Genomic DNA, 230686 nt, shown 5'->3' on the forward strand with positions numbered 1-230686 from the left:
ACTTCGATAATGCAGACCCGCTGGCCGACAACATCGAGCAAAAACCCAATCCCGACGTGCAGGAACCCTCCTATCAGGAAACCGCCCCGACGGTGGACAACCTGGAGGAAGGCGACTGGAACGAACGCATTCCCAACGAGCTTCCCGTGGATACCGCGTGGGAAGACGTCTACCAGACCAGCGCCAGCAGCCTGCCGAGCAACGATGATGACGAGTGGGACTTCACCACCCGTACGTCGGTGGGCGAGAGCCTGCAGAGCCACCTGTTGTGGCAACTGAACCTGGCGCCGATGTCCGATACCGATCGCCTGATCGCGGTCACCCTGATCGACTGCATCAACAACCAGGGCTACCTGGACGAAACCCTCGAGGAGATCCTTGAGGCCTTCGACCCGGAACTGGATATCGAACTGGACGAAATCGAAGCCGTCCTGCACCGCATCCAGCAATTCGAGCCCGCCGGCATTGGTGCCCGCACACTCAGCGAGTGCCTGTTGCTGCAACTGCGCCAATTGCCGGCCAAGACCCCATGGCTCACCGAAGCGCAACGCCTGGTCAGTGACTACATCGACCTGCTGGGCAGTCGCGACTACAGCCAACTGATGCGCCGTATGAAGCTCAAGGAAGATGACTTGCGCCAGGTCATCGAGCTGGTGCAAAGCCTCAACCCGCGCCCAGGCTCGCAGATCGAATCCAGCGAAGCCGAATACGTAGTGCCCGACGTCATCGTGCGCAAGGACAACGAACGTTGGCTGGTGGAGCTGAACCAGGAGTCGGTACCGCGCCTGCGGGTCAACCCGCAATACGCAGGTTTTGTGCGCCGCGCCGACACCAGCGCCGATAACACCTTCATGCGCAACCAGTTGCAGGAAGCGCGGTGGTTCATCAAGAGCCTGCAAAGCCGCAACGAAACCCTGATGAAAGTCGCAACCCAGATCGTCGAACACCAGCGCGGTTTCCTGGAGTACGGCGACGAGGCCATGAAGCCTCTGGTGCTGCACGACATCGCCGAAGCCGTCGGCATGCATGAATCGACGATTTCCCGGGTTACCACGCAGAAATTCATGCACACCCCACGGGGTATTTATGAGCTGAAATACTTTTTCTCCAGCCACGTCAGCACCTCTGAAGGCGGTGAATGCTCGTCCACGGCGATCCGCGCGATCATCAAAAAACTGGTTGCCGCTGAAAATCAGAAAAAGCCGTTGAGTGACAGCAAGATCGCTGGTTTACTGGAGGCACAAGGCATTCAGGTCGCCCGTCGAACCGTCGCCAAGTACCGCGAGTCCCTAGGGATCGCGCCATCCAGCGAGCGTAAGCGTTTGATGTGACGGGCGGGCCACAGCGTTCCAGTGGTGGGTATTCCTGCCCACCGCTTTATGCACTGGCAACGAAGGAGAAGCTGTATGCAAGTCAACATCAGTGGACACCAGCTGGAAGTCACCAAGCCCCTGCGTGAATACACCGAGAGCAAACTGAACAAGCTTGCGGGACATTTTGACAAGATCACCAACGTGCAGGTCATCATGGAGGTCGATAAGCTCAAGCAGAAAATCGAGGCCACCCTGCACGTACCGAATGCCAAGCTCGTCGCCAATGCGGAACATGAAGACATGTACGCGGCAATTGACTCCCTCTACGACAAGCTCGACCGCCAACTCATAAAGCATAAGGAAAAGAATCTGCACCTGATGCAAGGTACAGGTCGTTAACTCTCCCCCCATGATCCGACTTGAAACCATCCTGACCCCCGGCCGTTCCCTCGTGAACGTGCCGGGCGGCAGCAAGAAAAAAGCCCTCGAACAAATTGCGAACCTGATCGCACGCGAAGTGCCGGATCTGGAGATGCAAGATGTCTTCGAAGCGTTGATTGCCCGTGAAAAACTCGGTTCCACCGGTTTTGGCAACGGCATCGCCATTCCGCACTGCCGCCTCAAAGGCTGTGAAACACCTGTGAGCGCCTTGCTGCACTTGGATCACCCCATTGATTTCGACGCCATCGACGGCGCCCCGGTCGACCTGCTCTTCGTGCTGCTGGTCCCGGAAGCCGCCACCGATGCGCACCTGGAACTGCTCCGGCAGATCGCCAGCATGCTGGACCGCAAGGATGTACGCGACAAACTGCGCAGCGCCTCCAGCAATGAAGCGTTGTACCAAGTTGTCCTGGATGAACAAAACGGGCAGTAATCATGCGTTTGATCATCGTCAGCGGTCGCTCCGGCTCGGGTAAGAGCACCGCCCTCAATGTGCTTGAGGACAACGGCTTCTATTGCATCGACAACCTGCCCGCCGGCCTGCTGCCAGAGCTGGCGGAACGCGCACTGATCCATACCGAATTGGCGCAGCCGCTGGTGGCGGTCTCGATTGATGCGCGCAACCTGCCTAGCCACCTCTCGCGGTTCCCGGAACTGTTGGAAGAAGTGCGTGCCAAGCACATTCATTGCGATGTGCTGTACCTGGATGCCGACGAAGAGACCTTGCTCAAGCGGTTCTCCGAAACCCGTCGACGCCACCCCCTCAGCAGCGCCAACCGCTCCCTGGCCGAAGCCATCGAGGACGAGACCAAGCTGCTCGGGCCGATCATTGACCTGGCCGACCTGAAGATCAACACCACCAATCTGAACCTGTATCAGTTGCGCGACGCGATCAAGCTGCGCCTGCTGAACCAGCCTGAGCCGGGGACGGCGTTTCTGGTCGAGTCATTTGGCTTCAAGCGCGGCATGCCGGTAGATGCCGACCTAGTGTTCGATGTGCGCTGCCTGCCCAACCCTTACTGGAAGCCGGAGTTGCGCGATCAGTCCGGGCTGGATCAGCCTGTGATCGACTACCTGGCCGCACAACCGGATGTGGAAGAGATGTTCCAGGACATCTCCAGCTACCTGCTCAAATGGTTGCCGCGCTTTGCCGCCAGCAATCGAGCCTATGTCACCATTGCCATTGGCTGCACCGGCGGCCACCACCGCTCGGTCTATTTGACTGAACGGCTGGGCCAGGTGCTGCAACAAACCCTCAAGAACGTCCAGGTTCGCCACCGCGACCTGAGTTGAAAGGAACACCTGCGCGATGCCTGCTCTGGAAATTGAAATCATCAACAAGCTGGGCTTGCACGCCCGGGCGTCGGCTAAATTCGTCGGCGTGGCCGGGCAGTTCCCCTGCCAGATCCGTGCTGGGCGTACGCCAGAGTCCATGGTCGATGGCAAAAGCATCATGGCGATGATGATGTTGGCGGCCGGCAAAGGCACCAAAATCCATCTGCGCACCGAAGGCGAGCAAGAAGACGAAGCAATGGCCGCACTGGTCGCGTTGATCAACAACTACTTCGACGAAGGCGAATAACCCTACTGTAGGAGCTTGCTCGCGAAAAACGTCAACGATAACGCGGGCATCCTGGTTAACGCAGTGCTCTCAGTTTTTTTTGCGAGCAGGCTCCCTCCTACAGGGAACCACCCTCAGCCTAACGCCGTATCCATCACCATCATCAGGCAAAACCCGAGGCACAGCCCAAGGCTGGCGAGATTTTCATGGCCATTGCGGCGCGACTCGGGGATGACTTCATGAGTCACGACCAGCAACATTGCCCCGGCGGCCAACGCCAAACCCAGCGGCAACAACACTTCGGCAAGGCTCACCAGCCATGCACAGAGCACCGCAAATACCGGCTCAACCAAGCCTGATGCAGCGCCAATCAAAAAGGCTTTGATCCGCGACATTCCCGCCCCAGCCAATACCAGCGCAATCACCAGCCCTTCAGGCACATCCTGCAGGGCAATGCCCATGGCGAGGCTGTCGGCATCCGCCATGCCTCCGCCCGCAGAAACCCCCACAGCCATGCCTTCCGGAATGTTGTGCGCAATGATGGCAAACACGAACAACCAAATACGCGGCGGGATAACCGGTTTATCCGGTGTACCCACCAGCATTTCCGGGCTGGCGCCAGAAACCTTGCGGTCTACGAGGTACAGGCCGAACGCCCCGAGCATGATGCCGAAGCTGATCAAGCCACTGGCGCCCCAAGGTGAAAGTCCCAGGCTTTCGGCGGCGGCGATGCCCGGTACCACCAGAGAAAACGCAGTCGCCGCCAGCATCACACCGGCACCAAAGCCCAGCAGGGTGTCGCTAAGCGCCATCGGCATGCGCCGAATCACCAACACCGGCACCGCGCCCAGCGCCGTGCCAAGCGCGCAGATCGCCCCACCCTGCAAAGCACGCAGTATGCGCGGTTCCAGGTTCAACCAGGCCAGCCCATGGGCCACCAATAATGCAGTACCTGCCAATAGCAGCAGCGTGCCAAACGCATAACGAAACATTCGCACGCTACCGATCGCCAGTGTTTGAGTGCCCATAGTCGGCCTTAGATCTTGTTATGGAGTGAATGTCAGGCCAAAGCGGCCTGATAGCGCGCGGCAACCTCCGGCCAGTTGATGACGCTATAGAATGCATTGATGTACTCCGGTCGTCGGTTTTGATATTGCAGGTAGTAAGCGTGCTCCCAGACGTCCAGGCCCAGCACCGGCGTATTGCCGCTCATCAGCGGGCTGTCCTGGTTGCCGCTGCTTTCCACCACCAGCGTTTTTTGTGGCGTAACGCTCAGCCAGGCCCAACCGCTGCCGAATCGCGTCAAGGCCGCCTTGGTGAACGCCTCCTTGAAGCTGTCGAAACCACCCAATTGCTCGTCGATAGCCTTGCCCAGCGCGCCCTCGGGTTTGCCGCCCCCTGTCGGTGACATGACTGCCCAGAACAACGAGTGGTTCGCATGCCCGCCTCCTTGGTTGACCACAGCAGCGCGTAATTTCTCCGGCAATGTTTGGACGCTGGACACCAGCTTCTCCACCGGCCAGCCGGCGAACTCAGTCCCCTCGACCGCAGCATTGAGGTTATTGATGTAGGTCTGGTGGTGCTTGGTGTAGTGAATTTCCATGGTTTGCGCGTCGATATGCGGCTCGAGGGCGTCGTAGGCGTAAGGCAAGGCCGGCAAGGTATAGGTCATATCAATGTGCTCCATAGTGGGACGTGGACGTTGGCGTCGCAGCACTGCCCAGCAGCCGATGAGTGCGTGGGTATTCGCCGTGATCGCTGATGAAATTCAGCAGCTCGACGTAGGTCTTGCTGCTTTGGCGCAGCGCGGCCTCGCGCAGTGACGGGCTGAGTCGCGGGTTCTGCATGGTCTGTAAGAGGCGCTGATGGATAGCGCAGAGGTATTCCGCGCTTTCCTCAGGCTGGTTCAGGCGCAAGTGCAGGTCCGCCAGGTTGTGATGGGAAATGACGCAAGCCGCCACTGCTTCGTCAGCATCCGCCCAGCGTTCGAACAACACTTGGGCCAGGGCCAGGGCTTGCAGATAGGCCTCGCGAGCGTCAACCAACTCGCCTGCCATAAAGCAGCGATTGGCCCGTTCGATCGTGCGTTTCCAGTGCTCCATGGTGAGCCTCCAAAGCGGGGTCGTTGATTACACGCCGCCGGCGGTGAGCTTTTCCGGGTCCAGCAGGACTTCCAGTTGGCTGCGAGGCAGGTCGGTGTGTTCGAGGGCGACATCGATCACCGGGCGGCCTTGCTGATACGCCTTCTTGGCGATTTCAGCGGCTTTCTGGTAGCCGATGATCGGGTTAAGTGCGGTGACCAGGATCGGATTGCGTGACAGCGCTTCCTTGAGCTTGGGTTCGTTGACCTTGAAGCTGGCAATGGCCTTGTCCGCCAGCAACCGGCTGGCATTGGCCAGCAACTCCAGGCTGCTGAGCAGGTTTTGGGCAATGATCGGCAGCATCACATTCAGCTCGAAATTGCCCGACTGACCGGCCACCGTGATCACTGTGTCATTGCCGATAACCTGGGCGGCCACCATGGCGGTCGCTTCCGGGATGACCGGGTTGACCTTGCCCGGCATGATCGACGAGCCCGGCTGCAGCGCCTCCAGTTCGATTTCACCCAGGCCGGCCAATGGCCCGGAGTTCATCCAGCGCAGGTCATTGGCGATCTTCATCAGCGACACCGCCGTGGCTTTCAACTGACCAGAGACCGCAACGGCGGTGTCCTGGGAGCCAATCAGCGCAAACAGGTTCTTGCCGGGTGTGAACTTCACTCCGGTCAACAGGCTCAGTTGCTGGCTGAAACGCCCGGCAAACTCGGGGTGCGCATTGATCCCGGTACCGACCGCCGTGCCGCCCTGAGCCAATGCTTGCAGCGCCGGAAGCAGGTCCTGCAAGTGACCGATATTGGCCTTGAGCTGCTGCGCCCAGCCGTTCAACACCTGGCTCATGCGCACCGGCATGGCGTCCATCAAATGCGTGCGGCCGGTCTTGATGAACGGGTGAACCGCCTCGGCTTTTTGCTCGATGACCTGCACCAGATGCAGCAGGGCCGGCAACGTTTGCTCGTGCAGCACCAACGCAGCACTGACGTGAATGGTGGTGGGGATGATGTCGTTGCTGCTCTGGCCGCAATTCACATGATCGTTGGGGTTGACCGCCTCGCCCAGCAAACGGCTGGCAAGGGTCGCGATCACTTCATTGGCGTTCATGTTGGAGCTGGTGCCGGAGCCGGTCTGGAAGATATCCACCGGGAAGTGCTGCATGTAGTCGCCTTCCAGCAATCCTTGGGCAGCATCGACAATAGCCTTGCCCTGCCCTTCGCTGATTTGCTTGAGGTCGACGTTGACCTTGGCCGCGGCTGTCTTGGCCAGGATCAGCGCGCGGATGAATTGCGCCGGCATGGGTTGATGACTGATCGGAAAGTTGTTCACCGCACGCTGTGTTTGTGCGCCATACAAAGCTTCTTGCGGCACATGCAGTTCGCCCATGCTGTCGCGTTCGATACGGGTGTTACTCATCATTAGATCCTTGCACCAAGTCAGAAACGGAAATCGAAGGCAGTAATTCGCAGCTCGCCAATTGCCAGGCAAAGGTCTGCCAGCGCTTGAGGCGGCAGGCACAGTGGGAGAGTTTTTCCAGGTCGCGCAGTGGTCGCCAGGCCTGGTCCAGGCACAGAGAGCGCCAATGCCAGGGCAAGGCGACATCAGCGGCGGTGTCGATCAACAAACGAAATGAGGTTTCAGCGATGGTCCACGGATGGGTTGCGGTGCAACACGCCAGGTACCGACCTTCGTTCAGGTAATGCTCAATCAGGCGGGGTTCATTGGGATCCAGGCCACAGCGAATCTGGCGGCTCATCCAACGCCAGCTTTCCAGATAGGGATCCTCATGCAAGACAGAACTCATGAGACACACTCATTCAGTAATGATATTTATTATTAAATGATATTGAGAATCAAAACAAGAGTGGCCCATTAATCCTGTCAAAAGAGGCGCAATAAAAAAGGCGCGCCATCTTTGCGATGGCGCGCCTTTCAGAACGTGCGGGAGGGATTAGCTGCCAGCGACCGTCATGCGTTCAATAAGCACCGAACCCGTGCGGATATTGCTGCGCAGTTCAAGGTCGTTACCCACGGCAACGATCTGCTTGAACATATCGCGCATATTGCCCGCGATGGTCACTTCCTGGACGGCGAACTGAATCTCGCCATTCTCCACCCAGAAGCCCGCCGCACCACGCGAGTAGTCACCGGTGACCATGTTCAGGCCATGGCCCATCAATTCAGTCACCAGCAACCCACGCCCCATCCGCCGCAACAACGCCGCCTGGTCTTCATCACCGTGGGTCACGAACAGGTTATGCACGCCGCCTGCGTTAGCGGTGCTTGGCAGGCCCAGCTTGCGACCGGCATAAGTGCCCAGCACATAGGACACCAGCTCACCTTGCTCGACAAACGGCTTGGCATAGGTCGCCAGGCCATCGCCGTCGAACGACGAACTGCCCATCGCGCGCATCAGATGCGGGCGCTCGTCGATGGTCAGCCACTCAGGGAACAGCTTCTGGCCGATGGCGCCTTCCAGGAACGAAGACTTGCGATACAGGTTGCCACCGGAAATCGCGCCGAGGAAGCTGCCGAATAAACCACCGGCCAGCTCTGCGGAAAACAGCACAGGCACTTCGCAGGTCGGCACCGGGCGCGCGCCCAGGCGGCTCGCAGCCCGTTGCGCCGCACGCAGGCCAATGCTTGCAGGGTCTGCCAGTAAATCGCCTTGGCGGTTTACGTCATACCAGTAATCACGCTGCATCTGCCCGTTGGCTTCGGCGATCATCACGCAACTGAGGCTGTGACGCGTGGACGCATAGCCACCGATAAAGCCATGGCTGTTGCCATAGACGCGGCAGCCCTGATGGGTGCTCAAGGTGGTGCCGTCCGCATTCTTGATGCGGGCATCGGCATCGAAGGCTGCCGCTTCGCAGGTCAGCGCCAGCTCGATGGCTTGCTCAGGCGTGATATCCCAGGCGTGGAACAGGTCAAAATCCTGCACATCCTTGGCCATCAACGCCTTGTCGGCCAGGCCCGAGCTTTCATCCTCGGAGGTGTGCTTGGCAATCGCCAGTGCTGCGGCGACGGTCTCGCGAATCGCCTCAGGGCCACTGGCGGAAGTGCTGGCCGAGCCTTTGCGCTGGCCCGCATACAAGGTAATGCCAAACCCTTGGTCGCGATTGAATTCAACCGTTTCCACTTCCCGCTGGCGCACCGAAGTCGACAACCCTTGCTCCAGCGACACCGCCACTTCACAGGCGCTGGCCCCCTGGCGCTTGGCCTCGGCAAGGATCTGCTCGACTTGTTCCTGCAGGGCCGGTAACGCTTGTGGACCGACGCTTTGGGCTGCACTCATGGTTTTCTCCACTCAAATTCTGCTTTCGGTAATGGCCATCGAGCGACCGGGCCGGACAAGCGGCCCCCGACTGGTTATCATGGCGGCGTTTCTTTGCGGACTGCCACCATGGTTGATTCTTACGACGACTCCCTCGATGGGGAGAAAAGCAAAACCCAGGTCAAACGTGAGCTGCATGCTCTGGTTGACCTTGGCGAGCGCCTTACAACGCTCAAAAAGGATTTGGTCGCCAAACTGCCACTGACCGACGAAATGCGTCGGGCCCTGGCGGATGCGCCCAAGCACACCGCGAATATCGCGCGTAAACGGCACATCTCGTTTATCGGCAAACTGATGCGCGACCAAGACATTGACGCCATTCTGACTTTGCTCGATCAAACCGATGCCTCCACTCGCCAGTACAACGAACGCTTCCACAACCTGGAACGTTGGCGTGACCGCCTGATCTCGGGCGATGACGCGGTGCTGGAGAAATTCGTACTGGACTACCCGGACGCGGACCGCCAGCAATTGCGCTCCCTGATCCGTCAGGCCCAGCACGAGCTGGCGCATAACAAGGCGCCGGCCACCAGCCGTAAAATCTTCAAATACATCCGTGAGCTGGACGAGACTCAACGCGGCCTGCGCTGATCCTCTTCCCCGGGTGGCGGTCTTCGCCACCCGAAGCTTGCGTTCCTACGATCCCGTACCACCCACGGTGATCGCATCAATTTTCAAGGTTGGCTGGCCGACACCTACCGGCACCGACTGCCCATCCTTGCCGCACGTGCCCACCCCGCTGTCCAGCGACAGGTCGTTACCGACCATCGACACCTTGCTCATGGCTTCCGGGCCGTTACCAATCAGCGTCGCCCCTTTGACCGGCGCGGTAATCTTGCCGTCTTCGATCAGGTACGCCTCGCTGGTGGAGAACACGAACTTGCCGCTGGTGATGTCCACCTGGCCGCCGCCGAGGTTGGCGCAGTAGATACCGCGTTTTACCGAGGCAATGATTTCTGCCGGATCGCTTTGGCCACCGAGCATGTAGGTGTTGGTCATGCGCGGCATTGGTAGATGCGCATAGGATTCACGACGACCATTACCGGTGCGCGCCACGCCCATCAGGCGCGCGTTGAGCTTGTCTTGCATGTAGCCCTTGAGCACGCCGTTTTCGATCAGGGTGGTGCATTCGGTCGGCGTGCCTTCGTCATCGACACTCAGCGAACCACGGCGGCCGGCCAGGGTGCCGTCATCGACAATGGTGCACAGCTTGGACGCAACCATTTCGCCCATGCGCCCACTGTAGGCGGAACTGCCCTTGCGGTTGAAATCGCCTTCCAGGCCATGGCCCACGGCTTCGTGGAGCAACACGCCAGACCAACCCGAGCCCAGCACCACCGGCAAGGTGCCGGCGGGTGCCGGAATCGCTTCCAGGTTGACCAATGCCTGGCGCAGCGCCTCACGGGCATAGCCCATGGCACGGTCGTCAGCGAGGAAATAACGGTAGTCGGTGCGCCCGCCGCCGCCATGCCCACCGCGCTCGCGGCGCCCGTTCTGTTCGACGATCACACTCACATTGAAACGCACCAGCGGCCGTACATCCGCCGCCAGCCCACCGTCTGTGGACGCCACGAGGATGCGCTCCCACACGCCCGCCATGCTCACGGTCACTTGCTGGATACGCGGGTCCAAGGCGCGGGTGGCTGCGTCGATTCGCTTGAGCAGCTCGACCTTTTCCGCACGGCTGATCACTTCCAAGGGGTTATCCGGCGCATACAACTGCGCCACGTCCTGGGTACTGAACGCCTGCACCGTGCCATTCTGCCCGGCACGGGAAATCGAACGGGCGGCACGCGCCGCCAGGCCCAGGGCCTCCAGGGTGATCGCATTGCTGTAGGCAAAGCCGGTTTTCTCACCCGATTGCGCGCGAACGCCTACGCCCTGGTCAAGGTTGAAACTGCCTTCCTTGACGATCCCATCTTCCAGCGCCCAGGACTCGGAAATCTGCCCCTGGAAATACAGGTCAGCCGCATCGATACCCGGCCCGGCCAGATCGCCGAGCACGGTTTGCAGGCTTTCGATGGTCACGCCACCGGGTGCCAGGAGGTGATCACTGACTGAGGACAACAACTCGCTCATAGGTTTGGCCTTAAATTCATCGTTCTGAAGCAGGCCGCTGCGCGCCCTGCGAGAAAAAGCGCCGGTGATTGGCCACCGGCATGCGCGCCCGTATCGACGCCTGTTCACTGCTATCGCGTTCGGCCAGTAACACCGCCTCGCCTTGATCCTGTTGCGCCAGCACTCGGCCCCAAGGGTCGACAATCGCCGCGTGGCCAAAGGTTTCCCGTGGGCCTGGGTGCACACCGCCCTGGGCAGCTGCCAGCAGGTAGCACTGGGTTTCGATGGCACGTGCGCGAATCAGCACATCCCAATGCGCAGCCCCGGTCACTGCCGTGAAGGCCGAGGGCGCGGTAATCAGTTCAGCTCCCGCCGCACGTAACTCGCTGTACAGTTCGGGGAAACGCAGGTCGTAACACACCGTCAACCCCACACGGCCCACCGGCGTATCCGCCACCACCACCTGGTTACCGAAAGCATAGTCGTCAGATTCGCGATAACGACCGCGAGCATCCGCTACGTCCACATCAAACAGGTGGAGTTTGTCGTAGCGAGCGACTATTTCACCCTGATCGTTGATCAGCAGCGAGCAAGCATTGGGTTTGGCATGGGGCTGGTCCTTGGGCGGCAACGGCAATGTGCCGGCCACTATCCATAAGGTGAGGTCGCGGGCGGCCTGTTTCAACCAGGGCAGCACAGGGCCTTGCCCCAACGCCTCGGCGCGGCCAATGTCGGCCACATCGCGGCGCCCCATGGCGGCGAAATTCTCTGGTAGCACCGCGAGTTTCGCGCCATCGGCCGCCGCCTGCTCCAGCAGGCGACGCGCCTGGGCGAGGTTGGCCAGCACGTCACTCTGGCTGACCATTTGAATTACCGCAAAGGACATGGGCCGACACTCCATACAGGGCATGGGGCCATGCTACTCCACAGGCTCTCAGTTTGGCTTTTCAAATGGCTTGTCGAAGGTGATTTTTGGATCCTTCCAGGGGCCTTGCACCTTGTATTGCACACTGGCGAAGCGCGAAACCCGGTCACCGATCAGCTTGTCGATCAAAAACAGCGCACCACCAATGGCCGGCGCACCGACAATCAGCGCCGCAATCGGCAGGTTGTTGGTCACAGGCAAGGTGACCAGCAATTTGGCGTCGACGCGATCGGCAACCAGATCCAGGGTGCCGTTAAGCTCCAGATTGGTGGAAGGCCCGGTCATGGTGATGGGCTCGCGGGTCACGAACACGCCATTACTGGCGGCCAACAAGCCTTTGACCCTGTCGTAGCTCAAGCCCTTGCCGAACAAGTCGGAAAAGTCCAAACGCAAACGCCGGCCAATGGAGTTGAAGTTAAGCAGGCCAAACACTCGCAATGCCTGGGCCCCGCCCTCCACTTCAACGAACTGACCTTTACGGAACGCGGCATCCAGGCTGCCGGAAAACCGCTTGGGCCCGACCCAGGCCGGCGACCCCGGCCAGCGGCCATCCACGTCCAGATGGAAGTCTTCGCTGGTCACCGTAGGCGCAAAACCCCAGCCCTTGAGCACGTCGGCAATGTTGCGCCCATCGAGGCGGCCCTTGTACCAACTGCTGCTGGCGCCTGGCGCACCTTCCCAACCCCCAGCGCCCTTGAGCAGCATGCCCTTGAGGCCAAGGTCGAGGTTATTGAAGGCCAGGCCCTTGGCGGTCGGGCGGATTCTCAGCGACCAGGCCCCGATCAGGTCCGAGCCCTGGAACAGCTGGTCGACGGCAATATCCAGTGCCGGAATGCTTTTTGGGTCGATATCGGCCAGCGGGTCCGGCGCGTTTTCGTCCGCCTGCGCGGTCGGGTCTGGCGCAGGCAATTTCACATACTTGAGGTTGACCGCAATCGGCGCGCCTTTGGCGTCCGGCAGGTTCACCGCGCCCTTGGCTTGCTGGCTATCGAGTTGCAGGCCCCAGGCCGCTGGTTTGCGATCGAGCTGCAAGCTGACCTGGTCAAACTGGGTACCAAACCCGGTCAGCTTGCCCACTTTGAAGTCCGCACCGCTGAGCAGTTGCTTGGCGTTGCCACCTGGATCATTGCCCGCGTAGCGATCCACGAGTTTCTTCCAGGGATCGATATCCAGTTCCGACAGCACGCCACGAATGCGCAGGCCTTTGGCACCGGGCAACACGGCATCACCATCGCCGAGGAACAATTCGCCGCGGCCATCATTGAACTTGTCCGGCGGCGCAGCAAAGGTGAAGTTAGCCAGCTCGCCGTAATCAAACCAGTAACGGCGTTCAGCGCCCTGCAAAGTCATGCGGAAGGTGCTGTCACGTCCTTGGCTGGCCGGCATGCCGAACGGTGCCGGCAGGTCCACCGCGACACCCTTGAGGTTGGAATTGACCATCAACTGGCTGTCCGCGCCGTCGAGGATCACTTGCAACTGGTAGGGAATATCGCCGGAGACCGGCAACGGCTGGCTGATTTTCAACCAGTCCGTAAGGCGCTTGACGGTGACCTGGCCATTGGCAGTCACCCGCGTGCTGATATTGCCCGGTTTGCCTTCGGCAAAGATCTGCGCCGTGATGGGGCGGTCGAACGCCTGGGCCGAGATCTTCTGCCCGCTCAGGCCCTTGGCGCTGTCGAAGCGAAAATCACCCTTGAGCTGGGTCAGGTCCAGCGGCGGTTCCGCCAATTGCAGGCGCGCTTTGTCGGTCTTGAAGTCCACCACGATCTTGGGCTCAGTGCCTTTGGCCAGCGGTACGTCCAGGTCCAGGCTACCTTGCAGGTCGCCCTCGCCTTTCCAGCCAGCGAACGTAGACGCCGTGCCAATCGGCGCTTCTTGAAGGATCTTCAGGCCGTCGCCCAAACCGCCGGAAAACCCGCCTGTGAGCAGCAGATGGCTGTCGCCGCCCGCTGGGGCGTGGGGGATATTGACGTAGACATCCTTGACCTGGGTGTCGAGCAATTGGCCCTTGCTCGCCAGAATGCGTACGCCGCTCTCCTCGACAAACACTTCGCCATTGGCCTTGTTCACGTGCGGCCAGCCCGGCTGGAAGGCCAGTTCGGCATCATGCACCTTGAAGAACAGGCTGATATTGCGCGACGCGGGCAGTGCATTGTGGCTGAGCGAACCCTGGTACTGGAAGAAGCCTTCGTCCACCGCGCCCTTGAGGATCGCCGTGCGCAACCACTCATCCAGCGCCGGGCTCAACACGGCGGGCAGGTACTTGGGGGTGAAACGGCCATCGCCATCGACCATGCCGACCCGCAGGTCCATGTAGTCTTCCTGGCTGTGGTCGAAATGCAGGCGAATCAGGAAGTCCGCCGCCACCTTGCCTTCCTCGCCCAGTACCTTGATATATGGGGCGATCAGGGTGAAGCCTTGCTTGTCCAGCTTCCAGGTCAGGCGTGCATTGGCCTGGATGTACTGCCACGGCTTGGCGAAGATCGGATACAGATGCAAGGAAAAGTCCTTGCTGTCCATGCGCAACTCGCCCTGGCCCAGGTCGCCACTGATGCTGCCGGACACATTGCGTGCGGCTGGCGCGCCAAAGTAGGCATCGAAGCCGACACGTTCCAGGTTGGCGGCAAAACTGAGTTTTCGGTCGGTGGTGTCTTGCGGTCGGAAGTCCACCAGCACATTGCGTAACAGGCCAGTGGCTTTGAGGTGTTCGACGGCCTTGGCGAAACCGTCCGGCAGCGGCGCCAAGGCGTTGAGCAGCGGGGTAATGGGGGCCAGGTCGAGACGGTCGGCCTGCAATTTCCACACCTCCTGTTCTTTGTCGGTCGCCAGGTTTTGCTGCAATTGCAGGCGCGATTCCCAGCGGGTTTCGCCAATGTTCATCGCCAGGGAATCAAACAGCACCTTGAGGCCAGTGTCACTGCGTTGCAGGTAGGCGGTCAGGGCCAGGTTTTCAAGGTGCACCGGCTTACGGTCGGCGTAGCTGCCCTTCACTTGGGGCGAATTGAGGCGTACCGCCGCGCTTTGCACCGTGCCTTTGGCCCAACTGAGCCAAAACTCACCGCCGGCCTTCAATTGCGTCAGCTTCCATTGCTGGGTCAGCCTGGCGGGAATCCACTTGGCCCAGTCGCTTTGCGGCAGGCTCAGGTAGGCATCGACCTCAGCGTCTTTCCACTGACTGGCGCGAATGCGGCTGCGCAGGCTGACCGCCAACGGTTGGCCATCGGGCAATGTCAGGCGAGCATCCAGACGCTGCTGGCTCATGCCGGTATGCAGGCTCAGGCCCACATAGGTCACGGTCACTGGCGCCTGGTCGAAGGGTTGCAGGGTCACCTGGCTGTCCAGCACCGACACGCGCTTGACCATTTGCATGCGCGTCAGCAGTTGTTGCGGGTCCAACGGCTGGTCGTCCTGCACCGGCAAGCCTTGCAGGGTCCAGCGGCCGTCCTGGTTCTCCTTGACACTCAGTTGCAAGCCACTGACTTGCAGATGGGCGATACGCACTTCGCGGGCCATCAGGCTGGCCCACATATCCGGCACCACTTCCACCTGGTCCAGGCGCAAGGCACTGCTGCCCTCGCCGACCATGACGTCGTGGGCCAGCAATACCGGGGCAAACCCGCTCCAACGGCCTTCAAGACTACCGATGTGCAGCGGCGTATCCAGCGCAGCCTGGGCCTTGGCCTCGACTTCGGCGCGGTATTCAGCCACCAGCGGGGTGAGTTCGCGCCCCAGGCTCACATACACCGCCGCCAATACCAGCGACAACGCACACAGGCCCAGGCCCCAACGGGTCAAAGCGGCAAAAAAGCGTATCAGACGCTCCATGTCAGGCGACCCTCAAAAAACAGTTAGCGGACGGCAGATCAAGGTCTGCCGGTCTCGAAGAAAGTGCACAGTTGGGGATCAGAGCAACACCACGTCGTATTGTTCCTGGGAATACATGGTTTCGACCTGGAAGCGAATCGTGCGACCGATAAAACTTTCCAGTTCGGCGACGTTACCGGACTCTTCGTCCAGCAGGCGATCCACCACTTTCTGATTGGCAAGTACTCTATAACCTTCGGCCTGATAGGCGCGTGCCTCCCGCAGGATCTCGCGGAAAATCTCGTAGCAAACCGTTTCCGGGGTCTTCAGTTTGCCGCGCCCTTGGCAACTGCTGCACGGCTCGCACAGGACCTGTTCCAGGCTTTCACGCGTGCGCTTGCGAGTCATCTGCACCAGGCCCAACTCGGTGATGCCGATGATGTTGGTCTTGGCGTGATCGCGCTCCAGTTGCTTCTCAAGCGTACGCAGCACCTGGCGCTGGTGCTCTTCATCTTCCATGTCGATGAAGTCGATGATGATGATGCCGCCCAGGTTGCGCAGGCGCAGTTGGCGGGCAATAGCGGTAGCCGCTTCGAGATTGGTCTTGAAGATCGTCTCTTCAAGGTTGCGATGGCCCACGAATGCGCCGGTATTGACGTCGATGGTGGTCATGGCTTCTGCCGGGTCTACCACCAGGTAGCCGCCGGACTTGAGTGGCACCTTGCGCTCCAGGGCTTTCTGGATTTCGTCTTCGACGCCATACAGGTCGAATATCGGCCGCTCGCCGGGGTAGTGTTCCAGGCGATCGGCGATTTCTGGCATCAACTCAGCGACAAATTGCGTGGTGCGCTGGAAGGTTTCCCGCGAGTCGATGCGAATTTTCTCGATCTTCGGGCTGACCAGGTCGCGCAGCGTGCGCAGCGCCAAGCCAAGGTCTTCATAAATGACGCTGGGCGCGCCGATGGTCTTGATCTGCGCGTCGATCTGATCCCACAGGCGCCGCAGGTAGCGAATATCCATGAGGATCTCGTCAGCGCCAGCGCCTTCTGCGGCGGTGCGCAGGATAAACCCGCCCGCTTCCTTGATGCCCTCGGCGGCGACGCAGTCGCTGACCACCTTCTTCAGGCGCTCGCGCTCGGCTTCATCTTCGATCTTCAGGGAAATGCCCACATGGGCAGTGCGCGGCATGTACACCAGGTAGCGCGAGGGAATCGACAACTGGGTGGTCAAGCGGGCGCCCTTGGAACCGATAGGGTCCTTGGTGACTTGCACCACCAGGCTCTGGCCCTCGTGCACCAGAGCGCTGATGCTTTCCACCGCAGGGCCCTCGCGCAGGGAAATTTCCGAGGCATGGATAAACGCTGCACGGTCCAGGCCGATGTCGACGAAGGCCGCCTGCATGCCCGGCAATACACGCACCACCTTGCCTTTGTAGATATTGCCGACGATCCCGCGCTTTTGGGTGCGTTCGACATGCACTTCTTGCAGAACACCGTTCTCTACCACCGCCACGCGCGATTCCATCGGCGTGATATTGATCAGAATCTCTTCACTCATGGCTGGGTCTCGTTCAGGCGTTTTCACAATAGTGACCGGTCGCTTAAGGCTTGGCGCTGGAATACGGCGTTCAGCACACGGTAAGGTTTTGCCAACAGGGTATGCCGAATTGCGCCAGGAGTTGCGCGGTTTCGCACACAGGCAGGCCCACCACCGCGGAATAACTGCCATTGAGCCCGGCAACGAACACCGAACCCAACCCCTGGATAGCATAGCCGCCGGCCTTGTCCTGCGGTTCGCCACTGTGCCAGTAGGCGGTAGCCTCCTGAACAGACACCTCGCGAAAACGTACACGACTGCTTACACATCGGGTTTCGCAACGCTGGCCGTCAGTCAGGGCAATGGCGGTGAGCACTTCATGTTCTCGACCGGAAAGCGCCATCAGCATCGCCAGCGCATCGGCCTGGTCAACGGGCTTGCCCAGGATCTGGCCATCCACGATCACAGCCGTATCGGCGCCCAATACACAGGCGCCCAAGGTTTGGCCAAGCGCAATAAAAACCGCCGTCGCCTTGCCGCGCGCAAGGCGCTCGACATAGGCAACGGCAGGCTCGTTGACAAGAGGGGTTTCATCAATAGCGGCGCTGACCACGGTGAAGGGCACACCGATCTGGGTCAACAGCTCACGTCGCCGCGGGGAGCCCGAGGCCAGGTAAAGCGAATTCATTGCAGCCTCTCCCTGTTGAGTTCGATAACCAGGCAGAGCCTCGCAACCATTCAATTGATTTTATAGCGCCGACGCAGCCCGCGCAGGCCAAAACTGATCCAGGGCCACAACAATGCACTGACCAGCGCCGGCAAGACCAACGCCAGCGTAGGCTGACGGTTGCCGGTCAAGGCGCTCAGCCACAGTTGCACCAACTGCGCCAGGCCGAAGATCACCAGGATCACCAGGCACTGCTGCCACATCGGGAACATGCGCAGGCGCTGTTGCAACGACAGCACCAGGAAGGTAATCAGTGTCAGGATCAACGCGTTCTGGCCCAGCAAGGTGCCATACAGCACATCTTCGGCCAACCCCAGGCACATGGCCGTGACCATGCCCACCTTGTGCGGCAGGTTCAATGACCAGAACGCCAGCAACAAGGCCAGCCAGAGCGGGCGCAGGATTTCCATGAACTGCGGCAGCGGCGAAACGCTGAGCAGCAAGCCGATGGCGAAGGTCAGCCAGACGATCCAGCCATTGCGTGAATGAGTACCCGCCATTAGTCCCCCCTCTGCGGTGTGGTGGCCGGAGCGGCGGTCGGTTTAGCCGGGCGCGCGTTATGCGCGGCAGGTTTGGCCGGCGTTGTCACAGGTGCTGCCGGTGCAGGTGACGTGGCTGGCGCGGGTGCAGGCGGACCAACAAAAGCAGGTTTTGGCACCGTGGCCGGCACGATAGGCGCGGTGCCATTCTGCTGGTCCTCCGCTTCCTGGGCCTGGGCAGCGTCGTTAGCGCGCTCTTCCGGGGTGCGGTTGTCGCTGAACACCAGCAGCAGGTAACGGCTGCGGTTCAGCGCGGCAGTCGGTACCGCCCGAACGATAGCGAACGGCTGGCCGGAATCGTGGATCACCTCTTTGACCGTCGCCACCGGATAACCCGCCGGGAAGCGCTGGCCCAGGCCAGAGCTGACCAACAGGTCGCCTTCCTTGATGTCAGCGGTGTCGGCCACATGGCGCAGTTCCAGGCGTTCCGGGTTACCGGTGCCGCTGGCAATCGCGCGCAAACCGTTACGGTTGACCTGTACCGGAATGCTATGGGTCGTGTCCGTCAGCAACAGCACCCGCGAGGTGTAGGGCATCAACTCCACCACCTGGCCCATCAGGCCACGGGCGTCGAGCACCGGCTGACCAAGCACCACACCGTCGCGCTCACCCTTGTTGATGATGATGCGGTGGGTAAAGGGGTTGGGGTCCATGCCGATCAGTTCGGCCACCTCGACCTTTTCGTTGACCAGTGCGGAAGAATTGAGCAACTCGCGCAGCCGAACGTTCTGCTCGGTGAGGGCCGCCAGCTTTTGCATGCGCCCCTGCAACAGCAGGTTTTCAGTCTTGAGTTTTTCGTTCTCGGCGACCAGTTCGGTGCGGCTGCCAAATTGGCTGGACACGCCCTGGAAGAGACGTTGCGGCAGGTCGGTGATCCAGTAGGTCTGCATCAACACCAGCGACATCTGGCTGCGCACCGGCTTGAGCAGTGCAAAGCGGGCATCGACCACCATCAGCGCGACCGAAAGCACGGTCAGCACCAATAAGCGCACACCCAATGAGGGGCCTTTGGCGAAAAGCGGTTTAATAAGCCGCTCCTCCCAGGCAAATGTTCTCTTTATTCATACGGCATCAAACCGGCCTGGATGCAGATTGAAGAAGATAAACGCCAACAGGCAGCACTGCAAAGTGCTGCCTGCCGACGAAGCATGAACCATCCAGGCAATCTTATTCGCTGGAGAGCAGGTCCATGGTGTGTTTATCCATCATTTCCAGCGCACGACCACCGCCACGGGCAACGCAGGTCAGCGGGTCTTCGGCGACGATCACTGGCAGGCCGGTTTCCTGGGCCAGCAACTTGTCGAGGTCGCGCAGCAAGGCGCCACCACCGGTCAGTACCAGGCCACGCTCGGCAATATCGGAAGCCAGCTCCGGCGGCGATTGCTCCAGGGCACTTTTCACCGCCTGAACGATGGTGGCCAGGGACTCTTGCAGAGCCTCCAGCACTTCATTGGAGTTCAGGGTGAAGGCACGTGGAACGCCTTCGGCCAGGTTGCGACCGCGCACATCGACTTCGCGCACTTCGCCGCCTGGGTAAGCGGTGCCGATTTCCTGCTTGATGCGCTCGGCGGTGGATTCGCCGATCAGGCTGCCGTAGTTACGACGCACATAAGTGATGATCGCTTCGTCGAAGCGGTCGCCGCCCACGCGCACGGATTCGGCATACACCACACCGTTCAGGGAAATCAGGGCGATTTCGGTAGTACCACCACCGATATCCACCACCATCGAACCGCGCGCTTCTTCCACCGGCAGGCCGGCACCGATCGCAGCCGCCATCGGCTCTTCGATCAGGAATACTTCACGGGCACCGGCGCCAAGGGCCGATTCACGGATGGCGCGACGCTCCACCTGGGTGGACTTGCACGGAACGCAGATCAGCACGCGAGGGCTGGGCTGCAGGAAACTGTTTTCATGAACTTTGTTGATGAAGTACTGCAGCATCTTTTCGCAGACGCTGAAATCGGCGATCACGCCATCCTTCATCGGACGAATGGCAGCAATATTGCCTGGTGTACGGCCGAGCATGCGCTTGGCCTCGGTGCCAACGGCAACGACACTTTTCTGATTACCATGGGTCCGAATGGCCACAACCGATGGCTCATTCAGAACGATACCGCGCTCGCGCACGTAAATAAGGGTGTTGGCAGTGCCCAGGTCAATGGAGAGATCGCTGGAAAACATGCCACGCAGTTTCTTGAACATGGGGAAAGGACCCTAGGCAACGCGTGGGTAAAAAAGTGCGGCAAACTCTAACAACGACAGGGATTTTGGGCAAGGCGCCAATGTGCTAAATTGGCCGACTTTCTGTGCACCAACCCCCACAATCGCGGCCTTATGACCGTAGAAATGCGGTAGTGTTCCGACAATCTAACACACGGACGCCCTCCGTTCTGTTTTCCACTGGAGAATCCCATGGCGCTTGAACGCTCCGACGTGGAAAAAATCGCACATTTGGCCTCGCTTGGCCTTAATGATGCCGATCTTCCACAGACCACCGCAGCCCTGAACAGCATTCTCGGGCTGGTCGACCAAATGCAGGCCGTGAATACCGACGGCATCGAGCCCCTGGCTCACCCACTGGAAGCCAGCCAGCGCCTGCGCGCAGACGTCGTGACCGAACGCAATAATCGCGAGGCCTACCAGTCCATCGCGCCAGCGGTCGAAAACGGCCTGTACCTGGTTCCGAAAGTCATCGACTAAAGGGAAAGAGCCTTTCATGCATCACATGACTCTGGCCGAGATCGCCCGCGGTCTCGCCGACAAATCGTTTTCTTCCGAAGAGCTGACCCAGACCTTGCTGGCGCGTATCGCCGCGCTCGATCCGAAGGTCAACAGCTTCATCAGCCTCACCGAGGAGCTGGCCCTGAGCCAGGCCAAGGCCGCCGACGCCCGTCGCGCCAACGGTGAGAATGGTGCGCTGCTCGGCGCACCGATCGCCCACAAGGACCTGTTCTGCACCCAGGGCATTCGCACCAGCTGCGGCTCGAAGATGCTCGACAACTTCAAGGCGCCCTACGACGCCACTGTGGTCGCCAAGCTGGCCGCCGCCGGCGCCGTGACCCTTGGCAAGACCAACATGGACGAATTCGCCATGGGTTCGGCCAACGAGTCCAGCTACTACGGCGCGGTGAAAAACCCGTGGAACCTGGAACACGTCCCGGGTGGTTCGTCCGGTGGTTCGGCGGCGGCAGTGGCCGCGCGCTTCCTGCCGGCCGCTACCGCCACCGATACCGGCGGTTCGATCCGCCAGCCAGCCGCCTTCACCAACCTCACCGGCCTGAAGCCGACCTACGGTCGCGTTTCCCGCTGGGGCATGATCGCCTACGCCTCAAGTCTCGATCAGGGCGGCCCTCTGGCACGCACGGCTGAAGACTGCGCAATATTGTTACAAGGCATGGCAGGCTTCGATAAACAGGACTCCACCAGCATCGACGAGCCAGTGCCGGACTACAGCGCCAGCCTGAACACCTCGATCAAGGGCCTGCGCATCGGCGTGCCGAAGGAATACTTCAGCGCCGGCCTCGACCCGCGTATCGCCGAACTGGTGCAAAACAGCATCAAAGAGCTCGAAAAGCTTGGCGCCGTGATCAAGGAAATCAGCCTGCCGAACAACCAGCACGCGATTCCCGCCTACTACGTGATCGCGCCAGCAGAGGCCTCTTCCAACCTGTCGCGTTTCGACGGCGTGCGCTTCGGCTATCGCTGCGAGAACCCGAAAGACCTCACCGACCTGTACAAACGCTCCCGCGGCGAAGGCTTCGGCAGTGAAGTGCAGCGCCGGATCATGGTCGGTGCTTATGCCCTGTCCGCCGGCTACTACGACGCGTACTACCTCAAGGCGCAAAAGATCCGTCGCCTGATCAAGAACGACTTCATGGCCGCCTTTGAAGAAGTCGATGTGATCCTCGGCCCGACCGCGCCAAACCTGGCGTGGAAGATCGGCGCCAAGACCGGCGACCCGATCGCCGAGTACCTGGAAGACCTCTACACCATCACCGCCAACCTCGCGGGCTTGCCGGGCTTGTCCATGCCCGCAGGTTTCGTCGATGGCCTGCCGGTGGGCGTGCAATTGCTCGCCCCGTATTTCCAGGAAGGCCGCCTGCTCAATGTGGCGCACCAGTACCAGTTGCATACCGACTGGCACACCCGCACCCCTACCGGCTTCTGAGGAGAACACTATGCAATGGGAAGTTGTGATCGGGCTGGAGATTCATACCCAGCTCGCCACCCAATCGAAGATTTTCTCCGGTAGCGCCACCACGTTCGGCTCCGAACCCAATACCCAGGCCAGCCTGGTCGACTTGGGCATGCCCGGCGTGCTGCCGGTGCTGAACCAGGAAGCGGTGCGCATGGCCGTGATGTTCGGCTTGGCGATTGACGCCGAGATCGGCCAGCACAACGTGTTTGCGCGCAAGAACTACTTCTACCCGGACCTGCCCAAGGGCTACCAGATCAGCCAGATGGAACTGCCGATTGTCGGCAAGGGCCACCTGGACATTCCCCTGGAAGACGGCACCATCAAGCGCGTCGGCGTCACCCGTGCGCACCTGGAAGAAGACGCCGGCAAAAGCCTGCACGAAGAATTCCCGGGCGCTACCGGTATCGACCTGAACCGTGCTGGCACGCCGCTGCTGGAGATCGTGTCCGAGCCGGACATGCGCAGCGCCAAGGAAGCCGTGGCCTACGTCAAGACCATCCACGCGCTGGTGCGCTACCTGGGCATCTGCGACGGCAACATGGCCGAAGGCTCGCTGCGTTGCGACTGCAACGTGTCGATCCGCCCAAAGGGCCAGGTCGAGTTCGGCACCCGCTGCGAGATCAAGAACGTCAACTCGTTCCGCTTCATCGAGAAGGCGATCAACAGCGAAGTACGTCGCCAGATCGAGCTGATCGAAGACGGCGGCAAGGTGATCCAGCAAACGCGCCTGTACGATCCGAACAAAGACGAAACCCGCGCCATGCGCAGCAAAGAGGAAGCCAACGACTACCGTTACTTCCCCGACCCGGACCTGTTGCCGGTGGTGCTGGAGGATTCCTTCCTCAATGACATCCGCGCCACCCTGCCGGAACTGCCGCAGCAAAAACGCGAGCGCTTCCAGGAGCAGTTCGGCCTGTCGGTCTACGATGCCAGCGTCCTGGCCTCCAGCCGTGAACAAGCCAACTACTTCGAAAAAGTCGTGAGCATTGCCGGCGACGCCAAGCTGGCGGCCAACTGGGTGATGGTCGAGCTGGGCAGCCTGTTGAACAAACAAGGCCTGGAAATCGACGAAGCGCCGGTCACCGCCGAACAACTGGGTGGCATGCTGCTGCGCATCAAGGACAACACCATCTCCGGCAAAATTGCCAAGACCGTGTTCGAAGCGATGGCTGCCGGTGAAGGCAATGCCGACGAGATCATCGAGAAGCGTGGCCTCAAGCAAGTCACCGACAGCGGCGCCATCTCGGCCGTGCTCGATGAGATGCTCGCGGCCAATGCCGAGCAGGTCGAGCAATACCGTGCGGCAGACGAAGCCAAGCGCGGCAAGATGTTCGGCTTCTTTGTCGGCCAGGCGATGAAAGCCTCCAAGGGCAAAGCCAACCCGCAACAGGTGAACGAACTGCTCAAAAGCAAGCTCGAAGGCTGATTGCAGTGAAATGGTCGGAGTGGAGTTTCACCTACACCCCGACCTTTTGTGGGAGCTGGCTTGCCTGCGATTCAGGCACCTCGGTGTTTCAGTTACACCGAGCCGATGCTATCGCAGGCAAGCCAGCTCCCACATTTACATCTGGGACTTCCTGACAATGAAGCGTCTACTCGGCCTCCTGGCCCTGTCCTCCCTGCTGGCCGGTTGCGCCAGCGGCCTCATCGACCCCAACGGCTACGACGAAACCGGCACCGCGTCTTATTACGGCGCCAAGCACCATGGCAAGAAAACCGCCAGCGGCGAACCTTTCAACCAGAACGCCTTGACCGCCGCCCATCGGCGCCTGCCCTTCGGCACCCAGGTCAAGGTGACCAACCTCGACAACAACCGTTCTGTCGTGGTGCGTATCACTGATCGCGGCCCGCATACCCGTGGGCGCCTGATCGACCTTTCACGCAAGGCTGCCGAGCAGTTGCGCATGCTGCGCAGCGGTACCGCACGGGTACGCGTGCAAGCCCTGAACAACTGATCGAGGCAGCCTTGAGCATTTTCGGATTGAACGCCCTCTCACCCTGGAGCCTGCTCGAACTGGTGGGCGGCCTGATCTTGCTGATCATCGGCGCTGAAATCCTGGTACGCGCCGCGGTACGCCTGGCGGCGAGCCTCAAGGTGCGGCCACTGATCATCGGCTTGAGCATCGTCGCCTTCGGCAGCAGTGCGCCACAGATGACCGTCAGTCTTCAGGCCACGCTGGCCGGCAACACGGACATTGCCGTAGGCAGCGTCATCGGCAGCAGCATCTTCAATATCCTTGTGACCCTGGGTTTGTCCGCACTGATCATTCCGCTGCGGGTCTCGCGGCAGCTGGTGCGCGTGGATATCCCGGTGATGATCGTCGCCGGCCTGCTGGTGTTTATCCTCGCCGCCAATGAAATGCTGACGCCCTTCGATGGCGCCGTGCTGCTGGTGGCGCTGGTGGCCTACCTAGGCGTATTGCACTACCAGACACGTCATTCCCGGCGCCCGCGCACTCTGGACACCGTGGCGAAGGCGCCATGGCTGAGCAGTGTGCTGCTGATGCTCGGCGGTTTGCTGGTGCTGGTGCTGGCCGGGCATTTGTTGCTCGGCGCAGCGGTGGAGGTGGCGGGCGATCTCGGATTGTCGGAGCGCGTCATCGGCCTCACGTTGATCGGCGTCGGCACCTCGCTGCCGTGCCTTGCCACGTCGCTGATCGCCGCGTTGCGTGGCGAACGGGAGATTGCCGTAGGCAACGTGATCGGCAGCAACCTGTTCAACCTGCTCGGCGTGCTGGGTTTTACCGCACTGGTGGCGCCGACACCGCTTTCGGTATCACCCAACGCCCTGGACTTCGATTTACCGGTGATGCTCGGCGCCATCATCCTGTGCCTGCCGGTGTTCTATACCGGCTATCGGGTAACACGTATCGAAGGGCTGGTGCTGCTGGGGCTGTACCTGGCGTACGGGCTGCATGTCATGGCCTTCACCACGGGCATGCCGCTGGCCAACAAGCTTGAACAATTGATGCTGTATTACGTCCTGCCAGCGTTAGTGGTTTTGCTGTTGTTCACCTCACTGCGCGCCTGGCACCGCCAACACAAGAGGGAATCGCAATGACCGATCAGAAAAAACCCGGGGTTGAAGTACGTCGCCAGGTCATGGGCGATGCGTTCGTCGACCGCGCCCTGGGCAATGCCACGGCGTTCACCCAGCCGCTGCAGGACTTCGTCAACGAGCACGCGTGGGGCAGCGTCTGGAACCGCGAGGGTTTGCCGCTCAAGACCCGCAGCCTGATCACCCTCGCCGCCCTCACCGCCCTCAAGTGCCCGCAGGAACTCAAGGGCCATGTGCGCGGTGCACTGAATAATGGCTGTACGGTGGAGGAGATCCGCGAAGCGCTGCTGCATTGCGCGGTGTATGCCGGGGTGCCGGCGGCGATTGATGCGTTTCGGGCGGCGCAGGAAGTGATTGAGGCGTATCAGGCGGATCAGCAGTGACTGCCAGATAGTTATCGCAGGCAAGCCAGCTCCCACACTTGAGAGTATTCACACATCCACATGTGGGAGCTGGCTTGTCGGGTCGCCGCATCGCTGCGATGGGGCCTCAAGCTGCCCGCCTATTTCAGATCCAACCACCCGCCTGCAACACAAAAATCCCGATATTCGTGGTCACCGCCGCCATCAACGTGGTGATCACGATAATCGCGGCCGCCAACTCATGATTACCCTCCGCCGCCCTGGCCATTACAAAGCTCGCGGCGGCCGTGGGCGCGCCGAAATACAGAAACAGAATCCCCAACTCCGGCCCCCGGAACCCCAGCAACCAAGCGCCCAATGTGGCGATCACTGGTAGCCAGATCATCTTCATCAGGCTCGCGCTCAACGCCATGTTGCCGCTCTTGCGCAGCGCGGCCATGGACAAGGTGCCGCCGATGCAAATCAACGCCAACGGCAGCGTGGTGTCCGACAGGTACTGCAAGGACTTCTCCAACCAGCCGGGCACGCCGATCTGGAAGTACGCGAACGGCGTGGCGACGATCACGCTGATAATCAGCGGGTTGGCCAATACGCTTTTGAAGATGCTCCACGGGTCGGACTTGATCACTGGGCTATAGACCGCCAGCACAATGGTCGACAGCGTGTTGTAAAAGAGGATCACCAGCGCGGCGAGGATCGCGCCCAGGGATATGCCGTAGTCGCCGTACATACTGGCCGCCAGCGCCAGGCCGATGACCCCGTTATTGCCACGAAACGCGCCTTGGGCGTAGATGCCTCGGTCTTCGCGCTTGCAACGAAAGATTGCCCAGCCCCAGGCCATGGCAAAGCTCACCAGGGTGGCGACGCAAAAGTAGATCAGCAACCCCGGCTTGAGCGCCGAGTGCAGGTCGGCATGCAGAATGCCAAGGAACAGCAGCGCCGGCATGGCGACGTTGAACACCAGGGACGATGCGGTGTGGATAAAGTTGTCATTGATCCAGTTGATGCGCTTTAGAAACACGCCCAGGAACAGCATGGCAAACACCGGCGCGGTGATGGTGAGGGTGGTGAGGAAGATTGCCAGCATGCCGGGGAGAACCTTGGTGGGCGTCGTTAGTTGGCTAATGATAAGCCAGTCCGAGCGGGTTCGTGTGGGCAACGCCATTCAAATGTGGGAGCTGGCTTGCCTGCGATGGCAATATGTCAGCCGATGCACTCATAATTGATGCACCGCTATCGCAGGCAAGCCAGCTCCCACAGGTTAGCGCCTGGTCTCAGGTAATCGGCGCCGGGTTGAACAGCGTGATGTCGTTATGCAGCTTGTGCCGCTCTGCCCAGGTCTGCTTCTTGCCGCTGGCCACATCCAGATAGAAGTGGAACAGCTCCCAGCCCAACTCCTCGATACTCGCCCGCCCCGTGGCAATGCGCCCGGCGTCGATATCGATCAGGTCCGGCCAACGCTGGGCCAGCTCGGTGCGGGTGGAGACCTTCACCACCGGCGCCATCGCCAGCCCGTACGGCGTGCCGCGCCCGGTGGTGAACACGTGCAGGTTCATCCCCGCCGCCAGTTGCAAGGTGCCGCAGACAAAATCACTGGCCGGTGTGGCGCAAAAGATCAGGCCCTTTTCCTTGAAGCGCTCACCAGGGCCAAGCACGCCGTTGATGGCACTGCTGCCGGATTTGACGATGGAGCCCAACGACTTTTCGACAATATTCGACAGCCCGCCCTTCTTGTTACCCGGCGTGGTATTGGCGCTGCGGTCTGCCTCGCCCTTGGCCAGGTAACGGTCATACCAGTCCATTTCCCGGACCAGCTCGCGGGCAACGTCCTGGTTCTGCGCGCGTGAGGTCAGCAGGTAAATCGCATCGCGCACTTCAGTCACTTCGGAAAACATCACCGTCGCGCCGGCACGCAGTAACAGATCCGAGGCATACCCCAGCGCCGGGTTGGCGGTGATGCCGGAAAACGCATCGCTGCCGCCGCACTGCATGCCCAGGATCAACTCGGAGGCCGGCACGGTTTCGCGGCGACGCTGGTTGAGTTTTTTCAAGCGCACGTCGGCCAGGGCCATGATCTGCTCGATCATTTCAGTAAAGCCGTGGCTGGAATCCTGCAAGCGATACAGCCATGGCTCGCTCAGGTCCACGGAGCTGTCGTTATCGTGCATCACCTGCCCTGCCTGAAGCTTTTCGCAGCCCAGGCTGATCACCAAGGCCTCGCCGCCCAGGTTGGGGTTGCGCGCCAGGTTGCGCACGGTGCGGATGGGGATATAGGCATCCGTCGCCGTAATCGCCACGCCGCAGCCGTAGCTGTGGGTCAGCGCCACCACATCATCGACATGCGGGTACTGGGGCAGCAACTCGTCCTTGATGCGCTTGACCGCATGGTCCAGCACGCCGGTCACGCATTGCACGGTGGTGGTAATGCCGAGGATATTGCGCGTGCCCACGGTGCCGTCTGCATTGCGATAGCCCTCGAAGGTAAACCCCTCCAGGGGCGCCTGGGTTTCAGGCACCTCGGTGGACAGCGGCAAGCTGTCCAGCGGCGGTGCGGTGGGCATGCGCAACTGGTCCTCCTGCACCCAACTGCCGCGCGGAATCGGCGCCAGGGCATAACCGATGGTCTGGCCGTAGCGAATAATCTGGCCGCCCTCGGGGATGTCTTCCAGGGTCACCTTGTGGCTCTGCGGGATGAAATCCACGGTGACCAGGCCGTCGGGAAACTCGGTACCGGCGGGTACCCCTTGATCGTTCACCACGATCACCACATTGTCGCGCTCGTGCAAACGTATCGAGCGCGGCGAGTCAGCATGTTCAATCAACTGCATCACACGAACCTCAGGAATGCGCTTGGGAAAGGTTGGTCAACTCCGGGCCTTTGGTGGGCGGCTCCTTGAGCACCACGCGCTTGATCGGGCCGACAATCACCAGGTAGCTGAATACCGCCACCAGCGCGTTGGCGCCGACGAACACCAGCGCCCATTTGAACGAGCCAGTGGTGCTGATGATGTAGCCAATCACAATCGGTGTGGTGATCGACGCCAGGTTACCGAAGGTGTTGAACAAGCCGCCACTGAGCCCGGCGATTTGTTTCGGCGAAGTGTCGGACACCACTGCCCAACCCAATGCGCCAACGCCTTTGCCGAAGAAGGCCAAGGCCATGAAGCCCACCACCATCCATTCGATGTCCACGTAATTGCACGCCACGATGCTGCTGGAAATCAGCAGGCCACCGATGATCGGCGCCTTGCGTGCGAAGGTCAGCGAATGGCCTTTGCGCAGCAGGTAGTCGGAAATCACCCCGCCGAGCACCCCGCCGATAAAGCCGCAGATCGCCGGTAACGAGGCAATGAAGCCGGCTTTGAGGATGGTCATGCCACGCTCCTGCACCAGGTACACCGGAAACCAGGTCAGGAAGAAGTAGGTGATACCGTTGATGCAATACTGGCCCAGGTAGACGCCAAGCATCATGCGGTTGGTCAGAAGCTGGCGGATGTAATCCCACTTGGGCCCGTCGGTTTTCTTACCCTTGCCCTTGTCCTGATCCATATCGACCATCGCGCCATTGGCGGCGATGTGATTGAACTCGGCCTCGTTGATCATCGGATGCTGGCGCGGGCTGTGGATAACTTTCAGCCAGATCAGCGAGAAAACAATGCCGATCACGCCCATCACGATAAACACGTGCTGCCAGCCAAAGCGATAGACGATCCAGCCCATCAACGGCGCGAACAACACCGTGGCGAAATACTGGGCCGAGTTGAAGATCGCCGACGCAGTGCCGCGTTCCGCCGTAGGAAACCACGCCGCAACAATACGGGCATTTCCCGGAAACGACGGCGCCTCGGCCAAGCCCACCATAAAGCGCAGCATGAACAGCGCGACCACCGCAGTGGAGACGCCAAACTCACCGACATAGCCTTGCAGCACGGTGAACAGCGACCAGGTGAAGATGCTCAGGGCATAGACTTTTTTCGAGCCGAAACGGTCGAGCAGCCAGCCACCGGGAATTTGCCCGGCCACGTAGGCCCAACCGAATGCAGAGAAGATATAACCGAGGGTGACCGCGTCGATGCCGAGGTCTTTTTGCAGGCTGGAGCCGGCGATAGCGATGGTGGCCCGGTCGGCGTAGTTGATCGTGGTCACCAGGAACAGCATGAGCAGGATCAAATAGCGGACATGGGTCGGCTTGGTCGCTTGCATGTAGAAGTACTCCCACTAATTATTTTTTTTGCGGGTAATCATTTTTTTTGCCGTGGAAACCGCACTATGTGGGAGCCGGGCTTGCCCGCGATGCAGGCACCTCGGTGTGTCAGCGAGACCGAGGTGAGGCTATCGCAGGCAAGCCAGCTCCCACCTGGAGCCGGTGCCACGGGGTGCTGCGTGTTACGAACCGATGTAGCTGGTTTTCACCACGGTGTAGAACTCTTGCGCATAGCGACCTTGCTCACGCGAACCGTAGGATGAGCCCTTACGGCCACCAAATGGAACGTGGTAGTCCACCCCCGCCGTCGGCAGGTTGACCATCACCATTCCAGCCTGGGAGTGGCGCTTGAAGTGGTTGGCATATTTGAGCGAGGTGGTGGCGATGCCGGCCGACAAGCCGAACTCGGTGTCATTGGCCATGGCCAGCGCCGCCTCGTAGTCCGCCACGCGCACCACGTTGGCCACCGGGCCGAAGATCTCTTCACGGCTGATGCGCATCGCCGCTTCACTGTCGGCAAACAGTGTGGGCGCCAGGTAATAGCCTTCGGTGTCGCAGGTGACCAGGCCGCCACCGCTCACCAGCCGGGCGCCTTCGCTCTGGCCGATGTCGATGTATTTCATGTCCTGATCCAACTGGGCCTGGGACACCACCGGGCCAATGTCGGTACCACTATGCAAAGCGTGGCCGACCTTGATCGACTTCATGCGCTCGGCCATGGCGGCGACAAACTGGTCGTGGATCCCCGCGGTGACAATCAAGCGGCTCGAGGCGGTGCAACGCTGGCCGGTGGAGTAGAACGCACTCTGTACCGACAGCTCGACAGCCTGCTTGAGGTCGGCATCGTCGAGAATGATCTGCGGGTTCTTGCCGCCCATTTCCAACTGCACCTTGGCCTGGCGCGATACACAGCTGACGGCGATCTGACGCCCAACACCCACAGACCCGGTGAAACTGATGCCATCGACTTTCGGGCTGTTGACCAGCACGTCGCCGACCACACGGCCACTGCCCATCACCAGGTTGAACACACCGGCAGGGAAGCCGGCGCGGGAGATGATTTCGGCCAAGGCCCAGGCACAGCCCGGCACCAGTTCGGCAGGCTTGATCACCACGCAGTTGCCGTAGGCCAGGGCCGGAGCGATTTTCCACGCGGGGATGGCGATCGGGAAATTCCACGGGGTGATCAGGCCCACCACACCGAGGGCTTCGCGGGTCACTTCAACGTTGACGCCCGGGCGCACCGAAGGCACGTAATCGCCCGACAGGCGCAGGCACTCACCGGCGAAGAATTTGAAAATATTGCCGGCGCGGGTCACTTCACCAATGGCTTCGGGCAGGGTCTTGCCCTCTTCGCGGGCCAGCAGGGTGCCGAGTTCTTCACGACGGGCGAGAATCTCGCTGCCGACTTTATCCAGCGCATCGTGACGCGCCTGGATACCGGAGGTGGACCACGCCGGGAACGCGGCGCGGGCAGCGTCGATGGCCGCGTTGACTTGGGCCACGTCGGCTTTGGCATATTCGCCAATGGCGTCGGACACATCCGAGGGGTTGATGTTGGTGCAGTAGTCGGCGCCGGTTACCCATTGGCCATTGATGTAGTTCTCAAAACGCTTTGCTTGGGACACGAATCTTCTCCTGACGCAAAAGGCCGCTGATTGCTCAGCGGCCTTGTGGATAATTTATTGCGCGCCTTGCTTGTCGATCAGCGCGGCGAGGGCTTCGTACTCTTCCGGCAGCAGGTCGGTCAGTGGCGTGCGCACGGGGCCGGCGTCATAACCGACGATTTTCGCACCGGCCTTGACGATGCTCACCGCGTAACCGGCCTTGCGATTACGGATATCCAGGTACGGCAGGAAGAAGTCGTCGATGATCTTGCCGACGGTGGCGTGATCTTCGCGGGCAATGGCGTGATAGAAATCCATCGCCGTCTTGGGGATGAAGTTGAACACCGCCGAGGAGTACACCGGCACGCCCAGGGCCTTGTAGGCTGCGGCGTAAACCTCTGCGGTCGGCAAGCCACCGAGGTAGCTGAAACGGTCGCCCAGGCGACGGCGGATCGACACCATCAATTCGATATCGCCCAGGCCATCCTTGTAGCCGATCAGGTTCGGGCAGCGCTCGGCCAGGCGCTCCAGCAGCGGTGCGGTCAGGCGGCAGACATTGCGGTTGTACACCACCACGCCGATCTTGACCGACTTGCACACGGCTTCAACGTGGGCGGCAACCCCGTCCTGGCTGGCTTCGGTGAGGTAGTGCGGCAGCAGCAGCAACCCTTTGGCGCCGAGGCGTTCGGCCTCTTGGGCGTACTCGATGGCTTGGCGGGTAGCACCGCCCACACCGGCCAGGATCGGCACGCTGGACGCGCAGGTATCCACGGCGGTTTTCACCACCTGGGAATATTCGCTGGCCGCCAGGGAGAAAAACTCACCTGTGCCGCCTGCGGCGAACAAGGCGCTGGCGCCATAAGGGGCCAGCCATTCCAGGCGCTTGATGTAACCCGCCTGGTGGAAATCACCCTGGGCGTTGAAATCGGTCACCGGGAAAGACAGCAGACCGTGGGAGAGGATGGACTTCAGTTCTTGTGGATTCATTATTCGAACACCCTGGGCGAAGACTTTCTAACGAAAGGTTGTTGTTGGTTTTGATGATGTCGTACGTCATCGTACAACTATAAATAAATTCGTCAACTGCAATTCATCCGGCGTACTCCTGCGAAGGCTTAAGACGCGGCTCTTGACGTAGGAAATTTCTCACCTATGATCCATATAACTGTATATGTATACAGTTATCAAGGAAGATTCCTACGACATAGCAAGGAGCTAACATGTCAGGTCTTGAACTCGCAGCACCCGAAAAAAACCCGCCAACCCTGCGCTTCGAAGGCGGTGAACACACCGCCATCGGCGATGACACCCTGCTTCGCTTCAGCAAGGACGCCCCGGCCATCCCTGCGCGCCAAGTCGAACTGCACCTGCCCAACGGGCTCGCGCTGACCTATGGTCAAGTAATCGCCCTGGGCGGCGACTTCTATGGCATCCCCGGCCAACCGATCAGCGATGGCAACTCGCCGTCCGAGCGCGTGCAACGCTTTACCGCGGCCTTCAATTCTCTTGCCGTGTTGCCCGCTTCACGGGAAGAAGCGCAGAAGATCCTGGCGGTGATGCAAAAGGAGATCAACGCCGTCAACCAGGCGATCAAGGACGGCAAACAGCCGCACGAAGCCTACGACGCCCTGGGTGATACGTTGTCCGAGGAGTGGAACCGCATCACCGGCGGCGGCAGCGCTGTTTCGGCCCTCGTGCCACTGGGCCGCTACTTGAAACTGGCAGCGGACAACGCCGACCACTTCGGTGAGTGGGCCTTGTCGGCCTACATGGCCGGCCATACGGCAGCACTGCAACAGGCAGTGGTGGCCCATCAGACCGGCACCGACCAGGCCCTGGAATTGGCTTACGCCATGAACAGCTTTGCCGATCACTTTTTGACCGATCTGTTTTCCGCCGGCCACCTGCGGGTACCGCGCAAACAACTGGCGGCAGTGGTGACGCCAGGAGAACTCGGCTCGCTGATCAGCCGCTTCATGCACGATGAAGACAGTAAATTCGGGCTCAAGGTGCGCAATGCCATGGGCGCTCAGTGGCATGCCTACGGCGACAAGCGCTACTTCGACAGCATTGACGCCGACAATCGCGTGCAGGTCAAACGGGCGGTACAGGCCTCGGCAGATGAAATCTTCGAAACCTTCATCAGCGGCATCGCGCCCTCCCCGGCTGAGTTCAAGGCACCGCTGTATGTGCCCGACCTGAACGCCGCGCAGAACCCGGCGAATAACTTCTCGCCGCTGTTCAAGATGGAGGGGGACAAGGTGCTGCGGCGCAAGGACGTCAACGATTTGAACGACAAGCACTGGACCAATGATTGGTGGGGATGGAGTACGTACTTGTTGCTTAAGGACTACAAGCCAAACCAACCCGCCAACTAACGGCTGGCATGATCGTTCCCACGCTCTGCGTGGGAATACAGCCTATGACGCTCCGCGTCACCCTGCGAGGGCTTGAGAAATTCACGCGCATCGGGACGCGGAGCGTCCATAGAGGCGTTACCACGCAGAGCGTGGGAACGATCAGCCCCGCTGCGCCTCTGCCTCTTCATGGGCATGGCGCAGTCGCTCGCGACTGTTGGTCAAATGCAAGCGCATCGCCGCCCGTGCCGCATCCGAATCCTGGCGGGCAATCGCCTCGTAGATCTCTTCGTGTTCGCGGCTCAAGCGGCTCATGTAGTGCTGTTGGTCATCATGGGCCAGGCGCGCCGAATTCAGGCGGGTACGCGGAATGATGCTGGTGCCCAGGTGGGTCATGATGTCGGTGAAGTAGCGGTTGCCGGTAGACAGCGCAATTTCCAGGTGGAAGGCAAAGTCCGACGCCACCGCATCGCCGGCGTGGGCCGCACTTTCATTCAAGGCATCGAGGGCCGCACGCATGGCCGCCAGTTGCTCATCGCTGCGACGCAGCGCCGCGAGGCCCGCAGACTCCACTTCCAGGCTGATACGCAACTCCAGAATCGCCAGCACATCACGCAAGGTCACCACCGTGGCCGGGTCTATGCGAAAACCGCTGGGGCTTGGCGTGTCCAGCACGAAGGTGCCGATACCATGGCGAGTCTCGACCTGCCCCGCCGCCTGCAGGCGCGAGATGGCTTCACGCACCACCGTCCGGCTGACGCCATGGGCGTCCATGATCGCCGACTCGGTGGGCAACTTGTCGCCGCGTTTGAGCTGGCCATCGCGGATCTGCTCGGACAACACCGTGACCAATTCCTGGGCAAGGCTGCGGCGCTTGCGGGGAAGACGTGGGGCGGCGCTGGCGTTTTCCATGATGAACCATCTTTCTCGACGAACTAAAGACCGCATCATAGCCCATGGTGGTTGTACGATCACCGTTCTGGCGCGACTTTCATCCATATCCTTCACGCAAAAAAAATGCCCCGACAGACGTCGGGGCATTTTTCAGATGGGTCTGTAAGCGAAATCCGCCTACTTCACCACTTTCAAGCTTGGCCGACCGCTAGGGCGCGGCGGCTCGGTATCCGGTGGCGGTACATCATCACCGTCTTCGCCTTCGATCGTTTCGTCATCCTCTAAAGGCGACTCCAGATCGAACACCATGCCCTGGCCATTTTCCCGGGCGTAGATCCCGAGGATGGCGCCGATGGGCACGAACAGCGTATGGGGCACACCGCCGAAACGCCCTTCGAAGCTCACCGCTTCGTTGTCCATGTGAAGGTGGCGCACGGCACTGGGCGATACGTTCAGCACAATTTGCCCGTCACTGGCAAAACCCTGGGGTACCTGAACCGCAGGAAATTCGGAATTGACCAGCATGTGCGGGGTGCAATCGTTGTCCACAATCCACTCATAGAGCGCGCGGACCAGGTAAGGTCGACTGGAGTTCATCAACGGCTCCTTAAGCCTTAGCGCATATCGCGTTCGGCACCAGACAGACTTGCCTGGAAAGCCTCACGCGCAAACTGGCGCTCCATGTAATCAAGCAACGGCTTGGCCGGCCGTGGCAGTTCAATGCCCAGAATCGGCAAGCGCCAGAGTATGGGTAATAGGCAGCAATCCACCAAGCTTTGTTCCTCACTGAGGAAAAAAGGTTTATCGGCGAACAACGGCGAAACGCCGGTGAGGCTCTCGCGCAATTCCTTGCGCGCCTGCACACGAGCGGCTTCTTTGGAACGCGAATCCAGGATCACATCCACCAACCCGCACCAGTCACGCTGGATCCGATGGATCAGCAGGCGGCTGTTGGCACGCGCCACCGGGTACACCGGCAGCAAAGGCGGATGAGGGTAACGCTCATCCAAGTATTCCATCACCACGGTCGACTCCCACAACGCCAGGTCACGATCGACCAGGGTGGGCAAGCTGCCGTAAGGGTTCACTTCGATCAGCTTCGGCGGCTGACGGCCCGCCTCCACACTGATGATCTCGGCGCTGACACCCTTCTCTGCGAGCACGATGCGTACTCGGTGGGAATAGTGGTCGGCGGGGTCGGAGTAACAGGCCAACCGGTTGGTCACGCCCATGGCGGTCCTCCTCGCTTGTTGAAATTATCGAAAGCTCAAAAACGAGCGCGCCCAGAAAGCATCCCTGTAACGACCGGTTCAAACCGGCGCTACGTGTTCAGAGATGCCGCTGGGCGCGCAAGATTAACAGCAATTGCTTACGGTTGGATCAATGCACATCCTTCCAGTATTCACGCTTGAGCAAATAAGCGAATACGAAGAAGAAAGCCAGGTACAGCAAGACGTAGGTACCGATGCGCTGATGCTGCAGTTTGACCGGGTTGGCCGAGTAGGCCAGGAAGGTCACCAGGTTCTTGACCTTCTCGTCGAACTGCTCTTCGTTCAGCGTACCGGTCTTGGGCACGATGGTCAGTTGATCGCACGCTTCATGGGTCAGCGGCGTGCCGGTCAACGGATCATATTGCTTCTTGCCGTCTTCAACGACCTGAACCTGCTTGCATCCTACCACTTGGCGCCCCTGCAGGCCGACCAGAACGTTCGGCATGCCGACGTTCGGGAAGACTTTGTTGTTCACGCCATAGGGGCGTGCAGGGTCTTCGTAGAAGGACTTGAGGTAACCGTAGAGCCAGTCGGTACCGCGTACACGGGCCACCAGGGTAAGGTCGGGCGGTGCGGCGCCGAACCAGGTCTTGGCGTCGGCCGGTTGCATGCCGATGTTCATGTGGTCGCCGATCTTGGCACCCGTGAACACCGCGTGGCTGAGCATCACTTCATGGGGAATGCCCAGGTCATCGGCAACGCGCTCGTACCGTTGGAACTTGGCGCTGTGGCACCCCATGCAGTAGTTGGTGAATGTACGCAGCCCGTCCTGCATGGCGGCTTTGTCAGACACATCGATATCGACTTTTTCCAGCTGCGCACCATGTTCGGCAGCGAAGGACAGTAGCGGCAGTGCCGCAAGCACGAATGCAACGAGTAATTTTTTCATCAGCCAGTCACCCTTTCCGGAACCGGTTTGGTCTTCTCGAGCCGGGTATAGAACGGCATCAGAATAAAGTAGGCGAAGTACAGGAAGGTGCAGACCTGCGACAGCAACGTCCGCTCAGGGGTGGGCGCCAATACACCCAACACACCCAGGATCACAAACGAAATGCAGAACACCCACAGCCAGATCTTGCTCAGCCAGCCTTTGTAGCGCATTGACTTGACCGGGCTACGGTCGAGCCACGGCAGCACGAACAGCACCGCGATGGCCGCGCCCATGGCGATCACGCCCATGAGTTTGTCGGGGATCGCGCGCAAGATCGCGTAGAACGGCGTGAAGTACCAGACCGGGGCAATGTGCTCAGGTGTCTTGAAGGCGTTGGCCTGTTCGAAGTTAGGCTTCTCCAGGAAATAACCGCCCATCTCCGGGAAAAAGAACACGATCGAGCAGAACACAAACAGGAACACGACCACGCCGACAATGTCTTTCACGGTGTAGTACGGGTGGAACGGAATGCCATCCAGCGGGATGCCGTTCTCGTCCTTGTGCTTCTTGATGTCCACGCCATCCGGGTTGTTGGAACCCACTTCGTGCAGCGCCAGGATATGCAAGACCACCAGGCCCAGGATCACGATCGGCAAGGCCACCACGTGCAAGGCGAAGAAGCGGTTCAAGGTGATGCCGGAGATCAGGTAGTCACCACGAATCCACTGGGTCAGGTCGTTGCCGATCACCGGGATTGCGCCGAACAGCGAGATGATCACCTGGGCGCCCCAGTACGACATCTGGCCCCAAGGTAGCAGGTAGCCCATAAAGGCTTCGGCCATCAGTGCCAGATAGATCAACATGCCGAAGACCCACACCAGCTCACGGGGCTTCTGGTACGAGCCGTAGAGCAGGCCGCGGAACATGTGCAGGTAGACGACGATAAAGAACGCCGACGCACCGGTGGAGTGCAACAGGCGCAGGATCGAGCCGTACTCGACATCACGCATGATGTATTCGACAGAGGCAAACGCCTCTTCCGCCGACGGCGTGTAGCTCATCGTCAACCACACGCCAGTGACGATCTGGTTGACCAGCACCAACAGCGCCAGGGAGCCGAAGAAGTAGAAGAAGTTGAAGTTTTTCGGCGCGTAATATTTGCTGAGATGGTCTTCCCACATTTTAGTGGCGGGGAAGCGCGCATCCACCCAATCCATGAACTTGCTCATCACGCGTTCTCCTTGTCGAGGCCAATGACAATGATGTCGTCAGATTCGTAATTGTGAGGAGGAACCGGCAGGTTCAGGGGCGCAGGCTGGGATTTGTAGACGCGGCCGGCGAGGTCATAGTGGGAACCGTGGCACGGGCAGAAATAACCGCCGACCCAGTCTTTGCCCAAGTCGACAGGCGCCACTTCCGGGCGGAAGGTAGGTGAACAACCCAAGTGGGTACACAGACCAACCAGCAGCAGAATTTCTGGCTTGATCGAACGCGCTTCGTTCTTGGCGTAGGCGGGCTGGTCGGACTTTTCGGACGTCGGGTCAGACAGCTGGCCTTCGATCTTCTTCAGATTCCCCAGGATTTCCTCGGTACGACGAACAATGAAAACCGGCTGGCCGCGCCACTCAGCAATCATCTGCTGGCCTGGCTCGATCTTGCTGACATTCACCTTCACCGGTGCACCTGCGGCTTTCGCCTTGGCACTGGGAAACCATGACCCCACGAACGGGACCGCAGCCCCCACCGCTCCTGCAGCACCCACCACGGATGTGGCTGCTACCAAGAAGCGACGCCGGCCTGCATTCACGCCGTCATTGCTCATTCAGTCCTCTCCCATCAGCTTTTTGGCCTGTTAAATCAGGCGTCTACTAAGTGTTGAATCTTTACTTATAAAAATTTTGACGGATGGTAATGAAAAGCCCCACGTATGACAAGGGAATTGCCCGGGGCTCCGCCTCCAGGCCTTGTAGTATAGGGGGTCTACGGATGTGGCAAGTTGTCACGGCGAAAAATGTGCATAAATCGCAGGCAATAAAAAACGCCCAGCTCCGTGAGGAGGCTGGGCGTTTTTGTGGAACGTAAAGCGAATTAACGCTTCGAGTACTGCGGACGCTTACGCGCTTTACGCAGACCGACTTTCTTACGTTCAACTTCACGAGCATCGCGAGTCACGAAGCCAGCTTTGCGCAGAGCGCCACGCAGGGTTTCGTCGTACTGCATCAGAGCGCGAGTGATACCGTGGCGGATTGCGCCAGCTTGACCACTTACACCGCCACCGATAACGGTGACGTAGATGTCGAACTTTTCAACGGTCTCGGTCAATTCCAGCGGCTGACGAACTACCATGCGGGCAGTTTCGCGACCGAAGAAGTTGTCCAGGGAGCGGTTGTTGATCGAGATGTTACCAGTGCCCGGACGCAGGAAAACGCGTGCGGTTGCGGTTTTGCGACGGCCAGTGCCGTAATTTTGAGTCGCCGACATAATGAACTATTCCGTTAAAACTTCAGTTCTTGGGGCTGCTGAGCAGCATGAGGGTGTACAGCGCCCGCATAGACTTTCAGCTTGCGAAACATATCGCGACCCAGTGGGCCCTTAGGCAGCATGCCTTTGACCGCGATTTCGATCGGGGCTTCAGGCTTCTTGGCAATCAGGCCTTCGAAGTTGGAAGACTTGATACCGCCTGGGAAACCGGAGTGACGGTAGTACATTTTGTCGCTTGCTTTGTTGCCGGTTACACGAACCTGCTCAGCGTTGATGATGACGATGTAGTCGCCGGTATCAACGTGCGGGGTGTATTCAGGCTTGTGCTTGCCACGCAGACGGCTGGCGACTTCAGTGGCCAGACGACCCAGGGTCTGACCAGCGGCGTCGACGACAAACCAGTCGCGCTGAACTGTTTCCGGTTTTGCAGTAAAAGTTGTCATTCTTTAATAGCCTCAGGGGCCGCCTGTAAATTTAGACGGCGGATCTTACTGAATAGTGCGTACTTTGACAAGGTCAAAGGCAGCCGGATACAGACGCTATCGGGGGCTCGGGTCGGCGCGTCCGTTCAACGGCAAGATTCTTCGGCAGGCGGCGCATCACTTCCACTGCAGAAAGAGGTGGGCAATTATGCAGATTGCGAAAAAAAATTCAACCTGCTTTTATGATTGTTTTACCCCGAAGGAGTACCCGATGGATTACCGACAGCTGGGCCGCACCGATCTGAATGTCAGCGCGATCGCGTTGGGCACCATGACCTGGGGCGAGCAGAACAGCGAGGCAGAGGCCTTCGCGCAGATCGAAAGGGCCAAGGCCGCGGGGATCAACTTCCTCGACACCGCAGAAATGTACCCGGTGCCGCCCAAGGCCGACACCTACGCCACCACCGAGCGCTACATCGGCAACTACTTCAAAAGCCGTGGCGACCGCGCCGACTGGATTCTCGCCAGCAAGATCGCCGGCCCCGGCAACACCATCGACTATATCCGCGATGGCCACCTGCGCCACAACCGCAAGCACATCGCCGCAGCCCTGGACGCCAGCCTCAAGCGCCTGCAGACCGAGTGGATCGACCTCTACCAACTGCATTGGCCGGAGCGCAGCACCAACTTCTTCGGCCAGTTGAGCTACAAGCACAAGGACGAAGACGACCTCACCCCACTGGAGGAAACGCTCGAAGCCCTGGATGAACAGGTAAAGGCCGGCAAGATCCGCCACATTGGCCTGTCCAACGAAACGCCGTGGGGCGCCATGAAGTTCCTCGCCCTGGCCGAAGCCCGCGGCTGGCCACGTGCAGTGTCAATCCAGAACCCCTACAACCTGCTTAACCGCAGCTTTGAAGTGGGCCTGGCGGAGGTTGCCATTCGTGAACAGTGCGGCTTGTTGGCCTATTCGCCTTTGGCGTTCGGCATGCTCAGTGGCAAGTACGAAAATGGCGCTCGCCCGGCCAAGGCGCGCCTGACCGAGTACAGCCGCTTCAGCCGCTACTTCAACCCGCAATCGGAAGCGGCGTGCAGCCGGTATGTGGCTCTTGCGCGGGAACATGGCCTGGACCCGGCGCAGATGGCGCTGGCGTTTGTGACGCAGCAACCGTTTGTGACCAGCAATATTATTGGGGCCACATCGCTGGAACAACTGGACAGCAACATCGCCAGTGCCGACATGAAATTATCGAAAGAAGTGTTGGAAGGGATTGAGGCGATTCAGAAGGATCATCCCAACCCAGCACCTTGATTGATCCGCACTGATCGTTCCCACGCTCTGCGTGGGAATGCCGCCTTGGACGCTCTGCGTCCGCTTTCAGAGTCGTGACGCGGAGCGTCACATGAGGCGTTCCCACGCGGAGCGTGGGAACGATCAATCAAGAGCACCTAACAATCAAAGTGCCCGCGCAATGATCTCCTTCATGATCTCATTGGTCCCCGCATAAATGCGCTGCACCCGCGCATCCGCCCAGGCCCGGGCAATCGGGTATTCCCACATGAAGCCGTAGCCGCCATGCAACTGCACGCACTCATCGAGCACCTTGCACTGCAGGTCGGTGGCCCAGTACTTGGCCATCGCCGCCGTGGGCACGTCCAGCTTGCCTTCCAGATGCAAGGCCATGCACTGGTCGACAAACACACGGCCAATCTGAATCTCGGTGGCCATCTCCGCCAGCTTGAACCGGGTGTTCTGGAAGTCGGCGATCGCCTTGCCGAACGCCTTGCGCTCACGGGTGTAGTCCATGGTCCACTGCAACGCCGCTTCGGCTGAGGACAGCGCGCCAATCGCCACGGTCAGGCGTTCTTGCGGCAACTCTTGCATCAGGTAGGCAAAGCCCATGCCCGCCTGGCCCAGCAGATTTTCCTTGGGCACGCGCACATCCTGGAAGAACAGCTCCGAGGTGTCCTGGGCCTTCATGCCAACTTTCTCCAGGCGCTTACCTTTGTCGAAGCCCGGCGTGTCGGCTTCCACCAGGAACAGACTGGTACCCTTGGCGCCAGCCTTGGGGTCGGTCTTGGCGACGACAATCACCAGATCGGCCAGGTAACCGTTGGTGATAAAGGTCTTGGAGCCGTTGATCACATACTCGTCACCGTCCAGCACTGCGCTGGTCTTGACCCCTTGCAGGTCGGAACCGGCGCCCGGCTCGGTCATGGCAATGGCTGTGACCCTCTCTCCGGAGATCAACTGGGGCAGGTACTTGTGCTTCAGCGCTTCACTGCCGTAATGCAGGATGTAGGGCGCGACGATATCCGAATGCAGGGAAAAACCGATGCCGGTCAAACCCAGGCGGCTGACTTCTTCGATCACCACCGCGCTATAGAGAAAGTCCGCGCCCAGCCCGCCATACTCCTCTGGCAGGTGGGAACACAACATGCCCGCCTCCCCCGCCTGGTTCCACAAGTTACGGTCGATATAGCCCTGCTTTTCCCATTGCCCATGGAAGGGCACGGCATGCTTTTCGAGGAAAGTGCGTACGCTCTCACGGAAGAGTTCGTGCTCCGAGCTGAACAAGGTTCTGGGGATCATGGGTCACCTGCGTGGATTGTCGGACAAGGACGAGCCCACAGAGCCTATGCCCCGAAGGCGTCACGGGACACTGGACACATGCGACAAAAAATAAGACGATCCAGCCGTCTGGTGACCACTTTCCCCTATAAGAATAAATGAAATTATGTCTAACCAAATCTCCACGCCGTTGCGGCGCGTCAGCATTTTGGCCATTGATCGGGTATTCGCTTCAACCCTCATGCAAGCCAAGGATTTCTTCCATCTCGCCAGCCTGCGCCATGGCAAACAGCAAGGGCTGGGCCTGACCCCAGGGTTCGAAACGCGCCTGGTCAGCCCCGACGGCCAGTCCGTGCGCAGCTTCAGCGATGTGATCATGCCAGTGGACGGCGGCCTCGAAGACGCCGACATCATTGTGCTGCCGGCCTTCTGGGACGACTTCGATGCCCTGTGCTCCCGCTACCCGCAAGTGCTGCCGTGGCTGCGCGAACAGCACGCCCGCGGCGCCGTACTCTGCGGCGAGGCCACCGGGGTGTTCTGGCTGGCCGAAGCCGGGCTGCTCGATGGCAAGGAGGCGACCACCTACTGGCGCTTCTTCAATGCCTTCAGCGAGCGCTTCCCCAAGGTGCAACTCAACCAGGACAAGCACCTCACGGATGCCGATAACCTGTACTGCGCCGGCGGCACCACGTCGGCCTGCGACCTTTATATCTACCTGATCGAACGCTTCTGCGGCGCCAACATCGCCCAGGCGGTGGCCCGCGATATTCTCTATGAGGTGCAGCGCAACTATTCACCGGGGCGGATCGGGTTTGGCGGGCAGAAGCTGCATCAGGACGTGATCATCCTGCAGATCCAGCATTGGCTTGAAGAGCACTTTGCCGACAAATTCCGCTTTGAAGACGTCGCCCGGGAACACGGCATGAGCATCCGCAACTTCATGCGCCGATTCCAGACCGCCACCGGTGACAAGCCGCTGCATTACCTGCAGCGCCTACGCATCGAAACGGCCAAGGGCTTGCTCTCGGGCAGCCGCAAGAGCATCAAGACCATCAGCTACGAGGTGGGTTACGACGATGCGAGTTTCTTTGCGCGGTTGTTCAGGCAGCACACGGAGTTGTCGCCCAACCAGTACAGGCAGCAATTCCAGCAAGCCGCCTGAGCTCAGACCAACACAAACCATTGTGGGAGCTGGCTTGCCTGCGATGACGGTGTATCAGCCAGCCTATAGTTGGCTGATACACCCCCATCGCGGGCAAGCCCGGCTCCCACATTAGCTCTCCATTGAGCTGGAGATTGCTTAAGGCTTGTGGCCGCGCGACAGGAACTCGTGGGACTGCATTTCCAGCAGGCGACTCAAGGTGCGCTGGAATTCGAAGTTCAAGCGGCCGCCGGTATAGAGGTCCTTGAGTTCGACTTCCGCCGAGATGATCAGCTTGACGTTACGGTCGTAGAACTCATCGACCATGTTGATGAACCGTCGGGCGATATCGTCGGTAGTCACGCCCATCTGTTCCACACCACTCAAGATCACGGCGTGAAAGATCTTGCCCAGCTCGATGTAATCGTTCTGGCTGCGTGGCCCATCGCACAGTTGGCGGAACTCGAACCAGGCCACGTCATCGCAGGTGCGCAGCGCGATGATTTCGCGGTTCTCGATCATCAGCTTGTCGTTTTCCACCGCCTGGGTGCACTCCGGCGTCAGCGCACGGAAGCTTTTCTTCAGGCTTTCGTGTGCTGCTTCGTTGAGCGGGAAGTGGAACAGCTCGGCTTGCTCCAGATGACGCAAGCGGTAGTCGACGCCGCTGTCGACGTTGACGATATCGGTGTTCTGCTTGATCAGCGCAATGGCCGGCAGGAAGCGTGCACGTTGCAGGCCGTCCTTGTACAGGCCATCGGGCACGATGTTCGACGTGGCCACCAGGGTCACACCGTTCTTGAACAGTTCTTCCATCAGGGTGCCAAGGATCATGGCGTCGGTGATGTCGGAGACGAAGAATTCATCGAAGCAGATCACCCGGGCCTCTTGGGCGAAACGCTTGGCGATGATGGTCAGCGGGTTTTTCTCGCCCGGCAGGGTCTTCATCTCTTCGTGCACGCGCTTCATGAAGCGGTGGAAGTGCGTACGCACCTTTTCCTTGAACGGCAGCGCTTCAAAGAAGGTGTCTACCAGGTAAGTCTTGCCACGGCCCACGCCGCCCCAGAAATACAGGCCCTTGACCGGCGTGTGGTCTTTCTTGCCAAACAGCTTGCTGAACATCCCTGGCTTGCTTTGCGACGCGGCCACAAGGTCCTCGTACAGGCGCTGCAAATGACGCACGGCATTTTCCTGGGCCGCGTCGTGGAAGAACTCGGGGCGTTTCAGATCAGCTTGATATCGTTCTAGGGGCGTCATAATTTCGTTAGCAAGGCAACAAAAACGGGCCGACACTGTAACGACGGCCCTGGATAATGGCAATCAACCCTTGGTCGGGTTAATCCTCGATTGGGGTCAACGCAGCGCGCAAGGCTTCGATGGCCGCGTCACGCGATGCTTGATCGGCGTACTCGGCGCTGTCAGCGACTGCGGCGCCGTCCAGCCATACGCTGAAGCCCAGGGCCTCGGCGCGCACGTCCAGCGCATCACCACTTTGCAGTTGCTTGGTCACCGCGCCGGCTGCTTTGCCATCGGCAAAGTTGCGCGACAGCAGCAGTTGCTCGCCATCAGCGGCCAGCAGGCGGAAGCGGAAGCTGCCGTCAGTTTCACGGAAGCTCACAAACCGCGCAGCCTTCGCGGCTTTTTTCTTGGTGGCGACCGGCGCCGCCGCCTGGTTGACGAACGAACGCAGGCCCACCGCTTCACGCAGCTCGGCCAGAAACGGTGCCGCCACGGCACGGGCTTTTTTCGCGCCGACCTGCAGCAGGTCTTCCATGTCCGATGGGCGCGACATCAGTTGGTGGTAACGCTCGCGCGCTTCGCCGAGCTGGCCGTCGAGCAGTTGGAACAGACGGTTCTTTGCCTCGCCCCAGCCCAGGCCGTCTAGCAACTGACCGCGGAATTCGGCTTCCTGGGCCTTGGTCGCGAACGCCTGGTAAAGGGTGAACAGGTGCGAATTGTCCGGATCCTTGGGTTCGCCTGGCGCGCGGGAGTCGGTGACGATCCGCGAGATCGCGTCCTTCATGTCCTTGGCGCTGGTGAACAACGGGATGGTGTTGTCGTAGCTCTTGGACATCTTGCGACCATCCAGGCCCGGCAAGGTGGCAACGCTCTCTTCGATCAGCGCCTCGGGCATGGTGAAGAATTCTTTACCGTTGCCGAACAGGTGGTTGAAGCGCTGGCCGATGTCGCGGGCCATTTCCACGTGCTGGATCTGGTCGCGGCCCACCGGCACCTTGTGCGCGTTGAACATCAGGATGTCCGCTGCCATCAGCACCGGGTAGCTGTACAGGCCCATGCTGATGCCCGCATCCGGGTCTTCGCCGTTCTCCACGTTCTTGTCCACCGAGGCCTTGTAGGCATGGGCGCGGTTGAGCAGGCCCTTGGCGGCAACGCAGGTCAGCAGCCAGGTCAGCTCGGGGATTTCCGGGATGTCCGACTGGCGGTAGAAAGTCACCCGGTTCACATCCAGGCCACCGGCCAGCCAGGTCGCGGCGATTTCCATACGCGAGCGCTGGATGCGCTGCGGGTCATCGCATTTGATCAGGGCGTGGTAGTCGGCCAGGAAATAGAAGGAATCGGCATTCGCGTCTTCGCTGGCGAGGATCGCCGGGCGAATCGCACCGGCGTAGTTGCCCAGGTGCGGCGTGCCGGTGGTGGTGATGCCGGTGAGGATACGGGTACGGGTCGTCATGGGTGATCGCTTGTCATCAATTCGAAAGGCGTGGCAGCACCAGATCCTTGAGATCGGTCAGCTTGCCATGAAAAAAGTGTCCGCATTCTGCCACTTTCAGCAGCTCATGGGGGCGTTTCAGGGCGGCGGACCAGGCATAGACCACTTGCGGGTCGACCACTTCGTCGCTTTCCGGCTGGATCAGGGTCAATGGGCAGCCTTGGGGCAGCACGTCCGACTCGCCCAGGCGCATCACCGCCGCAGCCACCATGAACAGGTGCGCGAGCTTTTCGCCCTTGGCCTCCAAACGCCCGCCGAGACTGGCAGCCACGTAACCGCCGAAGGAAAAACCGAGCAAGGTGATTGGCAGGTCCGGGTGCTTTTCCCGCAGCCAGGTGGCGGCCGCTTCAGCGTCGTCGACCTCACCGGTGGCCATATCGTGAGTACCGGCACTGGCACCCACGCCCCGGTAATTGAAACGCAAAGTAATCAAACCCGCATCGCGGGCAGTGCGTTGCAGGGTCGAGACGACTTTATTGAGCATGGTGCCACCCTGCACCGGGTTAGGGTGGCAAACCAGCGCCAGGCCACGTGGTTCGGGGTGATCCAGGTACAGGGCTTCCAATTGGCCCGCCGGGCCATCGATCAAAACGGGGGTTTCACGCATGAGCAAGGATGAACTCCGTGACCTCTCAAGGGGTCGACTCGTCTAGCTAAAAGTCTGTGCATGGCATCATTGCGAGCTTAATCGCGGTATACAGCGCAGGTTTGAGCCGTTAACGTAAAGCAAAGCCGTTTATAGAGGAAGGACTCGTGGAACACTCGCTCTTAGTTTGGTTGTTGCCGACTCTTGCCCTGGTTGCCGGTGTCGCCATTGGTTTCCTGGTTGCCCGCCTGCTGCCCAATGCCGCGCCTAACCGCACGCAGCGTCAGCTGGATGACATTCAGGAACGTTTTGACAGTTATCAGAACGAGGTTGTTACCCACTTCAACAGCACCGCGACCCTGGTCAAGAAGCTCACCCAGAGCTACCAGGAAGTACAGGATCACCTCGCCGATGGCGCTAACCGCCTGGCCCTCGACGACATCACCCGCCAGCGCCTGCTGGCCGCGCTGCATTCCGATGCACCGCAAACCCCACGGGAACGCCTGACCCCGCCTCGGGAAAACCAGGAGCCACCACGGGACTACGCGCCAAAGACGCCGAACGCTCCAGGCATGTTGGATGAGCATTACGGCTTGAAGAAGTAAGTCATCTTCGGGCAATAAAAAAGCCCGGCTGATCGATGATCAGCCGGGCTTTTTATTAGGTGCCTGAATCATCAGACAACACCGCCTCCTGTGGGAGCTGGATTGCCTGCGATAGCGGCGTGCCCGTTGACACACCTGCCTCAGACACTCCGCCATCGCGGGCAAGCCCGGCTCCCACATCGAGCGCGCACGCGTTCAGGTCGGTTGTTGTTCCTGCAACCGCCCACCGTCGATGCGCACATGCCGCCCATGGAAACGCTTGAGGCTGCTGCGGTGGCCGACGCTGACGATGCTCAACCCCGGCAATTGATCGATCAACGCCTGGTACAAGGTTGCTTCGTCTTCTTCATCCATGGCCGAGGTTGCCTCATCCATGTACAGCCATCGCGGTGCAAACAACAGCGCACGGGCAAAGGCCAGGCGCTGTTGCTCACCCGGCGAGAGCATGCGTTGCCAGTGGTTGGCTTCATCCAGGCGATTGACCAGGTGCGGCAGGCGGCAAGTCTCCAGGACCTGTGCATAACGTTCTGCCGGATAGACGCTGTCGTCCTGTGGATAACTCAACACGGCCTTGAGCGTACCAATCGGCAAGTAAGGCTTCTGTGGCAGGAACAGATAGCGCGTCGCCGGTAAGCGAATGCTGCCATGACCGGCGGGCCACAGATGCCCCATCGCCCGCAGCAAAGTGCTCTTGCCGCTGCCGGAACGCCCGCTGAGCATGACGCGCTCGCCAGGCTCCACGGTCATGTCGGCATCAGTGAGCAGGTGACGGCCGTCGGCCAGGTCCATGCCCAGGTCCTTGATCACCAGGCGCTCGCCTTCAGGGCGCACGTCGATCGCCGGCGTACGCTGCTCGTTGTCGCTCATGGCTTGCTGGAAACTCAGCAGACGGTCGCTGGTGGCGCGCCAGGTTGCCAGCTCCGAATAGGCGTTGATAAACCAGCTGAAGTTCTCTTGCACGTTGCCGAACGCCGAGTTGATTTGCATCAGCTCGCCCAGCTCGATCTTGCCGGTGAAATAGCGCGGCGCGGCGACGATAAAGGGGAAGATGATTGCGATCTGGCTGTAGCCGGCGGTGAAAAAGGTCAGGCGCTTGGACACTTTCATGATGTCCCAGAAGTTCTGCCAGACTTTGCCGAAGCGGGTGCTCAGGCGCTGCCTTTCATTCGGCTCGCCGTTGTACAGGGCGATACTTTCGGCATTCTCACGCACCCGCACCATGGAAAAACGCAGGTCCGCTTCAAAGCGTTGTTGCTGGTTGCTCAGGCCAATCAAGCGCCGGCCGATCAGGTGCGTCAGCCAACTGCCCACGGCGGCGTACAGCAACGCACACCAGAACATGTAACCGGGGATGGTGACGCCGAACACTTCGATGCTGCCCGAGACACCCCACAGGATGATCGAGAATGACACCAGGCTGACCACGTTACGCAGCAACCCAAGGCCCAGGCTCAAGGTGCCGGACGTAAAGTTGTTGAGGTCTTCGGAAATCCGCTGGTCCGGGTTATCGGTGTAGCCGCCCTGCTCCAGCTGGTAGTAATTCTTGTGGGCCAGCCAACGGCTGAAGTGTTTTTCGGTGAGCCAGGCGCGCCAGCGGATCGTCAGCATCTGGGTCAGGTAAAGGCGGTACACCGCACCGAGTATCGCCACCGCCGCGATCCCGCCGAAATAGCCGATCAACTGCCAGAAGGCCGCGGTGTCCTTCTTCTCCAGGGCGTTGTAGAAGTCTTTGTACCAGTGGTTGATCCACACGGAGATCGCCACGCTGAACAGCGACAGGCCAATCACTGCGGCCAGCAGCAGCCAGGCCCTGCCCTTCTCTTCACTGCGCCAATAGGGTGTGATCATCGCCCAGGTTCGGCGGAAGAATTGCCCACGCACCGCGTCGTTGACCGCGCGATATTCAGCATTCTGATTCATCGTTCAGGCTCGGTAGGAAAAAGTCACAGGCGTTTGAACCGATCATAGGGGATCGGTTCGTGCGTCCGTGCAGCCTGAAGCGAGTTGTTCAGTCGCCGTTCAGCGTCGTACCGGGCGCTTCTGCAACTTGCGCTGCAAGGTACGCCGATGCATGCCCAAAGCGCGGGCGGTGGCGGAGATATTGCCTTCGTGCTCGGTCAGCACGCGCTGGATGTGTTCCCACTGCAGGCGGTCCACCGACATCGGGTTTTCCGGCACCAGGGTGTCGAGGTCGGCATGCTCGGACAGCAAGGCGGCCAGCACGTCGTCGGCATCCGCGGGTTTGCACAGGTAATTGCAAGCGCCGCGCTTGATCGCCTCGACGGCGGTGGCAATGCTGGAGTAACCGGTGAGGATCACCACGCGCATTTCCGGGTCGAGTTCCAGCAGCTTGGGCAGCAGTACCAGGCCCGAGTCGCCGTCCATTTTCAGGTCGAGGGCGGCGTAGTCCGGCAGGTCGGCCTGGGCGATGGTCAGGCCCTCTTCGGCAGAGCCAGCAGTGCTGACGCGAAAACCGCGCCGGCTCATGGCGCGCGCCATCACGCGGGTAAAGGTCGCGTCGTCATCTACCAGCAACAGGTGCGGCAGTTCTTCGCCTTCGACTTGGATCTCGTCACTCATCGATATCTCCTCGTGCGACACGGGGCAGGCGCAGCTCGGTGAGCGTGCCACCTTCCTCATGACTATAGAGCTTCACTGAGCCGCCCGCGCGGGTCACGCTGGCCTTGCTCAAAAACAGGCCCAGGCCGAAGCCTTTGCCCTTGGTGGTAAAGAAGGGTTTGCCGATCTGCTCGGCAATGGCCAACGGCACGCCCGCGCCGTGGTCACGAATGCTGATGGTGACGTTTTCCGCGTCCCAGTCCAACTGCACGCCGAGGCCTTCAGGGCAAGCGTCGGCTGCATTGTTCAGCAAGTTGAGCAGCGCCTGGGTCAGGTCCGGCGGTGGCGCCATGCGCGGCACGCTGCCTTGGCCCAGCAGGTTGAAACGGTAACTGGCTTCGGGACGCATCAGGTGCCAGCGGTTGAGCGCCTCATCGAGCCACTGGGTGACGTCCTGCATTTCGACCGCCAGACGGCGATTGGCTTCAGCGGCGCGCACCAGTTGCTGCAACGTCAGCTTGCACTGCTTGACCTGTTCCTGCAGCACGCTCAAATCGTCCTGCAGGGCCGGGTCGTGATGGTCCTGGGTCATTTCCTTGAGCAGCACGCTCATGGTCGCCAGCGGCGTGCCCAACTCATGGGCAGCGCCTGCGGCCTGGGTGGCGACAGCCAGCAACTGCTGGTCACGCAGGCCTTCTTCACGGCGAATGGCGCGCAGTTCTTCCTGGCGGCGCAGTTCTTCGGCCATGCGCGCGGCAAAGAAGGTGATGACTGCCGCAGACAGGGCGAAGCTCAACCACATTCCGTAGATCTGCAGGTTTTCCCGGGCGATGGGGAACGTCTGCAAGGGGTAGAACTGCGCCAACAGCAGGGTGTACAGCGTCAGCGCAATCCCCGACAGCACCACCGAATAGCGCCACGGCAGGGTGACGGCAGCGATGGTCAAAGGCACCAGGTAGTAGGAGACGAAGGGGTTGGTGGACCCACCGGAGAAGTACAGCAACACGCTGTGGATAAACAGGTCACAGGCCAGTTGCAGAGCATATTCCAACTCGGTCACCGGCCAAGTGGTACGCAATCGAATGGCGGTGAACACACACAATACGGTGGAAAAACCCAGGGTCACGGCCAGTTGCAGCCAGGGCAGCGGCAGCAGGTCGAACCAATAGGCAAGCCCGACGGAACCAGCCTGTGCGGCCAATACCAGGGTGCGAATGAACGTCAGGCGCCAAAGGTTCTGGCGAGTGGCGGAAGTCAGTTTTACGGCGGCGAGCATGAGCTCTCCCGTTGAGCGCTGCAGGCGGATCGGCACGAGTATAAACGAAGCAGACCTGCTGGCACGGCGTGTGTGGCTCTTTGACGCAGGCCGGGTAAATGACCGTTCGTCGGCGCCGGCATAACTTGTAGGTAATGTGTAAACCCGAAGAACCCAGTGCCAACGTCTACAGTCATACCGAGCACGACTATCTCAAGGAGCTTCCATGTCTCGTTTCATTCGCAGTGCAGCCATCATTACCCTCAGCGCCAGCGCCCTGGCCAGCCTGCCGGCCATGGCCGCCGATGCATTGCATTACAACCAGATCTCCCTGCGCGCCGAAGCCAGCCAGGAAGTGGCCCGCGACAAGATGATCGTCACCCTTTACACCGAATCGCAAAACGCCGACCCGGCCAAGCTCGCGGCCGAAATCACCACCACCCTGAACCAGGCCCTGGGCCAGGCGCGCGAAGTCAAAGGCGTGACCTTGCGCCAGGGCAGCCGCAACAGCTACCCGATCTACGACAGCAAGAACCAGAAGATCACCGGCTGGCGTGAACGCGCCGAGCTGCGCCTGGAAAGCGCGGACTTCCCGGCGCTGTCCAAGCTCACCGGCGAGCTGTTGAACACGTTGAAAATGGACAGCATGGACTTCGCCATCGCCGATGCCACGCGCAAGGCCAGCGAAGATGCGCTGCTCAAAGACGCCGTGGCTGCATTCAAGGCGCGCGCACAATTGGCGACCGATGCACTCGGTGGCAAGGGCTACAAGATCGTCAACCTGAACTTCAACACCAATGGCTACCCGATGCCTTATGCCCGTGGCGGCATGATGATGAAGGCAGCCATGGCCGATTCAGCACCGACGCCGGAAGTGGAAGCAGGTACCAGCCAGGTCAGCATGAGTGCCGATGGTGTGATCGAAATTTTACAGTAACTTTTTAGACAGAACAAAGGCGCAGCCCCACGGGATTGCGCTTTTTTTGCGCGCACGCGCGCCGTCATATACGGCAGCACATCTCGTAGGAATCAAGTGTCCGGTTTTCACGACTCATTACTGCCATAGCTACCAGGGAGGGCTGTGCTGGCATTTATTCATACAATGAGAGCCGAATTCATGTCCCTATCACTCGATCCAACACCCTCGTTATCGCTGCCCCTCGCCGTCGCTACTGCGACATCCAACACTCAAGCTCAGGCGACACCGGCATCGTCACCGCCCACGCCAAAGGCTGTCCAACCCGATGAAACAGCACTGCTCAAGGCCTACCTCGAGGCCGTACAACGCAAGGTGTTGCACGGCAATGCCGGGCTTATAACCGTGCCGCCCCAAAGCACTCTGGGCCAATGGCTCGGGCTGTATCGCATGCATGTGGAAAACGCCGTGGTACAGGGCTGGCTGCGCGAACAACACTTCGCCCCGGACACCTTGCTTTCAATCAACCCGTCTACAGGTACCTTGTCCGCCGAGATCGAGGGCAAAACGAAAACCTTCCATCTCTCGGATACATCAGGCTGGGGACAAATTTCAGGCCCCTTGCTGGAGACCGCAAAAGTTATCGCCCCTGGCAATAACGGTGATTTGCGTGTGAGGCTGGGTAAGGACTCCATACAGGTCAGTGCAAAAGTGGTGGCCAACTTTGAAGGCGTGTCCCTTCCCCAAACGCTGTCCCAGGCTCGAACACAAATAAGGTATCTGGAACATAAAGACAGCTTCGACCCTATCCCCGCCAATGACCGCCTGCGCCCTGCCAGCAGCCGCTCTTCACAAGCGCTGCAAGTGCAAAAACACAATGCCGCCAATTACTACAGCACCGCACCACAGGCGTTGGCTTACAAGCGTTTGGCGGTTGACGTCGCCAACAACCTACCCAATACGCGGGCAGAGGCCAAAAAGTGGGCGGATGACCTGCTGCTCAAACTCACGGGCAAACCTATCGACTCCGACACCGTGTACCTGAACCGTTTCAAAGGTGGCGAAAGTGCAGACACGGCGACCGGCTGGGAACACACATTCCAAGAGCCCTGGTCTTCGCTGCGCCTGCCCGACGCCCTGCTGAAAAACTTCTCCGAGCACGATTGGGTGCCCGGCAACCTGGACCTGGAAGCGGGGCTGTATACCCAACCTGCTGGGCAAAGCGAAAAAGGCGGCTACGGCAAGCACAACCAGATCGACCTCAAACCGTCGCAAGTGATGCATGAAAGCTGGAAGACTGACTTCCAGAGCCAAATGACCCAGAAGATCGACAACTTCTGGAACTCTCATTCCGATAGCTACCAGACGGCGATCAAAGGCGAGTTCACCTTCCAGGCCCGCAAACAATTCAAGACAGCTCAAGCATGGCCTGCAGTTGAACGTGCGCTGCAAGCACCCGAACACCAATTCACTCGTGACGACTACAAGATGGTGATGGCAGCAGTACCCGACCTGCCCCTGGATGAAAATGCACCGATCAGCGTCGACCAACTCAAAGCCAAAACACCGATAAAAGCCCCTGTACAGGCGAATGCCTTGAGCATCCACGGTTTTACCTCCAGCGACATTGTGCGATTCAGCGCGGGCGACGGTGGCCGGCAAGTGCTTTACATCCCAGGCGCCGAGCCGGCGTTTCTCAGGTTCGACTCTGCGCAAAAGCTGGAACAATGGCTGATTGATCAGGCAAAAGATCCGAAAAAAAGTGAGGCCTTGGCGAGTCACTTCCCCATGATTTATCGCCAGGACCAAACCGCCGGTTTTGCCGCCAGAGCGGCGAAAGTACTTATGCCCCTCCTGTGGTTCACCCACGTAGGCGAAACGAAAGATGGCTTGGATACACACCTGAAGAAAATGGCCAGCGGCGAACTGAAGGGACCGGCAATCGATGCAAGCCACTCGAAAATTACCGGCGACTTATTTACTACCCTGGCGACCACCACCCAGGAGCGCATGAAAAGCGATGCTGACGTGGTCATCAAGTCAAACAGCGAAGAGACTCGAGACACCTGGCTCAACGACATTACCGTGGCGGCTGGCTTATTGGCCAAACTTGCGCCGATTGCCGCACCCGTGGCCGCGGTAGCCGTCGTGACAGGATTGACCGAATTGGCGCTGGGCGCAGAAAAAACCTCGTCTGGCGACACAGTGCAAGAGCGTGACGAGGGTGCCTCCAAGGCGTTCGATGGCTTACTGAACACACTCTTCTCGGTCGGAGCCAGCTCAGTCCCCGAAGACCCTTTTGCATTGCCTCCCGAAAAAGAATTACCACTGGGTGAACCGATTACCCCAACCCCCGCCAATGAAGTCGCGGAACCACAACCGGGACCGTCCGGGGGTACGCGCGCTGGCAAACCTGCTCCACAGCCCCTGCCTGACTCCCGGTCACTCATCCCGCTGGCCAAATATGCGGTCCCTGAGGGTGAGGCATTGATAAAAAATGCCACCCGAGATGCACTGGGGGTTTATCGAATGACTGACGACACCGGGGCGTTCCGCCAATTCGTACGCCTTACTGATGAAACAGGGACGAGCAAGGTCTTTGAAATATCCGGGCGCTACAGGACCGGCGACTCATTTGCCAAAATTATTGACCCGGATACTCGCGCAGGGCTGACGGTAATAACACCCGGGCGCGATGGCGAATGGGCTCGCGCGCCCGGCGACGGTGCTGGGTTGTTTGCATGGCTACGTCGTCCAGTTTCGCCAACGCCGAGTGATGACCTGAAGTCCCCACCCACTTTTGCCGATGAATTTGTCGATATCGATGGAAAAAAAATAGCCGGTGCCGAACAGTTCGATGAAATCTTGAAGAACAAAGCGGGAACCAACTACGAGTTCTCTTTCAGTCACATCGAGGAAGAAGGAATAATTAAAAAAAAGCTCATCACCTCGTGGACCCTTGAAGAACCGAATTTTACCTTGTTGCCGGAAGAGATAGCACACACCACGGAATACGGTGCCAGCGAGTATTCGCCCGCCTTCGTCAAGGATATCGATCGTAATCCTTACACTGTCACCACTACCGAAAACGCCTTGTCAGTGACTACTGAGCTGAACGCAACAGCAGACACGACGGCGGGTGCCAAGCAAGCAAGGATTGCGCAGTTCGAAGCGGCAATTCCCAATGCCGATCTGCGGGCTCGCATCTCCGAAGTGGCTCATCAAGGCTCTGCCGGGCCCGCTATCGTTGACCTACACGAACTTGACCTGAACAAAGAAGAGGTGACTCTGCAGAAGGGCTATTTTTTTAAGGCTGACAATACCCAGTTTCAGATTGAATACGATCCCTCGAACAACCTGGCCAAGGTCCATATGACTTCTGAAGGACACTTCTCTAACGCCGATAAAAATATCCAAAATGCTCCGGGTGTAAAGTTAACAATCAACAGGACCTTCACGATACGGGAGAGTAACGAGTTGGACGGTGCCTATGCGATCGATAAAGATGCTCCTACCAAGGTCGAGGTCACCTACATAGTAAATGCATAAACCGGCTAATGGCCCCTTACCTGAAACACCTGAACGGCGGTAACCTCGGTAACCGCCGTTTTTGTTTGGGCAGCCTAATATGCTTGCCATTTCAGGGGTCTCCATGGAAAGAATCGCCTTCAAACCACTATTGATCGCCGCAAGCCTGCTGGCCTGTATGCCCATGGCCCAGGCCGCCACCACCCTGGTCTATTGCTCCGAAGCCAGTCCCGCCGGCTTCGACCCCAGCCAATACACCAGCGGCACCGATTTTGATGCCTCCGCCGAAACCGTGTTCAACCGCCTGACCCAGTTCAAGCGTGGCGGCACCGAGGTAGAACCTGGTCTGGCGACAAGCTGGGATGTATCGAAGGACGGCCTGACGTACACCTTCCACCTGCGTGACGGGGTCAAGTTCCACACCACCGACTACTTCATCCCGACCCGCAATTTCAACGCCGATGACGTGCTGTTCACCTTCAATCGCTTGCTCGATGCCGCCAGCCCGTTTCGCAAGGCCTACCCGTCCGAATCGCCCTACTTCACCGACATGGGTTTGAACACCACGATCAAAAGCGTCGAAAAACTCGACGAGCACACTGTGCGGTTCAACTTGAACACTGTCGATGCTTCGTTCGTGCAAAACCTGGCCATGAGCTTTGCCTCTGTTCAATCGGCCGAATACGCCGCCCAGTTGTTGAAACAAGGCAAGGCCGAGCAGATCAACCAGCAACCGGTCGGTACCGGGCCGTTTGTGTTCAAGCGTTATCAGAAGGACTCGCAGATCCGTTATGTGGCCAATAAACAGTATTGGAAACCCGAGGATGTGAAGCTCGACAACCTGATATTCGCCATCACCCCGGACGCCGCCGCGCGCCTGCAGAAACTCAAGGCAGGCGAATGTCAGGTCAGCGGTTACCCGCGCCCTGCCGATATCGAAATGATGAAGCAAGACCCCAACCTGCGCGTATTGCAACAAGCAGGCTTCAACCTGGGCTTCCTGGCCTATAACGTGACTCACCCGCCGCTGGATCAACTCAAGGTTCGTCAGGCCCTGGACATGGCCATCGACAAGCCCGCCATCATCAAGGCCGTTTACCAGGGCGCCGGACAATTGGCGCAGAACGCACTGCCTCCCGCGCAGTGGTCTTATGACCCCACGATACACGATGCGCCCTACGACCCGACCAAGGCCCGCTTGCTACTAAAAGAAGCAGGGGTTGCACCAGGTACCACCATTAACCTGTGGGCGATGACCGTACAACGCGCCTCGAATCCTAATGCACGGATGTCCGCGCAGATGATTCAACAGGATTGGGCCAAGGTCGGTATCAAGGCCAACATCGTCAGCTATGAGTGGGGCGAGTACATCAAGCGCGCCAAAAACGGCGAGCACGATGCAATGATTTATGGCTGGACCGGCGACAACGGCGACCCCGATAACTGGCTAGGCGTGCTCTACAGTTGTGCCGCGGTCAATGGCAGCAACTATGCCAAATGGTGTAACCCGGCCTACGACAAGTTGGTGCAACAAGCCAAGGTCAGCAGCGACCGCGAGCAGCGCATCAAGTGGTATCAACAGGCCCAGAAAATCCTTAAGGAACAAGTACCTATAACGCCCATTGCAAACTCGACGGTTTTCCAGCCTATGCGCAAGCAAGTGCAGGATTTCAAGATCAGTCCGTTTGGACTGACGCCCTTCTACGGCGTGGGTCTAGATAAGTAACATCAATGCCCCAACCGAGTGCGCTAGACGCCTCGGATGGGCATTTTTAGTGCGCCATTTGCACCGAAAAAACCCTCCAAATAAGCACTTTTGTGTCGAAACTTTCATAATTGCGACATTCCTGTACGTTCGTACCACAGTTTTCCCTTTGCAACCGCTCTGCATCTTGCATTGGGTATGGCGCCTGCATAAGTATCCGCAGGCCGACTCACGAGGTCGCCCTCACCACCAAAAATGACAACAAATCATGAGGCCAACATGCTTAAACACGCAGTCCTTCCGTTATTAGTGAGCGCTGGCCTTATGGCCGCAGCCCCCGTAGCCCTTGCGGCAACTAACCTGGTGTTCTGCTCCGAAGGGAGCCCGGCCGGTTTCGACCCAGGCCAGTACACCACCGGAACAGACTTCGATGCCTCGGCCGAAACCATGTTCAACCGCCTGAGCCAGTTCGAACGTGGCGGCACCGCCGTCGTTCCTGGCCTGGCCACCAGCTGGGACGTTTCCCCGGATGGCCTGACGTACACCTTCCACCTTCGCGAAGGCGTCAAGTTCCATACCACCCCGTACTTCAAGCCTACTCGTGAATTTTCGGCTGACGACGTACTGTTCACCTTCAACCGAATGATCAATAAAGACGATCCGTTCCGTAAGGCCTACCCTACCGAGTTCCCGTACTTCTCGGACATGGAGATGGACAAGAACATCAAGAACATCGAGAAAGTCGATGACCACACCGTCAAGTTCACCCTTGGCACCGTGGACGCGGCGTTTATCCAGAACCTCGCGATGAGCTTTGCATCGATCCAGTCGGCCGAATATGCCGCCCAACTGTTGAAGGAAGGCAAGGCCGCCGACATCAACCAGAAGCCGATCGGCACTGGCCCGTTCGTGTTCAAGAGCTACCAGAAAGACTCCAACATTCGCTTCACCGGCAACAAGGAATACTGGAAGCCTGAAGACGTCAAGATCGATAACCTGATCTTCGCAATCTCCACGGACCCTTCAGTACGCATCCAGAAACTGAAAAAGAACGAGTGCCAGATCACAGCCTATCCTCGCCCGGCCGATATCAAGCCGCTGGAAGCGGACAAGGACATGAAGATGCCGCACCAGGCCGGCTTCAACCTGGGCTACATCGCCTACAACGTGATGCCTGTGCTCAAGGGCCAGACGACGCCAAACCCGCTGGCTGACCTGCGGGTTCGCCAGGCTTTGGACATGTCGGTGAACAAGCAGCAGATCATCGACTCCGTGTACCAGGGCGCTGGGCAATTGGCCGTCAATGCCATGCCACCCACCCAATGGTCGTACGACACTACGATCAAGGACGCCAAGTACGACCCTGCCAAAGCCAAGGAACTGCTCAAGGAGGCTGGCATAAAGGAAGGCACCGAGATCACTCTTTGGGCCATGCCGGTTCAGCGTCCGTACAACCCGAACGCCAAGCTGATGGCCGAGATGCTGCAGAGCGACTGGAAACAGATCGGCCTGAAGGTCAACATCGTCAGCTACGAGTGGGGCGAGTACATCAAGCGTTCCAAAGGTGGCGAGAACCAGGCGATGATCATCGGCTGGAGCGGTGACAATGGTGACCCTGACAACTGGCTGGGCACCCTGTTTTCGTCCCCGGCGTTGAACGGTAACAACTTCTCCAAGTTCGTTAATAAACAGTATGACGACCTGATCAGCCAGGCCAAATCGACCACGGATGTCGCCAAGCGCACCGAACTGTACAAACAGGCGCAACAGCTGCTTAAACGCGAATTGCCTTACACACCTATCGCGCACTCGACGGTGTATCAACCCATGCGTAATACCGTGCAGGACTTCAAGATCAGCCCGTTTGGCTTGAATTCCTTCTACGGCGTTAGCGTCAGCGGCAAGTAAGGACCAATAACGGCGACGTTTCATAACGTCGCCGTTATTCCATCCGCCTGGACCTTAGGAAACAGACTACGTTTGCAAGCGTTGCCGTCTTACAGCAATGAACTGCGACCCGTGCCTCCGTTGCCTACAAGGTCAGTCAGAATTGACGCATTTACTGCAAGGTCAACGCCCCATAAGGTCGTAGGACAGCAGAGGCATCACTCTGGGAAGGGCACTTGCTGTGTGTGGGATCAGTGAGGTCTGCCTGGCTGCACGCCAGCAGGTAGGCTCGCTGTTGATAACTACAAACAAGGACCGGGATCGTCATGCGCCATACCACCGTTGTATCCGCTCTGTTTGCCACCAGCCTGCTGGCCATGGCCACCATGGGCCAAGCCGCCGAGAAAAAGAGCCTGGTGTTCTGCTCCGAAGGCAGCCCGGCAGGGTTTGACACTGCGCAATACACCACCGCTACCGACAACGATGCGGCGGAGCCTTTGTATAACCGTTTGGTGGAGTTCGAAAAAGGCGCGACCGACGTCGTCCCTGGGCTGGCAACCAAGTGGGATATTTCCCCTGATGGCCTGACCTACACCTTCCACCTGCGTGAAGGGGTGAAGTTCCACAGCAACAAGGAATTCAAGCCGACGCGAGACTTCAACGCCGACGACGTGCTGTTCACCTTCAACCGCATGCTTGACCCCGAGCACCCGTTCCGTAAGGCCTACCCCACCGAGTTTCCGTACTTCAACGGGATGAGCCTGAACAAGAACATCGCCAAGGTCGAGAAAACCGGCCCCTACACCGTAGTGATGACGCTGAACACGGTCGACGCAGCCTTCGTGCAGAACATCGCCATGAGCTTTGCCGCGATCCTTTCGGCGGAATACGCCGAGCAGTTGCTCACGCAAGGCCGGCCCAGCGACATCAACCAGAAGCCGATCGGCACTGGCCCCTTCGTGTTCCAGCGTTACCAGAAAGACTCGCAGATCCGCTACGTGGGCAACAAACAGTACTGGGACCCGAGCCGCGTCAAGCTGGACCAACTGATCTTCGCCATCAACACCGACGCCTCGGTGCGCGTGCAGAAGCTCAAGGCCGGCGAATGCCAGGTGACCCTGCATCCACGCCCCGCCGACGTCGAAGCCCTCAAGACCGACCCGAACCTGCAACTGCTGACCAAACCGGGCTTCAACCTGGGCTATATCTCCTACAACGTACGCCACAAGCCGTTCGATCAGTTGGAAGTACGCCAGGCGCTGGATATGGCGGTGAACAAGCAGAGCATCCTCAATGCTGTGTACCAGGGCGCCGGGCAACTGGCGGTCAACGCCATGCCACCCACGCAGTGGTCCTACGACGACAGCATCAAGGACGCCGCCTACGACCCGGAAAAAGCCAAGCAGTTGCTCAAGGCCGCTGGCGTCAAGGAAGGCACCGAGATCACCCTGTGGGCCATGCCGGTGCAACGCCCGTACAACCCCAACGCCAAGCTGATGGCGGAAATGCTGCAGAACGACTGGGCCAAGATCGGTCTCAAGGTCAAGATCGTCAGCTATGAATGGGGCGAGTACATCAAACGCACCAAGAACGGTGAGCACGATGTCAGCCTGATCGGCTGGACCGGCGACAACGGTGACCCGGACAACTGGCTCGGCACCCTCTACAGCTGCGACGCCATCGGCGGGAACAACTACTCCATGTGGTGCGACCCGGCGTACGACAAGCTGATCAAGCAAGCCAAGGTCGTGACCGACCGTGAACAAAGGACTGTTCTGTACAAACAGGCGCAGCAACTGCTCAAGCAGCAGGTGCCGATCACGCCCATCGCCCACTCGACGGTCAACCAGCCGTTAAGCGCCAAAGTCGAAGGCTTCAAGGTAAGCCCCTTCGGCCGCAACGTGTTCTCGGGCGTCAGCATCAACCCATAAGAAAATAACCGGATGGCGGGGAGCGAAATCAGCTCCCCGGCAAACGTGCAGGCTTTTGTTGGGAATTTTCCTACGCCAAACGTTTGCAATAGCTTGAACAAGTTCCACACCCAATAGCCGGATCACCCAAAAAGACCGGCATTAAAAAAGAGAACCAAAGGAGCTTCACCCATGAAACTGAGCAGCAAAGCGCTTCTGGCCTTGGCCATCAGCAGCATCACGGCCACCGCCTACGCTGAAACGCAAAGCCAGGACTTCGTTCCTACCACCCTGGCCGGCACCAGCGCCCAAAGCGAGGCCAAAGGCTTTATCGAAGATTTCAGCCTGGGCGGCACCACGCGTAACTGGTACTCCCATGAAAGCAAATACCGCGGGGGCACCTTCTCGTACCAGAAACACGGCCAGACCCTGACCGATCGCAACCGTACCAACTGGGTGCAAGGCACCATCCTCAACGCCAGCTCGGGTTTCACCCAGGGCACCGTTGGGGTCAAGACTGAAGTGGCGGTGTACAACGCCCTGGTACTGGACCGCAGCAAGCGTGATATCAAAGGCGGCTCCAACCGTACCCTGGCCGACTCCAACGGTGATGCCGTAGACCAGTGGAGCAAACTGGGCCTGGCCAACGTGCAATTCCGTGTGTCCAACACCACACTGACCGCCGGTCGCCAGAACTTCAGCAGCGGCATCGTCGACACCATCGGCAACCGTGCTCTGCCTTCGAGCTTCCAGGGCGTGAGCTTCAACAGCGAAGAGTTCAGCAACCTGTCGTTCCAGGGCGGCGTGTTCGACCGCGTTTCCCCACGTAGCGAGCAGAGCCTGTCGAAATTCCGTAGCGAATACGGCAATGGCGCAGAAACCGACAAAGTGTCGACCCTGGGTGTGAACTACCAGCCGCTGAAAAGCCTGAAGACCAGCTTCTTCGCCGCTAACGTGAAGGACTTCTGGAACCAGTACTACTTCGGCGCCACCCACGAGCTGGGCGACGCGCAGCAGTTGGGCCTGACCACCGGCTTCAACTACTACAAGACTGTCGATGAAGGCAAAAAAGAGATGGGGGAAATCGACAACGATACCTTCTCCCTCTCCCTGGGCCTGACTCACCAGGCACACAGCCTGACCTTTGGCTACCAGCAAGTGAACGGTAACGAGTACTTCGACTACCTGCACGAAACCAACGGTATCTACCTGGCCAACTCCCTGACGTCTGACTTCAACGGCCCGAACGAGAAATCCTTCCAGATCGCCTATGCCATCAACATGGCTGAATACGGCGTACCTGGCCTTAAGTTCAACGCCTACTCGGCACGCGGCTGGGGCATCGATGGTACCCACTACACCGGCAACAATGGCCGGGCCAAGTTTGCCTATGACGGCATCCAGTCCCAGGACGGCGAGAAGCACCAGGAATACGGTGTAGGCGCCTCTTACGCGCTGCAGAGCGGCCCGCTCAAAGCCACCACCGTGCGCGCAACCTATGTTGAGCACCGTGGCAGCGAGTTCCAGTCCGACGGCAGCATCAAAGAGTTCCGTCTGGTTACCACCATCCCGTTCAACATCCTTTAATTAATGCCAGGCAGGCGGCGAGCTCAGGACGAGCTTGCCGCCTACGCTTTTCTGGTTCCATCGATTGCAGAGGGCTCTGAATGAAAATGCTCCCACTACAAGCCGCCATGGCCGCTGCGCTGTTGAGCGTGGCCATCGGCGTTTCGGCCAAACCGCTGGTGGTCTGCACCGAAGCCAGCCCGGAAGGTTTCGACCCGGTCCTGTACACCACTGCCGTGACCGCTGACGCCGCCGCTGAAACCATGTTCAACCGCCTGGTGGACTTCAAGCCCGGCACCACAGAAGTGGTGCCTGCCCTGGCCAAAGACCTGCCGGAAATCAGCGCCGATGGCCTGACCTACACCTTCCACCTGCGTGACGACATCAAGTTCCACACCACCGACTATTTCAAACCCACGCGCAACCTGAATGCCGATGATGTGCTTTGGAGCTTCCAGCGCCAGCTGGACCCGAATCACCCTTGGCATAAAAAGTCCAACGTGGGCTATCCGTACTTCGAAAGCATGGGCTTTAAAGAACTGCTCAAGAGCGTAGAGAAAACCGACGATCACACCGTCGTCTTTACCCTGACCCGTCCTGAAGCCCCGTTCCTGGCCGACCTGGCCATGGCGTTTTCCTCGATTCACTCCGCCGAATATGCCGACCAGTTGCTCAAGTCCGGCAAGACCGATGACCTGAACGCCAAGCCCATCGGCACCGGGCCGTTCATCTTCAACCGCTACGCAAAAGATGCCCAGGTGCGTTTCAAGGCCAACCCGGAGTACTTCCGTGGCAAGCCGCCGGCCGACCCGCTTATTCTGGCAATCACCACCGATAGCAATGTGCGCCTGCAAAAGCTCAAGGCCAACGAATGCCAGATCGCGCTGTATCCCAAGCCCGATGATGTACCCAGCGCCAAGGCTGATCCCAACCTGAAAGTGGCGGAACTAGCGGCGATGACCACCAGCTACACCGCCATGAATACCACCCACAAGTACATGAGCGATGCGCGGGTACGTCACGCGATCAATATTGCCTTCGATAAAAAGGGCTACAACGAATCGCTGTACGGCAAAGGCAACGCCGTCGATGCCACCGGGCCGTACCCGCCGACCCTGCTGGGCTTCAGTGACAAGCTGAAAAACCCAGTTCGCGACTTGGACAAGGCGCGCGCCCTGCTCAAGGAAGCCGGCGTACCGGAAGGCACCGAGTTCACCCTGTTTACCCGTAACGGCGGCGGCCCGACCAACCCCAACCCGATGCTCGGCGCCCAGCGCATGCAGGCGGATCTGGCCCAGATTGGCCTGAAGGTCAATATCAAGGTCATGGAGTGGGGCGAAATGCTCAAGCGCGCTAAAGCCGGCGAACACGACATGGTTTCTGCAGGCTGGGCCGGGGATAACGGCGACCCGGATAACTTCCTCACCCCTAACCTGAGTTGCGACGCAGCGAAAAACGGCGAAAACTACGCCCGCTGGTGTAACAAAGAGTTTCAAGACTTGATCGACAAGGCCCGCGCCGACGCTGAACCCGCCGAACGCGCCGCACTCTATGAACAAGCTTTGGCCGTTTTCGAGAAGGACCAACCGTGGATCCCCATGGCCTACCCGAAAATGTTTACCGCCATGCGCAAGAACGTCGAGGGTTATACCCAAAGCCCTCTGACTACCAATAACTTCGCCACCACCCAGGTGAAGTAAATAAGAAAAACGCTCGGCACCGTCGACACTGACGGTGCCGGACCTGCCTAACCGGCTGATTGAGGTACACACCAAGATGTTTAGTTTTATTGCCCGCCGACTGGGGTTATTGATCCCCACGTTCTTCGGCATCACGTTGCTGACCTTTGCGTTGATTCGCATGATTCCAGGCGACCCCGTAGAAGTCATGATGGGCGAGCGACGGGTTGACCCCGAAATGCACGCCCAGGCAATGGAGCGCCTTGGCCTTAACAAGCCGCTGTATGCGCAATACCTGGATTACGTCGGCAAGCTCGCCCAGGGCGACCTTGGCGAATCGTTGCGCACTCGCACCAGCGTGTGGACCGAGTTCACCGCCCTCTTCCCCGCGACCCTGGAACTGTCCATGGCCGCGCTGTTGTTCGCCGGTATTCTGGGCCTGTTGGCCGGGGTGATCGCGGCACTCAAACGAGGATCCCTGTTCGACCACGGGGTGATGGGCATCTCCCTGGCGGGATATTCGATGCCGATCTTCTGGTGGGGCCTGATCCTGATCATGTTCTTCTCGGTGAGCCTGGGCTGGACCCCGGTGTCCGGGCGTATCGACCTGCTCTACGACATCGAGCCACGCACCGGCTTCATGCTGATCGACACCCTGCTGGCCGACGAGCCGGACGCGTTCTGGGATGCGTTGCACCACCTGATCCTGCCAGCCATCGTGCTCGGCACCATCCCGCTGGCGGTGATCGCGCGCATGACCCGTTCGTCGATGCTCGAAGTGCTGCGTGAGGACTACATCCGCACCGCCAAGGCCAAGGGCCTGTCGCCGGCGCGCGTGGTGTTCGTGCACGGCCTGCGTAACGCGCTGATCCCGGTGCTCACTGTGGTCGGCCTGCAAGTCGGCACGCTGCTGGCCGGTGCGGTACTGACCGAAACCATCTTCTCGTGGCCCGGCATCGGCAAATGGCTGATCGAAGCCATTGGCGCGCGGGACTACCCGGTGGTGCAAAACGGCATTCTGCTGATCGCCTGCCTGGTGATCCTGGTGAACTTCGTGGTGGATATCCTCTACGGCTTCGCCAACCCACGCATCCGTCACCAGCGCTGAGATCATGACCATGACCACACCTACTCAAGTGTCAGCAGTCGATCAGAGCCTGCTGTACCCGTCCCCGTACAAAGAATTCTGGCAAGCCTTCTCCAAGAACAAAGGCGCGGTTGCCGGCCTGCTGTTCATGTTGCTGATCGTGTTCTGCGCGATCTTCGCCCCGTGGGTTGCGCCGCATAACCCCAGCGAGCAATACCGAGACTTCCTGCTCACGCCACCGGCCTGGCTGGAAGGCGGGCAGATGCAGTTCCTGCTGGGCACCGACGAACTGGGCCGTGACTTGCTCTCGCGCCTGATCCAGGGCTCGCGCCTGTCGTTGCTGATCGGTTTATCGTCGGTGGTGATGTCGCTGATCCCGGGCATCCTGCTGGGCCTGTTCGCTGGGTTCTTCCCGCGCTTGCTCGGCCCGACCATCATGCGCTTGATGGACATCATGCTGGCCCTGCCATCGCTGCTGCTGGCCGTGGCGATTGTGGCCATCCTCGGCCCTGGCCTGATCAACACCGTGATCGCCATCGCCATCGTGTCGTTGCCATCCTATGTGCGCCTGACCCGCGCCGCCGTGATGGGCGAACTGAACCGCGACTACGTGACTGCCGCCCGCCTCGCCGGCGCCGGCCTGCCACGCCTGATGTTCATCACCGTGCTGCCTAACTGCATGGCGCCGCTGATCGTACAAGCGACCTTGAGCTTTTCCTCGGCGATTCTCGATGCCGCGGCCCTGGGCTTCCTCGGCCTTGGCGTACAACCGCCAACCCCTGAGTGGGGCACCATGCTGGCTTCGGCCCGCGACTACATCGAACGCGCCTGGTGGGTGGTGAGCCTGCCTGGCTTGACCATTTTGCTCAGCGTGCTGGCAATCAACTTGATGGGTGACGGCCTGCGCGATGCGCTGGACCCGAAACTCAAGAACGCCGCCTGAGGAGATTCCCATGTCACTGTTAGAAATCAAGAATCTCAACGTGCGCTTCGGCGACAAGACCGCCGTGCCGGTGGTCGATGGCCTCGACATTTCCGTCGACAAGGGCGAAGTCCTGGCAATCGTTGGCGAGTCGGGCTCGGGTAAATCCGTGACCATGATGGCGCTGATGGGCCTGATCGAGCACCCCGGCATCGTCACCGCCGATGCGCTGAACTTCGACGGCAAGGACATGCTCAAGTTGAGCAACCGCCAGCGCCGCCAGATCGTCGGCAAAGACCTGGCGATGGTGTTCCAGGATCCGATGACCGCGCTGAACCCCAGCTACACCGTGGGTTTCCAGATCGAAGAAGTGCTGCGCCTGCATTTGAAAATGTCCGGCAAACAAGCACGCAAACGCGCCATCGAGCTGCTGGAAAAGGTCGAGATCCCAGGCGCCGCCAGCCGTATGGATGCCTACCCGCACCAATTGTCCGGTGGTATGAGCCAACGCGTGGCAATCGCCATGGCGATTGCCGGCGAACCGAAACTGCTGATCGCCGATGAACCGACCACTGCGTTGGACGTGACCATCCAGGCGCAGATCATGGAGCTGCTGTTGGCCCTGCAAAAAGAGCAGAACATGGGCCTGGTGCTGATCACTCATGACCTCGCGGTAGTGGCTGAAACCGCCCAGCGCGTGTGCGTAATGTACGCAGGTCAGGCAGTGGAAGTCGGCCAGGTGCCGCAGTTGTTCGACATTCCGGCACACCCGTACAGCGAAGCGTTGCTCAAGGCGATTCCCGAGCACAGCCTGGGTGCCACGCGCCTGGCCACGCTGCCGGGCATCGTGCCGGGCCGCTATGACCGTCCGCAGGGTTGCCTGCTGTCGCCGCGCTGCCCGTATGTGCAGGACTCCTGCCGCGCCCAGCGGCCGGGCCTCGATCCGAAAAGCAACAGCCTTGCCCGCTGCTTCTACCCGTTGAACCAGGAGGTGGCGTAATGGCCGTCGTACTTACCGCCCGCGACCTCACCCGTCACTACGAAGTGTCCCGTGGCCTCTTCAAAGGCCACGCCACCGTGCGTGCTCTTAATGGTGTGTCTTTTGAGCTGGAAGCCGGCAAGACCCTCGCCGTGGTAGGCGAGTCGGGCTGTGGCAAATCCACCCTGGCCCGCGCCCTGACGCTGATTGAAGAGCCCTCGTCGGGCTCGTTGAAAATCGCCGGGCAAGAAGTGGCCGGCGCCAACAAGGCTCAGCGCAAGCAATTGCGCAAAGACGTGCAGATGGTGTTCCAGAGCCCCTATGCCTCGTTGAACCCTCGCCAGAAAGTCGGCGATCAACTGGCCGAACCGCTGCTGATCAACACCCACCTGTCCGCCGCCGAGCGCCGCGAAAAAGTGCAGGCGATGATGAAGCAAGTGGGCCTGCGCCCTGAGCATTATCAGCGCTACCCGCACATGTTCTCCGGTGGTCAGCGCCAGCGTATCGCCCTGGCTCGCGCAATGATGCTGCAACCCAAGGTGCTGGTGGCGGACGAACCGACCTCGGCGCTGGACGTGTCGATCCAGGCACAGGTGCTTAACCTGTTCATGGATTTGCAGCAGGAATTCAACACCGCCTACGTGTTCATTTCCCACAACCTGGCGGTGGTACAGCACGTAGCTGACGATGTGATGGTGATGTACCTCGGCCGCCCGGTTGAGGTGGGCCCCAAGGAAGACATCTACGCACGCCCGCTGCACCCTTACACCCAGGCGCTGCTGTCGGCCACGCCGACCATTCACCCGGACCCGAGCAAGCCAAAGATCAAGATCGTCGGCGAACTGCCCAACCCACTGAACCCGCCGCCGGGTTGCGCGTTCCACAAGCGCTGCCCGTATGCGACCGAGCGCTGCAGCAGTGAGGAGCCGCTGTTGCGGCCGTTGGATAACCGGCAGGTGGCTTGTCACTACGCGGAGCAATTCGTGGCCTGAAGCAACATTTTTTCCCACTGTGGGAGCGGGCTTGCTCGCGAATGCGTGGGTTCAGCTACAGATGGGTTGCTGACACACCGTCTTCGCGAGCAAGCCCGCTCCCACAGGGGCAATGCGTGATATCGAGTTCCATCGCCCTTCCCGCCAGATTGCGCATCAGTCTGGCTGGAGGGGCTTTTTTTTGCGCGGTTGTAACAAAAAACATACCGTTTGAACCCATGCCAAAAGCCCTGAAAACATTGAGCCAGAGCGTTTCGAAAAGTGTATAGATTGTAAATGCAATTTACTTCTGTTTGAGAATCAATACCATTACGGCGCACGGAGAGCGCTGGATGCACGACAAAAATTCAGACGCCTCTCGTTCAATCGCCCCTCCTAAAGGACTTTGTGGACATGTCGTCTCAATTCAGGCTCAGCCATCTCTCGCTGGCGTTTATCGCTACCCTTTCGTCCCCCGCGCTGCTGGCGCAGAGTGTGGAAAAAGAGCGCGATAAAGTGCCGATCCAAGCGACAGACCTGCCGGTGGATGGCACGCCCCAAGCCCTGGTGCTGGGCGAAACGCGTGTATTGGGCACCGCTGCCGAAGAACTCAAGCAGGCGCCCGGTGTGTCGATCATCACCGCCGAAGACATCAAGAAACGCCCGCCCACCAACGACCTGTCGGAGATCATCCGCCGCGAGCCGGGCGTGAACCTGACCGGCAACAGTTCCAGCGGCAGCCGTGGCAACAACCGCCAAATCGACCTGCGCGGCATGGGCCCGGAAAACACCCTGATCCTGATCGATGGCAAGCCGTCCACCTCCCGCAACGCCGTGCGTTATGGCTGGAGCGGCGACCGCGATACCCGTGGCGAAACCAATTGGGTGCCGGCCGAAGAAGTCGAACGCATTGAAATCCTGCGCGGCCCGGCCGCCGCCCGTTATGGCTCCGGTGCCATGGGCGGTGTCATCAACATCATCACCAAACGCCCCACCGACCAACTGCACGGCTCGCTGACCGCTTACACGGCCTTCCCTGAAAACGACGCCGAAGGTGCGAGCAAACGCACCAACTTCAACCTCAGCGGCCCGTTGACCGACACACTGGCGTTCCGCGTCTATGGCGGCCTGAACAAGACCGACGCCGATGACGCCGACATCAACCGCGCAGCACAGGCGACCCCAGACTCGCTGGTGGCCGGCCGCGAAGGCGTACGCAATAAAGACGTGAACGGCTTGCTGAGCTGGCAGTTCACCCCCGAGCAAACCCTCGACCTGGAAGCCAGCTACAGCCGCCAGGGCAATATTTTCGCCGGCGATACCATGCTCAACGGCGGTGGCGCGTTCGTGGAAAGCCTGGTGGGCAAGGAAACCAGTGTGATTCAACGCAGCAGCTTTTCGGCCACGCACCGCGGCGAGTTCGACTGGGGCTCGACCCTGGCTTCGCTAACCCACGACCTGACCCGCAACGAACGCCTCAATGAAGGCCTGGCCGGTTCTGGCGAGGGTGCGCCGTCTGCCAGCGCAGGCCGTTTCGAGTCGCGCTTGCGCAACACTCGGGCCACCGCCGAGGTCAACCTGCCCCTGAGCGTCGGTGCCGAACAGGTGCTGACCCTGGGCAGCGAATACCTCTACGAGTCGATGAACGACCCAGGCTCGTTGCGCCCGCAAAGCTATGACCCAGGCACCGGCGGCGTCCCCGCCATCCCGGGCGTGAGCCGCAACAGCACCAAGACCACCGCCTCGAGCTACGCCTTGTTTGCCGAAGACAACATCGAGCTGGGCAGCAAGACTGTCATCACGCCTGGCTTGCGCTTCGACGACCATGAGGAATACGGCGGCAACTGGAGCCCCAGCTTCAACGCCTCGCACCAGTTGACCGATGAATTGAGCATCAAGGGTGGCATCGCCCGCGCCTATAAAACACCCAACCTGTACCAGTCCAACCCGAACTATTTGCTGTACAGCCGTGGCAATGGCTGCAACGCCAGCGAAGCCAACATGGGCGGTTGCTACCTGGTGGGTAATCGCGACCTGAAGCCGGAAATCAGCGTCAACAAGGAAATCGGCCTGGCTTTCGACAAGGGCACCTGGCGTACCAGTGCGACGTACTTCCGTAATGACTACAAGAACAAGATCAACGCCAGTAACGAGGCGGCCTTCCGCCTGGGCAACGGTCGCCGCGTGCTGGAGTGGGAAAACAGCGGGCCCGCCTTGGTGCAGGGCGTTGAAGGCAACCTGTTCATCAGCCTGCGCGATGACTTGAACTTGAATACCAACCTGACCTACATGATCGACTCCAAGGACAAGGACACCGGCGAGCCGTTGAGCATCATCCCCAAGTACACCGTCAACACCACGCTGGATTGGCAAGCCACTGACAAGCTTTCATTCCAGGTCAGCGGCACCTATTACGGCAAACAAGAAGCACCGACGCTCAACTCACGCAGCGCCAGCAGTTACGAGCGCAGCGCCCAGCAGGACGTCGACCCGTACGGGTTGATGGGCCTGAGCAGCGGCTACGAATTCAGCAAAAACCTGAGCGTACGCGTGGGCATCAACAACCTCCTGGACAAGCGCCTGTCTCGCAAAGGTAACGCCGACGACGCCGGTGCCCAGACCTACAATGAACCGGGCCGCGCTTACTTCGCGTCGGTGACTACATCGTTCTAAGGCATTGTTTGAGGTCTGAAAAGCGCCTCCCGCCAGCTATAGGCTGGCGGGAGGCGCTTTCTTTCTAGCGAGCCTACGTTTGGCTATCGCCTTCGTCTGCGTCGTCGCTGTCGGGCTCGTCGGTAGTAGAGTCATCATCACCCTCGCTGCCGCCCTGGCCCTGATCGCCTGGTTCGGCTTCGGACTTGGCCAACTGCAAGTGCGATGCCTGACCACTGGTCACCACCGCTGCGCTCGGTACCGGGTTATGCGCCCAGGCCGTCGACATCCCCAACGACAACAGCACCAGCACTTTCATCAACAGCACTATTCGTTGAAAAATACTCATGATCGATTCCGTCCAGTCAGTAAATGGGCCCCGCACGGCAGTCATTAACTGCCACCAGCGTTTACGCTAGTCGCGATGCCGGATTACCGCCAATCCCCAGCCTTTAGGAGGTCAAAATGTGGGAGGGGGCTTGCCCCGATTACGGAGTGTCAGAGCCCAATACACTGGCTGACACACCGCTATCGGGGCAAGCCCCCTCCCACATTCTCTGAACCGCTCAAACCTTAGTGGTGTTCGCGGGTCGCGCGGAATTTCACATCCGGCCAACGCTCTTCCATCAACGCCAGGTTCACGCGGGTCGGCGCCAGGTAGGTCAGGTGACCACCGCCGTCGATTGCCAGGTTTTCCACGGCCTTGTTGGAGAACTCTTCCAACTTCTTCTTATCGCTGCAATCAATCCAGCGCGCCGAATACACGGTGATCGGCTCATACGAACACTCAACCTTGTATTCCTCTTTCAAGCGGCTGGCGACCACATCGAACTGCAGCACACCCACGGCGCCGAGGATGATGTCGTTGCTGCGCTCGGGGAAGAACACCTGGGTGGCGCCCTCTTCGGCCAATTGCTGCAAGCCTTGGCGCAGTTGCTTGGACTTGAGCGGGTCACGCAGGCGCACGCGGCGGAACAGTTCCGGGGCGAAATGCGGAATGCCGGTGAAGCCCAGGGCTTCGCCTTCGGTAAAGGTGTCGCCGATCTGGATGGTGCCGTGGTTGTGCAGGCCGATGATGTCGCCGGCAAACGCCTCTTCCAGCTGTTCACGCTCGGAGGAGAAGAACGTCAGGGCGTCGCCGATGCGTACGTCCTTGCCGGTGCGCACGTGGCGCATCTTCATGCCTTTTTCGTACTTGCCGGAGCAGATGCGCATAAAGGCGATACGGTCGCGATGTTTCGGGTCCATGTTCGCCTGGATCTTGAACACGAAGCCGGTGAATTTCTCTTCCACCGGTTCCACGGTGCGCTCGTTGGCAACGCGGGCCAGGGGCTTTGGCGCCCAGTCCACGACGGCGTCGAGCACGTGGTCGACACCGAAGTTGCCCAGCGCGGTACCGAAGAACACCGGCGTCAGTTGGCCGTCGAGGAATTCCTGCTGGTTGAACTCATGGCAGGCGCCCTGCACCAGTTCCAGCTGGTCGACGAAACGATCGTACTCGTCGCCCAGGTGGGCACGGGCTTCGTCGGAGTCGAGCTTCTCGATGATCTTGGTTTCGGTGCGTTCATGGCCGTGGCCGGCGGTGTAGACAATGATGTAGTCGTCGGCCAGGTGGTACACGCCCTTGAAGTCGCGGTAGCAACCAATCGGCCAGGTGATCGGCGCGGCTTTGATCTTCAAGACGGCTTCGATTTCATCCAGCAACTCGATGGGGTCGCGGATATCGCGGTCGAGTTTGTTGATGAAACTGACAATCGGCGTGTCACGCAGACGGCACACGTCCATCAACGCGATGGTACGCGGTTCGACGCCTTTACCGCCGTCGAGGACCATCAGCGCCGAGTCCACCGCGGTGAGGGTGCGGTAGGTATCTTCGGAGAAGTCTTCGTGCCCCGGGGTGTCGAGCAGGTTGATCATGTGCTCGCGATACGGGAACTGCATGACCGACGTGGTAATGGAAATACCCCGTTGTTTTTCCATTTCCATCCAGTCGGAGGTGGCATGGCGGTCGGATTTGCGCGATTTCACCGTGCCGGCCACCGCGATCGCCTTGCCCATCAGCAACAGCTTTTCGGTGATGGTGGTCTTACCGGCATCGGGGTGGGAAATAATGGCGAAAGTGCGGCGTTTCGCGACTTCGGCGGCCTGGTGGGTCATGGGAAATCGCCTGGCAGGTGAGTCAAAAAAGGGCGGCGAGTATAGCGCAAACGCGAGGGTACGGACCACCGTTGAGCCCATTGGGGGTGGCTAAATGCGCCCAAGTGTGGAACCTTTTAAAAGGTCGAGACGTCCACTCCCCTGCTATCGCACTCGGAACAGGGGCTGAAATATCAGCAAGTTAGCCTGACGAGGCTGCGCTCATGGCTCGATCGCATACTGCATTGCCAGTATCGGCGAGTTGCTTTTCGCGAACTCATTCAGAGGCAGCCAGGAATGGCAGTGCCGCCGGAAAATGTGTTCGCCGACAAAAGAAAAAAAGGAGTCCGCCTGTGGCTATTCGCTATGGCAAAGGGCTGATAGGAGGCGCGGTCGTCGTCGCGCTCCTGGCCCTGCTGGTCCACTGGATCGGCATCAACACGATCGAACTGTACCGCGACGATTTGTTGTTTTACCTGCAAGCTCACCTGATTCTCGTCCTAATCTCCATGCTGGCAGCCCTGATTGTGGGCATCCCCGCCGGTATCCTGCTCAGCCGACCCAACATGGTCGGGCGCGCAGAACGTTTCATGCAGATCTTCAACATCGGCAACACCGTCCCTCCCCTGGCCGTACTGGCCATCGCCCTCGGCGTCCTCGGCATCGGCAGCGGCCCGGCCATCTTCGCGCTGTTCCTTGCCTCGCTCCTGCCCATCGTACGCAACACCTACGAAGGCCTGAAAAACGTTCAGGGCTCCCTCAAGGAAGCCGCCACCGGCATCGGCATGACGCCGCGCCAGGTGCTGTTTCGCGTGGAGCTGCCCAACGCCGTGCCGATCATCATCGGCGGTGTGCGCGTGGCCCTGGCGATCAACGTCGGTACCGCACCGCTGGCGTTCCTGATTGGCGCCAACAGCCTGGGCAGCCTGATCTTCCCCGGCATCGCCCTGAACAACCAGCCGCAACTGTTGCTCGGCGCCGCCTGCACCGCGCTGCTGGCATTGCTGCTTGATGGCCTGGTGACCATGGCCAGCCGCCTCTGGCTAGAACGCGGGTTACGCCCGTCTTAAGCCCGGTAAAGGAATTCACATGAAAAAACTGAGCTTGATATTAGGCTGCGTCCTGCTGCTTGCAGGTATTGCGCAAGCCGCCGAAAAACCCGTGATCCGCATCGGCGCCCGGGTGTTCACCGAGCAGACCCTGCTCGCCGAAATCACTTCCCAATACCTGCGCACCAAGGGCTACGACGCCCGCGTGACCGGCGGCCTGGGCAGCAACCTGGCGCGCAGTGCCCAGGAAAGCGGGCAACTGGACCTGATATGGGAATACACCGGCGTGTCGCTGGTGGCCTACAACCATATCGACGAGAAACTCGACAGCGAACAGTCCTACGCTCGGGTCAAAGAACTCGATGGGAAAAAAGGCCTGGTCTGGCTATCGCCGTCGCGCTTTAGCAACACCTATGCGCTGGCGCTGCCGGAGAAGGTCGCCCAGGAACATCCCGAGATCAACAGCATCAGCGACCTCACCAACGCCATGGCCGAGAACACCAAAGAGCACCGTCTGGTCGCCCTGGATACCGAGTTCGCCAACCGCTCCGATGGCCTGGCCGGCATGGTCAAGCTGTACGACATGAACCTGACACGCGAGAACACCCGGCAAATGGACGCGGGCCTGGTCTACACCGCCCTGCGTAATGGCCAGGTGTTTGCCGGACTGGTCTACACCACCGACGGGCGCCTCAACGCCTTTAAGTTGAAGCTGCTCGAAGACGACAAGCACTACTTCCCGGATTACACCGCAGCCCCGGTGATCCGCCAGGAATACCTCGACAAACACCCGCAACTGGCCGCCGAACTCAAGCCTTTGGCCCACCTGTTCGACGACGAAACCATGCGCCAGCTCAATGCACGGGTCGACGTCGACCATGAAAGCCCGTCCGCCGTTGCCGCCGATTTCCTGCGCCAACATCCAATCAACTAAAAAGGAGAAGACATGGAATTTTTGAACGCCTTTTCCCATCTTGATTGGGCCCAAGTCCTGCACCTGACCTGGCAGCACATCACCCTGGTCGGCATCGCCGTGATCCTCGCGATCTTCATCGGCGTGCCCCTGGGCATTCTGATGACGCGCTTCCCGACCCTGGCCGGCCCGTTGCAAGCCAGCGCCACAGTGTTGCTGACCGTGCCATCCATCGCGCTGTTCGGCCTGCTGCTGCCGTTCTACTCCAAGTTCGGCCAGGGCCTGGGGCCAATGCCGGCGATCACCGCCGTGTTCCTTTACTCCCTGCTGCCAATCATGCGTAACACCTACCTGGCCCTCACCGGCGTTGAGCCAGGCATTCGCGAAGCCGCACGCGGCATCGGCATGACCTTCGGCCAGCGCCTGCGCATGGTCGAACTGCCGATTGCGGTGCCGGTGATTCTCGCTGGCGTGCGTACCGCCGTGGTGATGAATATCGGTGTGATGACCATCGCCGCCACCATCGGTGCCGGTGGCCTGGGTGTACTTATTCTGGCTTCCATCAGCCGCAGCGATATGTCGATGCTGATCGTCGGCGCCGTGCTGGTCAGTCTCCTGGCCATCTTCGCCGACCTGCTTCTGCAATGGCTGCAACGCTCGCTGACTCCAAAAGGATTGCTCAAATGATCGAACTTCAAAACCTGTCCAAGACTTTTCAAAGCAACGGCAAGACCGTCACCGCCGTCAACGATGTAAGCCTGACCGTCAACGAAGGCGAAATTTGCGTATTCCTGGGGCCCTCGGGCTGCGGCAAGAGCACCACGCTGAAGATGATCAACCGTCTGATCAAGCCCTCCTCGGGCAAGATCCTGATCAACGGCGAAGACACCACCGACCTCGACGAGGTGACCCTGCGTCGCAACATCGGCTACGTGATCCAGCAGATCGGCCTGTTCCCCAACATGACCATCGAAGAGAACATCGTGGTGGTGCCCAAGCTGCTCGGCTGGGACAAGCAAAAATGCCACGACCGCGCCCGCGAATTGATGAGCATGATCAAGCTGGAGCCCAAGCAGTACCTGCATCGCTACCCGCGTGAATTGTCGGGTGGGCAGCAACAGCGCATCGGAGTGATCCGCGCCCTGGCGGCGGATGCGCCGCTGCTGCTGATGGACGAGCCGTTCGGCGCGGTCGACCCGATCAACCGCGAGATGATCCAGAACGAGTTCTTCGAGATGCAGCGCGCGCTGAACAAAACCGTGATCATGGTCAGCCACGACATCGACGAAGCCATCAAGCTGGGTGACAAGATCGCCATCTTCCGCGCCGGCAAGCTGCTGCAGATCGACCACCCGGACACGCTGCTGGCGCACCCGGCCGACGAGTTCGTCAGCAATTTCGTGGGCCAGGACAGCACCCTCAAGCGCCTGCTGCTGGTAAAAGCCGAAGACGCGGCGGACAACGCCCCGTCGGTGAGCCCGGAAACACCCGTGGCCGATGCGCTGGAATTGATGGACGAGCACGACCGCCGCTATGTGGTGGTCACCTGTTCGGAGAACAAGGCGCTGGGGTATGTACGCCGCCGCGACCTGCACCGCCAGGCCGGCACCTGCGGCCAGTACCTGCGCGAGTTCAACGCCACGGCGGCGTACGACGAGCATTTGCGCATCCTGCTGTCGCGCATGTACGAGTTCAACCGCTCGTGGTTGCCGGTGATGGATGCCGAGCGCGTGTTCCTGGGTGAAGTGACCCAGGAGTCGATTGCCGAGTACCTGAGTTCCGGTAAATCCCGTGGCGGCAAGACCAGCATTGTCTCGCCTGCCGAAACTGCTTTGGCTTGATAGATCGCTATCGCAGGCAAGCCAGCTCCCACAGGGGAATGCATTCCAGCATAAGAATGCAGTTCAAATGTGGGAGCTGGCTTGCCTGCGATGAATACACCGCAAATCCATCTGATTGGCCCCATCCGGGGAACATCAATCCGTCACACCGGTCGGTTACATAAGTAGCTGCACGCGGCCGCGCGACGAACGCGTGCAAAAACGCGACATTTTTAGTTGATCCCACGCCCGCCAAGCCCTAAAGTTCGCGCCGAACGTCCATGCTGGAAACGATCCATCCGGCTCAAGTACTGACGACGAGACAGCAAGGCCAAGGGCAGCTTACCCCATGGCCTTTTTGCTTTCGGCGACATGCCTTGGGAAGTAGGCGAACCAAAGTGGGGATACGGAGGACGTTCATTTGCACCCATTGATCAAATTAGTTTGCCCTTAGGAGTTCCCAGCATGTCGATCAACGTCGAAGATTATTTCGCGCGCGCCACTTTTGACAAAATGAAAGCGTTCGCCGACAAGCAAGAAACCCCGTTCGTGGTGATCGACACCGCGATGATCTGCCAGGCCTACGACGACCTGCGCGCCGGTTTCGAATTCGCCAAGGTGTATTACGCCGTCAAGGCCAACCCGGCCGTTGAGATCATCGACCTGTTGAAAGACAAGGGTTCGAGCTTCGACATCGCCTCGATCTATGAGCTGGACAAGGTCATGGACCGCGGCGTCAGCGCCGACCGTATCAGCTACGGCAACACCATCAAGAAATCCAAGGACATCCGCTACTTCTATGAGAAGGGCGTGCGTCTGTTCTCCACCGACTCCGAAGCCGACCTTCGCAACATCGCCAAGGCCGCGCCGGGTTCGAAAGTGTATGTGCGTATCCTCACCGAAGGCTCGACCACTGCTGACTGGCCGTTGTCGCGCAAATTCGGCTGCCAGACCGACATGGCCATGGACCTGCTGATCCTCGCCCGCGACCTGGGCCTGGTGCCTTACGGCATCTCGTTCCACGTTGGCTCGCAACAGCGCGACATCAGCGTGTGGGACGCAGCCATCGCCAAGGTCAAGGTGATCTTCGAACGCCTCAAAGAAGAAGACGGCATCCACCTGAAGCTGATCAACATGGGCGGCGGCTTCCCGGCCAACTACATCACCCGCACCAACAGCCTGGAAACCTACGCCGAAGAAATCATCCGTTTCCTTAAAGAAGACTTCGGTGACGACCTGCCGGAAATCATCCTGGAACCTGGCCGTTCGTTGATCGCCAACGCCGGTATCCTGGTCAGCGAAGTGGTGCTGGTGGCGCGCAAGTCCCGTACCGCCGTCGAGCGCTGGGTGTACACGGATGTGGGCAAGTTCTCCGGCCTGATCGAAACCATGGACGAAGCCATCAAGTTCCCGATCTGGACCGAGAAGAAAGGCGAGATGGAAGAAGTGGTCATCGCCGGCCCGACCTGCGACAGCGCCGATATCATGTACGAAAACTACAAGTACGGCCTGCCGTTGAACCTGGCCATTGGTGATCGTCTGTACTGGTTGTCGACCGGTGCCTACACCACCAGCTACAGCGCGGTGGAGTTCAATGGGTTCCCGCCGCTGAAATCCTTCTACGTTTAACCCCACCCCCGATCGTTCCCACGCTCTGCGTGGGAACGCCTCCTGTGACGCTCTGCGTTACGCGCTCAAGTGCGGACGCGGAGCGTCCAGGGCGGCATTCCCACGCGGAGCGTGGGAACGATCAGCTCGTAGCTCGTTGCTGGTACAACTCGGCCATGGCGCGAATTCGCGGGTCATCCGCCCGTGCCAGCGCCTTGTGTGCCGTTTGCAGAAACTTGAGATTCCCGCCTGCCAGCGCCTTGTGCAACCACTCCAGCGCCGCGTCGACCTGGCCGCTGTCTGCCAGCACCGCCGCATGGCTGAACTGCCCACGAAAATCACCTGCCTCGGCTGAGCGGCGGTACCACTCAACGGCCGCCTCAACATCCTTGGGGCAATGCTGCCCGTCTTCCAGGTAACGCCCGAGCAGGTTCATCGACTTGGCATGGTCCTGTTCGGCAGCCTGGCGATACAGCGCCAGTGCTTGCGCCTGGTCTTCAACAACGCCACGGCCGGTAGCCAAGAGGTTGGCGTAGTTGTATTGCCCCCAATCCAACCCGGCGTGTGCCGCCAGGCGATATTCCCGTGCTGCGGCGGCTTCATCGACAGCGCAGCCCCAGCCATGCTCCCGGCAACGCCCGATCATATTGCGCGCCATCAGGTGCCCGCCCTGCGCGGCAATCTGGAACCAGCGCAGCGCCAATGCTTCATCGCGTGCGATGCCGCGCCCTTCCAGCAGAATTTGCCCGAGCAGGGCCTGGGCATCGACCACGCCTGCCTTGGCCGCGATCAGAATGGCCTGGGCGGCGCGCACCGGGGAGTCATCGAGCATGCTCTGCAATTGTTCGACATTGAGCACTTCTTCGCGGCGCAATAAAAAGCCCATGCTCAGACCTCGACCCAGCGGCGCAACAGGTTGTGGTAGGTGCCGGTGAGCTGGATCAGCGCAGGGTGGTCGGGCACGTCGCGGGTCAGTTGCTGGATCGCGCCGTCCATTTCAAACAGCAAGGTGCGCTGGCTGTCTTCGCGCACCAGGCTTTGGGTCCAGAAGAACGAGGCATAACGCGCGCCACGGGTCACCGCGTTGACTTTGTGCAGGCTGGAGCCGGGGTACAGCACCATGTCGCCGGCGGGTAGCTTGACCCGCTGCAGGCCGAACGTGTCCTGGATCTCCAGTTCCCCACCGTCGTAGTCGTCGGGGTCGCTGAAGAACAACGTGGACGAAAGGTCGGTGCGCACGCGCTCATGGCTGCCTTTGGGTTGGCGCACCGCGTTGTCGATATGAAAGTCGAAACTGCCGCCAGCGGTGTAGCAGTTGAGCAGTGGCGGGAAGACTTTATGCGGCAGCGCGGCCGACATGAACAGCGGGTTGCTCCACAACCGTTCCAGCATCGCCGCGCCGATTTCCTTGGCCAGGGGGTGGCCTTCGGGTAATTGCAGGTTGTGCTTGGCCTTGGCCGACTGGTGCCCGGCGGTGATTTTGCCGTCAGCCCATTCGGTCTCTTCCAGGGCTTGGCGAATGCGCAGCACCTCCTCGCGAGAGAACAGGCCGGGAATGTGCAGCAACATGAGGCAATACCTGCGATCAGAGAGGCGCCAATGGTATTGATTCTTATCCTCCCTGTAAAACACGGGGACGAACGAGAGCGCAAAATCCGTAACAAAAAAGTGTAAAGAATGTAAATTCGATGCGAATAGCAATATCTCGCAATTGATACAAAGTCTTGTTGGCCCTATATTCCGCGGCCTCACAACCTTGGGGAAGGGACACGTCATGTCGCGCACTATTCTAAAAATACCGGCCAGTTCACCACGCATGCTGGCCTCCGCCATTGGCGTTGCCCTGAGTGCCGGCTCCGCCGCCCACCTGGCGCAGGCGGCTGAAAATACCGAGCCAAAAGGCGAGCGCAACCCTATCTCCCTCGGCGCCACCAACATCACCGGCCAGGAGCAGGACAACACCTCCTACCAGGTGGAAAAAGCCTCGTCGCAGAAGTACACCGCGCCGCTGGTGGACACGCCGCGCTCGGTCACTGTGGTGCCGCAACAAGTCCTCAAGGACACCGCCGCCACCTCGTTGCAGGACGCCTTGCGCACCGTACCGGGTATCACCTTCGGTGCCGGTGAAGGTGGCAATCCTCAGGGCGACCGTCCGTTCATCCGTGGTTTTGATGCCCAGGGCGATACCTACCTCGATGGCGTACGCGATACCGGCGGCCAGAGCCGCGAGATCTTCGACATCGAGTCCATCGAAGTCAGCAAAGGCCCGAACTCTTCGTTCGGCGGCCGTGGCTCGGCCGGTGGCAGCCTCAACCTGGTGAGCAAGACCCCACAAGCGCGGGACTTCACCAACGGCGGCTTTACCTACGGCTCCGACCAGACCCGCCGCTACGTGCTCGACGTGAACCGCCAGTTCCTGGACGACAGCGCGGCATTCCGCCTGAACCTGATGAGCCATGAACAAAACGTGGCTGGCCGCGATGCGGTGAACTACGACCGTTGGGGCGTGGCACCGTCGCTGACGTTTGGCCTGGGCACGCCGACCCGCGTCAACCTCAGCTACTACCACATGGAAAGTGACGACCTGCCGGATTCGGGGATTCCGTATGGCTATGGCAGCACAGCCAAGAATGCCGTGCACGTTCATGACAAACCTACCGATGGCGGCGATAGCAGCAACTTTTACGGCTTAAAAAGCCGCGACTTCCGCAAAACACGCGCCGACATCAGCACGGTCTCCATCGAGCACGACCTGAACGACAACATGACGCTGAAAAACACCCTGCGTCATGGCAGCACCGGCCAGGATTACGTATTGACGCAGCCTGATGACAGCCAGCACAACGTCAACCAGTTCGGCACCGTGTGGCGTCGGGCTAACAGTCGCGTGTCCACCACTACGACGACCACTAACCAGACCGATCTGTTTGGTAATTTCCAATTGGCGGGGATGAAGCATTCCTACTCCACTGGTTTGGAGTTCACGGGCGAAGAAACCCGCGTAAGTGGCTACACGGTCACTCCAAACAGTAACCCAATACCCAATGGCTGCACGCCTAGCGTAGTCGGCAGCAGCGGCGGCAATTGTACGTCTCTCGGCAACCCGAATCCGGATGATGCCTGGAACGGCAACGTTGCGCGCAACTACAACGGCACCAACACCAAAGCCACCAGTCGCGCTGCCTATGTATTCGACACCATCGAACTTGATCCTAAATGGCTGCTCAATGTCGGCCTGCGCTACGACACTTTCGACACTCAAGCCAATACCAATGCCGCTACAGGACGTACCAAGCTCAAGGACGACAGCCAATTTTTCAACTGGCAGGCCGGGCTTGTGTGGAAACCCACGGAAAACGGCAGCATCTATACCTCCTACGCTACCTCAGCTTCGCCAGTTGGCGGCTTAGTAGGTGAAGGTCAGGAACCCAATGGTTTCGTCACCGGCATTAACACCAGCGACCTGGAACCCGAAGAAACAGTCAACTACGAACTCGGCACTAAGTGGGATCTGTTTCATGATCGCTTGTCCCTAACTGCTGCCGTGTTCCGCACTGAGAAGAAAAACACACGAATTCTGGTGAGTTCCAACACCTTCGAAAACGGCGGTGAATCCCGAGTCGATGGCTTGGAGCTGTCTGCCAGCGGAAAAATCACTGATCAATGGCAAGTGTTCGCTGGTTACAGCTATCTGAAAAGCGAGCTGGTAGATCCTGGCAGAATCGGCAACCGTCAAAACGTGGTGAGTGCCGGTTCCAACAAAGGCAACCAGATGCCCAACACGCCGAAGAACTCCTTCAGCCTGTGGACCACCTACGACATCACCCCCAAGCTGACCGTCGGCGGCGGCGCGTTCTACGTCGATGAGGTTTACGGCGATGCAGGCAACACCGTGTACGTGCCGTCCTACACCCGCTACGACGCCATGGCCAGCTACAAGCTGACCAAAAACGTCGACTTGCAATTGAACGTACAAAACCTCACCGACAAGACGTATTACGATAAGGCCTACTCGGCGCACTTCGCCAACCAGGCGGCCGGTCGTACCGCTCTGTTGACTACCAGCTTCCACTTCTAAACGCAGTCAATGCTCGACCCAAGGCCCCACGCATCGGATGCGTGGGGCTTTTGTGTGTAAAACAGAATTTTTCTCGATAACCCACGGCATAATGCGCGCCGTGACATCGATATCCAGATAAGCGAGGCGGCCCGACGTGTTGAAGAAAACCCTGTTTCAGTTGCACTGGTTCTTCGGCATCACTGCCGGGCTGGTGCTGGCCTTGATGGGGATCACCGGGGCTGCGTACTCGTTCCAGGATGAAATCCTGCGGGCCCTCAACCCCACGGTTTTGAGCGTACAGAAACGCGATGCCGGTGTACTGCCGCCCGCCGAGCTGGTACGCAAGCTGGAAGCGGCCGAAGGCAAGACCGTGGCCATGCTGTGGGTAGAAAGTGAAAGCGGCAACGCCGGCCGCGTGTCCTTCACCCCGCCACCGGGCGAGCGCCGTGGCCAGATGCGCTACTTTGACCCGTACACCGGCGACTACATGGGTGACGCGGTCGGCCAGGACCTGTTCGGTTTTATCCTGCAATTGCACCGCTTCCTCGCCATCGGCGATACCGGGCGCAATATCACCGGCGCCTGCACCCTGATCCTGCTGTTTTTCTGCCTCTCCGGCCTGTACCTGCGCTGGCCGCGCCAGGTGAAAAGCTGGCGCGTCTGGCTGACCCTGGACTGGCGCAAAAAGGGCCGCAGCTTCAATTGGGACCTGCACTCGGTATTCGGCACCTGGTGCCTGCTGTTTTATCTTTTGGCGGCGCTGACCGGGCTGTATTGGTCCTACGACTGGTACAACCGTGGCGTGACCAAACTGCTGTCCGACGCGCCGCAGAACGAGCGCATGCGCAAGCGCGGTCCCCCGCCCTCAGGCCCGGCTCCGGTGGCCAACTATGACGCGATCTGGAGCAGCATCTACAGCAACGCCGGCCCCGACTTGAGCGCCTACAACATTCGGATGCCCGCGGTCGCCGGGCAACCGGCCACCGTGTATTACCTGCTCACTTCATCGCCCCATGACCGTGCGCTGAACCAGATCAACCTGGACCCGGCCACCGGCGAGGTCAAATCCCACGAGCGCTACGCCAGCAAAAGCCTCAAGGCGCAGTTGCTGACCAGTGTGTATGCGCTGCACACCGGCAGCTATTTCGGCCTGGTCGGGCGCATCGTCCTCACCGTCAGCTCACTGCTTATGCCGCTGTTTTTCATCACGGGCTGGCTGCTGTACCTCGACCGACGCCGCAAAAAGCGCCAGGTCCGCGATGCCCGCAAAGGTTTGACAGATAACCACAGCAATGCCCCGGCCTGGCTGATCGGCTTCGCCAGCCAGAGCGGCTTTGCCGAACAACTGGCCTGGCAAACGGCCGGGCAACTGCAGGCTGCGGGCCTGGCGGTGAAGGTGCAGCCTTTGGGCAGTGTCAGCCGCGACGACCTCAGCCAATCACAGAACGCGCTGTTTGTGGTCAGTACCTTTGGCGACGGCGAAGCCCCCGACAGCGCCCGCGGGTTCGAGCGCAGCGTGCTCGGCCATTCGCTGCCCCTCACAGGCTTGAACTACTCGGTGCTGGCCCTGGGTGACCGGCAGTACGAACATTTTTGCGGCTTTGCCCGGCGCCTGCATTTCTGGCTGACCAACCAGGGCGGCACCCCGCTGTTTGCCCCGGTGGAAGTCGACAGCGGCGACGCAGTGGCCCTGCACACCTGGCAACAGCAACTGGGCCAGCTCACCGGGCATGCGCCGGCAGCGGCCTGGCCGACGGCCCAGTACGAAAACTGGACCCTGAGCCAACGCACCCTGCTCAACCCCGACAGTGTCGGCTCGCCCGTCTACCTGCTGGGCCTCACATCCACGTCTGCGCACAGCTGGCTGGCCGGCGACCTGGTGGAAGTCCTGCCGCGCAATTGCCCCTGGGCCATCGAACACTTCCTGGCCGGCCTGGGCTTGGTCGGCAGCGACGGTGTGGTGATCGACGGCGTGGCCCACACCCTTGATCAAGCCCTGGCCACGCGCCAACTGCCGGACAACCGCACGCACCTGGTCGGCCTGCACGCCCAGGCATTGGTGGACGCGCTGGTCCCCCTGGGCATGCGCGAATACTCCATCGCCTCGATTGCCAGCGACGGCGTGCTGGAGCTGATTGTGCGCCAGGAGCGCCACCCCGACGGCAGCCTGGGGCTTGGCTCTGGCTGGCTGACTGAACACGCCGCCCTCGGCTCGGCCATCAGCCTGCGCCTGCGGCGCAACAGCGGCTTCCATTTGCCCGACGCGCCTGTGCCACTGATTCTGCTGGGCAACGGCACCGGCCTGGCGGGCCTGCGTAGCTTGCTCAAGGCGCGTATTGCCGGCGGCCAGCAGCGAAACTGGCTGCTGTTCGGCGAGCGCAATATCGCCCACGACTACCTGTGCCAGGACGAACTGCAAGGCTGGCTCGCCAGTGGAGACCTGGCCCTGCTGGACCTGGCATTTTCCCGCGATCAAGAGGAGAAGATCTACGTACAGGATCGCCTGCGCGAGTCAGCGGATGTGCTGCGCAAATGGCTCGCGGACGGCGCAGCGATTTATGTGTGTGGCAGCTTGCAGGGGATGGCGACGGGGGTGGATCAGGCACTGAAAGACATCTTGGGCAATGAGGCGCTGGAGCGCCTGATCGAACAGGGTCGCTATCGCAGGGATGTCTATTGATATTTGATCGTTCCCACGCTCCGCGTGGGAATGCCGCCCTGGACGCTCCGCGTCCACTCTTGACGGCGTGACGCGGAGCGTCACAGGATGCGTTCCCACGCAGAGCGTGGGAACGATCAGGCCGGTTGCAGTTTTTGCTCGAACACTGAAACCCCGTCCAAGTCCCGTAGCATCACCGTCAACTCCGCCGTCTGCCCATCTATCTGCACTTCACCAAAAAACTGAAAGCCCGCAAACGGCGAGGTATTCTGCGCCGGTGGCGCCTTCTGGAACACCACGTGCGGGCCAAAGGTTTTATCCAGTGGGTTGGGCCCGAAACTCCCAGCATTCAACGGCCCTGCCACAAACTCCCAGAACGGCTCGAAATCCTGGAACGTCGCACGGTCAGGGTGATAGTGATGCGCTGCACAGTAATGCACATCGGCCGTCAGCCACACGTGGTTGCGCACCTTATGCTCATGCAGGAACCCCAGCAGTTCGGCGATCTCCAGCTCACGCCCTTGCGCCGGGCCAGGGTCGCCATTGGCGATCGCTTCCCAACGCGCCACGCCGGGGCTGACTTCACCGTCGGGCACGCCCAGACCGATGGGCATGTCGGCGGCGACCACCTTCCACTGCGCTTGCGAGGCCTTGAGCCCGCGTTTGAGCCAGTCCAACTGTTCCCGCCCGAGGAAGGGTTTTTCCGCGCCCAGGTTGTCATCATTCGGCCCACGATAGCTGCGCATATCCAACACAAACACATCCAGCAGCGGCCCATAACTGAGCTTGCGATAAATGCGCCCGCCACCGTCGGCGCTCTGTCGGCGCATGGGTGAATATTCCAGCCAGGCCTGGCGGGCACGGCCCACCAAGGTATTGATGTCGCGGGTCTGGTAACGCTCATCCAACTGCTTGCTCGATGACCAGTTGTTGATCACCTCGTGATCGTCCCACTGCCAGATCTGCGGTACCTCGGCATTGAAGCGGCGCACGTTTTCATCCAGCAGGTTGTAGCGGTAATTACCGCGATATTCATCGAGGGTTTCCGCGACTTTGCTTTTGGCTTCGGTGGTAATGTTGCGCCAGATGCGCCCGCCTTCAGTGGTGAGCTGCGCGGGGACCGGGCCGTCGGCATAGATGGTGTCGCCGCTGTGGATAAAAAAGTCCGGCAGGCGCAGGCGCATGGCTTCATAGATGCGCATGCCACCGATGTCCGGGTTGATGCCGAAGCCTTGGCCGACAGTGTCGCCGCTCCACACAAAACGGATGTCACGCCGCTGTTGCGGCACGCTACGCAAGTGGCCGAACCAGGGTTCACTGGCAATGCCGGTCTGGGCGTCTTCGAAATGCACGCGGTAGAAAATCGCCTGGTCGACCGGCAGCCCGGTGAGCTCGACACGGGCGGTAAAGTCGGTGCGGCTGTCGGCCAGGGGCGAGACGAATCGGCGCGGGTTGCTGAACACGCTGCGGGTATCCCACTCCACCACCATCTTCGCCGGGCGGTCACTGCGGCTCCAGATCATTGCGCGATCGCCCTGCAGGTCGCCCGATTGCACGCCGTCAGTGAGTTGCGGTCGGTCCTTCACCGAAGCGATCACCGCCGGCGCCAGGCCCGGCAACAACAGGCCAGCGCCCACGGCTTGCATCACACGGCGGCGACCGAGATCGAAGTGGCTCATGCAGGTGCCCTCTTGAGTATCAAAAGGGCCACTAAAGCATGATGGGATGAAGCGGATGTGACACCGATTAGCAGAACGGTCGAGTTCACCTGTGGGAGCTGGCTTGCCTGCGATGCAAACACCTCGGTGTATCAGGCAAACCCCGTCGAGGCTATCGCAGGCAAGCCAGCTCCCACATTTTCTGCCAGTGTCAGGCAGTCACGGCCAGTTCAGCCGCTTCCGGTCGCTTGAGCACGGCATACACCAAACCGGTCAACACACTGCCCGCCACAATCGCCAACAAGTACAACAACGCATGGTTCATCGCATTCGGAATCACCAGCACAAACAACCCGCCATGGGGCGCGGCGAGTTTGCAGCCGAAGTACATCGACAGCGCACCGGTCAACGCGCCACCGGCGATGCTGGCCGGAATGACGCGCAGCGGGTCTTTGGCGGCGAAGGGAATCGCGCCTTCAGAGATAAAGCACAGCCCCAGGATCATCGCCGCCTTGCCGGCCTCGCGCTCGGTCTGGGCGAACTTGCGCCGGGCCAGCAACGTGGCGATGCCCATGCCAATCGGCGGCACCATGCCGGCGGCCATGGTCGCGGCCATCGGCGCGCCGCTCGACGCGGCCAGCAGGCCAACCGAGAACGCATACGCCGCCTTGTTGATCGGCCCGCCCAAATCCACACACATCATGCCGCCGAGCAGAATGCCCAGCAGCACCGCGTTGGTGGTGCCCATGGTGCTGAGGAAATCCGTCAGGCCCGTGAGCAAGCGGGCGACCGGTGGGCCCACCAGGTAGATCATCACCAAGCCGGTAAACAGGCTCGCCAATAACGGGATGATCAGGATCGGCTTGAGCGCTTCCAGGCTCTGAGGCAGTTGCACCGTGCGGCTGATCAGCTTGACGCAATATCCGGCGACGAAACCGGCCAGGATGCCGCCGATAAACCCAGCCCCCAGCGTCCCCGCCAGCAGCCCGCCGATCATGCCGGGCGCAAGGCCAGGACGGTCGGCAATCGAGTAGGCGATGTAGCCCGCCAGCAGCGGCACCATCAACAGGAACGCCTGGTCACCCACGGATTTGAGCGCCGCCGCCAAGGTACCGGGCTGCTCGAAAGCATGGATGCCGAAGACAAACGACAAGGCGATCAGCAAGCCCCCCGCCACCACCATCGGCAACATATACGACACGCCGGTGAGCAGGTGTTTGTAGACGCCGGTTTTCTCCGCCTTGGCCGGTGCACCGCCGGCCGCACTTTCCACCGCGCCTTCGGCCAGGGCTTTGTTGAGGATGGCTTCGGATTGCTTGAGGGCAATGCCGGTGCCACAGCGGTAAATCTTCTTGCCGGCGAAACGCTCGGTGGCCACTTCGATATCCGCCGCGAGCAACACCACATCGGCATCGGCAATCGCTTGCGAGCTCAACGGGGTGCGAGCGCCCACCGAGCCCTGGGTTTCGACCTGCAGGTCATAACCCAGGCGCTGAGCAGTCTGCTGCAAGGCTTCGGCGGCCATGAACGTGTGGGCCACACCGGTGGGGCACGCGGTAATCGCGACGATACGCGGCGCAGCCTTGGCCGCCACCGGGGCGGCGTCGGCGACATACACCTGGGCTTCTTCGGCGCCCCGGCGCAGTACGCCTTCGACATCCGCCAACGCCTGGGCCGGCGTGCTCTGGAACACACGCTTGCCGACAAACCGCTGCATATCCACCGGGGTACTGCTGACCAACAGCACCCACTCGGCATCATCAATCGTCGCCTGGGACAACTGGCGCTCCGGACGCTGCACATCGACGACTTCAACACTGGTGTGCAAGCCCATGCGCTGGGCGGCGGCGTCCAACAAGCGGGCGCACAGCACACTGGTGACCATGCCGTTCGGGCAGGCGGTAACAATGGCTAACTTCATCACAAACCCTCTTATTGTTCTGTCAGCGTGCGTACTTCGACGCCGCTTTCGAGATGCGCCAACTGGGCGTCATCGCTGATGCCAAAACCGATCTGTGTCACCGCCATCGCGGCAATCGCCGTGGCCCGGCGCAGGGTGTGCTCCGGCGTGTCGCCACTGAGCAAACCGTGGAGCATCCCGGCCAGCAGCGAGTCGCCGGCACCCACGGTACTGGCCACTGCCACCTTGGGCGGCGTGGCGTGCAGCGCCGCACCCGGGCGGTACCAGGTCACACCGGCGGCCCCGTCGGAGACCACCACATGTTCGACGCCTTGCTGATGCAGGCGGCTGATGGCATCGGTGGCGTTACCCAAGGCCTCGGCCAACTCTTCGGTATTGGGTTTGACCAGCCACGGGCCAACCTCCAACCCCAGGCGCAGCGCTTCGCCGCTGGTGTCCAGGGCGATTTTCAAACCGAGGTCTTTCAACGCCTCCAGCAAACCTTTAAACCACTGCGGGCTGACGCCGCGCGGCAAGCTACCGGCCACCACGACCGCATCGAACTCCGGGCCAATGATCGCGACCATCTTGAGCAGCGCTTTTAGCGCCTCTTCAGTTACCAGCGGCCCCGGTGCATTGATGTCGGTGACACGCCCATCCTGTTCGGCAATCTTGATATTGCTCCGGGTTTCGCCGGGAACCCGGATGAAGGCATCGCCAAACCCACGGCGCTTGATCAGCGCATTGAAAGCCTGGGGGTTGGCACTGCCGAGGAACCCGCCCACGCTGACGTAATGGCCCAGGTCCGCCAGCACTTGCGCCACATTCACGCCTTTGCCGGCCGCGTGGGTGAGCATCGCTTCACTGCGATTGACCTCACCGGGTTGCAGGTGCGCCAGACGTACCGTGAGGTCCAACGCCGGGTTCAGCGTCAGGGTCAGAATATTTGCCATCTACACGGCCTCCACTAGGGCACGCACTTCGGCGGGCGAACCCACTGCCAGTGCTTGTTGCGCCAGGCCCTGGGCCTCGCTCAGACTGAATTCACGCACCCGCGCCTTCACTTCAGGAATGCTGCGGGCCGACACGCTCAACTCATCGACGCCCAGGCCGACCAGCACCGGCACCGCCAGCGGGTCCGCCGCCAACTCGCCGCACACGCCTACCCATTTGCCGTGGGCATGGGCGGCGCGCACGGTGATGTCGATCAGTTGCAGGACTGCCGGATGCAAGCCATCGGCCTGGGCCGACAGGGTCGGGTGGCCGCGGTCGATGGCCAGGGTGTATTGGGTCAGGTCGTTGGTGCCGACGCTGAAGAAGTCGACTTCCTTGGCGAGGACCGGCGCCAGCAACGCGGCTGAGGGCACTTCGATCATGATCCCCAGTTGCAGGTCCGCCACCGGGGTCTCCAGGCGCAGGCGCTCGGTCATGTCCCGGGCGGCGCGCCACTCATCCACGCTGCCGACCATGGGGAACATGATGCGCAGCGGGCGGTTATCCGCAGCACGCAGCAGTGCCCGCAGTTGCGCTTCCATGATCTGCGGGCGTTGCAACGTCAGGCGAATGCCGCGCACACCCAGGAAGGGGTTTTCCTCTTCGGCGATCGGCCAATAGGGCAAAGGCTTGTCGCCGCCCACATCCAGGGTGCGCACCACCAACGGGCGACCATTGAGGCCGTCGAGTACGCGACGGTATTCGGCCTCCTGGGTGGCCTCGTCCGGCGCCTGGGGGTGGGCCATGAAAATCAGTTCGGTGCGCAGCAGGCCAATGCCTTCGGCGCCCTGCTCCACGGCACTGGCCACCCCGGCGCTTTCGCCAATGTTGGCGAACACTTCCACGGCGTGTCCGTCGCGGGTCAGCGCCGGTTCATGGCGTTGGGCCGAAGCGGCTTGCAAGCGCTGCTCGCGGCTGTCGCGCTCCACGGTGGCCCGTTGCAGGGTGGCGGCGTCGGGGTCCACATGCAGGCGGCCGCGCTGGCCATCGAGCAACAGCGGCGTGCCCGCGTTGAGCAATAACACCGCAGCACCAGCGCCGACCAAGGCCGGAATGCCCAGGGCGCGGGCGACAATGGCGCTGTGAGCGGTGGCGCCGCCCCGGGCGGTGAGAATGCCGGCAACGCGGGCCGGGTCCAGGCGCGCCACGTCCGAAGGGCCGACTTCTTCCATCACCAGGATGTAGGGCTCGCTCGGTTCCTGCACGCTTTGGACGCCGCACAACTGGGCCAGCACGCGGCGGCCGATGTCGCGCAAGTCGGCAGCACGCTCGGCCAGCAAGGCATCCTGCAAGGCTTCCTGCTGTTTGGCGGCGGCTTCGATCACGCTCATCCAGGCGGCTTCGGCGCTTTCGCCTTGCTTGAGGCGGGTGTCGACTTCGTCGGTGAGTTCCGGGTCGTCGAGCATTTCCTGGTGCGTGATGAAAATCTCGCGGATGGCCTTGGCCTGGCTACGCTCGATCAAGCCCTGGATATCCGTGCGCACCTCGCTCAAGGCCGTGTGCAGACGCTGGCGTTCGGCGGCGGCGGACTCACCGCGCAACGGGTAATCGAACACTTGCGGCACCTGGATATGGGCCGGGCCGATGGCGATACCCGGTGCGGCGGCAATGGCCTGGAGTTGGCTACCGCTCAGTGGCGCGCTGAGCACCGGTTCGATATCGACCTGTGCTGGCTGTGCGCTCACGGTGGGCAAGGGCTCGACCTCTTCGCCAAGGCCCTCTTGCACGGCGGCCAAGAGGGCGGGCAGTGCATCACCGGCCACCGTCGGCTCGGCCACGAACTCCAGCACCTGACCACGACGTGCGCCGAGGCTGAGCAACTTGCTCAGGCTTTTGACCGACACGGCGCCCACCGCGCCATCGACGATGCGCACGCGGATATCGCCATCAAAACTTTTCGCCAATTGCGCCAGGATCTTGGCCGGGCGCGCGTGCAGGCCGTGGGCGTTGGCCAGGGTAATACGGGCGCTGGGCCAGTCCGACGGCAGTTCACCGCCCAGCACTTCCAGCACCGCGCGGCTGCTGGTGGCGCGCCCCAACTCCTGGCCGCGCCCTTCAATGAGCAAGGCACACAGGCGTTCAAGCAGGGTCTGGTGCGCTTCACCGAGGCTCGCCAGGCAGAACAGGCCGTGCAGGGGCTGGCCGAGGTAACGCATGGGTTTGTCCGGCGTCACAAAGGCCAGGCCCGGACGCTTGACCGTCTGCTCGCTGTGCAACCACCACAGGCCATCGCCCAGGGGCAGCGCGTCGACCTGCTGCAATACAGCTGCAAAGCCATTGCTCACGCAGTCGGCCTGGCGCAGCAGGCGCGCACCGCGCCACACCAACTCTTCAAAATCATCGGCCGACACGCCCAGGCTGATCATCTGCGCATCCAGCGCCAGTTCCTGGGGCGCGCCTTGCAACAGTTTCAACAGCGCTTCGGCGCTGCCGGCACGGCGCAACGCCTGGCCCAGGTCGGTTTCGCCGAGGGCACGGGTGAGCAGTTGCAACAGGCGCAGGTGTTCATCGGATTTAGCCGCGATGCCAATCGCCAGGTAGACGATCTGGCCATCGCCCCAGTCCACCCCTTCCGGGAACTGCAGCAGGCGCACACCAGTGGAAAACACCTGGTCGCGGGTTTCTGGCGTGCCGTGGGGAATAGCGATGCCTTGGCCGAGAAAGGTCGAGCCTTGGGCTTCACGGGCTTGCAGGCCACTGAGATAACCTTCGGCAACCAGGCCATCGGCCACCAGTTTGTCAGCGAGCAGGTGCAAGGCAGCAGATTTATCCACAGCCACCTGGCCCATGGATATCTGCTCTACAGTGAGCTCAAGCATGCCGTTCTCCTAGTTAGTGCGACGGGCGCACTAGGTATTGTTGTAGGTAAATAAGTTCGAAATTAACTGACTGAGCGGTCAATTGGCAGTGGTCACTCAGTGGCGAACATCGTAAAAATACGCTTGCTGAAACGTTTAATCTAGAATTTATGGCAGATTACGCGTTAATTGCGCAAGCTTGAAGGGCCACTCGGCGCTTGCTGTGGGACATTGGTCGAATGCTGGAATCGGTTACGATTGGACAAAATGTCGGGGCGAGCGCCAAAAAACAAGGAAATCCCGGTTTGAAACTCAGTGATATCGCACGTCTGGCCGGTGTGTCCGTTACCACCGCCAGCTATGTCATCAACGGCAAGGCCGAACAGCAGCGCATCAGCAACGCCACCGTTGAGCGTGTGCGTGCCGTGGTCCAAGCCCATGGCTTTACCCCCAACCCTCAAGCCGCCGGGCTGCGCAGCCGGCATACGCGAACCTTGGGGTTCATCCTGCCAGACCTGGAAAACCCCAGCTACGCACGCATCGCCAAACTGCTGGAACAAGGAGCACGGGCGCGGGGCTATCAGTTGCTGATCGCCAGCTCCGATGATGAAGCGGACAGCGAACGCCAACTGCTGCAACTGTTCCGGGCGCGGCGTTGCGATGCGTTGTTCGTCGCCAGTTGCCTGCCAGCCAGCGATGACAGCTATCGCGAGCTGCAGGCCAAGGGGCTGCCGGTGATTGCCATCGACCGGGAGATGGAGCCGAACCAGTTCTGCTCCGTGGTCAGCGACGACCACCAGGCCTGCAGGCAACTCACCAGCAGCCTGCTGCAACCGTTGCCCAAGCAGATCGCACTGATTGGCGCGCGGCCCGAGCTGAGCATCAGCCAGGCACGTACCGCCGGTTTCCGTGATGCGCTGCAAGGCTTTACGGGCGAAGTGATTATCGAACAGGGCGAAGCCTTCAGTCGTGACTGCGGCCGAGAGCTGATGGAGCAACTGCTGCAACGCCTGGGGCATTTGCCGGACGCGCTGGTAACCACCTCCTACGTACTGCTGCAAGGCGTGTTTGATGCGCTGCATGACTTCCCCCTCAAGTCACGTCCCCTGCGCCTGGGCACCTTCGGCGATACCCAGTTGCTGGATTTCCTCCCGCTGCCGGTCAACGCCATGGCCCAGCAACATCAATTGATTGCCGAGACCGCCCTGCGCCTGGCCCTGGCCGCCATTGAAGAAGAACAGTACCAACCCGGCGTGCATGCGATTGGCCGGACTTTCAAGCAGCGTATCCACGAGGCCTGAGCGTGGAGCTGATCGACACCCACACGCACCTGGACTTCGAGGACTTCGACCAGGATCGCTCGCACGTCCTTGCCCACAGCCGTGAACTCGGCGTGCGGCGCCTGGTGGTGCTGGGGGTGTACCAGAAAAACTGGCAGCGGCTGTGGGACTTGGTGCAACAGGACGAAGGCTTGTTCGCCGCCTTCGGCTTGCACCCGGTGTATCTCGAGGAGCATCGCCCCGCCGACCTGCTGGAGCTGGGCGACTGGTTGACGCGCCTGCATGGCCACCGGCAACTGTGCGCCGTGGGCGAAATTGGCCTGGATTACTTTCTCGAACAGTTGGACCACCAGCGCCAGCAACAGTTATTTGAAGCCCAACTGAAACTCGCGGTGGATTTCCAACTGCCGGCCTTGCTCCACGTTCGCCGCAGCCACGCCGCCGTGATTGCCACCCTCAAGCGCATCCGCGTGCCCAGAGGCGGCATCATCCACGCGTTCGCTGGCAGCGCTGAAGAGGCGCGCGAGTACATCAAGCTGGGGTTCAAACTGGGCCTGGGCGGCGCTGCCACCTGGCCCCAGGCGCTGCGCATGCACCGGGTACTGGCGCAGTTGCCACTCGACGCCGTGGTGCTGGAAACCGATGCGCCGGATATGGCTCCGGCCATGTACCCCAACCAGCGCAATAGCCCGCAGCATCTGCCAGATATCTGCACGGCCCTGGCCGAGCGCATGGGTATCAGCCCTCTATTGCTCGCTGAGACGAGCACACGCAATGCGTGCGAGCTGTTCAACTGGTAGCGGACTGATCACCTGCAACTTCAAGATCATTGTCTGTCGATGCCGGGCATAGCGCACCACCAGCAAATGGATCAGCACGGCGACCAGCGAAACGTTCAGTTGCCCGATCACACTGAGCAGCCCCAACCATTCAGCGAACAAGGCCACCAGCAAGGTCGCGCATGTCAGCATGATCATGCTCGGCCGCACCAGCGCCCATTGGTCCAGGGCCCTGAACTGCCGCAACTGCTTGGCGCACCCCAACTGCAACCCCGAGTGGCAATACGTACAGTCAAAAGGCACATCAATGGCAATGGCATTCAGTTGCCAAGGCTTGAGTTCAAACGTCATGTCGCACTGGGCGCAATGCCCTTTGATACCGATTGCAGCGGCCATCGTCGTGTCTCCTCGTGACCGTGACGGATGAAATAAATTTTCACCTATTCACGCCGCGATAAAACACGCCCAGGCAAATCAAGACATCGGCCACAGGGTCGGTAGTCACATCCTTCAGAACCCCCCTACACCCGAAACGCACCAATCAATTGCTTCAACTCAACCACCTGGATTGCCAACTGCCGACTGGCCGCTTCCGTGTGCTGGGCGCCTTGCGCTGCATGCTCGCCAGCACGGTTGATTTCGACAATGTTCTGGTCGATGTCGTGGGCGACCGCCGTTTGCTGTTCCACGGCGGCGGCGATCTGCTGGTTCTGGTCGACGATCATCCCTACCGCTCCCAGGATATTTTCCAGGGCTTGCTGGACTTTTTCCGACTGCCCCACCGTGCCATTCGCCATCTCATGGCTGCTGCCCATGGCCTTCACCGCCGCGCCGACGCCGCTGTGCAAGCGGCTGATCATCTGCTCGATTTCCTCGGTTGAGTGCTGGGTGCGCCGAGCCAGAGTGCGCACTTCGTCGGCCACCACCGCAAACCCGCGCCCTTGGTCACCGGCGCGCGCGGCTTCGATGGCCGCGTTGAGCGCCAGCAGGTTGGTCTGCTCGGCAATGCTCTTGATCACTTCCAAAACGCTGCTGATGGACTGGCTGTCGGCTGCCAGCTGGTTGATCACCCGCACCGAATCGTCTATCTCCGCCGCCAGGCGTGCGATGCCGCCTTGCTGGGATTGCACCAGCGCACGCCCGCTGACCGTTTCATCATTGACGCTCTGGGCACTGCTGACCGCCGCCGCCGCGCTGCGCGCCACCTCTTGGGCGGTGGCGGACATCTGGTTCATCGCGGTCGCTACTTGTTCGATCTGGCTGCGCTGGCCGGACACCGCCTGGTTACTCTGTGCCGACACCGCCTGCACCTGGCCGGCCTGCAACTCCACCTGGCTGACCGTATGCCCAACGCGCTCGATCAGGTCATGAATCTTGGCCACGGTGCCATTGAACACCTGGCCCAGGTCGCCCAATTCGTCACGGCTTTGCGCAACGAAAGTGACGGTCATATCGCCCGTCGCCACTTTGTCCATCATCGCCCCCAGGCGGCGCAAGGTGGTGCGAGTGGAAACAAAGAAACCGGCATAGAGATAGAAAATCAGCGCAAACACCGTCGCCAGGGCCGTGACCAGCAACACCATGTGCAGACGGTTCTGCGCCAGGCGCTGCTGCAACTGCTGCCCGAGGAACGCCAGGGTGGCGTCATCCAATTGATAGGTCTTGGCCATTAGTTGGCTGACGCCGTCATAAAACCCCTGCCAAGGCGCGTCGAGGGTTTCGGCCATCACCACCTGCTCTTCGAAAAACTCACTGCCTTGCTTGAGGCTCGCCTGGCTGGCTTGCGCCGACACCTCGAGGGCGGCGTGCGCGGCCTTGCTGGCGCCGAGCGCGTCCTGCAGCTTCAGGCCATATTCACCATGGAGTTTTTCCAACTGCTGCAGCAGTTCGTCAAAACGGGTACTGGAGGACGAATTGATAAAGCCCTGCCCCAGGGAGTACGCGCCCATCGCACGGCCTTCACCCAAGACCTGGGTGACCTGAGGGGTGACGGTGGTGACCAGGTCGCTGAGCTGGCGCAGATCACTTTGCGGATCACGGTTCAAGCCGGCCTGGCTGGCAATAATCTGGCTGAACATCTGGGCCTGGTTGAGTAACTTGCCGATCAACGCTGCTTTGTTGAGCAACGAGGTTTCCTGTTGCTGAGCCTTGAACGCAGCGATCAACTCATCGCGCTTACTGTCGAAGACGGCAACGTGCTCGGGCTGGGTCGCGATCGCGTGCAAGCCCTGCAAGCGCTCCACTACACTGGCTTCCAAGGCGCTGATCCTGGCCTCCAGGTCTGCCGCTTTGCCTGACTGGCCGAGGGTGGCGTTGATCTGTACCTGGTTGTTGAGGGTTTCCAACTCCCGACGCAACGCCAGACTGCTGCCGAGCAGGTCAAGGCTTTGCAGTTCGACGCGGGTGCCCTGGTATTCGCGCCACGAGTCGCGCACCAGGTAATAGTTGGTCGCCAGCATCGGCAGCAGGAACAGCACGCTGATCAGGCTGAACTTCATGCCGAAGCTCAGGCGGTTCATCAGCGCGACGGCGGGATAAAGCAAGCTCTTCACAGGTGACCTCCCCTTCTTTTATTTTTATTGAGGCGCAGGGCGACGGCAGATAGCCACTATTTGGCGCTCTATCTGTATAGCTCAATTCGAAAGGGAGTTTTGTAACGTAAGGTTAACGGCGGGAGTGATGGATGCACCCCGCCGCTATTACTCAGGGCAACACCGTCCAGATGGCAAACCCGGCATACCACAGCACTGCCGCACGTAGCAGCAGCTCCCACAGGCGATCCAGGCTGTTGATGCCATCGGCCCCCACCACGGGGGGAGGAATTTCCGCGGCGGCCAGGCCGACTTTTTCCATCAGTTGGGCAGCGCTGATGTCCCAGCTCAGCAGTTCGTGGAGCATCACCCGGCTGACCCCGACGAAATTGCCCACCAAGGCAAAGCTGGCCGCCAGGAGGCGTACCGGCAACCAGTCAAACGCGTGGCGCAATTGCGTGGCGCGCTCGGCCACCAAGGGGTTCTGGCTGTTTTCGCTGGCCAGCGCCAACAGGCGGTACGCCAGGGCGGCCACCGGGCCCAGCAGGAAATACCAGAAAATCACCGCGAAAAAGCTTTGATACGCCTGCCACAGCAGGTAGCCCTGAACACGCTCCAGCAGTTGCTCGCCACTGTCGGCGCCAAGCTTGAGGTCGCGCTCGGCCACATGCTCGGCCGCTTGCAGGTCACCGCGCCGCCAGGCATCGCGAAACGGCCCCAGCCCGGCCAATAGATCGCCACGGCCCAGGCTGTAGATCACCACCAGCAAGTGCACCGGCAATGCCAACAGGCCATAGGCTACTGGCTCCAGGACCAGCAACAACAACGCCAGCAACGCCACCGGCAGCAGCACCAATACCAGCAGGATCAACCAGGGCCGCTTGCCCATGCGCGGGCTCGATTCCAGCTTGGCCAGCTCACGCAGCCATCCACCGTCGCGCTGCAACCGCAGGCGCAAGGCCGAGAACTTCTCGATCCATACCGCCAGCACCAACACCAGGAAACTCATCGTTCGTGTCCTCCATCCTGCAGGGCGCTGCGAAAGCGCATCCAATCAAAAGCGGGGCCCGGGTCGGTCTTGCGACCCGGAGCGATGTCGCTGTGACCACAAATACGTTGATGGGTGATCGCGGGGTAAGCGGCCAACAGTTGGCGTGCCAGGTCGATCAACGCCGCATACTGGGCATCGGTGAACGGTAGGTCATCCGTACCTTCCAGCTCGATTCCCAGAGAAAAATCGTTGCAGATCTCGCGCCCCTCAAAGACGGAAATACCGGCATGCCAGGCCCGGTCACGGCACGAAACAAATTGCGTCACAGTGCCGTCACGTTCAATCAGAAAATGCGCAGACACCCGTAGGCTGGCAATCCCTTCAAAGTAGGGATGTTCTGAGATATCCAGGCGGTTCTGGAAAAACTCCTGCACCTTACCGGTGTTGAACTGCGCCGGAGGCAAACTGATGTTATGCACCACCAACAGCGAGATTTCGCCTTCAGGGCGCTCGTTGAAGTTGGGCGAAGGGCAATGACGAATGCCCTGGCACCAACCGCTGGCGGGGTCCAACTGCATACAGGCTCCTTGAGTGAGACGAGGTGTGACCAGTATGCCGCGTTCCACCCTGCGGTTGCGATCACTTGCCGCGATTGAGTTGCCGCAGGTCGCCCACCACGGCGGCCAGTGCACGTTCGAACAGCGGGCCATCATTCAAGGTATGCAGGGCGCCCTGCTTGAACGCCAAGGCTAACTGGCCCGCGCTTTTCTCCAGCACCTTGAGACCCGCTCGGCTGACAAAAATATAGGTATCGGCGGGCGGCATGATTGCGGTCAACTTGCAGCGCAGGTTACCGGCTTCATTTTGCAGCAACGCTACCCAGTCACCGACGCGCAACTGCTGGGCCTTGAGCAGGTCGGGGTCATCAGGGGGCAGTGGTTCGTCGGCAGCCGGCGGGCCAGCCCACAGGGCAAAAGGCTCACGGACTTCAACCAGCGCCTCACTGTCGAGCGGCTCAACATGCATGGCCTGCAACCGCAGGAAGAACTCGCGGGTACTGAAAGGATCGAACGCCGCATCGGCCAACCCACTACGCAATGCCTTGAGCAGCCCGGGTAATTGCTCGAGCAAACGCCGGCCCGCTTCGGTGTCTTCACGCAGGCCGACGCTCCAGACCAATTCATCCAGGGTACGCAGCGCCGTCTGCCACTGCAGCGAGTGTTCACCGTGCTTGAGAACGGCCACTAACAGCACCTGGCTCCAGGCCTGCTGTACAAATTGCAGCACCGATTGCGGCAAGGTTTCGCCCACGAGCCGTCGATTGAGCACGTGCGCCACACGCTGGCGCGCCACCTTGATATGCAGATGCTCTTGCTCGACGTCACGGGTATATCGCTCAAGGCGTTCGCTGCGCTTGCGCTCTTGGGCTATGAATTCGCTGAAGGTGGTGAGTAAATGGGAGAAAATCGTCGGGTCTTCGACGAACTCATTCAGCAAGCGCTGTACGAGTTGCTCGATACACAGGTAGAGGTTGTCCCGTGTGTGGTCATGGGGCGAACTCCAGCCGATGACGGCGCTCGCGATATCATTGAGCAAGCGCCGCGCGGGATGCTCCGCGCAACTGAACAGACTTTTGTCCAGCACCGCCACTTTCAGCAGCGGGATCTGCAAGCGAGCGATCAGCGCCTTGAAAGCGTCCGGCACACTGCTGTCATCGAGCATGAACTCGAACAGCATGGCGACCAGATTGATCACATCTTCGTCTGCTTCTTCTAACACCCGCGACTTGCCACTTTTGACACTGACCCGGGTGAGCAGCTGTTCCAGCTGGTTGCGCAGGTCGAAATCGTCCTCGCACTCCGGCTCCGGTACATATTGCTGCAGATGCGACAGCAGACGCAGCAGATCGCGGCTGACAACAGGTTGCGGTTCGGCGCTGGCTTCAAGGGTCGGGGCCACGCTGCCACGCACGGCTACCAGCAACTTCTGCAAGGCACTGAACGCTTGCTGGCCGCTTTTATCCAGCGGCGGGTCGGCCATCGCCTGGCCGGTGCAATGCTGGTGCTCCCGGGCCGCACGTCCGCCGGCTCGACGGGATGGGAGCGCCTTGAGTTCCGGCAATACGCCAGTGGCGATCAGTAATTGGTTGGCCTCGCCATACAACAAGTCTGCGTCACTGAGCACGTATTTCTCAAATAGCTTGAGCATGACCAGCTTGACGCGGATTTCCACCCCCAGGCTGCGCCCTGCTTGCAGGAAAAACTCGCACAACCGCGCCGGGCCCAATGGGTTTTCAGGATCGTCCAGGCGCCTGCCGAGCAATGCACTTACGCGCGCGTTCAACTGCCCCAGCGCCAAACCATCACGGTGATGCACCCGACCGAGCATCGCCTCCAGGGCCACGGCTTTTTCCACGTCATCGGCGCCGGTGCCGGGGACCTCCTCATAAGACACCACCGGCACCAGGTGTGCCCCGCTGCACCGGGCCTGGCCAAGGTTGGCGAACGCCACGAACAGCTGCTCCATGAACACGCGCTCGAAGTTCTTGCGCTTGAGGCGCAGGTCGCGCATGGCCTCGAAAAAAATATGATGGTCGACGGTGCTACGGGCCTTTTCGGCCATTTCGAACAGGGTGTCGTCGGCGTTATCGAACAGTTCCTGCAAGCCTTGCTGCAGCTGTTGCGCAGCCTTGTCACGCACCTGCAGCAACACCACCGGCAGGCGCGCGAGCGGCGATGGCGTGGCCTGCGCCCTGTTGATAGGCACCACCTTCCCGTCATTGTGCATCCTGGCCTCCTGAAACGGCGGTTTTGAGAGGTGGAGAGACGGAGCGCAGGCCCGGCAGGCACTGCAAATACCCGATCACCACCAAGACGTCAAAGCTATGACGCCAATTGCAAGGCGCGAGATTATCTTGCAAACGAGGGCAGTTGCGCCAGCACACTCTGACTTTGTGCGGTAAATGAGTGGCGAGCCTGGGTTAGAACGCACGCTGGCCCTATAATCGAGGCACTTTGTTTGTGGAGCCTGTTATGCCGAACCTCCGTCTTGCCGACCTCACCGCCGAAATCGAAGCCAACGTGCGCCGCGCACTGCTGGAAGACATCGGCAGTGGTGACATCACCGCGCAGTTGATCCCGGCCGAACGGCTGGCCAAGGCCACGATCATTACCCGTGAGGCGGCTGTTATCGCCGGCACGGCGTGGGTGGACGCAGTGTTTCGTCAACTGGACCCTCGGGTTGCCGTGCACTGGCAGGTGGCTGACGGTGAACGGGTGAGCCCCAACCAGGCGTTGTTCCACCTTGAGGGCCCTGCCCGCTCGCTGCTCAGTGGTGAACGTTGCGCGTTGAATTTTCTGCAATTGCTGTCAGGGGTTGCCACCCGTGCGCAATTTTTGGCGGACTTTGTCGCCAGCACCCAGGTCAAGCTGCTGGACACCCGCAAGACATTGCCCGGCCTGCGTTTGGCGCAGAAGTATGCGGTGACCTGCGGCGGTTGCCACAACCACCGCATCGGGCTGTATGACGCATTCCTGATCAAGGAAAACCACATCGCCGCCTGCGGTGGTATTGCCCAAGCAATCACCGCCGCCCACAAGATCGCGCCGGGCAAGCCCGTGGAAATCGAAGTGGAAAACCTGGAGGAGTTGCGTGAAGCCCTGTCGGCGGGTGCCGACATCATCATGCTGGATGAACTGAGCCTGGACGACATGCGCGAAGCCGTGCGCCTGAACGCCGGCAAGGCCAAACTGGAAGCCAGCGGCGGGATCAATGAAACCACCTTGCTGCCTATCGCTGAAACCGGCGTGGACTACATCTCCATCGGTGCGATGACCAAGGATGTGAAGGCGGTGGACCTGTCGATGCGCCTCAGTATCTGAAAGATGCCGTAACTGTAGGAGCGAGCAAGCTCGCTCCTACAGGCTGCTTTTAAACTACAAGATTATTCATCTCGCAGTACTCTTCCCAATCGACACCCAGCACCTCGGCCGCCTCTTTGTGCAAGGCCAACCGCGCAGCTTCGAACTCTTGTGGTGTCGAGGTGTACTTGAGGGTCAGCTCCCAAGGCTGGTAGCCCTGACTCTCGGCCTCATCTTCAAATGCCCACTGAATCTGGTCGCGCTGATCGTCGGCACTCAGGTCCTTGATCTCTTCTTTAAGCTGCGGCGTGTCCTCAAGGTAGTGCTTGAGTGCTTGTTCGTGCCGAGCGGCCTGGGTCATTTCGGTCGTGGTCATATTGTTCTCTTAGATCGAGGAATGGGAATGCATCTGGGTCTTCAAGGTTGCGCAGTTACAAAAGAGCGGGCGCAAATGCCCGGCTCACCTGGCCTTCAGAACCATTCTGGGATCATCTGAAAACATTGCCGTTGAAACAGTGGTGCCTGTGGTGCCCGAGACAGGAATCGAACCTGCGACCTTCGCGTTACGAGTGCGCTGCTCTACCGGCTGAGCTACACGGGCGGTGGGCTAAAGCTAGCACTGCATTGGGCATGCAGCAACTTGCTCGCTCACCGCCCGGCGACTGTCACGCGCCGTTGGCGCCGCAGCCCTTGGCAGCGTACTGCGGCTCTACCGTGGTGGCACAGTTCCAGCCGGTGGTGGCGCTGCGGGTCAAGGTGATGGTCTTGCCGAGCACGGGCGCGGGCGCATCGAGGATTTCACAACGCAGGGTGCCTGCGCCCGAGGCCACATCGCCTGTCACCTCGATCGCGCAGTTGGCGGTAGGGCTGGTGCCCCCGATGAGGGAAAGGGTCGGCGTGGTGCCCTGGTTGATGACGTCCTCATAGCCGGCCTTTAACGCGCTGATTTCAGCCAACCCCGCGGTGAACTTGGCCTTGGCCTGGTGCTTGGTGTACATGGGCAGGCCAATGGTGGCCAAAATGCCGATGATTGCCACGACGATCAATAACTCGATCAAGGTAAAACCTTTTTGACGCATCTCTTTCACTCTCCAGAATAGAACCATGACAAGGCACGTCCTGCGCCCCGTAGTGTGCAACGGCGCCAGTGTACTCATCCCCACGCAGTCCATCGCCTGCGAGACGCACAATCTGACATTTTATCGCCTAGCGCCAGCCTGTCCGAATCCGCCGCCTGACTAAGCTATAAATTCTTCACGACCTGGGTGCGTCAACCTCACATGAACGACACGTCGACAATTTATGCCTGGGAAGGCATCAACCGCAAAGGGCGCCGGGTGTCCGGGCAAATCGCCGGCCATAACCTTGCGCTGATCAAGCTACAACTGCGCCAGCAAGGGATCTGCCCTGAGCGTGTGCGCAAGAAATCTTATGGTTTACACATCTTCAAGACGCGAATAACGCCTGCAGATATCGCCCTGTTCACTCGCCAGTTGGCCACCTTGCTCAAAGCCGGCATCCCGCTGCTGCAAGCCTTCGACATCATCAGCGAAGGCGTCGAAAACCCACAGCTGCGCGAACTGGTCAAGGCGTTGAAACAGCATATTGCCAGCGGCCACCCGTTGGCCGCTGCCCTGCGTCAATATCCCCGCCATTTCGATGAGCTGTACTGCAATCTGGTGGCGGCTGGCGAAATGGCCGGCGCCCTGGAAACCCTGCTGGAGCGCGTGGCGATTCATTTGGAAAAAAGCCAACGGCTCAAAACCAGGATCAAGAAAGCCATGACCTACCCTATCGCGGTACTGGTAATTGCCACAGGGGTGAGCACAGTGCTGTTGATCCATGTGGTGCCGCAATTCCAGAACTTGTTCGCCGGGGTCAACGGCCAATTGCCCGGGTTTACCCTGGGGGTCATCGCGCTGTCGGAACTGCTGCAACAGGCGTGGTGGATGCTGGGGCTGGGTGTGGGCGCGGCGCTGGTTGTGGGGCGCCACGCCTACCGTACTTACCCGGGGTTTCGCCATTGGTGGGCAGCAGGTTTGTTGAAAGTGCCCATGGCAGGCAAACTGCTGCACAAATCTGCGGTCGCCCGCTACGCTCGTACACTTTCCACCACCTTTGCGGCGGGCGTCCCTCTGGTACAGGCATTGGGTTCGGTGGCCGGCGCCGTCGGCAATGGCCCCTTCAAACAGGCAATCGAACGTATGCGCCACGATGTATCCACAGGCATGCAGTTGAATCAATCGATGCATAACAGCGGCCTGTTCCCAGGCATGGCGATCCAGATGACCGCAATCGGGGAAGAGTCCGGCACCCTGGACCGCATGCTGGAAAAAGTCGCGAACCACTACGAGTCAGACGTGGATACCTTGGTCGACAACCTCACCAGCCTGATGGAGCCGCTGATCATGGTCGTATTGGGGGGGATTGTCGGCGCGCTGGTAGTGGCCATGTACCTGCCGGTGTTCCAATTGGGGACGGCATTTTGAGCCTGCTGCTGAGCGAACATCCCTGGGCGTTTGTTGGCCTGGCGCTGGTGTTGGGCCTGATCGTCGGTAGCTTCCTCAATGTGCTGGCGTGGCGCCTGCCCAAAATGCTCGAGCGGGAATGGCGTGCACAGGCCCATGAGATTCTCGACTTGCCAGCCGAGCCCGGTGGGCCGGCCTATAACCTGATGCGTCCGAACTCCTGCTGCCCGCGCTGCGATCAACCGATTCGGCCTTGGGAAAATATCCCGGTGCTCAGCTACCTGTTGCTCCGGGGGCATTGTGCCCACTGCCGTGAGCCCATCGGCCTGCGTTACCCCCTCACCGAACTCGCGTGCGCGCTGATCTCAACCGCTGTCGCCTGGCACTTCGGCTTCGGCTGGCAAGCCGGCGCGGTGATGCTGTTGAGTTGGGGCTTGCTGGGCATGAGCCTGATTGATCTGGACCACCAACTGCTGCCGGATGTGCTGGTGCTGCCGCTGCTATGGCTGGGGCTGATCCTCAACAGTGCTGACCTGTTGACGCCACTGCCCGATGCAGTGTGGGGCGCGGTTATCGGCTACATGAGCTTGTGGTGCCTGTTCTGGCTGTTCAAGATGGCCACCGGCAGAGACGGCATGGGCCATGGCGACTTCAAGTTATTGGCCTTGCTGGGAGCCTGGGGCGGCTGGCAGATTCTGCCGATGACCCTGCTGATGGCCTCGCTGCTGGGCGTGCTTGCCGGGCTGATCCTGCTGCGTTTGCGTAAGGCCCAGGTGTCAGCGCCGATGCCGTTTGGCCCCTGCCTGGCAATTGCCGGCTGGATTGCATTGCTCTGGGGTGGTCAAATAACCGACTTCTATTTGCAGTCTGTCGGTTTCAGATGACCACTTCTGTTGCAACACCCTGGATTCTTGGGCTCACGGGCGGCATTGGCAGCGGCAAAAGTGCTGCGGCCGAGCACTTTATCAAGCTGGGCATCGACCTGGTGGATGCCGATCACGCCGCGCGCTGGGTGGTCGAGCCTGGCCGCCCGGCCCTGGCACGCATCGCCGAACACTTCGGCAGCGACGTGCTGCAAGCCGACGGCCAACTGGACCGTGCCGCGCTGCGCAAACTGATCTTTGAGGTCCCGCAAGAGCGCCTGTGGCTGGAAGCCTTGCTGCACCCGCTGATCGCCGAGGAAATTCGCAGCCACCTGGCACGCGCCCAATCGCCCTACGCGATCCTGGTGTCGCCGCTGCTGATCGAGTCCGGGCAGTACAGCATGACCCAGCGCATCCTGGTGATCGACGTGCCGCAATCACTGCAGATTCAGCGTACCCTGCAGCGCGACGGCATCAGCGAACAACAGGTGCAGGCGATTCTCAAGGCCCAGTCCAGCCGCGAAGACCGCCTGAACCATGCCGATGACGTGCTGGTCAACGATAAGGACCTCGCCTGGCTGCACGGCGAGGTCGAGCGACTGCACCACTTTTACCTTACTTTGCGTGGAGGCCGATCATGAGCCAACCCCTGACCGTCGACTGCCCAACCTGCGGTGCACCCGTGGAATGGAAAGCGACCAACCTCAACCGACCGTTCTGCTCGGACCGTTGCAAGCTTATAGACCTGGGCGCCTGGGCCGCTGAAGAACACAAGATTCCCGTGGCCCCTGACGCCGAAGATGAACTGTTTTCCGAAGACCTGCCGCCACGCCACTAAGGGCGCATAAAGGCATATTCCTGCTGGTCGTCGAGGTTCTCTGCAAGGTATTGCAACTCGTCGGCCAGGTCTTCAAAACTGCGTACACCCTTGCTTTGCTGCACGACCGCACTGAGCATGGCCCGCAAGGTCAAGCCGGGGTCAAAACCGATTTCCTGCGCTGCATCCTGGCTTCTGCGCAACTCCTGCCGTGCCCACTCGTACACACTCATTGTCCGTGCTCCTGAAAATTTTGCAGAGCATGGACCCGCGCCGCGGCCTGGCATTTGACCTGGATCAACGCCGCGAATCGTCGTCCTTCCACGGCGCCGAGAGGTAGCGAGTGCGGTTGAACGTCTCCAGCCATTCCGGGCAAAACACCACCAGCGCGCTGATGACCATGCCGTTGATAAAGGCTTCGGGAAAGATGATCAGCCACAGGTAACCGACAAAATCTTCCAACCACTCAGGCATCGCAAAAAGACCGTCGAACCACAACAAGCCCAAGCCGGCCAACAGGCATAGCAATGCCGAGAGGGCGGCAGCAAAAAAGCCCGAACAGAAGATATACACAAAGGGGTTTCGCGGCTGCGCCCGCTCTACCAACAGCGCGCACCCTTCGGTGACCAGCACCGGCAGCACGATCAGCAGCAGGCCATTGATGCCAAGCGCGGCCAGGTCCTGGCGCCCCAGCAGCATCAAGCCAAGCTGGGCAGCAAAGCCTCCGACGATTGCCAGCGGCCAATCCAGCAGCAAGGTCACGGCGGTCATGCCGATAAAGTGGTAGGACACGCCGGTATCGAAATCCCGTCGCACGAGCCACAGCATGAACAGCGCGAACACCGTGCCGAACAGCAAGTGCTGGCGCCGACGGTCGGCAAACAACTCCACCCATGGCGAGCGCAGCATCGCCCACATCAACACGGGCGCATACACCAGCCAGCCGAGGCCGAGCGTCTGGGGTGCCAGAACCGCTGCACTGATCACGGATGCTCTGCCTTTACCAAAAACCTCATCACACACCTCGTCCCTGGGCCTGCTCCACATCAGCATTCTACACCCGCGTTTTTAAGGCAAGACTTCCTGTGGTCATCATTTGAACGCTAAGCTGCGACTATGGATGACTCAGATTATTTGCGCCTGCTCACCGTAGCAGCCGAACAAGCCAATGCGTTTCTGTCCAATGCCCGCAAGTGGGAGCGTGAGCGTTGGGTCTGCCAGCGCCTGCTGCAAGGCTTGAACGTGCCCTACCGCGTCGAAGAGTTTCACGCTGCGGGCCAGGAGCCGCCCGACGTGTTGTTTCGCGACGCCAGCTTCGAGGTCTTTTTTGTGCTGGACGAGGGCCGTCGCCTGAACGACGAGTGGCGCGATGAGTTGCTGCGCAGGCGCAGTGCTTTCTCCTTGAGCCAACTGGTACGGCGCGAAGCCAAGCCACGGCGCATTCCGGCCCATGAATTCCTGCTGCGCCTGGCCCCCACACTGCGTAAAAAAGCCCACAACTACAAAGAACGCGGCATGGACCTGGGGGAGTTGGACCTCATTGCGTTTACCAGCCTCAAACGCGAAGTGCTGGACCTCAACAGCCATTTTCCGCCGCCGACCGAATACCTGCGCCAAGGCTGGCGCTCGCTGTCACTGGTGGGGCCAACCTTTGCCAGGGTGCTGTTTGCACATCCCGACGCGCCGGACTTCTTGCGCAACAACCTGGGCCGCAGCATAGTGTTTGATGTCGGCATCAGCCTTTGATGCCCCTGGCTGTAACGTGGCGCCCCTTTGCAACGTCTACCTGACGAGGCCTTTATGACCAGCCGCCTGAAACCCGATGACCAAGAGCGTGTCGAAGAGTACCTGCGACTTACCCAGCACAGAGTCGAGCGCAAGCCTTTCCGGCCGTGGCTGCTCCTCTGCGTGGTGCTGGTCGTGGTAATCGGGCTCGGTGCGCTGAGCCGCCTATTGAGTTACCTGACGCTATGAGCCGCCTGGCGCTCGCGAGGGTAACTGCTCCGATTTCTTTTAGCCTTGCGAGATATCCCCATGACCCATCGTATTATTATCGTCGGCGGCGGTGCCGGCGGCCTGGAGTTGGCTACCCGCCTGGGTAAGACTCTGGGCAAGCGTGGCAAGGCCAGCATCACGCTGGTCGACACCAACCTGACCCACATCTGGAAGCCGTTACTGCACGAAGTGGCGGCCGGCTCACTGAACTCCTCTGAAGACGAACTCAACTATGTTGCCCAGGCGAAATGGAACCACTTCGAGTTCCAGCTAGGGCGCATGAGCGGGCTTGACCGTGAGCAGAAAAAAATCCAGCTGGCCGCCACCCTCGACGAAGAAGGCCGCGAACTGGTGCCTGCCCGCGTGCTGGGCTATGACAGCCTGGTGATTGCGGTAGGCAGCACTACCAACGACTTCGGCACTGAGGGCGCAGCGCAACATTGCCTGTTCCTCGATACCCGCAAGCAGGCCGAGCGCTTCCATCAGCAACTGCTCAACCACTACCTGCGCGCCCATGCCGGGCAGACCGACGCCGTTGAACAGATCAGCGTCGCCATCGTGGGCGCCGGTGCCACCGGGGTCGAGCTGGCCGCCGAGCTGCATAACGCCGCCCATGAACTGGCTGCCTATGGCCTTGACCGTATCAAGCCAGAAAACATGCACATCACCCTGATCGAAGCCGGCCCGCGGGTATTACCTGCACTGCCGGAGCGGATCGGTGGGCCAGTGCACAAGACCCTGGAAAAACTAGGGGTGACGGTACTGACCAACTCGGCGGTCAGTGAAGTAACTGCCGATGCCTTGATCACCAGCAGCGGCCAGGTGATTCCGGCCAGCCTCAAGGTCTGGGCGGCCGGTATCCGCGCACCCGGTTTCCTCAAGGACATCGACGGTCTGGAAACCAACCGCATCAACCAACTGCAAGTCCTGCAAACTCTGCAAACCACCCGCGACGAAAATATCTTCGCCTTTGGTGATTGCGCCGCCTGCCCGCAACCGGGCACCGACCGCAATGTACCGCCACGGGCCCAAGCGGCTCACCAACAGGCCTCATTGCTCGCCAAGTCGCTGAAGCTACGAATCGATGGCAAGGAGCTGCCGACCTACAAGTACACCGACTACGGCTCGCTGATCTCGCTGTCGCGCTTTTCCGCGGTGGGTAACCTGATGGGCAATCTGACGGGCAGTGTGATGCTGGAAGGCTGGCTGGCGCGGATGTTCTACGTGTCGCTGTACCGCATGCACCAGATGGCGCTGTATGGGTTCTTCCGCACAGCGATGCTGATGCTGGGCAGCAAGATCGGCCGCGGCACCGAGCCACGCCTTAAATTGCACTAACAACCTGGTCTCGAAGGAGGCCTGGCAAATGTGGGAGCGGGCTTGCTCGCGAATACGGTGGTTCAGTCACAGATGTACTGACTGACACAGCGCATTCGCGAGCAAGCCCGCTTGTATGCTAGGACTTGAAGGGAGGAGAAGAAGGGACAAAGCCCGATTCTGACTGTTGACGCAGTACAGACCGTGGGAGATTTCGCCCCTCCTCCTTTCACCCAAGCGCCGATAAAGAATGCATCTGGCTATGACCGACGATAGGAACAAGCCTGCGCCTCTGGTGAGCCCTTCAAGTGCTCAAAACCTTAGCCCGGAGGAAGCCCCATGGCAATGCCAGTTTCTGTCTCAAAGCCAATCGTAGGCGTCGATGTCGCTAAGAATGAACTGGTGATTTATCACGCTGAAGCCGATCTGTTAGAAACAATCCCAAACACCAAAGCCGCTATCAAAAAATGGCTGAAGGCCTTGTCCTGCAAAGTGGCCATCGCAATTGAAGCCACCAATATCTACCACTTGGAGTTTGCTGATCTAGCTCATGAAGCTGGTTGCGTGGTTTACATGGTTGGAGGTTATGAGCTCAAGCATTACCGCGAAAGCGTGAAGATCCGGGCCAAGACCGATGCTTTGGATGCCAAGTTGCTCGTCCGCTATTTGAGAAAGGAGGCAGACGAACTGCGTCCCTGGACACCTCCATCACCGCTGTATCGCCATCTTCTAAGCCTGTTTCGTCGGCGCGCAGCCTTGGTTCAGGCGCGCGTCAGCCTGACGCAAAGCTGGGCGAACGAGCCGCTTCTTAAGGCCTCGTTTGCCGAGCAGGTGAAGTCGATGCAGAGACTGGAAGGGCTAATCGAAAAAATGATCAGTGACTGCCTGAAAGAAGCAGGTTTACTGGGTCAGTTGAAGCGTTGCTTGAAAGTCGAAGGCATCGGTTTTTTGACTGGCGCGCGTTTGATTGCCACCTTCCAACGGGGAGAGTTCAGGAATTCGGACGCGTTTATCGCCTTTCTTGGTATGGATTTGCGCGTCAACAAGTCAGGACAGAAGGATGGTCGTCGTAGTTTAAGTAAGCGCGGCGACTCAGAAGCTCGGCGCCTGCTGCATAACGCAGCGATGGCGGCTAGCCGAACAGAGACATGGAAAGCGTTTTATCAAGCACAGAGGGCGCGAGGCTATAGCACCACACAGGCGCTGGTAATACTGGCCCGCAAGCTTGCTAGGGTGGTGTTCGCTCTGCTGAAAGGGCAAAGCGAATATCAGCCAAAAGTTGGTTGAGGGTTGCCCCTCAACCATAGAATCTCCCACTTTATTTTGCGGTGAATTCAGAATTTGCGAGCACAAAAAAAATCCCCGTATCTTTCGATACGAGGATTTTTAATATGGTCGGGGTAGGGGGATTCGAACTCCCGACATCCTGCTCCCAAAGCAGGCGCGCTACCGGACTGCGCTATACCCCGGTAATAAAAAGGCGACCTTTCAGTCGCCTTCTTCGATCAGCGCTTTTGGCCTCTGATCTTAAGATTCGATTCCAGCGTTAACTGGTCTCAAAAATGGTGGGTCGTGTGGGATTCGAACCTACGACCAATTGGTTAAAAGACAATTGGTTTTAGTGCTTCATAGCCCAGGATCGTGTTCGCTACACATAGCTGTTTCCGTGGCCTCGCAGCCTCTAATGAACCCACATTAGAGGCTCCAAACCATGAAAATCTCTGCGGTCGTTTCGACCAAAGGCGGCGTAGGCAAAACTACCATCGAGGCCAACCTCGGCGCTTTTTGTGCGGATGCAGGCCTGCGCGTGCTCATGATCGACCTAGATCCTGCACAGCCTTCGCTCTCCTCGTATTACCAATTGGTCGATGAAGCTCAAGGAGGCATCTACGACCTGCTGGCATTCAATATCACCGAATCAGCCAAGATCATATCCAGCACCACGATACCAAACCTGTCGCTTGTCATTTCCAACGACATCAACAACCAACTGAACAGCCTGATCCTGCAAGCACCTGACGGACGGTTGCGACTCGCCAACCTGATGCCGGGCTTCAAAGATCATTTCGACCTGGTACTGATTGACACCCAAGGCGCCAGGTCGGCAATGCTCGAAATGGTGGTCCTAGCCTCTGATTTGGTCATATCCCCACTTCCGCCCAATATGCTCGCTGCACGGGAGTTCAGCCGGGGATCCATGCAGATGCTGGACGGCCTGCGCGCCTATGGGCGCCTGGGCATGAAAATCCCTCCTGTGCGGATCGTCGTCAACAATCTCGACCAAACCACCGACGCGCAAATGATCGAGCAGTCGGTACGGGAAATTTTCCAGGACAATGACGAAATCAACGTTCTGGAATGCGTCGTCCCCTCCGCAGTGGTGTTTCGTAACAGTTCATCCCTGGGCGTCCCAGTACACCGCTTGGAATACAGACAGCCTTCCAACCGCATATCCCCTGCAGCCCTTGTCGTGATCCGCCAATTGGCCATTGAGCTTTTTCCAGAATGGCGTGACCGCTTCGAGGCCATGACCGAGGAAAAGGTAGCTAACTTGGTGAGGGAGGGTCGTTGAAATGGCGAAGCCCTCCATTACCGACGCCCGCAGTATTACTGCAAACCTCATCCTAGAGGTTGGCAAGTACTACAGCGCTCAGCAATTGCGCAGCTTGCAAGCCAAGCTCAGTGGAACCGCACGAGAAATCCGAGCCCTGACAAGCGGTTACCAATTACCCGGTCGGATTGGCGCTCAGTTGAGCGTTGACCAGCTTCAGCTTTTGCAGGACGCCGCGAAGCTTATCGAGTCAGTGAACTCGAACATTAAGCACGCGAAGGAAAAGCGCGGCCGCGACGAAAACCAAGCCAAACGCCGTCAGCAAAGTCGATATGCCGAAGCCAAACGCCTGGTAGCTGAAACATATTTAGAACCCTTTGCTCCTGAGCCAACGGCTTTGGACCCTCTTCTAGATATTCTTAAAACAGCGCTGACGCTTAATCGAGCAGACGTTTTCAGGAATGGTTATTCCCCTAGGGAGTTCAATCTCAGGCTCCGTGATTACCTGTCGCCTGCCAGAACTCGAAAGCTCATTGGCTGGACCAGCCCAAGTGCTTTTTGGATAAGCACGGTTCTCTCTCTTCGTAATGACGTTGTGCAAGCTGTTGAGCAAGAGATTGCTTACGACGATGGGTCAAGTGTTCAAGACCGCCTTGATGCCCTGAAACAGAAGGTTGCGGACTGCCTTGCCCGGACTCACCTCTCTGCTGATGAGGAAGAAACACTTCGCCTGTGGTCAGAGGCGCTCTCCCCCCGCCTCCAACAGGAAGGGGGTGAATGATGGACAAGCAAAAAGTCCTCAGCAAGGTCGCCAAACTCATGGCGCTGGCCAAGTCACAAGGCGCTGCCCCAAACGAAGTGGAAATTGCACTTCGTCAAGCTCGCCATTTGATGAATCAGTACAACTTGGAACACACCGAAGTCGCTGCCCATACAATCGAAGAATCCATTGTGGGTACCAAAACCCGTCGGGCACCGCAGGATTGGCTGCACAACCTGGCCTCAATCTGTTCCCAAGCCTTCGATTGCAGCCACTTGGCGTATTTCAATCCGCTACTTGGCTGGTCCTTCAAGTTCTTGGGGAAAGGTATTTCACCCGATCTGGCAGCTCACACCTATTCAACGCTGCATCACCAGCTTGTCGCAGCCCGACGAGCTCATGTTGCCCAGCAGAAGCGCTGCCAACTGAAAACCAAACGTCACCGCGGCCAACTGTTTGCCGAGGGCTGGCTCAATGCCGTCGCCTCTAAGGTGAACCAGTTTGCAGGTGGGATAGACGAAAACACTGCGCTGGAGATCCAAGCCTACCTGGAATGGCATCATCCAAAACTAACGCTAGCCATTATCAAGCCCATCGAAGCCAAAGGTCATGACACCCGCTCTTTGCAAGCGGGATGGGACCAGGGCAAGCATGCCAGGCTGCATCGTGGTGTCGGACAGCAGTCACAAGGAGCCCTTGGGCATGGAGGGAGCCAATGAGAACTCATTCGCTTTCACCTTTGGCCATGGCGGCGCTGGAACAAGCCAGATCCCAACTTGGGCTTGCCCCGGTTCACAAACACCATGTTTGGAGTGAGGCAGAAGAGCGCTCGCTCATTGCCCGCTATCCCAATGAACCGACTCAGGTCCTAGCCGCCGAATTGGGGCTCAGCGTCTATCAGGTCTATGCCAAAGCCAAACGGCTGGGCTTGAGCAAAAGCGCCGAGTTTCTTCGCAGTAGTCTCTGTGGCCGGCTTGACGGCAAGTTGGGCGCAGAATTCCGCTTTCCCAAGGGATCCGTCCCATGGAATAAGGGCCTTAAGGGGCTCCCCTCCTCTGGCCGTATGACTCAGACGCAGTTTAAGGCCGGCAATAAACCGGGGAACTGGCTGCCTATTGGCAGCCTGCGCACAACTCCTGACGGTTATCAGCAGAAGAAAATCACCGATACCGGTTACCCACCCGTTGACTGGAAAGCCGTGCATGTACTGCTTTGGGAGGAGCATCACGGACCAGTCCCTATAAACATGTGCGTGTGCTTCAAGGACGGCAACAAGGCCCATATAGCCCTGAATAACCTGGAGTTGCTGACGAGAGCAGAACGTATGCGTCGGAACACCATTCATCGGTATCCGGAAGAGCTGAAATCCGCAATACGCGCTATCGGCAAACTCAAACGCACCATCCGGGAGGTTGAACATGAAGAACAAGATTGAAGATCTACGTAATCACCTGTTCGTCGCGATCGAGAGCCTCCTGGACCCAGAAAGACCAATGGAAATCGAACGGGCCAAAGCGGTTGCCGAGGTTGCTCAGGTCATGATCAATTCAGCGAAGGTTGAAGTCGACATGGTCAAAGCCCTGGGGGCACGCAACGGGAGTGGTTTTCTTCAGATAGGCCAGGAGTCTGGGAAATGAATCACCTTGACCTCTCACCTCCCTACTCCGTAGAGGCTGAACAAGGTGTGTTAGGTGGGCTACTGCTCGACAACAACACCTGGGATCTCGTCGCAGACAAACTGGATGCCTCTGATTTTTTCCGACACGACCATCGGTTGCTGTTCCGGACAATGGCAAGCCTTGCTGACAAGTCCATTCCGTTCGACATCGTCACCGTCCACAACGCGTTGGAGGAGCCAGACGAAGCCGGAGGGCTGAGCTATCTGGGCGAGCTGGCCAAAAACACGCCGTCTGTAGCCAACATCGAGCATTACGCATCCATCGTGCGTAATCGCTCTCGGCTCAGACAGCTCATGTCCCTTGGATACCAATGCTCTCGCGAGGCGACAGACCCGTTGGCAAGTGCGGAGGATGTTCAAGAATCAATTGAACAGCAACTGTTCGCTCTGGGTGAAGGCAAGAGCGCAACGGAATTCGTCAATATCAACCAATGCCTGACGAACGTCGTCGAACAAATAGACGAACATTTCAACGGCAATATCACCGTGACCGGCCTGCCTTCAGGCCTGGAGGACCTGGACGAGCTGACGTCGGGTTTTCAAGAAGCCGACCTGATCATCCTCGGCGCGCGCCCGTCTATGGGGAAGACCTCTCTGGCCTTGAACTTCATAGATACGGCTCTGCAGGCAAAGCTTGATCGTACAGTTCAGGTTTTCAGCATGGAAATGCCGGCCAAAGCACTGATGTATCGATTGATGGGCATCCTAGGCCATATCGATCTGGGCAGGCTATTGAAGGGCAAGCTCGATGATGATGATTGGCCGAAGCTGACTGCAGCGGTTTCTCGTATTAATGGCTATGGAGAGCGGCTGGTCATCGACGACTCATCAGCGCTCACGCCTGCAGTAATCAGAGCTAAATCTCGTCGAGCAGCTCGTCGCTTCGGACACCCGAGCTTGATCCTGATCGATTACCTGCAGCTCATGCGCTGCCCAGGTCAGGAAAACAGGGCCAACGAGATCAGCGCTATATCCCAGTCCCTCAAGGCCCTAGCGAAAGAGATGAATTGCCCGGTGGTTGCGCTTTCCCAGCTCAACCGAGAACTGGAGCGACGGCCAAATAAGCGTCCGATCAACGCAGACCTGCGTGATAGCGGTGCGATTGAACAGGACGCGGACCTGATTATGTTCGTCTACCGGGACGAGGTGTACCACCCTCAGAGCGAACACAAAGGCATTGCAGAAATCATTCTCGGCAAGGCGCGTAACGGCCCAACTGGGACCGTACGAACAGCCTTCATCGCCAATCAGACCCGGTTTGCCAACCTCAGTCCCAACGCCGGCTGGCAAGGGGCTCAACTATGAAAAAGCACACCTCAGCGATGAATACTCTCGTACGCATCACTCACTGGTGCCTTCAATGCGATAGCCACCACCCGAAACATCAAGTGAGTGGCGCTCCAGCCTTACCCGGCGGTGAAGTGGACGAGCTTATTTGCCCTACTTGCAATAGCTATGACATCGAGGAGCTTCAGGAGGTGTCGGATGCACAGTAGCGCCGAGCTATTTCCTAGTATCCATGCCGGTGCCGTGTTCGAAGCCTCTGCTGTGGCTCATGCCCATAAATCTGGGATCAACCCGGTGGAGCTCGACGCATTAGCTCAAGCGATCGGCCGCCTTGCTCGTGACCACAGCACCGTGGTCCCAATGAGCATGCGTGAGGATCTGTTGGAGTTTGAGAAGCTCGGCTACGTCGAGCTGACCAACACGCCCAGCGCAACAATTACCGTTGAACTGCTCTGTGCGGGCGCCTTGCTATCCAGCTACTTCTGGTCGGTTTGGGTGCCCCGCTACCTCCAGTGCTGCTCGCTGAAAGTGGCCGTCATGTCTCACCTGCAACACCCCGCGGAAGTTCAGCACTGCAGCGTGGTGTTCCGCGTGCCTGGAGCACGTGAGGCTACGCGTCACTTTTTGCATGAGCTCGGTACCAAGTTTCCTGGCGATCAGGCTGAAATCATCGCGATCCAGACCGGTAACGTTCTGGCAGACAGGGATGCAGAGCTATGACCACCAATCTCCTACGCGGAAAAAGCGAGAGCCTTCGTGTACTCGTGAAGTTTGCTGAAGCGAATGGCTGGACGGTGTCTCGCACTCAAGGTGGCCATATCAAGTTCACGAAATCTGGCCTTGGATCGATTTACACCTCATCAACCGCAAGCGATTACCGCTCAGGCCTCAACGCCAAAGCCCGTATTCGTCGTGCTGATCGAGCTCAAACCCTACACTCGCAGGAGGCAATCTAATGCCTATCCGTCATTGCATCGTCCACCTGATCGACAAAAAACCCGATGGCACACCTGCTGTTCTCCAGGCACGCGATTCGGAGCTATCCGAATCGGTCGCCATCGAGAACATGCTTGCCGACCTCAACGAGAGCTATAACGCCAAACAAGGCAAGGCCTGGGGTTTCTTCCATGCCGAGTCCGGCGCGCACCCGTTTAGCGGCTGGTTAAAGCAGTACTTTGAAGGTGACCAGGACTTCACCGCCTTCAGCCACACGGCGGTCGAGCATCTGCAAAAGCTGATGGAAGAGTCCAACCTCTCCACCGGTGGCCACGTACTGTTTGCCCATTACCAGCAAGGCATGACCGACTACCTAACTGTCGCCCTGCTCCACCACAGTGAAGGCGTGGTGGTTACTGACGATCTGGACGTCACTCCTTCACGCCACCTGGACGTTGGCCAGTTGCACCTGGCAGCGCGTATCAACTTGTCCGAGTGGCAGAACAACAAGCAATCCAAGCAGTACATCTCGTACATCAAAGGCAAAAACGGTAAGAAGATCTCGGGGTATTTCAGCGACTTCATTGGCTGCATGGAAGGCGTCGACGGCCCGGGCGAAACCCGCGCCCTCCTCAAGGCGTTCAGCGACTTCGTTGAAAACGAAGACCTGCCAGACGAATCGGCCCGCGAGAAAACCAAGGCCCTGGTGGACTACGCCACCAGCCAGGCCAAGCTCGGTGAACCCATGGGCCTGGAGGAACTGTCAGGCTTGATCGATGAAGATCGCCCCAAGGCGTTCTACGACCATATCCGCAATAAGGACTACGGCCTGTCGCCGGAAATCCCCCTGGATAAACGCACTCTCAACCAATTCCGTCGGTTCACCGGCCGTGCCGAAGGCTTGTCCATCAGTTTTGAAGCGCATCTGCTAGGGGACAAGATCGAGTACGACGAGGCGTCCAATTCATTAGTCATCAAGGGGTTACCTACCCAACTCACTGATCAGTTGAAACGTCGCTGAACACACTTTCTACCCTAGGCATCGGAGCCCACCATGAGTAACAAACCACAGCGTCTGCATGAAGAAAAATTCGTTATTCGCCTGCCCGACGGGATGCGCGAACGCATCGCGTTGGAAGCACGTGAAAACGCCAGGTCGATGAACTCAGAAATTGTTTATCGGCTGGAGACAACTGCCGAACTTGAAGCTGCTCTGGATCGTGCTTTGAAAATCATTGACCAGCTTTTGGCGGCAAGCCCGGCTTATGAGCAGCCAGGAGCCAGAGTATGAAAGCGTCTTTGGCCCAAACCATGAAAGATAAGCTGTTGCTGCCGGCGTTTGAATCGAAGTCGCCGGTGGCAGCGCGAATGAGCGACCCCATCGTCGATACCCCCATGCTGTTGACTCTCGACGAAACGCTGCCGTATGACGAAAACCCAAGGACGACTCGTAACCCGAAGTACGATGAAATTAAAGAGTCGATACGAAATCGGGGACTCGATACGCCACCTCCCGTCACTCGTAAACCTGGGGAAGATAAGTACCGGATCCGCAACGGCGGCAACACTCGCCTGGCAATTTTAAACGAGTTGTATCGTGAGACCGGCGACGAGAAGTACTTCAAGTTTCACTGCCTATTTCGACCCTGGGACGCCGTTCGGGGCGAAATCATCTCGCTCACCGGCCACTTGGCTGAAAACGACCTCCAAGGCCAGCTCCTGTTCATTGAGCGGGCTATTGGGGTCGACAAAGCGAGAGCGCTGTATGAAACAGAGGCAGGGGAGTCTATCTCATTACGTGAGCTTTCACGGCGGCTGTCAGCGGATGGCTACCCGGTCTCCGCGTCTCACTTGAGTCGTATGCACGACACCATTCGGTACTTACTGCCAGCAATTCCAGGCGCGCTGTACTCTGGACTGGGAGTAGACAGAATCATAAAGCTTCTGTCTTTGCGCAAAACAGCTCTTCAGTGCTGGGATCGCAATTATCAAGAGCAGGAGCAGCACCTTGATTTCGATACGCTTTTCCAAGATGTACTGTCCCAGTTTGAGGGCGACGCTGAAGAATTTCTATTCCAGCGATTTCAGGACGAACTGATAGATCACCTTAAAAAGCCGCTGAACCTCGGCTACGAGCAAATACTGTTGGAAATCACTCAGAACCAGGACCAATTGCGCCGGTCTACGCCGGTTCTTGAGCTGCCACAGTACCCTGCATCGCAATTTGAGGGGGGGACTCAACTTAACGTTTCGAACAATGGCATTGAGGCTAATCAGAACCCTCTACAACTACCCCCTACTACTTCGGGGGGCAGCACACATAAGACGACGCCCTCCAAAGAGAGTCCTTCACCTCAAGGGGTGCAACAGCAACTGGCCCCAACTCCGCAGGAGCAAATGAGCCCACAAGAGCGCCAAGCACGTATCGATGGGCACGTTGCGAGCCCTGTGAAGACTTCTCCCAGAGTCGACAAGATGAAACGGGAGCTCGCTGCGCTTGACGGTGAGGTCTTGCCCGACTTCGCCTCCAATGCCTTGGTGGCCATCCCTGTTCAAGCTGGCGGACTCAATCCCATTTCTGACCTTTGGTACATCGAACGCGAAATAGACAATACCGCGACCCTGCGTCAGCACATCGCTCAATTGGCTCGCGAAATAGCCAGCTCGGTCAAAGCCCCAGGTCAATTTATCGATATCGATGGTGGCGTCGGGTTCAGCTACCGACACCCCGAAGCGGAAGTCGAAATTACTGCCACAGCCCAACATACCTTGACGCTGCTCCAGTCTTTGAGCGGCTCGATGGCCATCGTACTGAAAATGATTCAGCAGCAACCCAAGCTTCAAATCGACGCGTTGGCTGACTTTGAGTTCGCAGCCGGACTGGGCCAGATCTTACTGGGCCAGCCTCACACAAAAGATCAGCCCCCTGAAAGTGAATGCCGTCTCAGCGACGGCGCTCTAGTGAAGCTGTTCCGCATTATTCGTCTCGCAAGACGTTTGATTGACCTGGAAATCCAGTCAGTCGCCAACAACGGTCCGAATTCAGCCAGTTAACACACGGACTCTACAAGGGGGAGTCGTCATGTCCAAGACACCAATAAATGAAGCAATCCTGTCACAGGTGCTTCATCACATGCGTAATGGCCAACTTCGGCGCTGCATCGAAATGGGCCTGGAGCCAGAGATATTGGCTCAGCTCCAACAACCTTCAGTACTGAGCTTGCTGCTTAACACTCCCGTGTCTTGGTGCAACGTCACCATTGATGGGGACATGGTAAAAAAACTACTGTCAGGCGCGCAGCGTTCTGATGAAGAAGTGCGCATGATTGAACGTGCGCTGCGACTTGGCGCGACCACTCAAATGCTGCAACAGTTCTTCGGGCTGTCTCCGCAGGATGTGGCCCTTCAACGCCTAATGATCGGCGTGACGGCACGTCGTGGCCGTTGGCGCGAATTCAGTGAGGAGATGGACGCTCAGCTTTGGTACCGATGGACGCACCTAATGCAAGAGCATCAGGTAGAGCTTGGCGACAGTCTCGCGTTGCTGGACATCGCCATGTTGGTCGCCGAGGAACTCAATGCTCCACAGGATACTAGCCCAGATGAGACCCACGAAAACCTCAGCCTGGCCATCATCTGGCATCGCATTCAGTCCTGGATAAAGGAAGGGCTTTACCCTCCTGCAAACCCTGGCCTTCCGAGAAGGCTACAGCTTGTGTCTTCTCAACGACTTGCACAGCCTGCAGCGACATCGGTGGAAGGTGACTCTGTATTATGAGGTTGTCTCGGCTTCCCTTGTCGACGCTTTTAGACTCGGCCTCGGGTCACCTTGAAGCTCATTTGCTTCAGAAAAAAGAGTCGGCGCCTCCGGGGATTGAAGGGTCTTCCCCCTACTCCGGAATTATTTTCAGCGGGAACCCACACGAAACGGTTCCTCGCCGATTGCTTTTGGATGATCGCTTAACCCCGCTTGAAAGAAACACCTGGCAGGTATTTCGCCTACTGATCAATGACGACGGCCTTACGGCGTTCCCTACCTATGACCAACTGCGGCCATATTTGGGTATGCAACCCGGTAGGCCTGCCTCGCGTGAAACTGTATCAAAAGCATTAGTGACCTTACGTCTCACCCGTTGGCTTAGCCTGGGGCGACGGGTGCGCAATGATCTGAGTGGACAAGTGCAAGGCAACGTCTACCTGCTTCACGACGAACCGGTCACACCGGCCGAAGCTATAGAGTTCGACAAGGACTACTTGCAGCTACTCGCGCAGTCAATGCAGCACCAGACCAAGGTGATTCGCGAAGTGGCAGAAATTGCCTGGAAGGAATTTGCAGCTGATCCTGATGTTGGCCAACGCTTACCTAGCAGGCTGGACATCATCGAATCCCGCATGAATAGCCAGGCCTGGACCAAAGCGCAGGCTCCAGTCGTTCTTAAAGCGACTGAGTTCGGAATCCGAACTCAGCAAAATATAGCTCTATCTCCACTGAGTTCGGATACCGAACTCAGTGAAAAAGGCGAAGAGCGAATCGCTTTGGAGCAGAGTTCGGATGCCGAACTCAGCCGTAAATCACTGAGTTCGGACTTAGTTCGGCATCCGAACTCATATAGTACGTATACAGATACACACAAAGATGTTTGTAAAAGCTCTGTACATGTACCGCCCACACCAAACGACATCGCTGCCGATTTGCTCGGTGCACTGCATCGACTACCGGTCGAGCAAAAACAGAACGCGGTCCTGGCGCTGCAAAAGGTTCCAGCAGAGTTGAAAACCGCGCTCATCAAACAATGGGTCCACCGCTGTGACTCGGGAGGGGTCCGAAACCCGCTTGGATACTTAATGACGCTCGTCGGCATGGCCGTTCGCGGCGATTTCAACAGCCAATGGAACCCTGACGACAAGGCAAAAGCGAGCCCCGAGCGTCAAGACGCTTCAGCCCCGCCAGAGGGCGCAGAGCAGCCGACGAAGACGCTAACGCAGACGCGTAGCCCTGAGTCGATACAAACCGCAAAACACACACTCAGCGGAATGCTGCATCTGCTGAAGCCTAATCGGGGTACACATCCATGATGTCAGGTGGACAACCAGAATATCGTGGTAACGCGGCCCAGAGCGAAGCGGTCGTGACCGGAATCTGTGCCAGCTACACAGCAAGTGTTGCGGCCCGCAACACCCTGACAGGAACCGAAATACGCCGCGGCCGCCACGCAAGTGACTCGGCCCAAATCACTTGCCCAGGATCCGGCATTCGTGCCAGCGACACGGCAAGTGTTGTGGCCCACAACACCCTGACAGCATCCGGCACCGGAGGTGGCCGCCATATAAGTGGTGCGGCCCGCACCACCTTGGCAGGATCCGGCATCCGTGCCGGCGACATGGCAAGTGTTGTGGCCCACAACACCCTGACAGCATCCGGCACCGGAGGTGGCCGCCATATAAGTGGTGCGGCCCGCACCACCTTGGCAGGATCCGGCATCCGTGCCGGCGACACGGCAAGTGTTGTGGCCCACAACACCCTGACAGCATCCGGCACCGGAGGTGGCAGCCATATAAGTGGTGCGGCCCGCACCACCTTGGCAGGATCCGGCATCCGTGCCGGCGACATGGCAAGTGTTGTGGCCCACAACACCCTGACAGCATCCGGCACCGGAGGTGGCAGCCATATAAGTGGTGCGGCCCGCACCACCTTGGCAGGATCCGGCATCCGTGCCGGCGACATGGCAAGTGTTGTGGCCCACAACACCCTGACAGCATCCGGCACCGGAGGTGGCCGCCACGCAAGGGATTCGGTCCGCACCGGCGAGTTTCAGCTCTTCCTATATAGAAGCCTCAACAAATCCCCTTCCATCGGGCTACGTATTTAATGCTGCGTCTCCTATAGCCAAATTGCAGCATGGGTACGTCAATCCTCTTCCCAAGGAAACACTGCACCATGGCTGATAACTTCCGGCTCAACATCGGTTCACTGCGCAGCGATGTGAAGCTCACCCTTCACACTCACCACGCCGCTCGTATATGGATGGGGCGCCCTAAAAATGACCTCAAAGCCGGCATCATTGGTCTGTCAGGGTTCTGCACTGTCGTCAATCGAATGTCTCGAGGCGCCCAACAGGATGATCCCTACTCTGACTGGTGGATGATCCTCCTCGAGGAAAAGATCAACGATTCCAAGGAAGCGTTAAAGACCATCGAAGATCGCCTGGACACAGCCATGGCCTCTCTTCCACCGGCCATCAGCATTAGCGAAAACCTCTCGATCCAGCCTGTCAGCCTCCCGCTGTACATCTCCAATCCCCTGGGATTTCAGGCTGTGTACCTGCTGACGAACTACGACGAAATTGTCAGACGCATTCTGTTGGCCCAGCACGTTGGCCTTGTCGGGCGCCACGATATGGAAACCTGGATCGACGAAGGCGCAGCGGTACTGCGGAGACTGTTTGGTCTGGCCCAGATCTATAAGTACTCAGGCGCTGCCCGCGACGACTTCGCTGCAAACAATGCCAAGGCTGAAGCAGCCCGCAAAATGTACGAGCGGTACGGTGAGCTGCCACAAGACATCCTGGAAGGCACCCGCCGTTCGAATTTCGCGCCACCGATCATCCGCGGTCAGCAGCAAACCGAGACGGATGATCATCTCGATGACCCCGTTGAGGGTTAAAGAGCATGGGCCAGATTCCCTCCAATGATGGGTCGCTGCAACAGACCGCCTTCCGGCCACTGCAACAGGAAGCCTTTCAGCGACTGCAACAGGCTGCCTCACTAAAGGGCCTTTTAAAGCCTTTTAAAGGTAAGGGGGAGCTGACCCAATTTGCCGATCTTTGCCGAGCTCAAGAATCGGACTTAAAAGCTCTTGCCCAGGAAGTGCTGAGCCAGGCCCGCCGATATCCATTCACCCTAGTTCCAGTGCGGTTGACTGAGCAGAACACCCAAGCCGGCACCCAGTTTTTGAGATGGCAGCAGGTGACAGATCGGCGGATGGGCGTAGGGGTTTGGGCAGAAATGATGGGCTCACCCAGAACACCGGAATCCATGCTGCAGGATCTTTACGTGATGGAGCTGCAGCGCATCACCTTGAATATGCAAATGAGTTTGCTGCACTCGATCACCAAACAGGCCGCCGAGTGCGCAGAAAAAATGGGCCAGGCAGAGGCCGTGTATACCGCTCGCCTGCAGCAGCTCAACAACCCAACGCAACACCAATAACCTCGGAGAATACTCATGGGCACGCCCGTACAAGGCTGGGAAGGCAATATCGGTTCTGCACCGGAATTCAAAGAATTCCCCAACGGCAATAAAGACCCACGTCGACTCATGCGAGCCAACGTTTACTTCGACAATTCGATTCCGGATGGCAAAGGCGGCTACGAAGATCGTGGCGGTTTTTGGGCGAATGTGGAGTGGTGGCACAAGGACGCCGAGCATTATTCGCAACTGTTCCAGAAAGGTATGCGAGTGCTGGTTTCCGGTCGCGCCGTTATGGACCGTTGGAAGAACGACGATGGCGAATTCGAAGCTTTGAAAATCCAGGCCAGCCGGGTCGGCATGCTGCCACACCGCGTGACCATGGTGAATCTGGCGCCTTCGCAAAACCAGAATTCGCAACAGTCCAACAGACCCGAATCGCGGCCGCAGCCAGCTCCAGGCCCGGATGAATATCCAGATACCGATCCACCGCAATTCTGAAAACAGGGGCTTAATTTTTCGGCCCATTCGTGTAGCTGTCGGTGTTGGGGGAAACAGCTCATCGTTTCCCCCGACCTCATTAGAGAACCACTACAAATTAGGACGTGCCGATGGATGAAGTTTTGAGGGACCCAACAGGGTACGTTGTCATTGGCGCAGAGCACCCAGCTTTAGGCCGTGTTTACTGGGCTTACTTTGATGAAAGCGAGGTGAATGCTCCGGACTACTACGGGCTCACCCTGGACATAAACCGAGCATCATGGGCTCCAGTTGGGTGGCGAACGGGAGAGTATCTGATGGGGGGCCGTGGAGAGACAGACCTTGATACCTGGCAAGCCCGCCGATTTATCAACACCTTGCTCGATGAATACCGCTTAGATACTGAATACCGCGTCGACTTTGACGACGACGACGAAATGACTGAACACTTATACGGCAAGCTGGAACAACTACGTGTTCAAAGCGGACAATCCACTCAGGACTTCATCGCGTGGATCAGAGTTGCGAACTGGACGGACGAGCCAGCTTCGAATTGACATCAAACCGCCAATTGGTTGGCAAAAAATCGCGCCATTCGTTAACTTTCAGGTTGAGTCACACTTCCATTCGGCTATCTCAAGCACAGAAGTTTAAAACTTCCGTTTTTGATGCAAAAAAATGCGCTATTCGTGATGTTACTGTCTGATAGATCTGTTCTTCGGGGACCGATAGCCAATGGCGCAATCTCGAACTTCTTTGAAACCAGCAGATAGGCGGCAATTCAATAACCCCCATACTGCCGTTCAAATAGCCGGTGCTGACGCCGCCCGAAAAGGGCTACGGGTGTATGACTGCCCTTACCACCATCCTGCGATGCGCGCGTCGTGGCTAAAGGGCTTTGCCCAGGAACAGCAGCTGACGCTGGACCTCTAGCCGCTAAAAGCCTCCCGTTGTGCATTGACCATTTCCCATTGAAGCCTTACCTGCCATGACGTGACAGTCCCGCTCTGCATAATTGAGAAGGGGCACACCGTGAAGCTATTGATCATCGAGGCACCTGGGAAGCTGAAAAAGCTTCAGCCAATGATGAAGAAACTGCGCCCAGGCGAACACTGGTTGGTTGTCGCCAGTGGTGGGCACATACGTGACTTGCCCGCCAGAGGGCAGGACGACAGCATGATCACCACAGGCGTCCGCAAAAATTACACACCGGTGTACGAGATCCTGGATAAGAGCGCCAAGGCCGTGCGGACCATCAAGGCCGCAGCTAAACAGGCCGATGAAATCTACCTCGCAACCGATCCGGATCGCGAAGGTGAAAGCATCAGCTGGCACATCCAGCAGGTACTGGCGGTCAAATCCTACAAACGCATCACCTTCAATGAAATCACCCTGAAGCGTGTCGCAGAGGCTCTAGCCAATCCTCGCCAAATCGATTTGAACAGAGTCGCGTCACAAGAATGCCGGCGTGTACTTGATCGTTTGGTGGGTTACCTGGTGACTCAGGAGCTACGCCGACTGATGGGCAAGCCCACCTCTGCAGGCCGCGTGCAATCGCCTGCCGTATACCTGGTGGTTTTGCGCGAGCGCGAGATCCGCAACTTTCAGGTAATCAACCACTTCGGTGTGCGTCTGAACTTTGTGGATATGAATCAGGGCACCACCTGGTATGCAGACTGGCAACCGGTACCGGATTTCGCGAGCAAAGACTTTCCTTACGTTCAAGATGCCAACCTGGCCCGACTCGTCGCCGGCACACGTAATGTCGTCGTCGAGTCCTGTGAAGACCGCAAGGCCGAGCGCCACCCACCCGCGCCCTTCATCTCTTCCACCCTTCAACAAGCAGCCAGCAACGCCTTGAAATGGGACCCGGACAAGACCATGCAAGTCGCCCAGCGATTGTATGAACAAGGCGTGATCACCTACCACAGGACGGATAATCCCAACGTACCAGACGAGGCCATGGAGGATATTAGAACCGTAGCTAGATCTATCGGATTGAAGACCGTCGACGAGCGACGTACATTCAAGGCCGCCGAAGGCGCGCAGGAAGGCCACCCCGCTATTACCCCGACGCATTGGGCTGATACAAAAGCTGGTGAGAACGACGAGGAACTCGCCCTGTACAAGTTGATTTGGGTCCGGGCGCTGGCCAGCCAGATCGAAGCGGCGGTATTCGACGTGCGTGCTGTAAAACTGCTCGCGGTTGGCCCAAATGGTAAGGCTTTGCGATTCAATGCAACTGGTGAAACCCTTTTTCATCCTGGGTGGCGGAAACTGCTCAAGGGCGATGACACAGACGATGAGGAAGATGGAGCAGCGAGCAACCCAGTTCCTGCACTCACACCAAAACAGATCATCTCTGTGCACAACGGAGAACTGCTGAAGAAGAAAACTCAGCCGCCATCCCGCTACACCAAGGCCAGTCTAATCAAAGAAATGGAGCGCCGCGGTATTGGTCGTCCCAGCACGTTCGCCTCGATCTTGAAGAACATCACCAGCAAAGGAATGATTGAGGAAAAAAGCCGCAAGCTGGTACCGGCGCCGCTGGGGGAGGAAACAATCGCGAAGCTGGAAGGGTTCTACAGTTTCGTGGAGCTCGATTTTACGAGGGAGCTGGAGCGGGATTTGGACAAAGTCGCCCAGGGCCAAGACACCTATGGAGCTGTCGTTGCGCGTCTGCATAGACGCCTGGAAGAGGAACTGTCTCAGCAACGTGGAATGCCGAGTGTGCCGATGGCGTCCGCTCCACGCCCAGCCACAGCAGGTGGCGCTTTCAACTGTCCCAAGTGCAATCAACCCCTCGCAAGGCGACAAAAAAAAGGGGGCGGTGGCTATGACTTTTGGGGTTGCACAGGCTTCAAATCGAATGGATGCAAGGTGAGTTTTCCAAACTTGAATGGCAAACCAGATCTCAATAAACCCAGAGGGGTGTGACTTCTGCCATTGCCGATATAAATCACCGACAACGCCGTTACGCATTAACCCTAGAAGCCCACCATTCCTATACCTGACAGTCCTCTGCGAAATTGCAGAGGAGGTCATGGGTGAGCGTACAGAAGAGACAATCGGTGGTGGGGCTGCGCATCTTAGCGCCGAAGCTGGAGAAGTTCTCAGACCGGCAAATTGAAGTCGCCCAGACCTGGGCTTTACAATTTAACGTACCGCCCTCCCAGCTGACCTCCTTCATCGATACCTATCTGAGTTCCACTGTCCATACTCGTTGCTGGTGCGTAGCCCTGCCCTCTACAGATGATCAAACACGGCGGCTCCTGGCCAGAATCGGCGATCACCTCCAGTACTTCGATGGTCATCAGGTTAAGGCCTGCAAAATCTTCAGCAAGGACCGCGTGCATAAGAGAAAACCCACCGCAATGGTGGCCCAGCAGCTACTGCTCAGGTTTGAAAAACGCTGGTATGCAGACGTCCTACTGACCTCCTTCTGCAAGTCTGCTGGAGAGAGGGCGAAAGCCCTTTCGATTGAAGATCTAGGAAGCTTTAATCGCCGCGGCTTCGATTGGACGGCGAGCAACAATCGGTACTTCAATCCCCGCACCCGATTTTACCTGAAGCAGATTGGCAGCACGCTGAAGCAGTTTTGCCAGTGTCTGGACCAAGAGCTTTTATTCGCCATTCGTTCAGCGCAATGTCCCTCACCCAAGCTCTATAACTGGCTGGCTCAAGGTGACCGAAAACGCCGCCTTCAGGCCCTAAAAGCCCAGCCAGTACTGATTCCACTTCTGGTACTAGCAGATCAATGGCCGTGGCCGTGGGATGGGCAGCAGCAGGTATACATGAACTGCCCATGGGATGAACTTCAGGCGTGGCGCCCATACTGGAGTGAGGACCGTTATTTGATTTCCGCTGAAGAGTGCCTGGTAGGTCGCATAGCCGACGCGGGCCTCCCCCTTTCCGACACACTGGCTTGGCTGCTACAGGCGCCGCGCGCTGCAGTGCGCTACCTGGGTCAACAGCGGGTATTCGATACCGGCAGTGCATTGACCCGTATCAGCCGCGAGGGGCCACAAGGACCCTGGCATCGACTGCTGCTGGGAGCCTCACTGGGCAATCGCCGTCCTCTTAAAAAAGCGCACTGGATCACTCTCTTCGCGCTGCTGGATAAAATCCCGTATCAACTGCTGGATCAAACGCAGGACTGGAACAGGCTGCTGTCAGGGTGTCCAACTGATTGGTCGGACGACAATTGGTCCAAAATCGCCGACGACTTTCGAGACCTGAACGAGCTCTTTAACAACGTTGATGAGAGCGACGGACCAGCTTCTGGTGAAGCACTGCAGAAACTCAAAAGCTTCATTGCTACTGCTTCCTATCACCAGATCGCCAGCTTGGTGAATGGCTTTCACCTCGCGTTGATAGACATCCGTGAGGCTTTAGATGCAGTAGATCCACAAACAAGAACAGACTCTTTAACGCCCTGGAAGCCGCTGCTTTATTCAACCAGCACACCCCTCGTGAGTCCAAATGGGCTGCAAATTATCGAACTGAAGTGCCCCGCCGATCTTGATGCGGAACATCGAGCGCTGGGCCATTGCATTGATGGTTACGACTACAGTGCTTATCGGGGCATCTGCCGTCTTTTTTCGGTTCGCGAAAACGGGAAATCGTTGGCCTCTGCAGAAATCCAAATGGATGAAAGTGCCTGGGGCGAAACGTTAGCAAAATTGACTCCCAAACACCTGGTGACGATACAACTGAGAGGGCTCCGCAATCGCACACCTAAGTCGGGCTCCAGGGTTGACCGGGCCTATCAATGGTTTTGGGCAAAGATCAAATCGGGTGAGCTCGCCATTAACCTGGAATGGCCCGACCAAACACTATCCATGTCGCGCTATACAAATCGAAACCGGAAAAAAATGCATGCCCAGGCCTGTGCGGAATGGATCAACCAACGATTGAGCAGGACATGAGTCGTCCACGTCTGATGAACCGCCGGCAGGACCTGGTCGAAAAAGTCATTTTTGACGGCTATGACTTCGGGGTCTTAATGCAATACGTTGAGGGTGCGAACCGGCTGTTTCTCGAACGTAATGGTTTCTATATTCGGCGTGCCGAGCATCCTCAACATCGCTATTGGCGATTACCAAAAGGCAAGTTGCTGGATGACCTGGATGTGCTCTTCCACCGTTTGATGGAGTTGTCCGAGGACCGTTTCAATGAAAGTTGGGAGACGTTTTCACATAAAATCACAGCCGCACAAAACGACCCAGATCGGCAGGCATTCACGTGGGGGCTGACCTTTCGGATAGCTCCACTCGTTCAGGGCGGGATCCTGCTGTCAGGTGACTACCATCCTGGCGCGGTCGCCGTTTCAAGGCGCATGCACGGCGTGTTTCTCGGGCATTCCAAGTCCTGGCGCATTGACGCTGGTGCGGAAGTGGTGCGAAGCAACTTGATCCTGGAGCTTGGATTGTCGGAGGATCAGTTCGAAATCCTCGACACCGTGCAAGAGCTGCTGACCGACGGATCCGTTGTTCCAGCTGATGAAATCACCCGCATCAGTCTTGGTGGACCGCCACAAGAGCGCGCAGCAAAAGCGGCTGACGATAGCACCTCAACCGATGTGTATTTAGCCGCGGTGCCCTCAATCGAGCGCACCGGGTCCACTACCGAACAGATTAACCAGGCATTGGCTGGTTATTCTTTACTGGACCATCAACCGGCAGGCATCCGGCACTTGCTACAGCGCACAAGCGCCTTGCTTGCGGATGACATGGGGCTTGGTAAAACTCGCCAAGCAATCATTGCCGCTGCAATCCGAGCAGCTAATAGACCCATCTTGGTTATCACCCTGTCGACGTTGATCATCAACTGGCAACGCGAAATCCAGATGGTGTATCCCAAGGCCACTATCGGCCAACAGGTCTTTGATCCCTCTTCGCAATGGATTATCACCAACTACGAACGCCTTGGCGATTTTGTTCTGCATGCAGGACACTTTGAAGTGATGATCATCGACGAGGCGCACCGCCTGAAAGAGCCGACCGCCGCGTGGACACGTCACGGCTTCGACATTGCCGCCAAGATACCCAACCGTTACCTGCTGACGGGTACGCCAGTCCTCAACCGAGAATCTGAGCTGCACACGCTGCTACGGCTATCCGGCCACCCCGTTGGGAAACTGCCCTTGAAAGAATTCTGCGAACAGTTCGCCGGCAGTCAGGATTTCCGCATGAATCTGCGGGGCGCAATCGGCGATTGGATGCTCCGTCGACGCAAGGATGTCTTGCCCGGTCTCAAGGGCAAACAGCGCCAAACTTTACCCATCGAACTCACTGCTGAAGAGCGCAAGCAATACGATCAAATTCGGCTCGAAGACAGGCCTAGCCTCGCCAGGTTGGGATCACTGCGTCAGTTGCTTGAGCAGGTAAAGATTCGTGTCGTAATGGATCTGCTGTGCGAACTGGACGCGGAGGACAAAGTAATCTTGTTCTGTGAGTTCAAGGATACGGTAGGAACACTTCGCACTCGGTGCAAGCAAGCTGAGTACGGGTGCGTCACGGTTGTCGGCAGTGACTCTGTAGGCAAACGGCAGAAGGCGATCGATCAATTCCAAAGTGATCCAGAAACCCGCGTCTTTGCCGCCACTACCTCCGCTGCCGGCACCGGCAACAACCTCACTGCGGCCAACTATGTGATGTTCCTGGGCCTCCCCTGGACGCCTGGACTGCAGGACCAGGCTGAGGACAGGGCCTACCGCAATGGGCAATTGCGCATGGTCGTGGTGAAAATCCCGCTGGTGGAAAACACAATCGACCAGATGCTTTGGCAAATGCTGCAGGATAAGCGTCAGTTGGCAAGTGACCTCATTGAGCCCGACGCGGCCGGCAACGCGAGACAAGCATTGGCGACCAATTTGTAGATCTGCGGTATATCACTGCTTCTTAGTGGCTGAGACCTTGTAAACGTACTTGGAACCATTACTTTTGTTTTCTGGAATCTAATAGGCCTCCCCATCGGCAACAATAGTTTCGTTCGATATCTGCAAACTTCCGAAAGTGGCAAATCTATTTCGATTTTACCCACTTTGCTCGTATTCATTTCGAGGAGTCGAACATAATTGACTTTGTTACGTATTAGAATCTTCCCATCGCTCATAATGGCCGTCGAGACCCATTCAGAAGAGACTGATCTCACTGAAAGGCACGGACAGTTTTGGCGGACTCGTTGAATCCAGCGCGATACGCCAATATCCAACATCATGCCAAGCGCCATGCTTGAATCCTACTTCTGGATACGTACCGATGTGAGCGAAGCCTAGTGCTTCATGCAGCCCCACGCTGCCATCGTTTGGCAGCGCGATCCCGGCAAAGGCTGCGTGAAACCCTTGCCTTTTCAATGTCGGCAGCAACACGCCATACAGTGCCCGGCCGACCCCGCTACGGTGCGCTTCTGGCGATATATAAACGGTGACGTCGACCGACCAGCGATAGGCCTCACGAGCCCGGTGCTGACTGGCATATGCATAGCCGATGAGCTGGCCGTCTCGCTCCGCTACCAGATACGGGTAAGTCGGCAAAGTCGACCCAATCCGCTTGGCCATCTCTTCGACTGTGGGCGGCTCAAGCTCAAACGAAATCGCCGTATGCTCAACCATCGGTGCGTAAATTGCCTGGATGGCTTGAGCGTCCGAAATCTGCGCAATCCTTACTGTGGTGTTGCTCATCCTCTATCCCCTTGGTCGCTCAAATCGATCTTTGATTGACTCGTTTCGAGAGTGCTTCGGCGCTTTCCTTGCGCTCCGAATAGCGGTCTACCAAATACGTTTCCCGGCCCCGAACCATCAGCGTGAACTTCATCAGTTCCTCCATCACGTCCACAACACGGTCGTAGTAGGCGGATGGCTTCATACGCCCTGCGTCGTCGAACTCCAGAAAGGCTTTGGGTACTGACGACTGGTTTGGGATGGTGATCATCCGCATCCAGCGCCCGAGGATCCTAAGCTGGTTTACCGTGTTGAAGGACTGTGATCCACCGCAGACCTGCATGACGGCCAACGTCTTGCCCTGGCTGGGGCGGACAGCGCCCAACGTGAGAGGTATCCAGTCTATTTGGGCTTTGAATACAGCAGACATTGCACCGTGACGCTCTGGCGAACACCACACCTGTCCCTCTGACCACAGAACCAGATCCCGCAGCTCTTTAACCTTTGGATGGTCTTCCGGAGCGTCATCAGGGAGAGGCAGACCCGAGGGATCAAAGATGACGGTCTCGGCTCCCATTAGGGTCAGGATGCGCGCGGCCTCTTGGGTCAGCAGCCTGCTGAAAGAGCGCTCACGGGTTGAGCCATACAGCAACAAGATGCGTGGTTTGTGAGTCGGTTGCTCGTTGCCTTGCAGGCGATCCAGTGTGACGAAGTCGATTAGCGACTGATCCAGATTAGGTAGATCCAGGCTGCTTTCCGAGGAAAATTCGTCCATTACAGTTCACCTATTTGATCTAGCTCGCGCTTCAGTTCCTGCGGTGTGAGCGCCGAATGATCCAAGCTGAAGAATGCCTCGAAACGCTTTTTAATCTGGACGACGGTCGCGTCAAATGCGGCTTGGATGTCGCTGTCTGTGCCTTCTACATCGGAAGGGTCGGCGAGGCCCCAGTGGCTTTTGACAGCAGGCCCGAAATAGACCGGGCAGGGTTCGCCTCCAGCCTTATCACACACGGTGATCACCACATCCGGTGGTGAGTCCGAAAACACCTCTGAGCCTTTGCTGTAGAGATCTGTGGTGTCGATACCAAGCGCTTGCAACGTACTCACGGCGCGTGGATTCAGTTGTCCGCTTGGGAAGCTGCCCGAACTGACGGCGTTAAAACCGCTCGGGGCCAGGTGGTTGAACAACCCCTCCGAGAGAACGCTCCGGCAGCTGTTTGCCGTACACATAAATAGCACTTTCATGGGTTTCTCCTAGACAGGGATGCTCAGCCGCGACGCCAGTGCCACCAGCGTTACCAGCAAGATAGGGAGGGTGAGGATGCTGCCGACTTTGAAGTAGTAACCCCAGGTGATGCGGATATTTTTCTGCGCTAGCACATGCAGCCACAGCAACGTGGCCAGGCTTCCGATGGGCGTGATCTTGGGGCCAAGATCGCAACCGATGACGTTGGCGTAGATCATGGCCTCACGTACCAGTCCTGTAGCGTCGCTGCCCTGAATGGACAGAGCGCCGATAAGCACACTCGGCATGTTGTTCATGATCGAGGACAACAGCGCAGCGGTGATACCGGTGCCCAAGGTAGCGGCCCATAGGCCATGCTCGGCAAATATGTTCAGCAGCCCCGAGAGCGAGTCGGTTAGGCCAGCATTACGCAGGCCATAGACCACCAGATACATGCCCAGCGAAAACACGACAATTTGCCAGGGCGCGTCCTTGATGACCCTTCTCGTGGAGATGATTTGGCCTTTACCTGCGATGACCAGCAGGATCATTGCACACGCAGCAGCAACAGCGCTGATGGGGATACCTAACGGCTCCAGTGCGAACAGACCAACCAGCAGCAGGCCAAGTACCCACCAGCCAGCAATGAAGGTCGCCCGATCTCGAATCACCGACTCCGGGGCCTCAAGCTGATCCGCGTCGTACTGGGCGGGAATGTCCTTGCGATAGAACATCCAGAGCATGAACAGTGTCGCGGCCACGGCCACTAGGTTCACTGGCCACATGACAGAAGCGTATTCACCGAAACCCACGCCAAAAAAGTCTGCCGAAACGATGTTCACCAGGTTGGACACCACCATCGGCAGACTGGCGGTATCAGCGATGAAGCCTGCGGCCATCACGAATGCCAAGGTGGATGCCGGGCTGAAGCGAAGCGCCGTCAGCATCGCGATGACGATTGGGGTCAGAATCAGTGCGGCTCCATCATTGGCGAACAGTGCCGAAACGGCTGCACCGAGCAGGATCATCAGCGCAAACAGACGTCCGCCTTTGCCCCGACCCCAGCGAGCGACATGAAGCGCCGCCCATTTGAAGAATCCCGCTTCATCGAGCAACAAACTGATGATGATCACAGCAATGAAGGTCGCGGTAGCGTTCCAGACGATGTGCCACACAACCGGCACATCCCCTAGACTTACGGCGCCAGTCAGTAGTGCCAGAACGGCACCCGCTGCCGCGCTCCAGCCGACACCTAACCCCTTGGGTTGCCAGATAACAAAGACGAGCGTAACTACGAAAATCGATGCTGCGATGAGCATGAGTATGTTCCAGATCAGGATGTCAGCAGCAGGAGGCTTGGCGCACGGGTCTGTCTTCCATGGAAGCCAGCCGTCCTTGATGGTCGTTAACCCAGGACTGGTGTGCCTGCGTAGTGACGTTCAGAACATCCAGTGCCCACTGTTCAAGCTCGGGATGCAGCCGGTAGTAAACCCACTGACCCTGCCTCCGATCTGCGAGTAACCCGCAAGCACGCAGTTGGGCAAGATGCCTGGAGACCTTCGACTGGTTATCGTCCAGTGCCCAGATTAACTCGCACACGCACAACTCACCCTCAGCCGAAAGCATGAGCATGATCCGGGCGCGAGTTTCATCACCCAAGCACTTGAAGAATGTGTGTGGTGTAAGGCTCATAAGCAATCGCTCTGCATATGTGGATAATCGAATATGCAGATTTAACCACGTTCAGCCTGCTTGCACAAATGCCTGTGGCGGGAGTTAACGATGGGGATCAATGCTCACCGGTCGACCACAGGGTAACGACCAGGAGGGATTAACAATCGCCTCAGCACGCGGACGGAGATTTGATGTTCGAATGGATGTTCGCTGAACGCGATTTTGGATTCATTACTCTAGGCGTAATGGCAGGATAGCTGGTCAGGTCGAATGCAATTGAGTGGTCAGCGTGAATGCAAATGAATGCTCAGCGTGAATGGAAATGGGTGATCAGATACTAGGTAATTTTCCACCTCGGTCGCGTCATCTTTGTATAGCCTATAAATACCTATAGACGTAGTTTTCTATTTCCTACTGCGCAGCTGGTACCAGCCTGTCACCGTTCCCCTATCATTACAGGGGGCCTCTCGGCACATGATCAGGCACGTCACCACGCTCTCGCTTCTAGCGTTAATCGCCAGTTGCACGACCCAAACGGCGCAGACACCCAAGCCCGCTTTCGACAGCAGTCGCAATCCGGACATGTTGACGCCAGACCTCTATCCTGGCGGCGCCGTTCCTGAAAAAGAACCAGTAGTGCGCTATGGCCGCTACACCCTCGTCAGCACGCTGCCAGATTCTGGCCAACGTGACCTGATGGCTCAGATTATCGACATCAGCATTCCAGCCAACATGCACCCAAATGTGCATGAGGCCATGCAGTACGTGGTGGACCGTTCAGGTTATACGCTTTGCTCGGCAGACTCTGGCCACGTCAACATCCTTTACACCCGACCACTCCCAGCAGCCCAATATAAACTTGGCCCTATGACCCTGCGTAACACCCTGCAGGTGCTCGCAGGTCCGGCCTGGCAGGTGAAGGTCGACGAGGTCAACCGTCAGGTGTGCTACGTCCTGCGCCCTGGCTACCAGCTCCCGGACTCTCCACGTCCTGCATCAACTCAGATTGCTCAACTCAACACATCGACAGCTGCACAGCCTATCGCAGCGAAGAGCAATAACAATGATGCGGGCAGCCAAGTAGTAGTCGCCGCCGTTCCCCAAACAGCGCCTTTCACAACAACGGCATCAGCCGCTACCCCTGTGGCGAACGCTGCACCAGCCAAAACCGTGGCCCCTCCTACGGTGATTACCAAGGATGGCTCTACAAAACAAACGTCTGCCTTGCCGACTCAGAGTCCGGCCTCGACTTCGTCCAGCAACCCAGATGCCAAGGCCGCTTCAACTCCGAAACTGGTCACCGCGCCGTCCGCAGTTTCTGCAGCGCCAAAGCCGGTTGCGACGGACATTGCAGCGCCGAAGCCGCTGGCCCAGACATGGACGGCTTCAACTGGCTCAACCCTTCGTCAAACCGTCGAAGGCTGGGCTGAAAAAGCGGGCTGGAAACTGATGTGGCAGGTCGATGATTTGGATTACTCAATTGACGCTCCACTTCGATTTGAGGGCAGTTTCCAAGAAGCCATTGGGTCGATTTTCCCTCTCTACGACTCGGCTCCACGGTCCTTTCTGGTCGATGTGGTCGACAGTAACTCCTCACAGCGGCTGATTTTTATTACAGAGAGGAACAAATGATGACTGCTCGTCTCTGGATCAAAAGCACAGCCTTGTCACTTATCGTCGCACTGGTGAGTTCCTGTTCGCTGCAGCGTGTGAATGAATCGGCCAGCCGAGCTGAAAATGACGCTGCGACAGCCTCTCAATACAGCCGATTTCTGAGAAATCAGCAGCAAGAGTCCGCGCGCGCTACGGTGGTGTTCAGCGACAAACCATGGGTGTCCAAAAAACCGCTGGTCGCCAAGCGTGGTTTACCGCTGACCATGGATTGCGACATCACCTATCGCCCCTCATATAACGTTGGGATCGCTGAGATCGCGCAGTACATCACTAGTGAATGTGGTGTACCGGTCATCGTAGCCCCTGACGCAATCGACCCAAGTGTCCTTTCCAGTTCGACGCAGGGCAACTCAGGACCTGCAGTTCCACCTGGTTTGGGCTCTGCCGACAACCTGACCAACTTCATGCCCGCCGGCGTCATCGGCAATGTTCCGAGCAACGCCCGCTCAATGAATTCGATTGGGCTGACTGCACCCAACACATTCCCCATTAAGTACAGCGGCAAGCTGTCAGGGTTGTTGAATCAAGCGACCTCCCAGTTGGGCTTAGCGTGGAATTATTCCTCCGATGATCGAAGCGTGCATGTCACTTACTTCGACACCAAGACGTTCGACGTCTGGGCATTTGGTGATGACCAGGTCATTGAAAGCACAGTGAAGTCGGGCTTGCTGACCGCTACAGGCAGCGGGAGCAGTTCCGGTGGTGGTGGCGGCGGATCTTCGTCGACAGGTGCATCGGGTGAATCAGGCAGCAACCAGAGCACCACCGTTACCATCAAGACCTCGCTGATCGGAGACATTGAAAAAAACGTCAAGGCGATGCTGAGCCAACAGCCCCAAGGTCGGATGTTCCTCTCGCGTTCCACTGGCACCCTGACGGTAAGTGATCGACCAGAAGTACTCTCAAACGTTGCTAAATACCTGAATTCGATCAACAGCAGTATCACCCGTCAGGTGTTGTTCAACGTCAAAGTTTTCGAGGTAACTCTCACCGACACAGACCAGACCGGCCTGGACTGGACGGCTGTCTATACGTCCTTGAGCAACAAATGGGGCTTTTCGCTGAAGAATGCCACCACCGGCATAAGCACGGGCGCGGTGTCGGGCTCGTTGAGTATTTTGGACACGTCGAAGTCTCCTTGGGCTGGCTCCAACTTAATCATCAAAGCACTTTCCGAACAGGGCCGAATCTCGAACGTTCGCTCGCCGTCGGTCACCACGCTGAATCTGCAGCCGGCACCCATCCAGATCGGCAACGTAAAGAGCTATGTCGCATCAAGCTCGACAACCACTACGGCTTCCGTTGGATCGTCTACTTCGCTCACCCCCGCGACTATCACCAGCGGCTTCAACATGATGTTGCTCCCTCGAATCATCGACCAGGACAACATGTTGCTGATGATCACCCTGAGCATGAGTAGCAAACCGACCTTCACCACTTTTACGAGCAACGGCTCCAGTGTCCAGACAGCGGATTACGACACCAAGAATCTGTCGCCCAAGGTCAAATTGCGCAGCGGTCAAACCCTCGTACTGACTGGTTTTGAGGAGAACAGCGAAAACGCAACCAAGTCTGGCGTAGGGGATCCTGGATTCTTCGGTTTGGGCGGCAGCCGTGTCCGCACCACAGGGCACAGCGTACTCGTAGTGCTGATTACTCCTGTTGTTGATAGCGACACAGGCAGCCCCAGCGCGGTGATTTCACCTGCTGCCAACGAGCCTTGGGGCTCTTGCCCTACCCCACTGCTGCATTGCACAGGTTCCAAGGGGTAAGCCATGGTTGCGGAAACCTCAAAAAATGCACGCTCTGCTCGAGTCCAGGTACTCCAGTATCGTGGAAAATCATTTGTCACCGGTCTGCGCTGGCATCCGCTGGGTAGTGTCACCGGGCACATGAAGGAAGCGCGCCAGTACGGTCGTGAGCACCACCTCGACATTGTCGCCATTAGAAGAACACCAGCCATTATTCAGGCAGGTTTTGTAGCGCGCAGCGAGGAGGTCATCAAAGGGATGTACTCGCTCGCGGCCACCCTGGCTGGACAGCTGGGGGACTCATGGATCGCGGCCTGGAAAACTGAAAGCGAGATTGACCAATATGCCCTCGTTGCTGTGTATCAAGGTGGCGTGATCTCTGGCTGCGACATGATCGGCACTGGTGCTGAGGTCCGCCGCCGAGTCGCGCAACAACGCAGTCGTGGGATCAACTTCGACAACGAGTACCTGCCCCCAGAGTTCGATATGGGCGGTCAACCACTGGACGTGGCAGAGCTGCTTCAGCCGTCGCATCTAAAACGCGAGTACCGGCTACGGCCACTCGTCTTTGGGCTATCCAAACCAGAACTTGTACAGCTGGCGGTTCTTGGCGTGCTGATCGCTGCCGGCATCATCGGATGGGCTCAATGGCAGAACCATCAGGACCAGATAGCCAAAGAGGCGGCTTTCCAGGCTGAACAGCAACGCCTGGCAGAGTTGGCCAGACTGCAAAAAGAATCCGGTATGGAACAGACGCCCCAAGCGCTTGAACACCCTTGGGCCAAACGTCCATCTGTTGCAGATTTCCTGGAGGGTTGCAGCAACGTCATTTATCAGTTGCCTCTGTCCATTCAGGGATGGCAGTTCACGAGTGCCGTCTGCGACGGCGCACAGGTTTTGTCCTCCTATAAGCGCTCGGGCAATAGCACGGCCGACAAACTGATACAGGCGACGCAGGGCCACTTTTCTGATCGGCCGGCCTTCTTTGACGAGGGCAACTCGGCCACGTTGAAATTCGACATCTCTCTACCCGCAGCCGGTGATGAGCCTCTAAAAGACGCCATCGTGATGTTGGCGAACCTGTCGTCTTGGCTGCACAGCTTCACTCAAACCCCAGTGCTGAAAGAAGTGCCGGTCGTTGTGCCCATTCAACCAGCGATACCGGGCCAACCTGCGCCACCGCCGCCCCCACCGCCTCAATGGAAGCAATTCGAGCTGAGCTATGCCACTGGCATTACGCCGCTGGACTCATTATCCGGCGCACCCAGTCAGGGCTTACGGCTGCGCGAAATCACAACCAAATATGAGACCGGCCACCTTGTCTGGTCAGTAATAGGTGACCTATATGCGAAATAAAGCGCTGTGCTTTTTGTGCTCCATCCTTGCGTTAGGGGCACCATCGAGCTGGGCAGATGAGAACACCCTATCTGGGGTGAACGTCGGCGAGCTGGCCCAGATTCAAAGCCAGACGATCTTGTTGAATGCCAAAGCCGAGAAGGCCAAGGCCGAAAGATCGATCAAGGGCGAAGACCAAAGTGCGACGACGCAGCCGTCAACTGTGTTTTTTTCTCAAGGAAACCTCACACAGCCGGCTGCAGCCTCGGCGCACAGCAGTGATACACAGTCTGACTTGCCTGTCGTGAAAGCGGTATTCGGCTCAGCAAAACGGCTGCGTGCGACTCTGCTCTACAGCAGCGGATTTGAAGTAGACGCAGATGCCTCATCTCGGGAGTTACCCGGTGGCTATCGCATGGCCATCCTCTCCGTCGAAAACGTGACCCTCGAGCGTGGCGGTAAGCGCTACCCCCTCGGCTTTTCCAGTACGCCCCCGGCCAGCTTGAGCAACGTTAACAATTCAGCCCCCAGCATTACCCCATCAGCACCTATGCCGCCTGGGCTGATCCCTGGCCAACGTTGATTGAGAAGTTCGATGACGATCCTGACTGAAAAACCAGATGTCATAGAGCCTGACAGTGATGAGTCTGCTGCAGTCCTACTGACGTCGCACCAAATACTGCTGACGGCCCCTGGTGGACCGTTTGAGCTGAAACCCGAGCTGCGTCAACTATGTGCGTTGACCAGCGATGGGATTTTGTATGTGTCAGCCCAACACCAAACGGATGCCTATGTCATGGCATTCGAGGACCAGCTGGAACACGAAAATCACCACTTTGAGGTCAAGGTCTGCTCGATGAGCACAATCAAGGCACTCTACCGCGCCAATGATGATGCAAATGGTAAAGCACTATCGGCGACTGAGACGAAGCGCCAGGCCCAGGTGGTGCAGCTTTTAGGAGAAGCCCACCGGCGCAATGCCAGCGACGTCCACTTTGTCGTAGGTCACGATATCACTCGAATCTTCTTTCGCATCCACGGGCTCTTGTGGGAGGCAGAACAGCACCAGAGCCAGGTGGGCATGGAGCTCTGCTCGTCCCTCTACAACAGCATGTGCGATGTCGCGAAAGACCACTACCAGCCGCAGGTGAGCCAGGACGCCAGGGTAAAACGCGCCTATGTCGACCAACTCGGTTTGTTCGGTGCCCGAGTCGCCACTCGGCCGCTCGTAGATGGCCCTCTGATGGTTTTGCGTCTGCTGTATGACGACAAAACCAAAATGACGCTTAGTGATCTCGGTTTCCTGACGCAGCAAATTGATGCATTCAGCCGCATCCGCAGCTTGCCTTATGGGGTGAACCTGATCACTGGACCCACCGGTTCCGGCAAATCGAAGTCGCTGCAGGTAAACCTGAACCTCTTGCACGAAGAGTGCGGTGGAACAAAACACATTCTGACGATGGAAGATCCACCTGAATATCCACTTCTCGCCAATCAGTCACCGCTGGGCGCCGGTGAAACCTGGAATGACGGGATCACCAATTCCATGCGACTCGACCCTGACATTCTCATGTATGGGGAGATCCGGGACCTTGCATCAGCACAAGCGGCTTTCCGCGGCGGTATGACTGGTCACCTGGTGCTGACGACACTGCACACCAACAACGCTGTAGCAGCTCTTCAACGACTGATCGACATGGGTGTAGACCGACACCTGGTTACTGATCCTGCACTGATGACAAGCGTGGTCAATCAATCCCTCTTGCCCGTGCTGTGTTCCCACTGCCGCGTCCCCGCACGCGAGCATCTCGGGCAGCTCAACAGTGCGCTGGTGCAGCACTTGCGCGATTTGGAAGCGATTGATGAGACCTACCTCAAAGGACCGGGATGCCCGCATTGCAAAGGCTTGGGCATCACCGGTCGCACGGTGGTTGCGGAAACTTTGCTCACCGACCTTGAATTCATGCGCGTTTTCAATGGGCAGGGTGCAAGTGCGGCACGTCGCCACTGGGTCAAGGAAATGGGCGGTATTACCAAGACCGCACACACGATCATCAAACTGAAACAAGGATTAGTAGACCCCCGCCACGCCGAAATGACGGTGGGGCCGTTGGACTTTGACCGGCAAATCCTGGAGCTCGCTCATGCTGAGTGACGTCAGAGCGATGCTGAATCGTTGGGCAGAGACCTTCTATGCCAAGCAGTTTGGCAAAAACGAAAGAATCCAGTTCTACGAGAGCCTGATGGGCATCCTTGAGGATGGTGTGTCGCTTGAAGACGCACTGCACACGGTGGCCAGAGCATTCAGCGATAACGGGCAGAAGCTCCATCCAGTGTCCCTTGCCTGCAGGGATATCGCGCAATCGGTAAAAGGTGGGAAATCGCTGAGCATTTCCTGCGAAGGCTGGGTTCCCTATGACGAGAACTCTTTGATCGCTTCCGGGGAAGACACCGGCAACCTGGTGCAGGCATTTCGGGACTGCGTGAGGATCATCGAAGTACGTCAGCGGATCAGCAAACTCGTAGCGTCCGCCACCGTTTTCCCCTCCATGGTGTGGAGCGTCATGGCGGCGTTGCTGTATGTGATTGCAGTGTGGATGGTGCCCTCCATGACACGACGCTCCAACCCCGAGGCGTGGACCGGCGTGCCGGCCTTCCTCTATGCCCTATCGAATTTCGTGACCCACTACGGGCTAGTGACGCTGATAGCTGTAATCGTCTTTATCCTCATATCGATCATCACTCTACCCGTGTTTTGCGGCCTTCAGATTACGGCCGCCAGCCCTTCGTGGAAGCTGCAGTTGAACAAGCTGCTCCAGGTCCTGCGAGTCCGAGCAGAGAGGCTCCCGCCTTGGTCAGTCTACAAGGCGCTCCACGGATCGATCTTTCTGCTCAACATGGCTGTGATGCTGCGCTCCGGCATCAACCAACTAGATGCGCTGACCTCTCTTCAACGCAATGCCTCTCCATGGTTGAAAGAGCGCCTGAGCGCCATTCATTACGGAGTGAGCGCCGGCAAAAACTTCGGTACCGCATTGAAGCTTGCGGGTCATCAATTCCCAGACCCCATGGCGATGCATTTTCTGGAAGTGCTCGCCACCCGCAAAGGCTTCGCTGAGTCGATGGAACGGTTTTCCAACCGGTGGCTGGAGCAAACGCTTCAGCGCGTCGAAGCCATCGCCAAATCTCTTATCGGCATGTCCTCCATGGCCATGGGGGTCATGATGATTCTGGTAGTGGTCGGGATCTTCCAGTTGGCCGGCAATGTGACTGCAACGCTTTAAATCAAACCTAAATGAGGTACTGGAAATGCCAACAAACACTCAAAACAACCAACGCGGATTTCTCTCCCTGGACGGGATGTTCTGGTTGATGCTGATCGCGGTGGCACTTGGTTTCATCGTGTTCATGGGCTACAGAACGTTCGGCAGCTCGGACGTCACCATTGAACAGAGCAATCTCGGCACGTTGCTGAGCAATACCAAACGACTGAAAAGCACCACGGGCTACGCCACGGCAGGCACCAACTTGGCGCCTTCTTTGATCAACCTCGAGGCAACTGGCGGCATGAGCATCAACGGTAATGCCCTGTCCAACCGCTGGAACGGCGCAGTGACCGTAATGAGCAACGGCATGACCTTCACCATCACAGAATCCAACCTTCCGAAAAATGCCTGCATCACCCTTGCCTCGAACATGGCCAAGGACAAACAGACAACGACGGCGATCAATGGCGGCACTGCAATTGCCGGCGAAATCACTGCGGTGGCAGCTGCGACCAGCTGCTCCTCGGACGCCAATACCATCGCTTGGACTTCGTACTAAGGAACTCAGTGTGAGCGTGATCTCTGATGCTGAATTCGTCGACCTGTACCTCGGCGATGGATTTGCCGACGCCAAAGGTCTCCCTGGGCAGGCACGAAGGGTTGAAGCGCCCGCCGAATGGCGGGCAGACCTTGAGCGCTTACGGGCGCAGTGCGAGGAAAAGCACAAGGCAACCCAGGATCCAGAGTTCGCCCTAATTGAAGATGGCGTCGTCCTTCGTGTAACCCAGTTGCTGGATTTGAATGGCAAGCCTGTGTTTGTCGTAAGCAAATCCTCAGTCCAGATCCGTCCATTGGACATGCTGGGTCTGCCCGACTATCTGCAGGACGCGCTGATGAGCGACACGGTACGCGGCCTGATATTTATTTGTGGGGAAATGGGCACAGGGAAAACCTCAAGTGCTGCATCACTGGTGAAAGCACGTCTCGAGGCCTGGGGAGGCATTTGTGTGGCTGTAGAGGATCCTCCAGAACCATTTTTGAATGGCAGGCATGGGAGTGGGCGCTGCATTCAAGTTCCGGTCTCTCGCCGGATGGGGGGATACGAGGAAGCTTTGATCCTAGCGCTGCGCACAAGAGCCGATTTCCTGTTCGTGGGAGAAATTCGCGACAGCTCGACAGCAGCACAAGTAATTCAAGCCTCGATCAATGGCCATCTCATTATCAGCACAGGTCATGCCGGCAGCGTTACTCAAGGCATTGAACGTATATCAGCCCTGGCTCAGCCGTTACTCAATAACGCCCGAGAGCTGCTCTCCAAGGGGTTGGTGGCTGTTCTTCACCAGTCCTTATCAAGTGGCAACGAAGGAAGTCGTCGATTAACCCTGCAGAGCCTGCTTTTCACAGGCGATGACGGACCGGGCATCCGAGAGAAAGTCCATGCAGGAAAGATCACGATGCTCGATCACGACATCGCTCACCAATCATCAAGGAGTCTCTGGAATGACCAGTAGGATCAAGCAGCGGGGGTTCTTGAGCTTGGACATGGCGATCGGATTGGCCGTTTTCTCCGTTGTCGTCACTTTGGCGATCGCATGGCAAATCAAGCAGATGGATTCTCAGGACTATCGAATTGCGGCTGATCAACAGAGAACCATTTCAGAGGCATTGGCCAAATATCTGAAGGATAACTACAGCGTGGTGCTGGCCAACGCGGCAGCAACCGTACCGGTGCAAATAACCGTTCCGATGCTCGTCAACACCAACTACCTTCCTGCAGGTTATAGCCCCACTAACGCCTTTGGGCAGACCATTGTCGGCCTCGCCCGGAAACCCAACGCCAATCAACTGGAAGTGATTGTGGTTACTACAGGTGGGCAGACGATTCCTGAAATGGGTATTCGAACCATCGCTGAAAATCTCGGAGGACCTGGTGGGTTCATCTCTTCTGCCAATCCGAACATCGTCCAGGGCGTGCGGGGTGGATGGCAGGTAGCACTAAGTAACTATGCTATAGCTCCTGGCCCAGGACATACAGCTAGCGCACTTTTTCTTATGGATGGAGCGTTGGCTAATGACTATCTATATCGAAACGCAGTGCCCAATCATCCAGAATTCAACACGATGAATACTGATATCACGATGGGCAACCACAATATTAACAACGCAGGAAGTATCACAGCGTCAGGCAACATAACAGCTAACGCCGACATTACAGCTCGAAACGTTATCGCCACAGCCAATGTTAATGCCGCTACTGCAACCATTACCGGTGATACCAGCACAGGTGGTTGGTTCAGAACACGTGGTGACACAGGCTGGTACAGCGAAAAATGGGGAGGCGGGATTTATCAAAATAGCCCCAACTGGGTCCAAGTTTATAACGACAAAAACTTTTCAACCGGAGGTGAACTATGGGGTGGAAAGATAACCTCGACGGGCAAGATAACGGCCTATGATCGCATTCAGACAAATGAATATTTGTCCCTGGGAGGCATAGCTACCGAGGGGCAACAGTGCAGTGACCGAACCCTTCTTGCAAAAAGCGCCGCGGGAATAACGTTGTCCTGCGAACAAGGCTTATGGAAAAGACCAGGTGGGTGGGAATTCCAGCTGATCCAGGGCACCTGCCAGGCGCCTGCCAGAGGAAGTGTGACCTGCTCCCTTGGCGACACTACATGGAAGTCATGCTCTTTAACTGGCGCTTTTGGCATCGGGGATAGTGAGACTGGGTACATCTTCAGAAATGCAAGTGGATGGTTTCTCTCCACATCTCGACTTTCCTGGCCAGGTCTTTTCTATTGGAGCTGCTTCAAATAAAGCATCCATTTATAAAATTTCAAAAACGTTTTATAGTATGTTTATGGGGATTATTGCAGTGCAGACGCTTGAGAATAACGTTGAGTATAGTGCTGGAGAATTACAGACCTGGCTAAGCACCCGAAGCAGGATATGCTCAACTGTGCTATGGCGTCGCGCACTAGAAGAAAAAGAGGCATTCGAGGTCGGCGAGTTCACTTACAAGTTACAACCAACGGCCTCTGGTCGTTATTTAGTAAAAAAGATCGCCACTATGGAATTAATCAATCCACAACGCAAACCAATGAGCATCAAGCGAGCCGCAAAGTGGACTGTCATTGCGCTTGGCCTAGTAGGAATTTGCTTAACATTGATTATCCTCACGAAATAGTTTTGTTATTGACGCGTAGGTGGTAACAACCACCATTTTGTGGATGGAGCTCATATCATGACAATGCAATGGCTCGTTTTGATGATTGTGCTCATTGCCTCCAGCATTTTCATGGAGAACCAACATCAGGACCAACGTACATCCGACTACGCTACCCTCGACTCACTGGGTCGCGGCTTTCTGGTGTACCGATCTGCCGCTACCGAATATGCCCAGGCCAACCCGGGCTTCAGCGGAGTACCGAGCGATTCTGCGCTCAACCTACCTGGGTGGTTTGTGAAACCTGTGGGCGTAGGTTCTTACATCTCATCAGGAACGGTCTATACTTATTTTGATGGGGTTGCACCGTCAGGCTTGCCTTCTGTGCTGGTAGACCTGACAAAGACAACTACCGTTGGTTTAAAGCGTTCAGGAATGCTGATTTCACAGATAACTGGGGCGACCGGTATAGCAATTCCGTCCCCTGTTCCCGAAGGTGCGGTCGTCGCAGTCAATTAGTCTGAGTCGACCGACTTTGAAAGGCGCCGGGTTGCATAAGCTCCGGCCTATCAACATAATGATCACAACAACGTTTCCACCCCGTTGGCTACTGGCGGTCATCAGTAGCGCCCGGTGATGCGGCTTGCCTCATCACCAACCCCAAAGCACGCATAGCTCCGGGAAGGGCGTGCGGACCTGGTTCAGAGCTCTCCCTGTGTCTCCCTGTTCAAGCCAGACACGCAGCCGTCTAACTCGTGAATTGCGAGTTCAAAGGCACATAGGGCTCTGTTGAGGTTCGAAGCACCGTAGTCTAAGGGCCACACTGGTGTTGTGGCCCACACTTTTTAAAGCTCACACAATAGGTAGCCTGATCATCTTGCAAAGGATGATCAGGCTACCTATTGGTAGCTGCTTTTCCTTGCCGGTGGCCCGCCGGCGAAACGCAGGGCTCCCTTTGTGCGCGGATGCGTGCCTTATGCTAGCTGGCCTCAGCCACGATAATCGGCCAGGTGTTGGAAGTAAGACGTTCAGATCACAGCCCAGGGATCAACAACGCCTTCATCCCGCACAGGTGGTATTTTTTTCTGAAAGACGCTACTTACTACATCCGAGAGTGACTGTTGACCCAGCTACTCTCGGTAGCTTCTCCTGTCGACCTGAACCTTCTTTGCCCTCCGCGAAATATCCCTCTCCGCTTGACACATCACCATCCCCCCTTCGATGATATGGACGTGCTTTGCTGACGTCGTCAGCATCATGCCCAGGCAGTCAGGATCTTGAAGACTGCGACACGATGTTCGTGTCAGATCCGCCCAAGACCGCTGAGCTTCTGGTAGCGCGGTCGGTCGACAATCGTCGATGGAAGCACCTTATGCAACTCACCTCGCGGGGAATCACTTCCCCAACGGGGTCAGTGGGTTCTCCGCATTCAACCTGCAGGAGAATCACCATGTCCAAACTTGCTTATGGCTTCGGTTTCGCGCTTGGCACCATCACGCGACAGTTTCTGCGTGCGGTAAAGAAAACCAGCGCTGCGCCCACAGCTATCCATACCAAAGCAGCTCCGTTGCTTCCACCGCCCTGCGTACCTGAGCGTCTCGTACGTGAGATGGATCATGTACCGGCAATAACTCGTAAAGGTGTCGACCTGAACCTTTGGTACGCGGCTAACACTCGAGTGGTCGAAAAGCCAGCTCGGAAACCGCGTAAGAAGCCAGCTGCACGCTCGTTGGTGCCAGCAACTTGCTAAGTCTGCGTCCTTCGCCTCTGTAGGGAGCCTTCCCAAAGGGAAGGTTTCCTCAGAGTTTTCACGGTAGGGGCTTGACAAGCGACAATCGTATTTCCATGATCTGCACATGTATCGCTGACGTCGTCAGCAACATGCCCAAGTAGTCTGGATCCGCAAGACTACGATGCGGTTTTCTGCATTGATCCACTCCCAAGATCGCCATAGCTTCCGGTAGCGCGATCAGTCGACTTAGTCGATGGAAGCACCTTTCCCACCCATGACGGGCCTACCCCGTCAGGGCAGGCCTCTCACTTTTGGAGGTCTGATGAAAACTGAACTGGCTCTCTACCAGGCGTTGATTTCGATTAACGTCCCGGAACAGAAGGCAAATGCTGTTATTGAAGCTTTGGAGACCGACATGCTTTCACGTTTGGCTACCAAGGCAGATTTAACTGCTCTTGCTGCAGAGTTCAAATCTGAGATTTCACAGCTTGAAGTCAAGCTCACCATTCGCATGGGCGTCATGTTGTCTGCAGCTGTCGGTGTAATGATTGCTGCAATGAAGCTGATGCATTAAACAACCTTAAGCTCCACCCACCCTCGCGGGGAATACTTTCCCCCTAGGGCGAAGTGTTTCTCCGCTTTCTGTTATTTCGAAACTGGAGAATCACCATGAGCACTAATCAATCCAACGAAGCAAAATTCTTCGACCTTCACACCACTGGTATCGGTTATCTCAACCGTATCCGTGAAGTGAAACCTCGCGGCAAAGGTAAGCCATTCATGGCAGTTACCGTTGCGGCTCTGCGCGGCTCGATGGATGATGCCGAGTATTCCTATATCGACTGCAACGTGGTCGGCGCTGAAGCTGAAAAGCTGATTCGTCGCAGCCAAGCAGCCGTTGAAGCCGGAAAGAAGGTCCTTGTGAGCTTCCGCATCGGTGATATCTGGACCGACGCATTTACCTACGAGAAAGGCGATAAAAAAGGTCAACCTGGAGCAAGCCTCAAGGGACGCCTGTTGTTTATCGGCTGGATCAAGGTGGATGGCCAAACCGTCTATGAAGCAAAGCCTCGTGAAGTAGAACCAGTTGTTGAAGACGGCGAAGCGGAACCTGAAGCACAGCTCGCAAGCGAAGAAGCATCCGAGCCAGTAGCAGAGGAACAATCCAAGCCAACGCCCGCTAAACAGCAGCGTACGGCATCTTGATTCACTTTGTTGAAAGGCACCCTTCGGGTGCCTTCATTATTATCAAAGTCCGCAGGGAACACCTCCCTTCCGGGCACGGTGATTCTCGTCCGTTGGAGACTCACCTTTATGAACACGTTATTTACGCAATCTCTCGATATACGCGTTGCTTATGCAAAAGCGGAAATCTATGGCGACGAGATTACCCAATATGAGGCTGAGATCGAGGCTCATATTCTGGGTGCCGACGCGTACCGCGCCGGCCAGCCGATCGTACCCGAGCTGTTCAAAACCGTTCCTGCGCTCAGTCGAGCTTGGGGCGAAGGAGTGAACGCGGCCATTAATGGTGGCGGTTGGTCACGCTTTACTGAAGAAGACCAGCAGCAGCTAATAACACCGGAACCATACATTGTGTCGGATTTTGCATACGGGAAACTTGCATTCGCCGAGTGCGGTATCGAGTACCCCCTCCAAATACTGAAGAGCGCTGCGGGCTATTACATTGGTACCGCTGATGAGTTTGAACCGGTATCAAGGGAGTCCGAAGAATACTACCGCAGCGAATATGCCGCGAAACAAGCTTTTGACCTCAACCTCTGGACACAACGCCACGTGTGCTGGTCCTGACATAACCAAAACATACCTAACCGGGAAACCACTTCCCGGACGGGCCGGGTGGTTTCTCACACCTGGAGATAAACATGCAAAGCACCACTAACCTCGTGTCGTCTGACCTGCTCAAGCTCCCGGTCGTTTTAACACCCCGGGCCTGGCAGGAAGCGGTGCATATTGAAAACCCTCAGGATGCAAGTGTTGTCAGTGAGCGACTGGGCGAAGTTGTCCTGGAGGCCTACCGAGAACTGCACTTGCAACCTGACAGCACACAGATCCATTTCGGCCTCTATCGTTTATTGCCTGCCGGCAATAGCACTGATCGAGTCTGGCTGGACCTAAAACTTGACCGTATAGAATCACCGCCAGGCGTTTTCTATCTGTACATCTCACTCAAGGAAGAAACTCATACTTCTTGCCCGTAATCCTTCGACAATCACAGCACTGCCCAAAGCCCGACACCTGTCGGGCTTTTTTCATTCGTAGCAGTGTGGAGCTGCCCATGATCAACATCCCCGGCCAACTGGCCATCCGTACCATCAGCGGCCGTAATGGCGAATTCAACGTCGGACGGCTTTCGACCTCTATCGGTGAGTTCGTGATCAAAGACGCACTCCTCGATCAGTACGATGAAGGCAAATACCGAGGCGACTTTCTGATAACGGAGATCCGTCCTTCGTATTACTCCACAGCAGGCCGCCTGATCGTTGAGATCCGTGCAAGGCTGGAAAGCATGAGCCTCGACGACGTCGACAATCTGACACCAGAAGACGCCGCCAGGCTCTCGCCAAACGAGCCTGACCCTATGGATGAAGAGTCTTCTTCCAACCTCTCCAAGCCTGTGCAGCGTAATAATCCGCCCGCCCTACCGGCCACCAATAAACAGGTATCAAAAGAGGATGCCCCGTTCGGGATGACCCCGACCGGCGCAACCAACGACCTCGAGGCAGATGCCGAGTTGTTCGGCACAATCTGGCCTCTAAGCTATACAGTCAGGCTGGACACAACTGTTGATCGTCAGCAACTACGCCAACAGTGCAGTCGGCTCTCGGAGCTCGGCTATTTACACAACTTCAAACTGCAGGTATGGAATATCTCCAATACCTAACGATGCCGGCGATACGCCAAGCCAATCGGCACATTCATGAGAGGCTCCCTCCTGGGCGCTCCTCGACTCAACAGGAGCAGCACATGAATCTAATCTTCAATAACCTGACCCAACAAATCCTTGAAAACATCGAAGATCAGCTCGCCAATAACGAGGTATCGACGAATGAGGAGCTTTGGGACTTCTTCGTAGAGGAGCTCGAAATGACGGCAGAACAAGCCGATGGCGCCGTTGCCCTTCGCCCCAAATACCTGGGGCAAATCTTTCTCACTGGGCACAGCCCACTATTTCAAAACGAGACGGTCTAGTTTGGCGCGGGGAGTCAGATCGATCTGGAGGGCATCACCATCAGGCTTTGTGTTAACGACAGAAAAGCCCTCCCAAAAAGGAAGAAAAGTATAATATCGCACATAAGAACGCCGGTTTGTTAGATGTGTTTGCTCGCACGAACATCATCAATCAAATCGGCGTTCTTGTTTCTGTGTTGCCCGGAATTCCTTGAAGGTAAGCGTCCGGTAAACACGCCTTCCTGACGCCAACGCCTTAATAGTTGAGATCGGTAGTAGACCACGCCGCACGCTTGCGACGCTTTAGCTGGCGCTGAGATTGAGCGGATGCTTGAACAACGTGACGTGGCCTAGGCCGCGATACAGGACAGGTTAGGAAATTCGCGGCCTCATCCAGACGCTGAGTTAGGCACGCGTCTGCAGTGCCCTGTTTACGTAAAGAGATGAGTTTAGCGACTAGATCAATTAGGCGAAATTCTAGCAAAGAATCCCGCCTAATCCGGTAGTCAGGCCGTCCTAGCGCGATTTGTGGCAACAATTTGCTCATCTGTAAACTGACTGCCGGGAACCATAAATTTTGCGATAAGTGCGTCTCGGTTTTGAGGTGCCCGTACCTTGTCTGCCGCCTCCAGCGCCATCTTCAGCTCCGGCAATGTTAGCTCGGTGCAGTAGGCTGGTGTTCCTGGTTGCTGACGCCACGAATCTTCAAGGCTACCAGCGGCAAGCGCGATAAAGCCCGTATCCTCAACGAGATCCTGCGCGACGGCCTCTGCATGAGTGTCATCCCCTGCTACATGTAAGCCAATGCGTGTCGAAGATCCAGTTGGTTGCCGATTGTCGGCAAGAGTCGCTGCAAGGACGGCGTTCCAAGCCTTAATGACCGGGCGGCTAAACTGCTCGCTTACCCAAACGTTCACGGGCTTGCCGTCGTCAACTTCTATGATTGCCCCGTCGCGTCCCGGATAGTAATTGGACGTGTCAATGACAACGACTTTCTCGGGGACATTCTTTAACGTCTGTTTGAGATCTGGATATTTTGGGAAGGGTATCGAGAGGATCACAACGCCTACCTCGGACACTGCCTCTTCCTTGGTCACAGCGTGTGCGCCGATTTCACTGACCAGGTTTTGAAGGCTTTCGGGGCCTTTCGAATTTGCCAGCTTAACTTCATGGCCGCACGCGACGAGCTTGCGGGCAAGGGTAGCCCCAATATTGCCGGCGCCGCTAACTCCGATTTTCACTTCAATAACCTCCTCACCCACAACCAATATTCAAGTTGCTACCTGGCTAGGTGTGCGAATGAATCAAGCGTGTCGCAAAGCCGCTGCGATCTGGGGTGAGCACGCATGTCGCTTGACTCAGGTAAATACGACTCTTCAAGAATGAAAGGTTACGCTGTCGGTAATCGGCACACGATGCCAGCGTCTAGCGGCATCCAAATTACCGCCATTCGCCCCTTTTGGGTCGGTAGCGACGACCACTTTCGACAATCGGTGTTAATGGTTAAGCCTCAGTCCGTTCCGCATCTCAACGGTGTCATCGACCTAACCCCTCACATCGAACGGCACTCTCGAGCTCCGTATCGCCGAGCATCATTTCAAAACCCGCGGTTTCTTCCTTACGAGATAGTTCAGTGATTAAGGAATCAGAATTTGCGATGAAAATATTGACCGCGGCCGGCGTTAAAAAACTAGGTAATTATGTTACTCAGCAGCGTTGCGAGGAGTTTGAGGTAATTTCGTGTCTGTGCTTAGCGACACCGCTACGTAGCGTAAATTTTTAGCTAGCCGTATTATTTTTGACGACGGATAACGAGATAGCTACAGCAGAATTACAATTCTGACACAATCCCAGCGGAACCTTCTTTTTTTGAGCCGTGTCAAAGTAGGCTGTTGACTAGCACCGTATCGCCGGCTAGAGGAGACGCAGGTCTGCAAAAAATCGCATACCAACAACATACTTTCATCCTAAACTACAATTAGTTTAAATGAGTTTTATTAGCCGTTCTGAAAGGTAGGATCCATATTTGTGTTTTTGTTTGTAGCGATGAGAATCTAGATTGAAGCCAACCACTACATTAGGCAAGGAGAAGCATGTGGGATCCAATCACGCTCATGGCGGTGCCGCTCTACGTGAAGGACACCAGAAAAAACTACTCATGGCGCTTGCCCTGACTGGTATTTTTATGATTGCGGAGGTTATCGGAGCATGCGTTACCGGCAGCCTAGCCCTGCTGTCTGATGCATCACATATGCTCACAGATACTGCTGCTCTGGCAATTTCACTGATTGCTCTCCAAATAGCCAAGCGGCCAGCGGACCAGAAACGGACTTTTGGATATGCTCGCATAGAGATCCTAGCCTCAACGTTCAATGCCTTATTACTCTTTATGGTCGCTGCCTACATTTTGTACGAGGCGTATCAGCGCTTGCTAGTACCGTCGGAGATTGCTACCGGTGCGATGATGTGGATCGCAATTGGGGGTCTTTTTGTGAACCTGATATCGATGCGTCTGCTCTCCTCTGCCAGCAGTGAAAGTCTGAATCTCAAGGGAGCCTATCTTGAAGTCTGGAGCGACATGCTTGGTTCATTGGGCGTGATCATAGCGGCACTTGTCATCCGATTTACAGGTTGGAGCTGGGTCGATACGATTGTCGCCGTAGCAATCGGTATATGGGTGTTTCCACGTACTTGGCAGTTGTTGCGCGAAAGCTTGGGGGGTACTTATGGAAGGGGTACCCGACAATCTCAATATTGCGGAAATAGAGTCCCTGATACTTGGAGTAGATGGGGTCATGGAGGTCCATGATCTGCATGTTTGGGCTCTAAGTAGTGGCCGCAATATCCTGACGTCGCACGTAGTCGTGCGAGATTCATTAAATCGAGATGTTATTCTCGCATCAGTCATTGACGCGGTGAGTAAATCGTTCGAAATTCATCACTGCACGATTCAAATGGAGCAAGCAGCCTTTCATGATAATGCTCCGAAGCCTTCACACTAGTCGTTTTTTTGATGACGCTAATTGTTGTATTTGCAGGCAGAAGCCCTAAGAAAAATCGACTTAAGATGCGTTCCCCAAGACTATACGCGCTTTTAAATATGCATTACTGCCACCTCTAAATTTAACGACTAATCGAGTTGACCGGCGGCCAATATTAAAGGAGCCTTCAGGCAGATTCGCCTGCTACGCGCACTGAAGGCATCCGCCAGCTTTGGCCTTAAAAACCTTACCATTGACAGATTCTCGATTATTCCAAACAATCAATTTATCATAACTATCAATAATATTGCGCAAAAATTACAAATTTGCAAAGCTTACGCGCATTTAGCCAATTCGCGCTAGGATCAGTTATTATTGAGTTAATGTAATGCGCATGAAAATAAATAATGAAATTAAACACCAAGCACACAGCAGTACTACCAATCAGCGTATAACCACACTGGCGGCCGATTGGACTATTATTTTACTCACATCCTGAGATAAGTTATGCGCGTTCTAGTTGTGGAAGACGAAACCAAAAACGTAGAATACCTTCAGCAGGGCCTTTCTGAAAGCGGGTACATCGTAAATATAGCAAACAATGGTGTTGATGCCGCTCACTTATTCAATACTAATATTTATTCGTTTCTGCTTCTCGATGTGAACCTCCCTGACATCAATGGCTTGGACCTTTTGGAAGTCATTAGAGAAACCAGCCGGGTCCGCGTCATTATGCTGACTGCCTGGGGACGAACCAACGACAAGCTCAAGGGTTTGGACGGTGGCGCAGATGACTACCTCGTCAAGCCCTTCGAGTTTCCCGAGCTGCTTGCTCGCATGCGCTCGCTGCAAAGACGTGGCGACGAGCTTTTTGAGAAAAACGCGCTGAGAATTTCGGATGTAGAGCTCGACTCTGTGCGCCATCGGGTGTTCCGTGGATCTACACGCATAGACCTCAACACCAAGAAATTTGCTCTCCTGCACCTTCTCATTAGTCGAGCTGGCAAAGCACTTACACGCTCTCAGAGCATCTGGCTGATATGGGACATGAACTTTGACTGCGATAATAACGTTATTGACGTCTCTATCCGGCGATTACGCTCGAAGATCGATGATCCATTTGAGACCAAGCTCATACATAAACTTCGAGGCATAGGGTACGTTCTGGAGGAGCGCGCATGAGGCCGTTCAGTCTGGCTGTGAAGCTGGGATTCAAAGTCGGTTTGATGAGCGCAGCGCTGCTCCTCCTTTTCGCCACCTTTGGGTATGTGATGGTGAGCCAAGCTCTCGAGAGAAACTCCCGAATGGACCTCGAAGTGAAAATGGCGGGTATGACTCACAACCTATCCGCTATCACTAGTATCGCTGATGTCAATCCAGACGCGCACCAGCTAGTTGACTTGGTCATGGGGCACAATAATCTGTACGTCAGCATCTTTGAGTCAGGACAAACGCAAACTCCACTGCTCTCAATAGGTTCGAAGGCAGTCAACCTGGAAGTGCACAAGTTCAAGCCAACCGAGCAGGTTAAACAGCACGAGTGGCGTGACTCCACGGGTCGCCCGCTACTTAGCGCTTCGCGAGTAATGAATCTAGGCGATGGAACCGAAGTTAGTGTGTTCATGACCATGGACCAGTCAGCCAACCAAGCCCTGCTCGATGCATTGCTAACCTGGGCGCTGATGGTCTCGCCTCTTATTCTCTTGCTGATCTTGGCCATTGGATGGTGGACTGTGCGCAGAGGACTACTGCCTCTGACCAAGTTCTTGAGGATTGCCTCGAAAATTTCCACCGAGAGCCTTGATCATCGCCTACCAACGAAGGGGATGCCGGCAGAACTGAAGAAGCTCGGCGATGGAATCAATATCATGCTGATGCGTCTAGATGATGGGGTTCAGCAGCTATCGCAGTTCTCGGACGATCTTGCTCACGAACTGCGTGCACCTTTGTCCAATCTCATGGGTAAGGCTCAGGTTGCGCTGACCCGGGAAAGGTCTCTTCCTGAGTACCGAGAAGTCTTGGAGTCGTGCACGGAAGAGTTGGACCGCATGAGTCGAATGGTTTCCGACATGCTATTTCTAGCCCAGGTCAGCCACCCCGCGTCAATGGTAGAATTCGAAAATGTCTGTTTGCTCGACGAAATTCAGCGGGTCTGCGACCTCTTCAGCATTACGGCCGAAGAAGGCGAAATACAACTCCAGCTCACAGGAAATGGCGTGGTGCGTGGCAATCAGATAATGATTCAACGAGCCATCTCGAACCTTGTCTCGAACGCGATTCGCTACTGCCCAAGAGGCCGGACGGTTTACGTGAAAGTTCAACGCGGTGCTAACGGAACTACCTTGAGTGTTGGTAACCCGGGGCGCGGAATCGCCAAGGAACACCAGGTGCATTTGTTCGAGCGGTTCTACCGTGTAGACAAAAGCCGAGCACGAAATGAAGGTGGTACGGGTCTGGGCCTAGCTATAGTACAGTCAATTATGGGATTGCATCAGGGTTCTGCGAGCGTAGAAGTGACTGATCAGAATTTTACCTGGTTTCACCTCAACTTTCCCTACACCCAAATGAAGCAAACGCAAATGGGCGCAGCCTAGGTCCCGTATATGGAGGGGGCCGATTTTAGAAGAGCTCTCTTTTTTACTTGAAAGCTTTAATGCCTGAGGGCTGCCGTATTGTTTTGGTCTTTAGCTCGACGTCTAGAGGGGAAGGCAGCCCTACCCGAAAATATGGCGAGCAGCCACATATAACGCGACCTTATCGGCACGCCCCCCCCCCCCCCCCCCCCCGCCTTAAACTCTTTCACGCCCCTCTGAGTGAACCACAGACGGAGTCAAAAAAATTCGACAGCCAGTTTGACTAACCGCCAACGGCGCCGCATTTGAGATGCCAGCTAATCTAGCCGTTAGCTTCGATGCGTAAACAAAAATATCCAATCGCTGCTACACAGTCTTTAGATCGTTTATGGCTAGCTTCCACTAGTGGCAAAAAATCCAAAAACATCAATGGCTTAGATATCACATTAAAGGTTATGAAAGAAAAATAGCCTGCTTCGGAGCTTTCACAAACACAAAATTTATACCGTTTCACCAAACGCATAAATTACGAAATTGTAATGATTCCCTCACCCTGCTGTTAGCTTCAAAATCCTAAACTATCAAACCACAAAGGCTGCTAGTTAAGCAGACCTAGTAAACATCGAGGGCACAATGAAATTCATAAAACTCCTCTCTATTGGTATCGTACTGACTGGATTTATGAGTTCCGCTTTTGCTGAAGACGGTTTCGAGCGAACCAAAAATTTCAAAGATAACTTCCGAGCCGAGCAAGCTCGTCTATGGGGTCCTGATGTATCGGAGAAAAGTAAGCAGAAAATTGCTCAAGAAAAACAGAAAGAACCTAAGGGCATTAGCAGCAAGTCGACAACTAAGAGACAGTAAAAAACAATTAACACGATCAAAGCCATCGACAAAAAGCCAGATTAATATCTGGCTTTTTAGCAACCTCTCCCTAATTGTACTTATTAAATAATTTTTCAGCATCAAAGATAAATCCTGAGATGGATTATTCACTTTAAACTGAAAAGCAGCTAGAAATTTAAATACTCTCTTCGCCGGGCTCTTACTTTCAACGGGAGCCAGTAGCACTATCTCCTAGAATATTTTCACCATCCTGTGCAGTGTCCTTCCAGCGGCATAGAAGCAGTTGGCTCGCGTTCGTTTCAGTGATTATTTTGCAACCAACGTCTACAGGTAGATCAGAATCGCTGTCGCGCAAACGCCTGGAAAGGTAGAACGATCTGTCGCGAGGCCACTTGTCAGGATCTTTGATGCTTTTGGACATTCCCCGGCTATAAAACTCCGACGAATACGAGCGGCGGCCAGGATAAATCAGGGGGCCCGATTGAGACGACTGCACATCCAGCCAGGCCTGCACTAAATCTCGCTGGTTCTGAGGACGATCCTCAAGCACACCGTTATAGATAATACCGGCGCCCGCGACTGGCAGCATCAGAGCGCTCGCTGCAGCAGCCCAAGCAGTCTTTCTGCCCACTTCGCTGATACATTCGGCAAGGAGTAGCGTCCATGCAGGCAGAGCAGGAAGAAGATAGGTCCAGAGAATGTTACCAGAGAAAGTAAAGAAAACAGGTGTCGCCAATGCCCAAAGCCAAAGGTATACATCGAAGCGCTGCATCGTCCCACGCCTGCTAATAACGAGGGGTAGAAAGAAAGTCCAAGGAAGCAACGCTAAGCCAAGCTGAATCCATATGGTGCCGTAGGGCTTGGCGTGAGCACTCCCGTAGAGATCCCCGGCCCAATCACTTACAACATATCGGCTCCAGTGCTCGCCGACAAAAAAATACTCAAGGAAACCCGGCGTCTTCATTTCGGCTGCAATGTACCAAGGCACTGATATACCTAACATGAGAGCAATCCCCGTTACCCAAGGAAGCCTCAATACCCGATTCCATTGCTTGTAGATGACGATCCAAAAAAATGCTGGCGCGCCCATCAGTACCAAGGTCAGTGGCCCTTTAGCAAGCAGGCCCAAGCCGAGAGCTAAGAACATAAGGTAGGCATCCCCTTTGCCTGCGCACTTCATCCAACGCCAGAAACCATAGCTGGCCAACAGGATCGAGAACGATAAAACGGGGTCAGTCAGCACAACACCACTGGACACCAAGCCCAGCGCCGTGCCGGAAAAGATGATGGCTGCCCAAATGCCCGCCTTGCGCGATACCTCCTGTGTCGCGAGCCTGATGATGATGAAGCAGCTTGCCAAGTGGAGAAACCAGGCTGGGAATCGAGCAGCAAACTCATTGGTGCCGAATACCGTCATGCTCGCCGCTTGGGTCCAGAAAGACAGCGGTGGCTTGCCCCAAAATGGAACTCCGTAATCGAACATCGGAGTCACCCAGTCACTCAGTTCAACCATCTTGCGTGCCATTTCAGCGTAGCGTGCTTCAGAGGTATCCATCAGGGGATATACGCCCAGCCCCAGGAGACGCAAAAGCAGAATCGAACTCAGGATGAACCACAATGTTCGCTCGCTTTTCAAATTCAGCATTTCTTACCCTCGAGTGAGGAAGCCGGAGGATGAATAGTCATGGGTCGCGCTTCATTATTACTATTTAGAAAATAAAGGGGGCGGCGTTTGACCTCCGCGAGCGTTACGCCTACGTACTCGCCCACCAGTGCAACACCCACGCACATGAATGAAGCAATTCCGACAAGCAGGTGATGGATGTCAAAGGAGCCTGCTACCAGTACTGCGAGCAGGTAGCAGATGCTGGAGACAAAGAAACTGAAGCTAATGAGACTGAATATACGAAGCGGCTTGCGGGAGAAGCTGAGAATACTTTCGATGGCTAGGTCCAGCAGGCTAGCGGCGTTCCACTTGGTATTGCCGGCATGACGGGAAGTGCGATTGTAGGGTAACTCAATGGTGCGAAAGCCTACCCAGCCGATCAAACCCTTAAGAATTCTGGAGCGTTCGTCCAGCGCTCTTAAGGCGGCCAATGGAGCAGGACCAATCAGACGGAAGTCACTGACATCCACCGGAAGATCAACTTTCTCCACCAGGCGCTGCATGATCCAGTAATAGCTACGTGCACTCGTGCGTTTTAGCCAGGAGTCGCCAGTTCGCAAGTCGCGTTGCATGTTCACAACGTCGTAACCCATCTGCCAATGATATACCATACTCGAGATGAGTTCAGGTGGATCCTGAAGGTCGACATCAATGAAGATCAATGCGCTACCGCGTGCATGGTCGATCCCTGCACTTAACGCAGCCTCTTTTCCGAAGTTCCGACTTAGGAACAGGCATCGTACATTTGATCCATCTTGATAGTGTCGAAGTAGGTCTGCAGTTTGATCGCTACTACCATCGTCGACATAGAGAATCTCGCACGAAACAGGCAGGCGCTTTACAACTCTGGTGATGCGCTTGTGAAATTCCGGAATGGTTTGCTCTTCTTGAAAGCAAGGAACCACTATTGTTAACAAGGGGTCAGCGCGTTCGGAAAGCCGATGTGATGTCCGCATGATTGAATGTCCAGAAACGATGCGCAGTGAATCCGAGCGCAGTTAGGGTTAAAGTCACTAAAATCTGAGAGACAAGCGGTGAGAGATTGAATTTAATCAGAACCCACATACCTACACCATTACCGATATTAGTTGCCAACGAGACAAGTACAAACCTGATAGGTTGAAGCTTATAAATTCCCGTCGCCACGAAACTGAGCCTTCTATTACCAATATAGCTAATAATAGCGCCTATCACGCCTCCGCCAACGCTGGCTAACACTGGATCAGTAACTCCATTTACAATAAGCAGGAGAAATACAAAATAGTGCCCCCCGGTTGCTACGAATCCAATGCCTAGATAACGAATAAGCAAAGCTATGATCGACATGCTTGTATTTTCCATCTACAAAGACTAAACAACCCGAAGTGAAAAAAAAGTGAACTGCATGTAATTTCAGAACTAAATGATGCAGCACCTCGACAATAGCTGTGCCACCCAACAAACACCAAAAAACCCTAATAATAAACTGAACAAATAACTCTAGCATGATCCAGAGATTACAATTCTGATAAGAGCATATACATGATGGCACTTTAGATCTTGGACAATTAAGCACTTTCTCAAAACATGAAAACCAGTAACGACACCAATAATTACACCAATTAAGTATCAACTTACCAACCAGTGATCCATTTTCTCACGAGCGCCCATCAGTTTAAACAAGAAGCAACCTGCTAAACGTACGTGTCGTCGAGCTAAGCCCATATATTCAGTGTTTATTTTTGGTTGGGTAGCAAGCTAGTACGACCCAGAACTTGCTGCCACACCATCGACTTTCGTTTTTCGTTCAAAGCCTGAGGACTCACCTAAAGCAATTATCCGGAGTTAAGTCTTTAAGTAAGCCTAAGCCCCGAGCCAATTATAAACTTTCCAATAAACACCCTTATCAAGCCGCACTTCGACTGAGTCAGTGCTCATGCTTTGCCTGGATGTCACAGAAATCAGTTTTTTTCAAAATTCGCTGCTTCTGAGTGCAAATTCGCCGGCCTAAATTTTTTAGCTGGACTTGACTTACTTTTGGGGAGGGGGGCAAGGACTGACAATCTTTGGTTAAAACATGTCAAGGACCATAGAAAACGCCAGGCATCGCCTGGCGTTTTTCTATGGCCTCTAAAAATCCTATCGATGCATTCAATTTTTGTTGTTGACACATTGGGAAAACAAAGAATAACGAATCGTATTAAGCTCACCCCGCGAGTCTTCGTAGGTCATCAACCGTTGATACACCTCGCAAGTACGGGGATCCTGGGACTGACGCACAAATTTTGCAACATCAATCTTCATTCCATACTTGTAGTCCTGAATCTCTGGTATTGGCTTATTATTTTTCGCCGCATAGCTAGCCACGGCGTTCTGATGTTCCTGAATATATTGCAACTGCTTCTTTTCGGAAAACGTAGTAGCTTGTGAAACTATAGGCAAAACAGCTAGGGCTGCCGCAATGATAAGCTTTTTCATAAGGTCCTCTCAATATCAATCTTATTGGGAGTAACCTTATCAACTCACAGGCATCACCGGCATGACGGTAAACTTACAATTTTGAAAGGTGACAACAATATCCAGAATGAAAAGCCCACAACGTTGCTGTGGGCTTCTGTTATGGGCTATCAGCTACCCGCTTCATCACCATCATCATCTTTGCGGTGTGCCCATTGATACAGAGCAGGAAGCACCAACAGAGTAAGCACGGTAGACGAAAGAATCCCGCCAATCACCACTGTCGCCAGTGGCCGCTGAACTTCAGCACCGGTACCTGTTGCGAGAGCCATCGGGATAAATCCGAGGGATGCGACTAGGGCTGTCATCAGAACGGGCCTTAACCGTGTCAACGCGCCTTCATCTACCGCTTGCCGGAGGGTACGTCCTTCCTCCCGCAGCCCGCGGATAAAAGAAATCATAACCAGGCCGTTTAGAACTGCCACACCGGACAGCGCAATGAAGCCAACTCCCGCCGAGATAGACAGCGGGATATCCCGCAACCACAGTGCAACTACACCGCCGGTGAGTGCGAATGGAATTCCGGTGAAGACCAGCATGCCATCCTTCAAGTTGTTGAACATCAGGAACAGCAGTGTCATGACCAGAAGCAATGCGACTGGAACAACGATCTGCAGACGCTTGGCTGCTGATTGCAACTGCTCAAACTGGCCACCCCAGGTAGTCCAGTAGCCTGCTGGGATCTGCACAGTAGCCAGCGACTTAGTCGCTTCTTCAACGAACGAGCCTAGGTCACGGCCTCGAACGTTTGCACTAACTACTACCAGCCGTTTCCCATTTTCGCGGCTGATCTGGTTCGGGCCCAACTGCAAGTCAAGATTAGCGACTTGGGACAGAGGAATGAACCCTATCTGATTAGCATCCTGAGCAACATTAGCAGGCACAGGAATCAGCAAGCTGGACATACCCGCTACGTCAGTGCGCACGGTCTCAGGCAGTCGCACCACCATATCGAACCGACGATCGCCCTCATACAATGTACCTGCCTGGCGGCCACCCACAGCAATAGCAATTGAGTTTTGCACATCCGCGATGTTCAAACCGTAGCGTGCTGCTTTTTCGCGGTCGATGTTGATGGTTAACACAGGAAGGCCGGAAGTCTGCTCAACCTTGACCTCCGATGAGCCCGGTACCGCTTTAAGCGATGCCGCGATTTTGTTGGCGGTGCTGTTGAGCGCGTCCATGTCATCGCCAAAAACTTTCACCGCAACGTCACTACGCACGCCCGAAATCAGCTCGTTGAAACGCAACTGGATCGGCTGGGACAACTCATAGTTGCTTCCCGGGACACCTGCTGCGGCTTTCTGCACCTCAGCGATCAGCTCATCACGAGGCTTATTGGGATTTGGCCACTGATCCTGAGGCTTAAGCATTATGTAGGCGTCAGAGGCGTTAGGCGGCATTGGATCAGATGCGATTTCTGCAGTACCCGAGCGTGCGAACATCCGCTCTACTTCTGGGACCTGCGCTATTACCGCTTTCTCCAGGCGCTGTTGCATCTCGACGGACTGAGTAAGGCTCGTTCCGGGCACTCGCATAGCCTGCATCGCAAAGTCGCCCTCACTAAGGCTGGGAATGAACTCGCTACCCATACGACTTGCAAGTATACCGCTAAGTACGACCAGAGCTACTGCAGCCGAGAACGCAATGTTCCGGTGCCCAAGAACCCATTGCAGTATCGGCTCATAGCGCTGTCGGGCGGTGCGCATTACCACGCCCTCCTCTTCCTTGACCTTGCCAGTGATGAACATGGCGATAGCAGCAGGAACAAAGGTTACGGAAAGAATCATTGCCCCCAGCAGCGCCATTACGACAGTGAATGCCATGGGGTGGAACATTTTTCCTTCGACGCCGGTTAGGGCGAAGATCGGCAGATACACTACCATGATGATCAACTGGCCAAATATCAGTGGCCGGCGAGCTTCACCTGCAGCGGCAAAGACTTCATGGAAGCGTTCTGCTTTGGTGAGTATGCGACCATGCTTGTGTTGCGCATGAGCCAGTCGGCGGATCGCGTTTTCTACTATAACCACGGCACCATCTACAATAATGCCAAAGTCGAGTGCTCCCAAACTCATTAGGTTTGCACTAACCTTGTTGTTGAACATACCTGTGAAGGTAAATAGCATGGACAGCGGGATCACCATTGCGGTGATCAGTGCTGCGCGGATGTTGCCGAGGAACAGGAAGAGAATAGCAATTACCAGAATCGCGCCTTCCACCAAGTTCTTCTTCACCGTCGCAATGGCTTTTTCAACCAAGTTGGTACGGTCATAAACGGTCACAGCAACCACGCCCTTCGGCAGGGTGCGGTTGATGTCGGTCAATTTGGTGGCCACAGCTTGGGACACTGTACGACTATTTTCACCAATCAGCATAAATACGGTACCGAGTACTACTTCGCGACCATTCTCAGTAGCAGCCCCCGTTCGCAGTTCTTTACCGATGCTGACTTCAGCAACGTTGCTGATGCGAATCGGCGTGCCATCTACACTGGTAATTACGATGTTGGCAATATCTTCGATATTGCTTACCTGACCCGGCGCACGAATGAGCAACTGCTCACCATTACGCTCGATGTAACCGGCGCCCACGTTGGCGTTGTTGCTTTCCAATGCAACTACCAGGTCATTAAGTGTCAGCTTGTAGGTAGCCAACCGCTTCGGGTCCGGCGCAATCAGAAACTGCTTGGCGAAGCCACCGATGGTGTTGATCTCGGCAACACCAGGGACGTTGCGCAGCTGCGGCTTGATAATCCAATCCTGGATCACTCGCAGGTCGGTGGGAGTGTAAGGAGTACCATCTTCTTTGAGTGCGCCATCTTCCGCTTCAACGGTCCACAGGAAGATTTCACCAAGCCCGGTGGATACAGGCCCCATGACGGCCTCGACCCCATCTGGCAACTGTTCCTTTGCAACCTGCAAACGCTCGTTAATGAGTTGGCGGGCAAAAAAGATGTCAGTACCGTCTTTGAAGATCACGGTGACCTGTGACAAGCCGGAGCGAGATAGGGATCGGGTTTGCTGAAGGCCCGGAAGACCGGCCATGGCCGTTTCAACTGGAAACGTGATCCGCTGTTCGGTTTCCAACGGCGAGTAACCAGGGGCGCCAGTGTTAATCTGCACCTGGACGTTTGTGATATCAGGCACCGCATCAATGGGCAGTTTTTGGTAGCTGTAGATACCTATACCGGCCATGATTAGAACTGCGATCATTACTACGATGCGCTGCTCAATGGCGAATCTGATGATACGTTCAAACATAAGAAATCATCCTGTAAATTCGCATCAGTGGCCATGCTCGGCAGACGCTTTGCCAAGCTCAGACTTGAGCGTGAAGCTGCCACTGGTTGCCACTTGGGCACCCGATTGGAGGCCTTCGGTTATTTCCACATAGCCACCGGCACGGCGACCTAGAGTTACCCTGCGAGTGTCGAAGCCCTCAGTGGTCCTCACGAAAACTGCAGTTTTTTCCTCGACGGTCTGCACCGCTGACTCTGGAACAGCTACAGCAACTTGATCAGTTTGTGACGTGACTGCGATGCTCACGAACAGCCCCGGTCGCCAGGCCCCATTGGGATTGGTCAGAGTGACACGGACGGGCGCTGCACGATTCTGCTCGCCCAAAAGGCTGCCTACGTAACCCACCTTGCCCTCGACCTCAGCCTTCATGTCAGGAGAAGAAACCTTTACCGAGCGGCCAGTCACGACCTTTCCGAGATCGCCAGGAGGAACCGCGAAAGTTGCCCACACCTGATTAAGATCGGACAGGATGAAAGCATTGGTTGCCTCGCTGACCACCTCACCGACGGTCAGGTGCTTTTCCACTACAACTGCGTCGAAAGGCGCACGCAGTTCATAGCGGTTACCGCCTGCAGAATTGACCGAAGCGCCGATTGCTCCGACCTTTTGCTTAGCGTTGGCCAGTGATATTTCAGCTTCTTGCAAAGCTTGTCGCGCCTGAAGGTAATCTTGCTCGGCGGAGATTTTGTCCTGCCACAACTGCTTCTCGCGGTCAAAAGTCAAGCGTGCCAACTCAACACGTCGCTGTGCAGCTTGTTGCTCACTGCGCATATCCGAGATCTGTTGACTGGCAATCACCGCAAGGACTTGGCCCTTCTTGACCGACTCGCCCAGGTTCGCCTGAACGCTTTCAACAACTCCAGGAACGCGAGGTACCACATGTGCGGTGTGGTCCTCATCAAACCGTATTTCGCCAGGAAAAGTCACAATAGTGCTAATCTCACGGGGAGCAGCTGCTTCCAGAACGACGCCCGCAGCCTCAATCTGCTCGGCGCTAAGCGTCATCTTGCCCTCTTCCTCATTGGCATTTTCGCTGTGGCCTTCCTCACCGTGACCTTCATCCCCCCCGTCTTTAGCAGGTGCTACAGCAGTTCTCTCATGGCCATCTTCAGTGCCATGTTCGGCCTTACTGACTGGAGGCTGCTCGGAACTGGAGTTCCAGGCGAAACTGCCAAATCCGAGGACTGCCACAGCGATTACCGCGAGCGCGATCTTGCGTTTGTTATCCATTGCTACTCCTGCTGATCTTAGGTACCGGCTTATTCAAAGACGCATACAAGGAAAATGCCTGGCCTGTTCAGCGCGTATTGGCAGTCAAGCCGACGTCGCCATACACCCTTTCCACTTGAGCACGCGCATTGGTCGCAGCCGCCAAAGAGTCGAGGTACTGGCCACGAGCAACTATCAAGGTGCGCTGAGCATCCAGCACTTCGATGAAACCGAATTTGCCCATCTCAAATCCACGAGTTGCGGTATCCACGGCCTGTTGAGCTGAAGGCAGGATCGTCTTGTCATAGGACTCGACCTCCTGCATGGCGGTAGCCCACTGATTCACTGCGGTTTGAGTTTCGGAACGTAGCCTGAGCTCAACAGCGTTTCGCTGGTCTCGGGCCTGATCTGCGCGGCGAGAAGCGGAAAGAATGTTGCCCTGATTGCGATCAAACAGCGGTAAAGGCATCGACAGCCCCACGACATTGACCCTCTCGCGAATAGAGCGGTCGTATTGGCTACCAACACTCACGGTGAGATTCGGGATGCGCTGCGCCTTTTCCGCGCCTAGTGAGGCATCGCTCTTATCTATTTGAGCAAGCGCTTGACGCATATCTGCGGTTTGATCGAGCTTCGCCAGTAATTCTGTAGCTTGCGGCGGCTTGCCGGGAGATAGGTCTGGCGAGTCAAGACGATCAAATGCAGTGACCGAACTGCCTATTAACTGGGCCAATTGCTGGTAAGCCGTTGACTTCAAGGTTTCAGCGCGCCTTACCTGTAACTTGGCTTCAGCCAGTTGCACCTGAGCGCGCGTGGCTTCCACCGGCGAGGACTTACCGGCACGCACCCGTCCATCGACGATGCGCAGACCGCGTTCGGTGAGCTCCAATGATTGTTTTGCCAGATTCAAGCCGGTCTGAGCTCTCAAAGCAGCGTAGTAAGATTGAACAACATCTGCACGAAGGCTATTGACTCGACGGTCCAGCTCTAACTGCGCGACGCTTTGACCGTAGGTTGCAACCTCGACACGAGCACGTCGCTTGCCACCCAACTCTAACGGCTGACTAAGCGCGACAGTCGTCGTGCTGGTATTACGACGGGTGTCTTCTACTTGATAAGAAATTTCAGGATTGGGGATGAGTCCAGCCTGCTTGCGCACTCCTTCAGAGATTCCGATCTCTTGACGTGCTGCTGCAAGATCGGGGTTAGCGTCTATTGCCGTCGAAAGCGCTTCAGCCAGACTGAGACTCTGGGCAAATGCGGCAGGCACCCACAATCCAGACAAGACCATACAGAACACAAAGACTTTCAAAGGAAAGATGGGGGTTTTAGATAAAGCAATGTGATTATACCAGGGCACTTTGATAGTCCTCATGCACAAACTTTGATAAAGCTTGGCGAGAACGCCTAAACAGCTGCCAAGCTCCTCTGGATCAGGTGATGGCACTCTAATCAGCGATCACTATCAGAGGGGTGGCTATAAAATTACAATTTCGTTAGAAACCCTGGGGGGATAGTCGAAATAGAAAGCTTTCAGGCGAAACGCAGGGATTTAGTGAAAAAGATTCTGGAAGCCCTGCAACGGTGGAAATACCTGATAACAGAATTGTAATCACCCCGTCACCGACTCGTTATCTTTGATCTGCAAATATGACCCAGGCGCTATTCTAAGTGCTCCACCGGGCCAAAACAACAGACTATACCCGCGTAGGTAAATCATAATAAAAACTGCCGTAATCAAAGGAGCATCGCATGAGACACAAAGTAACTTTGTATTTGGCTGCGGTTTCAGCTTTTTCTGGAAGCTATGCCCTCACGGCACAAGCGGAAGGTAAACCAGAAGGTTTTATTGAAGGTAGCAGCCTTACTGTTCTAAACCGCAACTTCTATTTCAATCGTGATAATCGTGATGCATCTGCGCCGACTTTCAACAGCGGCAAAGGCAATACCAACGGTTATTCCGAAGCTTGGGCACATGCGATAATCACTAAATTCAACTCTGGTTTTACGCAGGGCACTGTGGGCTTTGGTATAGATGCGTTTGCAATGATTGGCATCAAGCTTGATACTGGTGGCGGGCGCAACGGTGGCCGTAGCAGCTTTGACGTGCTGCCTGTTAACGGTGACGGCGAAGCACGTGATGAATACACTAAGGTGGGTGGAGCAGCGAAGTTTCGGCTGTTTGATACTGTCGTAAAGGTTGGAGATGTTTTCCCCGCAACACCCGTCGTGGCATCGGGAGATTCTCGCTTACTCCCTGAAAGTTTCCGCGGCGTGACGGTCGAAAATAGTAGCATTCAAGGCCTAACCTTGCAGGGTGGTCGACTGCATGCGATGAGCCAGCCTGGTTCCAGCAACTTGAACGATAACTTTGCCACATTTTATGCCGGCCCGGTCAACTCGCCTTGGATTGGGTACGGCGGCGGTGATTACCAAGTCAACGACAACATCACGGTGAGCCTTTACGCCAGCCAATTGAAGGATGTTTGGAATCAATACTATGCCGGTAGCAGCCTCACTTACCCACTCAGCGATGATTTGACGCTTATCGGCGGATTCAACTACTACAAAGCTGTAGATGAAGGCAAGAAGCGCCTGGGCGAATTCGACAACAATATATGGAGCGCCAAGCTCGGCGTCCGGTACGGTGCGCATACTCTTGCACTGTCTCATCAGCGAAACAATGGCGATGACGACTTCGACTACCTTCGTCAATCAGACTCAATCTTCGTTGACAACTCAATACAGTACAGCGACTTCAACTCACCGAAGGAACGCTCTTGGATGCTGCGCTACGACTTGAACATGACCAGCTACGGTATTCCGGGGCTATCGTTCATGACTCGTTATGCCAGAGGTTCTGGTGCAGACTATTCGAACGCCAATCAATTCTATATGCGCACTGATGGTAACGGCGATCCGCTCACGAATCAAAAACGTTGGGAGCGTGATATTGAAGTCAAATACGTCGTACAAACAGGTGCGGCGAAAGATCTTTCCTTGCGATTACGTCAAGCAAATACTCGTGCCACTGCATTCGAATCGGACTTGGATGAAGTACGCCTGATCGTTGAATATCCACTTTCGATACTGTGAGCCCTAAACAAGATCGATTTATTCATGTGACTCGCCTAAAACAAAAATAGCGAGCTTAAAGAATTCACCTTGAGTTGCTTAAATGCTCCTTTGGTAAAAGGTGAATATTTTGCGCCCCCCTGGGGCGCTTTTTTTTACCTAAAATTCGAGTAAATCTTCGAGTACGCGCACCGCGTCCCGATGGAGTTCATGACTGCACCAGTGACCGCCTTCTTCAGCATGAGAAAAATCGCCCTCATCTGCACGGAATAAAATGGCCATAATAAAAAAAACAACCCAACATTTCATAAGGTCAATTCAGCAGTAGAGAAATAACCCGCAACTGGTTGGTCCGAGCCACGATATAATATATCGCGATGTTATCAAGTGTATTGCTCACTGATTACAAGTACGTTATTTAGCCCCCACCCAAGTGGTTTTGAATTATCATTCCTGCCAATGATGACAGCGCATTCGCGTAGTTAAAACAGCTCAGTCATATCGAGACAAAATCCAATGCGAATTCTGGTAATTGAGGACGAAGTAAAAACTGCCGAATATGTGCGCCAAGGCCTTACGGAGAGCGGTTATATCGTGGATTGCGTACATACCGGATACGACGGGCTTTTTCTGGCCAAACAACATATGTACGAGTTAATCATCCTAGATATCAACCTGCCGGAGATGGATGGGTGGCAGGTACTTGAATTGTTGCGAAGAAACAATTGTCTTTGTAGAATTATGATGCTTACTGCTCGAAGTCGCTTGGTTGATAAAATCAGAGGACTAGAGAATGGTGCAGATGATTACCTAATTAAGCCTTTTGAATTCCCGGAACTGCTTGCTCGAGTTCGCGCACTGATGCGCAGGTCTGATAATCCAGCATCTGTTGAGATCATTCGCGTAGCCGATCTGGAGCTGGATCAAAGCCGTCATAGGGCGTTTAGAGACGGTCAGCGTATCGACTTAACAACGAAGGAATTCGCACTTCTGCACTATTTAATGAGAAATACGGGAATTGTCCTGAGTCGTACACAGATCATATCTCAGGTATGGGACATGAATTTCGACTGCGATACAAATGTTGTAGAAGTTTCAATTAGAAGATTAAGAGCCAAGATGGATGATCCTTTTGAAAACAAACTGATACATACACTCAGAGGCGTAGGATATGTTCTAGAAAAACGCTAGCGTGCTGTTCTTGAAGCAATCACATACGCTCCTGTGATTTCGCCGACTCACGGGCACTTCAGGTTTCATCCAAGTTTGTCTTTCACTTGGCGCTTCTGGCCTACCGCGTCGGATATACATTTCGGCGCGCAAAAAACTTGCTAATCGAAGCTTTCAACTCGCCTACCGGTCCAAAACCGTGGTGCGAAAAAACACCATACCCCCCCGAAACAGCGCTCGATAATGCTTATCCACAAGCTGGATTTCAGTGTCCAATGTATGTGGAAGCGTTCAGACCCGCTTTCACTTTAGGTATTTGTGAGTAACGTAGTTGCCGATGATAAAGTGTAGTTCAAGGAACGTGGATTTTTATCAGTTGATACTCTCATAATCTGGTGAGACGAACTACGTGACGGTGCCACGGCGCACATATCCATGTAGTTGCGTGTGGATATGATAAATCTACCGGGGCATGAAGCCTAAGCATGCCATGGAGTGGACAATACGGTCGTGACTTAAAGGTCGCATACTCTATGATCTCTGAAGGCGAGCAAGTGAATCACTCCGGCTCTCTAGATACCTTGCAAGCTCATTGCATAACGCTTTTAAACTCTACAGTGAAAGCTACATATTGAAACGATTACGGCGTTTTGCGTTGATGGTTGACGATATTCGACACCTCCCCTTGCCGTCGGGTTAAGCCGTCACACTTGCTCAATCGTCAGAACTTTTGCATTAGCTTGAGTATCGCCATAAGCGTCCGGGCATCACGCCTTGCGTGATTAAAAAGATTGCGGCAGCAACTGATCGATTTCACTCGCCCGCTGCGTCGGCAGCCGCGTGAGAGCATCCTTCAGATATGCATACGGATCATGACCATTCAGGCGCGCAGACTGGATCAGACTCATGATCGCTGCCGCACGTTTTCCGCTGCGTAAGGCCCCTGCAAAGAGCCAGTTCTTGCGCCCAAGGCCCTATGATCGGATCTGGTTCTCTGCCCAGTTATATTGTCTATGGGTACAGCCCCGTCATCGAGGTAGCGCGACAGCGCTGCCCAGCGTTCGAGACTGTAATCGAGTGCTCTGCTGATGGCTGAGACTTCAGGCACGAGGTCACGCTAGGCAATCAACCTGGCGTGCAGCATATTCATCACCCGTACAGCTTTTTCTTGCCGTATTCGGAGTCGTAAATCCGGCCCCAGATCGCGACTTCGCTTTCAATTTCGTACAACAACTGGATATAACGCAGAGCTTGCTCCGCAAGCGTGCTTTTATTCTTAGCGTGCAGCTCAAAGAAATTACGTTGCGCATGAGCCATTCACCCGATCTCGGTCACGTCTAGTTCGAAGCTGGCTTTGTAACCGACACAATCATCGCAGACCAGCTTGTCCTTCCAGTCATTCAGGAAGTTGCGAGCGTGTTCTCCGGCGCGGCTAGGGCTGAAGTCGTGAACCACCGCTGCCGCGTCCGAGAACTGGCTGGTGGCATAGGACCAAATATAAGAACTGTGGGTTTTCTTAGTTCCCGGCATGAGCATTTGCACAGGTGTCTCATCGGCTTGAATAATCTGCTGCCCGAGAACCACGTCGCGCAGCGCATCAACCAGCGGCTGGAACTGAACCCCAGTCACGGCCATCTGGCCACCGTCGGTGAGGCTATGCACGCTAACTCCTCCTCTCTTTCTCTTCGTTAAGTAGCATCAGCCATGAATTCATTCAAAAAGACCGTTCAAGTCATTGCACTCGTTGCAACGCTAAATGCAGCCTCATTGTTACAGGCAGCGTAATCAATTGCCGTCTACAAAGCCCCTAACTGTGGCTGCTGGACCAGGTGGATCGCTTATCTGAAGGAGTGGTCGACTATATGGAAAACAACATTAGCGATATGAACGAGAAGCTCGGCGTACCCGTAAATCTGGCGTCGTGCCACACGGGAGTTGTAAGTGGGAAATTCGTCGAAGGCCATGTTCCGGTCACACAAATTGCTGAACTAAGTCGACGAGCCAATCTGGACGGAATAGCTGCCTTCGGTATGCCCGTGGGATCGCTCGGAATGGAGTCAGGTGACCGACGCAGCGCCTACCCGGTAATTGGGATGAGCAAGTCAAGGGGAGAGACGGTTTTACAGGATTTTCGGGCCCGCTAGTGGCTGAGGAACCGCTCTACTAAACTGGTTGAATACCGGATACCGGGTTTCGAAAAAGCTACAGCCGGCTGATCAAATCTTCCGGCTGGAGTCTGATTAGCGGATCGCTGTATCCAAGCAAATATTAGTCGAAAATTTCCCGTAAAAACGATTTCTTATGATAAACCTGCTCTTCCTGATGCCTCGACTGATTCTGATGGCCGTTCTGATATCCGTCCCGCCAACCACCACCGTGACCAGGCTGCGGCGCGGAGTGGCCGTGCTTAGTGCCGCGTTTGTTGTCATGGTGGCCAGAAGACGGCTGGGCATACACAGGTTCAGACGGAGGTGTACCTTGCAGCGACTGAGATACGCTCTGTGGAAGAAAACGAGCTTCTTGTTCTTCCTGCTGGCTACGCTCGATGATCTTGTCGAGTTCTCCCCGGTCAAGCCAAACACCTCGACATTGCGGGCAATAGTCGATTTCAACGTTTTGACGTTCCGACATTACCAACAGTACTTCTTTGCAAACTGGGCAGTGCATGGTTCTCTCCTCCAGCGAATGAGCTATATAAAACGCAGCAGCCATTTCACCGACGCAGCAGCCGCAAGCCATTGAATACGACGAGCAAGCTCGCCCCCATGTCGGCGAAAACGGCCATCCACAATGTCGCGAAACCAGAGAGAGCCAACGCCAAGAAGACAACTTTTATGCCCAGAGCCAAAATGATGTTTTGCTTTAGAACCGAGGCGGATCGGCGACTCAGGCTGATAAAGTACGCGATTTTTCGAGGGTCGTCGTCCATGATCGCAACGTCAGCTGTTTCGAGAGCTGTCGCTGTCCCTGCGGCTCCCATTGCGAAACCTATATCGGATTGCGCTAAGGCGGGGGCGTCATTAACGCCGTCACCAACCATCCCAACGGCGCCATATCTGCGTTTGAGTTCAGCGACTGCAGTCTGCTTGTCCTCTGGCATCAGATTTCCACGGGCATCCTCGATGCCCAATTGCTCAGCGATCGACCTCGCCGTCGCAGGATTATCCCCAGTCAGCATTACTGGAACCACGTTCAAAGCCTTCAAAGCAGCCACAGCTTCAACACTCTCCGGTCGGACTGTGTCTGCGACCGCGAATATCGCGGCGGGGCCGCTATTGCCGCATAGCACGATCACCGTTTTGCCAGTTTCCTCAAGCCGTGAAAGTCTGGCCTCCAGCTCCGAAGAACACACGCCCAACTCCTCAACCAAACGATGGTTGCCTAGATGCCAAAGATGACCGTCGATCGTGCCTTTCACGCCTCGGCCATTTAGCACACTGAAGTCACTGACAGGCAGAGCCACAGCGCCAGGCTGCTGCGATTTCCACCCATTGACCAATGCTTTCGCTACTGGGTGGGTACTTTGCTCATCAAGACTCGCAGCAATCAAAGTTGCCTTCTCGATAGACAAGTCACTGAATATATCTGAGTCAGTCAGAACTGGCTTGCCCTGAGTCAACGTGCCTGTTTTATCCAGAGCAACCACCTTCAGCAGGCGCCCGCTTTCCAGGTAGGCACCACCCTTGATCAAGATTCCATGCCGTGCGGCTGCGGCAAGACCACTCACAACAGTGACAGGCGTTGAGACGACCAAGGCACAAGGACACGCGATGACCAACAACACCAGGGCCTCATACAACCATTCACCCCACGTACCACCAAGCAGCACTGGGCCTAAAACGGCAACAAGAAATGCCACCGCCACTACGGCTGGGGTGTAATACCGTGCGAACTGGTCAACGAACCTCTGCGTCGGCGCCCGCTGAGACTGCGCATCCTGAATCGCGGCAGCAATACGAGCGAGCGTACTTTCGCCAGCGACTGCCGTGACAGTCGCCTCCACGACGCCGTCTGTCACGATACTGCCAGCATATAGCGGATCCCCCTCTGCCTTATCTACTGGCAAGCTTTCACCAGTGATAGGGGCTTGGTCGAGAGCAGCACGACCAGATTCCACCCTCGCATCCAGCGGTACCCGCGACCCTGTGCGAACACGAATACGGCTGCCGAGAACGACATTCTCAACCGGGTGTTCTTTCCAGCCAGCTTCGGTCATGACTTCCGCAGTCTCAGGAGCTAATGCAGTCAGCGATTTAATCGCGTTACGCGCTCGCTCAAGTGAGAGTGCTTCGATGGCTTCGGCAATAGCGAAAAGGAAAACCACCATCGCGGCTTCCGGCCACTTGCCAATCACCATGGCACCCAAGACAGCCAAAGACATCAAGAAGTAGATGTTCAATGTGAAGTTCTTTACAGCGATCCACCCCTTCTTCAGAGTTGGTAGACCAGCAGTAAGAATGGACAGCGCAGCCAAGGACATTACAGGCAAAGAACCCTCCTGTCCGGTCGTCCAAGCGATCACTTCAGCGGCGATGGCAGCTAGACCGCTGACCGCCAGCAGCCCTTTCAAGCGCGTCGTCAGAGCAGGTGAAATGGCATTCGGGGTTGCGCCGGCCTCGATGAGATTGGGCCCCATATCCAGCGCGGTCAAAGCGATGACTATCGCCTTCGGATCATCCAAGCGATGATGCACTGTCAGCTCACGATCCAACAGATTGAAATCAAGTCGTGCGATGCCAGGCATCGGCTCTAAGCGATTACGAATTAGCCGCTCTTCGGTAGGGCAATCCATCTTATCAATGCGATACCGAACCAGGGTCGTGCCTTCTGGCTCAGCCATGGCCGAATGTGAAGTCACCGCCCCTGCGGAATCCACTTTGCTCAAACAGCAATGGTCGGCATCGGAATGGGCTTGAGCTGAAGTGCCATGATCGTGTGCGCTATGGTCTTGATTATGGTCGGTGGACTTGGCTCCACAAGGCTGAGAATCCTTCGAACCGCACGCATGCGATCCCGTTCTGCCCAAGCTCTCGGCGTGATCAGGCCCATGCTCAACATGATGTGCACGAGAATGAACCTGTTTGGCGAAGGTCTCGCGGGGGTCAGCAGAACAGCAATCGTCCGACTTCGGCACGAGGTGCAATTTGGCTTTCGACGGGTTTTCCTGGCTCATGACGCATCTACCAATAAGGATATGGCGTCATTGAACAGCCTGTAGTAGCTACAGTGTCAAGCAATGAGTTTGAAATTTCGACTGGGCCGAGGGCGCCGCTCGAGTCTACGTCCCTCAGTGCGAGCGCCTGATAGCTGCATGCTGCGATGCATCAGCCAGGTTGGTCAGCACCTCAAATGCCCACTCAGCTTTCACCCTGGGAGTCATGCATATCGAGCAAGTCGTCAATCGCGTTGTGAAGCCTACGAGTAAACGTTTGGAGAAATCCGCCATGATGGTTTTCGACGCCATTGGCATGTGTCGGCTGTAGACCTCTCTAAGCGCTCATTACCATCGGTAGCCGACAGGGTTAAGGGTAGAAATATCCAGAAAGCTCCTCGACACAGTCGCACCAGCATGTCCTCCTCAACAACCCTACTACAAGCTTTTCGGCATTAATTAGGAGATGCCCACTGGAAATCCGGTGACACCTGCTAACCGAGAATAAAACCCCGCCATGTCTGGCGGGGTCTCATCAATCACCCTTCTTGTGCTTATGCACGTCCAGGTCGGGATGCTTAGGCTTGTTCTCGGGGGTTACACGGCGACGCTGGTCTGTCTTGCCGGTTGATTCGGCAATTGGCTTGGGCCCAGGTTTGATGGCCATAGAACTTGCTCCTTCAGTTGATAGGTATATGCCCTGGCAAACGTCTGCCGTGTAAGCGTTCGCTCAGTACGGTCACGAGATTGAGGGCCCCAAACACTATAGCTTGATATTTTTATGCCAGCAGTGGCGCACCACTTTAGTAAGCGTCTGCCGAACACATCTTGCACCAGCCCGTTTGGTGTAGACGGACGCTCGAAAGACCCTGTCGAGACTATCGCGCTATTCGGTTTCAATGGCAGCTTGCTCCCCTATGCTCTTGACTCGTCTAGGAGCAGCAACCAGAGCGAGCCCCAGCAGCGGGTTCGAACAGTGACTCAATAATCGTACAGTCTGGAGTGTTCGAGCCTAGGCATCTTGACTCACACGTGCCTGCCATTGAGAGCAGCTCTATCCGGATCTGCAGGAGCTTAGCTACCTTAGATTCCACTTCTGCCAAGTGCTTCTTGACCACCGACAACGCATCAGCACACGGACGATCAGCATCTGCCGCGAGCGCAATGAGTTCGCGGATATCGTCGAGTGGAAAGCCCAGTTCACGATTCTGCCTGATGAAGATGAGTCGTGACCGATGCTTTTCGGTATAGATTCGATGCCGCCCTGTCGACCGTAGGGCCGGAGGGAGAAGGCCTATTTTCTCGTAGTAGCGAATCGTTTCAATGTGGCAACCCGTTGATTTCGACAGCGCTCCGATTCCTGACATCCAAACTCCCCAAGCATTTTCTTGAACCTGTAGTAGCTACAGATATTAACCTGCTCAATCGAAAAATGATTTCACGCGTTTTAAGGGCATTCCGTGGACAGAGAACAGCTAGAGAAGAACCAGATTCCCGTTTACTTCGTCGCGGTCATTGTCGCGGCTATCGGGGGCCTGCTCGCACCTGATGCCTCTCAAGCGTTAGGTGCGTTGGTGACACCAGCCATCGCTGTGCTGATGTACGCCATGTTTCTGCAGATCCCATTCTTGGATCTTCGCAAAGGGCTTGCAAACAAGCGTTTCATGACCGCGCTGCTGACCGCCAATTTCGTCGCCATCCCCCTGTTGGTTTGGGCGTTGACGATGGGCCTAGCCGACCACCCGGCGATTTTGGTGGGCGCACTATTGGTCTTGCTGACGCCTTGTATCGATTATGTTGTTGTGTTTACCCATATCGGTAAGGGCGACTCCAAACTGACTCTGGCGGCAACACCATTACTACTCGTGCTTCAGCTTGTGCTACTACCCCTCTATCTAGCCTTCATGGTGAGTGATGACTCGGCGGTGGTTATATCGGTCGGCCCATTTGTTGAGGCCTTCGTAGTGCTGATCGCTTTACCCTTGGTCTTGGCAGTAGCAACAGCTGCCGGGGCAAAGGGGTCACGCATCGTTGAGGGCTGGAACAATGTATGGGCTTGGATGCCTGTGCCAGCTATGGCGGCTGTATTGGTCGTAGTGATCGGCTCTCAGATTTCAACGGTGGTCAGAGACATGGACAAGCTGCTGCCTGTTATTCCCGTCTACATTGGTTTCATGCTCTTGGCACCCGTGGTGGGTGCGCTGGTGGCTCGGGCGTTTAAGTTACCGGCTAGCACGGCAAGATCTGTCGCTTTCAGCAGTTCGACACGAAACTCATTGGTAGTTCTACCATTGGCATTGGCCTTGCCCGAGGAAATCAGAGGGCTCGCTGCGGCAGCAGTGATTACTCAAACGCTGATTGAGTTGGTCAGCGAACTAATTTACATCCGAGCAATTCCTGCTTTGGTGTGGCGCAAAATGTAGATGCCAGGGAAGACATAAGCACAAAACACCCTGCGCGATTAAACAGGTGCCCACCTGTGCGGCAGCAGCTTGTTAATCTCACTCGCGCGCCGCGTCGGCAGGCGCGTGAGAACATCCTTTAGATAGGCGTACGGATCATGGCCATTCAGCCGCGCTGACTGGATCAAGCTCATGATCGCCGCAGCCCGTTTTCCGCTGCGTAGCGACCCGGCGAAGAGCCAGTTCTTGCGCCCAAGAGCCCATGGCCGGATCTGGTTGTCGGGTAGTCAGACGCGGTTGCCCGCGTCCAACCCCCTAAGAACCGTGCATGCGAGTTTCCCAGCACACGGCTCAAGCCTCTGCTAAGGCGCCATTGGGCACCCGGTTATACATCGTCGACATTGGCAAATTGCACATCTCGTGGGCAACGCAGGTGGTAAATCTCAAGATTAGCCGCAGCGTCCGTCCCGCCATGACCTAGCTTCACAATATGGCGACTGTGCCACGGTGTGTCTTTGGTCACCGGCTTGAAGCAGGCGCAGCACCTGCCGCCCTGTTGCACCCATACCCGATACAGCTTGGCTCGACCTTTAACGGAAGTGAGCATCTTCTTGCCCCAGCGGGACTCGAAGTACTCATCCCATGCAGGGTCGTGAGGGTTGGCAGCAGCCTTAATCTTGATATGTCGCACAATCGGTGTGTCTGAGGCGTCTACTAGCGTGTACTGACGCTTCCGACCATCGGCGGATTTTTCAGTACACGAGAACACCCAACGGCGCGCCCCTTGTACTTTGAAATACCGATCCTTCACCCATCGGCGTGTCTTGCGAGGGTGGCGACGTACCGCCCATCGCCAGAGCATTTCCCACACTGCGCTGTCCACCTGGTTGAAGACCTTCTTGGCGACGACATGACTGTGATAGTTCGCCCAGCCCCGTAGAACCGGGTTGAGCAAACCTATCAAGTTAGCCTGTCGTATCGTTTTGTTGGTCTTGATCAACTCTCGCAGCTTGGCAAGTAGAGCCCCGATGTTCGCCTTGGACGGCTTGATCAGGAGCTTGCCGTTGTACTTGCGCAGGTTCCATCCGAGGAAGTCGAACCCGTCCCCTATGTGCGTTATCTTGGTTTTTTCCGGAGAGAGGACAAGTCCACGCTCTGCCAGAAATTCAACCACGGCGGGCCTGACTTCATTCTCCAGCCATTCTTTCGAACAACCAGTGATGATGAAATCATCTGCATAACGCACCACGCGCATTTTTCGGGCTGTCCACTTCGCGTTGGGAAATCTCTTCGCCAGCATCGCTTCCAACCCATCCAGCGTCATGTTCGCCAACCCCGGGGATATGATGCCTCCCTGCGGGGTTCCGGCGTGGCTGGGGAATAGCTGCTTTTGGTAGACATAACCAGCCCGGAGCCATTTCTGCAAAATCGCCTTGTCCATGGGAATGTTGGCGATCAACCAGTCATGGCTGATATTGTCGAAACAGCCTTGAATGTCGCCCTCTAACACCCATTCCGCGTTTGCTTTTCGTGACAGCACACCAAAGCACTGTGCGACGGCATCCGCAGTTGAGCGTTCCGGCCTGAACCCATAAGAGTTCGGGTCGCCGGTAGTTTCCGCTATCGGTTCCAGAGCCAGCAGATGAAGCGCCTGCATGGCCCGGCATTTCATCGCGGGAATTCCAAGAGGTCTCGTTTTGCCGTTTTTCTTCGGAATAAGCACTCTCCGAAGCGGGAGCGGCGAGTAACCTCGCCGCGTCAACGACTCTATCGCGCCGAGCTTGGCCCTAGGCGTATTCCAAGTAACCTTGTCCACGCCGGGGGTATTTTTGCCTTTGTTTTCAGACACCCGTTTCACAGCAAATGCCTTGCCACTGAACGAGTGAGTCAGCAGCCATTGCAGGGCTTTCACCTTGTTATGTCTGCCATCTTGTACAGCCTTCACAATACGCGCTTGCAGCCCTCTGACACGACGTTGTACGGCGATCCAATCGATGCTGTCCCACGACGTGCCGGAAGGTGCACACGCCAATGCTGCTGCGTTCATTTGCTCTCCTTCCGTTGAAAGGGTTCTACCTACTCTCGTGTGAAGAGAGACCATGAGGACGTCTGCCCGCTTTCGCGTGAAGTGATGTTTCAACCTCTATCCAACCCATTACAGGACGGCGTTCGCTTTTTCCTCGTTCCTTCGCCCGCACCGCCATGGGCAATTTTTACAAACGGCTTTCCCTGACGGGAGCGATACGGGATTTCCACGTTCCGCTTACTGAAGTGCGTCGGGTTAGGTGCCTGCTATCGACCGGGAGGCATGTGGGTCACGAATGCGTAGTAGAAAGACGCAGTTCCCACCTCCATTACCATTTTGGTTCGAGCGTGTAAGCCATTTCCGCTCGCTTAATTTAACGATCGTTGCGCAGATTCACGTGTGTTCACCATACCAACTATCTAGCACTTGTCCGGCCATGGCTGCCAGAAGGGTACGCCTCTCACGATTGGTACCCCGCACCTTGCGGCGCCTCGTAACATTGTCGAAGGCGCTCTTGATTCAGCCTTCTAGATTCACCCGGTGACACGGGTGGTTCCCACCAAGGGGGAACAACTTCATTAAGCGACTTCGTGTCGCACCTCCGCCCAATTATTATCAATGGGAACCGCCCCGTCATCGAGGTAGCGCGACAGCGCTGCCCAGCGTTTAAGGCTGTAATCGAGCGCTCTGCTGATGGCCGAACCTTCGGGCACAAGATCACGCTGCGCGTTCATCCAGGCATGCAGCCTATCCTTCACCGGTACGGCTTTTTCTTGCCGTATTCGGCGCCGTAAATCCGGCTCCAGGTCTCTGACTTCTCTTTCGATTTCGTACAACAACTGGATATAGCGCAGGGCTTGCTCGGCGAGCGTGCTTTTATTCGTAGCGTGCAGTTCAAAGAACTTGCGCCGTGCATGGGCCATGCAGCCGATCTCGGTCACGCCGAGTTCAAAGCTGGCCTTGTAGCCGCCAAAATCGTCGCAGACCAACTTGCCATTCCAGTCCTGAAGGAAGTCGCGAGCATGCTCTCCGGCGCGACTGGGGCTGAAGTCATAAACCACCGCTGCCACATCCGAGAACTGGCTGGTAGCGTAGGACCACACATAGGAGCGGTGGGTTTTCTTTGTTCCCGGCATGAGCATCTGCACCGGTGTTTCATCTGCGTGGATGATTTGTTGCCCAAGCACTACTTCGCGCAGCGCATCGACCAGCGGCTGCAACTGAACTCCGGTCACGCCAACCCATTGAGCCAAGGTTGAACGTGGAATCGCCAAGCCCGCTCGACCTAAGATCGATTCCTGACGGTAAAGCGGCAGATGGTCAGCAAACTTGGCGATCATGACGTGTGCGAGCAGGCCCGAAGTCGGGATGCCCTTATCAATGACCTGCGGCGGAACCGGTGCCTGGATCAGCGTTTCGCAGTTATCGCAGACCCACTTGCCACGGACATGGCGTTCGACGGTGAACACGCCGGGCGTGTAGTCCAGCTTCTCGCTAACGTCCTCACCGATGCGCTTCAGGGCGCAGCCGCATGGGCGGTGAGTGTTGTCCGGTTCGTGATGGATCAACGTTCGCGGAAATTCTGCCGGCAATGCCGTGCGCTTGGGCCTTAGCTTTTCCTCGGTCGCCTCTGGTGCTATTTGCAACGCCTGAAGCTCGGCCTCAATCGCCGCGATATCAGTATCGATCAGGTCATCTAGCAGGCTGGCCTGTTCAGGATTCATCTGCTCGCTGCGCTTGGCAAACTTCAAACGCTTGAGCTGGGCGATCTCGTGGGTCTGTTTCTCAATGACTGTTTGATCACGGTTGATTTTCTTGCCCATAGTGTCGACTTGCGAGAGCAACTGCGCTGCGAGGACGCGCAGTTGATTGGGAGACAGTTGGTCGAGATTGGGCGAAGAAGTCATACGCCGGACTTTGCCAGAGCGGGCGTTTCGCGACGATAGACCGATAGGCTAATGGCTGCCGTTAAAGCAGTGTGATCGAGCCTCCAGAACCTGCGCGTTGCCATGGCAGCCCCAGCAACAACGTTTGAAGTTGCTCGGCATCCAGTTCCATCTCAGGACCATGGCGGATGCCAGGCCAGTGGAACTTGCCTTGGTTTAACCGGCGCGCCGCCAGCCATATTCCGAAGCCGTCATGCACCAGCACTTTCATGCGATTGGCGCGGCGGTTGGCGAACAGATAAGCGCAGTGCGGCTGCGCCGCACCGAACACCGCGATCACCTTGGCTAGCGCCGTTTCGGTGCCTGCGCGCATGGCCATCGGTTCGGTGGCGAGCCAGATGGAGTCGATGTGAATCATCGCAGAATATCTCGAAGAAAAGTCGCGCAGGCGGCAGCACTTTCAGTGGGCCAGTCCACTTTGATGATGGCGCGCGGGTGCTGTATTTCAACGCAGATATTCGATGATGCTGGATGGGAGTTCGCCCCCGCAGGTGGGTGTGCCGGAATTTTCTGCGTTTGCAGCCGAATCCATTTGTGGACGAGGTTTGCGTTGAGGCTATGGCCGAGCGCGACGCTGGCAATCGAAGCGCCTGGTTGGGCGCACTCTTGAATGATCTGGGCTTTGAAGGATTTGGAATAGGAACGGCGTGTTGGCTGCATGAAATACCCGCTTGAAAGGCTAGAATTGGTGTCCACTTAATTTAAATGCACACCATGTCTTCGCTTTGCAGAGCTGGGTAGATGACCTGGCCGGACGGTTACCCACTTTATTCTGACTCCGCAGATCATTATCACGGGTTTTTAAGACTTTACTCCGCGCAGTGGGGCTACGGTATATGGCTTTACCCAACACCTTGCAACAGGCATTTCGACGGTGATGGCGGATTGGGCAAAAGCAGCCAGTGAGGGTGTTTTTTTGGCTATGCCGGCAGCTCTCAGATTACTTGCCTGCAGTTGATGGCCAAGAAAATCGCCGTGATTCAAAGCACGTCGGGAGATGTGCCAGATTCTGGTCTCGACTCGCTGAACCAAGATGGTGATTCAGTTGAAATGACACTTGCAAGGCAGCTCATTGCTTCATAGTTTGACGGCCACCTTCGGGTGGCCATTTTTTTATAACGATCCCAATTTACCAGCGGCCAACTCGACACTTCAAAAACCATGCGTCCTGGAAAACCTATTTCCTGATGCACCTAAGAGACTGGTTTGAGAGGGTGTATTCGCTTTTGCGCGAGGACGCCCATGAACCTACCACGCCCTACTCGAACCACAGCGATACTCAGTCTGTGCCTTGCATTATTGGCAGGCATTCTGTGTTATGAGCATCATCAACTCTCCCAACTCCGCACCAGCTTGGCTGCGACTGCAGACAAAGAGTCGCTCGATGCGTTGTTGACGCGGCTTGGCAAAGTCGATGAGCGACTGGGCACGGTAGCCGGCAACCACCTGGTGACCAACGAGGACTTCCGAGCCGGGCAGCAGGCTTTATCGAATCGAATTGATGCCGCACAAGCGTATGCAAAGCAAGCGACGGAGTCAGCGCAAGAAATCTCTCAAAATGCTGCGTCTGCTGGTGAATTGCTAGTCCTCAAAGCCAGCGTCGAAACACTCGATAGCCGTCTTCAAGAACTCAGTCAGTCACGCATCAAACAAACCACTGCTGTGCCCCTCAAGCCCAAGCCTAAGCCCGTTGCCCGCCAACCAAAGCGGCCAAAACCGCCCGCTACCGCCACTGTCACACCGCAAACACCCCCTTTTACCGTTGTCGGTATCGAGTATCGCGGCGGTGAACGCTTTTTGTCCGTAGCACCGCCTGGCAGCACGCAGTTGAATCAAATTTACCTTATCCGACCTGGTGACGCTGTGGCGGGCACCGCCTGGCGACTCAACGCGCTGGACGGAAGATCCGCACGCTTTGACGTGGCCGGAACACCTCAAACCGTAACCGTCGCGCAATAGGACCTCCTTTATGCACTCCCCTACCACTTCCTCGAAAACAATGAAGCCCAGGAACATTTTGGGTTTCATTGCAGGCTTGGCCACCTTCGCGTTTGCATACGGCTGTCATGCGGCTTCGGGGCAATCAACGTCGATCTCGAACACTCAGAACAGTGAAGTTCACAACTCTTCTCAAGGAGCAAGTCAGACAGAACTCGCCCGCGAGTGGGGATTGACCCCCCAAGAATGGTCCCGTTTTCAAACTGTGATGGAGGGTCCTCGCGGAATCTATTCGCCAGGCCTGGATCCTCTGACAGCACTTGGCATCGAAGCGAAGTCGGAGGAGGAGCGGCGACGCTATGCAGAGCTGCAGGTGCGAGCCGAGCGACAGCGTATCGATAAGGAACTGGCGTACCAAAGGGCCTATGACCAAGCCTTCGCACGTCTTTACCCCAATGAAAAAGTCATCCAACTATCGTCCAACCCTGCATCTGCTCCTGGCTCGGGAGCGTTAACTGCTGTGAAAGGCACTGGACGACTAGCCGTTTTTGTTCAAGACAGTTGCAACGCATGTATTGACCGCGTCAAAGACTTACAAAACCAGAAACAGTCCTTTGATCTGTACTTCGTTGGTAGTCAAGGTGATGACGAAATAATTCGCCGCTGGGCCATCTTGGCTGGAGTCGAACCGGCCAGCGTGAGAAGCCGACAGATCACATTGAATCACGATGCCGGTCGATGGCTTGGCCTTGGACTCGGCGGTGAGCTGCCGGCCGTGGTACGCGAGGTGAATGGACAATGGCAGCGTCTGTAATTCGCGCGGCTTTAACGGGGGGGCTACTGCTCACCGCGGCATTTGCTAACGGTGCCGAGGTTCCGCCACCGGCCTATCAGTTGATTGCCCTGCCTGCCGGCGTTCCGTCCGAGGTGCTGTACTCCGTTGCACTGCAAGAGAGTGGCACCCGACTTCGCGGCCAGATCGTCCCCTGGCCCTGGACGTTGAATGTCGCCGGCGCCGGATATCGCTTTGCGACACGCAGCGATGCTTGCAGAGCGTTGATGATCGCCCTTCAGACCGCAGGCCCAAATAGAGTCGACGTCGGGCTTGGACAAACCAACATCGGTGCCAACGGCCACCGTTATAGCTATCCCTGCGAAGGGCTGGATCCGTACAAAAACCTCTCGGTTACGGCCCACATCCTGGCTGAGCAAAAAGCCAAAGGAGGCGACTGGATCACCGCTGCTGGTCGGTACCACCGCCCTGCCGGAGGCGAACCCGCTGCCCGATACCGACGAGCTTTTGCCAAACACCTCAGCCGGGTCACCGGTATCAACCTGATGGCGAATAATCCATGAATAGATTGCTGCATCTGCCTGTTTTGCTGTCTTTGGCCTCCCCCATGGCAGTGCATGCCACCTCGCTGATTGTTGTTGAAGACCGAGGGGGTGTTTCCGCTCTGCCCTACTACCAGTACTTGGCTCCAGAACCTACTGAGCAGTCAGCACAGTCAGAGAATATTGGTGTGCGTGGGCAAGGCTCGTTTCCAGTGCGCTCTGACCAACTGACACCCGGGCAGGTACAGGGCCGGGTAATCAATGCACCTGGCCTGCAACCATTGTTTCTTGTAGGCGACGATGAAAGCTCCAGAAAGTGGTTATCACAGCGCCGCGATCAGTTACAGCAACTGCAGGCAGTGGGCCTTGTGGTTAACGTGGCCAGCGCCGAGCGGTTTGCCGAAATCCAACGATGGGCAGGAAATCTACAGTTGGTCCCGGCTCCATCAAATGATCTGGCACAGCGCTTGGGAGTCCAGCATTACCCGCTGTTGATCACTGCCACAACGATCCAGCAGTAACCAGGGTATGGCCTCTCTTACGCACATCACCTTGGTCATCAAGCAACCAGATGACCCACGAGCAGGCCAACTGCTTTTTGAACAGGTCACCTATGTCGCCAAGCTCTATGGCGGCACCGTCATCGCCCGCGTACCTGGTGACGAGGTGGAGCTATGTCAGCGGCTAAAAGAACGACTGCCCGAGGCAGTTGAGCAAGCGAGGCAAGAGTTGGCCAATTCATCATCACGCATGAAAGGAGGATCCCGGCCCCATGAAGCTGACCAAGAAGCAACGCTGCGAGCTTCACGCTAAATTCGCGGGCCATTGCGCATACTGCGGTGTGCTGTTGGGTGACCGGTGGCATGCGGACCACATGGAAGCAGTATGGCGAGAACCAGAGAGGGTGGACGGCAAGTACTCCGGTGCCATCATTTTGGGGCGGCCAGAGAACCACGCCATCAGCAACATGATGCCCGCGTGCGTGCCGTGTAATTTGAGCAAGGCAGCGATGCCACTAGAAGTCTGGCGAGAGCGCATTGCTGGACACGTCAACTCCCTTAACAGCTACCACCCCATATACCGCCTGGCCAAGTCCTATGGGCTGATCGCTGAGACAGGCAAGCCAGTCGTTTTCCATTTCGAAACAGTGGGGCCATTGTCCCCTTTCACTCATAGGAAGTGATCCATGACCACCTCCTACACCATTGAGTCGTTACTACGCCCTGCTGTTGAGCTGTACACAGTTTGCGTATGTGCCGCTGCGGCGTTGCTCTGTATTTTCGCGCCCTGGGCGGTTGCTCTGACGCCTTTATTCGGCATGGTTGCCGGTACAGGCTTTCTGGGTCTAGGGTTCGTCCGCCTCAAACAAGCGTTGGTAGTGCTGCGTTACCGGCGCAATATTCGGCGCCTACCCCACTACACCATGACCAGCAAAGACATGCCGGTCAGCAATGAGCGGCTATTCATCGGTAAAGGCTTTCGCTGGACCCAAAAACATACTCAGCGGTTGATGGAGACTTACCTCCCAAAGTACGCCGAGTATGTCGAGCCCACGTCTATCTATACCTTTGCTCGCAGAATTGAGGAGCGTCTGGAGTTCGCACCCTTTCCACTCAAATTGCTGTCAAAGGCTACCTCGTGGGATGTGCCATTTAACCCGGCGCGTCCACTTCCTCCAGTCGGGGGGCTACCGCGCTTACACGGTATAGAGCCGAACGAAGCGGATGTCAGCCTGCCACTGGGTGAGCGGGTTGGACACTCCCTTGTATTGGGGACTACTCGTGTTGGAAAAACCCGCTTGGCAGAGTTGTTTATCACCCAAGACATCAGGCGTACCCGCCGTAGCCCCCGGCGCCGCGTTCATATGGGGCGCCGCGTGCAACCCGTTCATCGAAGCCAGCGCAATGTAGAAATGGACCTGGACCGCGAAGTGGTGATTGTCTTCGATCCTAAAGGCGACGCAGACCTCCTGAAGCGCATGTACATCGAATGCAAGCGCGCAAACCGACTGGAGGAATTCTACGTGTTCCACCTAGGCTGGCCCGATCACTCCGCTCGCTACAACGCCGTCGGCCGGTTTGGTCGGATCTCGGAGGTTGCCACCCGCATTGCCGGCCAACTTTCGGGGGAAGGCAATTCCGCGGCATTCCGGGAATTCGCCTGGCGTTTCGTCAACATCATCGCGCGCGCCCTCGTGGCACTGGGACGTCGGCCGGACTATGAACAGATCCTCAAGCATGTGACAAACATTGACGCGCTGTTTATTGAGTATGCGCAGAAGCACTTTGCTGAAAATGATCCCAAAGCCTGGCAAACCATCGTTGAGCTGGAAGGAAAGATCGATCGTAAGAACCTCAGTTTCGCCATGAAGGATCGACCGCTACGCGTGGTGGCCCTGGACATGTACCTCACTCAGCAACGCATCTCCGACCCAGTGATGGAGGGTCTGCGATCAGCCGTACGCTATGACAAAACCTATTTCGACAAGATCGTGGCCAGCCTTCTGCCATTGCTGGAAAAACTGACCACAGGCCGGATTGCAGAGCTGCTATCTCCCGACTACATGGATCTTGAGGACCCACGACCAATCTTTGACTGGATGCAGATCATCCGCAAACGGGCAGTGGTCTATGTCGGCCTGGACGCTTTATCTGATACAGAGGTAGCTGCAGCGGTGGGCAACTCGATGTTCAGCGACCTGGTGTCAGTTGCGGGTCACATCTATAAGTTTGGCATCGATGATGGCTTGCCCGGGGCCACCGGCGGCAAGGTAGCAATTAACGTACATGCGGACGAATTCAACGAACTGATGGGCGATGAATTCATACCGATGATCAACAAAGGCGGTGGTGCCGGCATGCAGGTCACGGCCTATACCCAAACCATGAGCGATATTGAGGCAAAAATCGGTAACCGGGCTAAAGCTGGCCAAGTCATCGGTAACTTCAACAACCTGTTCATGTTACGTGTACGTGAGACTGCAACCGCCGAGCTGCTGACCAACCAGTTGCCAAAGGTCCAGGTGTTTACCAGTACACCAGCAAGCAGTGCAAACGACGCTATTAACGGCAACACCGCTTTCACCTCTAACACTCACGATCAGATCCAAAGTGTCAGCGTACCGATGATCGAACCGGCGCATGTGGTTGCCCTACCCAAGGGGCAATGCTTTGCCCTGATAGAGGGCGGGAATTTGTGGAAGATTCGTATGCCGTTGCCGGCAAGCGATCCCGATGAAGTGATGCCCAAGGATCTTCAGGCCTTGGTTGAGGGCATGCGTAAAGGATCCGGAACCAGCAGCGACTGGTGGCAAGCACCGGGATATGACGCACTAAGTGAGTCGCTTCCTGATGACTTGGTAGACGACTTCCGCCAGATGGCCAATAACGGAAAAGCCGCATAGGCTTGAAGGAACAGAGCCATGGCCGATATCGCGGAAAAAGCCCAGCAACAGCAGGAAGGTCAAAAAAACTTCCTGGGCATGCTGTTCTCTACCCCTTTTCATTTCTTGGGGGTGATGTTCGGCTCCTTGCTCGGCGCCATCGTCGTTGAATGGCTTTGCATGTACACGTTCTGGCCGGATGCCGGCTGGAAACATGCTCAGCAGATGTTCCAACATGAACTGGGCTGGCTGTCCCAGGATCTGCTGCACAGCGTTGTCATCAAAGAACCGGGGCGTACGGCAACCTGGCTGGCACAAACGGTCTATGACTGGCTGATGGTGAAAACCGGCATGCAGGACAATATAAATGCACTGACACAGTACGCTCGCTCAACATCACCACAACAAACGGGAACCTTGAACCTTCGCTACGAACTCGGTCGGGCGATGATCAAATTCCAGGACTATGGCTTAGCCGCGTTATACACAGTCCTGACCTTCTGTGTGCGAATGGTCATTCTGACGTTGACGATTCCGCTGTTCGCACTGGCGGCGTTCACTGGCTTGGTCGATGGCCTGGTGCGGCGTGATCTACGAAAATTCGGCTCCGGCCGCGAGTCAAGTTACCTGTATCACAAAGCCCGGGGGACGATCATTCCGCTGACCATCGTGCCCTGGACGGTCTACCTGGCCATCCCCATCAGCATCAGCCCCCTTTTGATTCTGTTGCCCTGCGCCGTGCTGTTGGGTGTGTCCGTTTACATCACCGTTTCAAGCTTCAAAAAATACCTTTAGGAGCTGCCCATGCAGTGGACACAAGAACAGCAGCCCATCATCCATTCCACGGCTGACAAGCTACTGGTTCAGGCTTTTGCCGGTACCGGCAAAACCACCACACTGGTGGGCTACGCCACACAACACGCCTCGGTGAAAATGCTCTACCTCTGCTACAACAAATCCGTCGAGCTCGCTGCCAGGGGCCGCTTTCCACGCAGAAACGTGGTGTGTAAGACGGCGCATGGCCTCGCATATGCAGTCTATGGCAGTCAGTACGCCACCAAGCAGACCAATAACTTACGCCTGACGGACATCGCAAGGGCCATCAACACCCAGGACTGGGAGCTCGTGCGGGATGTCCTCAGCACGCTTAACAACTTCATGGCCAGCGCCGATGACGAGTTGGGCCGTGTGCATTTTCCCAGATTCCAGGGGCAACGAATGCTCACAAGTGCCCAGGAACGTTTCCTGAACAATGCTTTAAACGTGGCTAAAACCATCTGGAACCGGATGATCGATCTGCAGGACACAGCAATGTCGATCACCCATGACGCTTACTTGAAGCTGTATCAGCTAAGCAAGCCCGACCTGAGCGAACGATTTAACGCCATTCTGCTCGACGAAGGTCAAGACGTGAACCCAGTTATTGCCGACATAGTAAAAATACAACGGGTCCGCAAGGTGGCAGTCGGCGATCCCCACCAGCAGATCTATCGCTTCCGCGGCGCAGAAGATGCGCTCAACAGCGACTGGATGGCCGACGCCGAACGTCACTACCTGACCCAAAGCTTTCGCTTCGGCCCTGCCGTCGCGCATGTGGCCAACATCATTCTTTTTTACAAGGGTGAGACACGAAAGCTGCAGGGGTTAGGTTGCAATACCCTGGTTAAACGGGCTCTGCCTGAAGAGCTACCGCATCGCACGTTTATCCATCGTACCGTGACCGGCGTCATCGAGAACGCCCTGCAGCTGGTCGCAAGCAACCCCAAGATTTTCTGGGTCGGCGGTATCGACAGCTACTCGCTACGCGATCTGGAAGATTTATACCTATTCAGCCGCAACCGTAACCATGAGGTGCAGAACCGCAGGCTGTTGAGAGATTACCGGGACTTTTCACAGTACGTGGAAATAGCCGAGGTAAGCCAGGATACGGAGATGTTGCGATCGATCAAGATCATTACAGCCTATCCGGACCTGCCCCAGCGGATCCAAACCCTACGTTCCCGCTCTGTAGATAACGAGCTCGACGCCACCGTGACACTCACGACTGGGCACAAGGCCAAGGGGCTGGAGTGGGACTTTGTCAGCCTGTATGACGACTTTAGCGCTGATCCGCTTTCACCCGATATCGATCAAGGTCGTAAAGATGACGAGTTGAATTTGCTGTACGTGGCGGTGACGCGAGGGATGAAGATCCTAGCGTTGAACTCAATGGTGCTTTCTATCATGCAGCGCTATGTCGATGCTCGGACCTCTGCACTCCAACCTCAGAAATCACGCGCTTAGCAACAAACTATTTCAGATTGCTGGCACGCGCTTATTATTGAAACCCTGGTAGCTCTGCACATTGAGGACGTCGCCATGGGCCGTCAGAAATTTGAATACCACACTGAGTTCTCTCCCTTTCAGTACGTTGTCAGAACCAAAAAGCTCTTCATGTTCAAGTCCGAAGAGCCCACCACTGAACCCGACACCCAGGGTTTTCTGGAAGATTCTGAACGTCAAAACCGCCTTGCTCAATTAGGCAGCGAAGGCTGGGAGCTGGTCAGCGTGCAGCCCGTGGTCAAAGGAGAAGTCAAGGTTGGCAATCAAAACGCCCAAGGCTGGGCTTACGGATTCGCCTTGCCCATCGGGTATCTGCTGTTCTTCAAACGCCCTATCCACTGTGATTGATGGTGTCAGTACCGTCAGAAGAAATCCTTACAGTCCTGAATATGGTTTTCTTGCGGCGACCATAGCTTGATCACGGCAAGCTGACGGCATCAGGAATGACTAGAGCCCAGCCGTGATCCAGTACCCGCGTCTCACTGCACTCACTTGCCGACTTGCCTTGCCAGGCCTCATCGCACTTTTTGGATGCGGCCTGCCTGTCTCTCATGCGACCGCTGCTTCAGCCTCCGAACAGGCCAACCTGGACGTGATGATCCGCCAGTTGAATGCCTTAGAGGACACCGCACGTCGTAGCGCTCAAGTGGCCGACGAACCTGGCAAGCGTTACTTCTTCGATTACCAGCGTCTAGCAGGTGATATCGCTCGAATTCGTCATGGGTTGGAGGGCTATCTAACCCCAACCCGAGCCCAGCCTCGTGATCCTGTTGAGCTGTCAGGCCAATACACGACCGAAGGACGCAAGCCATGAGCATGAGCGGCGCTCAGGCTGCTGCGTTTCAAGCGGCAGGAGGATTTCCTGCCTCGACGAGCTACCTGTTTTTCGTCGGCGTCGCTGTAGCCATCATCTTTATGTGGGGCGCCTGGGCTATCTGGAGCTGCTACCGAGGATGGGCCACTGGCAACCTTGATCGAACGATTGCCTCGACCTCGCTCGTCCGCATCCTACTGCTTTGCATGATCCTCACCACATTTGTTCTTAGTTGACCCTATGGGAGATACACCATGACTTCATTCTTAAAACCGGGCCGCATGCTGATCGGGTTGCTTGCTCTCCCCCAACTGGCCATGGCGGCTCTTCCGCAGTCTCAGCCTCCTACCCGGGGGGAAGGCTCTAACCTGATGCAAACCATGCAGAACTACGCCTTTGACGGTTTTACTTTGCTTGGCCTCATCATCTGCGCAGTCATTTTCAGTGGCGTTGCTTGGCATGCCTTCGGCACCTACCACGAAATTCAACTTGGCAAGAAAAAATGGGGAGATCTGGGGGCGACAGCCGCCGTTGGCGTCGCCATCCTCGGTGTCGCCATTTTTCTGGTCACCAAGGCTTCAAATATTCTTTAAAAGAGCCGTGGCCATGACAGAACTCTCAGACGATGGGACCCTGATTTTCCTCCCTGTGCGATTGAACAATCAGCCAGTCATCATGGGCGGCCTTACCGCTGACGAAATGTGGGCCACCTTGGCGTTGAGCACCGGCGCAGGGCTGGTTATCGGTATTCCGGCCGCGATATTGACCCAGATTTGGGCACTTATCATCGGCGCCGCCATGCTCTGTGCTGTCCTAGGGCTGTTTCTTGCCAGTCGTTTCTTGCGTCGGTGGAAACGCGGCCGACCTGATACATGGCTATACCGCCAGATGCAATTGAACATCGCGCGGTTCTTTCCTACCTGGAATAAAGCCCTGCTGATTACTCGTACAGGTGCGTGGACCTGTCATCGAACGGAGGTTCAATGACTTACCGTAAAAAAGTAGACGCCCAACTGGCCCACATTAACAGCCTGCGCATGGTCATTGGTTTTCTCATTGCCCTGGGTCTGTACATGGCTTATGGCTGGCAGAGCGCACCGCGTGACCTAACTGTTCATGTACCTCCAGATCTACGTTCAGGTAGCACCCGTAAGTGGTGGGATATTCCACCGGAGTCGGTATACGCCTTCGGTCTGTACATTTTTCAGCAGATGAACCGTTGGCCCGTTGACGGTGAAACCGACTACGAGGACAACATTACCCGCTTGGAAAGCTACCTGACTCCCAGCTGCAAAGCCTACTTGCAGAAAGATTTCGAGCTACGCCGCAATAGCGGGGAACTGCGCAAACGTGAGCGGGGTGTATTTGAAATTCCAGGCAGAGGCATCGACGATAAGTCTGAGCAACATATTGAACAGCACAGCATCAATGACTGGACCGTCAACCTGGACATCACCGCTGACGAGCACTACGGCGGGGAGCGCGTAAAGCGGGCATTTGCTCGCTATCCGTTAAGAATTATCCGATTCGACGTCGATCCCGAAAAAAACCCATTCGGCTTGGCCTGGGACTGTTATAGCAGTAATCCACAACGCATCGAAGTCTCCGCAGAAACGACCAGAGCAGGAGGCAAATGATGACACGCCGCCTACTGATCATCGGGCTCGTAGCCCTTCACTTCTGCGGGTTGGCCAACGCCGTCGAAATCCTGCGCTGGGATCGTATCCCTATAGCACTGCCCTTGATCGTGGGTCAGGAGCGTATTGTCTTTGTGGACCAAAACGTACGGGTGGGTCTGCCTCGTAACCTCGTCGACAAACTGCGCGTGCAGAGCACCGGTGGTGCCCTCTACCTGTTGGCGAAAGAGCCGATTGAACCGACTCGCTTACAGCTGCAGAACATGAACTCCGGTGAGATCATGCTCGTGGATATCATCGCAACGGTAGGGAAACCAAATCAGGTCGCATCCGAGCCGGCTAAAATTGTAGCCGGGGACAGTCCCGCCCCGCGTTACGGCCAAGTCAACGCCAAACCTACAAGCAACCATTCAACTTCTTCCACGGCCCAAGCCAGCGCTCAAGCCGAGGAGGATGAGGACGCGCCGAAACCGCGTCGTGAGACCCCTCTTCCGGTGGTCATGACGCGCTATGCCGCACAGATGCTTTACGCGCCCCTACGCACCGTTGAGCCCGTGGAGGGGATTGCTCAGATCAATCTGAAGCGCGGTTTGGACCTCACCACCCTAATGCCGATATTGCCGGTCGAAGCCTCTGCGTTGGGGTCGTGGCGGTTAGACGAGTATTGGGTCACGGCGGTGAAGCTACGTAACACAAGCGCCCAAAACCTCACATTGGATCCGCGTGACCTGATGGGTGACTTTGTCACCGCGACTTTTCAGCATCCCTACCTTGGCGCCAAAGGTGATTCCAGCGACACCTCGACGGTCTACTTGGTGACCCGTGGTCATGGTCTAGCCGAATCGTTATTGCCGGCCGCCATCAGCCAGATCGATCCGAAGGGAGGCCGTCGTGAAGAGTAATCCACTTGTTAAATACCTGGTCATACCGTTCGCGATCCTGGCGATATACGTAGTGGTCAAATTATTCAATCGCGAAAGTGCCGACCAACAGGTTCATGCGCCGGAAACGGTTGTACTTAGTACGAAGGAGGCTAAAAAGCTTGGGGTTGACGGAGATACACCCAGCGACACATTGCGCACCATTGTCGTGGAAAGCAGACAACTCAAGGACCAAGTCTCCAATGCTTTGAAGAACAATGACGAACTAAAGCAACAGAACATCGAGCTGCAAAAACGCCTGCAGAACATCGACCTCAACGTCGATAACAAACTGCAGAACGTTCAGCAAACGATGAAGCAGGAGGCGCAACAACAGAGCCAAACCCTCTTGGACACACTGCAGCAGCAGTACAATACCCTGAGCAGCAAATCGGGCAGTGGCAATGAGTCTGGATCTGATTTGCCGATCGGCTTCGGCGTTCAGCCAGGTGACGGTCAAGGCTTCAAAGGCGGACCTGGCGCGGACGTTGTTTGGATAGAGCCGCAGGACGCAACGCCGGTCGATGTCAACGGCAAGCCCATCGCTGCAGGGACAAATCAAACGGCAAGCGGCTTCAACTTCCCGACCTCTTTTGGCGAGTCCGTGGACCGAGGACAAAATGCACTGCGCACGGGCGCTCAAAGTGTTGCGAATGAAATCTCGCCACAGGAGGCCCGCAAACAGGTGCGCAAGGTCTACACCTTGCCGCAGAACTCGACATTGATGGGTTCGGTGGCCATGTCCGCGCTGATCGGCCGGGTGCCCATTGACGGCACTGTCAACGACCCCTACCCGTTCAAGGTATTGATCGGGCCGGACAATCTCACGGCCAACGGCATCGACTTGCCCGACGTCGCCGGCGCGGTGGCCAGCGGAACGGCTTCCGGCGATTGGACCCTGTCTTGCGTACGCGGTCAGATCAAAAGCCTGACGTTCGTCTTCAATGACGGCACTGTGCGCACGCTGCCACAACCTCAGGAAGAAACGAATAGCAGTCAAAATAGTAACAATCAGAACAATGGCAACCAAACCACCATTCAGGGTGGCCTGGGCTGGATAAGCGATGCCTATGGCATTCCTTGTATCAGTGGCGACCGCAAAAGCAACGCCTCGCAATACATTGGCTCGCAGGTACTGATTACCGCCGCCGGCGCAGGTGCTGCCTCCCTCATCAAGTCAGATGGAAACAGCGGCTCTTTTATAAACCCTCAGTCCGGGACCATCGGTTCTGTCGGCGGCTCGGGCAGTGAAGCCATGGGCAAAATTATTGGCCAGGGCGTCAATGACGTCTCCAGCTGGGTCAACAAACTCTACGGGCAAGCCTTCGCAGCGGTGTATGTACAACCCGGGGCAAAGATAGCTGTGCACCTGGACCAGCAACTGACCATCGATTACGAACTCAATGGCCGCAAGGTCAACTATCGCTCAGGAGCCCGTCATGTTTCGACTGCGCTTGACTAATCATGGCTTAAAACTAGGTGCATACCTGGCCATCGCCCTACTCGCCTCGGCCTGTTCCACCAACAAAGACGAATTGCTCCCCCATGGGGACCGCACAATGATGGACGTTTGGGATCAAGGCTCCAGCGGCTCAAGCAGCTCGAGCAGCCGCCAATTGCTCGATGCACGCCAAGATCTTCGTCGGCCTCTGGAGACGAGGGAAACAGACAACACCATGTTCACACGTACCGCACAAAACGAGATCTACAGCCAATTTAAACGCCTACCCAATCCCGACCTGGTGATGTACGTCTTTCCTCATTTAGCGGGTTCAGACCCGGCACCGATCCCAGGCTACACCACGGTGTTTCCGCTGTATCAGCGGGTGCAATACGCCATGCCTGGCGAACGCACGGAGGCATATTGATGGGTTTTTTTGAACGATTCAAAACGCGACGGGCGACAGAGCGTGTGGAACCTGGCGTAACACCAGGTTCGCCGTTATCTGACGATGTGCAGGGACCAGCAACCGAGACGTTTGAGGCTGCTACAGAGCGTTACTACGAACGCCTTGCTGCCATGGGTATTCCCTCGCCGAGCGATTGGCGTAACCCAAAGAAAAAGCCAGCCACAACCGCTGATGCTGACCGTCTATACCACGTCAACCCCTCCTTCGTAGACCTACTGCCGTGGGTAGATTACCTGCCTGCAGAAAAAGCCATGCTATTGGAAGACGGCGTGTCTCGTGCTGCCTTTTTTGAGCTGACACCGATTGGTACTGAAGGTCGGGATCCCGAATGGTTACGCAAGGCCCGCGACGCCCTGGAAAACGCCCTCCAGGACTCCTTCGACGAGCTTGAAACCTCACCCTGGGTGGTTCAGCTCTATGCCCAGGACGAAACCAGCTGGGACGATTACCTTCAGCAACTGCATGACTACGTTCAACCACGCGCACAAGGCAGTGCATTCACCGAGCTTTATTTGAAGCTGATGAAGCAACACCTGGAATCCATCTCCAAACCAGGCGGGCTGTTTGAAGACACCAAGGTCAGCCAACTGCCCTGGAGGGGCCAACAGCGCCGCGTCCGTGTTGTTGTCTACCGCCGTACCCAAGGCGCGCAAGCGGATGTGCGAGGCCAGGCACCAGGTCCTTACCTGAAAATCATCTGCGATCGCTTGGTGGGCGGCTTGGCGAACGCCGGCATTAAAACCCATCGCATGGATGGCCACGCCATTCGCCATTGGCTGATTCATTGGTTCAATCCACGTCCCGATCATCTTGGCCCTGCCGATGCAGATATTCGCCGCTTCTACGAATTGGTGTGCAAGCAAGCACCTGGTGCTGCAGAGGGCGAGCTGCCGCTCGCCAGCGGCACTGACTTCTCGCAAAACCTGTTTTATCGCGAACCACTGTCAGATATAGAGAAAGGTCTGTGGTATTTCGACGGCCTTCCCCATCAGGTGGTGATGCTTGACCGCTTGAGGGATGCTCCCAAGACCGGGCACTTAACCGGTGAAACCCGAAAGGGCGGTGATGCGCTCAACGCACTGTTCGACAAAATGCCAGAGGACACCATTCTCTGTATCACTCTCGTGATCACCCCGCAGGACATTCTCGAAGGGCATCTGGAACAGCTTTCACGCAAGGCAGTTGGAGACACTCAGGCCTCGATCCTGACACGCGAAGACGTCGCCACCGCCCGTCAGTTGCTCGGGCGCAAGCACAAGCTGTACAGAGGTAGCGTAGCGTTTTACCTGCGGGGTAAAGATGATGCCCAGCTGCACGAACGCAGTTTGCAACTCAGCAGCGCATTGCTGGGTGCGGGCATGGAGCCGGTGGAACCTCGGGATGAAGTGGCACCGCTGAACTCCTACCTTAGATGGCTACCCGGCAACTTCGACCCCAATGCGCGCAAAGCACTGGAGTGGTACGCACAACTGATGTTCGCCCAACACATTGCGAACCTGGCCCCCGTCTGGGGTAGGTCGACCGGAACCGGGCACCCGGGTATTACCCTGTTTAACCGTGGGGGAGCGCCGATAACCTTCGACCCGCTGAACAAGCTGGACCGGCAGATGAACGCGCATTTGTTCATTTTCGGGCCTACGGGTTCAGGTAAATCGGCCAGCGCGACAAACATCCTTAGCCAAATCATCGCCATCTATCGGCCACGTCTATTCATTGTGGAGGCTGGCAACAGCTTCGGCTTACTCGGTGATTTCGCCAAAAAGTTGGGTTTGACGGTAAACCGGGTTCGACTTGCACCTGGATCGGGTGTCAGCCTCGCGCCATTCGCTGATGCCGTGAAGCTCATCGAACCCAGCCAAAACGTGAAGATTATCCAAGCTGATGATCTTGAGGCGTCGGACGAACATCTGACTAGCCAGACCGAGGATGAACAACGCGACATCCTGGGCGAGATGGAAATTGCGGCCAGGCTGATGATCACCGGTGGTGAAGAAAAAGAGGATGCCCGTCTTACTCGTGCCGACCGTAGCGCCATCCGCCAATGCATACTGAATGCAGCGAAAAAATGCGTGACGGAGCAACGTATCGTTCTGCCGGAAGATATCCGTGAAGCGCTGCGAGAAATGGGACTCGAGCCCGGTATTCCAGACGCCCGAAGCTCACGATTCTTGGAGATGGCGGAAGCCTTGTCCATGTTCTGTATGGGCACCGAAGGCGACATGTTCAACCGTCCTGGCACCCCATGGCCAGAAGCGGACATTACCATTGTCGACCTTGCCACCTATGCGCGAGAAGGCTATAGCGCACAGATGGCCATCGCTTATATTTCCCTGCTCAACACGGTCAACAACATTGCCGAGCGTGACCAGTTTAAAGGCCGTCCGCTGATCTGCTTCACCGACGAAGGCCACATCCAGTTGAAGGTCCCACTCCTATCCCCCTACTCCGTCAAGATTACCAAAATGTGGCGAAAGCTCGGCGCCTGGTTCTGGATGGCCACCCAGAACGTTGACGACGTGCCGCCAGAGGCCTCAGCCCTGCTCAACATGATCGAGTGGTGGATGTGCTTAAACATGCCGCCTGATGAGGTGGAGAAGATCGCGCGGTTTCGTGAACTGACTCCTGCACAGAAGTCGATGATGCTGTCAGCGCGTAAAGAAAGCGGCAAATTCACCGAGGGCGTCGTGTTGTCCAAAAGCATGGAAATGTTATTCCGGGCGGTACCACCGAGTTTGTATCTGGCCCTGGCCATGACCGAGCCGGAAGAGAAAAAGCAACGCTTCGACATCATGCAAGCCAAAGGCTGCAGCGAGCTGGATGCGGCCATTGAAGTTGCTGCAACGCTTGACCGCTATCGCGGTATCGAACCTCACATCATTACTTTCCCCGAGCAAGTCACGGCCTTGGAGCGCCAAGCATGAGAGCATTGAATTCCCTGACCCAGAACCTTATAGAAAGTCTGACCCAGCTGCTTGAACAACCGGGTGAAGACGCCCTTCAAACCCTTGAGGTGTGTGCCCCCGTTTTGATAGAGCAACTGCAACAGGTTTTGGTTCGTGCGGTGGATCGTCGTGACATCGAGTCCCAACTTCACGCGGTGTTAGCCAATTGGCTGCTACAGCACCCACAACCCGAGAATGCTGAGAACGCTCTTCTTGAGGCCCTTCGTAAACAAGCGCTGCTTTCATCGAAGCCAGCAGAGGCTCGGGCATGATAGGCCTTCGCAAATATTGGTTGATGCTGGGGTGCGTTTTGGCAGGCACATCGATGGCCTGCTTAGCCCTCACTCGAAGTGAGATACCATCCCCGCACAACACAGGCCCGTGGTTGTTTGGTCCTTCCAAAGCACGCTGGACTGTGACTGAGTTCGCGGATCTGGAGTGCCCCTACTGCAAGACGTACACACCTGCGTTGAAAACCTGGATACAGCAGCAGAAGGATGTAAACCTGCAGTGGCATCATCTGCCACTGGATGTGCACGGTCCGACCGCATTACACGAAGCCAAGCTCGCTGAATGTGCGGGGGCGCTTGGTGGCGCACCTGCCTTCTGGCAAGCCATTGACCAGATTTTTGACCGGACCCGTAGCAACGGTGAGGGTTTCAATGGGCATCTGAACGTCGTTGATGTTACTTACCAGGACTTATTGTCCTGTGCAGCTACCGACAAAGTGATCGCCCGGCATGTTGGCCAACAGGTCGAGGAGGCCCTCAAAGCGGGCATTACGGCAACTCCTACTGTGATAATTAAAGACAACACGACTGGCAGCTCCGTAAAGCTTGAGGGACCAGCTGACGGGGTATTGTTATTATCAGCTCGTGATTGGCTGGCTCAAAAAAAGAGCTGCGACGCTCTGCAAAAGTCGAACGTTAAATCACTTAGCCATTGTCATTAAATGAGCTTGCATTCCATTCATACATTTTCATGCCCGGCATGTCCTACGCGTGGGCCGAAAGAGACAGCGCAAATACGGTGTTTGCAACTGCAATCAGGGTCAGTTTCATACGACTTTTTCTTGAGGATTGATGGGCTCAACTGAGAGGTGCCGGCGACGCATCAGTCGATAGGCTGCCGGAATGACAAACAGCGACAGCAAGGGCGCGGTAATCATGCCTCCAACCATGGGTGCCGCAATTCGGCTCATCACCTCGCTGCCGGTCCCGCTGCCCAGCAAAATGGGTAACAAGCCAGCAATGATGACAGCCACAGTCATGGCTTTGGGCCGAACGCGCTGGACAGCGCCTTCACGAATCGCGGCCATCAGCCCGTGCTCGGTCCTATCGCCGAGGTCTTCACGCTCAGCCCAGGCGTTCTTCAGATAAAGCAGCATAATTACGCCAAATTCGGCAGAAACACCGGCCAAAGCGATAAAGCCGACACCAGTGGCGACCGACAGGTTGAATCCCAATAGATAGAGAAACCATACCCCACCAGTCAGTGCGAATGGCAGAGTGGCCATGATCAGCAAGGCCTCATCGAAGCGAGCAAAGGTTAAATAAAGCAGCACGAAGATGATCAACAGCGTGGCAGGCACCACCAGCTTGAGTCGTGCGTTGGCCCTTTCGAGAAATTCGAACTGTCCTGCGTAGCTCAGGCTCATACCAGGCTGCAACTTAACCTGCTCGCTGACGACCCGTCGTAGATCGGCGACTACCGAAGCAATATCCCGTCCCCGCACGTCGATATACACCCAGCCTGAAGGTCGGGCGTTCTCACTCTTAAGCATCGGCGGACCATCGCTGACCTTGATCTTCGCAACGGTGCCAAGAGTGATCTGGCTGCCTAGAGGGGTATAGATAGGTAACTGCTCCAGAGCGCCGAGTGAATCCCGCCACTCACGAGGGTAACGTACGTTAATTGGGAAACGAGCCAACCCTTCAATCGTCTCCCCGACGTTTTCACCGCCGATTGCGCCGGCCACGATCGATTGCACATCGGCAATATTTAACCCATAGCGGGCCGCAGCTTTACGATCGATATCCACATCAATATAGCGGCCACCGGTCAGTCGTTCGGCCAACGCTGAACTCACACCTGAGACATCCTTGGCAACACGTTCGATGGCTTGGGTGACGGCATCGATCTCCGTCAGGTTGGTACCGGCAACCTTCACACCAATAGGGCTTTTTATGCCAGTGGCCAGCATGTCGATGCGGTTACGAATCGGCGGTATCCAGATGTTGGTCAATCCTGGGACACGCACCGCTTGGTCTAGCTCCTCAACGAGCTTTTCCTGGGTCATGCCTGGGCGCCACTGTTCGTGTGGTTTGAATTGGATGGTGGTTTCGAACATTTCCAAAGGTGCTGGGTCAGTCGCGGTTTCAGCGCGGCCGGCTTTGCCGAAAACGTGTTCGACCTCTGGAACTGTCTTTATCAGACGGTCAGTCTGTTGAAGCAGTTGCGCGGCCTTCTGCGCCGATAATCCAGGCAGAGCTGATGGCATATAGAGCAGGTCCCCTTCGTCCAGCGGGGGAAGAAACTCACCACCCAGACGAGAGATCGGCCACAACGCGCTGACAAAGACTAGCAACGCAACCAGCAGCGTTATTTTAGGTCGATGTAATACGGCGTCCAGAGCGGGTTCGTAGATCCGGATCAACCAGCGATTTAGCGGATTCTGCTGCTCATTGGGAATTCGTCCACGAATCCAATACCCCATCAACACCGGTACGAGAGTTACCGACAGTCCAGCCGCTGCGGCCATAGCGTAGGTTTTGGTGAACGCCAATGGACCGAATAGACGTCCTTCCTGAGCCTCCAGCGTGAACACCGGAATGAACGACAGGGTGATGATCAGCAGACAGAAGAACAATGCAGGTCCTACCTCGGCAGCCGCTTCAGTCATCACGTGCCAATGACGTTCACCTTTCAGTTCCTCCCCAGGATTGGCCACGTGCCAAGCCTCGACCTTCTTGTGGGCATTTTCAATCATCACCACGGCAGCGTCGACCATAGCGCCGATGGCGATGGCAATCCCGCCAAGGGACATGATGTTGGCGTTGATACCCTGATAGCGCATCACGATGAAGGCGATCAGCACCCCAACCGGCAGGGAAATGATTGCCACCAGAGATGAACGCAGGTGCCAGAGAAAGATTCCGCAGACCAACGCGACGACGATGAACTCTTCGATCAGCTTGTGGCTGAGGTTTTCCACGGCACGATCAATCAACTTGCTGCGGTCGTAGGTGGTGACGATTTCAACCCCCGCCGGCAGACTGCTTTTCAGCTCGTCGAGTTTGGTTTTGACCGCCGCAATGGTTTCACGAGCATTCTTCCCGCTGCGCAGAATCACCACGCCGCCGACGGTCTCACCTTCACCGTCGAGTTCGGTAATGCCTCGACGCATCTCAGGCCCTAACTGAATCGTGGCAACATCGCCCAACGTGACCGGCACACTGCCCGCGCCCAGTTTGAGCGGGATGGCGCGAAAGTCATTGAGCGTCTTTAGGTAGCCGGAAGCTCGTACGATGAACTCTGTCTCCGCCATTTCCAGCACGGCTCCACCGGTTTCCTGATTGGCTTTGCCGATCGCCTCGGTCACCTCAGACTGCGTGATACCCAAGTTCGCCAACTTTAGCGGATCGAGCTGGACCTGATACTGTTTGACCATGCCACCTACGGTGGCAACTTCCGCAACGTTCGGCAGCGTCTTGAGCTCGAATTTGAGAAACCAGTCCTGTAGGGCTCGCAGTTGCGCCAGATCGTGCCCACCGCTGCGATCAACCAACGCGTACTGGAAAATCCAGCCAACGCCAGTGGCATCAGGTCCTAAGGCTGGCTTAGCACTGGCTGGTAGGCGGCTTTGTATCTGGCTCAGGTATTCCAACACCCGCGAGCGGGCCCAGTACAAGTCAGTTCCGTCTTCGAACAGCACATAAACGAAGCTGTCGCCAAAGAAGGAGTAACCGCGCACAGTCTTGGCCCCAGGTACCGAGAGCATGGTGGTTGCCAGTGGATAGGTCACCTGGTTTTCGACGATCTGTGGGGCTTGGCCTGGGTAAGGTGTACGGATAATTACCTGAACATCCGACAGGTCTGGCAATGCATCGATGGGCGTACTTTGAACCGCCCAGATCCCCCATGCCGTGACGAACAGCGTCGCCAGCAACACAAGAAAGCGGTTGGCCACCGACCAGCGAATAAGGGCCGCAATCATGGCTGGCCCCCAGAGCGTTCCAGACGTTCAACACGCAGACCATCGTCCGTCTGGCTAACAGCGATCCGAACCTTGTCGCCCGTTTTTAGGCCCTTCATCAGAGCAGGAGTGGCGAGAGGGAAAGTCATCGTCATGCCTGGCATACCCAATGTCTTGAAGGGACCGTGGGCGAGCGTGACTTCTTTGTCGTTGATCTCAACGATCTGACCATCGGCCTCATGCAAAGCGCCAACGGGCATAGTAGATAGCGAAACGTCCAATGAGCTTGCGACAACGCCCTTGAGACTGGCCTCCGAGTCGAGCAGGAACTGGCCAGAGGTCACCACTTTCTGCCCCTCTTCCAAGCCTTTCAATATCGCCGTCTTGCCATCGTTATCCTGGCCTAGCTGCACCTCCACCGGGCGATATCGACCAGCGTCTTCAGAGAGCATGACCAACGCACGTCGACCGGTACGAATGACGGCCTCGCTCGGCACCCACAGAACACTTTGCTCCGTTGAACGATTGAGGCTTACCTGTGCGGTCAAACCTGGTCTGAGTCGGCCATCTGGATTGGGTAACTCAACTCGAACGCGAAGTGTGCGACTGTCCGAACTGGTTTCCGGAAGAATCGCACTGACGACGCCCTTGAGCACAACTCCAGGGAATGCGGATAAACGCGCTTCAGCTGCTTGCCCTACTACGATTGACCCAGCTTCCGCCTCTGGTACAGCCACGGCCAGCCAGACACTGCTCAAACCATTAACACGAGCCAACGTCTCGCCTGCGGCCACCGTCATACCTTCACGCACACTCAGCTCTTGAAGCACACCACCAATAGGGCTGGTCAGCGTCAGGTTCGATTGAACTTTGCCAGTGCGCTCAACTTGAGCAATTAACGTAAGTGGCATTCCGGTTAGCCGCAGTCGCTGCCGGGCCGCTGTCAGCAAGCCAGCATCGCCACTACGCTTGAGGGCGAGAAATTCCTCCTGAGCAGCTGCCCACTCCGGCACCAAGATATCTGCCAAGGCGGCATTCGCTTTCAGCACATCACCAGGTGCGTGGGCATACACACGCTCGACAAAACCCGCTGTACGGGCCTGAATGACTGCAACGTCCCGTTCGTTGAAGGCCAGCACACCTACCACGTTCAGTGTCGAGGCAAATACGCCTCGACTGACACTAGCCAGTCGCACACCAAGGTTCTGAGTCAGGCTTGGATCAATTCGAATGGCAGCGCTGTCCCCCTTGGTATCTGCGTATTGAGGGATCATCTGCATGTCCATGAAGGGTGACTTACCCGGTTTATCGAATTTCTGTTGTGGGTACATGGGATCATACCAATACAGAACTTTTCGATCGGCAGAGGCTTTGGGTTCATGATCCGGTACGACACCAGCTACTCCGCTCATTCGCGGTTGGGCTAACCAGTAACCCCCGGCAACACCCAAGGCAATCGAGATGCCGATGATTAAAGTCCCTTTCCATAATTTAAAAATCATTGAGCGGACTCCCCGTAAGAGAAATACAGGCGAGCGCTGGTCAGGGCACGTTGCTCTTCAACGTCAACCTGCTTGAGACGGGCTTCGATGAGTTCGCGTCGGGCGGCAACAACCGAGTTCAAATCACCCTTGCCGGAGCGGTAGCTGGCCATCGTGAGTTCGACCTTTTCTTTAGCCAACGGCAACAAGCTTTCCTGATTACGGCTGACTGCACGATTGAGGCGCTCGTAGTCAGCCAACTCATCCTCCAGTTGCTGGGTATGCTCGCGTGACAGGGCTTCGCGCTCAGCCTCAAGCTGGTTTAGTTCGGCGTGCTTGGCCGCAATCTTGGGGTTTTGCCGAGAGTTAGGGAACAGCGGGAGATCCCATGAAAACTGCACGCTGACCATGTCACCGAATTGTTGGCCTCGGTGCTGATAATCGAATTCCCAGCTCCAGTCAGACTGCTTTTCCGCCTCAGCTTCACGGATCTTGGCTTGTGCTTCACGGGTCATCGGCACAAAAGCCGCTAATTCGGGGTGATGTTGCAGCTTATGGGAGTAACCTGAGGTCTCAATAGGCCAATCAGGCAAACCGCCTACCGGTTTGTCATCGGCGGCAGGGCCAATCCAGCGCTTGAGGGCGGCCCGGGCCTGTGCACGTTGACGAACTAAATCATCCTGCTGCTCAGCCAGTTGAGCAGCTTCCTGTTTAGGTGTCACCGCATCGGCGGGTTGGGCTCGGCCACCCGCAATCTGAGCTCTGACGGTATCGGTCAGAAGACGGTTTTCTTTGTAGAAGTCCTGGAACAACGCATCTTTACGCTCAACCGAGTAGCTTCTGATCCAGGCTAATGCCGTGGACTGTCGGACGTTCAGACGCGCCACTCGACGCTCGGCTGACGCTCGATCAACAGCCGCATCCGCGACCTCGATACGTGCTTTGCGCTTGTCGCTGTTGGGCATCTCCTGCCTAATCCCGACCACTTGCATGGTCATGAAGTCCTGGTCGATGCTCCATCTGTCGGGTCCACCAATGGGGTAGTTCTGCACGCCCAGCAGTAGCTTGGGATCGGGTAGTTCGCCGGCGGGAATGGCCGCGCTAGTGGCTGCTTGAATTTTGGCGTCTTGTGCGGTCAACGATGGTGCATTGTTTTCGGCCAGACGCAGCGCTTCATCGAATGTCAATGCGCTAGCGAAGCTCGGCAATGCAAGTACGCTTGCCGCCAGGCCGGCCAGGAAGGACCAACCTGTGCAACAGCACTTGGAGTTCATGTTCACGATTCCTGTGATGATCCACCGCGCGCTTCATAAGACATGCGCGCAGATATGCCATCCCGCTAACGCGGAATGAGGCTCAGTGTGGTACAGGAATCAAGTACGTGGGGGTCGCCATACCCCTGAAGAGGTTTGTACGAGCGGGAAATGGCTGGAGAATGATAGAATGAGAGGACTGGACAGGGTGATAGGAGGCTTGATGATCGATACTTGCAACATGCCGCCAGTTTTGCATTCCTGACCGGGCTTACAAGGTTTGCCATGCTCGGTGGGACTTTTCATGTCGTGGCAGCAGTCTTGCCCCATACCATCCATCATCGCCATGCCCATGGTTTTCATCGGGCATGGTTCAATCGATGTCTGAACACCCGCCATCCCGCTGAGGGGAAGCGCCAAGCTAATCAGGAAAATTAGGCAAAACCGCAGGTAGCGTTTCATGAGCTGGAGTGTAGACGGTGCAAATGGCCCTTACAATTCACCCTTGAGACTCCTTAGTCGGCCATCACCAACCGCTATGCCGCGCTCATTTCCATGACCGGGCTTAAAGTACCTAACCATGCGACTAGACAAATAATGATGACTGCCATTGAAAATTCGAGCTTCATGCTACGGCGCAAGGCATTGACCGCGACAGCATAGTCTCCATTTCGAACAGAACGTTCCAAGAGCGGGCTTAGGTGAAAACGGTTGAGCGTCGCTAATACGATCATCCCGGCAAAGAGCAGGACCTTCAAAAATAGCAACTCGCCATAAGTGCTGAGCATCACCTCATCGAGATTTGGCCCAACGATAAATAGGTAGTTCGCCACTCCCGTAATGCTGATGATCACTACAATCACCGCGCCGGCCGATTCAAACCCTGTCAGTACCCGAGCAAGAATTCGTGCTTCTCGCTCACCTTTCAGTGATTTCAAACGCAGCAGCAGGGCAAATGCCGCTAGCGCACCCAACCAACCGCCTGCGGCCAAAAGATGGAAGATATCGCTAATAAAGTGCCAGTAGCGACGGCTCCCCTCGTCCATTGCTCCGTGCCCTGTCCATGCCAGCGTCGCTAGCGCAATCGCGCCACAGACAGTGACAATCCAAAGACTCAGTGTTGGAAAGCGCTTGTTCAGGGAAACGCCAATAATGGCCGTCACCAACGCCCCTATTCGGACCATCCAGGTCAAACCGACGTCAGTCCCCATGAGAACCATTTGAAAGATATGGTGATGTAGCTCCATGAAACCCGACACGCCACTCATTGCTTTCGCAAGTAACAACATGGCGGCAAGGGACAGAGCTACACCTACAGCAGAAGTACTGTAAAGAAGCGACTCAAAATTCAAAACTGTTCCCGATATTCTTTCTTTTCCCCTGAGGCTATAAAGACCAAAAATTGCCAGTCCAAATAACAGCATCAGGTCGAAATAAAGAGCAAAGCGAACAACGATATTTAATGAGTCGCTCATGAATCATTTCACTTTGAAAGAAAAGTTGCCGGTAATCGGGTGAGTGTCCGAGGAAACGGCACGCCATTCGACTTTGTAAGTACCCGTGGTCAATGGCGATGCGGGTGTAATAACCATCGTCTTCGGATCACCGCCACCTGCCACGTTAGCTTTTACGCCCATAGGTGAATTCGGCATACCAGGCATATCGGTCATAATCAGCTTTGCACCAGAGAACTGAGTCGTTAGATTCTCAGAAAAGTGCAGTTCGATTTTAGACGGAGCCGCCGCATCCGATCCTTCAGCGGGAGTAGAAGAAACCAGCTTTGGATGCGCCTGAGCAACTGCACTCAGAAGCAAACCCGCAGTCAGCGCAACAGCTACGGTGGTAGTTTTAAGGAATGACATGCAAGACTCCTGACAGCAAAAGCTGTTGGTTCTAGGTTTTTAGGGAATATCTAGTTTTTTACTTTTTGACGCTCGTTAAAACCACTGACGAATACCTAGCAAATTCCGTGTTCTAGGGCCGGCTGGACAGGGAGGAATCACAAGATTTCCAACGTCACAGTGCGAGTACACGATGCCACATGAACGCAAACTGTTCGATTACATTTCAGTCAGCTTGGGGCGGGTTTTTGGCACTGATCTGCCCGGATACGGCGCCAAATACGCGACTTTCTTTGGAACGCTCCAAGAGTTTTCTCTCATCCAAAAACGATCCTATTGAGCTAACCACATGTTGCCTGCATACATATGAACAAGGTGTCTTAGACCTTTCTTGCATCAGCACATGGGAGTTCAATATGAAAGGCTGTTATTCCGTTTAACGACGTACACCATATTTTTCCGTCATGCGCTTCAATGATAGATCGAGTAATCGATAAACCTAGCCCTGCATTACTTGGACTTCCTTCTCTGCGAGCTGGGTCCACGCGATAAAATCGATCAAACAGCTTTTCAAGATGCTCGGACGCAATGGGCTCTCCCGGGTTCTCCACAGAGACTGATATTGAAGTTCCTTTCTGCCGAATATCGACAGTAATACACTTTCCTTCGGGGGTGTACCGGAGCGCATTTGAGAGCAGATTAGAGATGGCCCTGTCGAGCATGAGTACGTCACCTCGGACGCTACCCCTGCCTGTGACCTTCAGGTCGATCCCTCGCTCATCAGCCAGCAAACGGTAGTACTCGAGTAATTTCTCTACTACTGCTACCAGGTCAATCGGTTTGTTTTCATGTGTAATTAGACCGTTATCTGATTTCGCTAGAAAAAGCATGTCATCAATCATACGTCCCATACGTTTCAAGTCATCAAGATTTGAGTACAGATTGTCCTCGTAGTCCTCAATATTTCTTTTTCTAGATAAAATCACTTCAGTGTGAGTCATCAAATTGCTAACGGGTGTCCGTAATTCGTGAGCAATGTCCGCAGAGAAGTTCGATAAACGAACAAACGCATCGTCCAGTCTAGATAACATTGCGTTGAACGAGAGCACCATCTGCTGGAGCTCTTGGGGAACGGGACCTAATGGAATACGCTCTTTGAGCGATTTAGCTGACATCGAAGCTGCTACCTGAGTGACTAGGCGAATAGGTCGTAGTCCACTACGCGCTACCATCCAGCCCAGTGCAGCACTGACCAGCGCGCTTATCACCAGTCCTATCCAAAACCATCGTTCAAGCGTCTCGAAGAAGGCCATATGTTGAGTAACATCAAAGATCAACATCACTGTCAATGGCTTGTCCTGCCCCGTCACTATGGCTTGCGCCGTCACGCCTCGAAATATCTGCTCCTGGTCTCGCCACTCCCAGACATTGCTGTTTGTGACCGTTCGGAAGTCTTCAGGAACTACGATCGGACCTGGGTCAGCAAACAGGAGCTTACCGTCACCATCGATGATAAGAGCTGTCAAATCACGATGAGCACCAAGCAGTGCCTCCAGCTCAGGCTTAACATCACTGAATTGATCAATGCTGTTCAACCCAGTCAAAATTCTTTGCGTCGAGTGAAGCTTTTCGTTCAGCGCCTGCTGATCCAGCATCTTGAAATGATGCCGGCTGAGGTTGTTAAAACTGAGTCCAGCGACGGTGAGCACAGCCGTTACAGCTAGCATGAACATCAGGCTCATGCGCGTAGTCAGGGACATTCGCTTCATTCCGACCCCGTCCCCGAATCCGGCGCATCCAGCATGTACCCCATGCCTCGAGAGGTGTGGATAAGCTTGACCTCAAAATCATCATCAATCTTTGCTCTGAGCCTCCTGACAGCAACCTCGATGACGTTAGTATCGCTGTCAAAGTTCATGTCCCAGACCTGGGAAGCAATAAGCGACTTGGGCAGAACCTCACCTCGACGACGGAGCAGCAATTCGAGCAACGCAAACTCTTTGGCCGTTAGATCTATACGTTTGCCTGCGCGGATAACCCTGCGTTTGAGGAGGTCCACCTCCAAATCAGCCAATTTCATATGGGTTTGGGAGGGGGCAGTGGTACCTCTACGCAGCAGCGTTCTGACGCGAGCCAGCAATTCAGAAAATGCGAAGGGTTTGATCAGGTAATCGTCAGCCCCCAGCTCAAGTCCTTTTACCCGATCCTCAACTCGGTCTCGCGCCGTGAGGAAAAGCACAGGGACATTTTTTCCGGATGCTCTCACTTTCTGAAGTACTTCCCAGCCATCCAGCCCAGGCATCATCACATCGAGAATCAGCAGGTCATACGCCTCGCTCAAGGCGTGCTGAAGCGCGTCTTTGCCATTGGTAAAACGATCAACATTGAACCCCGCCTCGGTGAGTCCTTGCTGCAAATAAATACCTATTTTGGGTTCGTCTTCCGCAACCAGAAGTCTCATGGGGATGGCTCTCGAATAATTGTGAGGCTGAGTCTGCAATGAAATGCCTCTGCCAACCAGCAACTGACAGAAAAGTAATATTGGCTTCAGGTAGATGTCAGCGAGTGCTGTCTAGGGTTCGAGCATGAGTACTTTCTGGTGCTCGACCGACTCTTAACCATGAAAGCTAGAGGAGCCGGAAAACAAATCAAAAAGGAGCTTCCTCATGAACCGTTTAAAAGTCCTATTCTTTGCTAGTTCGATACTCATCTCAGCATCTGCGTTGGCTGAAGGTGGTGCAGATCGGATTATGGAGCGCATGGAAAGCCTGCGCGATAAAGCCGAAGCGACCTTGGTACAAGCTGAAAAAGCTCCTGAAGGGCAGCGCCATGTTCACATGGCCGAGCATATGAAAATACTGGGCGAGATCATGGGCCAGCTTCATCTAGATCATCCAAAAGCATCAATGTCACCTCAGGAACATCTCGCCTGGATGGAAAAACACGACGCCATGGTTGATGACGTTTTGAACCAAATGCAGCGCGAGCACAAACTGATGCTTTCTGAGAACCATCAGTAACCGAATAACTCCTACGGGGCTCTCTGAACCGCCCACTAGACACGGCGTCATCTGGGCGCCGTGTTTTCTCAGGAAAACTGACAGAAATGTAGTGTTCAAGTCAGTTAACGCTCAGCTCTATCCCTTTAGCATAGCTAGTATTTTCCACTGGCTCTCGAGGTCACCATGAAAACTAAGCTCATTACTCCAGTTATTGCGGCAATCACCCTACTCCTCGGCGCTACGGCGATGGCCAGCGTAGGTCATGGGAAAGAGGATATCGGTCAGCCTGGAGTCGCCTCAGAGGTCACTCGCACGGTTGATGTAGAGATGGGTGATATTTTCTTCAAAACTAAAAGCATCGACGTAAAGCCCGGTGAAACGGTTCGCTTTGTACTTCACAACAAAGGGGCGTTGCTGCACGAGTTCAATATCGGCCAAGCCGCTGCTCACGCGGCGCACCAAAAAGAAATGGCGAGCATGTTCCAGAATGGAACGCTTACACCCACCGGAACTGGAAAAATGTGGGGCAACATGGGCCATAGCATGGGAGGCATGAAGATGGTTGGAATGGAACACAACGACCCGAATAGCGTGCTGATCGAGCCAGGGGCAACCAAGGAGTTGATCTGGACCTTCAACAACACAACTGGACTTCAATTTGCCTGCAACGTGCCAGGTCATTACCAGTCGGGGATGGTCGGTCAATTTGACTTGAAGTAAGCCTGAACCGACCGCTAAAACCGCGTCGACGCAAGAGTTCGCTATGCTCTGAGGCAGAGATCAGAGCAACACGCTCACACACGGGGTCTAGATCATGGATAAGCATCAGCATCCGGCTGGAAGCACCTCCCCACCATTTTGGAGGCGCAAAACAGGCGTTGTACTGATCATGCTCATTGCGATCGGTGCCTTTTACGGGGTGCGGGAACATTTCACCCACGTTTATCCGTATTTGCCCTACCTCATCCTGTTGATCTGTCCATTGATGCATTTTTTTGGACATGGACATGGCGGACATGACCATGGCGATCAGGCAGGAACCAACAAGGAAGAGAAATAGCTATGCCCACTCCACCGAGCCACCACGATCACGGTCCCGCCCACGCTGCCTCACCCAATGACGGTGGTCTACGCGACCCGGTGTGCGGTATGGCGGTTATACCTCCAAGTAAATTTGGCGAGTCTTACCAAGGACAGACGTATCAATTTTGTAGCCAGAAATGCCAAGAGAAATTTCGGGCAGATCCAGAACGCTACATTGGTAATCATCCCAGCGCTGAACCCAGCAGCGCCGCTATAGAGCCCACGCTACAGGTAGCCACTGAGTTTACCTGTCCTATGCACCCGGAAATAAGACAGCCAGGGCCCGGCAATTGCCCTAAATGTGGCATGACATTAGAGCCCGTCATGCCCGCGCTTGATGACGATGACAAACCCGAGCTCCTGGATTTCACCCGCCGCTTTTGGTGGTCGCTGCCTTTAACCGTAATGGTGGCCCTTCTAGCCATGGCGGGTCACTCATTACAAATCTTCCATGGTTCGGTTCAAAACTGGATCGAGTTCGCTCTTGCCACTCCGGTCACCTTATGGGCAGGTTGGCCCTTTTTTGTAAGAGGCATAGCATCCGTTAGAAATCGCAGTCCAAACATGTGGACTCTGATTGGTTTAGGTACTGCCGCAGCCTATCTTTACAGCGTCGCGGCAACCCTATTTCCCCAAAGTTTTCCCACCACCTTCATGCAAGATGGACGCATCGGCGTCTACTTCGAAGCCGCTGCGGTCATCATCTCGCTCACCTTGCTTGGGCAGATTCTTGAGCTCAAAGCACGGTCACAAACCTCCGCCGCCATTAAGTCCCTTCTTGGCCTATCTCCCAAGACTGCACGCAGGATCAACGCCGATGGTCAGGAGGAAGACATTCCTCTTACCCATGTTCACTTGGGAGACCATTTGCGGGTCAGACCTGGTGAAAAAGTGCCAGTTGATGGCTCTGTACTCGAGGGAGAAAGTGCGGTGGATGAATCCATGCTCACTGGTGAACCTGTGCCGGTCATGAAAAGAGCAGGGGATAGTCTGATCGGTGCCACGCTTAATACTCATGGAAGCTTGGTGATGGAGGCGCGAAAGGTCGGCGCTGACACCATGCTGTCGCAGATAGTACAAATGGTCGCACTAGCCCAACGCTCCAAAGCGCCCATGCAACGAATGGCCGACTCGATCGCCGGCTACTTTGTGATGGCGGTTATCGCGATTGCGTTGCTGACCCTCATAGGTTGGGGACTGTTCGGCCCGGAACCCAGCTGGGTCTTCGGCCTGATCAACGCTGTCGCCGTGCTTATCATCGCTTGTCCCTGTGCTCTGGGTCTGGCAACGCCCATGTCGATCATGGTTTCGACGGGTAAAGCCGCCAGTATGGGTGTGCTGTTCAGAGATGCCAGTGCCATCGAAAACCTTTGCAAGATCGACACACTGATTGTCGATAAAACGGGAACCCTGACAGAGGGACGGCCGGTATTTCACAGTGTGGAGGCCACACCAGATTTCAACCCACGCGATGTGCTTCAACTGGCCGCTAGCCTTGATCAAGGCAGCGAACATCCTTTGGCACACGCCATCGTCGATCACGCCCGAACTGAAAATATTGCGCTCACCAAGCCTGAATCGTTTGAGTCCGGCTCAGGGATTGGGGTGAGTGGTCTCGTTGATGGCAAGAAAGTACAGCTGGGCAACACTGCACTGATGGAAGCTGCCGGCGTGAGCACAAAGGTCTTACAAGAACGTGCAGAGTTGTTGCGCCTTGAAGGCATCAGCATCATCTATCTAGCAGTTGACGGGGTCTTGGCAGGATTACTAGCGGTCTCAGACCCGATAAAACCGACCTCTAAAGAAGCAGTCACCAAGCTTAAGGCTGATAACGTAAAAATCATCATGGCCACGGGAGACGGGCTCACCACCGCACGTGCTGTCGCCAAGGAGATGGGTATTGAAGAGGTTCATGGTGAAGTGAAACCTCAGGACAAGGAGCGCCTGGTGGCGGACCTCCAGCAATCCGGTCGAAAGGTTGCCATGGCCGGCGACGGTATCAACGACGCACCGGCCTTGGCGCGAGCAGATGTGGGCATTGCCATGGGTACAGGGACTGACGTCGCGATGAATAGCGCGCAGCTCACGCTGGTAAAAGGCGACCTGATGGGGATTTTACGGGCACGGGCACTTTCGGTTGCAACGGTAAAAAACATGCGGCAAAACTTGGGGTTCGCCTTCCTTTACAACTCAATGGGTATTCCCCTCGCCGCAGGCCTGCTCTATCCACTGACGGGGCACCTTCTGTCTCCAATGATTGCTGCGTTAGCCATGAGCGTCAGTTCTGCGTCTGTAGTTTTCAATGCTTTGAGGCTGAGGAATACCCGAATTGAATGAGCGTAACCGATGCTCACAGCCCGCTATACATAACTCTTGACCTTACCGTGGTGTCAACGTTGATCTTGTTGTTGCGGTGAAAATAGACTGCTCAGCACAAGAGGAATAACCATGTTCGTCTTAAACGTATCAGGCATTGGTTGCGGTAGCTGCGTCAGCAAAATCACCAAAGCAATTCAGTCACTGGACAGCGAGGCTATGATTTCCGTGGATCGCGCAGCAGGTAAGGTAAGCGTTGAAAGCAGTGAAAACCCAGAGCAAGTCCGTAAAACTGTCGAAGCACTCGGTTTCCCTTCCCAAATCAGCGCCTGAGGCGCTGATTCCCTCGCTGGGTAAAGTTTATTATTCACCTCGCAGAGCTTTAAGTAGCCCCTTAAATGCTCCATTTAATCTAGTAAAGGCGGTTTCGAAATGAATTTCATTTTCCGTATACTTTGCGACCTCGACCTGTTGATCCACAGTATTTTGATCAATGGAAGGTTGGTTCGGCGTACTGTAAAGCAAAGCACCGCCGTGAATATCACTTACTAATTCGTTTACGGCAATATGTTTTGGGTTTGTTGTTTTTAAAGAGAACGGAGTAGCCAAACCTCCTTTTGTTTGGCTAGCCAGTACAGCAGAAAAGTCCAAGTCCCTGGCCTTAAAGTTAGGAGTGTCGGCATTAGCGATATTATTGCTAAGTACCTCAGCTCGTTGGCTGCGAAAACGTAATGCTCTTTCTGCGGAGCCAAGCGCTTTGTCAAAATTAATACTCACCGGTGGCCACCTTTAGTTACGCTGCCATTTAATTCCCACCTATCGAACACTCAAGTGCTTAACGTAGTGCGTCCGAGCCGATGTATGATTTCAGCGAAAAACTCAAAAAACGCCACGCCATCGTGCAGTGACCGGAAACTTACAACGCCGCACAGGTAAATTTTAGATGGTGGATGGAGGTTATGTGTCGTTGGATAGCTTAGACCTTACGGACTAATCACTCTGCATCTCAAGAGAAATATCGCAACCTGACACAACTGTAATATTGGCCTAAGCTTCCTGACAGGGGATGAGTCTTATAGTCCTATTGAGCCTCAAGCTCACCCCCTAGAGTCAACGACTGATGTGGATTCAGGGGTCACCAATAATCATCCGAGGCCCCCCAAATGAACCCTATCAAAACCTTGTTCGTCATCGCGGCTCTGACCGTCTCTTCTTTGGCTATGGCTGAAGGGGGTGGTGACCGGACTTTCGCACGCATGGAAGTGGCCAGGAATAATTCGATGGAATCGTACCGAGTAGCTCAAACGCAAAATGCCCAACATCCCGTCGCTGAAAGCAAAGCCAAGGCGATGGATCACAAGAATTGCTAAATAGCTAGCCCTCCAAGCTGACAGAAATGTAATCACTGCGGTGGTTTAAATGTGGCAATTTCTGAGCTCGCTTGCCGTAAGAGTTTGTCTTTTGTGACGGTGGGCAAAGCTGATCCGGGCAACTCATGATCGGTTGTTTCGCACGGCTTCCCTTTTGACTGATTGGAAATAAACGGCATGCATTCCAAAACCTCTAGACGGACATTCGTAAAAGGCTTGGCCGCTGGTGGCATTCTCGGCGGCTTTGGCCTTTGGCGCACTCCAGTATGGGCGGTGACAAGTCCAGGTCTGCCGAGCGTACTCACCGGCAATGAATTTGATCTGTTTATTGGTGAAACACCTGTAAACATTACCGGCTCGCCGCGAACAGCCATGACCATCAATGGATCATTGCCAGGACCTTTGCTGCGTTGGCGCGAAGGAGAGACAGTCACCCTGCGTGTAAAAAACCGCCTGGACCAAGACACCTCAATCCATTGGCACGGGATCATTCTGCCGGCCAATATGGACGGTGTACCTGGCTTGAGTTTCCATGGCATCGCACCCGACGGCATGTACGAGTACAAGTTCAAGGTTCATCAGAATGGTACGTACTGGTACCACAGCCACTCGGGCTTACAGGAGCAGGCAGGGATTTACGGGCCAATCGTTATCGACTCGAAAGAGCCTGAACCTTTTCAATACAACCGCGACTATGTGGTGATGTTGACTGATTGGACCGATGAAGATCCTAGTCGCGTCATGGCCAAGCTTAAGAAACAGTCGGGCTACTACAACCACCATAAACGCACCGTTGGTGATTTTATCGACGATGTCAGTAAGCAAGGTTGGTCAGCTACAGTAGCTGACAGGAAGATGTGGGCTGAAATGAACATGAGCCCAACCGACCTTGGAGACGTCAGCGCAGATACTTACACCTATCTCATGAATGGCCAGGCGCCAAACGGTAACTGGACCGGTATTTTCAAGCCGGGTGAGAAGCTACGACTACGCTTTATCAACGGCTCGGCGATGAGCTATTTCGACGTCCGCATTCCTGGTTTGAAAATGACCGTTGTGGCCGCCGACGGCCAACACGTCAACCCAGTGAGTGTTGACGAATTCCGCATCGCCGTAGCTGAAACGTATGACGTGATCGTAGAGCCTGCCAGTGAAGAGGCTTACACCATCTTCGCCCAGTCTATGGATCGGACGGGTTATGCACGCGGAACCCTCGCTCTTCGTGAAGGGCTAGTTGCTCAGGTACCTGCTATAGATCCACGTCCAATCGTCACTATGGATGACATGGGGATGGGCGGTATGGCTGGTATGGACCATGGCAGCATGGCTGGTATGGGCGGCGCAGAGAAGACACCAGGTGACATGTCCGGCATGGCGGGCATGGCGGGCATGGACCACAGCAAGATGACCGGTATGGACCAAAGTGACATGACCGGGATGACCGGCATGGACAGCGGTGACATGACTAACATGGCGGGCATGGATCACAGCAAGATGGCTGGGATGGGCAATGGTGATATGTCAGGGATGGCTGGCATGGGTGGTATGGGTGGAGAAATGCAGACACACCCTGCCTCTGAAACCAACAATCCCCTGGTTGATATGCAAGCCATGAATCCAACGCCAAAGCTAAGTGATCCGGGCATAGGCTTGCGGAACAATGGTCGTCGAGTGCTCACTTACTCCGACTTGAAAAGCACTTTCCAAGACCCTGACGGCCGCGAGCCAAATCGTACCATCGAGCTTCATTTGACCGGTCACATGGAGAAGTTTTCGTGGTCGTTCAACGGCATCAAATTCTCTGACGCCGAACCGCTGCGCCTGAAGTATGGCGAGCGTCTGCGCATCACCTTGGTGAACGACACCATGATGACACACCCCATCCACCTTCACGGCATGTGGAGTGACCTTGAGGACGAGAACGGCAAGTTCATGGTGCGCAAGCACACGATCGATATGCCACCAGGTACCAAACGCAGCTATCGAGTCACCGCTGATGCCTTAGGCCGTTGGGCATATCACTGTCACCTGCTTTTCCATATGGAAATGGGCATGTTCCGTGAAGTACGGGTTGATGAGTAAAGGAGACGATCTGTGAGCACATACCGAAATCGTAATTCCCTCGTGGGTTGCCTCTTTGCCGCTGTCCTGCTGGGTGGACTCTCGTCCACGGTGCTGGCAGAGGAAAATGGCAGCGACCATTCAACCACTGTTCCTGTTACAGCAACGGACAAGCCAGCAACGGCAAACGATTCGAAGCTAGATCACGGGGCGATGGACCATAGCCAGATGAGCCATGAGTCGATGGATCATGACCAAAAAACCAAAAAGGCAGATTGAGATCATGACCAGTAAGTTTTTACGCCCAACGCTGATGGCACTTGCAGTCTCTACCGGTCCAGCATTCTTTTTCATGGCTCAAGCCGCTGAAGAGATGGATCCGTCGATGGCGATGCCATCAAGTGCGGACGCAAAGTCTTCAACTGCACAAAAATCCAAACCCGCCAAACCGAAAGATGCCGCGATGGATCACTCCAAGATGGACCACGGCTCAATGGGAGCCATGGACCATAGCAAGATGGGGGCTATGGATCACAGCGATAACGGGCAAATGGACGGTATGGAAAGCATGGATGGAGGGGCGACTACCACAAGCCGAACCCCAATCCCCGTACTTACCGACGCTGACCGGGCCGCCGCTTTTCCAGACTTACCAGGCCATGGTGTGCACGATAAAAAAATTAACTCGTTCATCCTCCTGGATAAATTTGAGTACCAAGACGCTGACAACGGTAGTGCGCTGGCTTGGGATGCAAAAGGGTGGATCGGCGGTGACGTCGATCGCCTATGGTTGCGTTCGGAAGGCGAACGTACCAATGGCGTAACCGAGAACGCTGAACTTCAGGCTCTGTGGGGACACGCCATCGGTCCTTGGTGGGATGTCGTCACCGGCATTCGACAAGACTTCAAACCTGGGTCACCTCAAACATGGGGAGCGCTCGGTATTCAGGGCATGGCCCTCTATAACTTTGAAGCTGAAGCGACTGCTTATATTGGTGAGAACGGTCAAACCGCAGCTCGGTTTGAAGGCGATTACGACATCCTGTTGACCAATCGCCTGATCTTGCAGCCGACCGCCGAAGTAAACTTGTACGGGAAAAATGATCCTCAGCGCGGCATAGGATCTGGATTGGCCAACACCGAACTAGGCCTGCGGTTGCGCTACGAAATTACTCGTCAATTCGCACCCTACATTGGTGTTAGCTGGAATCGCTCATATGGTAAGACGGCTGACCTAGCCAGCGATGAAGGGGAAAAGACAAACGAGGCCCGGTTTGTAGCTGGTATTCGGATGTGGTTCTGAGCGATTTGAGCACTAGCCCTACGAATTCAAATGATCGGGGAGTTGGCTCCCCGACTCTAAAGTAGATCCTTCAATGTAACCTTTGCAGCGGCATGAACGCTTGAGTGGGGTTCTATTGCTTCGTAGAACATCTCGCCGTCTCCAAGGGAAAAGGAAATATTCATGACAGGTAGCTTCCGACTTTCAAGTCGATTTCTGCGTATTGCAACATTCGCTGCGCTGTTCATCGGCTCAACGGCTCAAGCGGCGCAGGCCCTGACCATCGATGTGCATCGAGATGCAAACTGCGGATGCTGCAAAAAATGGATTCAGCATCTTGAGGCCAATGGCTTCACCGTCATTGATCATGTAGAAACCAACATGAGTGCTGTCAAACAAGATCTAGGTGTCGCTCCACGACTCTCGTCTTGTCACACTGCGATGATCAACGGGAAGTTTGTTGAAGGTCATGTGCCAGTTGAGCAAATAATTGCGATGAGTAAGCGTGACGACCTTCTCGGGATCGCTGCTCCTGGAATGCCAGCAGGTTCTCCAGGAATGGAAGTCGACGGAGTACATGAGACCTACCAAATAATCGGCCTGACCAAAGCCGGCGTAGATCAGGTCATTGCTGAATACCCCGCAAACTAATCCCACCTCATCCATTCGGCCACAGCATGGTCCCAGCTCATGGCCATGCAGCGGGACATGCTATGTTGATTTCATTCTCAAGCAATACGCAAAGGACGATCAGCAACAAGCTGTAAAGGCGCGCCTGCGCCGAATCGGATAACCCCGTACCGCTGTCCTCAATAACAATTTGAGATGACGCCATGCTCCGTCTGCTGACAAGCACTGCGCATCTGACCACGATAGTGCTAAGTTCGGGTGGCGTTGCCACTCAGCTTGCCTTTCCGAATCTGGACATCTGTCTCGGCTGAAAGCGTAGAAAAGTTAAATTACAGTGGTTTGAGAGTTCTTTTTTTGCAGGCTTTTCAGACGCAGGGTCGCGCGTTGTACAGCGGCCATTTTTTCTGGACGCTTCATTCGTTTCCATTTTCTGATGTCTTCCTTGGTGCGACCGCAGCTGACGCACAGTTCGCTGTTCAACTGGCAGACAGAAGTACACGGATTCTCGATGTCCTTGGCCATTGGTCAATTCCTCGGCGAACTTATGCGAACTACGGGCTCATTGCTAAGCCTGAACGGCGACCTGATCGGGTGAAACAGCGCCCGGCTTCGTGCGGTACTCAACTGTCAGATGAGTGATCTCATGAACTGTCGCAAGCCGTTCTCGTATGTTTTGTGCATTCACTGCTGGGCTGCCTAGAACACTCACAATAGCGGCGCGGGCTTGCGGCCCTACCTGCCAGACATGAAGATCTATGATCGAAGCATCTCCCTGTCGCTCAACCAGTTCACGAATCTCTTCAGCGACATGATCATCTGTCTGGTCTAGCAATACACTCGCAGTCACCCGCATCAACGACCAAGCCCAGCGTGCGATGACAACTGCACCCACAATCCCCATTGCAGGGTCGAGCCAGACCCAACCAAGGTAACGACCAGCAAGCAGTGCTGCGATGGCCAGAACCGAAGTCAGTGCATCTGCAATGACGTGAATATAAGCAGAGCGCAGATTATTGTCATGACCATGTGCATGGTGAGATTCATCTTGGCCGTGGTCATGCCCATGGTGATGATTATGACCGCCAGACAGCAAAAGCGCGCTCACCACATTCACTGCTAATCCGACAATTGCGATAAGAGTCGCTGTCCCGAATTGCACTTGAGTCGGTTGAAAGAGACGAAATAGCGACTCTCCGGCAATTCCCAAAGAGACCAGTCCCAAAATCAGAGCAGATGCGAAGCCACCCAAGTCTCCAACCTTGCCAGTTCCAAAACTGTAGCGAGCATTTGAGGCATGTCTTTTTGCGTAACCGTAAGCAGCTGCGGCTATGCCAAGTGCTCCAGCGTGTGTTGCCATGTGAAATCCATCAGCAAGCAACGCCATTGAGCCAGTGAGATAACCTGCGGTGATTTCAGCAACCATCATTACGACGGTCAGAGCCACTACCCACAAGGTTCGCTTGGCGTTTTCTTCATGTGATTTCCCCAGGAACATATGGTCGTGGGAATAGTCGGTGTACGAATTACTCATCTGGGCAAATCCTATTTGGAATAGCGGCGAATGGCTTCGAGAAGCTCATCGACGCCTTTCGCTCTTTCTTCGTTGCTGAGTGTCGGATTCGCAACGTGTTCACGAGCGTGGTCTTCGATAATTTCATCCATCAGCCCATTGATAGCGCCACGGGCAGAAGCGACCAAAAGCAGGGTTTTCGAGCAGTCATCATCAGAGTCGAGTGCTCGCTCAATCGCCTGGACTTGCCCAGCGATTCGCTTTACACGCTTAAGAAGATTGTCTTTGCTTGATCTCATATGACCCATACCATACCCCCCCTACCTATATTGAGAGTATGTTCACACGTTCCAATCAGCCATACAACCCCAGGGACGCTCGCCGCCGGGATGGATATACCAACAGTTTCTTCAATCCACAAAAAAAGGCGCCACTAGGGCGCCTAAGCCGTCTCCAAACCAAAGGAGAAACAAGGAGACGGGGTGTATCGGGGATACCGGACAGTTGATGCCGATGGCTAATGCCCGTTAAAGGAGTTGCAGTGGATATTCAACAATCAGTCTGACCTCGTCCAAATCAGATTCGAAATCGGTAGCTCGTGTCGTTGCTTGGCGGACACGTAAAGACATGTCCTTCAGTGAGCCTGACTGGATGACATACTTAGCCTCGATGTCTCGCTCCCAACGCTTTTGGTCCTGCAATGGGGCACCGTCCGCTCCGCGACGCATGTACACGCTGTTTGCGTTGGAATAGTCCGCATCCCAACCCTTAGCGTAGCGGGTCATGAAGCTCAGACCGGGGATGCCGAAAGCCTGCATATCTAGATCGTAGCGCAGCTGCAAGGATTGCTCTTTCGGTGAGTTGAAATCGCTGTACTGAATGGAGTTATCCAAAAAAATTGAGTCGGACTGGCGAAGGTAGTCAAAGTCGTCGTTACCATTATTGCGCTGGTAACCAACGGTCACGGCGTGCGCTCCGAATTTGACCCCGGTCTTGCCGCTCCAGATCTTGTTATCGAAGCTTCCCAGAAGTTTTTCACCCTCATCAACCGCTCGGTAGTAATTAAAGCCGCCAATTAGCGATACGCTTTCTGAGAGTGGATAGCTCAATGTGGTGCCCGCGTAGTATTGGTTCCACACATCCTTGAATTGGCTGGTGTAAAGACTCACACCTACGTGTTCATTGACCGTGTAATCGCCCCCTAGATAAGCGATCCATGGAGCATCTACTACACCGGCGTAAAAAGTTGAAAAGCCGTCACGCATGCTACTGGAATTGGGTTGGCTCATCGCATGCAGCCGGCCCCCCTGAAGGGTCAGGCCTTTGATGCTGGTATTAGTGAACGTTGCACCCCGGAAACTCTCCGGGAGAAGTCGGGAATCCCCATAGGCAACGACAGGCGTCGATGGAAATACGTCGCCTACCTTGACGACTGTATCCAGGAAACGCACTTTTGCGGCCCCGCCTACTTTTGAGTAGGAGTCTTCAGGTTGGCCTTTGCTATTGTGCGGCAAGACATCGACTGAGCTACGGGCTCCCGAGCGACCATCACCTGAATCGAGCTTGAGGCCTTCCATTGCAAACGCATCAATGCCGAAGCCTACGGTACCTTGAGTAAAGCCTGATTCGAATCGGCCAATGATGCCATGAGCCCATTCGGCTGAGTAACCATTGCCCGTGGGGCTTGATTGACCCTTTCGATAATCACGATTGAGATAGAGATTCCGATTGAGAATACTAAAGGTGCTCCCCTCAATGAACCCTTCAGGCTTTTGCTCCACAGCTACTGCAACTTGCCCCATGCTCATGCCAAGGGAAATGAGAGAAAGACCATAAATGCTTTTATTGTTCATTTAACACTCCAGGCTTTGGCTTGGCAGAGTTTCTTTATGAAATATTTTTTATAATTATAAAAGCCACCAGCACGTGAGGATTTCTCCTACGTGCCGGCAGACATAATTTCATACAATAGATAACTCCAGCGTGACCTGAAAATTACTTCTGTGTCAGCGAACAGCAAGCAGGCTCAAAACATACCGAACAACCTTGCGCAGTCAGGGCTAACGCTAATTAACTTCCGTGAGGGCAGTTAGTACCCATAACCTTGTATTCCAAGGTGTTGAGCTTGCCCGCCGAATCTTCATAGGTCATGCGCGAAGGGGCTACGCCACAGGTTTTATTGGCTTGAGTGGTACTGATTACCTTCTGGACATCGAGGTTCATTCCGTATTCATAATGAACAACTTCAGGTGTCGCCTTTCCGTTTTCTAAGGCGTACTGCTCCATCGCCTTCTGGTTCTCTTGCATCATTCGACCATAAACACGGTCACCACCTCCTTCAGCCATGGCCAAAGAAGACATGGTCAAGATGGAAGCGGCAAAAACAACTTTTAATAATTTCATGATTTTCTCCTAGTGCTCACTTACTTCTGACTAGAGGATAACCAGTGATGCCTTTCAGGAAGCTGCCGCGAATATTACATATCTGTAAGGCCTCTCGTAGAGCTCGTGAGTTCAACTATTTAAAGTTTAGCTTTATTGGCAGAGCACGCTGAATGCATCATACGACCATCAGAAATCAACTCGTATCCCACCTGGAGCATCTAGAGATTTTTTATAAAAATGCATATCTTCCTATTATGAAAAGCGGCTTTGACCGCTACAGGCGGATGAATCGTTTGGGCGTAGCTAAATGAGACTACGAACGTGTCACAAAAGCCTCATGGGCTGCGGAAATTAGGCACTACGTAGAGCACCGAAAACGCAATCGGCAGGATGGTCTTTAACAGCAATACGGTCTCGGAGGATAGGTTTTTATCTTATCCTTAACGTCATCGAAGATGACATTGAAGCTGTGCAGCAGGCGCTCCGTTTGCAACATTTGATCGTGAAGGATCTCAAGCAGGACAGCACAAACTACTGCCTGCCCAAGGATAAAGATAAAGCCTTCGAATCTTGAGGTTGTTTTCTCCAGCACGACCAAACCCGCTGACGATATCGGCAGGGCGAGCATTTTGCCGTTGATGTCGCCCGAAGCTTCAATAGAAGTGATTTTTCGTTATGTCGTGGGGCGGTGGCGAGACTCGTCCGACTGGCGTACTGTGGACCATCGGCGGCGATGGGGCCAAGAAGGGTCGCCTCATAAACTTGGCTTGAACTCTTGCTGTGTGGATAGCCAGTTAACTGCGTACTCACTGCGTCGTCAATTTGAGCCGACCAAGTGCCATCTCTAATCCAACCCACACGAATTCGTCGCTCTCAAATACCCAAAGCTTCCAAATTCCTATTTCTTACTGCGCTCAAGACAGCCATCCGGTCTTCTGTACCTGAATCCATATCAGGTACGGTGCCATGCTCCAGATCCTTACCCACATTAGCGAAACGCGGCGCTGGCTGTTTTCACTGCTACTGTTCTTGTCAACTGCGTCCCACGCGGAGACGTGGGTCATTACAAACCGAGCACATCCAGTATCCGCACCTTCTGGCGCTCGCGTCATCTTCCTGGATGATCAGCAGCGCCTTGAAGAACAACTTTCCAACCAACTACCCGCCGATCCACGCCAGGCAGAAGCGGCCATTCAACGCTACCTTGTCAGCCCTGCAGGGAAGCATCTGCAAAACGAGTTGGCCCAAGCCCAGCAGGGCGTCATAGACGCCTGGAGCCTGCGAGTCGAAAAACTCCCAGCCGTGGTCGTAGATCGTCGCTACGTCGTGTACGGCGAGCCTGACGCAGCTAAAGCCGTCGCGTTGATTGAACGAGCACGGAGCCTGTCACGATGAGACGCTCACGTTTTGCGATCCGGCCTTTGTCGCTGGCTATCACTTTCAGCCTGTCATTCAGTGCATCGGCTGCGATCAACTCGGCAGCGATTATTGCCTCGACCCTGTCACCAACCTGCCTGGAGTACAAAGTGGTCGGCATCTGCTATTGGCTGCTCTGCACGCCATTCGGATGCAAAGTCAAAACCTCGACCAAGGTTCGTCACTACGTACCGGACGCTGTGGTGTCTGCATATGCGAATACCGGGATGAACCCTTGGATAGAGATGTCACCTCTTGGCACCCCGAATCCGATGGCCCAAGCGGGCAACGACGGCACTACCAATCACGTTGCAGAGAACAACATCATCAAATTTAAGGAAGCCGATGTCATCGGCCATCCAGGTGGTGCGGCGTTGAGTCAGTTTGCCAGCGCCTCGGGCTATGTATGCAAAGGCGCAACCTTACCGCTTGTGCCTTACTTTCTGAGCACCCTTGACCCCATTGCTTGGCGATACGGCGTCCCGGAATCCGTATACCCCGAAGCACTCATTCCGGGCATGCGCGAAGTCGGTAGCCTGCTCTCAGCAAGCAGCTGGGGGAACGTCTACCCGCGTAGCGGCTTCCTTAACCAGACTGACGACTACAAAACGGGCGCAGTTATTGCGCAGCGTGCCGGCGACGTGGTTACCCGCCCAGGCCAGGTCCATGTCTACTTGCCGATGCTCGCCCTTCCCTACCCCGGTTACTGGCCCGCAGGGCCGCTACGCGAAGGTGACGCCTCCACTGGTAAGTGGCAAGAGCTCACCCCAGTCCTCAACCCGACTTGCGCAACCTTTCCCACCATCGATCCGAACATCGATGCGCAGGATGGCGGCTACGCCTGGGCACTCTGGCGCCCTTATTCGTGTTGCCAGCGTCGAGGACAGACCTTCCTCGGCAGTACGGACTTCCAATGAAACAGCGATCGGAGCAAAGCATGAAACTCACTACCTTGGCGATAGGGCTCGCCTGCAGCCTCAGCAGTGCAATAGCGCTCTCTGCTGATCCAATCAACCTCTCCTCCTCCGGAAGCGTCATTGGGGACAACGTGCTGTATAGCATTGGCGGCGGCAACGCAGTCACCATGGGGAGCGCAGGCAACATGGATAGTATTTCTGTGGGAGGCGGTTGGAATACCAATCTAATCTGCGGAAACATGAGCCTGAGCACAACCCTTGAAAACCAATTGAATGGTGCCACTTCCGGCTTCAAAAACATCATGAGCTCGGTGGTACAGAGCGCCACCAGCGCCGTGGCTTCGCTGCCGGCACTGATTCTTCAACGTGCGAACCCGGCGCTATACAACCTCATCACCAACGGCATTTTGCAGGCCCGCCTGGACTTCGACCGCTCCAAAGGCACCTGCCGCGCCATTGGCGAAAAGATGGCGGATATCGCCGGTAACCAAATGGGCTGGGGCAAGCTTGCTGAAGGTCAGGCTATGAGTCAGGCGCTAACATCCAACACAGACGCAGTGTCGGCGGTGGAACAAGTCGAAAAGAAAGGTGGAAACGATGGCGTCACTTGGGTTGGTGGTGATAGAGCAGGTGGTTCCGGTCAGAAGCCAATTCGTATCGTAGGCGACGTCACCAAGGCGGGCTACAACCTTCTGAACAAGCGCGCGGCCGGCGACACCGTATCCATCAGTAAAGCGAACTGCAACAACGGCATGGTGTGCAATGTCTGGTCATCGCCCCAGGAAGCCACCACCTTTGCCAATCGTGTCCTGGGTGAACAACAACAGCAGACCTGTGACAGTTGCCCTAAAACGGTGACAGCCGCAGGCGTCGGCCTCACGCCGCTGATCCAGGAAACGTACGACACCAAGCTGAAGGCCCTGCAGGAACTGCTGAGCGGAAGCAAAACGCTGTCGCTAGAAAACCTGGAAGCAGCGAGCAGCAACTCGTTACCCATCACCCGAGGCGTTGTAGCAGCACTCAAGGATGAGCGCGACCAGGACGTACTCGCTCGCCGGCTTGCCTCCGAAGTCGCGTTGTCCGATGTGTTGGAGAAAGCTCTGACCCTACAGCGCACCTTGATGGCAGGCAGTCGGGAACCGAACGTCGCGGCTAATGACCTCGCCGTCCAGGCAGTCGGCCAGCAGAGCTCCTCGCTGCAACAGGAGATCGGCAACCTCAAAATGGAACTGGACATGCGTCAGCAGCTCGCGAAGAACTCGCCTCTGACCATCATTGAACGCAGCAAAGCACGGGCAGAAGACTCTCGTGGCGTGTCCCCGGGAGCCCCAGAAACGAATCGATTGGACCAGTTGCAGTCACCCGCCCAGAACAAACAGTGAGAAAGGCCATGACCGAAATACAGGAGCCTGTCGCCGCTCCCAACCGTTCGCTGGTTCGACGAACCGGGAGGAGCATTCTGCTTGTTCTGGGTGTTTTGCTCGCGACTGCCGCCCTCGTAGTCCTACTCAGCGCTGTCCTGATGAACATGTTCGACAGCGCCGAGCAATGGCAAGCCTGGCGCACCGACCACTATTGGCCGCTCTTTACCTGGCGCCTAATGCTTTATATCGCACTGACCGTTGCCTGGTTCAAATTCAAGGTACGGTTATCGAACTCAGAACGCTCGAAACGGCGCAAAGGCCTGTTGAAGATCGAGATAATGGTGATCTTATTATTTCTGATGGTTGAACTGAGCAAGGTGCTGTATCAGGCAGGGGGTGTTCTGTGACGCTCTACACCAATGACTATTTAGAGTACTACCTGACGTTGGTCGGTTGGATCATCAACAATGGTATCTGGGCGATGATTTCAGATACCGGTCTATTCGCCCTCCCCTTCTGCATCATCGTTATTCGAGAGTGGCTGAAAGTCCGTGGTGAGGGGGCCGATGAGGGCAACAAAGGCGTTCTCTCACTGGCACGTATCGAAACCAATATCTACGTTGGCTACATCGTAGTCGCATTCTTCGCTGTACCAGCCGTCAATGTGAGTTTTGATACCTTGGCATTTGACCAGAGTAGAGCTCAGCAATGTCAATACAACTTACCTAAACCCACAGACACAGGCTGGAACACAACATTCAGCTCACTGGCAGGAAAGAGTGCCCAGATGCCCATGTGGTGGGCATTAATGCATGCATTATCAAAGGGATTAACCAATGGCGCTGTAGCAGCAATTCCCTGCGGGACTGATTTACGGCAAGTACGCATGGAAGTTAGCAACACCAAGATCAACAACCCGCTATTGGCTCAGGAAATTGGCGACTTTACGCACGATTGCTATGGACCCTCCCGTGCCAGATTATTCATGCGCCAACCCGAATTGGGAGCGCAAGGGAATGACCCTCGTTTTGCGCAGGAACTCAGCTGGATTGGTTCGCACTATTTATTGAACACCTCGGGTTATTACGACACGGACTACTCCAAAACTCCAAGGGCATCATGGCCCTATAACGCATCTCGTGATGTGGGTTTACCACAAGTGGGTGGAGGTGGGGGCTATCCAACTTGCAAACAATGGTGGTCAGATAGCGGAGTGGGACTGCGGGACCGTATCAAGGCTCAAGTGTCGCCGGACCTCATGACCAAAATGCTCGGCTGGGCAAAGTGGTTGTCCCCGGACGAAGTCACTGACTCGCTTGTCCGGCAACTGGTCTCGCCGTCGAACCAGGTGAAAGGGGATGTTTATACGGACTACGGGGGACAAATCGACGGAACTGTGTGGAATGGTGCAGCCCGGGCAGCGGGGACTCTCGGGGTTGCATTAGGATCTATGGCCTATTTTCCAGCGATGGACATGGTTCGCCAGGCGCTACCGATGGTCATGGCGTTCTTGAAAATGGCGATGGTGATTTGCATTCCCTTGGTGCTAATCGTCGGGGCTTACCAACTAAAAGTGGCCATGACTATGTCCGTTGTTTTTTTCGCTCTGATATTCGTGGACTTTTGGTTTCAACTGGCTAGATGGGTCGATACCACGATATTGGACGCTTTATATGGAGCCGGTTCTCCGCATTTATCATTTGATCCTGTGATGGGTTTGAACACTGCCACCCAGGACGCAATCTTAAACTTCGTGATGGGCTCGATGTTCATCATCCTGCCAGTGTTTTGGATGGGCGCGCTGGGATGGGCAGGGGTGAGCGCAGGAAAAGCATTGGAAGGCCTTACCAGCGGAACAAAAGATGTTCAAAAGGCAGGTCAGGAAGGGGTGAATACTGTCAAACGTAGCGTTATGTAACGTAAGGGTCTCATATCATTGATATGAGACCCTTAATCATCGTCGTCTACACGTTGACCAGCAACATAGTACCCATAGCCATCGGGGCCATAGCATTGACCATACTCTATCTGGTTTCTGCGAGGCGTAGGTCTGTGATTCAACGCCCAGAGCCCTCCACCCAAAACCAAGGTAAATACTGCAACGCTGATAATCCCGCTGAAAATGTCTGCAGAAAAATATAGGAGTACGGCAGCCACAACCAGACGCTTGACCCAACGCAGGGTACGGTTCTGACTGCACCAAACGAGGCGCGCAGCCTGACCCAGGCCATAGCCTAAGCGACTTGCTACTCCCTGAGAGGTCTGTGCGGTCATGGTGCGTCTCCTTCTTACCCGGTCTAGGGGCGATTTGACATTACTTATAATACCGATTTTTCTATGCTGCAAGATCATGAGACAAACGGCCTTTGCCTTCAGCACCAGATGCCCCCCTTTCACAACAAAAATGGCCCAAAAGGTAAAAGGTTTTGTAGAAGCGAATGGAATGGTTCACAAGGGTAAAAGCCTTACCCGAAAGGGCCGCTTTCAGCGGGAAAAAGGTCCAATCTCATCAACGCATCTCGCGAGTCGAATAAACTTCAACTAACTCGTCTTCTGTAAAATTACTAAGCAAAGAAAAGTATTCAGCTCTGGACTCAACCGTCAACGGTTGGATAGAACCTAAATTAATAAGAGTTGAAACAGCCTCGTCAGGAGTCATTTCGCTAGTAAGTGGGGCTCTCTGCCCAGAGTAATAAACCTTGTCAGACGCAATAGCTACATCCAGCAGTTCACGTACTTCACCATAACGAGCGGAACGCGCAGCGGTTAGAAACACTCCATCAAAAATGACCAAGACGCTATCAACGTGAGGAATAATATATTTAGCTAAGGCGACAACCAGAGGAAGGTTGTTGTCCCACCTTGCTTCCTCATCATCAAGATCATTCCCTACACTAGCAAAAAGAATGATCTCATCACACTTATTGTCACGTATCAAATCACAAAGTGCCCAAACATTATCTGAGGTTGATTTCGTAGCGTAGCGAAGTGAAACCATCATTTTTTCCTCACATAGTCGATCTGCGGCCCCGTGCCCTTAGACCGAAACGACGATAATTCTGCATTCCTTTCTCCGTCACCACCATAGAAAGATGGCTCTTCGCCAAAAGAAATACCCGAGGCAACCAGTGATCCTTTCCCCTTGCTCGCCCCCCCTTTGATAGGAGAAAAGCCTG

The 230686-nt window shown here is 56.6% G+C and carries 215 protein-coding genes, 2 tRNA genes and 5 pseudogenes (1 of these 222 running past the window's edge); 130 read left to right on the forward strand and 92 right to left on the reverse strand.

Translation table 11 applies throughout. The features are described from left to right. From MHH62_RS11420 to MHH62_RS11440, 5 genes are all read left to right on the forward strand, one after another. Positions 1–1331, forward strand: the 3' portion of a protein-coding gene (locus MHH62_RS11420; RefSeq protein ID WP_014716935.1) for an RNA polymerase factor sigma-54. 163 nt of this gene lie to the left of the window's left edge; 1331 of the gene's 1494 nt are visible here — the last part of the coding sequence; its start codon lies off the left edge, out of view; the stop codon is at positions 1329–1331. Between the two features lie 75 nt (positions 1332–1406). Further along, positions 1407–1712 carry a ribosome-associated translation inhibitor RaiA gene (gene raiA / locus MHH62_RS11425; protein ID WP_003171804.1) on the forward strand — a complete coding sequence of 102 codons (306 nt, stop codon included), beginning with the start codon at positions 1407–1409 and terminating at the stop codon, positions 1710–1712. Positions 1713–1722: 10 nt separating this feature from the next. Further along, positions 1723–2187 carry a PTS IIA-like nitrogen regulatory protein PtsN gene (gene ptsN, locus MHH62_RS11430; protein WP_014716933.1) on the forward strand — a complete coding sequence of 155 codons (465 nt, stop codon included), beginning with the start codon at positions 1723–1725 and terminating at the stop codon, positions 2185–2187. 2 nt (positions 2188–2189) lie between these two features. Then, positions 2190–3047, forward strand: coding sequence for an RNase adapter RapZ (rapZ, locus tag MHH62_RS11435; RefSeq protein WP_019816957.1), 858 nt, complete (start codon positions 2190–2192; stop codon positions 3045–3047). A gap of 16 nt (positions 3048–3063) precedes the next feature. Further along, entirely contained in the window at positions 3064–3336 is a 273-nt protein-coding gene (locus MHH62_RS11440; RefSeq protein ID WP_014716931.1) for an HPr family phosphocarrier protein, read from the forward strand. 113 nt (positions 3337–3449) lie between these two features. Here MHH62_RS11440 and MHH62_RS11445 read toward each other — a convergent pair whose 3' ends face one another. The 6 genes from MHH62_RS11445 to pmbA form a co-directional block, all read right to left on the reverse strand. Beyond that, the gene (locus MHH62_RS11445) at positions 3450–4343 is read right to left on the reverse strand and encodes a ZIP family metal transporter (protein ID WP_014716930.1); all 894 of its coding nucleotides are present in this window, start codon (positions 4341–4343) and stop codon (positions 3450–3452) included. A 32-nt stretch (positions 4344–4375) separates the two neighbouring features. Further along, positions 4376–4987 carry a superoxide dismutase gene (locus MHH62_RS11450; RefSeq protein WP_014716929.1) on the reverse strand — a complete coding sequence of 204 codons (612 nt, stop codon included), beginning with the start codon at positions 4985–4987 and terminating at the stop codon, positions 4376–4378. Position 4988: 1 nt separating this feature from the next. Next, positions 4989–5417 (reverse strand): hypothetical protein, encoded by a 429-nt coding sequence (locus MHH62_RS11455; RefSeq protein ID WP_014716928.1) that lies wholly within the window; start codon positions 5415–5417, stop codon positions 4989–4991. Positions 5418–5444: 27 nt separating this feature from the next. Beyond that, positions 5445–6821, reverse strand: a complete 1377-nt coding sequence (locus tag MHH62_RS11460) for a class II fumarate hydratase (RefSeq protein WP_020301266.1) — start codon at positions 6819–6821, stop codon at positions 5445–5447. After that, positions 6814–7209 (reverse strand): hypothetical protein, encoded by a 396-nt coding sequence (locus MHH62_RS11465; protein ID WP_003188570.1) that lies wholly within the window; start codon positions 7207–7209, stop codon positions 6814–6816. The genes MHH62_RS11460 and MHH62_RS11465 overlap by 8 nt, the downstream gene beginning before the upstream one ends. A 147-nt stretch (positions 7210–7356) precedes the next feature. Further along, positions 7357–8703 carry a metalloprotease PmbA gene (gene pmbA / locus MHH62_RS11470; RefSeq protein WP_014716925.1) on the reverse strand — a complete coding sequence of 449 codons (1347 nt, stop codon included), beginning with the start codon at positions 8701–8703 and terminating at the stop codon, positions 7357–7359. Positions 8704–8811: 108 nt separating this feature from the next. On the opposite strand from pmbA, the gene yjgA reads away from it, so the two are divergent. Beyond that, positions 8812–9333: a ribosome biogenesis factor YjgA gene (yjgA, locus tag MHH62_RS11475; protein WP_003188568.1), complete on the forward strand. Its 522-nt coding sequence runs from the start codon at positions 8812–8814 to the stop codon at positions 9331–9333. A gap of 45 nt (positions 9334–9378) precedes the next feature. Here yjgA and tldD read toward each other — a convergent pair whose 3' ends face one another. From tldD to mreB, 8 genes are all read right to left on the reverse strand, one after another. After that, entirely contained in the window at positions 9379–10821 is a 1443-nt protein-coding gene (gene tldD / locus MHH62_RS11480) for a metalloprotease TldD (protein ID WP_003188566.1), read from the reverse strand. Positions 10822–10837: 16 nt separating this feature from the next. Further along, positions 10838–11686: a carbon-nitrogen hydrolase family protein gene (locus MHH62_RS11485; RefSeq protein ID WP_014716924.1), complete on the reverse strand. Its 849-nt coding sequence runs from the start codon at positions 11684–11686 to the stop codon at positions 10838–10840. Between the two features lie 48 nt (positions 11687–11734). Continuing rightward, on the reverse strand, positions 11735–15550 hold the full coding sequence (locus MHH62_RS11490; RefSeq protein WP_339232973.1) for a YhdP family protein: 3816 nt from the start codon (positions 15548–15550) through the stop codon (positions 11735–11737). Between the two features lie 78 nt (positions 15551–15628). Then, positions 15629–17086 (reverse strand): ribonuclease G, encoded by a 1458-nt coding sequence (gene rng / locus MHH62_RS11495; protein ID WP_003188562.1) that lies wholly within the window; start codon positions 17084–17086, stop codon positions 15629–15631. 70 nt (positions 17087–17156) lie between these two features. Then, entirely contained in the window at positions 17157–17753 is a 597-nt protein-coding gene (locus tag MHH62_RS11500) for a Maf family protein (RefSeq protein WP_339232975.1), read from the reverse strand. Between the two features lie 50 nt (positions 17754–17803). Continuing rightward, the gene (mreD, locus tag MHH62_RS11505; RefSeq protein ID WP_003188558.1) at positions 17804–18292 is read right to left on the reverse strand and encodes a rod shape-determining protein MreD; all 489 of its coding nucleotides are present in this window, start codon (positions 18290–18292) and stop codon (positions 17804–17806) included. Continuing rightward, a complete protein-coding gene (mreC, locus tag MHH62_RS11510) occupies positions 18292–19359 on the reverse strand; it encodes a rod shape-determining protein MreC (RefSeq protein WP_072434182.1) in 1068 nt (355 codons plus the stop codon). Before mreC ends, mreD begins: the two co-directional genes overlap by 1 nt. A 139-nt stretch (positions 19360–19498) precedes the next feature. Then, complete coding sequence (mreB, locus tag MHH62_RS11515) at positions 19499–20536, reverse strand: rod shape-determining protein MreB (protein ID WP_002555108.1); 1038 nt, start codon at positions 20534–20536, stop codon at positions 19499–19501. A gap of 210 nt (positions 20537–20746) precedes the next feature. On the opposite strand from mreB, the gene gatC reads away from it, so the two are divergent. From gatC to MHH62_RS11545, 6 genes are all read left to right on the forward strand, one after another. Beyond that, positions 20747–21034 carry an Asp-tRNA(Asn)/Glu-tRNA(Gln) amidotransferase subunit GatC gene (gatC, locus tag MHH62_RS11520; protein WP_003188556.1) on the forward strand — a complete coding sequence of 96 codons (288 nt, stop codon included), beginning with the start codon at positions 20747–20749 and terminating at the stop codon, positions 21032–21034. Positions 21035–21050: 16 nt separating this feature from the next. Further along, positions 21051–22502 carry an Asp-tRNA(Asn)/Glu-tRNA(Gln) amidotransferase subunit GatA gene (gene gatA / locus MHH62_RS11525; RefSeq protein ID WP_289329198.1) on the forward strand — a complete coding sequence of 484 codons (1452 nt, stop codon included), beginning with the start codon at positions 21051–21053 and terminating at the stop codon, positions 22500–22502. Positions 22503–22512: 10 nt separating this feature from the next. Further along, entirely contained in the window at positions 22513–23958 is a 1446-nt protein-coding gene (gene gatB, locus MHH62_RS11530; RefSeq protein WP_005784800.1) for an Asp-tRNA(Asn)/Glu-tRNA(Gln) amidotransferase subunit GatB, read from the forward strand. A gap of 157 nt (positions 23959–24115) precedes the next feature. After that, a complete protein-coding gene (locus MHH62_RS11535) occupies positions 24116–24487 on the forward strand; it encodes a septal ring lytic transglycosylase RlpA family protein (protein WP_014716919.1) in 372 nt (123 codons plus the stop codon). Positions 24488–24513: 26 nt separating this feature from the next. Beyond that, positions 24514–25593: a calcium/sodium antiporter gene (locus MHH62_RS11540; RefSeq protein WP_014716918.1), complete on the forward strand. Its 1080-nt coding sequence runs from the start codon at positions 24514–24516 to the stop codon at positions 25591–25593. Further along, on the forward strand, positions 25590–25973 hold the full coding sequence (locus MHH62_RS11545) for a carboxymuconolactone decarboxylase family protein (RefSeq protein WP_014716917.1): 384 nt from the start codon (positions 25590–25592) through the stop codon (positions 25971–25973). Before MHH62_RS11540 ends, MHH62_RS11545 begins: the two co-directional genes overlap by 4 nt. Positions 25974–26097: 124 nt before the next feature. Here MHH62_RS11545 and MHH62_RS11550 read toward each other — a convergent pair whose 3' ends face one another. The 5 genes from MHH62_RS11550 to kdgD all read right to left on the reverse strand — a co-directional run bounded on the left by MHH62_RS11550 (position 26098) and on the right by kdgD (position 32750). Next, positions 26098–27039, reverse strand: a complete 942-nt coding sequence (locus tag MHH62_RS11550; protein WP_003188544.1) for an AEC family transporter — start codon at positions 27037–27039, stop codon at positions 26098–26100. A gap of 187 nt (positions 27040–27226) precedes the next feature. Then, on the reverse strand, positions 27227–28780 hold the full coding sequence (gene garD / locus MHH62_RS11555; RefSeq protein ID WP_019816962.1) for a galactarate dehydratase: 1554 nt from the start codon (positions 28778–28780) through the stop codon (positions 27227–27229). A 10-nt stretch (positions 28781–28790) separates the two neighbouring features. Further along, the gene (locus MHH62_RS11560; RefSeq protein ID WP_014716915.1) at positions 28791–30155 is read right to left on the reverse strand and encodes an MFS transporter; all 1365 of its coding nucleotides are present in this window, start codon (positions 30153–30155) and stop codon (positions 28791–28793) included. A 183-nt stretch (positions 30156–30338) separates the two neighbouring features. After that, a complete protein-coding gene (locus tag MHH62_RS11565; protein WP_014716914.1) occupies positions 30339–31784 on the reverse strand; it encodes an aldehyde dehydrogenase family protein in 1446 nt (481 codons plus the stop codon). Between the two features lie 54 nt (positions 31785–31838). Beyond that, positions 31839–32750, reverse strand: a complete 912-nt coding sequence (kdgD, locus tag MHH62_RS11570) for a 5-dehydro-4-deoxyglucarate dehydratase (RefSeq protein WP_003188537.1) — start codon at positions 32748–32750, stop codon at positions 31839–31841. A gap of 233 nt (positions 32751–32983) precedes the next feature. Between kdgD and MHH62_RS11575 the strand changes: the two genes are divergently transcribed. After that, complete coding sequence (locus MHH62_RS11575) at positions 32984–34141, forward strand: phospholipase (RefSeq protein ID WP_137270418.1); 1158 nt, start codon at positions 32984–32986, stop codon at positions 34139–34141. A gap of 141 nt (positions 34142–34282) precedes the next feature. Here the strand turns inward: MHH62_RS11575 and MHH62_RS11580 are convergent, their stop codons facing one another. The 8 genes from MHH62_RS11580 to rplM all read right to left on the reverse strand — a co-directional run bounded on the left by MHH62_RS11580 (position 34283) and on the right by rplM (position 40080). Continuing rightward, entirely contained in the window at positions 34283–35032 is a 750-nt protein-coding gene (locus MHH62_RS11580; protein ID WP_003188534.1) for a FadR/GntR family transcriptional regulator, read from the reverse strand. Positions 35033–35191: 159 nt separating this feature from the next. After that, positions 35192–35611 (reverse strand): ClpXP protease specificity-enhancing factor, encoded by a 420-nt coding sequence (locus MHH62_RS11585; protein ID WP_014716912.1) that lies wholly within the window; start codon positions 35609–35611, stop codon positions 35192–35194. 17 nt (positions 35612–35628) lie between these two features. After that, positions 35629–36246, reverse strand: coding sequence for a glutathione S-transferase N-terminal domain-containing protein (locus tag MHH62_RS11590; protein ID WP_003188529.1), 618 nt, complete (start codon positions 36244–36246; stop codon positions 35629–35631). 148 nt (positions 36247–36394) lie between these two features. After that, on the reverse strand, positions 36395–37174 hold the full coding sequence (locus MHH62_RS11595) for a cytochrome c1 (protein WP_014716911.1): 780 nt from the start codon (positions 37172–37174) through the stop codon (positions 36395–36397). Beyond that, positions 37174–38385 (reverse strand): cytochrome bc complex cytochrome b subunit, encoded by a 1212-nt coding sequence (locus tag MHH62_RS11600; protein ID WP_003188526.1) that lies wholly within the window; start codon positions 38383–38385, stop codon positions 37174–37176. The genes MHH62_RS11595 and MHH62_RS11600 overlap by 1 nt, the downstream gene beginning before the upstream one ends. Beyond that, positions 38385–38978 carry a ubiquinol-cytochrome c reductase iron-sulfur subunit gene (gene petA, locus MHH62_RS11605; protein WP_003188524.1) on the reverse strand — a complete coding sequence of 198 codons (594 nt, stop codon included), beginning with the start codon at positions 38976–38978 and terminating at the stop codon, positions 38385–38387. Before petA ends, MHH62_RS11600 begins: the two co-directional genes overlap by 1 nt. 266 nt (positions 38979–39244) lie before the next feature. Beyond that, positions 39245–39637, reverse strand: a complete 393-nt coding sequence (rpsI, locus tag MHH62_RS11610; RefSeq protein ID WP_002555064.1) for a 30S ribosomal protein S9 — start codon at positions 39635–39637, stop codon at positions 39245–39247. A gap of 14 nt (positions 39638–39651) precedes the next feature. Next, entirely contained in the window at positions 39652–40080 is a 429-nt protein-coding gene (gene rplM / locus MHH62_RS11615; protein WP_003188508.1) for a 50S ribosomal protein L13, read from the reverse strand. 250 nt (positions 40081–40330) lie between these two features. Between rplM and MHH62_RS11620 the strand changes: the two genes are divergently transcribed. Further along, positions 40331–41371, forward strand: coding sequence for an NADP(H)-dependent aldo-keto reductase (locus tag MHH62_RS11620; protein WP_014716910.1), 1041 nt, complete (start codon positions 40331–40333; stop codon positions 41369–41371). Between the two features lie 144 nt (positions 41372–41515). Here MHH62_RS11620 and MHH62_RS11625 read toward each other — a convergent pair whose 3' ends face one another. After that, entirely contained in the window at positions 41516–42652 is a 1137-nt protein-coding gene (locus tag MHH62_RS11625; protein ID WP_103451292.1) for an acyl-CoA dehydrogenase family protein, read from the reverse strand. Positions 42653–42872: 220 nt separating this feature from the next. Here MHH62_RS11625 and MHH62_RS11630 point away from each other — a divergent pair, with 220 nt between their 5' ends. Beyond that, positions 42873–43793, forward strand: coding sequence for a GlxA family transcriptional regulator (locus MHH62_RS11630; RefSeq protein ID WP_169918830.1), 921 nt, complete (start codon positions 42873–42875; stop codon positions 43791–43793). Between the two features lie 138 nt (positions 43794–43931). Here MHH62_RS11630 and zapE read toward each other — a convergent pair whose 3' ends face one another. From zapE to MHH62_RS11645, 3 genes are all read right to left on the reverse strand, one after another. After that, complete coding sequence (gene zapE, locus MHH62_RS11635) at positions 43932–45026, reverse strand: cell division protein ZapE (protein ID WP_014716907.1); 1095 nt, start codon at positions 45024–45026, stop codon at positions 43932–43934. 79 nt (positions 45027–45105) lie between these two features. Beyond that, entirely contained in the window at positions 45106–46461 is a 1356-nt protein-coding gene (locus MHH62_RS11640) for a tryptophan--tRNA ligase (RefSeq protein WP_103451291.1), read from the reverse strand. Between the two features lie 16 nt (positions 46462–46477). Continuing rightward, positions 46478–47107, reverse strand: coding sequence for an alpha/beta fold hydrolase (locus MHH62_RS11645; RefSeq protein WP_038448913.1), 630 nt, complete (start codon positions 47105–47107; stop codon positions 46478–46480). Between the two features lie 146 nt (positions 47108–47253). On the opposite strand from MHH62_RS11645, the gene MHH62_RS11650 reads away from it, so the two are divergent. After that, positions 47254–47691 (forward strand): DUF1043 family protein, encoded by a 438-nt coding sequence (locus MHH62_RS11650; protein ID WP_003171734.1) that lies wholly within the window; start codon positions 47254–47256, stop codon positions 47689–47691. A gap of 195 nt (positions 47692–47886) precedes the next feature. Here MHH62_RS11650 and MHH62_RS11655 read toward each other — a convergent pair whose 3' ends face one another. The 3 genes from MHH62_RS11655 to MHH62_RS11665 form a co-directional block, all read right to left on the reverse strand. After that, a complete protein-coding gene (locus MHH62_RS11655) occupies positions 47887–49611 on the reverse strand; it encodes an ABC transporter ATP-binding protein/permease (RefSeq protein ID WP_060766591.1) in 1725 nt (574 codons plus the stop codon). Positions 49612–49710: 99 nt separating this feature from the next. Continuing rightward, complete coding sequence (locus tag MHH62_RS11660; RefSeq protein WP_003171731.1) at positions 49711–50271, reverse strand: response regulator transcription factor; 561 nt, start codon at positions 50269–50271, stop codon at positions 49711–49713. After that, positions 50264–51526 (reverse strand): ATP-binding protein, encoded by a 1263-nt coding sequence (locus MHH62_RS11665; protein ID WP_003188495.1) that lies wholly within the window; start codon positions 51524–51526, stop codon positions 50264–50266. Before MHH62_RS11665 ends, MHH62_RS11660 begins: the two co-directional genes overlap by 8 nt. Before the next feature lie 205 nt (positions 51527–51731). Between MHH62_RS11665 and MHH62_RS11670 the strand changes: the two genes are divergently transcribed. The 12 genes from MHH62_RS11670 to MHH62_RS11725 all read left to right on the forward strand — a co-directional run bounded on the left by MHH62_RS11670 (position 51732) and on the right by MHH62_RS11725 (position 71328). Further along, positions 51732–52442, forward strand: a complete 711-nt coding sequence (locus MHH62_RS11670) for an SIMPL domain-containing protein (protein ID WP_103451290.1) — start codon at positions 51732–51734, stop codon at positions 52440–52442. Positions 52443–52622: 180 nt separating this feature from the next. After that, the gene (locus MHH62_RS11675; RefSeq protein WP_032872230.1) at positions 52623–55970 is read left to right on the forward strand and encodes a DUF6543 domain-containing protein; all 3348 of its coding nucleotides are present in this window, start codon (positions 52623–52625) and stop codon (positions 55968–55970) included. A gap of 103 nt (positions 55971–56073) precedes the next feature. Beyond that, positions 56074–57675: an ABC transporter substrate-binding protein gene (locus MHH62_RS11680; protein WP_339232978.1), complete on the forward strand. Its 1602-nt coding sequence runs from the start codon at positions 56074–56076 to the stop codon at positions 57673–57675. A gap of 258 nt (positions 57676–57933) precedes the next feature. After that, positions 57934–59562 carry an ABC transporter substrate-binding protein gene (locus tag MHH62_RS11685; protein ID WP_014716900.1) on the forward strand — a complete coding sequence of 543 codons (1629 nt, stop codon included), beginning with the start codon at positions 57934–57936 and terminating at the stop codon, positions 59560–59562. Between the two features lie 305 nt (positions 59563–59867). Next, on the forward strand, positions 59868–61472 hold the full coding sequence (locus MHH62_RS11690; protein ID WP_032904009.1) for an ABC transporter substrate-binding protein: 1605 nt from the start codon (positions 59868–59870) through the stop codon (positions 61470–61472). 171 nt (positions 61473–61643) lie between these two features. Continuing rightward, complete coding sequence (locus MHH62_RS11695; protein ID WP_003188488.1) at positions 61644–63038, forward strand: OprD family outer membrane porin; 1395 nt, start codon at positions 61644–61646, stop codon at positions 63036–63038. Between the two features lie 80 nt (positions 63039–63118). Next, complete coding sequence (locus MHH62_RS11700; RefSeq protein WP_014716897.1) at positions 63119–64717, forward strand: ABC transporter substrate-binding protein; 1599 nt, start codon at positions 63119–63121, stop codon at positions 64715–64717. Positions 64718–64793: 76 nt separating this feature from the next. Beyond that, positions 64794–65804, forward strand: coding sequence for an ABC transporter permease subunit (locus MHH62_RS11705; protein WP_003171721.1), 1011 nt, complete (start codon positions 64794–64796; stop codon positions 65802–65804). Between the two features lie 10 nt (positions 65805–65814). Then, positions 65815–66726, forward strand: coding sequence for an ABC transporter permease subunit (locus MHH62_RS11710; protein ID WP_003188486.1), 912 nt, complete (start codon positions 65815–65817; stop codon positions 66724–66726). Between the two features lie 10 nt (positions 66727–66736). Then, a complete protein-coding gene (locus MHH62_RS11715; protein WP_014716896.1) occupies positions 66737–67705 on the forward strand; it encodes an oligopeptide/dipeptide ABC transporter ATP-binding protein in 969 nt (322 codons plus the stop codon). Continuing rightward, positions 67705–68676, forward strand: coding sequence for a peptide ABC transporter ATP-binding protein (locus MHH62_RS11720; protein WP_014716895.1), 972 nt, complete (start codon positions 67705–67707; stop codon positions 68674–68676). The genes MHH62_RS11715 and MHH62_RS11720 overlap by 1 nt, the downstream gene beginning before the upstream one ends. 393 nt (positions 68677–69069) lie before the next feature. Next, positions 69070–71328, forward strand: coding sequence for a TonB-dependent siderophore receptor (locus tag MHH62_RS11725; RefSeq protein WP_072434173.1), 2259 nt, complete (start codon positions 69070–69072; stop codon positions 71326–71328). 73 nt (positions 71329–71401) lie between these two features. Here the strand turns inward: MHH62_RS11725 and MHH62_RS11730 are convergent, their stop codons facing one another. Then, positions 71402–71656: a hypothetical protein gene (locus MHH62_RS11730; protein ID WP_020301282.1), complete on the reverse strand. Its 255-nt coding sequence runs from the start codon at positions 71654–71656 to the stop codon at positions 71402–71404. Between the two features lie 224 nt (positions 71657–71880). Further along, positions 71881–73464: a peptide chain release factor 3 gene (locus MHH62_RS11735; RefSeq protein ID WP_003188476.1), complete on the reverse strand. Its 1584-nt coding sequence runs from the start codon at positions 73462–73464 to the stop codon at positions 71881–71883. Between the two features lie 332 nt (positions 73465–73796). On the opposite strand from MHH62_RS11735, the gene MHH62_RS11740 reads away from it, so the two are divergent. The 5 genes from MHH62_RS11740 to MHH62_RS11760 all read left to right on the forward strand — a co-directional run bounded on the left by MHH62_RS11740 (position 73797) and on the right by MHH62_RS11760 (position 78854). Beyond that, on the forward strand, positions 73797–74513 hold the full coding sequence (locus MHH62_RS11740; RefSeq protein WP_020301284.1) for an ABC transporter permease: 717 nt from the start codon (positions 73797–73799) through the stop codon (positions 74511–74513). 19 nt (positions 74514–74532) lie between these two features. Continuing rightward, on the forward strand, positions 74533–75426 hold the full coding sequence (locus MHH62_RS11745; protein WP_019816969.1) for a glycine betaine ABC transporter substrate-binding protein: 894 nt from the start codon (positions 74533–74535) through the stop codon (positions 75424–75426). 12 nt (positions 75427–75438) lie between these two features. Continuing rightward, positions 75439–76092 (forward strand): ABC transporter permease, encoded by a 654-nt coding sequence (locus tag MHH62_RS11750; protein ID WP_003188473.1) that lies wholly within the window; start codon positions 75439–75441, stop codon positions 76090–76092. Then, positions 76089–77246, forward strand: a complete 1158-nt coding sequence (locus MHH62_RS11755) for an ABC transporter ATP-binding protein (protein ID WP_014716891.1) — start codon at positions 76089–76091, stop codon at positions 77244–77246. Before MHH62_RS11750 ends, MHH62_RS11755 begins: the two co-directional genes overlap by 4 nt. Positions 77247–77690: 444 nt before the next feature. Beyond that, complete coding sequence (locus tag MHH62_RS11760) at positions 77691–78854, forward strand: type III PLP-dependent enzyme (RefSeq protein ID WP_339232981.1); 1164 nt, start codon at positions 77691–77693, stop codon at positions 78852–78854. A 121-nt stretch (positions 78855–78975) separates the two neighbouring features. Here the strand turns inward: MHH62_RS11760 and MHH62_RS11765 are convergent, their stop codons facing one another. Beyond that, entirely contained in the window at positions 78976–79719 is a 744-nt protein-coding gene (locus MHH62_RS11765) for a tetratricopeptide repeat protein (protein WP_201913620.1), read from the reverse strand. Positions 79720–79721: 2 nt separating this feature from the next. Then, positions 79722–80402 carry a Fe2+-dependent dioxygenase gene (locus tag MHH62_RS11770; RefSeq protein WP_003188464.1) on the reverse strand — a complete coding sequence of 227 codons (681 nt, stop codon included), beginning with the start codon at positions 80400–80402 and terminating at the stop codon, positions 79722–79724. 205 nt (positions 80403–80607) lie between these two features. Here MHH62_RS11770 and MHH62_RS11775 point away from each other — a divergent pair, with 205 nt between their 5' ends. Further along, a complete protein-coding gene (locus MHH62_RS11775) occupies positions 80608–82911 on the forward strand; it encodes a TonB-dependent siderophore receptor (protein ID WP_038448891.1) in 2304 nt (767 codons plus the stop codon). A 136-nt stretch (positions 82912–83047) separates the two neighbouring features. Next, entirely contained in the window at positions 83048–85573 is a 2526-nt protein-coding gene (locus tag MHH62_RS11780; RefSeq protein ID WP_339232983.1) for a sulfite reductase flavoprotein subunit alpha, read from the forward strand. 116 nt (positions 85574–85689) lie between these two features. On the opposite strand, the gene MHH62_RS11785 is transcribed toward MHH62_RS11780, so the two are convergent. The 4 genes from MHH62_RS11785 to ptsP all read right to left on the reverse strand — a co-directional run bounded on the left by MHH62_RS11785 (position 85690) and on the right by ptsP (position 92922). Continuing rightward, the gene (locus tag MHH62_RS11785) at positions 85690–87231 is read right to left on the reverse strand and encodes an alkaline phosphatase D family protein (RefSeq protein ID WP_014716886.1); all 1542 of its coding nucleotides are present in this window, start codon (positions 87229–87231) and stop codon (positions 85690–85692) included. 190 nt (positions 87232–87421) lie between these two features. Then, positions 87422–89131, reverse strand: a complete 1710-nt coding sequence (locus MHH62_RS11790) for a PTS fructose-like transporter subunit IIB (protein WP_073843081.1) — start codon at positions 89129–89131, stop codon at positions 87422–87424. A gap of 11 nt (positions 89132–89142) precedes the next feature. Further along, positions 89143–90063: a 1-phosphofructokinase gene (pfkB, locus tag MHH62_RS11795; RefSeq protein ID WP_014716884.1), complete on the reverse strand. Its 921-nt coding sequence runs from the start codon at positions 90061–90063 to the stop codon at positions 89143–89145. Continuing rightward, entirely contained in the window at positions 90064–92922 is a 2859-nt protein-coding gene (gene ptsP / locus MHH62_RS11800) for a phosphoenolpyruvate--protein phosphotransferase (RefSeq protein ID WP_339232985.1), read from the reverse strand. A 284-nt stretch (positions 92923–93206) separates the two neighbouring features. Between ptsP and cra the strand changes: the two genes are divergently transcribed. Further along, entirely contained in the window at positions 93207–94202 is a 996-nt protein-coding gene (gene cra, locus MHH62_RS11805) for a catabolite repressor/activator (protein WP_014716882.1), read from the forward strand. Positions 94203–94204: 2 nt separating this feature from the next. Then, on the forward strand, positions 94205–94981 hold the full coding sequence (locus MHH62_RS11810; protein WP_014716881.1) for a TatD family hydrolase: 777 nt from the start codon (positions 94205–94207) through the stop codon (positions 94979–94981). On the opposite strand, the gene MHH62_RS11815 is transcribed toward MHH62_RS11810, so the two are convergent. The 5 genes from MHH62_RS11815 to MHH62_RS11835 form a co-directional block, all read right to left on the reverse strand. Continuing rightward, entirely contained in the window at positions 94928–95356 is a 429-nt protein-coding gene (locus tag MHH62_RS11815; protein WP_032903996.1) for a hypothetical protein, read from the reverse strand. The genes MHH62_RS11810 and MHH62_RS11815 overlap by 54 nt on opposite strands. 125 nt (positions 95357–95481) lie before the next feature. Then, the gene (locus tag MHH62_RS11820) at positions 95482–97512 is read right to left on the reverse strand and encodes a methyl-accepting chemotaxis protein (protein WP_336827312.1); all 2031 of its coding nucleotides are present in this window, start codon (positions 97510–97512) and stop codon (positions 95482–95484) included. 151 nt (positions 97513–97663) lie between these two features. Next, the gene (gene ampE / locus MHH62_RS11825; protein ID WP_014716879.1) at positions 97664–98500 is read right to left on the reverse strand and encodes a regulatory signaling modulator protein AmpE; all 837 of its coding nucleotides are present in this window, start codon (positions 98498–98500) and stop codon (positions 97664–97666) included. Beyond that, positions 98497–99060 (reverse strand): 1,6-anhydro-N-acetylmuramyl-L-alanine amidase AmpD, encoded by a 564-nt coding sequence (ampD, locus tag MHH62_RS11830; protein WP_014716878.1) that lies wholly within the window; start codon positions 99058–99060, stop codon positions 98497–98499. The genes ampE and ampD overlap by 4 nt, the downstream gene beginning before the upstream one ends. A 61-nt stretch (positions 99061–99121) precedes the next feature. Next, the gene (locus MHH62_RS11835) at positions 99122–101269 is read right to left on the reverse strand and encodes a DUF1631 domain-containing protein (protein WP_103451984.1); all 2148 of its coding nucleotides are present in this window, start codon (positions 101267–101269) and stop codon (positions 99122–99124) included. A gap of 245 nt (positions 101270–101514) precedes the next feature. On the opposite strand from MHH62_RS11835, the gene nadC reads away from it, so the two are divergent. After that, complete coding sequence (gene nadC / locus MHH62_RS11840) at positions 101515–102363, forward strand: carboxylating nicotinate-nucleotide diphosphorylase (protein WP_014716876.1); 849 nt, start codon at positions 101515–101517, stop codon at positions 102361–102363. Between the two features lie 49 nt (positions 102364–102412). On the opposite strand, the gene MHH62_RS11845 is transcribed toward nadC, so the two are convergent. The 3 genes from MHH62_RS11845 to MHH62_RS11855 all read right to left on the reverse strand — a co-directional run bounded on the left by MHH62_RS11845 (position 102413) and on the right by MHH62_RS11855 (position 103421). Further along, positions 102413–102718: a DUF6388 family protein gene (locus MHH62_RS11845; protein ID WP_014716875.1), complete on the reverse strand. Its 306-nt coding sequence runs from the start codon at positions 102716–102718 to the stop codon at positions 102413–102415. Between the two features lie 149 nt (positions 102719–102867). Beyond that, a tRNA-Thr gene (locus MHH62_RS11850) sits at positions 102868–102943 on the reverse strand. A gap of 64 nt (positions 102944–103007) precedes the next feature. Continuing rightward, positions 103008–103421, reverse strand: a complete 414-nt coding sequence (locus MHH62_RS11855; protein ID WP_166406348.1) for a pilin — start codon at positions 103419–103421, stop codon at positions 103008–103010. A 201-nt stretch (positions 103422–103622) separates the two neighbouring features. Here MHH62_RS11855 and MHH62_RS11860 point away from each other — a divergent pair, with 201 nt between their 5' ends. The 4 genes from MHH62_RS11860 to yacG are packed head-to-tail and all read left to right on the forward strand — an operon-like array spanning position 103623 to position 106511. Next, positions 103623–104831 (forward strand): type II secretion system F family protein, encoded by a 1209-nt coding sequence (locus MHH62_RS11860; RefSeq protein ID WP_032903994.1) that lies wholly within the window; start codon positions 103623–103625, stop codon positions 104829–104831. Then, positions 104828–105694 (forward strand): A24 family peptidase, encoded by an 867-nt coding sequence (locus MHH62_RS11865; RefSeq protein ID WP_032903993.1) that lies wholly within the window; start codon positions 104828–104830, stop codon positions 105692–105694. Before MHH62_RS11860 ends, MHH62_RS11865 begins: the two co-directional genes overlap by 4 nt. Next, a complete protein-coding gene (gene coaE, locus MHH62_RS11870; protein ID WP_032903992.1) occupies positions 105691–106314 on the forward strand; it encodes a dephospho-CoA kinase in 624 nt (207 codons plus the stop codon). Before MHH62_RS11865 ends, coaE begins: the two co-directional genes overlap by 4 nt. Further along, a complete protein-coding gene (gene yacG / locus MHH62_RS11875) occupies positions 106311–106511 on the forward strand; it encodes a DNA gyrase inhibitor YacG (protein ID WP_003188437.1) in 201 nt (66 codons plus the stop codon). Before coaE ends, yacG begins: the two co-directional genes overlap by 4 nt. On the opposite strand, the gene MHH62_RS11880 is transcribed toward yacG, so the two are convergent. Together MHH62_RS11880 and MHH62_RS11885 are read right to left on the reverse strand one after the other, a co-directional pair. Further along, complete coding sequence (locus tag MHH62_RS11880; RefSeq protein WP_003171680.1) at positions 106508–106723, reverse strand: hypothetical protein; 216 nt, start codon at positions 106721–106723, stop codon at positions 106508–106510. The two genes, yacG and MHH62_RS11880, sit on opposite strands and share 4 nt — an antisense overlap. Before the next feature lie 64 nt (positions 106724–106787). Continuing rightward, on the reverse strand, positions 106788–107477 hold the full coding sequence (locus tag MHH62_RS11885; protein WP_102666587.1) for an energy-coupling factor ABC transporter permease: 690 nt from the start codon (positions 107475–107477) through the stop codon (positions 106788–106790). Between the two features lie 129 nt (positions 107478–107606). Between MHH62_RS11885 and MHH62_RS11890 the strand changes: the two genes are divergently transcribed. The 4 genes from MHH62_RS11890 (at position 107607) to MHH62_RS11905 (ending at position 111089) form a co-directional block, all read left to right on the forward strand. Further along, positions 107607–108236 (forward strand): DUF1780 domain-containing protein, encoded by a 630-nt coding sequence (locus MHH62_RS11890; protein ID WP_003188431.1) that lies wholly within the window; start codon positions 107607–107609, stop codon positions 108234–108236. Positions 108237–108290: 54 nt separating this feature from the next. Next, positions 108291–108464 (forward strand): DUF3094 family protein, encoded by a 174-nt coding sequence (locus MHH62_RS11895; protein ID WP_014716869.1) that lies wholly within the window; start codon positions 108291–108293, stop codon positions 108462–108464. A 60-nt stretch (positions 108465–108524) separates the two neighbouring features. Continuing rightward, positions 108525–109823 carry an NAD(P)/FAD-dependent oxidoreductase gene (locus MHH62_RS11900; RefSeq protein WP_339232986.1) on the forward strand — a complete coding sequence of 433 codons (1299 nt, stop codon included), beginning with the start codon at positions 108525–108527 and terminating at the stop codon, positions 109821–109823. Between the two features lie 324 nt (positions 109824–110147). Then, positions 110148–111089 carry a transposase gene (locus MHH62_RS11905; RefSeq protein WP_339233034.1) on the forward strand — a complete coding sequence of 314 codons (942 nt, stop codon included), beginning with the start codon at positions 110148–110150 and terminating at the stop codon, positions 111087–111089. A gap of 105 nt (positions 111090–111194) precedes the next feature. On the opposite strand, the gene MHH62_RS11910 is transcribed toward MHH62_RS11905, so the two are convergent. Continuing rightward, positions 111195–111271: transfer RNA gene (locus MHH62_RS11910), tRNA-Pro, on the reverse strand. Between the two features lie 242 nt (positions 111272–111513). On the opposite strand from MHH62_RS11910, the gene MHH62_RS11915 reads away from it, so the two are divergent. From MHH62_RS11915 to MHH62_RS12020, 22 genes are all read left to right on the forward strand, one after another. Continuing rightward, on the forward strand, positions 111514–112374 hold the full coding sequence (locus MHH62_RS11915) for a ParA family protein (protein ID WP_008437313.1): 861 nt from the start codon (positions 111514–111516) through the stop codon (positions 112372–112374). Position 112375: 1 nt separating this feature from the next. Continuing rightward, a complete protein-coding gene (locus tag MHH62_RS11920; protein WP_008437314.1) occupies positions 112376–113134 on the forward strand; it encodes a hypothetical protein in 759 nt (252 codons plus the stop codon). Next, complete coding sequence (locus MHH62_RS11925; RefSeq protein WP_008437315.1) at positions 113131–113832, forward strand: DUF2786 domain-containing protein; 702 nt, start codon at positions 113131–113133, stop codon at positions 113830–113832. Before MHH62_RS11920 ends, MHH62_RS11925 begins: the two co-directional genes overlap by 4 nt. Next, positions 113829–114548, forward strand: a complete 720-nt coding sequence (locus MHH62_RS11930; RefSeq protein ID WP_020301295.1) for an HNH endonuclease signature motif containing protein — start codon at positions 113829–113831, stop codon at positions 114546–114548. Before MHH62_RS11925 ends, MHH62_RS11930 begins: the two co-directional genes overlap by 4 nt. Further along, complete coding sequence (locus MHH62_RS11935) at positions 114532–114750, forward strand: hypothetical protein (RefSeq protein WP_008437317.1); 219 nt, start codon at positions 114532–114534, stop codon at positions 114748–114750. The genes MHH62_RS11930 and MHH62_RS11935 overlap by 17 nt, the downstream gene beginning before the upstream one ends. Continuing rightward, the gene (gene dnaB, locus MHH62_RS11940; protein WP_008437319.1) at positions 114747–116096 is read left to right on the forward strand and encodes a replicative DNA helicase; all 1350 of its coding nucleotides are present in this window, start codon (positions 114747–114749) and stop codon (positions 116094–116096) included. The genes MHH62_RS11935 and dnaB overlap by 4 nt, the downstream gene beginning before the upstream one ends. A gap of 180 nt (positions 116097–116276) precedes the next feature. Continuing rightward, positions 116277–116798, forward strand: a complete 522-nt coding sequence (locus MHH62_RS11945) for a hypothetical protein (RefSeq protein WP_008437321.1) — start codon at positions 116277–116279, stop codon at positions 116796–116798. Continuing rightward, positions 116795–117034: a type II toxin-antitoxin system HicA family toxin gene (locus MHH62_RS11950; protein WP_008437325.1), complete on the forward strand. Its 240-nt coding sequence runs from the start codon at positions 116795–116797 to the stop codon at positions 117032–117034. Before MHH62_RS11945 ends, MHH62_RS11950 begins: the two co-directional genes overlap by 4 nt. Then, complete coding sequence (gene yejK / locus MHH62_RS11955; protein WP_008437326.1) at positions 117034–118035, forward strand: nucleoid-associated protein YejK; 1002 nt, start codon at positions 117034–117036, stop codon at positions 118033–118035. The genes MHH62_RS11950 and yejK overlap by 1 nt, the downstream gene beginning before the upstream one ends. 33 nt (positions 118036–118068) lie before the next feature. After that, positions 118069–118305, forward strand: coding sequence for an Arc family DNA-binding protein (locus MHH62_RS11960; protein ID WP_008437327.1), 237 nt, complete (start codon positions 118069–118071; stop codon positions 118303–118305). Then, entirely contained in the window at positions 118302–120068 is a 1767-nt protein-coding gene (locus tag MHH62_RS11965; RefSeq protein WP_008437328.1) for a ParB family protein, read from the forward strand. The genes MHH62_RS11960 and MHH62_RS11965 overlap by 4 nt, the downstream gene beginning before the upstream one ends. 28 nt (positions 120069–120096) lie before the next feature. Beyond that, positions 120097–120792 (forward strand): DUF2857 domain-containing protein, encoded by a 696-nt coding sequence (locus MHH62_RS11970; protein ID WP_008437329.1) that lies wholly within the window; start codon positions 120097–120099, stop codon positions 120790–120792. Then, a complete protein-coding gene (locus MHH62_RS11975) occupies positions 120789–122090 on the forward strand; it encodes an STY4528 family pathogenicity island replication protein (RefSeq protein WP_019816979.1) in 1302 nt (433 codons plus the stop codon). The genes MHH62_RS11970 and MHH62_RS11975 overlap by 4 nt, the downstream gene beginning before the upstream one ends. A gap of 203 nt (positions 122091–122293) precedes the next feature. Beyond that, positions 122294–122884 (forward strand): hypothetical protein, encoded by a 591-nt coding sequence (locus tag MHH62_RS11980; RefSeq protein ID WP_124356005.1) that lies wholly within the window; start codon positions 122294–122296, stop codon positions 122882–122884. Positions 122885–122952: 68 nt separating this feature from the next. Next, entirely contained in the window at positions 122953–123678 is a 726-nt protein-coding gene (locus MHH62_RS11985) for a TIGR03761 family integrating conjugative element protein (protein ID WP_008437331.1), read from the forward strand. A gap of 5 nt (positions 123679–123683) precedes the next feature. Next, positions 123684–124223, forward strand: a complete 540-nt coding sequence (locus MHH62_RS11990) for a DUF3158 family protein (protein WP_008437334.1) — start codon at positions 123684–123686, stop codon at positions 124221–124223. Between the two features lie 15 nt (positions 124224–124238). Beyond that, positions 124239–124703, forward strand: a complete 465-nt coding sequence (locus MHH62_RS11995; RefSeq protein ID WP_008437336.1) for a single-stranded DNA-binding protein — start codon at positions 124239–124241, stop codon at positions 124701–124703. A 110-nt stretch (positions 124704–124813) separates the two neighbouring features. After that, entirely contained in the window at positions 124814–125239 is a 426-nt protein-coding gene (locus tag MHH62_RS12000; protein WP_008437339.1) for a hypothetical protein, read from the forward strand. 178 nt (positions 125240–125417) lie between these two features. Next, positions 125418–125615: a CrpP family ICE-associated protein gene (locus MHH62_RS12005; protein ID WP_073845721.1), complete on the forward strand. Its 198-nt coding sequence runs from the start codon at positions 125418–125420 to the stop codon at positions 125613–125615. A 99-nt stretch (positions 125616–125714) separates the two neighbouring features. Further along, positions 125715–127619, forward strand: coding sequence for a type I DNA topoisomerase (gene topA / locus MHH62_RS12010; protein ID WP_008437341.1), 1905 nt, complete (start codon positions 125715–125717; stop codon positions 127617–127619). A 110-nt stretch (positions 127620–127729) separates the two neighbouring features. Beyond that, the gene (locus MHH62_RS12015) at positions 127730–129610 is read left to right on the forward strand and encodes a hypothetical protein (protein ID WP_019818088.1); all 1881 of its coding nucleotides are present in this window, start codon (positions 127730–127732) and stop codon (positions 129608–129610) included. After that, positions 129607–131562 carry a DEAD/DEAH box helicase gene (locus MHH62_RS12020; RefSeq protein ID WP_024073377.1) on the forward strand — a complete coding sequence of 652 codons (1956 nt, stop codon included), beginning with the start codon at positions 129607–129609 and terminating at the stop codon, positions 131560–131562. The genes MHH62_RS12015 and MHH62_RS12020 overlap by 4 nt, the downstream gene beginning before the upstream one ends. Before the next feature lie 255 nt (positions 131563–131817). Here the strand turns inward: MHH62_RS12020 and MHH62_RS12025 are convergent, their stop codons facing one another. From MHH62_RS12025 to MHH62_RS12045, 5 genes are read right to left on the reverse strand one after another with little or no spacing between them, the layout of a single operon-like run. Continuing rightward, the gene (locus tag MHH62_RS12025) at positions 131818–132366 is read right to left on the reverse strand and encodes an arsinothricin resistance N-acetyltransferase ArsN1 family B (RefSeq protein ID WP_008437347.1); all 549 of its coding nucleotides are present in this window, start codon (positions 132364–132366) and stop codon (positions 131818–131820) included. Positions 132367–132385: 19 nt separating this feature from the next. After that, positions 132386–133120 carry an arsenical resistance protein ArsH gene (arsH, locus tag MHH62_RS12030; RefSeq protein ID WP_008437348.1) on the reverse strand — a complete coding sequence of 245 codons (735 nt, stop codon included), beginning with the start codon at positions 133118–133120 and terminating at the stop codon, positions 132386–132388. Further along, positions 133120–133590 carry an arsenate reductase ArsC gene (locus tag MHH62_RS12035; RefSeq protein ID WP_008437349.1) on the reverse strand — a complete coding sequence of 157 codons (471 nt, stop codon included), beginning with the start codon at positions 133588–133590 and terminating at the stop codon, positions 133120–133122. The genes arsH and MHH62_RS12035 overlap by 1 nt, the downstream gene beginning before the upstream one ends. Before the next feature lie 9 nt (positions 133591–133599). Further along, positions 133600–134889 carry an arsenic transporter gene (locus MHH62_RS12040; protein WP_008437350.1) on the reverse strand — a complete coding sequence of 430 codons (1290 nt, stop codon included), beginning with the start codon at positions 134887–134889 and terminating at the stop codon, positions 133600–133602. A gap of 22 nt (positions 134890–134911) precedes the next feature. Then, positions 134912–135262, reverse strand: a complete 351-nt coding sequence (locus MHH62_RS12045) for a metalloregulator ArsR/SmtB family transcription factor (RefSeq protein ID WP_008437351.1) — start codon at positions 135260–135262, stop codon at positions 134912–134914. Positions 135263–135718: 456 nt separating this feature from the next. Between MHH62_RS12045 and MHH62_RS12050 the strand changes: the two genes are divergently transcribed. The 17 genes from MHH62_RS12050 (at position 135719) to MHH62_RS12130 (ending at position 151381) form a co-directional block, all read left to right on the forward strand. Further along, the gene (locus MHH62_RS12050) at positions 135719–136876 is read left to right on the forward strand and encodes a TcpQ domain-containing protein (protein ID WP_019818090.1); all 1158 of its coding nucleotides are present in this window, start codon (positions 135719–135721) and stop codon (positions 136874–136876) included. After that, positions 136876–138690: a PilN family type IVB pilus formation outer membrane protein gene (locus MHH62_RS12055; protein ID WP_019818091.1), complete on the forward strand. Its 1815-nt coding sequence runs from the start codon at positions 136876–136878 to the stop codon at positions 138688–138690. The genes MHH62_RS12050 and MHH62_RS12055 overlap by 1 nt, the downstream gene beginning before the upstream one ends. Before the next feature lie 3 nt (positions 138691–138693). Continuing rightward, positions 138694–140025, forward strand: coding sequence for a type 4b pilus protein PilO2 (gene pilO2 / locus MHH62_RS12060; protein ID WP_024073376.1), 1332 nt, complete (start codon positions 138694–138696; stop codon positions 140023–140025). After that, positions 140015–140587, forward strand: a complete 573-nt coding sequence (gene pilP, locus MHH62_RS12065; protein ID WP_008437355.1) for a type IV pilus biogenesis protein PilP — start codon at positions 140015–140017, stop codon at positions 140585–140587. Before pilO2 ends, pilP begins: the two co-directional genes overlap by 11 nt. A gap of 12 nt (positions 140588–140599) precedes the next feature. After that, the gene (locus tag MHH62_RS12070; protein WP_019818093.1) at positions 140600–142159 is read left to right on the forward strand and encodes an ATPase, T2SS/T4P/T4SS family; all 1560 of its coding nucleotides are present in this window, start codon (positions 140600–140602) and stop codon (positions 142157–142159) included. Further along, the gene (locus tag MHH62_RS12075) at positions 142149–143288 is read left to right on the forward strand and encodes a type II secretion system F family protein (RefSeq protein WP_019818094.1); all 1140 of its coding nucleotides are present in this window, start codon (positions 142149–142151) and stop codon (positions 143286–143288) included. Before MHH62_RS12070 ends, MHH62_RS12075 begins: the two co-directional genes overlap by 11 nt. An 88-nt stretch (positions 143289–143376) precedes the next feature. Next, positions 143377–143829 (forward strand): type 4 pilus major pilin, encoded by a 453-nt coding sequence (locus MHH62_RS12080; protein WP_171902656.1) that lies wholly within the window; start codon positions 143377–143379, stop codon positions 143827–143829. 10 nt (positions 143830–143839) lie between these two features. After that, positions 143840–144781, forward strand: a complete 942-nt coding sequence (locus tag MHH62_RS12085) for an ATPase, T2SS/T4P/T4SS family (protein WP_008437359.1) — start codon at positions 143840–143842, stop codon at positions 144779–144781. Then, the gene (gene pilV, locus MHH62_RS12090; RefSeq protein ID WP_019818096.1) at positions 144771–146087 is read left to right on the forward strand and encodes a shufflon system plasmid conjugative transfer pilus tip adhesin PilV; all 1317 of its coding nucleotides are present in this window, start codon (positions 144771–144773) and stop codon (positions 146085–146087) included. The genes MHH62_RS12085 and pilV overlap by 11 nt, the downstream gene beginning before the upstream one ends. Further along, positions 146020–146457, forward strand: a complete 438-nt coding sequence (locus MHH62_RS12095) for a hypothetical protein (RefSeq protein ID WP_124356003.1) — start codon at positions 146020–146022, stop codon at positions 146455–146457. Before pilV ends, MHH62_RS12095 begins: the two co-directional genes overlap by 68 nt. A gap of 57 nt (positions 146458–146514) precedes the next feature. After that, positions 146515–146955, forward strand: a complete 441-nt coding sequence (pilM, locus tag MHH62_RS12100) for a type IV pilus biogenesis protein PilM (RefSeq protein WP_339232996.1) — start codon at positions 146515–146517, stop codon at positions 146953–146955. 1535 nt (positions 146956–148490) lie between these two features. Further along, complete coding sequence (locus tag MHH62_RS12105; RefSeq protein WP_008437363.1) at positions 148491–148742, forward strand: hypothetical protein; 252 nt, start codon at positions 148491–148493, stop codon at positions 148740–148742. Between the two features lie 95 nt (positions 148743–148837). Next, the gene (locus MHH62_RS12110) at positions 148838–149374 is read left to right on the forward strand and encodes an STY4534 family ICE replication protein (protein WP_019818099.1); all 537 of its coding nucleotides are present in this window, start codon (positions 148838–148840) and stop codon (positions 149372–149374) included. A gap of 387 nt (positions 149375–149761) precedes the next feature. Then, a complete protein-coding gene (locus MHH62_RS12115; RefSeq protein ID WP_032873290.1) occupies positions 149762–149980 on the forward strand; it encodes a hypothetical protein in 219 nt (72 codons plus the stop codon). 74 nt (positions 149981–150054) lie between these two features. After that, positions 150055–150390, forward strand: a complete 336-nt coding sequence (locus tag MHH62_RS12120) for a hypothetical protein (RefSeq protein WP_019818101.1) — start codon at positions 150055–150057, stop codon at positions 150388–150390. A 77-nt stretch (positions 150391–150467) separates the two neighbouring features. Beyond that, a complete protein-coding gene (locus MHH62_RS12125; protein WP_019818102.1) occupies positions 150468–151073 on the forward strand; it encodes a DUF3275 family protein in 606 nt (201 codons plus the stop codon). A gap of 83 nt (positions 151074–151156) precedes the next feature. Further along, positions 151157–151381, forward strand: coding sequence for a hypothetical protein (locus MHH62_RS12130; RefSeq protein WP_019818103.1), 225 nt, complete (start codon positions 151157–151159; stop codon positions 151379–151381). Between the two features lie 485 nt (positions 151382–151866). Here the strand turns inward: MHH62_RS12130 and MHH62_RS12135 are convergent, their stop codons facing one another. Then, complete coding sequence (locus MHH62_RS12135) at positions 151867–152622, reverse strand: NAD(P)-binding domain-containing protein (RefSeq protein ID WP_019818104.1); 756 nt, start codon at positions 152620–152622, stop codon at positions 151867–151869. Between the two features lie 833 nt (positions 152623–153455). Between MHH62_RS12135 and MHH62_RS12140 the strand changes: the two are divergent. From MHH62_RS12140 to MHH62_RS12155, 4 genes and pseudogenes are all read left to right on the forward strand, one after another. After that, positions 153456–154362: pseudogene (locus tag MHH62_RS12140) on the forward strand (cation diffusion facilitator family transporter). Between the two features lie 486 nt (positions 154363–154848). Then, positions 154849–155523 (forward strand): heavy metal response regulator transcription factor, encoded by a 675-nt coding sequence (locus MHH62_RS12145; protein ID WP_019818106.1) that lies wholly within the window; start codon positions 154849–154851, stop codon positions 155521–155523. Next, positions 155520–156935, forward strand: coding sequence for a heavy metal sensor histidine kinase (locus tag MHH62_RS12150; protein ID WP_339232999.1), 1416 nt, complete (start codon positions 155520–155522; stop codon positions 156933–156935). Before MHH62_RS12145 ends, MHH62_RS12150 begins: the two co-directional genes overlap by 4 nt. Before the next feature lie 612 nt (positions 156936–157547). Beyond that, the gene (locus tag MHH62_RS12155) at positions 157548–157778 is read left to right on the forward strand and encodes a hypothetical protein (protein WP_019818108.1); all 231 of its coding nucleotides are present in this window, start codon (positions 157548–157550) and stop codon (positions 157776–157778) included. A 187-nt stretch (positions 157779–157965) separates the two neighbouring features. On the opposite strand, the gene MHH62_RS12160 is transcribed toward MHH62_RS12155, so the two are convergent. The 7 genes from MHH62_RS12160 to MHH62_RS12190 form a co-directional block, all read right to left on the reverse strand. Beyond that, positions 157966–159405, reverse strand: coding sequence for a glycosyltransferase family 39 protein (locus tag MHH62_RS12160; RefSeq protein WP_019818109.1), 1440 nt, complete (start codon positions 159403–159405; stop codon positions 157966–157968). After that, positions 159399–160382 (reverse strand): glycosyltransferase family 2 protein, encoded by a 984-nt coding sequence (locus MHH62_RS12165; RefSeq protein ID WP_024073373.1) that lies wholly within the window; start codon positions 160380–160382, stop codon positions 159399–159401. The genes MHH62_RS12160 and MHH62_RS12165 overlap by 7 nt, the downstream gene beginning before the upstream one ends. Further along, complete coding sequence (locus MHH62_RS12170; protein WP_024073372.1) at positions 160348–160767, reverse strand: GtrA family protein; 420 nt, start codon at positions 160765–160767, stop codon at positions 160348–160350. Before MHH62_RS12170 ends, MHH62_RS12165 begins: the two co-directional genes overlap by 35 nt. A gap of 789 nt (positions 160768–161556) precedes the next feature. Beyond that, on the reverse strand, positions 161557–161883 hold the full coding sequence (locus MHH62_RS12175; protein ID WP_019818112.1) for a DUF2790 domain-containing protein: 327 nt from the start codon (positions 161881–161883) through the stop codon (positions 161557–161559). A gap of 149 nt (positions 161884–162032) precedes the next feature. Beyond that, on the reverse strand, positions 162033–165185 hold the full coding sequence (locus MHH62_RS12180) for a CusA/CzcA family heavy metal efflux RND transporter (RefSeq protein ID WP_024073371.1): 3153 nt from the start codon (positions 165183–165185) through the stop codon (positions 162033–162035). A gap of 24 nt (positions 165186–165209) precedes the next feature. Beyond that, positions 165210–166454: an efflux RND transporter periplasmic adaptor subunit gene (locus MHH62_RS12185; RefSeq protein ID WP_024073370.1), complete on the reverse strand. Its 1245-nt coding sequence runs from the start codon at positions 166452–166454 to the stop codon at positions 165210–165212. A 67-nt stretch (positions 166455–166521) separates the two neighbouring features. After that, a complete protein-coding gene (locus MHH62_RS12190) occupies positions 166522–167793 on the reverse strand; it encodes a TolC family protein (RefSeq protein ID WP_131672237.1) in 1272 nt (423 codons plus the stop codon). A 392-nt stretch (positions 167794–168185) separates the two neighbouring features. Between MHH62_RS12190 and MHH62_RS12195 the strand changes: the two genes are divergently transcribed. Further along, positions 168186–169529, forward strand: coding sequence for an OprD family porin (locus tag MHH62_RS12195; protein WP_024073368.1), 1344 nt, complete (start codon positions 168186–168188; stop codon positions 169527–169529). A 495-nt stretch (positions 169530–170024) separates the two neighbouring features. Beyond that, a complete protein-coding gene (locus tag MHH62_RS12200) occupies positions 170025–170699 on the forward strand; it encodes a heavy metal response regulator transcription factor (RefSeq protein ID WP_019818115.1) in 675 nt (224 codons plus the stop codon). Between the two features lie 761 nt (positions 170700–171460). Here MHH62_RS12200 and MHH62_RS12205 read toward each other — a convergent pair. Next, a pseudogene (locus tag MHH62_RS12205) lies at positions 171461–172307 on the reverse strand (IS66 family transposase); the annotation flags it as partial. Positions 172308–172540: 233 nt separating this feature from the next. Here MHH62_RS12205 and MHH62_RS12210 point away from each other — a divergent pair. Further along, positions 172541–172822 carry a DUF411 domain-containing protein gene (locus MHH62_RS12210; protein WP_181125140.1) on the forward strand — a complete coding sequence of 94 codons (282 nt, stop codon included), beginning with the start codon at positions 172541–172543 and terminating at the stop codon, positions 172820–172822. A gap of 124 nt (positions 172823–172946) precedes the next feature. Here MHH62_RS12210 and MHH62_RS12215 read toward each other — a convergent pair whose 3' ends face one another. From MHH62_RS12215 to MHH62_RS12230, 4 genes are all read right to left on the reverse strand, one after another. Next, on the reverse strand, positions 172947–173345 hold the full coding sequence (locus tag MHH62_RS12215) for a zf-TFIIB domain-containing protein (RefSeq protein ID WP_073844972.1): 399 nt from the start codon (positions 173343–173345) through the stop codon (positions 172947–172949). Between the two features lie 46 nt (positions 173346–173391). Continuing rightward, a complete protein-coding gene (locus MHH62_RS12220; RefSeq protein WP_024073364.1) occupies positions 173392–175851 on the reverse strand; it encodes a heavy metal translocating P-type ATPase in 2460 nt (819 codons plus the stop codon). Between the two features lie 514 nt (positions 175852–176365). Continuing rightward, on the reverse strand, positions 176366–176497 hold the full coding sequence (locus MHH62_RS12225) for a hypothetical protein (RefSeq protein ID WP_024073362.1): 132 nt from the start codon (positions 176495–176497) through the stop codon (positions 176366–176368). Between the two features lie 265 nt (positions 176498–176762). After that, a complete protein-coding gene (locus MHH62_RS12230) occupies positions 176763–177197 on the reverse strand; it encodes a helix-turn-helix domain-containing protein (protein WP_024073361.1) in 435 nt (144 codons plus the stop codon). Positions 177198–177290: 93 nt separating this feature from the next. Here MHH62_RS12230 and MHH62_RS12235 point away from each other — a divergent pair, with 93 nt between their 5' ends. Then, a complete protein-coding gene (locus tag MHH62_RS12235; protein ID WP_024073360.1) occupies positions 177291–178253 on the forward strand; it encodes an arsenic resistance protein in 963 nt (320 codons plus the stop codon). A gap of 38 nt (positions 178254–178291) precedes the next feature. Here the strand turns inward: MHH62_RS12235 and MHH62_RS12240 are convergent. The 5 genes and pseudogenes from MHH62_RS12240 to MHH62_RS12260 form a co-directional block, all read right to left on the reverse strand. Further along, positions 178292–178513: pseudogene (locus MHH62_RS12240) on the reverse strand (transposase domain-containing protein); the annotation flags it as partial. Between the two features lie 104 nt (positions 178514–178617). Next, positions 178618–180279: a group II intron reverse transcriptase/maturase gene (gene ltrA, locus MHH62_RS12245; protein ID WP_024073359.1), complete on the reverse strand. Its 1662-nt coding sequence runs from the start codon at positions 180277–180279 to the stop codon at positions 178618–178620. A gap of 587 nt (positions 180280–180866) precedes the next feature. Then, positions 180867–182165 (reverse strand): annotated as a pseudogene (locus MHH62_RS12250) (IS66 family transposase); the annotation flags it as partial. A gap of 61 nt (positions 182166–182226) precedes the next feature. Continuing rightward, on the reverse strand, positions 182227–182562 hold the full coding sequence (tnpB, locus tag MHH62_RS12255; protein ID WP_024073357.1) for an IS66 family insertion sequence element accessory protein TnpB: 336 nt from the start codon (positions 182560–182562) through the stop codon (positions 182227–182229). Next, the gene (locus tag MHH62_RS12260; protein WP_093235877.1) at positions 182559–182864 is read right to left on the reverse strand and encodes a transposase; all 306 of its coding nucleotides are present in this window, start codon (positions 182862–182864) and stop codon (positions 182559–182561) included. The genes tnpB and MHH62_RS12260 overlap by 4 nt, the downstream gene beginning before the upstream one ends. A 191-nt stretch (positions 182865–183055) precedes the next feature. Here MHH62_RS12260 and MHH62_RS12265 point away from each other — a divergent pair. The 22 genes and pseudogenes from MHH62_RS12265 to MHH62_RS12370 all read left to right on the forward strand — a co-directional run. After that, positions 183056–183287, forward strand: a pseudogene (locus MHH62_RS12265) (DEAD/DEAH box helicase); the annotation flags it as partial. Between the two features lie 159 nt (positions 183288–183446). Then, positions 183447–184163: a hypothetical protein gene (locus tag MHH62_RS12270; RefSeq protein WP_024073356.1), complete on the forward strand. Its 717-nt coding sequence runs from the start codon at positions 183447–183449 to the stop codon at positions 184161–184163. Positions 184164–184203: 40 nt separating this feature from the next. Beyond that, entirely contained in the window at positions 184204–184956 is a 753-nt protein-coding gene (locus tag MHH62_RS12275) for a TIGR03759 family integrating conjugative element protein (protein WP_024073355.1), read from the forward strand. After that, positions 184941–185498, forward strand: coding sequence for a lytic transglycosylase domain-containing protein (locus MHH62_RS12280; RefSeq protein ID WP_339233003.1), 558 nt, complete (start codon positions 184941–184943; stop codon positions 185496–185498). Before MHH62_RS12275 ends, MHH62_RS12280 begins: the two co-directional genes overlap by 16 nt. 44 nt (positions 185499–185542) lie before the next feature. Next, the gene (locus MHH62_RS12285; RefSeq protein ID WP_223816876.1) at positions 185543–185998 is read left to right on the forward strand and encodes an integrating conjugative element protein; all 456 of its coding nucleotides are present in this window, start codon (positions 185543–185545) and stop codon (positions 185996–185998) included. Between the two features lie 7 nt (positions 185999–186005). After that, entirely contained in the window at positions 186006–186290 is a 285-nt protein-coding gene (locus MHH62_RS12290; protein WP_024073354.1) for a hypothetical protein, read from the forward strand. Beyond that, a complete protein-coding gene (locus tag MHH62_RS12295; RefSeq protein WP_008437384.1) occupies positions 186250–186660 on the forward strand; it encodes a hypothetical protein in 411 nt (136 codons plus the stop codon). Before MHH62_RS12290 ends, MHH62_RS12295 begins: the two co-directional genes overlap by 41 nt. A 3-nt stretch (positions 186661–186663) precedes the next feature. Continuing rightward, complete coding sequence (gene traD, locus MHH62_RS12300; protein WP_024073353.1) at positions 186664–188880, forward strand: type IV conjugative transfer system coupling protein TraD; 2217 nt, start codon at positions 186664–186666, stop codon at positions 188878–188880. A gap of 18 nt (positions 188881–188898) precedes the next feature. Further along, positions 188899–189654, forward strand: coding sequence for a TIGR03747 family integrating conjugative element membrane protein (locus MHH62_RS12305; protein WP_008437388.1), 756 nt, complete (start codon positions 188899–188901; stop codon positions 189652–189654). A gap of 9 nt (positions 189655–189663) precedes the next feature. Continuing rightward, complete coding sequence (locus MHH62_RS12310) at positions 189664–191142, forward strand: UvrD-helicase domain-containing protein (RefSeq protein ID WP_008437391.1); 1479 nt, start codon at positions 189664–189666, stop codon at positions 191140–191142. A 75-nt stretch (positions 191143–191217) separates the two neighbouring features. Further along, positions 191218–191529, forward strand: a complete 312-nt coding sequence (locus MHH62_RS12315) for a hypothetical protein (RefSeq protein ID WP_008437393.1) — start codon at positions 191218–191220, stop codon at positions 191527–191529. Between the two features lie 157 nt (positions 191530–191686). Further along, positions 191687–191995 (forward strand): RAQPRD family integrative conjugative element protein, encoded by a 309-nt coding sequence (locus MHH62_RS12320; RefSeq protein ID WP_178110642.1) that lies wholly within the window; start codon positions 191687–191689, stop codon positions 191993–191995. Next, positions 191992–192231, forward strand: a complete 240-nt coding sequence (locus MHH62_RS12325; protein ID WP_008437400.1) for a TIGR03758 family integrating conjugative element protein — start codon at positions 191992–191994, stop codon at positions 192229–192231. Before MHH62_RS12320 ends, MHH62_RS12325 begins: the two co-directional genes overlap by 4 nt. An 18-nt stretch (positions 192232–192249) precedes the next feature. Beyond that, positions 192250–192588 carry a TIGR03745 family integrating conjugative element membrane protein gene (locus MHH62_RS12330; RefSeq protein WP_008437401.1) on the forward strand — a complete coding sequence of 113 codons (339 nt, stop codon included), beginning with the start codon at positions 192250–192252 and terminating at the stop codon, positions 192586–192588. Positions 192589–192601: 13 nt separating this feature from the next. Continuing rightward, a complete protein-coding gene (locus MHH62_RS12335) occupies positions 192602–192982 on the forward strand; it encodes a TIGR03750 family conjugal transfer protein (protein WP_008437403.1) in 381 nt (126 codons plus the stop codon). Then, a complete protein-coding gene (locus MHH62_RS12340) occupies positions 192979–193632 on the forward strand; it encodes a TIGR03746 family integrating conjugative element protein (protein ID WP_020302977.1) in 654 nt (217 codons plus the stop codon). The genes MHH62_RS12335 and MHH62_RS12340 overlap by 4 nt, the downstream gene beginning before the upstream one ends. Further along, positions 193632–194534: a TIGR03749 family integrating conjugative element protein gene (locus tag MHH62_RS12345; protein ID WP_008437410.1), complete on the forward strand. Its 903-nt coding sequence runs from the start codon at positions 193632–193634 to the stop codon at positions 194532–194534. The genes MHH62_RS12340 and MHH62_RS12345 overlap by 1 nt, the downstream gene beginning before the upstream one ends. Beyond that, positions 194524–196014, forward strand: a complete 1491-nt coding sequence (locus tag MHH62_RS12350) for a TIGR03752 family integrating conjugative element protein (RefSeq protein WP_024073352.1) — start codon at positions 194524–194526, stop codon at positions 196012–196014. The genes MHH62_RS12345 and MHH62_RS12350 overlap by 11 nt, the downstream gene beginning before the upstream one ends. Further along, positions 195992–196420 carry a TIGR03751 family conjugal transfer lipoprotein gene (locus MHH62_RS12355; protein WP_008437412.1) on the forward strand — a complete coding sequence of 143 codons (429 nt, stop codon included), beginning with the start codon at positions 195992–195994 and terminating at the stop codon, positions 196418–196420. The genes MHH62_RS12350 and MHH62_RS12355 overlap by 23 nt, the downstream gene beginning before the upstream one ends. After that, on the forward strand, positions 196420–199383 hold the full coding sequence (locus MHH62_RS12360) for a conjugative transfer ATPase (RefSeq protein WP_024073351.1): 2964 nt from the start codon (positions 196420–196422) through the stop codon (positions 199381–199383). The genes MHH62_RS12355 and MHH62_RS12360 overlap by 1 nt, the downstream gene beginning before the upstream one ends. Further along, positions 199380–199676 (forward strand): hypothetical protein, encoded by a 297-nt coding sequence (locus MHH62_RS12365; protein WP_008437414.1) that lies wholly within the window; start codon positions 199380–199382, stop codon positions 199674–199676. The genes MHH62_RS12360 and MHH62_RS12365 overlap by 4 nt, the downstream gene beginning before the upstream one ends. Before the next feature lie 53 nt (positions 199677–199729). Next, entirely contained in the window at positions 199730–200356 is a 627-nt protein-coding gene (locus MHH62_RS12370; protein WP_223816875.1) for a DsbA family protein, read from the forward strand. 105 nt (positions 200357–200461) lie between these two features. On the opposite strand, the gene MHH62_RS12375 is transcribed toward MHH62_RS12370, so the two are convergent. The 8 genes from MHH62_RS12375 to MHH62_RS12410 all read right to left on the reverse strand — a co-directional run bounded on the left by MHH62_RS12375 (position 200462) and on the right by MHH62_RS12410 (position 210635). Then, positions 200462–203620, reverse strand: coding sequence for an efflux RND transporter permease subunit (locus MHH62_RS12375; RefSeq protein ID WP_008437418.1), 3159 nt, complete (start codon positions 203618–203620; stop codon positions 200462–200464). Continuing rightward, entirely contained in the window at positions 203617–205101 is a 1485-nt protein-coding gene (locus MHH62_RS12380) for an efflux RND transporter periplasmic adaptor subunit (RefSeq protein ID WP_339233004.1), read from the reverse strand. The genes MHH62_RS12375 and MHH62_RS12380 overlap by 4 nt, the downstream gene beginning before the upstream one ends. Continuing rightward, positions 205098–206354 (reverse strand): TolC family protein, encoded by a 1257-nt coding sequence (locus tag MHH62_RS12385; protein WP_008437421.1) that lies wholly within the window; start codon positions 206352–206354, stop codon positions 205098–205100. The genes MHH62_RS12380 and MHH62_RS12385 overlap by 4 nt, the downstream gene beginning before the upstream one ends. Before the next feature lie 99 nt (positions 206355–206453). After that, entirely contained in the window at positions 206454–206795 is a 342-nt protein-coding gene (locus MHH62_RS12390) for a hypothetical protein (RefSeq protein WP_073844967.1), read from the reverse strand. A 74-nt stretch (positions 206796–206869) separates the two neighbouring features. Next, positions 206870–207808: a copper homeostasis membrane protein CopD gene (gene copD, locus MHH62_RS12395; protein ID WP_008437423.1), complete on the reverse strand. Its 939-nt coding sequence runs from the start codon at positions 207806–207808 to the stop codon at positions 206870–206872. 3 nt (positions 207809–207811) lie between these two features. Further along, on the reverse strand, positions 207812–208195 hold the full coding sequence (gene copC / locus MHH62_RS12400) for a copper homeostasis periplasmic binding protein CopC (RefSeq protein ID WP_008437424.1): 384 nt from the start codon (positions 208193–208195) through the stop codon (positions 207812–207814). Positions 208196–208554: 359 nt separating this feature from the next. Beyond that, positions 208555–209943, reverse strand: coding sequence for a copper resistance membrane spanning protein CopS (copS, locus tag MHH62_RS12405; protein ID WP_008437425.1), 1389 nt, complete (start codon positions 209941–209943; stop codon positions 208555–208557). Further along, positions 209940–210635 (reverse strand): heavy metal response regulator transcription factor, encoded by a 696-nt coding sequence (locus MHH62_RS12410; protein ID WP_008437429.1) that lies wholly within the window; start codon positions 210633–210635, stop codon positions 209940–209942. The genes copS and MHH62_RS12410 overlap by 4 nt, the downstream gene beginning before the upstream one ends. 205 nt (positions 210636–210840) lie before the next feature. Here MHH62_RS12410 and MHH62_RS12415 point away from each other — a divergent pair, with 205 nt between their 5' ends. The 5 genes from MHH62_RS12415 to MHH62_RS12435 all read left to right on the forward strand — a co-directional run bounded on the left by MHH62_RS12415 (position 210841) and on the right by MHH62_RS12435 (position 214908). After that, positions 210841–211194: a co-regulatory protein PtrA N-terminal domain-containing protein gene (locus MHH62_RS12415; RefSeq protein ID WP_008437430.1), complete on the forward strand. Its 354-nt coding sequence runs from the start codon at positions 210841–210843 to the stop codon at positions 211192–211194. A 165-nt stretch (positions 211195–211359) separates the two neighbouring features. Next, a complete protein-coding gene (locus tag MHH62_RS12420) occupies positions 211360–211896 on the forward strand; it encodes a plastocyanin/azurin family copper-binding protein (protein WP_008437431.1) in 537 nt (178 codons plus the stop codon). A 94-nt stretch (positions 211897–211990) separates the two neighbouring features. Continuing rightward, a complete protein-coding gene (locus MHH62_RS12425) occupies positions 211991–212236 on the forward strand; it encodes a DUF2933 domain-containing protein (RefSeq protein ID WP_032899631.1) in 246 nt (81 codons plus the stop codon). Between the two features lie 89 nt (positions 212237–212325). After that, entirely contained in the window at positions 212326–214596 is a 2271-nt protein-coding gene (locus MHH62_RS12430; protein WP_172833414.1) for a heavy metal translocating P-type ATPase, read from the forward strand. Between the two features lie 111 nt (positions 214597–214707). Continuing rightward, the gene (locus MHH62_RS12435) at positions 214708–214908 is read left to right on the forward strand and encodes a heavy metal-associated domain-containing protein (protein WP_008437435.1); all 201 of its coding nucleotides are present in this window, start codon (positions 214708–214710) and stop codon (positions 214906–214908) included. A gap of 30 nt (positions 214909–214938) precedes the next feature. On the opposite strand, the gene flgB is transcribed toward MHH62_RS12435, so the two are convergent. Then, positions 214939–215352 (reverse strand): flagellar basal body rod protein FlgB, encoded by a 414-nt coding sequence (flgB, locus tag MHH62_RS12440; protein ID WP_008437437.1) that lies wholly within the window; start codon positions 215350–215352, stop codon positions 214939–214941. Positions 215353–215738: 386 nt separating this feature from the next. Here flgB and MHH62_RS12445 point away from each other — a divergent pair, with 386 nt between their 5' ends. The 5 genes from MHH62_RS12445 to MHH62_RS12465 all read left to right on the forward strand — a co-directional run bounded on the left by MHH62_RS12445 (position 215739) and on the right by MHH62_RS12465 (position 219939). Next, positions 215739–215945, forward strand: coding sequence for a co-regulatory protein PtrA N-terminal domain-containing protein (locus MHH62_RS12445; RefSeq protein ID WP_019821302.1), 207 nt, complete (start codon positions 215739–215741; stop codon positions 215943–215945). Between the two features lie 177 nt (positions 215946–216122). After that, complete coding sequence (locus MHH62_RS12450; protein ID WP_339233005.1) at positions 216123–218027, forward strand: copper resistance system multicopper oxidase; 1905 nt, start codon at positions 216123–216125, stop codon at positions 218025–218027. A 12-nt stretch (positions 218028–218039) separates the two neighbouring features. Next, positions 218040–218285, forward strand: coding sequence for a hypothetical protein (locus MHH62_RS12455; RefSeq protein WP_024073347.1), 246 nt, complete (start codon positions 218040–218042; stop codon positions 218283–218285). Beyond that, a complete protein-coding gene (locus tag MHH62_RS12460; RefSeq protein ID WP_008437443.1) occupies positions 218257–219309 on the forward strand; it encodes a copper resistance protein B in 1053 nt (350 codons plus the stop codon). The genes MHH62_RS12455 and MHH62_RS12460 overlap by 29 nt, the downstream gene beginning before the upstream one ends. A gap of 162 nt (positions 219310–219471) precedes the next feature. Beyond that, entirely contained in the window at positions 219472–219939 is a 468-nt protein-coding gene (locus MHH62_RS12465) for a DUF411 domain-containing protein (RefSeq protein ID WP_008437448.1), read from the forward strand. A 303-nt stretch (positions 219940–220242) separates the two neighbouring features. On the opposite strand, the gene MHH62_RS12470 is transcribed toward MHH62_RS12465, so the two are convergent. From MHH62_RS12470 to MHH62_RS12490, 5 genes are all read right to left on the reverse strand, one after another. After that, positions 220243–220440: a DUF1289 domain-containing protein gene (locus MHH62_RS12470; protein WP_008437450.1), complete on the reverse strand. Its 198-nt coding sequence runs from the start codon at positions 220438–220440 to the stop codon at positions 220243–220245. A 43-nt stretch (positions 220441–220483) separates the two neighbouring features. After that, entirely contained in the window at positions 220484–221449 is a 966-nt protein-coding gene (dmeF, locus tag MHH62_RS12475; protein ID WP_008437453.1) for a CDF family Co(II)/Ni(II) efflux transporter DmeF, read from the reverse strand. A gap of 11 nt (positions 221450–221460) precedes the next feature. Beyond that, on the reverse strand, positions 221461–221736 hold the full coding sequence (locus MHH62_RS12480; RefSeq protein ID WP_024073346.1) for a metal/formaldehyde-sensitive transcriptional repressor: 276 nt from the start codon (positions 221734–221736) through the stop codon (positions 221461–221463). Positions 221737–221955: 219 nt separating this feature from the next. Continuing rightward, a complete protein-coding gene (locus MHH62_RS12485) occupies positions 221956–223281 on the reverse strand; it encodes an OprD family porin (RefSeq protein WP_008432871.1) in 1326 nt (441 codons plus the stop codon). A gap of 217 nt (positions 223282–223498) precedes the next feature. Continuing rightward, positions 223499–223831 (reverse strand): DUF2790 domain-containing protein, encoded by a 333-nt coding sequence (locus tag MHH62_RS12490; RefSeq protein ID WP_008432869.1) that lies wholly within the window; start codon positions 223829–223831, stop codon positions 223499–223501. A 948-nt stretch (positions 223832–224779) separates the two neighbouring features. Here MHH62_RS12490 and MHH62_RS12495 point away from each other — a divergent pair. Genes MHH62_RS12495 through MHH62_RS12515 form a run of 5 tightly spaced genes read left to right on the forward strand, consistent with a single transcriptional unit; the run spans position 224780 to position 229428 of the window. Then, positions 224780–225208, forward strand: coding sequence for a TIGR03757 family integrating conjugative element protein (locus MHH62_RS12495; protein WP_008432865.1), 429 nt, complete (start codon positions 224780–224782; stop codon positions 225206–225208). After that, positions 225205–226146: a TIGR03756 family integrating conjugative element protein gene (locus MHH62_RS12500; protein ID WP_008432863.1), complete on the forward strand. Its 942-nt coding sequence runs from the start codon at positions 225205–225207 to the stop codon at positions 226144–226146. The genes MHH62_RS12495 and MHH62_RS12500 overlap by 4 nt, the downstream gene beginning before the upstream one ends. Before the next feature lie 20 nt (positions 226147–226166). Further along, positions 226167–227528, forward strand: a complete 1362-nt coding sequence (locus tag MHH62_RS12505) for an integrating conjugative element protein (RefSeq protein ID WP_339233006.1) — start codon at positions 226167–226169, stop codon at positions 227526–227528. A gap of 8 nt (positions 227529–227536) precedes the next feature. Further along, entirely contained in the window at positions 227537–227917 is a 381-nt protein-coding gene (locus MHH62_RS12510) for a hypothetical protein (protein ID WP_008432858.1), read from the forward strand. Then, on the forward strand, positions 227914–229428 hold the full coding sequence (locus MHH62_RS12515; protein ID WP_008432856.1) for a conjugal transfer protein TraG N-terminal domain-containing protein: 1515 nt from the start codon (positions 227914–227916) through the stop codon (positions 229426–229428). Before MHH62_RS12510 ends, MHH62_RS12515 begins: the two co-directional genes overlap by 4 nt. A 32-nt stretch (positions 229429–229460) precedes the next feature. On the opposite strand, the gene MHH62_RS12520 is transcribed toward MHH62_RS12515, so the two are convergent. Together MHH62_RS12520 and MHH62_RS12525 are read right to left on the reverse strand one after the other, a co-directional pair. Further along, entirely contained in the window at positions 229461–229784 is a 324-nt protein-coding gene (locus tag MHH62_RS12520) for a hypothetical protein (protein ID WP_008432855.1), read from the reverse strand. 235 nt (positions 229785–230019) lie between these two features. After that, complete coding sequence (locus tag MHH62_RS12525; RefSeq protein WP_019821334.1) at positions 230020–230508, reverse strand: hypothetical protein; 489 nt, start codon at positions 230506–230508, stop codon at positions 230020–230022. Positions 230509–230686: the final 178 nt, after the last annotated feature.

The sequence above is a fragment of the Pseudomonas sp. FSL L8-0168 genome (genome assembly GCF_037976155.1).
In the GTDB taxonomy this organism is placed as follows: Bacteria; Pseudomonadota; Gammaproteobacteria; order Pseudomonadales; family Pseudomonadaceae; genus Aquipseudomonas; species Aquipseudomonas paracarnis.

Excerpts from the sequence above, each read along its gene's own strand:
- ptsN (WP_014716933.1), top strand. The coding sequence starts at position 1,723 with ATGATCCGACTTGAAACCATCCTGACCCCCGGCCGTTCCCTCGTGAAC.
- MHH62_RS11950 (WP_008437325.1), top strand. The coding sequence starts at position 116,795 with ATGACCACCAATCTCCTACGCGGAAAAAGCGAGAGCCTTCGTGTACTC.
- MHH62_RS12460 (WP_008437443.1), top strand. The coding sequence starts at position 218,257 with ATGACCAAAAAACCAAAAAGGCAGATTGAGATCATGACCAGTAAGTTT.
- MHH62_RS12150 (WP_339232999.1), top strand. The coding sequence starts at position 155,520 with ATGAGGCCGTTCAGTCTGGCTGTGAAGCTGGGATTCAAAGTCGGTTTG.
- MHH62_RS12430 (WP_172833414.1), top strand. The coding sequence starts at position 212,326 with ATGGCGGTTATACCTCCAAGTAAATTTGGCGAGTCTTACCAAGGACAG.
- nadC (WP_014716876.1), top strand. The coding sequence starts at position 101,515 with ATGCCGAACCTCCGTCTTGCCGACCTCACCGCCGAAATCGAAGCCAAC.
- rpsI (WP_002555064.1), bottom strand. The coding sequence starts at position 39,637 with ATGTCGGCGACTCAAAATTACGGCACTGGCCGTCGCAAAACCGCAACC.
- mreB (WP_002555108.1), bottom strand. The coding sequence starts at position 20,536 with ATGTTCAAGAAACTGCGTGGCATGTTTTCCAGCGATCTCTCCATTGAC.
- MHH62_RS12000 (WP_008437339.1), top strand. The coding sequence starts at position 124,814 with ATGGATGAAGTTTTGAGGGACCCAACAGGGTACGTTGTCATTGGCGCA.
- pilP (WP_008437355.1), top strand. The coding sequence starts at position 140,015 with ATGCGAAATAAAGCGCTGTGCTTTTTGTGCTCCATCCTTGCGTTAGGG.
- MHH62_RS12055 (WP_019818091.1), top strand. The coding sequence starts at position 136,876 with ATGACTGCTCGTCTCTGGATCAAAAGCACAGCCTTGTCACTTATCGTC.
- MHH62_RS11705 (WP_003171721.1), top strand. The coding sequence starts at position 64,794 with ATGTTTAGTTTTATTGCCCGCCGACTGGGGTTATTGATCCCCACGTTC.
- MHH62_RS12380 (WP_339233004.1), bottom strand. The coding sequence starts at position 205,101 with ATGATTTTTAAATTATGGAAAGGGACTTTAATCATCGGCATCTCGATT.
- mreD (WP_003188558.1), bottom strand. The coding sequence starts at position 18,292 with ATGGCGGGTACTCATTCACGCAATGGCTGGATCGTCTGGCTGACCTTC.
- MHH62_RS11960 (WP_008437327.1), top strand. The coding sequence starts at position 118,069 with ATGAGTAACAAACCACAGCGTCTGCATGAAGAAAAATTCGTTATTCGC.
- MHH62_RS12500 (WP_008432863.1), top strand. The coding sequence starts at position 225,205 with ATGAGACGCTCACGTTTTGCGATCCGGCCTTTGTCGCTGGCTATCACT.
- MHH62_RS11660 (WP_003171731.1), bottom strand. The coding sequence starts at position 50,271 with ATGAGTGACGAGATCCAAGTCGAAGGCGAAGAACTGCCGCACCTGTTG.
- yjgA (WP_003188568.1), top strand. The coding sequence starts at position 8,812 with ATGGTTGATTCTTACGACGACTCCCTCGATGGGGAGAAAAGCAAAACC.
- MHH62_RS12325 (WP_008437400.1), top strand. The coding sequence starts at position 191,992 with ATGAGCATGAGCGGCGCTCAGGCTGCTGCGTTTCAAGCGGCAGGAGGA.
- MHH62_RS12310 (WP_008437391.1), top strand. The coding sequence starts at position 189,664 with ATGCAGTGGACACAAGAACAGCAGCCCATCATCCATTCCACGGCTGAC.
- MHH62_RS11965 (WP_008437328.1), top strand. The coding sequence starts at position 118,302 with ATGAAAGCGTCTTTGGCCCAAACCATGAAAGATAAGCTGTTGCTGCCG.
- MHH62_RS11625 (WP_103451292.1), bottom strand. The coding sequence starts at position 42,652 with ATGATCCCCAGAACCTTGTTCAGCTCGGAGCACGAACTCTTCCGTGAG.
- MHH62_RS12295 (WP_008437384.1), top strand. The coding sequence starts at position 186,250 with ATGAAGCTGACCAAGAAGCAACGCTGCGAGCTTCACGCTAAATTCGCG.
- MHH62_RS12480 (WP_024073346.1), bottom strand. The coding sequence starts at position 221,736 with ATGGGTCATATGAGATCAAGCAAAGACAATCTTCTTAAGCGTGTAAAG.
- MHH62_RS11575 (WP_137270418.1), top strand. The coding sequence starts at position 32,984 with ATGTCAGGTCTTGAACTCGCAGCACCCGAAAAAAACCCGCCAACCCTG.
- MHH62_RS11790 (WP_073843081.1), bottom strand. The coding sequence starts at position 89,131 with ATGAAGTTAGCCATTGTTACCGCCTGCCCGAACGGCATGGTCACCAGT.
- pfkB (WP_014716884.1), bottom strand. The coding sequence starts at position 90,063 with ATGGCAAATATTCTGACCCTGACGCTGAACCCGGCGTTGGACCTCACG.
- MHH62_RS12305 (WP_008437388.1), top strand. The coding sequence starts at position 188,899 with ATGGCCGATATCGCGGAAAAAGCCCAGCAACAGCAGGAAGGTCAAAAA.
- MHH62_RS12275 (WP_024073355.1), top strand. The coding sequence starts at position 184,204 with ATGAAGCCCAGGAACATTTTGGGTTTCATTGCAGGCTTGGCCACCTTC.
- MHH62_RS12080 (WP_171902656.1), top strand. The coding sequence starts at position 143,377 with ATGCTGATCGCGGTGGCACTTGGTTTCATCGTGTTCATGGGCTACAGA.
- MHH62_RS12280 (WP_339233003.1), top strand. The coding sequence starts at position 184,941 with ATGGCAGCGTCTGTAATTCGCGCGGCTTTAACGGGGGGGCTACTGCTC.
- MHH62_RS11895 (WP_014716869.1), top strand. The coding sequence starts at position 108,291 with ATGACCAGCCGCCTGAAACCCGATGACCAAGAGCGTGTCGAAGAGTAC.
- MHH62_RS11970 (WP_008437329.1), top strand. The coding sequence starts at position 120,097 with ATGTCCAAGACACCAATAAATGAAGCAATCCTGTCACAGGTGCTTCAT.
- MHH62_RS11620 (WP_014716910.1), top strand. The coding sequence starts at position 40,331 with ATGGATTACCGACAGCTGGGCCGCACCGATCTGAATGTCAGCGCGATC.
- raiA (WP_003171804.1), top strand. The coding sequence starts at position 1,407 with ATGCAAGTCAACATCAGTGGACACCAGCTGGAAGTCACCAAGCCCCTG.
- MHH62_RS11730 (WP_020301282.1), bottom strand. The coding sequence starts at position 71,656 with ATGAGTATTTTTCAACGAATAGTGCTGTTGATGAAAGTGCTGGTGCTG.
- MHH62_RS12045 (WP_008437351.1), bottom strand. The coding sequence starts at position 135,262 with ATGAGCCTTACACCACACACATTCTTCAAGTGCTTGGGTGATGAAACT.
- MHH62_RS11595 (WP_014716911.1), bottom strand. The coding sequence starts at position 37,174 with ATGAAAAAATTACTCGTTGCATTCGTGCTTGCGGCACTGCCGCTACTG.
- MHH62_RS11675 (WP_032872230.1), top strand. The coding sequence starts at position 52,623 with ATGTCCCTATCACTCGATCCAACACCCTCGTTATCGCTGCCCCTCGCC.
- MHH62_RS12270 (WP_024073356.1), top strand. The coding sequence starts at position 183,447 with ATGAACCTACCACGCCCTACTCGAACCACAGCGATACTCAGTCTGTGC.
- MHH62_RS12105 (WP_008437363.1), top strand. The coding sequence starts at position 148,491 with ATGAAAACTGAACTGGCTCTCTACCAGGCGTTGATTTCGATTAACGTC.
- MHH62_RS12120 (WP_019818101.1), top strand. The coding sequence starts at position 150,055 with ATGCAAAGCACCACTAACCTCGTGTCGTCTGACCTGCTCAAGCTCCCG.
- dmeF (WP_008437453.1), bottom strand. The coding sequence starts at position 221,449 with ATGAGTAATTCGTACACCGACTATTCCCACGACCATATGTTCCTGGGG.
- MHH62_RS11680 (WP_339232978.1), top strand. The coding sequence starts at position 56,074 with ATGGAAAGAATCGCCTTCAAACCACTATTGATCGCCGCAAGCCTGCTG.
- MHH62_RS12165 (WP_024073373.1), bottom strand. The coding sequence starts at position 160,382 with ATGCGGACATCACATCGGCTTTCCGAACGCGCTGACCCCTTGTTAACA.
- MHH62_RS11915 (WP_008437313.1), top strand. The coding sequence starts at position 111,514 with ATGAAAATCTCTGCGGTCGTTTCGACCAAAGGCGGCGTAGGCAAAACT.
- MHH62_RS12220 (WP_024073364.1), bottom strand. The coding sequence starts at position 175,851 with ATGAGCCAGGAAAACCCGTCGAAAGCCAAATTGCACCTCGTGCCGAAG.
- MHH62_RS11645 (WP_038448913.1), bottom strand. The coding sequence starts at position 47,107 with ATGCGTGAAACCCCCGTTTTGATCGATGGCCCGGCGGGCCAATTGGAA.
- MHH62_RS11545 (WP_014716917.1), top strand. The coding sequence starts at position 25,590 with ATGACCGATCAGAAAAAACCCGGGGTTGAAGTACGTCGCCAGGTCATG.
- gatC (WP_003188556.1), top strand. The coding sequence starts at position 20,747 with ATGGCGCTTGAACGCTCCGACGTGGAAAAAATCGCACATTTGGCCTCG.
- gatA (WP_289329198.1), top strand. The coding sequence starts at position 21,051 with ATGCATCACATGACTCTGGCCGAGATCGCCCGCGGTCTCGCCGACAAA.
- MHH62_RS12210 (WP_181125140.1), top strand. The coding sequence starts at position 172,541 with ATGGAAAACAACATTAGCGATATGAACGAGAAGCTCGGCGTACCCGTA.
- MHH62_RS12110 (WP_019818099.1), top strand. The coding sequence starts at position 148,838 with ATGAGCACTAATCAATCCAACGAAGCAAAATTCTTCGACCTTCACACC.
- copS (WP_008437425.1), bottom strand. The coding sequence starts at position 209,943 with ATGAAGCGAATGTCCCTGACTACGCGCATGAGCCTGATGTTCATGCTA.
- tldD (WP_003188566.1), bottom strand. The coding sequence starts at position 10,821 with ATGAGCGAGTTGTTGTCCTCAGTCAGTGATCACCTCCTGGCACCCGGT.
- MHH62_RS12425 (WP_032899631.1), top strand. The coding sequence starts at position 211,991 with ATGGATAAGCATCAGCATCCGGCTGGAAGCACCTCCCCACCATTTTGG.
- MHH62_RS11500 (WP_339232975.1), bottom strand. The coding sequence starts at position 17,753 with ATGAATTCGCTTTACCTGGCCTCGGGCTCCCCGCGGCGACGTGAGCTG.
- MHH62_RS12050 (WP_019818090.1), top strand. The coding sequence starts at position 135,719 with ATGATCAGGCACGTCACCACGCTCTCGCTTCTAGCGTTAATCGCCAGT.
- kdgD (WP_003188537.1), bottom strand. The coding sequence starts at position 32,750 with ATGAATCCACAAGAACTGAAGTCCATCCTCTCCCACGGTCTGCTGTCT.
- MHH62_RS11880 (WP_003171680.1), bottom strand. The coding sequence starts at position 106,723 with ATGAGTGTGTACGAGTGGGCACGGCAGGAGTTGCGCAGAAGCCAGGAT.
- MHH62_RS11745 (WP_019816969.1), top strand. The coding sequence starts at position 74,533 with ATGAAAAAACTGAGCTTGATATTAGGCTGCGTCCTGCTGCTTGCAGGT.
- MHH62_RS12415 (WP_008437430.1), top strand. The coding sequence starts at position 210,841 with ATGAACCGTTTAAAAGTCCTATTCTTTGCTAGTTCGATACTCATCTCA.
- MHH62_RS11860 (WP_032903994.1), top strand. The coding sequence starts at position 103,623 with ATGAACGACACGTCGACAATTTATGCCTGGGAAGGCATCAACCGCAAA.
- MHH62_RS11835 (WP_103451984.1), bottom strand. The coding sequence starts at position 101,269 with ATGCACAATGACGGGAAGGTGGTGCCTATCAACAGGGCGCAGGCCACG.
- MHH62_RS12370 (WP_223816875.1), top strand. The coding sequence starts at position 199,730 with ATGGCCTGCTTAGCCCTCACTCGAAGTGAGATACCATCCCCGCACAAC.
- pilO2 (WP_024073376.1), top strand. The coding sequence starts at position 138,694 with ATGGTTGCGGAAACCTCAAAAAATGCACGCTCTGCTCGAGTCCAGGTA.
- MHH62_RS12020 (WP_024073377.1), top strand. The coding sequence starts at position 129,607 with ATGAGTCGTCCACGTCTGATGAACCGCCGGCAGGACCTGGTCGAAAAA.
- MHH62_RS11665 (WP_003188495.1), bottom strand. The coding sequence starts at position 51,526 with ATGCTCGCCGCCGTAAAACTGACTTCCGCCACTCGCCAGAACCTTTGG.
- MHH62_RS11750 (WP_003188473.1), top strand. The coding sequence starts at position 75,439 with ATGGAATTTTTGAACGCCTTTTCCCATCTTGATTGGGCCCAAGTCCTG.
- ptsP (WP_339232985.1), bottom strand. The coding sequence starts at position 92,922 with ATGCTTGAGCTCACTGTAGAGCAGATATCCATGGGCCAGGTGGCTGTG.
- MHH62_RS11935 (WP_008437317.1), top strand. The coding sequence starts at position 114,532 with ATGAAGAACAAGATTGAAGATCTACGTAATCACCTGTTCGTCGCGATC.
- MHH62_RS12260 (WP_093235877.1), bottom strand. The coding sequence starts at position 182,864 with ATGCAGCCAACACGCCGTTCCTATTCCAAATCCTTCAAAGCCCAGATC.
- MHH62_RS12075 (WP_019818094.1), top strand. The coding sequence starts at position 142,149 with ATGCTGAGTGACGTCAGAGCGATGCTGAATCGTTGGGCAGAGACCTTC.
- MHH62_RS12330 (WP_008437401.1), top strand. The coding sequence starts at position 192,250 with ATGACTTCATTCTTAAAACCGGGCCGCATGCTGATCGGGTTGCTTGCT.
- ampD (WP_014716878.1), bottom strand. The coding sequence starts at position 99,060 with ATGCAGTTGGACCCCGCCAGCGGTTGGTGCCAGGGCATTCGTCATTGC.
- MHH62_RS12445 (WP_019821302.1), top strand. The coding sequence starts at position 215,739 with ATGAACCCTATCAAAACCTTGTTCGTCATCGCGGCTCTGACCGTCTCT.
- MHH62_RS11715 (WP_014716896.1), top strand. The coding sequence starts at position 66,737 with ATGTCACTGTTAGAAATCAAGAATCTCAACGTGCGCTTCGGCGACAAG.
- MHH62_RS12345 (WP_008437410.1), top strand. The coding sequence starts at position 193,632 with ATGACACGCCGCCTACTGATCATCGGGCTCGTAGCCCTTCACTTCTGC.
- yacG (WP_003188437.1), top strand. The coding sequence starts at position 106,311 with ATGAGCCAACCCCTGACCGTCGACTGCCCAACCTGCGGTGCACCCGTG.
- arsH (WP_008437348.1), bottom strand. The coding sequence starts at position 133,120 with ATGGACGAATTTTCCTCGGAAAGCAGCCTGGATCTACCTAATCTGGAT.
- MHH62_RS12470 (WP_008437450.1), bottom strand. The coding sequence starts at position 220,440 with ATGGCCAAGGACATCGAGAATCCGTGTACTTCTGTCTGCCAGTTGAAC.
- rapZ (WP_019816957.1), top strand. The coding sequence starts at position 2,190 with ATGCGTTTGATCATCGTCAGCGGTCGCTCCGGCTCGGGTAAGAGCACC.
- MHH62_RS12465 (WP_008437448.1), top strand. The coding sequence starts at position 219,472 with ATGACAGGTAGCTTCCGACTTTCAAGTCGATTTCTGCGTATTGCAACA.
- MHH62_RS11925 (WP_008437315.1), top strand. The coding sequence starts at position 113,131 with ATGATGGACAAGCAAAAAGTCCTCAGCAAGGTCGCCAAACTCATGGCG.
- MHH62_RS12215 (WP_073844972.1), bottom strand. The coding sequence starts at position 173,345 with ATGCACTGCCCAGTTTGCAAAGAAGTACTGTTGGTAATGTCGGAACGT.
- ltrA (WP_024073359.1), bottom strand. The coding sequence starts at position 180,279 with ATGAACGCAGCAGCATTGGCGTGTGCACCTTCCGGCACGTCGTGGGAC.
- MHH62_RS12195 (WP_024073368.1), top strand. The coding sequence starts at position 168,186 with ATGAGACACAAAGTAACTTTGTATTTGGCTGCGGTTTCAGCTTTTTCT.
- MHH62_RS11770 (WP_003188464.1), bottom strand. The coding sequence starts at position 80,402 with ATGTTGCTGCACATTCCCGGCCTGTTCTCTCGCGAGGAGGTGCTGCGC.
- MHH62_RS12335 (WP_008437403.1), top strand. The coding sequence starts at position 192,602 with ATGACAGAACTCTCAGACGATGGGACCCTGATTTTCCTCCCTGTGCGA.
- MHH62_RS12420 (WP_008437431.1), top strand. The coding sequence starts at position 211,360 with ATGAAAACTAAGCTCATTACTCCAGTTATTGCGGCAATCACCCTACTC.
- MHH62_RS12160 (WP_019818109.1), bottom strand. The coding sequence starts at position 159,405 with ATGCTGAATTTGAAAAGCGAGCGAACATTGTGGTTCATCCTGAGTTCG.
- MHH62_RS11445 (WP_014716930.1), bottom strand. The coding sequence starts at position 4,343 with ATGGGCACTCAAACACTGGCGATCGGTAGCGTGCGAATGTTTCGTTAT.
- MHH62_RS11450 (WP_014716929.1), bottom strand. The coding sequence starts at position 4,987 with ATGACCTATACCTTGCCGGCCTTGCCTTACGCCTACGACGCCCTCGAG.
- MHH62_RS11720 (WP_014716895.1), top strand. The coding sequence starts at position 67,705 with ATGGCCGTCGTACTTACCGCCCGCGACCTCACCCGTCACTACGAAGTG.
- MHH62_RS12525 (WP_019821334.1), bottom strand. The coding sequence starts at position 230,508 with ATGGTTTCACTTCGCTACGCTACGAAATCAACCTCAGATAATGTTTGG.
- MHH62_RS12035 (WP_008437349.1), bottom strand. The coding sequence starts at position 133,590 with ATGAAAGTGCTATTTATGTGTACGGCAAACAGCTGCCGGAGCGTTCTC.
- dnaB (WP_008437319.1), top strand. The coding sequence starts at position 114,747 with ATGAATCACCTTGACCTCTCACCTCCCTACTCCGTAGAGGCTGAACAA.
- traD (WP_024073353.1), top strand. The coding sequence starts at position 186,664 with ATGACCACCTCCTACACCATTGAGTCGTTACTACGCCCTGCTGTTGAG.
- MHH62_RS11585 (WP_014716912.1), bottom strand. The coding sequence starts at position 35,611 with ATGAACTCCAGTCGACCTTACCTGGTCCGCGCGCTCTATGAGTGGATT.
- MHH62_RS11815 (WP_032903996.1), bottom strand. The coding sequence starts at position 95,356 with ATGGCCGCTGCAATCGGTATCAAAGGGCATTGCGCCCAGTGCGACATG.
- MHH62_RS11485 (WP_014716924.1), bottom strand. The coding sequence starts at position 11,686 with ATGTCCTTTGCGGTAATTCAAATGGTCAGCCAGAGTGACGTGCTGGCC.
- yejK (WP_008437326.1), top strand. The coding sequence starts at position 117,034 with ATGCCTATCCGTCATTGCATCGTCCACCTGATCGACAAAAAACCCGAT.
- MHH62_RS11580 (WP_003188534.1), bottom strand. The coding sequence starts at position 35,032 with ATGGAAAACGCCAGCGCCGCCCCACGTCTTCCCCGCAAGCGCCGCAGC.
- MHH62_RS12170 (WP_024073372.1), bottom strand. The coding sequence starts at position 160,767 with ATGGAAAATACAAGCATGTCGATCATAGCTTTGCTTATTCGTTATCTA.
- MHH62_RS11995 (WP_008437336.1), top strand. The coding sequence starts at position 124,239 with ATGGGCACGCCCGTACAAGGCTGGGAAGGCAATATCGGTTCTGCACCG.
- ampE (WP_014716879.1), bottom strand. The coding sequence starts at position 98,500 with ATGAGTTTCCTGGTGTTGGTGCTGGCGGTATGGATCGAGAAGTTCTCG.
- MHH62_RS11590 (WP_003188529.1), bottom strand. The coding sequence starts at position 36,246 with ATGGGCGTGACCAACCGGTTGGCCTGTTACTCCGACCCCGCCGACCAC.
- MHH62_RS11890 (WP_003188431.1), top strand. The coding sequence starts at position 107,607 with ATGGATGACTCAGATTATTTGCGCCTGCTCACCGTAGCAGCCGAACAA.
- MHH62_RS12485 (WP_008432871.1), bottom strand. The coding sequence starts at position 223,281 with ATGAACAATAAAAGCATTTATGGTCTTTCTCTCATTTCCCTTGGCATG.
- MHH62_RS11560 (WP_014716915.1), bottom strand. The coding sequence starts at position 30,155 with ATGCAAGCGACCAAGCCGACCCATGTCCGCTATTTGATCCTGCTCATG.
- MHH62_RS12490 (WP_008432869.1), bottom strand. The coding sequence starts at position 223,831 with ATGAAATTATTAAAAGTTGTTTTTGCCGCTTCCATCTTGACCATGTCT.
- pilV (WP_019818096.1), top strand. The coding sequence starts at position 144,771 with ATGACCAGTAGGATCAAGCAGCGGGGGTTCTTGAGCTTGGACATGGCG.
- MHH62_RS12180 (WP_024073371.1), bottom strand. The coding sequence starts at position 165,185 with ATGTTTGAACGTATCATCAGATTCGCCATTGAGCAGCGCATCGTAGTA.
- MHH62_RS12130 (WP_019818103.1), top strand. The coding sequence starts at position 151,157 with ATGAATCTAATCTTCAATAACCTGACCCAACAAATCCTTGAAAACATC.
- petA (WP_003188524.1), bottom strand. The coding sequence starts at position 38,978 with ATGAGCAATGACGGCGTGAATGCAGGCCGGCGTCGCTTCTTGGTAGCA.
- tnpB (WP_024073357.1), bottom strand. The coding sequence starts at position 182,562 with ATGATTCACATCGACTCCATCTGGCTCGCCACCGAACCGATGGCCATG.
- MHH62_RS11900 (WP_339232986.1), top strand. The coding sequence starts at position 108,525 with ATGACCCATCGTATTATTATCGTCGGCGGCGGTGCCGGCGGCCTGGAG.
- MHH62_RS11490 (WP_339232973.1), bottom strand. The coding sequence starts at position 15,550 with ATGGAGCGTCTGATACGCTTTTTTGCCGCTTTGACCCGTTGGGGCCTG.
- MHH62_RS11855 (WP_166406348.1), bottom strand. The coding sequence starts at position 103,421 with ATGCGTCAAAAAGGTTTTACCTTGATCGAGTTATTGATCGTCGTGGCA.
- MHH62_RS11765 (WP_201913620.1), bottom strand. The coding sequence starts at position 79,719 with ATGGGCTTTTTATTGCGCCGCGAAGAAGTGCTCAATGTCGAACAATTG.
- MHH62_RS12435 (WP_008437435.1), top strand. The coding sequence starts at position 214,708 with ATGTTCGTCTTAAACGTATCAGGCATTGGTTGCGGTAGCTGCGTCAGC.
- pilM (WP_339232996.1), top strand. The coding sequence starts at position 146,515 with ATGACAATGCAATGGCTCGTTTTGATGATTGTGCTCATTGCCTCCAGC.
- copC (WP_008437424.1), bottom strand. The coding sequence starts at position 208,195 with ATGTCATTCCTTAAAACTACCACCGTAGCTGTTGCGCTGACTGCGGGT.
- MHH62_RS11535 (WP_014716919.1), top strand. The coding sequence starts at position 24,116 with ATGAAGCGTCTACTCGGCCTCCTGGCCCTGTCCTCCCTGCTGGCCGGT.
- MHH62_RS11630 (WP_169918830.1), top strand. The coding sequence starts at position 42,873 with ATGCAAGCCAAGGATTTCTTCCATCTCGCCAGCCTGCGCCATGGCAAA.
- MHH62_RS12505 (WP_339233006.1), top strand. The coding sequence starts at position 226,167 with ATGAAACTCACTACCTTGGCGATAGGGCTCGCCTGCAGCCTCAGCAGT.
- pmbA (WP_014716925.1), bottom strand. The coding sequence starts at position 8,703 with ATGAGTGCAGCCCAAAGCGTCGGTCCACAAGCGTTACCGGCCCTGCAG.
- MHH62_RS11695 (WP_003188488.1), top strand. The coding sequence starts at position 61,644 with ATGAAACTGAGCAGCAAAGCGCTTCTGGCCTTGGCCATCAGCAGCATC.
- MHH62_RS11755 (WP_014716891.1), top strand. The coding sequence starts at position 76,089 with ATGATCGAACTTCAAAACCTGTCCAAGACTTTTCAAAGCAACGGCAAG.
- MHH62_RS12290 (WP_024073354.1), top strand. The coding sequence starts at position 186,006 with ATGGCCTCTCTTACGCACATCACCTTGGTCATCAAGCAACCAGATGAC.
- MHH62_RS12040 (WP_008437350.1), bottom strand. The coding sequence starts at position 134,889 with ATGCTCATCGCAGCATCGATTTTCGTAGTTACGCTCGTCTTTGTTATC.
- MHH62_RS11945 (WP_008437321.1), top strand. The coding sequence starts at position 116,277 with ATGCACAGTAGCGCCGAGCTATTTCCTAGTATCCATGCCGGTGCCGTG.
- MHH62_RS12230 (WP_024073361.1), bottom strand. The coding sequence starts at position 177,197 with ATGTCAGGAATCGGAGCGCTGTCGAAATCAACGGGTTGCCACATTGAA.
- MHH62_RS12005 (WP_073845721.1), top strand. The coding sequence starts at position 125,418 with ATGGCGCAATCTCGAACTTCTTTGAAACCAGCAGATAGGCGGCAATTC.
- garD (WP_019816962.1), bottom strand. The coding sequence starts at position 28,780 with ATGCAGTTGATTGAACATGCTGACTCGCCGCGCTCGATACGTTTGCAC.
- MHH62_RS11725 (WP_072434173.1), top strand. The coding sequence starts at position 69,070 with ATGTCGTCTCAATTCAGGCTCAGCCATCTCTCGCTGGCGTTTATCGCT.
- MHH62_RS12155 (WP_019818108.1), top strand. The coding sequence starts at position 157,548 with ATGAAATTCATAAAACTCCTCTCTATTGGTATCGTACTGACTGGATTT.
- MHH62_RS11455 (WP_014716928.1), bottom strand. The coding sequence starts at position 5,417 with ATGGAGCACTGGAAACGCACGATCGAACGGGCCAATCGCTGCTTTATG.
- MHH62_RS11655 (WP_060766591.1), bottom strand. The coding sequence starts at position 49,611 with ATGAATCAGAATGCTGAATATCGCGCGGTCAACGACGCGGTGCGTGGG.
- MHH62_RS11975 (WP_019816979.1), top strand. The coding sequence starts at position 120,789 with ATGAGGTTGTCTCGGCTTCCCTTGTCGACGCTTTTAGACTCGGCCTCG.
- MHH62_RS11905 (WP_339233034.1), top strand. The coding sequence starts at position 110,148 with ATGCCAGTTTCTGTCTCAAAGCCAATCGTAGGCGTCGATGTCGCTAAG.
- MHH62_RS12125 (WP_019818102.1), top strand. The coding sequence starts at position 150,468 with ATGATCAACATCCCCGGCCAACTGGCCATCCGTACCATCAGCGGCCGT.
- MHH62_RS11670 (WP_103451290.1), top strand. The coding sequence starts at position 51,732 with ATGTCTCGTTTCATTCGCAGTGCAGCCATCATTACCCTCAGCGCCAGC.
- MHH62_RS11710 (WP_003188486.1), top strand. The coding sequence starts at position 65,815 with ATGACCACACCTACTCAAGTGTCAGCAGTCGATCAGAGCCTGCTGTAC.
- zapE (WP_014716907.1), bottom strand. The coding sequence starts at position 45,026 with ATGACGCCCCTAGAACGATATCAAGCTGATCTGAAACGCCCCGAGTTC.
- MHH62_RS11690 (WP_032904009.1), top strand. The coding sequence starts at position 59,868 with ATGCGCCATACCACCGTTGTATCCGCTCTGTTTGCCACCAGCCTGCTG.
- MHH62_RS11775 (WP_038448891.1), top strand. The coding sequence starts at position 80,608 with ATGTCGCGCACTATTCTAAAAATACCGGCCAGTTCACCACGCATGCTG.
- MHH62_RS12315 (WP_008437393.1), top strand. The coding sequence starts at position 191,218 with ATGGGCCGTCAGAAATTTGAATACCACACTGAGTTCTCTCCCTTTCAG.
- MHH62_RS11700 (WP_014716897.1), top strand. The coding sequence starts at position 63,119 with ATGAAAATGCTCCCACTACAAGCCGCCATGGCCGCTGCGCTGTTGAGC.
- MHH62_RS12225 (WP_024073362.1), bottom strand. The coding sequence starts at position 176,497 with ATGGCCATCAAACCTGGGCCCAAGCCAATTGCCGAATCAACCGGCAAG.
- MHH62_RS12450 (WP_339233005.1), top strand. The coding sequence starts at position 216,123 with ATGCATTCCAAAACCTCTAGACGGACATTCGTAAAAGGCTTGGCCGCT.
- copD (WP_008437423.1), bottom strand. The coding sequence starts at position 207,808 with ATGAGCGACTCATTAAATATCGTTGTTCGCTTTGCTCTTTATTTCGAC.
- MHH62_RS11735 (WP_003188476.1), bottom strand. The coding sequence starts at position 73,464 with ATGACCCACCAGGCCGCCGAAGTCGCGAAACGCCGCACTTTCGCCATT.
- MHH62_RS12375 (WP_008437418.1), bottom strand. The coding sequence starts at position 203,620 with ATGATTGCGGCCCTTATTCGCTGGTCGGTGGCCAACCGCTTTCTTGTG.
- MHH62_RS11460 (WP_020301266.1), bottom strand. The coding sequence starts at position 6,821 with ATGAGTAACACCCGTATCGAACGCGACAGCATGGGCGAACTGCATGTG.
- MHH62_RS12340 (WP_020302977.1), top strand. The coding sequence starts at position 192,979 with ATGACTTACCGTAAAAAAGTAGACGCCCAACTGGCCCACATTAACAGC.
- MHH62_RS12520 (WP_008432855.1), bottom strand. The coding sequence starts at position 229,784 with ATGACCGCACAGACCTCTCAGGGAGTAGCAAGTCGCTTAGGCTATGGC.
- MHH62_RS12355 (WP_008437412.1), top strand. The coding sequence starts at position 195,992 with ATGTTTCGACTGCGCTTGACTAATCATGGCTTAAAACTAGGTGCATAC.
- rng (WP_003188562.1), bottom strand. The coding sequence starts at position 17,086 with ATGAGTGAAGAGATTCTGATCAATATCACGCCGATGGAATCGCGCGTG.
- MHH62_RS11785 (WP_014716886.1), bottom strand. The coding sequence starts at position 87,231 with ATGAGCCACTTCGATCTCGGTCGCCGCCGTGTGATGCAAGCCGTGGGC.
- MHH62_RS11985 (WP_008437331.1), top strand. The coding sequence starts at position 122,953 with ATGGCTGATAACTTCCGGCTCAACATCGGTTCACTGCGCAGCGATGTG.
- MHH62_RS11760 (WP_339232981.1), top strand. The coding sequence starts at position 77,691 with ATGTCGATCAACGTCGAAGATTATTTCGCGCGCGCCACTTTTGACAAA.
- MHH62_RS11600 (WP_003188526.1), bottom strand. The coding sequence starts at position 38,385 with ATGAGCAAGTTCATGGATTGGGTGGATGCGCGCTTCCCCGCCACTAAA.
- MHH62_RS12285 (WP_223816876.1), top strand. The coding sequence starts at position 185,543 with ATGGCAGTGCATGCCACCTCGCTGATTGTTGTTGAAGACCGAGGGGGT.
- MHH62_RS11990 (WP_008437334.1), top strand. The coding sequence starts at position 123,684 with ATGGGCCAGATTCCCTCCAATGATGGGTCGCTGCAACAGACCGCCTTC.
- MHH62_RS12360 (WP_024073351.1), top strand. The coding sequence starts at position 196,420 with ATGGGTTTTTTTGAACGATTCAAAACGCGACGGGCGACAGAGCGTGTG.
- MHH62_RS12510 (WP_008432858.1), top strand. The coding sequence starts at position 227,537 with ATGACCGAAATACAGGAGCCTGTCGCCGCTCCCAACCGTTCGCTGGTT.
- MHH62_RS11550 (WP_003188544.1), bottom strand. The coding sequence starts at position 27,039 with ATGCTGGCAATCTTCCTCACCACCCTCACCATCACCGCGCCGGTGTTT.
- gatB (WP_005784800.1), top strand. The coding sequence starts at position 22,513 with ATGCAATGGGAAGTTGTGATCGGGCTGGAGATTCATACCCAGCTCGCC.
- MHH62_RS12410 (WP_008437429.1), bottom strand. The coding sequence starts at position 210,635 with ATGAGACTTCTGGTTGCGGAAGACGAACCCAAAATAGGTATTTATTTG.
- MHH62_RS12185 (WP_024073370.1), bottom strand. The coding sequence starts at position 166,454 with ATGGATAACAAACGCAAGATCGCGCTCGCGGTAATCGCTGTGGCAGTC.
- rplM (WP_003188508.1), bottom strand. The coding sequence starts at position 40,080 with ATGACAACTTTTACTGCAAAACCGGAAACAGTTCAGCGCGACTGGTTT.
- MHH62_RS12390 (WP_073844967.1), bottom strand. The coding sequence starts at position 206,795 with ATGAAACGCTACCTGCGGTTTTGCCTAATTTTCCTGATTAGCTTGGCG.
- MHH62_RS12025 (WP_008437347.1), bottom strand. The coding sequence starts at position 132,366 with ATGAGCAACACCACAGTAAGGATTGCGCAGATTTCGGACGCTCAAGCC.
- MHH62_RS11440 (WP_014716931.1), top strand. The coding sequence starts at position 3,064 with ATGCCTGCTCTGGAAATTGAAATCATCAACAAGCTGGGCTTGCACGCC.
- MHH62_RS12175 (WP_019818112.1), bottom strand. The coding sequence starts at position 161,883 with ATGAAAAAGCTTATCATTGCGGCAGCCCTAGCTGTTTTGCCTATAGTT.
- coaE (WP_032903992.1), top strand. The coding sequence starts at position 105,691 with ATGACCACTTCTGTTGCAACACCCTGGATTCTTGGGCTCACGGGCGGC.
- MHH62_RS11845 (WP_014716875.1), bottom strand. The coding sequence starts at position 102,718 with ATGACCACGACCGAAATGACCCAGGCCGCTCGGCACGAACAAGCACTC.
- MHH62_RS12145 (WP_019818106.1), top strand. The coding sequence starts at position 154,849 with ATGCGCGTTCTAGTTGTGGAAGACGAAACCAAAAACGTAGAATACCTT.
- MHH62_RS11920 (WP_008437314.1), top strand. The coding sequence starts at position 112,376 with ATGGCGAAGCCCTCCATTACCGACGCCCGCAGTATTACTGCAAACCTC.
- MHH62_RS12365 (WP_008437414.1), top strand. The coding sequence starts at position 199,380 with ATGAGAGCATTGAATTCCCTGACCCAGAACCTTATAGAAAGTCTGACC.
- MHH62_RS12495 (WP_008432865.1), top strand. The coding sequence starts at position 224,780 with ATGCTCCAGATCCTTACCCACATTAGCGAAACGCGGCGCTGGCTGTTT.
- MHH62_RS11930 (WP_020301295.1), top strand. The coding sequence starts at position 113,829 with ATGAGAACTCATTCGCTTTCACCTTTGGCCATGGCGGCGCTGGAACAA.
- MHH62_RS12070 (WP_019818093.1), top strand. The coding sequence starts at position 140,600 with ATGACGATCCTGACTGAAAAACCAGATGTCATAGAGCCTGACAGTGAT.
- MHH62_RS12385 (WP_008437421.1), bottom strand. The coding sequence starts at position 206,354 with ATGAACTCCAAGTGCTGTTGCACAGGTTGGTCCTTCCTGGCCGGCCTG.
- MHH62_RS11640 (WP_103451291.1), bottom strand. The coding sequence starts at position 46,461 with ATGACGACCCGTACCCGTATCCTCACCGGCATCACCACCACCGGCACG.
- MHH62_RS12200 (WP_019818115.1), top strand. The coding sequence starts at position 170,025 with ATGCGAATTCTGGTAATTGAGGACGAAGTAAAAACTGCCGAATATGTG.
- MHH62_RS11685 (WP_014716900.1), top strand. The coding sequence starts at position 57,934 with ATGCTTAAACACGCAGTCCTTCCGTTATTAGTGAGCGCTGGCCTTATG.
- MHH62_RS11465 (WP_003188570.1), bottom strand. The coding sequence starts at position 7,209 with ATGAGTTCTGTCTTGCATGAGGATCCCTATCTGGAAAGCTGGCGTTGG.